The organism is Gardnerella sp. c11Ua_71 (assembly GCF_055818025.1).
Genome location: NZ_JARFVR010000001.1, coordinates 56,908 through 287,593, shown reverse-complemented (window position 1 = coordinate 287,593; position 230,686 = coordinate 56,908). Strand labels below are relative to the sequence as shown.

At 40.9% G+C, this 230,686-nt stretch carries 165 protein-coding genes, 8 tRNA genes and 2 riboswitches (2 of these 175 running past the window's edge); of the genes, 130 read left to right on the top strand and 43 right to left on the bottom strand.

All coding sequences use genetic code 11. The features are described 5' to 3' along the window. The 3 genes from P0106_RS01200 to P0106_RS01190 all read right to left on the bottom strand — a co-directional run. Positions 1–443: the 5' portion of a ribonuclease H family protein gene (locus P0106_RS01200; protein ID WP_473730349.1), read on the bottom strand. It extends 634 nt beyond the left edge of the window; only the first 443 of its 1,077 coding nucleotides appear in the window; the start codon lies at positions 441–443; its stop codon lies off the left edge, out of view. 34 nt (positions 444–477) lie between these two features. Continuing rightward, a complete protein-coding gene (pgm, locus tag P0106_RS01195; RefSeq protein ID WP_174142732.1) occupies positions 478–2,151 on the bottom strand; it encodes a phosphoglucomutase (alpha-D-glucose-1,6-bisphosphate-dependent) in 1,674 nt (557 codons plus the stop codon). Positions 2,152–2,441: 290 nt separating this feature from the next. Next, the gene (locus P0106_RS01190) at positions 2,442–3,569 is read right to left on the bottom strand and encodes a diacylglycerol/lipid kinase family protein (protein ID WP_285064537.1); all 1,128 of its coding nucleotides are present in this window, start codon (positions 3,567–3,569) and stop codon (positions 2,442–2,444) included. Positions 3,570–3,817: 248 nt separating this feature from the next. Between P0106_RS01190 and P0106_RS01185 the strand changes: the two genes are divergently transcribed. The 5 genes from P0106_RS01185 to P0106_RS01165 all read left to right on the top strand — a co-directional run bounded on the left by P0106_RS01185 (position 3,818) and on the right by P0106_RS01165 (position 12,539). Then, positions 3,818–5,407: a L,D-transpeptidase gene (locus P0106_RS01185; protein WP_182831611.1), complete on the top strand. Its 1,590-nt coding sequence runs from the start codon at positions 3,818–3,820 to the stop codon at positions 5,405–5,407. 64 nt (positions 5,408–5,471) lie between these two features. Continuing rightward, positions 5,472–6,791, top strand: a complete 1,320-nt coding sequence (locus P0106_RS01180) for a phosphatase domain-containing protein (RefSeq protein WP_415681677.1) — start codon at positions 5,472–5,474, stop codon at positions 6,789–6,791. Between the two features lie 68 nt (positions 6,792–6,859). Continuing rightward, the gene (locus P0106_RS01175; protein WP_473730332.1) at positions 6,860–9,358 is read left to right on the top strand and encodes a S9 family peptidase; all 2,499 of its coding nucleotides are present in this window, start codon (positions 6,860–6,862) and stop codon (positions 9,356–9,358) included. 30 nt (positions 9,359–9,388) lie between these two features. Then, positions 9,389–10,108, top strand: coding sequence for a Crp/Fnr family transcriptional regulator (locus tag P0106_RS01170; RefSeq protein ID WP_119676051.1), 720 nt, complete (start codon positions 9,389–9,391; stop codon positions 10,106–10,108). Positions 10,109–10,160: 52 nt separating this feature from the next. Then, a complete protein-coding gene (locus tag P0106_RS01165) occupies positions 10,161–12,539 on the top strand; it encodes a transglycosylase domain-containing protein (RefSeq protein WP_415682194.1) in 2,379 nt (792 codons plus the stop codon). Between the two features lie 103 nt (positions 12,540–12,642). Here P0106_RS01165 and P0106_RS01160 read toward each other — a convergent pair whose 3' ends face one another. Next, entirely contained in the window at positions 12,643–13,797 is a 1,155-nt protein-coding gene (locus P0106_RS01160) for a quinone-dependent dihydroorotate dehydrogenase (protein ID WP_119676053.1), read from the bottom strand. A 592-nt stretch (positions 13,798–14,389) separates the two neighbouring features. Between P0106_RS01160 and P0106_RS01155 the strand changes: the two genes are divergently transcribed. The 3 genes from P0106_RS01155 (at position 14,390) to P0106_RS01145 (ending at position 18,086) form a co-directional block, all read left to right on the top strand. Next, entirely contained in the window at positions 14,390–16,384 is a 1,995-nt protein-coding gene (locus tag P0106_RS01155; RefSeq protein WP_119676054.1) for an ABC-F family ATP-binding cassette domain-containing protein, read from the top strand. Between the two features lie 196 nt (positions 16,385–16,580). Continuing rightward, positions 16,581–17,345, top strand: a complete 765-nt coding sequence (rph, locus tag P0106_RS01150) for a ribonuclease PH (protein ID WP_004112121.1) — start codon at positions 16,581–16,583, stop codon at positions 17,343–17,345. Positions 17,346–17,393: 48 nt separating this feature from the next. Continuing rightward, a complete protein-coding gene (locus P0106_RS01145; protein WP_410309985.1) occupies positions 17,394–18,086 on the top strand; it encodes a non-canonical purine NTP pyrophosphatase in 693 nt (230 codons plus the stop codon). Between the two features lie 57 nt (positions 18,087–18,143). Here the strand turns inward: P0106_RS01145 and rfbA are convergent, their stop codons facing one another. From rfbA to P0106_RS01120, 5 genes are all read right to left on the bottom strand, one after another. After that, on the bottom strand, positions 18,144–19,043 hold the full coding sequence (rfbA, locus tag P0106_RS01140; protein ID WP_248898636.1) for a glucose-1-phosphate thymidylyltransferase RfbA: 900 nt from the start codon (positions 19,041–19,043) through the stop codon (positions 18,144–18,146). Between the two features lie 14 nt (positions 19,044–19,057). Further along, the gene (locus tag P0106_RS01135; protein ID WP_410309986.1) at positions 19,058–20,500 is read right to left on the bottom strand and encodes a sugar nucleotide-binding protein; all 1,443 of its coding nucleotides are present in this window, start codon (positions 20,498–20,500) and stop codon (positions 19,058–19,060) included. A gap of 98 nt (positions 20,501–20,598) precedes the next feature. Then, on the bottom strand, positions 20,599–21,633 hold the full coding sequence (rfbB, locus tag P0106_RS01130) for a dTDP-glucose 4,6-dehydratase (protein ID WP_004125576.1): 1,035 nt from the start codon (positions 21,631–21,633) through the stop codon (positions 20,599–20,601). A gap of 66 nt (positions 21,634–21,699) precedes the next feature. Next, a complete protein-coding gene (locus tag P0106_RS01125; protein WP_374960342.1) occupies positions 21,700–22,371 on the bottom strand; it encodes an ABC transporter ATP-binding protein in 672 nt (223 codons plus the stop codon). A 152-nt stretch (positions 22,372–22,523) separates the two neighbouring features. Then, positions 22,524–23,387 carry an ABC transporter permease gene (locus P0106_RS01120; protein ID WP_004112141.1) on the bottom strand — a complete coding sequence of 288 codons (864 nt, stop codon included), beginning with the start codon at positions 23,385–23,387 and terminating at the stop codon, positions 22,524–22,526. A gap of 269 nt (positions 23,388–23,656) precedes the next feature. On the opposite strand from P0106_RS01120, the gene P0106_RS01115 reads away from it, so the two are divergent. Both P0106_RS01115 and P0106_RS01110 read left to right on the top strand, forming a co-directional pair. Further along, positions 23,657–24,499: an NAD-dependent epimerase/dehydratase family protein gene (locus tag P0106_RS01115; RefSeq protein ID WP_473730331.1), complete on the top strand. Its 843-nt coding sequence runs from the start codon at positions 23,657–23,659 to the stop codon at positions 24,497–24,499. Between the two features lie 65 nt (positions 24,500–24,564). Beyond that, positions 24,565–25,536 (top strand): glycosyltransferase family 2 protein, encoded by a 972-nt coding sequence (locus P0106_RS01110; protein ID WP_473730330.1) that lies wholly within the window; start codon positions 24,565–24,567, stop codon positions 25,534–25,536. Between the two features lie 73 nt (positions 25,537–25,609). Here the strand turns inward: P0106_RS01110 and P0106_RS01105 are convergent, their stop codons facing one another. Beyond that, positions 25,610–27,280: a glucosyltransferase domain-containing protein gene (locus P0106_RS01105; RefSeq protein ID WP_473730329.1), complete on the bottom strand. Its 1,671-nt coding sequence runs from the start codon at positions 27,278–27,280 to the stop codon at positions 25,610–25,612. Between the two features lie 163 nt (positions 27,281–27,443). Between P0106_RS01105 and P0106_RS01100 the strand changes: the two genes are divergently transcribed. The 6 genes from P0106_RS01100 to P0106_RS01075 all read left to right on the top strand — a co-directional run bounded on the left by P0106_RS01100 (position 27,444) and on the right by P0106_RS01075 (position 35,153). Then, the gene (locus P0106_RS01100; RefSeq protein WP_020760531.1) at positions 27,444–28,730 is read left to right on the top strand and encodes a glycosyltransferase family 2 protein; all 1,287 of its coding nucleotides are present in this window, start codon (positions 27,444–27,446) and stop codon (positions 28,728–28,730) included. An 88-nt stretch (positions 28,731–28,818) separates the two neighbouring features. Beyond that, positions 28,819–30,750: a rhamnan synthesis F family protein gene (locus P0106_RS01095; protein WP_473730328.1), complete on the top strand. Its 1,932-nt coding sequence runs from the start codon at positions 28,819–28,821 to the stop codon at positions 30,748–30,750. After that, complete coding sequence (locus P0106_RS01090) at positions 30,743–31,840, top strand: acyltransferase family protein (RefSeq protein WP_004575007.1); 1,098 nt, start codon at positions 30,743–30,745, stop codon at positions 31,838–31,840. Before P0106_RS01095 ends, P0106_RS01090 begins: the two co-directional genes overlap by 8 nt. A 1-nt stretch (position 31,841) precedes the next feature. Continuing rightward, complete coding sequence (locus tag P0106_RS01085) at positions 31,842–32,723, top strand: glycosyltransferase (RefSeq protein WP_004115801.1); 882 nt, start codon at positions 31,842–31,844, stop codon at positions 32,721–32,723. Between the two features lie 19 nt (positions 32,724–32,742). Further along, positions 32,743–33,870, top strand: coding sequence for a glycosyltransferase family 2 protein (locus P0106_RS01080; protein ID WP_473730348.1), 1,128 nt, complete (start codon positions 32,743–32,745; stop codon positions 33,868–33,870). A gap of 56 nt (positions 33,871–33,926) precedes the next feature. Further along, positions 33,927–35,153: a UDP-galactopyranose/dTDP-fucopyranose mutase family protein gene (locus P0106_RS01075; protein ID WP_174143000.1), complete on the top strand. Its 1,227-nt coding sequence runs from the start codon at positions 33,927–33,929 to the stop codon at positions 35,151–35,153. Positions 35,154–35,368: 215 nt separating this feature from the next. On the opposite strand, the gene serS is transcribed toward P0106_RS01075, so the two are convergent. Next, positions 35,369–36,655 carry a serine--tRNA ligase gene (gene serS, locus P0106_RS01070; RefSeq protein WP_014554758.1) on the bottom strand — a complete coding sequence of 429 codons (1,287 nt, stop codon included), beginning with the start codon at positions 36,653–36,655 and terminating at the stop codon, positions 35,369–35,371. Between the two features lie 78 nt (positions 36,656–36,733). On the opposite strand from serS, the gene trxA reads away from it, so the two are divergent. The 3 genes from trxA to P0106_RS01055 all read left to right on the top strand — a co-directional run bounded on the left by trxA (position 36,734) and on the right by P0106_RS01055 (position 40,118). Then, a complete protein-coding gene (trxA, locus tag P0106_RS01065) occupies positions 36,734–37,120 on the top strand; it encodes a thioredoxin (RefSeq protein WP_004112182.1) in 387 nt (128 codons plus the stop codon). A 133-nt stretch (positions 37,121–37,253) separates the two neighbouring features. Next, entirely contained in the window at positions 37,254–38,258 is a 1,005-nt protein-coding gene (locus tag P0106_RS01060) for an aggregation-promoting factor C-terminal-like domain-containing protein (protein WP_009994001.1), read from the top strand. 201 nt (positions 38,259–38,459) lie between these two features. Next, on the top strand, positions 38,460–40,118 hold the full coding sequence (locus P0106_RS01055; protein WP_004116956.1) for an MDR family MFS transporter: 1,659 nt from the start codon (positions 38,460–38,462) through the stop codon (positions 40,116–40,118). Between the two features lie 321 nt (positions 40,119–40,439). Here P0106_RS01055 and P0106_RS01050 read toward each other — a convergent pair whose 3' ends face one another. Next, a complete protein-coding gene (locus P0106_RS01050) occupies positions 40,440–40,685 on the bottom strand; it encodes a hypothetical protein (RefSeq protein WP_180946770.1) in 246 nt (81 codons plus the stop codon). A gap of 230 nt (positions 40,686–40,915) precedes the next feature. Here P0106_RS01050 and P0106_RS01045 point away from each other — a divergent pair, with 230 nt between their 5' ends. Then, positions 40,916–41,716: a DeoR/GlpR family DNA-binding transcription regulator gene (locus P0106_RS01045; protein WP_004112186.1), complete on the top strand. Its 801-nt coding sequence runs from the start codon at positions 40,916–40,918 to the stop codon at positions 41,714–41,716. A 269-nt stretch (positions 41,717–41,985) separates the two neighbouring features. Next, complete coding sequence (locus P0106_RS01040; RefSeq protein WP_064623300.1) at positions 41,986–43,827, top strand: DEAD/DEAH box helicase; 1,842 nt, start codon at positions 41,986–41,988, stop codon at positions 43,825–43,827. Between the two features lie 315 nt (positions 43,828–44,142). Here P0106_RS01040 and P0106_RS01035 read toward each other — a convergent pair whose 3' ends face one another. Continuing rightward, positions 44,143–44,565 carry a DUF3052 domain-containing protein gene (locus P0106_RS01035; protein ID WP_473730327.1) on the bottom strand — a complete coding sequence of 141 codons (423 nt, stop codon included), beginning with the start codon at positions 44,563–44,565 and terminating at the stop codon, positions 44,143–44,145. 283 nt (positions 44,566–44,848) lie between these two features. Between P0106_RS01035 and nrdD the strand changes: the two genes are divergently transcribed. From nrdD to P0106_RS00985, 10 genes are all read left to right on the top strand, one after another. After that, a complete protein-coding gene (gene nrdD, locus P0106_RS01030; RefSeq protein WP_174142738.1) occupies positions 44,849–47,302 on the top strand; it encodes an anaerobic ribonucleoside-triphosphate reductase in 2,454 nt (817 codons plus the stop codon). Positions 47,303–47,496: 194 nt separating this feature from the next. After that, a complete protein-coding gene (gene nrdG, locus P0106_RS01025; protein ID WP_410312432.1) occupies positions 47,497–48,204 on the top strand; it encodes an anaerobic ribonucleoside-triphosphate reductase activating protein in 708 nt (235 codons plus the stop codon). Between the two features lie 851 nt (positions 48,205–49,055). Next, positions 49,056–50,906 (top strand): ABC transporter ATP-binding protein, encoded by a 1,851-nt coding sequence (locus tag P0106_RS01020; protein WP_004116953.1) that lies wholly within the window; start codon positions 49,056–49,058, stop codon positions 50,904–50,906. 2 nt (positions 50,907–50,908) lie between these two features. Next, the gene (locus P0106_RS01015; RefSeq protein WP_004112211.1) at positions 50,909–52,960 is read left to right on the top strand and encodes an ABC transporter ATP-binding protein; all 2,052 of its coding nucleotides are present in this window, start codon (positions 50,909–50,911) and stop codon (positions 52,958–52,960) included. Positions 52,961–53,062: 102 nt separating this feature from the next. Then, positions 53,063–53,136 (top strand) — tRNA-Asp (locus P0106_RS01010). A gap of 43 nt (positions 53,137–53,179) precedes the next feature. Then, a tRNA-Phe gene (locus P0106_RS01005) sits at positions 53,180–53,252 on the top strand. 166 nt (positions 53,253–53,418) lie between these two features. Beyond that, positions 53,419–54,318, top strand: coding sequence for a tRNA (guanosine(46)-N7)-methyltransferase TrmB (trmB, locus tag P0106_RS01000; RefSeq protein WP_116437858.1), 900 nt, complete (start codon positions 53,419–53,421; stop codon positions 54,316–54,318). Between the two features lie 74 nt (positions 54,319–54,392). After that, positions 54,393–54,464 (top strand) — tRNA-Glu (locus tag P0106_RS00995). 270 nt (positions 54,465–54,734) lie between these two features. Further along, positions 54,735–56,147 (top strand): phosphoglucosamine mutase, encoded by a 1,413-nt coding sequence (glmM, locus tag P0106_RS00990; RefSeq protein WP_004112216.1) that lies wholly within the window; start codon positions 54,735–54,737, stop codon positions 56,145–56,147. 301 nt (positions 56,148–56,448) lie between these two features. Then, positions 56,449–57,102: a peptide deformylase gene (locus P0106_RS00985; protein ID WP_004112219.1), complete on the top strand. Its 654-nt coding sequence runs from the start codon at positions 56,449–56,451 to the stop codon at positions 57,100–57,102. Positions 57,103–57,171: 69 nt separating this feature from the next. Here P0106_RS00985 and glnA (P0106_RS00980) read toward each other — a convergent pair whose 3' ends face one another. Further along, positions 57,172–58,608: a type I glutamate--ammonia ligase gene (glnA, locus tag P0106_RS00980; RefSeq protein WP_004112221.1), complete on the bottom strand. Its 1,437-nt coding sequence runs from the start codon at positions 58,606–58,608 to the stop codon at positions 57,172–57,174. Positions 58,609–58,781: 173 nt separating this feature from the next. Between glnA (P0106_RS00980) and P0106_RS00975 the strand changes: the two genes are divergently transcribed. Both P0106_RS00975 and P0106_RS00970 read left to right on the top strand, forming a co-directional pair. Continuing rightward, positions 58,782–60,374, top strand: a complete 1,593-nt coding sequence (locus tag P0106_RS00975) for an AI-2E family transporter (protein ID WP_004112223.1) — start codon at positions 58,782–58,784, stop codon at positions 60,372–60,374. Further along, positions 60,371–61,597, top strand: a complete 1,227-nt coding sequence (locus tag P0106_RS00970) for a glycosyltransferase family 2 protein (protein WP_004112225.1) — start codon at positions 60,371–60,373, stop codon at positions 61,595–61,597. The genes P0106_RS00975 and P0106_RS00970 overlap by 4 nt, the downstream gene beginning before the upstream one ends. A 351-nt stretch (positions 61,598–61,948) precedes the next feature. On the opposite strand, the gene P0106_RS00965 is transcribed toward P0106_RS00970, so the two are convergent. Continuing rightward, entirely contained in the window at positions 61,949–62,137 is a 189-nt protein-coding gene (locus tag P0106_RS00965) for a hypothetical protein (RefSeq protein ID WP_032837316.1), read from the bottom strand. A gap of 97 nt (positions 62,138–62,234) precedes the next feature. On the opposite strand from P0106_RS00965, the gene P0106_RS00960 reads away from it, so the two are divergent. From P0106_RS00960 to P0106_RS00950, 3 genes are all read left to right on the top strand, one after another. After that, a complete protein-coding gene (locus P0106_RS00960; RefSeq protein WP_004115766.1) occupies positions 62,235–63,113 on the top strand; it encodes an ABC transporter ATP-binding protein in 879 nt (292 codons plus the stop codon). Between the two features lie 15 nt (positions 63,114–63,128). Next, positions 63,129–64,781: a hypothetical protein gene (locus tag P0106_RS00955; protein WP_180947261.1), complete on the top strand. Its 1,653-nt coding sequence runs from the start codon at positions 63,129–63,131 to the stop codon at positions 64,779–64,781. Between the two features lie 146 nt (positions 64,782–64,927). After that, a complete protein-coding gene (locus P0106_RS00950; protein ID WP_473730326.1) occupies positions 64,928–66,616 on the top strand; it encodes a D-alanyl-D-alanine carboxypeptidase/D-alanyl-D-alanine-endopeptidase in 1,689 nt (562 codons plus the stop codon). A 188-nt stretch (positions 66,617–66,804) separates the two neighbouring features. On the opposite strand, the gene tilS is transcribed toward P0106_RS00950, so the two are convergent. Beyond that, positions 66,805–67,896, bottom strand: coding sequence for a tRNA lysidine(34) synthetase TilS (tilS, locus tag P0106_RS00945; RefSeq protein ID WP_473730325.1), 1,092 nt, complete (start codon positions 67,894–67,896; stop codon positions 66,805–66,807). Positions 67,897–68,359: 463 nt separating this feature from the next. Here tilS and hpt point away from each other — a divergent pair, with 463 nt between their 5' ends. From hpt to P0106_RS00910, 7 genes are all read left to right on the top strand, one after another. Further along, positions 68,360–68,914: a hypoxanthine phosphoribosyltransferase gene (gene hpt / locus P0106_RS00940; protein WP_064622846.1), complete on the top strand. Its 555-nt coding sequence runs from the start codon at positions 68,360–68,362 to the stop codon at positions 68,912–68,914. Between the two features lie 191 nt (positions 68,915–69,105). After that, positions 69,106–71,373 carry an ATP-dependent zinc metalloprotease FtsH gene (gene ftsH / locus P0106_RS00935; protein ID WP_473730324.1) on the top strand — a complete coding sequence of 756 codons (2,268 nt, stop codon included), beginning with the start codon at positions 69,106–69,108 and terminating at the stop codon, positions 71,371–71,373. A gap of 97 nt (positions 71,374–71,470) precedes the next feature. Continuing rightward, entirely contained in the window at positions 71,471–72,532 is a 1,062-nt protein-coding gene (locus P0106_RS00930; protein WP_004115732.1) for a dihydroneopterin aldolase, read from the top strand. Next, positions 72,532–73,041 carry a DUF3180 domain-containing protein gene (locus P0106_RS00925; protein WP_473730323.1) on the top strand — a complete coding sequence of 170 codons (510 nt, stop codon included), beginning with the start codon at positions 72,532–72,534 and terminating at the stop codon, positions 73,039–73,041. The genes P0106_RS00930 and P0106_RS00925 overlap by 1 nt, the downstream gene beginning before the upstream one ends. Positions 73,042–73,183: 142 nt before the next feature. Beyond that, positions 73,184–74,860: an energy-dependent translational throttle protein EttA gene (gene ettA, locus P0106_RS00920; protein ID WP_004115727.1), complete on the top strand. Its 1,677-nt coding sequence runs from the start codon at positions 73,184–73,186 to the stop codon at positions 74,858–74,860. Between the two features lie 70 nt (positions 74,861–74,930). Further along, entirely contained in the window at positions 74,931–75,929 is a 999-nt protein-coding gene (locus tag P0106_RS00915; RefSeq protein WP_119676075.1) for a lipid II:glycine glycyltransferase FemX, read from the top strand. 553 nt (positions 75,930–76,482) lie between these two features. Continuing rightward, complete coding sequence (locus P0106_RS00910) at positions 76,483–82,758, top strand: MiiA motif-containing surface protein (RefSeq protein WP_473730322.1); 6,276 nt, start codon at positions 76,483–76,485, stop codon at positions 82,756–82,758. Positions 82,759–83,237: 479 nt separating this feature from the next. Here P0106_RS00910 and P0106_RS00905 read toward each other — a convergent pair whose 3' ends face one another. From P0106_RS00905 to P0106_RS00890, 4 genes are all read right to left on the bottom strand, one after another. Next, complete coding sequence (locus P0106_RS00905; protein ID WP_473730321.1) at positions 83,238–85,205, bottom strand: family 16 glycosylhydrolase; 1,968 nt, start codon at positions 85,203–85,205, stop codon at positions 83,238–83,240. A 130-nt stretch (positions 85,206–85,335) separates the two neighbouring features. Then, entirely contained in the window at positions 85,336–86,166 is an 831-nt protein-coding gene (locus tag P0106_RS00900; RefSeq protein ID WP_004115716.1) for a carbohydrate ABC transporter permease, read from the bottom strand. Beyond that, positions 86,166–87,110, bottom strand: a complete 945-nt coding sequence (locus P0106_RS00895; protein WP_004112250.1) for a carbohydrate ABC transporter permease — start codon at positions 87,108–87,110, stop codon at positions 86,166–86,168. Before P0106_RS00895 ends, P0106_RS00900 begins: the two co-directional genes overlap by 1 nt. Positions 87,111–87,253: 143 nt before the next feature. Then, positions 87,254–88,507 carry an ABC transporter substrate-binding protein gene (locus tag P0106_RS00890; RefSeq protein ID WP_004112252.1) on the bottom strand — a complete coding sequence of 418 codons (1,254 nt, stop codon included), beginning with the start codon at positions 88,505–88,507 and terminating at the stop codon, positions 87,254–87,256. A 310-nt stretch (positions 88,508–88,817) separates the two neighbouring features. Between P0106_RS00890 and P0106_RS00885 the strand changes: the two genes are divergently transcribed. The 7 genes from P0106_RS00885 (at position 88,818) to P0106_RS00855 (ending at position 97,992) form a co-directional block, all read left to right on the top strand. Then, positions 88,818–90,449 (top strand): glycoside hydrolase family 31 protein, encoded by a 1,632-nt coding sequence (locus tag P0106_RS00885; RefSeq protein WP_020760919.1) that lies wholly within the window; start codon positions 88,818–88,820, stop codon positions 90,447–90,449. 94 nt (positions 90,450–90,543) lie between these two features. After that, a complete protein-coding gene (locus P0106_RS00880; protein ID WP_004112255.1) occupies positions 90,544–91,656 on the top strand; it encodes a LacI family DNA-binding transcriptional regulator in 1,113 nt (370 codons plus the stop codon). A gap of 46 nt (positions 91,657–91,702) precedes the next feature. Next, on the top strand, positions 91,703–92,437 hold the full coding sequence (locus P0106_RS00875) for a hypothetical protein (protein WP_473730320.1): 735 nt from the start codon (positions 91,703–91,705) through the stop codon (positions 92,435–92,437). After that, positions 92,424–95,153: an HAD-IC family P-type ATPase gene (locus P0106_RS00870; protein WP_004116921.1), complete on the top strand. Its 2,730-nt coding sequence runs from the start codon at positions 92,424–92,426 to the stop codon at positions 95,151–95,153. Before P0106_RS00875 ends, P0106_RS00870 begins: the two co-directional genes overlap by 14 nt. Before the next feature lie 145 nt (positions 95,154–95,298). Continuing rightward, positions 95,299–96,801, top strand: coding sequence for an L-serine ammonia-lyase (locus tag P0106_RS00865; protein ID WP_248911627.1), 1,503 nt, complete (start codon positions 95,299–95,301; stop codon positions 96,799–96,801). Positions 96,802–97,038: 237 nt separating this feature from the next. Then, positions 97,039–97,446 (top strand): FKBP-type peptidyl-prolyl cis-trans isomerase, encoded by a 408-nt coding sequence (locus tag P0106_RS00860; RefSeq protein WP_004112263.1) that lies wholly within the window; start codon positions 97,039–97,041, stop codon positions 97,444–97,446. A gap of 66 nt (positions 97,447–97,512) precedes the next feature. Beyond that, positions 97,513–97,992: a GreA/GreB family elongation factor gene (locus P0106_RS00855; protein WP_004112265.1), complete on the top strand. Its 480-nt coding sequence runs from the start codon at positions 97,513–97,515 to the stop codon at positions 97,990–97,992. A 166-nt stretch (positions 97,993–98,158) separates the two neighbouring features. Here the strand turns inward: P0106_RS00855 and lexA are convergent, their stop codons facing one another. Continuing rightward, positions 98,159–98,878: a transcriptional repressor LexA gene (gene lexA, locus P0106_RS00850; RefSeq protein ID WP_004116917.1), complete on the bottom strand. Its 720-nt coding sequence runs from the start codon at positions 98,876–98,878 to the stop codon at positions 98,159–98,161. 171 nt (positions 98,879–99,049) lie between these two features. On the opposite strand from lexA, the gene P0106_RS00845 reads away from it, so the two are divergent. From P0106_RS00845 to nrdR, 3 genes are read left to right on the top strand one after another with little or no spacing between them, the layout of a single operon-like run. Continuing rightward, positions 99,050–99,418 (top strand): LysM peptidoglycan-binding domain-containing protein, encoded by a 369-nt coding sequence (locus P0106_RS00845; protein ID WP_415706650.1) that lies wholly within the window; start codon positions 99,050–99,052, stop codon positions 99,416–99,418. Positions 99,419–99,463: 45 nt separating this feature from the next. After that, positions 99,464–99,655: a hypothetical protein gene (locus P0106_RS00840; protein ID WP_014554736.1), complete on the top strand. Its 192-nt coding sequence runs from the start codon at positions 99,464–99,466 to the stop codon at positions 99,653–99,655. A gap of 53 nt (positions 99,656–99,708) precedes the next feature. Then, the gene (gene nrdR, locus P0106_RS00835; RefSeq protein WP_004116911.1) at positions 99,709–100,158 is read left to right on the top strand and encodes a transcriptional regulator NrdR; all 450 of its coding nucleotides are present in this window, start codon (positions 99,709–99,711) and stop codon (positions 100,156–100,158) included. A 74-nt stretch (positions 100,159–100,232) separates the two neighbouring features. On the opposite strand, the gene P0106_RS00830 is transcribed toward nrdR, so the two are convergent. Continuing rightward, the gene (locus tag P0106_RS00830) at positions 100,233–102,509 is read right to left on the bottom strand and encodes a HelD family protein (protein WP_473730319.1); all 2,277 of its coding nucleotides are present in this window, start codon (positions 102,507–102,509) and stop codon (positions 100,233–100,235) included. Positions 102,510–102,738: 229 nt separating this feature from the next. Between P0106_RS00830 and mraZ the strand changes: the two genes are divergently transcribed. From mraZ to tuf, 16 genes are all read left to right on the top strand, one after another. After that, on the top strand, positions 102,739–103,512 hold the full coding sequence (gene mraZ / locus P0106_RS00825; protein WP_004112277.1) for a division/cell wall cluster transcriptional repressor MraZ: 774 nt from the start codon (positions 102,739–102,741) through the stop codon (positions 103,510–103,512). A gap of 11 nt (positions 103,513–103,523) precedes the next feature. Continuing rightward, on the top strand, positions 103,524–104,585 hold the full coding sequence (gene rsmH, locus P0106_RS00820) for a 16S rRNA (cytosine(1402)-N(4))-methyltransferase RsmH (protein WP_004112279.1): 1,062 nt from the start codon (positions 103,524–103,526) through the stop codon (positions 104,583–104,585). Then, entirely contained in the window at positions 104,585–105,217 is a 633-nt protein-coding gene (locus tag P0106_RS00815) for a hypothetical protein (RefSeq protein WP_004116905.1), read from the top strand. Before rsmH ends, P0106_RS00815 begins: the two co-directional genes overlap by 1 nt. Continuing rightward, positions 105,217–107,310 (top strand): peptidoglycan D,D-transpeptidase FtsI family protein, encoded by a 2,094-nt coding sequence (locus P0106_RS00810; protein ID WP_004112286.1) that lies wholly within the window; start codon positions 105,217–105,219, stop codon positions 107,308–107,310. The genes P0106_RS00815 and P0106_RS00810 overlap by 1 nt, the downstream gene beginning before the upstream one ends. Positions 107,311–107,338: 28 nt before the next feature. Further along, positions 107,339–108,583, top strand: a complete 1,245-nt coding sequence (locus tag P0106_RS00805) for a hypothetical protein (RefSeq protein WP_004112287.1) — start codon at positions 107,339–107,341, stop codon at positions 108,581–108,583. A 93-nt stretch (positions 108,584–108,676) separates the two neighbouring features. Next, a complete protein-coding gene (locus P0106_RS00800; protein WP_004122305.1) occupies positions 108,677–110,407 on the top strand; it encodes a UDP-N-acetylmuramoyl-tripeptide--D-alanyl-D-alanine ligase in 1,731 nt (576 codons plus the stop codon). Next, positions 110,404–111,507: a phospho-N-acetylmuramoyl-pentapeptide-transferase gene (mraY, locus tag P0106_RS00795; protein ID WP_013399489.1), complete on the top strand. Its 1,104-nt coding sequence runs from the start codon at positions 110,404–110,406 to the stop codon at positions 111,505–111,507. Before P0106_RS00800 ends, mraY begins: the two co-directional genes overlap by 4 nt. Positions 111,508–111,585: 78 nt before the next feature. Continuing rightward, the gene (murD, locus tag P0106_RS00790; protein ID WP_004124704.1) at positions 111,586–113,163 is read left to right on the top strand and encodes a UDP-N-acetylmuramoyl-L-alanine--D-glutamate ligase; all 1,578 of its coding nucleotides are present in this window, start codon (positions 111,586–111,588) and stop codon (positions 113,161–113,163) included. Further along, complete coding sequence (locus tag P0106_RS00785; protein WP_101891852.1) at positions 113,150–114,478, top strand: FtsW/RodA/SpoVE family cell cycle protein; 1,329 nt, start codon at positions 113,150–113,152, stop codon at positions 114,476–114,478. Before murD ends, P0106_RS00785 begins: the two co-directional genes overlap by 14 nt. 140 nt (positions 114,479–114,618) lie before the next feature. After that, positions 114,619–115,845 carry a UDP-N-acetylglucosamine--N-acetylmuramyl-(pentapeptide) pyrophosphoryl-undecaprenol N-acetylglucosamine transferase gene (locus P0106_RS00780; RefSeq protein WP_410312317.1) on the top strand — a complete coding sequence of 409 codons (1,227 nt, stop codon included), beginning with the start codon at positions 114,619–114,621 and terminating at the stop codon, positions 115,843–115,845. Between the two features lie 2 nt (positions 115,846–115,847). Then, positions 115,848–117,359: a UDP-N-acetylmuramate--L-alanine ligase gene (gene murC / locus P0106_RS00775; protein WP_473730318.1), complete on the top strand. Its 1,512-nt coding sequence runs from the start codon at positions 115,848–115,850 to the stop codon at positions 117,357–117,359. 86 nt (positions 117,360–117,445) lie between these two features. Next, a complete protein-coding gene (locus tag P0106_RS00770; protein ID WP_103013088.1) occupies positions 117,446–118,579 on the top strand; it encodes a cell division protein FtsQ/DivIB in 1,134 nt (377 codons plus the stop codon). A gap of 279 nt (positions 118,580–118,858) precedes the next feature. Continuing rightward, the gene (gene rpsL / locus P0106_RS00765) at positions 118,859–119,230 is read left to right on the top strand and encodes a 30S ribosomal protein S12 (RefSeq protein ID WP_003813881.1); all 372 of its coding nucleotides are present in this window, start codon (positions 118,859–118,861) and stop codon (positions 119,228–119,230) included. 3 nt (positions 119,231–119,233) lie between these two features. Continuing rightward, the gene (rpsG, locus tag P0106_RS00760; protein ID WP_004112309.1) at positions 119,234–119,704 is read left to right on the top strand and encodes a 30S ribosomal protein S7; all 471 of its coding nucleotides are present in this window, start codon (positions 119,234–119,236) and stop codon (positions 119,702–119,704) included. Positions 119,705–119,746: 42 nt separating this feature from the next. Further along, positions 119,747–121,876: an elongation factor G gene (gene fusA, locus P0106_RS00755; protein WP_004112311.1), complete on the top strand. Its 2,130-nt coding sequence runs from the start codon at positions 119,747–119,749 to the stop codon at positions 121,874–121,876. A 170-nt stretch (positions 121,877–122,046) separates the two neighbouring features. Continuing rightward, positions 122,047–123,246 carry an elongation factor Tu gene (gene tuf, locus P0106_RS00750; protein WP_004112314.1) on the top strand — a complete coding sequence of 400 codons (1,200 nt, stop codon included), beginning with the start codon at positions 122,047–122,049 and terminating at the stop codon, positions 123,244–123,246. A 774-nt stretch (positions 123,247–124,020) separates the two neighbouring features. On the opposite strand, the gene P0106_RS00745 is transcribed toward tuf, so the two are convergent. Continuing rightward, a tRNA-Lys gene (locus tag P0106_RS00745) sits at positions 124,021–124,094 on the bottom strand. A 436-nt stretch (positions 124,095–124,530) separates the two neighbouring features. Here P0106_RS00745 and P0106_RS00740 point away from each other — a divergent pair. The 10 genes from P0106_RS00740 to murI all read left to right on the top strand — a co-directional run bounded on the left by P0106_RS00740 (position 124,531) and on the right by murI (position 142,764). Continuing rightward, a complete protein-coding gene (locus tag P0106_RS00740) occupies positions 124,531–130,560 on the top strand; it encodes a S8 family serine peptidase (RefSeq protein ID WP_473730317.1) in 6,030 nt (2,009 codons plus the stop codon). A gap of 152 nt (positions 130,561–130,712) precedes the next feature. Then, the gene (gene xseA / locus P0106_RS00735; protein ID WP_246943393.1) at positions 130,713–132,035 is read left to right on the top strand and encodes an exodeoxyribonuclease VII large subunit; all 1,323 of its coding nucleotides are present in this window, start codon (positions 130,713–130,715) and stop codon (positions 132,033–132,035) included. Positions 132,036–132,126: 91 nt separating this feature from the next. Next, positions 132,127–132,435, top strand: coding sequence for an exodeoxyribonuclease VII small subunit (locus P0106_RS00730; RefSeq protein ID WP_415682148.1), 309 nt, complete (start codon positions 132,127–132,129; stop codon positions 132,433–132,435). A gap of 49 nt (positions 132,436–132,484) precedes the next feature. Beyond that, positions 132,485–132,557: transfer RNA gene (locus tag P0106_RS00725), tRNA-Arg, on the top strand. 256 nt (positions 132,558–132,813) lie between these two features. Then, entirely contained in the window at positions 132,814–136,224 is a 3,411-nt protein-coding gene (ileS, locus tag P0106_RS00720) for a mupirocin-resistant isoleucine--tRNA ligase (RefSeq protein ID WP_473730316.1), read from the top strand. A gap of 282 nt (positions 136,225–136,506) precedes the next feature. After that, entirely contained in the window at positions 136,507–137,394 is an 888-nt protein-coding gene (locus P0106_RS00715) for an ABC transporter permease (RefSeq protein ID WP_004116869.1), read from the top strand. Then, the gene (locus P0106_RS00710; protein WP_004115673.1) at positions 137,391–138,398 is read left to right on the top strand and encodes an ABC transporter permease; all 1,008 of its coding nucleotides are present in this window, start codon (positions 137,391–137,393) and stop codon (positions 138,396–138,398) included. Before P0106_RS00715 ends, P0106_RS00710 begins: the two co-directional genes overlap by 4 nt. A 142-nt stretch (positions 138,399–138,540) precedes the next feature. Further along, on the top strand, positions 138,541–140,289 hold the full coding sequence (locus P0106_RS00705; RefSeq protein WP_473730315.1) for an ABC transporter substrate-binding protein: 1,749 nt from the start codon (positions 138,541–138,543) through the stop codon (positions 140,287–140,289). A 16-nt stretch (positions 140,290–140,305) separates the two neighbouring features. Continuing rightward, entirely contained in the window at positions 140,306–141,931 is a 1,626-nt protein-coding gene (locus P0106_RS00700) for an ATP-binding cassette domain-containing protein (RefSeq protein WP_473730314.1), read from the top strand. A gap of 50 nt (positions 141,932–141,981) precedes the next feature. Further along, positions 141,982–142,764: a glutamate racemase gene (murI, locus tag P0106_RS00695; protein ID WP_004115668.1), complete on the top strand. Its 783-nt coding sequence runs from the start codon at positions 141,982–141,984 to the stop codon at positions 142,762–142,764. Positions 142,765–142,841: 77 nt separating this feature from the next. Here the strand turns inward: murI and P0106_RS00690 are convergent, their stop codons facing one another. Next, positions 142,842–143,546, bottom strand: a complete 705-nt coding sequence (locus P0106_RS00690; protein WP_248898656.1) for a vitamin K epoxide reductase family protein — start codon at positions 143,544–143,546, stop codon at positions 142,842–142,844. An 81-nt stretch (positions 143,547–143,627) separates the two neighbouring features. Here P0106_RS00690 and P0106_RS00685 point away from each other — a divergent pair, with 81 nt between their 5' ends. Continuing rightward, entirely contained in the window at positions 143,628–144,515 is an 888-nt protein-coding gene (locus P0106_RS00685) for a PHP domain-containing protein (protein WP_004116862.1), read from the top strand. Positions 144,516–144,523: 8 nt separating this feature from the next. Here the strand turns inward: P0106_RS00685 and P0106_RS00680 are convergent, their stop codons facing one another. Both P0106_RS00680 and P0106_RS00675 read right to left on the bottom strand, forming a co-directional pair. Beyond that, entirely contained in the window at positions 144,524–144,748 is a 225-nt protein-coding gene (locus tag P0106_RS00680; protein ID WP_004112344.1) for a DUF3107 domain-containing protein, read from the bottom strand. Between the two features lie 82 nt (positions 144,749–144,830). Beyond that, positions 144,831–146,375, bottom strand: a complete 1,545-nt coding sequence (locus tag P0106_RS00675) for a phosphotransferase (protein WP_004112347.1) — start codon at positions 146,373–146,375, stop codon at positions 144,831–144,833. A gap of 151 nt (positions 146,376–146,526) precedes the next feature. Here P0106_RS00675 and P0106_RS00670 point away from each other — a divergent pair, with 151 nt between their 5' ends. Further along, a complete protein-coding gene (locus P0106_RS00670) occupies positions 146,527–148,110 on the top strand; it encodes an ATP-dependent helicase (protein ID WP_248911956.1) in 1,584 nt (527 codons plus the stop codon). Positions 148,111–148,258: 148 nt separating this feature from the next. Here the strand turns inward: P0106_RS00670 and P0106_RS00665 are convergent, their stop codons facing one another. Further along, a complete protein-coding gene (locus tag P0106_RS00665; protein WP_020760564.1) occupies positions 148,259–150,085 on the bottom strand; it encodes a zinc-dependent metalloprotease in 1,827 nt (608 codons plus the stop codon). Between the two features lie 219 nt (positions 150,086–150,304). Here P0106_RS00665 and P0106_RS00660 point away from each other — a divergent pair, with 219 nt between their 5' ends. The 4 genes from P0106_RS00660 (at position 150,305) to P0106_RS00645 (ending at position 160,624) form a co-directional block, all read left to right on the top strand. Continuing rightward, positions 150,305–151,237, top strand: a complete 933-nt coding sequence (locus P0106_RS00660) for a S16 family serine protease (protein WP_020759876.1) — start codon at positions 150,305–150,307, stop codon at positions 151,235–151,237. Positions 151,238–151,868: 631 nt separating this feature from the next. Further along, positions 151,869–157,337, top strand: coding sequence for a Rib/alpha-like domain-containing protein (locus P0106_RS00655; RefSeq protein WP_473730347.1), 5,469 nt, complete (start codon positions 151,869–151,871; stop codon positions 157,335–157,337). 266 nt (positions 157,338–157,603) lie between these two features. Then, positions 157,604–159,238, top strand: a complete 1,635-nt coding sequence (locus P0106_RS00650) for a SpaH/EbpB family LPXTG-anchored major pilin (RefSeq protein WP_473730346.1) — start codon at positions 157,604–157,606, stop codon at positions 159,236–159,238. A 288-nt stretch (positions 159,239–159,526) separates the two neighbouring features. Beyond that, positions 159,527–160,624, top strand: coding sequence for a class C sortase (locus P0106_RS00645; RefSeq protein WP_473730313.1), 1,098 nt, complete (start codon positions 159,527–159,529; stop codon positions 160,622–160,624). Between the two features lie 118 nt (positions 160,625–160,742). On the opposite strand, the gene P0106_RS00640 is transcribed toward P0106_RS00645, so the two are convergent. Then, a tRNA-Val gene (locus tag P0106_RS00640) sits at positions 160,743–160,816 on the bottom strand. A gap of 148 nt (positions 160,817–160,964) precedes the next feature. Between P0106_RS00640 and P0106_RS00635 the strand changes: the two genes are divergently transcribed. The 6 genes from P0106_RS00635 to P0106_RS00610 all read left to right on the top strand — a co-directional run bounded on the left by P0106_RS00635 (position 160,965) and on the right by P0106_RS00610 (position 167,547). Then, positions 160,965–162,491 (top strand): DivIVA domain-containing protein, encoded by a 1,527-nt coding sequence (locus P0106_RS00635; protein ID WP_048730416.1) that lies wholly within the window; start codon positions 160,965–160,967, stop codon positions 162,489–162,491. 46 nt (positions 162,492–162,537) lie between these two features. Continuing rightward, positions 162,538–163,272, top strand: coding sequence for a DNA repair protein RecO (gene recO, locus P0106_RS00630; RefSeq protein WP_004115648.1), 735 nt, complete (start codon positions 162,538–162,540; stop codon positions 163,270–163,272). A gap of 121 nt (positions 163,273–163,393) precedes the next feature. Beyond that, positions 163,394–163,496, top strand: a riboswitch (TPP riboswitch). Between the two features lie 35 nt (positions 163,497–163,531). Next, positions 163,532–164,152 (top strand): ECF transporter S component, encoded by a 621-nt coding sequence (locus P0106_RS00625; RefSeq protein WP_004112368.1) that lies wholly within the window; start codon positions 163,532–163,534, stop codon positions 164,150–164,152. A gap of 178 nt (positions 164,153–164,330) precedes the next feature. After that, a complete protein-coding gene (locus tag P0106_RS00620) occupies positions 164,331–165,254 on the top strand; it encodes an ABC transporter substrate-binding protein (protein WP_009993809.1) in 924 nt (307 codons plus the stop codon). 141 nt (positions 165,255–165,395) lie between these two features. Next, entirely contained in the window at positions 165,396–166,625 is a 1,230-nt protein-coding gene (locus P0106_RS00615; protein WP_473730312.1) for a phosphotransferase enzyme family protein, read from the top strand. A 127-nt stretch (positions 166,626–166,752) separates the two neighbouring features. Beyond that, a complete protein-coding gene (locus P0106_RS00610) occupies positions 166,753–167,547 on the top strand; it encodes an isoprenyl transferase (RefSeq protein ID WP_004112377.1) in 795 nt (264 codons plus the stop codon). A 26-nt stretch (positions 167,548–167,573) separates the two neighbouring features. Here P0106_RS00610 and P0106_RS00605 read toward each other — a convergent pair whose 3' ends face one another. Together P0106_RS00605 and P0106_RS00600 are read right to left on the bottom strand one after the other, a co-directional pair. After that, positions 167,574–168,803, bottom strand: a complete 1,230-nt coding sequence (locus tag P0106_RS00605; protein WP_285070413.1) for a M20 family metallopeptidase — start codon at positions 168,801–168,803, stop codon at positions 167,574–167,576. 64 nt (positions 168,804–168,867) lie between these two features. Then, positions 168,868–169,242 (bottom strand): MTH1187 family thiamine-binding protein, encoded by a 375-nt coding sequence (locus tag P0106_RS00600; protein WP_285064449.1) that lies wholly within the window; start codon positions 169,240–169,242, stop codon positions 168,868–168,870. A gap of 170 nt (positions 169,243–169,412) precedes the next feature. On the opposite strand from P0106_RS00600, the gene P0106_RS00595 reads away from it, so the two are divergent. The 13 genes from P0106_RS00595 (at position 169,413) to P0106_RS00535 (ending at position 186,240) form a co-directional block, all read left to right on the top strand. Beyond that, positions 169,413–170,933 (top strand): glycine--tRNA ligase, encoded by a 1,521-nt coding sequence (locus P0106_RS00595; protein ID WP_473730311.1) that lies wholly within the window; start codon positions 169,413–169,415, stop codon positions 170,931–170,933. 69 nt (positions 170,934–171,002) lie between these two features. Further along, positions 171,003–172,157 (top strand): tRNA dihydrouridine synthase DusB, encoded by a 1,155-nt coding sequence (gene dusB, locus P0106_RS00590; protein ID WP_102720628.1) that lies wholly within the window; start codon positions 171,003–171,005, stop codon positions 172,155–172,157. A gap of 226 nt (positions 172,158–172,383) precedes the next feature. Beyond that, a complete protein-coding gene (gene ftsZ / locus P0106_RS00585) occupies positions 172,384–173,586 on the top strand; it encodes a cell division protein FtsZ (protein ID WP_004112391.1) in 1,203 nt (400 codons plus the stop codon). Positions 173,587–173,610: 24 nt separating this feature from the next. After that, a complete protein-coding gene (locus tag P0106_RS00580; RefSeq protein WP_004112394.1) occupies positions 173,611–174,078 on the top strand; it encodes a cell division protein SepF in 468 nt (155 codons plus the stop codon). Positions 174,079–174,263: 185 nt separating this feature from the next. Next, positions 174,264–174,560 carry a YggT family protein gene (locus tag P0106_RS00575; RefSeq protein WP_004112397.1) on the top strand — a complete coding sequence of 99 codons (297 nt, stop codon included), beginning with the start codon at positions 174,264–174,266 and terminating at the stop codon, positions 174,558–174,560. Positions 174,561–174,733: 173 nt separating this feature from the next. Next, on the top strand, positions 174,734–176,050 hold the full coding sequence (locus P0106_RS00570) for a DivIVA domain-containing protein (RefSeq protein WP_004112400.1): 1,317 nt from the start codon (positions 174,734–174,736) through the stop codon (positions 176,048–176,050). A gap of 48 nt (positions 176,051–176,098) precedes the next feature. Further along, a complete protein-coding gene (locus tag P0106_RS00565; RefSeq protein ID WP_014554707.1) occupies positions 176,099–176,593 on the top strand; it encodes a signal peptidase II in 495 nt (164 codons plus the stop codon). Then, positions 176,586–177,518 carry an RluA family pseudouridine synthase gene (locus P0106_RS00560; RefSeq protein WP_473730310.1) on the top strand — a complete coding sequence of 311 codons (933 nt, stop codon included), beginning with the start codon at positions 176,586–176,588 and terminating at the stop codon, positions 177,516–177,518. The genes P0106_RS00565 and P0106_RS00560 overlap by 8 nt, the downstream gene beginning before the upstream one ends. 52 nt (positions 177,519–177,570) lie before the next feature. After that, positions 177,571–181,122 (top strand): DNA polymerase III subunit alpha, encoded by a 3,552-nt coding sequence (gene dnaE / locus P0106_RS00555; RefSeq protein WP_004115626.1) that lies wholly within the window; start codon positions 177,571–177,573, stop codon positions 181,120–181,122. 61 nt (positions 181,123–181,183) lie between these two features. Then, positions 181,184–181,879, top strand: coding sequence for a hypothetical protein (locus tag P0106_RS00550; protein ID WP_174142749.1), 696 nt, complete (start codon positions 181,184–181,186; stop codon positions 181,877–181,879). A gap of 153 nt (positions 181,880–182,032) precedes the next feature. Next, positions 182,033–183,370, top strand: a complete 1,338-nt coding sequence (gene glnA, locus P0106_RS00545; RefSeq protein ID WP_004112411.1) for a type I glutamate--ammonia ligase — start codon at positions 182,033–182,035, stop codon at positions 183,368–183,370. Positions 183,371–183,769: 399 nt separating this feature from the next. Continuing rightward, complete coding sequence (locus tag P0106_RS00540) at positions 183,770–184,726, top strand: nucleoside hydrolase (RefSeq protein WP_004112414.1); 957 nt, start codon at positions 183,770–183,772, stop codon at positions 184,724–184,726. A 110-nt stretch (positions 184,727–184,836) separates the two neighbouring features. Then, positions 184,837–186,240, top strand: coding sequence for an MFS transporter (locus tag P0106_RS00535; RefSeq protein WP_004112416.1), 1,404 nt, complete (start codon positions 184,837–184,839; stop codon positions 186,238–186,240). 100 nt (positions 186,241–186,340) lie between these two features. Here P0106_RS00535 and hrpA read toward each other — a convergent pair whose 3' ends face one another. Both hrpA and P0106_RS00525 read right to left on the bottom strand, forming a co-directional pair. Continuing rightward, positions 186,341–190,408: an ATP-dependent RNA helicase HrpA gene (gene hrpA, locus P0106_RS00530; RefSeq protein WP_473730309.1), complete on the bottom strand. Its 4,068-nt coding sequence runs from the start codon at positions 190,406–190,408 to the stop codon at positions 186,341–186,343. A 28-nt stretch (positions 190,409–190,436) separates the two neighbouring features. Further along, positions 190,437–191,138 (bottom strand): class I SAM-dependent methyltransferase, encoded by a 702-nt coding sequence (locus P0106_RS00525; protein ID WP_004116812.1) that lies wholly within the window; start codon positions 191,136–191,138, stop codon positions 190,437–190,439. Between the two features lie 169 nt (positions 191,139–191,307). On the opposite strand from P0106_RS00525, the gene hflX reads away from it, so the two are divergent. From hflX to P0106_RS00485, 8 genes are all read left to right on the top strand, one after another. Next, positions 191,308–192,777, top strand: a complete 1,470-nt coding sequence (gene hflX / locus P0106_RS00520; RefSeq protein ID WP_013399502.1) for a GTPase HflX — start codon at positions 191,308–191,310, stop codon at positions 192,775–192,777. A 133-nt stretch (positions 192,778–192,910) separates the two neighbouring features. Continuing rightward, positions 192,911–193,873, top strand: a complete 963-nt coding sequence (locus tag P0106_RS00515; protein WP_004112440.1) for an L-lactate dehydrogenase — start codon at positions 192,911–192,913, stop codon at positions 193,871–193,873. 158 nt (positions 193,874–194,031) lie between these two features. After that, the gene (locus P0106_RS00510; protein ID WP_116437206.1) at positions 194,032–195,378 is read left to right on the top strand and encodes a SufS family cysteine desulfurase; all 1,347 of its coding nucleotides are present in this window, start codon (positions 194,032–194,034) and stop codon (positions 195,376–195,378) included. Positions 195,379–195,444: 66 nt separating this feature from the next. Then, positions 195,445–196,092 carry a Fe-S cluster assembly sulfur transfer protein SufU gene (gene sufU / locus P0106_RS00505; protein ID WP_019261425.1) on the top strand — a complete coding sequence of 216 codons (648 nt, stop codon included), beginning with the start codon at positions 195,445–195,447 and terminating at the stop codon, positions 196,090–196,092. A gap of 53 nt (positions 196,093–196,145) precedes the next feature. Then, entirely contained in the window at positions 196,146–196,586 is a 441-nt protein-coding gene (locus P0106_RS00500; RefSeq protein WP_473730308.1) for a metal-sulfur cluster assembly factor, read from the top strand. A gap of 13 nt (positions 196,587–196,599) precedes the next feature. Continuing rightward, positions 196,600–197,262: an HAD family hydrolase gene (locus P0106_RS00495; protein ID WP_473730307.1), complete on the top strand. Its 663-nt coding sequence runs from the start codon at positions 196,600–196,602 to the stop codon at positions 197,260–197,262. Positions 197,263–197,552: 290 nt separating this feature from the next. After that, positions 197,553–198,179 (top strand): type IV toxin-antitoxin system AbiEi family antitoxin domain-containing protein, encoded by a 627-nt coding sequence (locus P0106_RS00490; RefSeq protein WP_473730306.1) that lies wholly within the window; start codon positions 197,553–197,555, stop codon positions 198,177–198,179. Further along, the gene (locus P0106_RS00485; protein ID WP_473730305.1) at positions 198,172–198,801 is read left to right on the top strand and encodes a nucleotidyl transferase AbiEii/AbiGii toxin family protein; all 630 of its coding nucleotides are present in this window, start codon (positions 198,172–198,174) and stop codon (positions 198,799–198,801) included. The genes P0106_RS00490 and P0106_RS00485 overlap by 8 nt, the downstream gene beginning before the upstream one ends. Before the next feature lie 396 nt (positions 198,802–199,197). Here the strand turns inward: P0106_RS00485 and P0106_RS00480 are convergent, their stop codons facing one another. The 3 genes from P0106_RS00480 to P0106_RS00470 all read right to left on the bottom strand — a co-directional run bounded on the left by P0106_RS00480 (position 199,198) and on the right by P0106_RS00470 (position 202,075). Beyond that, positions 199,198–199,830: a DUF4125 family protein gene (locus tag P0106_RS00480; protein ID WP_182835758.1), complete on the bottom strand. Its 633-nt coding sequence runs from the start codon at positions 199,828–199,830 to the stop codon at positions 199,198–199,200. Further along, entirely contained in the window at positions 199,830–201,890 is a 2,061-nt protein-coding gene (locus tag P0106_RS00475; protein WP_285067406.1) for a DUF4037 domain-containing protein, read from the bottom strand. Before P0106_RS00475 ends, P0106_RS00480 begins: the two co-directional genes overlap by 1 nt. Positions 201,891–202,001: 111 nt before the next feature. Further along, positions 202,002–202,075 (bottom strand) — tRNA-Pro (locus P0106_RS00470). Positions 202,076–202,523: 448 nt separating this feature from the next. Between P0106_RS00470 and lysS the strand changes: the two genes are divergently transcribed. Then, on the top strand, positions 202,524–204,197 hold the full coding sequence (lysS, locus tag P0106_RS00465) for a lysine--tRNA ligase (RefSeq protein WP_473730304.1): 1,674 nt from the start codon (positions 202,524–202,526) through the stop codon (positions 204,195–204,197). Between the two features lie 128 nt (positions 204,198–204,325). Next, a complete protein-coding gene (locus P0106_RS00460; RefSeq protein WP_004112459.1) occupies positions 204,326–205,066 on the top strand; it encodes a phosphoglyceromutase in 741 nt (246 codons plus the stop codon). Positions 205,067–205,175: 109 nt separating this feature from the next. On the opposite strand, the gene phoU is transcribed toward P0106_RS00460, so the two are convergent. Further along, positions 205,176–205,856 (bottom strand): phosphate signaling complex protein PhoU, encoded by a 681-nt coding sequence (gene phoU, locus P0106_RS00455; RefSeq protein ID WP_004112469.1) that lies wholly within the window; start codon positions 205,854–205,856, stop codon positions 205,176–205,178. Between the two features lie 219 nt (positions 205,857–206,075). Here phoU and P0106_RS00450 point away from each other — a divergent pair, with 219 nt between their 5' ends. Continuing rightward, positions 206,076–207,503 (top strand): sensor histidine kinase, encoded by a 1,428-nt coding sequence (locus P0106_RS00450; protein WP_162860856.1) that lies wholly within the window; start codon positions 206,076–206,078, stop codon positions 207,501–207,503. A 23-nt stretch (positions 207,504–207,526) separates the two neighbouring features. On the opposite strand, the gene P0106_RS00445 is transcribed toward P0106_RS00450, so the two are convergent. Further along, positions 207,527–207,781, bottom strand: coding sequence for a hypothetical protein (locus P0106_RS00445; protein WP_032841421.1), 255 nt, complete (start codon positions 207,779–207,781; stop codon positions 207,527–207,529). Positions 207,782–207,983: 202 nt separating this feature from the next. Here P0106_RS00445 and P0106_RS00440 point away from each other — a divergent pair, with 202 nt between their 5' ends. The 3 genes from P0106_RS00440 to P0106_RS00430 all read left to right on the top strand — a co-directional run bounded on the left by P0106_RS00440 (position 207,984) and on the right by P0106_RS00430 (position 211,162). Continuing rightward, positions 207,984–208,988, top strand: a complete 1,005-nt coding sequence (locus P0106_RS00440; protein WP_020760179.1) for a CHAP domain-containing protein — start codon at positions 207,984–207,986, stop codon at positions 208,986–208,988. Positions 208,989–209,149: 161 nt separating this feature from the next. Continuing rightward, positions 209,150–209,905: a C40 family peptidase gene (locus P0106_RS00435; protein WP_004116797.1), complete on the top strand. Its 756-nt coding sequence runs from the start codon at positions 209,150–209,152 to the stop codon at positions 209,903–209,905. A 213-nt stretch (positions 209,906–210,118) separates the two neighbouring features. Continuing rightward, on the top strand, positions 210,119–211,162 hold the full coding sequence (locus tag P0106_RS00430) for a universal stress protein (RefSeq protein WP_004112477.1): 1,044 nt from the start codon (positions 210,119–210,121) through the stop codon (positions 211,160–211,162). 86 nt (positions 211,163–211,248) lie between these two features. Here P0106_RS00430 and P0106_RS00425 read toward each other — a convergent pair whose 3' ends face one another. Continuing rightward, positions 211,249–212,487 carry a glycosyltransferase gene (locus P0106_RS00425; RefSeq protein ID WP_285070398.1) on the bottom strand — a complete coding sequence of 413 codons (1,239 nt, stop codon included), beginning with the start codon at positions 212,485–212,487 and terminating at the stop codon, positions 211,249–211,251. A gap of 91 nt (positions 212,488–212,578) precedes the next feature. Next, positions 212,579–212,998 carry an OsmC family protein gene (locus P0106_RS00420; RefSeq protein ID WP_004116790.1) on the bottom strand — a complete coding sequence of 140 codons (420 nt, stop codon included), beginning with the start codon at positions 212,996–212,998 and terminating at the stop codon, positions 212,579–212,581. 194 nt (positions 212,999–213,192) lie between these two features. On the opposite strand from P0106_RS00420, the gene P0106_RS00415 reads away from it, so the two are divergent. The 3 genes from P0106_RS00415 to P0106_RS00405 are packed head-to-tail and all read left to right on the top strand — an operon-like array spanning position 213,193 to position 215,301. Further along, positions 213,193–214,065 carry a thymidylate synthase gene (locus tag P0106_RS00415; protein WP_020761682.1) on the top strand — a complete coding sequence of 291 codons (873 nt, stop codon included), beginning with the start codon at positions 213,193–213,195 and terminating at the stop codon, positions 214,063–214,065. 48 nt (positions 214,066–214,113) lie between these two features. Then, positions 214,114–214,737, top strand: a complete 624-nt coding sequence (locus P0106_RS00410) for a dihydrofolate reductase (RefSeq protein ID WP_101890131.1) — start codon at positions 214,114–214,116, stop codon at positions 214,735–214,737. Positions 214,738–214,755: 18 nt separating this feature from the next. Beyond that, positions 214,756–215,301, top strand: coding sequence for a low molecular weight protein-tyrosine-phosphatase (locus P0106_RS00405; protein WP_004124893.1), 546 nt, complete (start codon positions 214,756–214,758; stop codon positions 215,299–215,301). 113 nt (positions 215,302–215,414) lie between these two features. Here the strand turns inward: P0106_RS00405 and P0106_RS00400 are convergent, their stop codons facing one another. Beyond that, a complete protein-coding gene (locus tag P0106_RS00400; protein WP_101890132.1) occupies positions 215,415–216,200 on the bottom strand; it encodes a DUF4191 domain-containing protein in 786 nt (261 codons plus the stop codon). A 127-nt stretch (positions 216,201–216,327) separates the two neighbouring features. Further along, positions 216,328–216,984 (bottom strand): DUF3043 domain-containing protein, encoded by a 657-nt coding sequence (locus tag P0106_RS00395; protein WP_009994839.1) that lies wholly within the window; start codon positions 216,982–216,984, stop codon positions 216,328–216,330. Between the two features lie 116 nt (positions 216,985–217,100). Here P0106_RS00395 and P0106_RS00390 point away from each other — a divergent pair, with 116 nt between their 5' ends. Both P0106_RS00390 and P0106_RS00385 read left to right on the top strand, forming a co-directional pair. Then, entirely contained in the window at positions 217,101–218,468 is a 1,368-nt protein-coding gene (locus P0106_RS00390; protein ID WP_285070393.1) for a dipeptidase, read from the top strand. 465 nt (positions 218,469–218,933) lie between these two features. Next, the gene (locus tag P0106_RS00385; protein WP_285070392.1) at positions 218,934–221,546 is read left to right on the top strand and encodes an ATP-binding cassette domain-containing protein; all 2,613 of its coding nucleotides are present in this window, start codon (positions 218,934–218,936) and stop codon (positions 221,544–221,546) included. Positions 221,547–221,561: 15 nt separating this feature from the next. Here P0106_RS00385 and P0106_RS00380 read toward each other — a convergent pair. Together P0106_RS00380 and thiM are read right to left on the bottom strand one after the other, a co-directional pair. Continuing rightward, positions 221,562–221,634: transfer RNA gene (locus P0106_RS00380), tRNA-Arg, on the bottom strand. 79 nt (positions 221,635–221,713) lie between these two features. Further along, the gene (thiM, locus tag P0106_RS00375; protein WP_285070391.1) at positions 221,714–223,255 is read right to left on the bottom strand and encodes a hydroxyethylthiazole kinase; all 1,542 of its coding nucleotides are present in this window, start codon (positions 223,253–223,255) and stop codon (positions 221,714–221,716) included. Next, positions 223,243–223,335: riboswitch (TPP riboswitch) on the bottom strand. Its footprint overlaps the gene before it by 13 nt. 560 nt (positions 223,336–223,895) lie before the next feature. Between thiM and P0106_RS00370 the strand changes: the two genes are divergently transcribed. The 7 genes from P0106_RS00370 to polA form a co-directional block, all read left to right on the top strand. Continuing rightward, positions 223,896–224,522 (top strand): hypothetical protein, encoded by a 627-nt coding sequence (locus P0106_RS00370; RefSeq protein WP_101890136.1) that lies wholly within the window; start codon positions 223,896–223,898, stop codon positions 224,520–224,522. A 121-nt stretch (positions 224,523–224,643) separates the two neighbouring features. Further along, the gene (locus P0106_RS00365) at positions 224,644–225,225 is read left to right on the top strand and encodes a tryptophan transporter (RefSeq protein WP_116437199.1); all 582 of its coding nucleotides are present in this window, start codon (positions 224,644–224,646) and stop codon (positions 225,223–225,225) included. A 108-nt stretch (positions 225,226–225,333) separates the two neighbouring features. After that, a complete protein-coding gene (locus P0106_RS00360) occupies positions 225,334–227,151 on the top strand; it encodes an ABC transporter ATP-binding protein (RefSeq protein ID WP_004112503.1) in 1,818 nt (605 codons plus the stop codon). 18 nt (positions 227,152–227,169) lie between these two features. Next, positions 227,170–227,943, top strand: coding sequence for an energy-coupling factor transporter transmembrane component T family protein (locus P0106_RS00355; protein ID WP_473730303.1), 774 nt, complete (start codon positions 227,170–227,172; stop codon positions 227,941–227,943). A gap of 57 nt (positions 227,944–228,000) precedes the next feature. Beyond that, the gene (gene menA / locus P0106_RS00350; protein ID WP_101890139.1) at positions 228,001–229,089 is read left to right on the top strand and encodes a 1,4-dihydroxy-2-naphthoate octaprenyltransferase; all 1,089 of its coding nucleotides are present in this window, start codon (positions 228,001–228,003) and stop codon (positions 229,087–229,089) included. A 227-nt stretch (positions 229,090–229,316) separates the two neighbouring features. Further along, positions 229,317–230,105, top strand: coding sequence for an ANTAR domain-containing response regulator (locus P0106_RS00345; protein ID WP_103013114.1), 789 nt, complete (start codon positions 229,317–229,319; stop codon positions 230,103–230,105). A gap of 122 nt (positions 230,106–230,227) precedes the next feature. Then, positions 230,228–230,686: the beginning of a DNA polymerase I gene (polA, locus tag P0106_RS00340; protein ID WP_473730302.1), read on the top strand. 2,643 nt of this gene lie beyond the right edge of the window; only the first 459 of its 3,102 coding nucleotides appear in the window; it begins with the start codon at positions 230,228–230,230; the stop codon falls past the right edge of the window.

Below are 230,686 nucleotides of genomic sequence, written 5' to 3'. Positions count from 1 at the left end.
CCCTTAACCCATACGAACTTAACAGAGCCTTCGCGTTTAGTAATCTCCGAATCGATTGCGCGAATCAAATCTGCGTTTTTTACAGGCTCTTTTTTGGAGTTCTTCCAACCGTTCTTCTTCCACCCATGAATCCACGTGGTTGAGCAGTTTATAGCGTATTGCGAATCAGTTTCGATTGTAAGATCCTCGCTGCCAGGATGTGCTCTCAATGCTTCGAGTACTGCGCATAACTCACCGATTTGATTCGTGCCATTTGTGGCTCCGCCTGCATCCGCGTTTCCTGCATGTTGATGCTCGTGCGTGCTTCCTGCTTCATCAGTGTGGTCTGCCCAAGCCCAACCCATTGATCCATTTGGATTTCCAAGTGCTGAACCATCGGTAGAAACAACAATCATCACAAAACCTTTCAAAAATGCGCCGGTTGCAGATTGCAACCAGCGCAGTTAGTAGATTCTTTACTTACGAAAGATTATTACGTTACGCTAAAGCCTTGTCTACTACAGCAGTAGCTTCCTCAAGCACCTTATCAAGTGCCTCTGGAGAAACGAAGGACTCAGCATAAACCTTGTAAATGTTCTCGGTACCAGATGGGCGAGCAGCGAACCAATTGTTCTTGGTAGTAACCTTCAAGCCGCCAATCTTTGCGCCGTTTCCAGGAGCTTCCGTAAGCTTTGCTGTAATATCTTCGCCAGCAAGCTTAGTCGCTTCAACATCGTCGCCGCTAAGAGCCGCAAACTTTTGCTTCTGTTCAAGAGTGGTTGGAGTATCTACGCGCTTGTACCAGCTTTCGCCAAAGCGAGCAACCTGATCCTGATGAAGCTGAGCAGGGTTCTTACCAGTTTTTGCAGTAATTTCTGCAGCGAGCAAATCAGGAATCAAACCATCCTTATCGGTGGTCCACACGCGGCCATCCTTGCGCAAGAAGCTCATGCCAGAGCTTTCCTCGCCGCCGAAAGCAACTTCGCCACTAAAGAGTGGGTCAACAAACCACTTAAAGCCAACAGGAACTTCCACAAGCTTTGCGTTAATAGAAGCAGCTACGCGGTCAATCAAAGAAGAAGACACAAGCGTCTTGCCAATAGCAGTATTCTTTGGCCAATCTGGGCGAGCGCCGCCGAACAAGTACTCCACGCACACTGCAATGTAGTGGTTCGGGTTCATAACGCCCCAATTCGGGCACACGATACCATGGCGATCGGCATCTGGATCAGTGCCTCCAACCAAATCGTACTTATCCCAAGCGCCAGCGTTAAGCTGATCAACTAAGCCCTTCATTGCGTAAGGGGAGCTTGGGTCCATACGAATCTTGCCATCGTGGTCAATAGTCATGAATCGCCAAGTTGGGTCAACTTCTGGACGCACAACGCCAATGTTTAAACCGTACTTTTCGTTCATAAGTGGCCAGTAGTTTACGCTTGCGCCGCCGAGTGGGTCAATTCCCAAACGCACGCCGCTAGAGCGAATCACATCGAAATCGATTACATTAGCCAAATCGCTAACGTAGTGCTCGCGGTAATCGAAGCCTTCAACCAAATCAGACTTGATTGCTTCCCCGAAAGGCACGCGCTTAACGGACTTGTAGTTGTCGAGCAATTCGTTTGCGCGAGCTGCGATTGCGTTAGTTACGTCTGCTGGGGCAGGGCCGCCTGTTACAGGGTCGTACTTAAAACCTCCGTCGGTTGGAGGATTGTGCGAAGGAGTGACTACAATGCCATCTGCCAAGCCGTCTCCGCTAAAGCGCTGAGTACCGTCGGCTGCGCGATTATGCGTCAAAATAGCCTGAGAAACAACAGGAGTTGGCACGAAATCGCCGCGAGAATCCACGCGAACGTGAACTCCATTAGCAACCAAAACCTCGATAGCGGTTTTTTGAGCAGGCTCAGAAAGAGCGTGCGTATCTCGACCAATATAAAGAGGACCAGTTACGCCAGCCTTCTTGCGATATTCAGCAATAGCTTGAGTAATAGCCACAATATGAGCTTCGTTAAACGAAGTTTTTAAAGCAGAACCACGGTGACCGGATGTGCCGAAAATCACGCGCTGTTCTGGAATATTGGAATCTGGAACTTCATCATAGTAAGCGCCAACCAAAGCATCGACGTCTACTAGATCTTCTGGGGTGGCGGGCATTCCCGCATTTTTTGCTACCATAATTTTTTATTTTGCCACGGCGACGGTATTTTCTAATGTATTTTTCTATTTGTTTCTATGAGAGGGCTGGCTAATTCTTGTCTCACAACGCTCTGCCTCTTACGTGTAGTCTGTTGTTGCGGTTGTTCCGATTTGGTTTTGATTTTGTTTTTTGGTTGAAGTTTGTTTGTAGTGGTTGATCATTGGATTATTTGGTATCGGCGCCGCTCTTATACTGTTCGACCAAGAATCACCCAGCCCTCTTGTATGCTTGAACAATTGCATATCGCTTAAACGGCTGAAATCGGAGACTAAACGGCAGTATCTTGAGTCAAAGAAGATTGCAAACTCTCTGGTATGCGCACGCATAAAGCCTGTTTGTCAACGCTAAAACGCAAGTGTTTTGTGTAGCCTAAAATATCTCCATCAACTTGCACAGGAGCAGGTCGTTCTATCTTGACTTCTGCTTCAACACCTTGCGATTGGTCGATTTTAGAGTTTGTAGAAAGCGGACTTTGCTGTGCTTTTCCTGTAACGGTTTGGTGTACAACGTCTCCAAATAGGTTAGCCCATCCAATTAATCCGCCAGATGTGTCAATAATTTCGAAGTCTAATATTCCATCGTCGTAAACGGCTTCTGGCATTAAAGAAAGCATTGGTATTTGTCCACAATTACCAGCCATAAGTGTGCGGAATGATATTCCTCTTGCTGTGTGATTTGTACCGTTTTCTCTAATAAAAGTCACATCTCCTCGATATTTTGGCGCAAATAAGTGTTTAACTCCTGCAACAAAGTAGGCTAACCAACTTATGTTCTTTTTTAATGCTGGATTAGTGTCGTCTATCATAAGAGCGTCGAAGCCAATTCCTGCAATAATCAAAAATGCGTGACCATGGTCTTCATACGGCTTGTCGAGTATAAAAACACGCCCAACGTCAACTTTTTTAGATCCGTGGCTTGTTGCAACTCTTAGCGCAGCTTGAACATCATCTACTGGAATACCCATGTTGCGCGCAAATAAGTTCCCTGTGCCAATTGGAATTATTCCCATAGCGTGGTTCGTGCCAGAAACCGCGCTCGCAACCGTTCTAACAGTGCCATCTCCACCAACTGCCACAACAACATTTGCGCCGTTTTTTAAGGCTTCGAGTGCGCATTCTCGCCCGTCTTTATTTAATTGAGTGTCTATTATTTCGTATGTGAAATTGTGTGATTTGCAATATTCTTTAATGTCAAGTCTATATTGTTCTGCTTGAGGTTTAGACGGGTTTAGTATGAAAGCGTAATGTACACTATCTCCGTGTCGCTCTGCGAGTTTTTCTGCTAAATGATGCTTTTTCAAGGCACGCGTAACTATCATAATGATGAATGGCGCAAGTACTAGCGCAAAAACAATCACCATTAACGCAATTGTCGCTTGAATTGGCATATCTGGCATATTTATTATTCTTGCACATATCTTCAATATATGGTGATTATTTTTAGAATATTTGCGAATATTTGATTACTTTTCACATTTTCATCACGTATTGAGCATATTTTTTATTTTTGGCTCGCATTTCTATTATTTATTTCTATTATTTCTATTTATACGTTTTACATTCCTTATGTGAGTTATATGCTAAGTAAGTGCTAAACTTGCCACATGCGATTTTTGTGCCATTAATCGAGCAGGGGTTTAAGAGTATGTCCGAGTTAGAACATAATAATCCAGACGCTTTTGAGTCTGAAAATATTGATAATATTGCTAATAATATAGACGTAAACAGTGTAGATAATTACAATATTGACAATAACAATATAAATCAGACTGCTGTTTTAAAGAACCGCCATAAGTCGAACAAGTCTGCACTGGTTCTTTTATATTCTTTGGTCATATTCGTTATACTCTTAGTTTGCGCTTTTCTTGGCACACAAGCGTATTTCCATAATCGTGTTGCCCCTGGTGTACATTTTGCTGGAAGTAGTCAAATTGTTGGCGCTCAGTTGGCAGCGGTTTCTAAAAATGTAGATAATGCTGTTGATAACACCAAAATAGAAATTAAAGATGATCGTGGTAAAACAATCAACGCGAATTTTGAAGACTTGTACGTCAAAGTAGATAAGAGCGCAACGGTTAAAAATATAATGCGATCTAAGCACGATAACGCGTTTACAATGCTTATGCCTTGGGTTCAGAAGAATGTCGCTTTGCAAGCAACTCGAAACGACATAGATATGGATGCGTATATCATCAAGAAATTTGTTAACGATAAAGATCGTGCAATGCCTTATACGGCAAAATACGATTCTGGTTCTGAATCTTATGTGGTGGAAGATGGTGTTCCAGGTCGTACAGTAATAACATTGCCTGTTCGTGAGGCTGTTAAAAAATCGCTTGAAAATCCTGGTAAAACAGTAAAAGTTACTATTGAGTCTCGTAGGATTGAAGCACCGATTAAGCGTGATGTTGCTAAGAAAACTGTGGATCAGCTTAATAATATTCTTACTAAGAAAATCACTTTAAGTAATGGCGATTCAAAAGATTTTACGATACCTAAATCTGCAATCGCTTCTTGGATTAAGGTTAATGCTGATGAACAGAGAAAGCAGATTTCGTTTACTGTAGATAGGGAAGCAGTAAATACTTGGCTTTCAAAAGAGCTTGCTAAGAATCTGAACCAGCAGAAAATAGATCAGGAAGACACTTATAGTAAGAAGGGTCAGTTCATAATGACCACTCTTAAAGGTGTTAATGGCGTAGAGGTTCGCTATTCAAAGGATGTAGCAAACAAGGTTGTGGATACTATCGAAAAGGGTACAGACGCAAAGATTACGGTTCCGACAAATGTAGTAAAGTTTGCTGTTGAAAAGAAGATTGTTGAAATGCGTATTGTGGTTGATAAAACCACGCAGACAGTAAGCGTTTACAAAGATGATCAATTAATACGAACAATGCCAGTTTGCACGGGCTCCAATGGATATTACGAGACGCCAAATGGAACATTCCACATTTACTTACGTTATGACGTTCAAGCTATGCAAGGATTTAATAGAGACGGTTCTAGATACTATTTGCCTGGAATTACTTGGGTTAGCTACTTTAACGGTGGAATTTCATTCCATACAGCAAGGTGGAATGATGTTGGTATAGCACAAGGATACCCAGCAAAGCATGGTTCTCACGGCTGCATTAATATGTACGAGCAGGATTCTAAGTGGGTGTACGACAATTGCCCGCGTGGAACAATCGTACAAGTGGTTGGCGAGCAGCCAGATGGTCCAGTTCGTCAATAATTCATTGCAATAGTGAGTTATAGGATTTATAAAAGTTATAAAATTAATAAAAGCGAGTAACAATTTGGCTAAATTGGATGACAATAACGCTGCAAAAGGCGGCGAACAAGCCAAGCAAGAATGTGATTCTCCAGCTGTAGCTAGAAGAATAAGCAGTACGCCTATTCAAGTGCGAGTTACAGCCACGCTTTTTGATGCTCCTTCGGACGAAGAGCGTATAGATAAAAAGCCGCCTTTTATTCGATTTGCCAGAAAATTTGTTACGTCAAGCGTTGGATTTTGGATGCGCGTAAGCGGTAAAATTATGCGTCGCTTGGGTTGGTTCCCAAGCGTTGAGCCTTATATTGGTTATGGAACTGATAATTATGCTCGTTTGATTTGCCGTACTGTTCTTGCTCCTAAAGCTGGTCATCATTCTGTTTTGAAGCGCGGAATATATGCGATGCTTGTTGTTCCTGCTGTTAGGATTCGTGTTTCTTTAAGCATTGATGGTGTTCCTGTTGAATCTGCGCAAGTTGGTGATTCGTCTGTGTACGATAAGCCAGATGCTAGTTTCAACAGTGGTGCTGAATATTGTGTTTCAGACTGTTCTGGTTATCTTGATTTGATTACTGAAAGATCACTTAATGTTGGTGAACATAAAGTGTCTTACAAAGTAGATAATCGTGAGCCTGTTGATGCAAGCATGTTTGTTATTTCTGAAAAATCTACTTTGGGAATAATTTCCGACGTTGATGACACTATTATGGTCACTCAGGCTCCTTCTCCGCTAAGAGCAGCTTACAATCTTCTTATTATGAATCCAGAGCACAGACATGCTGTTAAGGGTATGAATCATTTCTTTAATAAGATTCGTGATTTTGTTCCTAACGCCCCGTTTTTCTATCTTTCAACTTCTCCTTGGAATGTGGAAGCTTCTATACGACACTTCATTTTGCGTGAAGGTTTTCCATCTGGACCGCTTCTTCTTAGAGATTTAGATCCTAGACCTAAGACTTTTGTGCCGACTGGTCCTCAGCATAAGCTTGAGTTTGCTCAGCAGCTTATGGATGATTTTCCAGGTATGAGATTTGTGCTTATTGGTGATGATGGTCAGAAGGATCCAGCTACTTATGCGAGTATTATAAAAAAATTCCCTAATCGAGTTTTAGCGGTAGGCATAAGACAGCTTAAGGTCAATTCAACTATGACCGATTTTAGGAGAGCAATGTCTAAGGATTTTGGGGTTACTCTTGCGTCTTCTAGAATTGCAAGCGTTGGTGATGGTAATTTTGTTAATGCTAAAGGTGCTGCTGGAACTTTTGAAGGTGTCCCATTTTTTGCAGCTCCAGATGGTGAATCTTTGGAAGATATTATGATTCCATTTATTATGGATGCTGTTTAATGTTGTGTAGTTGATATTGTGTAATTGTGCAGAATTTTTATGTTTTCTATGTGTTGTAAAGGTTATAAATGCAAGATAGTTCGCTAAAAGTCGGTGAGTTTGATTCTTTAAATAAGGCTGCTGGTTGTAAGCCTATGACCGCTACAAAAATTGATTATGTTCGTGAGTTTCACAATGATGTGTTTGTAGATGAATATGCTTGGATGAAAGACAAAGAGAGCAAAAGACTTCGTGAATATATTGATTCTCAAAACAAGTACACTGAACAACGCGTTTCTAGGTTAGATTCTTTGCGTAAACAACTGTTTAATGAAATGAAATCGCGTATTCAAGAAACGGATATGTCTGTTCCAACAAGAATGGACGGATATTGGTATTATGTGCGTACCGTAGAAGGTAAACAGTACGGGATTCAATGCCGAATGCCTGTTAAAAACGAGAATGATTGGGATCCGCCAGTTATAGATGAACGCGCAAATCCTGGAGAAACAGACGGCGAAGAAGTTATTTTTGACGCCAACAAAGAGGCATCGGAATTTGGTGGAGATTTCTTCCAACTCGGAGGAATGGATATTAGTTTAGACGGCACGAGAATGTTGTTTGGTGTCGATACTAAGGGTGATGAAAGATTCGATTTTTATATTCGTGATTTTTGCAAAAGTAGCAATGATTTTATAACGCTTCGAGATTGCATAAAAGGCATATCTTCTGCGCTTTTAACACCAGACGGAAAATGGGTTTTTTATGTGACTTTAGACAGCGCATGGCGACCATACCAAGTGTTTAGACATAAAATTGGAACTTCTGTAGAAGATGATGTAAAAGTTTTTGAAGAATTGGATGCGAGATTTTTTGTTAGCGTTTACGAAAGTTTCGACGAACGTAGCATTATGATAAACAGCAGCTCCAAAACGACTTCGCGCGTATTAATGCTTCCATTAAGCACTCCAGAAGCAGATTTTAAGATGGTGTTAAAGCCTATAAAAAACGTGGAATACGATGTTTCTTTCGCATGCTTTGAAAATGCTGGAGATGATGGTAAAGATATTCCACTCATGTTTGTAAGCCACAATCTTAAAAATCCTAATTTTCAGATTGACGTTATAGATTTGCGAAAGCAATCTATGGAATCAATGCCATTTAACATTGGCGAAGGCGATTGTGTGGTTCAGGGATCACCTTACGGCTGCAAAAATGGAGATTCATTAGAACCAGGGGCAAGCAAAAAAGCGGTTAGTGAACCGTATTACAACAGCAAAAATCCTAAGATTTTACAGGGAACTTGCGGATTGAGCATCGATGGTTTAAGCGTTTATAAGAATTATGTGGCTCTTTCTTTCCGCGCGAATGGCTTGCCTCAGCTTGCTGTTATGCCTAAAAGCAATGCTGTTGAAGATTTTAATGCTGGACGACCTTGGCGTTTTATTAGGGTTGGGGCAGAAGGTTTTATAAAAGAAACAGCGGAAGAGTGGCAACCAACCAATGTTGCAAAAGATAATTTATCTAATTTATCTGTCCAAAATAAAAATCAAAACCAAAACACCGCTCGAATTGAACTGTCTAAAATAACCAATGAGCAAGCTAAAAATAGTCGTGTTTATCTTATTGGAGCAACTGGTAATCCTTCTTACGAAGCTCCAAGAATGCGTTATTCTTGTTCAAGCTATGCAACACTAGGGTCTTTGTGTGAAATAGATCCTACTACAGGCAAAGACGTTTTGCTTAAGCGTGGGAAAATTCTAGGCGATTTTAACGAAAACGACTACGCAGAAAAACGAGTCTGGATTACTGTCCGAGATGGAGAGCGCGTACCCGTATCCCTAGTGTGGCGTAAAAACACTGTAGCTAAATCACAAGCAATGTTCATCACCGCTTACGGAGCTTATGAAATAAGCAGCGACCCGTATTTTTCTGTGGCGCGCCTAAGCATGCTGGATAGAGGAGTGCTGTTCGCGCAAGTCCATGTGCGTGGTGGCGGAGAAATGGGTCGTGCGTGGTATGAGAATGGTAGACGTCGCAACAAAAAACACACGTTTGAAGATTTTGTGGATGTTACGCGTGCTTTGCAACAAGCGGGTTATGCTTCGGCAAATCAGACTGTTGCAAATGGCGGTTCTGCAGGCGGTCTTCTTATGGGCGCTGTAGCAAATATGGCTCCGCAATGCTATGCAGGAATCGAAGCTGATGTTCCGTTTGTTGATGCGCTTACGTCTATGCTAGACGACTCGCTGCCGCTTACTGTTACAGAGTGGGACGAATGGGGAGACCCATTGCATAATGCGCAAGATTACGCGTATATAAAGTCGTACACGCCTTACGAGAATGTGCCTGAACATGTTGAGCCAGGTGAGTTTCCAAAGATTCTTATAACTTCTTCGATTAACGACACTCGCGTTCTTGTTACGGAGCCTCTTAAGTGGCTTGCTCGCTTGCAGGCTGCAGGCGCGGACGCGATTGCGCGCATTGAAACAGATGGCGGTCACGGTGGAAGCTCTGGCAGGTATAAAAAATGGGAGGAAGTTTGCTATGAAAACGCATGGTGTTTAGATGCCATGGGTATTTCGTAGAATATTTTTAAAACACATTGGAGGCTGATTGTGGTAAGAATTAAGCCAGATAAGCCCTACACGGAAGACCTTCCTTTAACGCATACAGCGTTATTTAAGCAAGTGCCACTCGATCAAGCGAGGGAGCTTCTCGAGCATTTGCATGAGTCGGTTTTTTCTAAGGGGCAGGCGATTTTTAACGAAGGAGATACTGATCGCCGCATGTATCTGCTTGAGCGTGGACGGGTTAAGCTTGTACGTCATTCAAGGGATAATCGTGTGCAATTGCTTAGTATCCACACGCACGGTGAGATTCTTGGAGAGATTCCTGTTTTTGACCCGTTCGGCGGTCCGCGTACAGCTTCTGCAATAGCAATTACAGATAAAACTCGCGTATTATGGCTAGAAAACGAAGTTCTTTTTAAATGGCTTGGCCATCATCCTAGGGTTGCCGTAGACATGCTTCAGGTTTTAGCTGCACGTTTAAGAGCAAACAACGAGCATATTTCTGATCTTGTTTTTATGGACGTTCCAGCTAGATTGGCTAAAACGCTTTTAAACCTTGCTTCTAGGTTTGGAGAACCTGTTAGGGAAGGTGTGCTTGTTCCTCACGATTTAACACAAGAAGAACTTGCTCAACTTGTTGGGTCTTCTAGAGAAACAGTTAATAAAGCGTTGATGGATTTTGCTCAGAGGGGTTGGATTAAAAGGCACGGTAGGTCAATTATTATTTACCAACCTGGAATGTTGATTCGCAGAGCAGAAAGATAAATCGCGATTTTTGCGTGCCGCAACGTAGAGGCAAACCTCTAGAATAGTTCGCATGCCTAAGAAGAAATCCCTCACAACTCGTCGCGTGTTAGCACTGTTCCTTACGTACATCACATTGTGTGTTGCAGGTGGTGTAGTATCAAGTATTTTATTTGTGCCAGGAGTAATGAGCGTAAACAGCGTGGTCAAGTCTGTTGTGCCTTCTCTTAGAGTTGATGGCATTGATTTTGACGTTACGGCTTTACCTCAAAAATCGCGTTTATACGCTTCTGATGGCAAAACAGTTATAGCAACATTTTATGCTCAAAATCGCACTGTTGTGCCATTAAGACGCATATCGCAATACATGCAGCAGGCAATGGTTGCGCGTGAGGATCGTAGGTTCTTTGAGCATTCAGGCGTTGATGTGCAAGGCGTTATGCGTGCATTTGTGCAAACGTTTATTAAAAAGTCTGATATGCAAGGTGGATCGTCTTTAACACAGCAATACGTTAAGAATGTTCTTATGATCAAAGCTAGAGAAGACAATGATCCTATTTCGGAATATCATGCTGCAGAAAGTACTGTTGCTAGAAAATTGCGAGAAATGTTAATCGCAATCCAAATGGAGAAAAAATACTCTAAGCTAGAGATTTTACAGGGATATTTAAACGTTGCACAGTTTGGTAGTAATAATCTTTACGGTGTAGAAACTGCTGCAAAACGCTATTTTAATACCACAGCAGCCGATCTTAATCTTGTTCAAGCTGCGACTATTGCAGCAATCACAAAGAATCCTTCTAGGTACGATCCTTCTATTGAAGAAAATCAGCCTGAATCGCAGAAGCAAAGAAATATAGTTCTTGATTTAATGCTTCGACAAAACTTTATAAGTCAAAAAGAACATGATGATGCGGTTACAACACCAATTAAAAGCACTCTTAATATTCAGCATGAAGTTGCTAACGTCGGTTGCCAGGCTGCTGGAGATGCAGCATTCTTCTGTGATTATGTTACTAAGAAAATCTTGAATTCTAGAGAATTTGGCAAAACAACTGTAGCAAGGCAGAAGCTGCTTAATGAAGGTGGCTTGGATATTTACACCACAATGGATATAACAGCTAACACAACCGCCATGAATACAGCTAGGGCCACTATCCCTGTTAATGATCCTAGTGGTTTTGAAGTCTCTATAGCTGCTATAAAGCCTGGTACTGGTGAAGTTCTTGGTTTTGGAAGCAATCGTATTTATGATGCGACCGATGCGGCGAGGTCTGACCCTACTCACACAGCTATTAACTACGCTGTAGATGAACAAGACGGTGGTGGCTTAGGCTGGCAGATTGGTTCTACTTGGAAGCCAATCAATCTTGTTGCATGGATGCTTGCTGGAAAATCAATTAATCAGCCTGTACGAACAAACACGTTCTATAACAATACTGAATTTTCGTGCGCAAGATATAAAGGTATAGGGCGTTGGTCTGTGAGAAATTCAGATGGTGGAAATGTTAATCCAGAAACACCGTTAATGGGTTTGGTGCATTCTCACAACACTATTCAGGCTGCTATGGGTGCTCAGCTTAAGCTGTGTGCAGTGGCAGAGGCTGCGAAAACACTTGGGTATCACAATTCTCCGATAGGTCAGGAAGACGTATTTTCTAAGAACTCTCTAAACCCTCCTATGGTGATTGGTGCAGTTCAGGCTTCCCCACTAACAATGGCAAATATTTACGCAACATTGGGTGCTAATGGTGTTCAATGTGACCCTATTGCAATCAAGCGTGTTATTGATAAAAACGGTAGACGTTTGCGAGTGCCAAGCGCTAATTGTCATCAGGCTATACCGAAAAAAATTGCTCAAACTGTAGCCTACGCTATAAATCAGGGTGTTGCTCAACCTAGTGGTGTTGCGCATGCTGCTCAATTAGCTGGTGGTCGTAAAACTTTTGCAAAAACTGGTACTAACGAACAGTATTACATGACTACTGCAGGATTCGTGCCAAATAAGATTAGTGCTTTTGTTGCAATTGGAAACGCTGAAGTGCAAAAGAGCTTCAACAACATGAGAATTAATGGTGTTTATCGAAGCGCTTGGTACGGTGTTTACATTGCAACTCCAGCTTGGAAAAAGTTTATGGACGATTATCTAAAAGCGGCAAACGTTCCTATCGACAATGAATATGGTAAGCCAGATTCAAAGTATATGGCTGGTGGAAAGATGCCGTCATTAACTCCGCAAATGCGTCAGGAAGATTATGCAGAGCAACAGCGTAAGCGCGATGAGGATGCTCGTAGACAGGCAGCTCAAGATCAGGCTCAGGCAAATCAGGGTGCTGCTTCGACAGATCCTGCGACTGGTGGATCGTCGGTTACTGGCGATGGAAGAACGAGTACATCTTCTGGGTCTGGTAATACAGATGGAACAGGAGACACATCTTCTGACGATAATTAAGTTTCATATGGTTAGTTGAAAATATTATTAAAAAATCAGCTGGCATTGAGGTATTGCATGAATACGTCGATACCAGCTGATTTATTGTAATCTATTCTAGTTTTTAATCCACATCAGCTGAAACAGCATCTTTAACTGTCTCAAACCCATCTTTTCTGAGTAAATCAGCAAGTCCGCGCTTTAGAACAGTTATTTGTTGAGGACCTCTATACATAAGAGAAGAAACGAACATAACTAGGTCAGCTCCGCTTCTAATCTTTTCATAAGCCTGTTTTGCAGTAAATACGCCACCTATTCCAGCAATTGCAAACCTGTTGCCAAACTCGCTTCTAGTTCGCTTAATAAGCTCATTACTTGCGGCAAATGTTGGGGCCCCTGAGATTCCACCTTTCCAATCTGCAGGAATGTCTAGTCCATCTCTATTCTTGCGCAAATTTGCAATGCTCACGCCATCAACATTATGTGCGCTTAAAACGTCTAACAAAGACTTAAATTGAGACCATCCGCCTTTTAGATTCAAAGGCATTTTTACAAGAGTTGGTTGAGGGCGATCAACTCTATCTAAAACATTAAAAAGCTTATCTAAAGCTTCTGGATCACTAAAAGGCTCGCCAGCCATAGTGTTTGGACAAGAAATGTTAACCTCAATCATGGAGCTTTTACCACTTGCTCGCTCCATAGATATTCGATAATCTTCAATGCCCTCGTCTAAATCACCAACAAGATTATCATTGGTGCGCGCAATGCTCACAGAAACGCGCATGCTTTTAGCATTAGTCCACGCTTTTTCCACTCTAGGAATTACAAACTCGCTGCCGTCGTTAGCAAGACCGGCATGAACAAGAAGAGAATCATATTGCGGAAGCCTATGATACCAAGGTTTAGCGTTTCCTTCGCATGGGCGAGCGGTTGTAGAGCCAACTGTTTCAAAACCAAAACCAGCATTGTCTAGAACAGTGCATAAGTCGCAGTTTTTATCGAGTCCCGCGCTTAAGCCAAATGGATTCGCAAAATCCACTCCCATAACTCGCGTTTCTAAAATTGGATCCGTGTAATTGAGCATTTGCCGCAAAAGCCACATTAATCCAGGAATGCGCTCGCTTGTTTTGCAAAATGCAATCATTCGATCGTGAGCTTCGTCTGGTGGAATGTTAAACACTAAGTGCGGCTTAATAATGTGCTTGTAGCTAAAAGTAAATAAGTCTGTTGTAGCTTTGTTCACAGCATTGTGTAAAGAATTTTCAGATACATAACCCATAACTCAATATTATACGACATTCAATATTATGCGACTTTCCGCTTTTTGTTGTTGATTTTGGTGTGTTGAGCTACAAAATGCGGAGTTGTTTTCCCGAGTTTGTACCAAATTTGATCTAAATCACGTACAATCTCGGGCAGGTCCTGTCGTTCGCGCGGTCTAAGCGCGAAGGCAGGTCGTCGCGCAAGTGAAGTAGAGATTCGAGATTTTTCGCACTGAATGAGATGAACCTCAGCATCTTTGATGGTGATTCATCGAATGAAGAAGAAAAATCGAGAATCTCGGTGATTAAGAAATACGCAATTGTTCAAGCATGTAAGAGGGCTGGGTGATTCTTGGTCGAACAATATAAGAGCGGAAGCCGATACCAAATAATCCAATGATCAACCACTACAAACAAACTTCAACCAAAAAACAAAATCAAAGACAAAACGGAACAACCGCAACACAAGATAACACGTAAAAGGCGGAGCGTTGTGAGACAAGAAACACCCAGCCCTCAGCAACGCTAAATAGGAAATATGGAATATCGTTCGCGCGGTCTAAGCGCTTTACCGCGCATAGTATAGTAGCACAGCTATATTTGTGAGTTATGCCTACTTATGATTTGGGACTAGAACGCGTATCGCTTGAATTTGCAACAAAAACTATTTTTAGAAATGTGACTCAAGGCGTTTTTGAGGGAGACCGTATAGGAATTGTTGGAAAAAACGGAGACGGAAAATCCACGCTTCTTAAGCTTCTTGAGGGTAGTATGGACCCAGATTTTGGCAGAGTTACGCGTAGAAGCGGCTTGACATTTGGCATTTTAAGCCAGCGAGATCCGCTGGACGATAATGCTACAGTTCGCCAAGCTGCATTGGAGAATCGCCAGGATTATGAGTGGGCTGCTGATTCAAAGTCTCGCGAAATTGTTGAGGCTCTTCTTGGCGGAATCAATCTTGAAGCTAAAGTTGGTACGCTTTCTGGAGGTCAGCGTAGGCGTGCGGATTTGGCTAGGTTGCTGTTGCATGATTGGGATATTTTGGCTTTGGATGAGCCTACGAATCATCTTGATGTGCTTACAATTCATTGGCTCGCAGAGCATCTTTTGCACAGGTGGCAAGACGGGCAGGGCGCGCTTTTGCTCGTTACGCACGACAGGTGGTTTTTAGACGAAGTTTGCTCTTCTATGTGGGAGGTTCACGATGGTGTGATTGACCCATTTGAAGGCGGATACAGCGCGTACATGATGCAGCGCGTTGAGCGCGAACGCCAGGCGGATGTTCGCGAGGAGCGCAGGCGGAATCTGGCTCGTAAAGAGCTTGCGTGGCTTTCTAGGGGTGCTCGTGCGCGTTCTACCAAGCAAAAGTTTCATGTTAAGCAGGCTCGTGAGCTTATAGCAGATGTTCCACCTATGCGAGATACTCTTGAGCTAAAAAGAATGGCAACTTCACGTCTTGGTAAGCAAGTTGTTGATTTGATTGATGTTACGCAAATTTTTGAAGATTCATCAAAGCCTGCTGGAGCAGATGCAGATATTGTAAAATCACCATTTTCTCAGCCTACACATGTTGGTAGCGTCGCTATTTCTGTAGAAGAATCGCCAGAAGCACCATTAAAAGAAACATGTGCAGCATCGCAAAAAACTATTACAGGTCGTATGCTTTTAGACAATCAAACGTGGCTGATAGGTCCAGGAGACAGATTTGGCATAGTTGGTGCGAATGGTGCTGGAAAATCAACGCTTTTGAACATAATAGATGGCTCTTTGCATCCGACTAAAGGACATGTAAACATTGGTAAAACTGTAAAGTTTGCTGTGTTGTCTCAACGTTTGGAAGAACTTGAAAAGCTTGGAAAATATAAGGTTAAAGAGGTTTTGAGCAGATATAAACCAAGCTACATAATCGATGGAAAAGAAGTTACTCCTGGTCAACTTATGGAAAGACTTGGGTTTAAGCCTGAACAGCTTATGACGCCAATAGCAGATCTTTCTGGTGGTCAAAAACGTCGTATGCAGTTGCTTCTGATTCTTTTAAACGAGCCAAATGTGTTGATAATGGACGAGCCTGGAAACGATCTAGACACCGACATGCTTGCTGTTATGGAAGATTTACTTGACACTTGGCCAGGTACTTTGATTGTTGTATCTCACGACAGATACTTGCTTGAGCGTGTAACAGACCAGCAATTTGCTCTTATTGATGGGAAAATTCGTCATCTTCCAGGTGGAGTTGATGAATATTTAAAGATTATGGAAGACTACGAGCGCGCAAATATGCAAGAATCTAAGGCAGATTTTGAGGCGAGTTCTAGGGCGGTTGCTGGCGATTCGTCAGATGCGGATTCTGCGGAAAAATCCAATCAAAAATATGAAGCAAAATTAAGCGGAAAAGCTTATTACGATGCTACTAGAAGAGTTTCAGCAATAGAGCGAAAACTAGAAAAGCTTGAGGAAGAAAAAAGCGAGATTGAGCAGAAAATGGCTAGCCATGATCCAAGTGATTTTGTAGGCTTGCAAGAGCTTAACGAGAAGTTGCAGGCGAATCAAAGCGAATCTAGCGCGTTAGAAGAAGAGTGGCTTGCGCTTAGTGAGCAGATTTGATACAAAAGTTTACAGTTGTAGTGTGTTCGTATAGAAAAACGCCGAAGTTAGGTACAATCGCACTACATAAATATGTAGTGTGTTTGTATGGAAAAATGCACAAATCGGGTACAATCGCACTACAGTTTTTGCATTGCGATTTTGCTCAAGATTAATGCTGCATGCTAGTTAATGCCGCGTGCTAGATTGTTGAATTATGGCTCAAATTAAGGATATGTTGGAATCAGTAAAACCTATTCGTTTTGATGGAAGAGACGTAGATGAGTTGCGTCCAGTAAAAATAACTCGCAATTTTACCAATGTCCCAGAAGGCTCCGTGTTAATCGAGTGTGGTAACACGCGCGTTATGTGCACTGCCACTTTTACTATTGGAGTTCCGCGCTGGAGGCGAGACACTGGTTTAGGTTGGGTTACCGCTGAATACTCAATGCTTCCAAGGGCAACAGCTGAGCGCACTGATCGCGAATCTGTTAAGGGGAAAATCGGTGGAAGAACGCATGAGATTAGTCGCCTTATTGGTCGCTGCCTTAGAGGTGTTATAGACATGAAGGCAATGGGCGAGTGCCTTATTCAAATCGATTGCGATGTTCTTCAAGCAGATGGCGGCACACGCACGGCTTCGATTACAGGCGCATATGTTGCTCTTGTAGATGCTTTGAATTGGGCAGAAAAGCACAAGCATATTCGTAGCGCTAAAAACGTTCTTAAAGACTCTGTTTCTGCTGTTTCTGTTGGCGTGATTAATGGCACTCCAATGCTTGATTTGCCGTATGTGGAAGATAGTCAAGCAATGACAGATATGAATGTTGCTATGACTGGTTCTGGCAATTTTATTGAGATTCAGGGCACAGCTGAGCATCGCCCGTTTAATCGCGATGAGCTTAATGTTTTGCTTGATTTGGCAGCCAAAGGTAATCGTGAGCTTCAAGCGGCTCAGCGCGCAGCTTTAAGTCAAAATTAAATAAAGTTTATATCTGTTTGTTCGATAAATTACCAAGGAGTGGCGAGCGTGAGACTTGTTGTGGCAACGCATAATGAGGGTAAACTCGTTGAAATTAAGCGTATTTTAAACGAAGAATTTGATGAGATATCGGAAAATATTGAGCTTGTTACAGCAGGTTCTCTTGGGCTTCCAGACCCGGTAGAAACAGGTGTGACTTTTGAGCAAAATGCGCTAATCAAAGCTAGAGATGTTTCTTTAAGAACTGGTTTGCCTGCAATAGCAGATGATTCAGGTTTGATTGTGGATGTTCTCGGAGCTGCTCCAGGAATATTGTCTGCGCGTTGGAGCGGTGTTCATGGAGATGACAAGGCGAATAATGAGCTTTTGCTTAAACAGCTTGAAGACATTCCAGATCAGTGTAGAACAGCACGATTCCGCTGTGCTGCAGCTTTAGCTATTCCTAAGGGTTGTGGTGAAACAGAACTTGAAAACACTCTGTGGAAAACAAATGGTTTTGAAACTGTTCGCGTTGGAGAAATGGTTGGTAGACTGATTAGAGCTCCACGCGGAGAGAATGGTTTTGGTTACGATCCGCTTTTTGTACCAGATAATCAGCCTGTTAGAAATGGCATTCAAATGCAGGATTTGACAAGTGCTCAGCTTAGTCAAGAAGAAAAGAACGCCATTTCACACAGGGGTAGTGCGTTACGAGCGCTTTTACCAGAGTTAAAAGCTATGTTCCTTGGGCAAACTAAGTAAATAAACTAAGTAAACCAGAAGTAAACTAGTTGATTTGTAAAATTGGATTTGCGATTTTTAATCCGTGAACAAATCTTTAGATATGATAATGCGATTTTCAGCAACCTGCTTTAAGTGCTTGCCATAATTGCTTTTACCATATTTTTCTGCCGACTCAAGTAAACGATCGCGACTAATCCACTGGTTTTCGTATGCAATCTCCTCAAGCACTGCGATTGGCAGCCCTTGCGCTCGCTCTATTGTGCGCACAAATTCGCCAGCTTCGTAAAGCGAGTCCATTGTGCCAGTGTCTAGCCACGCGTATCCGCGACCAAGAGTCATAACGTTTAGTGAGCCATTTTCTAAGTACATTTTGTTAAGGTCCGTAATCTCAAGCTCTCCGCGAGCACTCGGCTTAACTTGTTTTGCAAACTCTGTAACTCGGGAATCGTAGAAGTATAAGCCTGTAACAGCATAGTTCGATGCTGGGTGTTCTGGTTTTTCTACTATGCTAACGGCTTTGTGATTTTCATCAAATTCCACAACGCCGTATCTTTCTGGGTCGTCTACGTAGTAGCCGAATACTGTAGCACCGTGTTCTACGCGTGCAGCGTGCTTTAAAATAGCTCCTAGGCCATTTCCGTAGAATATATTGTCTCCAAGCACGAGCGCGCAAGAATCGCCATTTATAAACTCTTCTCCGAGTATAAATGCTTGAGCAAGACCGTCTGGCGATGGCTGAACTTTGTAAGATAAGTTGATTCCAAATTGTTCTCCGCTTCCAAGTAGCCTTTCAAAATTAGGCAAGTCTTGAGGAGTAGAAATCACAAGAATATCTCGGATTCCAGCCATCATAAGTACGCTAAGAGGGTAATACACCATTGGCTTATCGTAAACTGGCAAAAGCTGCTTAGACGTTACTGTAGTAAGTGGGTATAGGCGTGTGCCAGAACCGCCAGCAAGAATAATGCCTTTCATCTTTGAAACATCCTTTACTTGTTGTTTTGTTCAATTCTATTTACGTAAGACTCAAGCAAATCTTCCCAATCGCATGGCGTAAATCCAGCGGACTCGATTTTTTGCAAGTCAAGTGCGCACTTGTGTGGTCTAGGAGAGCCATTAGATATGCGCGTGTAATCGTCTACGCGATTTGCTTCGATTTTGCTTGTGTCTACATTAAGTTGTGTAAACACTTTTTGAGCAATATCGTGCCAAGACGCGATTTTGCCAGATCCTGTAAGATTGTATGTTCCGTATTGCGCTTGCGTGTTTAGAAGATGGAACATGCCTTTTACTAAGTCGCTTGCAAAAGTGAGTCTTCCAGTTTGGTCTATTGGAGCTTGAACGCTAACAGATTCACCATTTTTGCAACGGTTTGCAAAGTCAATCATGCGCGTTACAAAGTTTCGTCCTTCTCCAACAATCCAACTTGAGCGAATAATATAATGCTGTGGAACGTTTGCTACTAGAGCGTCTGCTGCAGCTTTTGTTTCGCCGTACACGCCTAGTGGTGCAAATTCTTCGTTTTCTTTATGATTTTCTTGAGTGCCGTCAAAAACATAGTCGCTTGAAATATGCACAAGAGTGATGTGGTGTTCTTGTGCTATTTTTGCAAGATTTGCCACTCCTTTAACGTTGCTATTCCACGCGTCTCGTCTTCCTTGTGGCGTTTGCGCGCCATCTACAGACGTGTATGCTGCTGTGTTAATAATCGTTCCATACAAATCCCAGTCGTAGCGGCTGTAATCGTCTTTATTTGCTATATCGAAGCTATCTAAGTCTACGTACTCAAATCCTTCTAAATCATGCTCTTTAGCATAGTTTTGTATTGCGCGACCAAGTTGACCGTTGCATCCAGTTACAAGAGTGCGTTTTGGTGCCATTGGTTTGGCGTCTTTTAGCATTGGATGGTGTAAATCAGCTTCGCTTCGCTCGGATTCTTCTAAAGGTATTGGCCAATTAATGTGTAAATCTGGATCTGCAAGGTTTACAAAAGTGTATGTTTTCTTTTGCTCTAGCGACCAATGTGCGTTTACTAAGTAAGTGTATGCTGTGCCATCTTGCAAAGCTTGGAAGCTGTTTCCTACGCCTCTAGGCACGTAGATTGCTTTGCTAGGGTTTAGTGTGGTTGTGTACACTTGACCGAAGCTTTGACCTGGTCTTAAATCTACCCATGCGCCAAATACTTCGCCAGTAGCAATGCTTATGTATTTATCCCATGGTTCTGCGTGGATGCCTCTGGTTACTCCGCGTTTTTCGTTGAACGAAATGTTGTTTTGTACGGGTCCAAAGTCGGGGAGACCTAGAGCCGTCATTTTTGCGCGCTGCCAGTTTTCTTTGAACCATCCGCGGTTATCTCCGTGTACTGGAAGATCAAATACGATTAAACCTGGAATATTGGTTTTTGTAACGCTTAGTTCTTTTTCAAATTCCATAGCATCCTACAAATTCTTTATTTTTGATTAGATTCGCGACTAGATTTTTGTTAGATTTGCATACAATTTGTATACAAGCAAACTTGACTTTTAGGCGATCACTGCCCTTGAGCTTTGTACTTTGCTTCAGTAGCGCTTTTAGCGCCTTCCCACCATGCGCGATTTTCTGTGTACCATTTGATTGTTTGCTCTAAGCCTGTTGTAAAGTCTGTGTGCTTTGGCTTCCATCCGAGTTGCGTTTGTAGCTTTGTGCTGTCAATCGCGTAGCGGCGGTCGTGGCCTGGACGGTCTTTTACAAGCTCAAAGTCGTTTGCATCTTTGCCCATCATTTCTAGAATCATGCGCAAAACTGTTATATTGTTTTTCTCGCCATTTGCGCCAATCAAGTAGGTGTTTCCAAGCTCTCCCTTTGTTAGGATTGTCCAAACAGCACTACTGTGGTCTTCTGTGTGAATCCAATCTCTAACGTTTAATCCTTGACCATACAGCTTTGGCTTAATGCCTTCTAGAATATTTGTGATTTGTCGCGGAATAAACTTTTCAACATGCTGATATGGTCCATAGTTGTTTGAGCAATTGCTGATTGTTGTGTGCAAACCGTATGTGCGAGTCCATGCGCGTACCAACATATCGCTTGCTGCTTTTGTGGAGCTGTATGGGCTGGATGGGTGATATGGCGTCTCTTCCGTAAATTTAGCTGGGTCGTCTAATGCCAAATCTCCGTACACTTCATCGGTAGAGATGTGGTGGTATCGAATCCCGTATTTTCTAACTGCTTCGAGTAGTCTAAAAGTGCCTTCAACATTGGTTTTAAGAAATGGTTCTGGGTTTGCAATGCTGTTGTCGTTATGAGATTCTGCAGCGTAGTGCACAATTGCGTCGTGACCTGGAACAAGCTTATCTAAAAGTTCGGCATCGCAAATATTGCCGTGCACAAAGTCAACTCTATCTTCTGGCAATCCTGCAATATTTTCAATATTTCCTGCGTATGTTAGCGCGTCTAATACTGTTACGTGTGTTTCTGGGTGATTGTTCACTACGTAGTGCACAAAATTAGACCCAATAAAGCCGCATCCGCCAGTTACAATTATGTTTTTTGGCTCAAAGTTTGTTGTGTTACTCATGTTTTCCATAATATCCTCTTATATGCCTTTTGCTTTTTTGGTTTTGATTATTGTTTATTCTTTATTGATTATCGTCTAAGATTTTTCGTTTAAGCTTTCTCGCATTGCGTTAAACGCTGGCTCGGCTTTACCATCGTAAATCATGTGCGAATGAGACAGCACTATGCAACGGGAGCAAAGTTGCTTAATTTGATCTTCGCTGTGAGAAACAATCACCATTGTTTGCCCACGCTTTTGCTGCTCTTTAAGCCTTGTTATGCACTTGTGTTGAAAAGCTTCGTCTCCAACTGCAAGAATTTCGTCGATTAAGAAAATGTCTGGATCGCTGTGCGCTGCTACAGAAAACGCCAATCTAAGGAACATTCCCGAAGAGTAGAACTTAACTTCTGTATCCATAAAAGGCTCTATTTCGCTAAAGTCTACTATTGATTGGTATTTATCGTCTATCTCTTCTTTTGTCATTCCAAGAATTGCGCCGTTAAGATACACGTTTTCGCGACCAGTTAAGTCGGCAGCAAATCCTGCTCCAACTTCGATTAGTCCTGCGATTCTTCCGCGCGCACAAACTTCGCCTTCGTCTGGTTGCATAACTCCAGAAAGCATTTTAAGCATAGTGGATTTTCCAGATCCATTCATGCCTATTAGTCCAACAGTTTCGCCGCGTTTAATAGTAAAACTAACATTGCTTAAAGCTGTAAAGTTTTGTGTCTCGTGCTTTTTAGACGGCGGTGTTAGCAAGTTTACAATCGACTCTTTAATCGAATGATTTGCTCGCAGCGAGAATCGTTTAGTAACGTTGGAAACGCTTAACACAACGTCTTCTGGAAGTGTGTTATAAGGCTTATTCATATATAACTCCTGCTGCTCTTAAAAGTAAAATCCCCAAAATCTTAGTAAGTTTAAATTTCTTGAGCAAACTTGCCTTCAAGATGTCTAAATGTAACTTCGCCAATAAGTAGTACAGCAAATGCGACTACAAGGCTTTCGCAAAGTCTTAAAGACCAAGCTCCTGCAAATTGGAAAGTGCGATCTGTGGCATTTAGCCAGAATCCGCGGTGGAATGCTTCAACGCTTATTGCAATAGGATTTGCATAATACATCTCTAAAACCCATCGTGGTGCGTGAGCTGCAACCATTTGCCATGTGTAGAAGCACGGCGCAAGCCATACGGCAACCATTGCTACTAAGTCTGTAATGTTTTCTGCATCTCTGTAAAAAACGTTTATTGCTCCAAAGAATAATCCAAGACCAAACGCAAACGTACACACGCTAATAAATCCGATTATTGCCACTATTACGCCTGCAAAATCTGGAATCCACCCCATGCATAAGGCTCCGATTATAAGCACGATTACTTGTGGGAAAAAGTGTACAAAAGCAACTCGTAGTGATGCCAGTGGGAATAGCTCTCTAGGAAGATAGATTTTTTGTATTAAGCCAGCATTAGAAAGTATTGATCTTGTGCAATTAGAGAATGCTTCTACAAAAAAGTTTGTTACTATGATTCCGCTAAAAAGGTACAGTGGGTAGGCTTGAATTCCGCCTCCGCGACCAAGTCCTAAGAAAATCCCCATTGCAACGTAGAACACTACAAATTGCGTTATTGGCTTTACGTACGTCCAAGCCATACCGAGCCAAGAACCGCGATATCTTATGCGTACTTCTTTTTTTACAAGTAAGTCAAGCAAATAAAGGTATCTTGGAATGTCAATCAGACCTTTGCTTCTACCAGGGTGATAGATGGCGTCAGACTTTGTTGTCATCGCTGCCTTTCTTACAAATTTGCAGTGTGTATGCACGTATAACTTTGTTAAGTTTACATTTGGGGATTGATTTGGTTAAATATTTGATTCAACATTTGGTTAAATATTCGGTTAAGTTATGCGCAATATTATACGCGATATTACATGTAACATAACATGTAATAATTTTAGCTTTTAGATTAATTATTAATGTGATTATTTTGTGATTATCTTGTTCTATTTATTTTGGCATGTTTGAAAGTTTTTATACGCTGCTAAACTGAAAAATTATGAGTAAGCGAATTCTTGTTACTGGTGCTGGTGGATATATTGGTCGTCACGTCGTTAAAGCTCTTTTAGATGCAGGTGCTAGCGTAATTGCTTCCGACTTGCGTTTAGACGGTGTTGATGAGCGCGCAACGCGTATTGAAGCGAATATTTTTAGCGATGATGCTGATTTGTTCACAAAGCTTGGGTCCCCAGACGTTTGCTTGCACATGGCTTGGCGCAACGGTTTTAAGCATGCTGCAGACACGCACATGGAAGATTTATCGAACCATTACCGCTTTATCCGTCTTATGCTTTCGGGCGGCCTAAAGCAGATTGCTGTTATGGGCTCTATGCATGAAGTAGGCTACTGGGAGGGCGCTATTGACGAGAACACGCCTTGCAAGCCAGCTTCTATGTATGGCATTTCCAAGAACGCTTTGCGTGACGCTACTTTGCTTTTAGGTAAAGAATATGATGCAACTGTTCAATGGATTCGCGCGTACTACATTGTTGGCGACGACGCTCGTGGAAACTCTATTTTCTCTAAGCTTCTTCAAGCTGCTCAAGATGGCAAGAAGACTTTTCCGTTTACTACTGGCAAAAACAAATACGACTTTATTAATGTAGACGTGTTAGCTAAGCAAATTGCTGCAACCGTTTTACAAGATAAAGTAAATGGCGTAATTAATTGCTGCACGGGGGAGCCTGTTTCGCTTGCAGATCGCGTTGAGCGCTACATTCGCGAGAATAATCTTGATATTTCGCTTGAATATGGCGCATTCCCAGATAGACCATACGATTCTCCAGCAGTTTGGGGAGATAATAGCAAAATCCAAAAGATTATGAGTGATTTTCTAAAATAGTTATTGCAAATCGTAACTTTTCTGGATTTTTAATGCTAAATTATGGTTTTTAGAAAGGATTAACATTGCGTGAAACATTGCAAAACAGCAAGTGCCCATGCATATATTTTGTTCTTCCTTGCTACAACGAAGAGCCTGTTCTTCCGCAAACTTCTAGTATTCTTTTAAGCAAAGTTACTTTTCTTATTGAAAATAAGATTATTTCGAATTCTAGCCGTATTCTTTTTGTGGATGATGGTTCTAGAGATTCGACTTGGAATATTATTTGCGATTTACACCAGTCGAATCCTTCGCTTTTTGGCGGTGTAAAGCTTGCACATAATCGTGGTCATCAAAATGCTTTGCTTGCTGGCTTAACTACAGCGTATAAATCTGGTTGCGATGCTGCAATTTCCATGGACGCTGATTTGCAAGACGATGTTGATGTTGTTGATCAATTTATTGCAAAATATGTGGATGGCTACGAGGTTGTGTATGGCGTTCGCTCGTCTAGAGAAACAGATACGTGGTTTAAGCGCAACACTGCATTAGCTTTTTACAGTGTTTTTAAGTGGATGGGTGCAGAAACCGTTCCAAATCATGCAGATTATAGACTTATGGGCAAGAATGCGTTGAAAGCTCTTTTGGAATACAAAGAAGTTAATCTTTTCTTGCGTGGTATAGTGCCATCGATTGGCTTTAAGTCAACAAAAGTTGAGTATGTGCGTGGTAAGCGCAAAGCTGGTGTGTCTAAGTATCCGCTTAAAAAGATGATTTCGTTTGCTATAGATGGCATTACATCTTTTTCTACTAAGCCTTTGAGTTTTGTAACATTTGCAGGATTCGCGTCTATTTTAGTTTCGTTATGCGTATTTGTTTACGTAATAGCCTCTGTTTTGCAAGGAAAAGCAGTTGCTGGCTGGGGTTCTGTTATGTTCTCAATGTGGTTTATTGGCGGATTGATTATGCTTTCAATCGGCATTGTGGGCGAATACATTGGAAAGATTTATATGGAATCTAAGCATCGCCCACGTTACGAGATTGAAACACTTATCTAAGTTGTTAACGCTTTATACTTGTTTGTTTGGTGCATTTATAAAGCGTTAACAACTTTATTTTTTAGTTAGTAATTTAGAATTTTACGATTATATATTTGTTATCTAAAACAGTAGTGCATTTATTCGAAGGCCAAGAAGGCAGATTTTGTACGGCCTTTTCTGCGCTTATATAAGCGGATTCTAATACAGGAGTTTCCATCTTAAATCCAGTAGTTGAGCGTATAAAACCAGCTTTTACCCATGTGCCGTGAAGAGTTGAGAATCCAATCTCAAACATTGATCGTCCAATAAGTTCAAGATGATTTGACTTAAATTCACTAGGATTGTGGTCTGCTATGTGATTGCCAACAAATATTACTTTAAGTGGTTTTTTATGATTTGCTTGTAGTACTTCTATTCTTCTAGCAACATCTTGAGCAATGTAATAGTCTCGGTTGTAAGTCATGTATTCCGTGTAATACAAGCGGTTTACTGTAAACGACTGACTTAATCCAATAATTGCAAGAAGAACGCACGCAATAATCGTTGTTAAAGTCTTTTTGCTAAATTGCATAATGTAATGCAACAAATACATGCATGAAAAAGCGCCAGCAAGCGGGTATGTTAGTTCCGTTCTAGCCGTGCCTGCTGTGCCGAGTATTACGCTCATCATCATAGGGCTTGCAACTATAGCAATAGCAAAAATAATAGTAAAAGCGTTAAGCTCTTTACGAATCACTTGAACAATAGTTAATAACACTAAAGCGATTAATGCAATTGTTATAAATACGCTATGGAATATTGTTCTTCCTAGGTACATGTTTTTTGCATGCAAAAATATAGTATGAATAATTTTTGTTATAGGGTCTTTACCCCAACGCATTTGTTCTTTAATGTACGGATCCGTGAAGGTGTGGTTGGTAGCGATAACAATTTTATTCAAAATCACATAGCATGCATAGCTTGCTATAAACACGCAAATATACGTAAAAATGTAGCTTACTATGTTCTTAAATTTGCACGCATAGTCGCCCTTAATTATTAGTGCAATCATGACTGTTCCGGCAACAAAAACAGTAGTCATTGCTAAGTAGAGAGTAAAACCAAAAATTGCAAAAATAAGTGCCATTAATGCGTATGCTAAAAGAGTCTTAAGTTCTTTACGATTTTGGTACGCGTTATGCGCACACATAAGCGACATGCTAACAAACATTAGCGCACAAGCTACGTCATCTCCCATAAGCAAGAATCCAAGCATTTCTGCAAGAATAGGAGCGCTTATAAAAGGAATCATAAATAAAGCTGGGTGGAATTTTGCGCCCAAATTGTGCGCTTTGCTAAACAAGTATGCCCATGTTGTTGCGGAAGCAAAAAGCGCAAGAATCATTAAGATTCCAGCTAATGAATTGTTATACCAGTATCTTCCTGTAACGTACTTAAAAGCCAGCAAGCCGAAGCGTTCTAGGCGAATCCAAGAATTGTAAAGAGCCTTAGATCTAGAGATCATTTCTTCTGTGTCTATAGAAAAAGTGTTAGAAAAAGCTTTTTGACCGTATGCAATAATCAAAAAAATCGCGCTTATTGCAAGTTCTGCAACATTAGATTTGCAAAAATCAATGAAGTCTTTAAAGGAATACGTTTTTTCTATAATTGCTCTAGTTGTGCTAGTTGAGTTGCTTTTTTTGCCGCATTTTGCAAGTGTAGCTGAATCTTGTAGTTGATTAGTGTTTAATTCTTTAATACAACTAGAGTCTGCTTGATTCATACTACAACCCTTCTATGTGTTTGACATGCATGTGCTACTTGTCACTAAAAAATATACTATAAGATTTTAATGCGTGACAACAATCTAAAAACTGATTGTGTCTAGTAGTACAATAGATATGATTTGTGCTATTTTACCGATTAGTGTGCAATGGAGACGATTTATGAATCCTGCAATTTCCGTGGTGGTTCCTGCGTACAACAAGGAGCCGTATATTAAGCAGTGCATGGATTCACTTGTTAATCAAACTTTTAAAAACATTGAGATTATTGTTGTTGACGACGCTAGTACAGATAATACTTTGCAAATTTTGCGCGATTATGAGCATAAAGATTCTAGAGTAAAAATTATTGCTAAAGATCATAATTGCGGTAGGCATGTTGCGCGTAAAACTGGTGTTCAGTCGACTAGCGGTGATTACGTTCTTTTTGTTGACGCAGATGATGAGATTGATCTTAAAGCTTGCGAAGTTCTCTACTCATACGTTACTAATAATCCTGCAGATATATTGCATTTTGGTGTTTCTATTCACCCAGAAGGCAAATCAGATGAAGATTTTGCATACAGCTACGATCAAATGTATGCGCAAAATAATGGTGATCAAACTGGCGATAATATTATTAAATCAACGTTTTCTAGTGATTTTCCGCATTGGACACCTTGGAATGTTATAACAGCGCTTTTTAAAGGTGACTTAGTTCGAGATTCGTTTAAAAAAACAGTTTCAACACGACTTTCTAAAGCAGAAGATGCTTACGAATATTTCGCTATTGCAGCCTTTGCTCAAACTTTAAAAGACTTAACAGCGTTTCGCGCGCTTAAATACCATATTGGCAGAGGAATTTCTGGAAGATCTAAGATAAGCGTTGAAAAATTTACTGTAGAACAACGAAGTGTTAAAGATGTTGTAAGCGCTGTTTACGATTTTGCTAATGATTTTGCTAAAGAGCCTTCGATGAAAAGTCGCAAGCAAACCATTGAAGAAGCCTCACGCTGGTTTGATAATCGTGGATTAAAAATAGTAAAAGATGAGTTCTTTACAAGACTAAAAGTCGAGGATTTTCAAGAAGCCATAAACGCTGTTATTGAAACATGGGGATTAGAACGCGCGTGCTCAATTGTGCTAGAAAAGCTTGTAGACCTTATGAATCAAGTTGTAGAAAGCGATTGCATAATAAAACACGGTTCAGTGTGTGATGTTCTTCTTAACGTTTATAGAAATATTAAACCAGATAGTTTTAAAGACAAACAAAACACAACTTACGATAAGCAAGTAGACTTAATGTCTTTGCATATTATGCAGGTTCATCAGCAAAAATATGAAGAAGAACAGAAACGTTTGCAAATTGAAGCGCAAAAACGTTACGATGCAATGCCAGTGTATAAGCGTTTTGCAAAAAAGATAAAAAATATGGTTAAAAACTTAACTAAATCAAAGAATGATAAATAAAGTCTAAAAAATAAATTTGAGATTAAACAAAATACAAAATTACACAATAGAATAATCAAGGATAATTAAGGGTAAATCAGGAGATAACATGATTTTGGAAAATCCAAAGCGCTTGGGCATTTTCTTCTTCTACGATGCGCAAGGTCACGCAGACCATTATGTGTCTACGCTGCTTGACGGATTCAAACCATTCTTTAACGAGCTTGCGATTGTAGTTAATGGCAAAATCGACGAGTCAAGCAAAGCGATGCTTAAAGGTTACGCGAACAAGTTTATTTTGCGCGAGAACAAGGGTTTTGACGTGTGGGCGTACAAAACTGCAATGGACTCTTACGGTTGGGCAGAGTTGGAAAAGTTTGACGAAGTAGTGCTATTTAACGCTACGATTATGGGTCCAGTTTATCCGTTTAGCGAAATGTTTAACGCTATGAACGCAAAAGACCTTGATTTTTGGGGCATAACAAAGTTCCATAAAGTTAATGGAGATCCGTTTGGATACAGTCCGTACGGATATTTGCCAGAGCATATTCAATCGCATTTTCACGCATACAGGAAAAGCTTTGTTCAATCCAAAGATTTTCAGGATTATTGGAACAATCTTCCACCAATCAACAGCTACTTTGAGTCTGTTGGATTGCATGAATCAGTATTTACAAAGCGATTTGCAGATAAGGGATACAAGTGGTCTGTATACGTTGATACGAGTGATTTAGAAGGCTATTCTTATGGCCCAATAACGTATGCTGCAAGGCAGATTGTGGAATACAAACGATGCCCGATTTTTAAGCGCAGGTCTTTCTTCCACGACTACTCCGACGTTTCTACGCAATCTGTTGGAAACCAAGCATTAGACTTATACGAGTATTTGAAAGACCACACAGATTACAACACGGATTTGATTTGGGAAAATGCTTTGCGAAGCATGAATATGGCAGATTTGATGAAGAATCTTCATTTGCGATACATTTTGCCGCAAAATCATGTTGTAGAAAACTCATCAACAGCTACATCAGCATCTACTGCAACTGCTAAGCCTGCATCTAAGCCAAAAGTCGCGTTGTGTATGCACTTGTATTACATGGATTTGCTAGATAAAAGTTTGCACTATATTCAGTCTATGCCGCAAGGATGTGACGTTATTTTAACTGTAGGATCGAAAGAAAACCAGCAAATTGTGAAACAGCGTGTGGAACATCTTCCATATAACGTAGACGTACGGTTGATTGAAAATCGCGGTAGAGATGTGAGCGCATTCTTAGTGGGCGGCGGCGCAGATCTTATGAAGTACGATTACGTATGCTTTGCTCACGATAAAAAAGTCACGCAATTATCGCCTCGAAGCATAGGCGACGGATTTGCTTACAAGTGTTTTGAAAATATTCTTGCAAGTAAAGAGTATGTGCAAAACGTTATAAATCTGTTTGAAACGCATCCGCGACTTGGAATGGCAATGCCAACGCCGCCAAATCATGCGGACTATTTCCCAGGATTTACATACACTTGGGGTCCAAACTTTGAAGGCACAAAGAAATTCCTAGAAAAAACGTTAGGAATTAGCGTTCCGTTAGACGAAAACAAAGACGCTATAGCTCCGCTTGGCACAATGTTTTGGTTCCGTACAAAAGCTATGCGTGGGCTATTGGATAGAAAGTGGACTTACGAAGATTTTCCAGCAGAACCGCTAAAAATAGACGGAACGTTGTTGCACTTTATAGAGCGAGCATACGGGTATGTGCCGCAATCCAACGGATATTATGACGCATACATATTCTCGGATCACTTTGCGCGAATAGAAATGACTAACCTAGAATTCGATGTTCGAGAACTATCAAAATCTGTGAGCACGCCATGGATTAAACGCAATTTGGAAGAAACTTGTAGAGAAGTAATGCGCGGAAAGCGATTCCGTTACGCTGCTTTAAGAGTATTAAAGAGTATTGCAAAGCGAGTTTTCTATAAAACACTGTACATAGGTCAAAGAATTGTGCACATTGGTCGTAAAGGTAAAGAAGATGAGTGATATAAGCGTAAATACAGCTGCGACAAAACTTACGCGCGCAAAAAAACCGCGACTTTTCTACTTGGATTGGATTCGCGCAATAGCTGCGATTTTGATTGTTGTAACTCATTTTAACAATCCATATTTGGAGCCAATGCGGTTCTTCGTAAATAGACCGTTTGGAATCTACATTGGTGGATTAGGAGTATCGCTATTTTTGATTATTTCTGGCGCTGCTCTTATGTACAACTATGGCGATAGAGAAAGCCTGGATTTGCGCACATTCTACACAAAGCGCGCAAAAACACTATACCCAATGTTTTGGGTAGCATTCATAGTGGCGAATATTTTATTGTTTATTCGCAATAATGGATATATTTTTGTACCAAGGCATAAAATAACAGCAATTTTTTCGCTTTTTGGAATGGATGGTTATGCTTCTGCATTCGGCGTAGGTACTTTTTATGTTCTAGGCGAATGGTTCTTAGGGTTCATAATACTGTTTTACATAGTGTTTCCACTTTTAAGAGTTGGCGTAAATAAAATGCCAATAACAACTGTGTGCGTTGTGTTGGCTCTATACGCTGCAACAGTTGTGTTCTTTACTTTTTACCAGATTCCGCGAGTACCGTCTGATATTCTTTTAACAACAAGATTGCCAGAATTAGTATTTGGCATGATTTTTGTAAAGTTTATTAAAAAAGTGCCTTGTTGGCTTGCTGCAGTATCTTTTGTGATTCTTGCATTGCAACAATTAACGCATGTTTTACAAGGAAATATTGCCGTTACGATTGTAGGAATATTAGCATTTTTGCTGCTTTCTTATATTGGTGAACTTGTTAAAAGTTTTAAGCCATTAAGCGCGTGTACAAAATTTATATCCGCATATTCGTACCCGATTTTTTTGGTACACCATGTGTTAATAATGCAAGTGTTTACAGTAATATATCCAGTGTGGCTTAATCGCTGGCAAGCATACGGATTGCTAATCGCAGAGTTTGCGGTGATTCTTGTGCTTTCTGTAATACTCAAGCGTTTTACAAACTTGATTGTTGGTTTTGTGAGCAAATGTTGGGTGAAAATCGGCAGCAAGAATCGCAGTTTGGACTAACATGCGTATTTGTTCTGGAATAATCACCTATAATCCAACTTTAACAGACGTAAGCACGTGTTTAGAAGCGCTATGCAATCAAGTAGAGCGCGTAATAATCGTAGACAATGCGTCTAAAAATGTTAAAAGTTTGCAAGAAGTTGTAAGCAAATACGCAAACGTGACTTTAGTTAAAAACAGTCAAAATATTGGTTTTGCAAAAGCATTAACGCAAGTGTTTGAATGGGCAAAATCGCAAGGTTTCAACTGGGTTCTAACGCTTAACGACGATTCTGTTGTGCCAAGCAACATGATTAGCGAATACAAGAAAATCCTGGAAAATCAGGGAAGTCTTGTAAATCAAAAAAATTCAAAAAATTCCAAAATCGCAATTGTATGCTCTTTGCTAAAAAACCGTTTAGACGGCACGATTTTACACAGCAAATGCCACGAAGACGAATGCATAACGTCTGGAAGCTTAACAAGCGTAGAAGCGTGGCAGAAAATCGGCGGATTTGACGAATGGCTAGAAATCGACGGAGTAGACTTCGACTTTTCAAGGCGACTTGCGCGTGCTGGCTGGCAAATCGTAGAGTGCCAAAACGTTATAATGGAACACCAAATCGGCAAAGCGCGCTCAATAAACTTGATTATAAAACACCCAATCGTGTGGAATCACAATGCAAATCGCAAGTACTATATAGCGCGAAATATGCAAGTAGTGGATTACAAAATGGGAACATACTCGTATGCTAAGTCGTTGCGTGCAGTTGTGCGAGATATGATTTTCGTTGCGCTGTGGGAAAAGAATAAATTTGCGAAAATTCGCGCGATGATACGCGGATTTAAGGATGGGCAGCAAAAGATTCGTCAAATGCGCAAAGCAGAACAGAACGCGGTTTGAAAGGATAGAAATGATAGCAATGGAAAATTATGCTAAAAACGAAAATCCGCTAGTTTCTATAATCGTGCCAGTCTACAATTCTGCAAAATATTTGAGCGGATGCGTGGACTCGATTCTTGCGCAAACGTACAAAAACATAGAGCTGATTTTGGTAGACGATGGATCAAAAGACGACTCGGGTAAAATTTGCGATTCGTATGCATCAAAAGATTCGCGAGTTAAAGTAATACACCAACAAAACGGAGGAATATCGCGCGCGCAAAACGCAGGGCTTGATGCGGCTCGTGGGGAATTTATAGCGTTTGCAGACAATGACGATATTCTAGATTACAAAAATATTGAGATTTTACTAAACGCTATTTTGCAAAGCGGAGCTAGTATGAGCAAAGCAAAATGGCGTCAATTTGGGCTAAGTAGCTTAGAGCAGATTAAAAAAGAAGCTGGTTTGGGTGCGCGCGGATTGGGTACGGAAAAATCGCAAGTAACCGCGCGTTTAGAGAACGCGACTCAAATAAAAATCGTAAAAAATCCTCTAAAAGCGTATCAAACTGTATTTTGCAAAATATTTAGAATAATCGGAAATAAGCTGGGCAAAAACAGCGAAGCGCACTACTTTAACGAAGCGAATTGGTGCAGGCTTTACAAGCGAGAAATCTGGCAGGGAGTGCGATTCCCCGAAGGAAAGTTTGCGCAAGACACGGCGATGGCAAGCGTGCTGTACTCGCGCATGAATTGCGTGGCACATGTGGATGAAGTGCTGTATTACTGGCTGCAACGCGAGGATTCCGTAACGCATAAAATGCGAGACGCGGGCTTTTATCACGATCATATAGATGCAGTTCGAGCAAATTGGGATTTGTGCTTAAAGCACAATGTTGTGCCAGCAAGAAGCTACTACACAATGGTTGGAAACTTAAGGTATGAGCGATGCGCGCTGAAAAGCGGAGAAAATACGCTTAATGGCGGAAAAAGTAGCGACGCAGAAATCCAAAAAATATACGAAAAAAATTATGTTAAAGACGTAGAATTTGCTAAATCAGCTGTTAAAAAGCTTACGATTTTGCAGCGCGCGCAATGTTTTACTATGGCGTGTGTGAGAAATCTTGAAAAAATAATCTACGATTACAAAATCAAAAATATGAAGTAATGCAATTAAAAATCGAAGAGTAAGTGCAAATCAGAAAGCAAGAAATGAGTGGGAAAATGAGCGAATACCCAGATTTAGTAGTTGTTGGAGCAGGATTGTTTGGCTTAACTGTAGCTCAGCAGGCTGCAGAACGCGCTGGCGCAAGCGTTGAAATTATTGACGTGCGTAGTCACATTGGCGGAAATGCTTACTCGTATTTTGACGAGCGAACGGGAATTGAAATTCACAAGTATGGCGCACATCTTTTTCACACAAGCAACAAGCACGTGTGGGATTACGTGAACCGCTTTACAACGTTTACTAACTACGTGCATCGCGTTTACGCAACTCACGACGGCGAAGTGTATTCGTTGCCAATCAACTTAGGTACAATTAACCAATTCTTCCACGCGCATTATACGCCAGAAGAAGCTAAGGCTTTGATTGCAAGCCAAGCGGGGGAGTTTGCTGGCAAAGATCCGCAGAATTTGAACGATAAAGGCATTAGTTTAATCGGGCGCCCGCTTTATGAAGCGTTTATTAAGAATTACACGGCAAAGCAGTGGCAAACGGATCCTTCTAAGCTGCCTGCTGGAATTATCAAGCGCTTGCCTGTGCGATTTAACTACAATAATCGCTACTTTAAAGACACTTGGGAAGGATTGCCAACGGACGGCTACACAGCTTGGATGCAGCGCATGATTGACGATCCGCGTATTCACGTTTCGCTTGGCGTGGACTTTTTCGACGAATCGCAGCCGTTTAATAAGCACGCGTTGGCGGAGGCTGGAGTGCCGGTTGTTTATACCGGTCCGGTTGATAGGTATTTTGACTATGCGCTCGGCGAGTTGAAGTGGCGCACTGTGGACTTTAAGGAAGTGCGTTACCAGGAGAGCGACCACTTTGGCTGCCCAGTTATGAACTATTCGGATGCAGATGTTCCGTTTACGCGCGCAATTGAGTTTAAGAACTTTAATCCAGAGCGCGAGGAGGTTGGCGGGGAAGCTAGTGGTGAAGCTAGCGATTGCGCAACTTTCGTGCCAGGCAAAAGCGTTAAAGCTGGGGAAACTGTTGTGTGGCAGGAGTATTCTCGCGCTGCAACTCGCGACGACGAGCCGTATTATCCAGTGAATACTGAGGAAGATAAGGCATTGTATGCGCGCTATGCAGAGCTTGCTGAGGCGCAGCCTAACACTGTTTTCGGTGGACGTTTGGGCACTTACAGCTATTACGATATGCACAACGTGATTGATATGGCTTTGCGCGCTTACGAATCGCAAGTAGCGCCACTTATTGCTCACTAAATGCAAAATATAAATTAATAAAAATAAATAAAAATAAAGAGCTATACATCAAAAAGTGTATGAAACTAAACTGACTAAATTCTATTTCAAGAACATACATCAGAACAGTTTTATACACTTTTTGACATATAACCCAAAAGGAGAAGATTATTTGATACTAAACTAAATGATCTCGCGTGTCAAGATACAAAATTTAGACTCAAACTATAGTAAAGTCACGCTTCCCACTTAGTAGGCTCAATAACTTCTTTGCCACCCATATAAGCCTGCATAGCCTTTGGAATATCAATCGAACCATCTTCATGCTGATGATTTTCCAAAATAGCCACAAGCCAGCGAGTAGTAGCCAAAGTGCCATTAAGCGTGCTAACTGGGCGAGTTCCGCCATCTTCCATGCGTTCGCGAACATTCAAGCGGCGAGCCTGATACTCAGTGCAGTTAGAAGTAGAAGTAAGCTCACGGTAACGACCCTGAGTTGGAACCCAAGCTTCGCAATCAAACTTACGAGCAGCAGAAGAACCAAGGTCACCAGCAGCAGTATCAATAATGCGGTAAGGCACTTCCACCTTAGCAAGCATTTCCTGCTCCATACTAAGTAACTTCTGATGCTCAGCGCGAGAATCTTCCTGCTTGCAATAAACGAACATTTCTACCTTATCGAACTGATGCACGCGAATGATACCAGAAGTATCCTTTCCAGCAGCACCAGCTTCACGGCGGTAGCAGCTCGACCAACCGCAATAACGCAAAGCACCATTGCTTAAGTCAAGAATCTCATCCTCGTGCATACCAGCGAGCGCAACCTCGGATGTGCCAACCAAATACTGATCATCTGGCTCACGAAGGCGATAAATCTCGTCCGCGTGAGAATTCAAGAAGCCAGTTCCACGCATTACTTCTGGGCGCACAAGCGTTGGCGTAATCGCAAGCGTAAAACCGTGCTCTTCGGCTTGGTCTACAGCCATAGTAAGCATTGCGATTTGCAATCTAGCCACAGCACCGCGCAAGAAGTAGAAGCGAGAGCCTGCAACCTTTACGCCTCTGCGCATATCAATTCCAGCAACGCCAGTTCCAAGAGTCAAATGATCCTTTGGCTCAAAGCCTTCTGCAGCAAAGTCGCGAGGTGTGCCAACTTTCTTAACTACAACGTAGTCATCTTCTCCGCCTTCTGGCGCTTCATCTTCAACGATGTTAGAAAGCTTCCACATTGCTGTAGTGTAGTCGGCAGTAGCCTGCTCAGATTCAGCCTTGTATTCTGCAACCTTTTGAGCAAGTTCTTTAGTCTGAGCAATAAGTGTGGCTTTCTCGCTATCTTGAGCAGCTGCAACCTTTTTTCCTATTGCTTTCTGCTCTGCTCTGGCTGCTTCAAAAGCCTTTAAACTGTTGCGGCGCAAGTCGTCTGCACGAAGCACCTCATCGACGAGCTCAACGGACTCGCCACGCTTGCGCTGCGATTCCTTAACTACGTCGGCATGTTCACGAATAAATTGGATATCAAGCATGTTTTCTAGCCTAGTGCCGCAAGGCGACAGATACATATATAATGGCATGAATAAGTGATTGCACTAAAAGGGGTAAAAATGGCGGTTATTCATGCTACGCAAGATAATTTTGAGAAAATTGCTGGTACTAATGAAATAGTTGTTGTTGATTTTTGGGCAACTTGGTGCGGACCATGCCGAGCTTTTGGTCCTATTTTTGAACAAGTTAGCGAAAAGTTTGACGATGTTCCATTCGTTAAGGTAGACATAGACCAGTCTCCTGATTTGGCAAGTGCTGCGGCGATTAAAGCGGTTCCAACGGTTATGGTTATCAAACGTGGAGATGTTATTTATCGTCAGGCTGGTGCTTTGTTGCCAGCCGATTTAGAAGATTTAGTCAATCAAGCTAAGGCTTACGATCCTAGTAAAGATGATGAAGGTAATTCTGTAAGCGAATCAAGTGAATCTGAAAATGATGGGGAATAGTAGTAAGAACCTTGATTTTAAGCCATTCTCTTTGCATGAGTCTACAATTATACATACTTTGTGCAAAAAGCTGTATGAGGATTATTTATTTTTAGATTTACGCTTTGTGCATTAACTTCTACCAAGGAGAGTTATGACAAGTCACCGAAGGAAAACTGTTACACTTACCTCATTGAGTGTTCGTCAGTGGGCAAGAATTGTAGCGATTTTTGTTGGTTTTGTGTCTGTAGTAACTCTTGGTATTGCGTCTAGGAACTTTTATTCGGCATCAAAGAATCATTCTGCGAAGCCTTACATAACTGCTTATTCTGCTACAGATTCCTCTAATCAGGTTTCGCGTGGTATGTATCGTAATTCGCTTAAAAGTGTTAAAAAAGGCGCTACTTCTTACATAACTGTGAATATCAATGGGAGTCATCGTACTGTTCTTGGCACGGATTTTACAAACGTTAAGTCTGTTCTAGAAGCTGGAGATATTACTCTTGGGCCTAATGATGTTGTAGAGCCTGCACTTGATTCCAAGGTAACTGAATCGACAGTTATCAACATTAAGCGTGCAGGCGCAAAGCTTGAAACTTCTGATGAACCGATTGCTTTTAACACGGTTAAGAAGGAAACTGCAGCTCTTCCAAAGGGCACGGAAAAGGTTAAGGATCAGGGTGCTCCTGGCGTGATGGAAACAAGTAAGATTGTTACTCGCGCAGGTGATAAAGTTGTTTCGTCTAACGTTTTTGTATCGTTTGTTAAGCAGGCTCCAAAAGATAAGGTCATTCTTGTTGGCACAGGTGGAGCTAGCGTAGATTCAGATTTTGCATCTTCTATTGGTACTACAGTTCCTGCTGGTGAAATGCAGGAGTGGGCGCATTCTTGGCTTCTTTCTAACGGTTACAGTGAAGCTGATTTTACTGCTACAGTGTTTATTATTTCACATGAATCAGGTTGGCGCGTAAATGCTATGAATCCTTCTGGAGCATACGGTTTGCCTCAGGCTCTGCCTGGAAGAAAGATGTCTTCTATGGGTGCTGACTGGGCGACTAATTATCAGACTCAGCTTCGTTGGTTCTGGAATTATTGCAATGGTCGTTACGGTTCCATTCAGGGTGCCTACAGGCATTGGTTGTCTCATAGAAGCTACTGATTTGTATTATACTTGCTACTATTATGAATTTTGCGGCAATTGTAAGTTTGTGAGGATTATAGATTTATAGACGCACAGACTCATAGTGTGTACTTATAGATTTGTTTTAAGGCGATTATCGTAGAGTCAAGTATGTTTCTTGGTTTTACGATAATCGCTGATTATTTTATGCGTGTTGTGTGAATATGGAAGGAAATTTAAGTGACAATATTGCCTAGAAAATCATGGTTTAATAAGGGTGATGAATTTGCTAGTGAGCATGCTAGCTGCAAGTCTTTCGTGAACTTGTCTAAACTTAGTCATGCTCTTGTTGGTGAAGAAGCGTATAAAAACAATCGTCTTACGCGTGCAGCCTTGGTTTCTCTGGCGATTCTAACTTTTATAACTTTTATTGGCAATTTTGCGCAATTGCAGCTCACTGCTGCATTACCTACTATTGTGCGTGAGTTTAACATAAGTGTTACTACGGGACAGTGGCTTACGTCTATTTTTCAGCTGATTATGGCTATTATGGTGCCGCTAACAGCATTTTTGACTAGACGATTTTCTACTCGTCAAATTGTTATTACTTCCATGATTCTTTTTACTCTAGGCTCAGTTATGGCATGGCTGAGTAATGATTTTATTATGGCGTTAGCTGGGCGAACTCTAGAGGCTATTGGCACTGGAGTTATGTGGCCTGTTCTACAGATTACTGTGTTTTCTGTATACCCAGTTACTCGTAGAGGAATGGCTATGGGTAGCGTTGGTATGGCAATGAGCATTGCTCCAGCAATTGGACCAACAGTTGGTGGTATGCAAACTGATTTTAATGGTTGGCGTTCTATATTCTTATCTCTTACAATTATCGGCGTAATTTCTATTATTCTTTCCATACTTTTCTTACATAATTTCGGTGAACATGATCGCTCTGCTAAGGCGGATTTTTTCTCCGTTGGACTTTCAATTGTTGGCTTTGGTGGAGTTATGTTTGGTTTCACAAACATTGAGTCTTATGGTATTTCAAATCCGCTTTCGTGGTCACCTATGGTTGTTGGAGCATGTGGAATAACGTGGTTTGTGATTAGACAATTGCGTGCGCGAGTTAAAGGAAAGCAGCCGTTGCTTGGAATAAGCGTGTTGAAGAATCGCTATTTTACGATTGGCACCGCTTGCGCATGTTTAACATTCTTTGCGTTTAGCTCAATTATGGTGGTTATTCCGCTGTATATTCAATCAGATCGTGGTTTTTCAGCTACTATGAGTGGTCTGGTATTGTTGCCTGGCGCGTTTGGAATGGCAATTTCGCAATATTTTGGTGGGCGTATGCTCGATCGTTTTGGTGTGCGACCTGTAGCAATGGCAGGCTCTCTTATTTTGCTTTTTGGCACAGTTATGATGAGCCTTATCGATAAAGACACATGGATTTGGTGGATTTCAATCTGGCAGTTTACGCGACAAATCGGCATGGGATTTTTGCTTATGCCTGTTACAACATGGTCTTTAAATTGCTTGCAACCTAGTGAGTTGGGCGATGGTTCTGCAGTCACTAATACAATGAGACAGCTTTGGGGTGCTATTGGTGCTCCAGTACTTGTTGTTACTATGGCTACTTTTACTCAGTGGTATCATATGCTTACTGGAGTTGGTTCTGCAGATAATTTGGCAGCCAGCATTTTTGGTGTTCAATGGACTTTGAGAATTAGTGCGATTATTACGGCTGTTATGGCTTTAATTGTGATTTTTGGGGTTAAAGGTGATGGGGCTGGTTCTGCTCACCAGCTTGCGCGTAAGGCGATTGATCGTATGCGCGTTTTGCATATTCCTCATGCGTCGGAGCATAAAGACGTTATGCACGATCACACGCATCATCAATACTGATATATTGCACGCTCTTTGACTTGTTTGCTGTTGCGCGCTTTCTTGTTTGGTATTGTGCATCTTCCTTGTTTGTTGTTGTAGGAGGGCTGGCTAATTCTTGTCTCACAACGCTCTGCCTCTTGCGTGTTGGTTGTTGTTGCGGTTGTTCCGTTTTGTCTTTGATTTTGTTTTTTGGTTGAAGTTTGTTTGTAGTGGTTGATCATTTGGATTATTTGGTATCGGCTGCCGCTCTTATATTGTTCGACCAAGAATCACCCAGCCCTCTTACGTACTAGAACAATTGCGTATATCTTAATCACCGAGATTCTCGATTTTTTCTTGCTACTTCAGCGAATCACCATCGGAGGACTGCGAATCGACTTGCATGAGCGCTTTGACTGAGCTTGAAATTGCATAACGCATTTCAAGCTCCTTCAAAGCGTGATTTGGCTTAATGCATAAAGTCCAGTGGACTTTATGCGCCAAATCAGCCGAACGGCTACTAATAGCCGTGAGGAATAGCGTAGCGCGCGAATGCACTTCGATTCGCTGAGCTTGCTCAAAGTTGAAAGCACAGTGTGCCTTCAACGCAAGCGAAGACGTGAGCGCGCTGTAACGCGCGAGCGATACATCTCATTCGCTGCGAAAAATCTCGAATCTCTACCTAACTTGGTATTGGTAAATTTTGCATAATCATTTGTTCGTTTTGTTGAATTTTGCAAAATTTTCTTATGAATTTTGTTAACTACCTAACGTTTTTCACATAGAAACGCTCATTTGAGTTTGTTTTTTGCGTTTAGTTGTGCGATAATGTTCACATGATTTCTTCTCAGCGTCAGCAGTTGATTTTAAGCCGTCTTCGCACTAGAGGGGCTGTGCGTATTACTGCTCTTTCTAAAGAGCTAAGTGTTTCGGCAATGACTATTCGCAGGGATATCGCCGAGCTTTCAGACAAAGGTCTTTTAAAAAGAGTTCATGGTGGTGCTGTTACAACTAACACTCTTCTTTCTGAGCCTCTGTTTTCGGTAAAGTCGCAGATGGATATGGGCTTAAAGGACGCAATCGCCAGCAAAGCTGTGGATTATGTTCAGCCTGGAGATGTTATAGCTATTGGTGGTGGCACCACTGCTTATGTATTTGCTCAGCATCTACTTGAGTCTCGCAGAGCTTCTGGTATTACGATTTTAACCAATTCGATTCCTGTTGCAGAGCTTGTTCAGGCGCTTGAGTCTAAAGATATTGAAGTTATTGTTACTGGCGGAGTTATTACTAGATCTAATTCTCTGGTTGGTCCTATTGCGGATAAGGTTGTTTCGTCTTTGCGCGTAAACACCGTGTTTTTGGGCACTCATTCCGTGAGCCTACCTCGTGGATTCCTAATGCCTAATTCTCTTGAAGCTGCTACAGATATGGCTTTGATGGATATTGCGGATCGTACGATTATTTTAACAGATCACACTAAATGGACTTGCACATCGCTTTCACTGTTTGCTCGCTTCGACCAAGTGGATACTGTTATTACAGATGATTGTCTGGATGCGGATTCTCAGCTTCGTACGCGTGAGCTTGTTAAAAATTTGGTTCTTGCTCCTACAATAGATTCTTTGGAAGAAGAGTAGCTTGTAGATCAGTATTGCATTACTTATTGCGTATTGTGTGGGGCTTGTGTTAGGCTCAGTTAGTTCATGACTTTGTAGTGATTACACATTAAAGTTGCGCGGCTTATGCTTGCGATTCACGGTTTGCTTGTTTTGCGCACTTTTGCTGCTTTGCAGTCTGTAGATTAATTTTGTGCAATTACATTTGTAATTGCGCCTTTGAATGTTCGTAATTACGCATTGTCAACATTATATGTCAACTATGTTGAAGTAATTTACGAAAGGCTATTGTGCCACATACTCATTATGCTGCGTCTGCTAAAACGCAAGGTGCTAAGAAATCTGCTGGTAAAAAATCTGCTGTAAGTCAGGGAGCTAATAAGAATTTTTCTAAAAAAGGCTATAAGTCTAATAGAAACCCATTTGAATATCAGGGAAATCGTAAGAATAACGAATTTAATGCGCGTAAAGCACGTAATCGCAAGGCAGACAAAGCTAGAAGTCGTGCTCGTGAAAAGGCTTTGCAATATGAAGAGATTGCAATTCAAGAAGCTGAACAAGATTTTGGCAAACGCGATTTAAAAAAGCGCGATTTTGATTTTGACAATCGCAATATGAAGAAGAGTAGAGATAGTCGCCACAATAGACACCAGACAAGTCGCCAGCAACCGACGACTATTGATACTGAGTCTTCAATAAAGAAAAATCTAGAAATTACAAAAAATTCCGTAATGATTCCAGATACAGCTGTGGAATCTCGAGAAAACTATAGTGATGATGTTACTTTTGCACAGCTTGGTGTTCCAGAACCATTGGTTAACGTTTTGCGTGCAGACGGTAAAAACACAGCTTTTCCAATTCAGCAGGCCACTCTGCCAGACTCTTTACAGGGTGCAAACATACTTGGTAGAGGGCGTACAGGAAGTGGTAAAACTTTAGCATTCTCGATTCCTCTTGTAGCAAGATTAGCTGAAAACTTTGTTGATTTAATAAATTCTGGTCGTACTTCTAGAAAAAACAAAAATCGCGAAGATAGTAATATTCCAGCACCTCATGCGATGATTTTGGCTCCTACGCGAGAACTTGTGCATCAGATTGATGAGGTGATTGCTCCTCTTGCAGCAGCATATGGGATGCATACTGTTACTATTTACGGCGGAGTAAGATATCAGAGACAAATTGCTCCATTAAAGCAAGGTGCTCAGATTATAGTAGCGTGCCCAGGGCGATTAGAAGATTTACTAAAACAAGGCGCATTAACGCTTGAAAACATAGAAGTCAGTGTTTTAGATGAGGCTGACGAAATGGCTGATATGGGGTTCTTGCCAGCTGTAACAAGGCTTTTAGAGCAGACAAATCCTAATGGTCAAAGAATGCTGTTTTCTGCAACTTTGGATAAGCAAGTTGCTGCTATAGTAAATCGCTTCTTGCCGAATGCTGTTGTGCACGCTGTGGATGATGCGGATTCTCAGGTAGATACAATGACTCATCATGTGTTTGGAGTGTCTGCAGGAGATAAGTATGAGGTTCTACGTAAATTAGCGTCTGGTAAAAAACGCTCTATATTCTTTACTCGCACAAAATACCAAGCTAAGAACATGGCTAAAAAGTTCATTAGTCAGGGTATTCCAGCCGTCGATTTGCAAGGAAATTTGTCTCAGAATCAGAGAGATAGACACTTGGCTGTGTTTTCTGATGGGCTAGTGCGCGTTCTAGTTGCTACAGATGTTGCGGCTCGAGGCATTGATATTAGCGATGTGGCGCTTGTGGTGCAAACCGAGCCTCCAGAGGATCCAAAATCGTTCTTGCATAGATCTGGGCGTACTGCGCGCGCTGGGGAGTCTGGCGATGTTGTAACTCTTGTGTTGCCGAATCAAAAGCGCATGGCGAACACTATGCTTCGACGCGCTGGAATTCATGCTAAGGCAGAAGACGTTAAGCCAGATTCGCCTGTTTTGCAAGAAATTGTTGGGGATTTGGCGGATTTGCAAGAGGGCTGGAGTATGCCAGAGCCAGAGCAGCCAAAGCGCAGAGGCAGAGGAAGAAGCAGAGGACGAGGACGTTCGCGTGATTCGCACAGTTCGCGTGATTCTCGCAATGGTTTGCGCAAACGCGCGCTCCGAACTGCCTGAGCGCTTAAAGCGTAGCGCGCGAAGGCAACTCGGAGCGCTGAGCTTGCTCAAAGTTGAAAGCACGGTGTGCTTTCAACGCAAGCGAAGACGTGAGCGCGCTGTAACGCGCGAGCGATACGCTTCATCCGCTGCGAAAAATCTCGAATCTCTACTTCATTTGGTGTATTCCTGTAGTGCGTTTGTACCTGATTTACGGCGTGTCGCTATACAATCGCACTACATAAATATTAAGTCAATAATGTGCTATGAATCGCTGAAGCGCTGAAGCACTACAAAAAGCGCGTAGGCTAACTAACTAATCGCCGACTATTTGCGCTATTTGCTCTGACCCTTGCCGAATGCGCGCAAGAGGATTCCGTTCCAATCTTCGCTTACGGTTAAAGGAGTTGCAGCATTCATGCCAGCTGTTTTAGCAGCGGATTGCACTGTGCTGGAGCTTGGAGAGCCTTCGCGACCAGGCTTAGGCGTTAGAACCCACATTGGAGCTTCGTCGTCTAACATGTTTGTGGCATCCATAATCGTGTCTGCCAACTCATCCTCATCGTCGCCATCGCGCCACCAAATAATGACGCCGTCAACAGATGAGTCGTAATCTTCATCTACCAGATCTTCTCCAGTAAGATTTTCGATATTGTCGCAGATTGCATCGTCAACGTCATCGTCCCACAGCCACTGCTGTACGATATCTCCAGGTTGGAAGCCAAATTCTTCTGCATGTTGAAAAGCTGTCTGTTCCACGTGACTCAATATATCAAAGTGCCACGAATTTGTGCGATTTTTAAGTTTAGTGCGTGTTTCTTGATAACGGAATGCATATATATTCCGGTTGCATCGAGACACGCCTCAAAAATCGCGAAAATATCCAAAATCACTATATATAGTTTGTTTTTTGAATAAAGTTCCCTAGATATTGTGCAGAGGTTGGGTTATAGTTGAGCAAGTTGTTTTGAATAATGGTCATTATTCAAAACAGGATGGATAACAGGATAAATAAACTGTAGATGTAAGAAAGGTCTGTAGGATGCAGGTCTCTGGTACGACTTTAGAAGACATGACTTTAGAATCGCAGCTAAGCGATGTTGATGTAGAAATGGCTGATTCTATCTCGGATAGTGATTCTTCTAAGAAGTCTCGTGTGCAGGTCGAAAAGCGTGATGGTCGCGTTGTCGATTTTGATCAAATGAACATTATTATGGCAATCAAAGCCGCTTTTAAGGACTTGCGCAAAGAAGTCGGTCCTCAAGAAGAGCAGATGATTCGCGATATTACGGACCATATAGAAGCTGAAATTCAGGATCGTTACAATGGACCTGCAAAGATTGAAGATATTCAGACTCTTGTCGAGCATGGTCTTATTGAAAATCACCTTTACGAAGTTGCGCGTTGCTACACAAGCTATCGTCTAAACCGAGATATTGACCGTGCTAAGGCAACCGATATTAACGAAGCAGTAAATCGTCTTGTAAACCGAGATGAGTCGCTTGTTCGCGAAAACGCCAACAAGGATTCCAATGTTTACGCCACTCAGCGCGATCTTCTTGCAGGCGCTGTTTCCAAGGCTTCCGCGTTTTCTATGCTTCCTCATGCAGTTTCTAACGCGCATATGAAGGGTGATATTCACTTCCATGATGCTGATTATTCGCCATTTACTTGCATGAGCAACTGCTCGCTCCCAGATTTTGGTGATATGCTCGCTAAGGGATTTGCTCTTGGTAACGCAATGATGGATAGCCCAAAGTCTATTGGCACTGCTGCAACTCAGGTTACGCAGATTATTAAGGATATTGCAGGCGCACAGTACGGCGGTCAAACAGTTAATCGTGCAGACGAGATGCTTGAGCCTTACGCTAAGTGCGATTACAATAAGAATCTTGCTATGGCTCATGCCATGATTCCTGATTCCACGCCGATCGAAGTTGCCAAAGATATGATTGACGGTTTGAAAGCTCAGGAGCCTAAGAATCTTCATTGTTCGGATAGGGATCCGCTTCCTGCTGATACTCCTTTTGATGAAAACTTGAGTGAGCTTGATCAGATTCGTGAAATTTACGCAAAGATTATGACGCGCAAGGCGATTTACGATGCTATGCAAACAATGGAATATCAGATTAATTCCAACCGCGTTTCTAACGGTCAGACTCCGTTCGTAACTGTTGGATTTGGTTTGGGTACTTCTTGGTTTGCTCGCGAAATTCAGCGCGCTATCTTACTTAACCGTATTCGTGGACTCGGCAAAGATCGTCATACTGCAATCTTCCCTAAGCTTGTGTTTACTATTAAGCATGGTGTAAACGCAGATGCTGGCGATCCGAACTACGATTTGAAGCAGCTTGCGCTTGAGTGCTCTACTAAGCGCATGTATCCAGATGTTGTGTTCTACGAGAATATTATTAAGATTACTGGCTCCTTTAAGGCTCCTATGGGCTGCCGATCCTTCCTTCAGGGTTGGATTGATCCAAAGACTGGCAAAGACGTGGAAGACGGTCGTATGAATCTTGGCGTTGTGACAGTTAACGTGCCGCGTATTGCGCTGGAGTCTCATGGAGACGTGAACCGATTCTGGAAGCTTTTTAACGAGCGTATGGAAGTGGCTCATCAGGCTCTGCGATTCCGCATTATGCGTTGCAAGCAGGCAACCCCTGTGAATGCTCCAACGCTGTTCCGCTACGGTGCTTTTGGTCGTTTGGAAGCTAACGAAAGCGTGGATCAGCTGTTCCGCAACGAGCGTGCAACGGTGTCTTTGGGCTACATTGGCTTGTATGAGGCTACATCCGTGTTCTTTGGCAAGGATTGGATGCAAGATCACAGTTGGAACGAAGATGGCAAGCAATTTGCGCTTTCTATGGTTCGCCGAATGAATCAGCTTTGCCAGCAGTGGTCAAAGGCTGAAGGCTACCATTATTCCGTTTACTCAACTCCTGCTGAGTCTTTGACGGATCGCTTTAACCGCATGGATCGTCAGAAGTTTGGTCGTATTGAAGGCGTTACCGATCACGACTTCTACACCAATTCCTTCCACTATCCGGTTTGGCTGCAGCCAACTCCTATGGAGAAGCTCCGCTACGAGGTTGACTTCCCGTATCTTGCTTCTGGCGGCTTTATTAACTATTGCGAGTTCCCATGCTTGCAGGCAAATCCTAAAGCTTTGGAGGCTGTTTGGGATTATGCTTACAAGATTGGTATTGGCTACTTGGGTACGAACACTCCGATTGACCATTGCTTCGTTTGCGGATTCCAGGGCGATTTTGAACCGACTAAAGAAGGCTTCCGCTGCCCAGAGTGCGGAAACAGTGACCCAGATAAGTGCAATGTTACTAAGCGCACTTGTGGCTACTTGGGTAATCCTGTTCAGCGTCCAATGGTTCACGGACGTCACGAGGAAATCGCTCATCGCGTTAAGCACATGTCTGGAGAAACTGGTCATGTTGTTCTTAACAACGGTGAGTCTCGTGAATGGTACGAGGAGACCAAGTAGTAGCGGAATAGCGTGAAATAACGTTTTAGTTTGTGTTTATTATTTGGTGATATGTAATATATCTAGCCGTTAGAAAATGTTGATCGCATTTTTTGACGGCTGGATTTTATTTTATTTAACAAAAGTTAATACAATCTAACAAAAGTTTATTTAAGATTATTTAATAAAATATTTAAAGCTAGAGGAGGTTGACTATGGCTCGCATAAGTTTACATGATTTTGCTCCATCAGACGTTAACCGTGGACCGTGGATTCCTACCTCTCTTTCTAACAATCCTCGCGCAGGTCAATGGTCTAGTGAGCGCATGAGCAAGGGGATGGTGGCAGATTATAAGCGATTTCTTATGACAGATGGCGAAGGAATCCGCTGCTCGCTTTACGTTTCTGGCTGCCCATTCCACTGCGTTGAATGCTATAACGAGTCGATTTGGGATTTTCGCGCTGGTCACCCTTATACTCAAAAGCTCGAAGATCAAATTATGGAAGATTTATCGCAGCCTTATGTACAAGGATTGACGCTTCTTGGCGGTGAGCCGCTGCTTAACACTGGTATATTGATTCCACTATGTGAGCGTATTCGAAGCGAATTCGGTAATACAAAAGATATTTGGAGTTGGACTGGTTACACCTGGGAAGAGCTTATGCGACCAGGCGAGACGCCTGACAAGCTTGAGTTATTGCGATACATTGACATTCTTGTTGACGGGCGATATATGAAGAATCTTCACGATTCGCTATTGCAATTCCGCGGCTCTAGTAATCAGCGAATTATCGACGTGCCAAAGTCGCTGGAAAATCCACAAAATCCGCCTGTAATCTGGGAAAAGCTACACGATCAAGAGCGTTTTATTCCATCAATATACGGCAAGGATCGAGTGCAAGGCGAAGGTGACGCTTCGTAATCCTATTGAATGCGCCACTCATACGATATATTTAACAATGTTTGCGGACGATTATAAGAATGCATACATATACACATGTTAAGCTAAATATAATTAACCTAGTAACATCTGTATTGCAAACTGTCAAAAGAATTATGCTAACTATGCTCATAAATACTGTAACTAAACGATATACAGTTGGGTATGTTTTTTCTTTGCATAAATATAAAAGATAGATTAGTAATATTAATAGGACGAATGCTTGAATGGTGAGACTAACAGTATTAATACAAGTGTTATCGTCTTTTAAGTCCTTTAATTGTTTAAAGAAATAAATAGCTGACGAAATATAACAAAGCAGCGTTATTGGCAGTAGAACTACGTGTTTGCTGTTCATATTGTTCCTCACATAATTGTTGATATTAATGTGGAAATTCTCACTGCAAGTCGACACGAATGCCTTTCTGCTGTGCTACAGCGCCAACTATCTTTGTGTTACTCATAAGTTTCTTCTTGGGTGTTGGCTTGAACTTGCAATGGTAGTAAAAAAGACATGGATAATGCTACTGAGCAAGTAAGTATTCTATTAATAGATTTTTATATTCATGACAGTACCTCTTTATACATGCGAATATACATTCTTTCATTATATAATTTTTTATAAGATGAAATCAATCGTTGTTTATAATTTGAATGTGTAGAAGCACTTTTTCGTATGTGATTTGTCTGTATACTACTATGTCAAAGATTCATCTATTTATGCATTTGGTAATGAAGTAACTCAATACGGAAATGCGCCATGCGCAATAGTTAAAATTTGAGAAGTGATATTATTAAACCTACACATTACGTTATATATGGGGAGGAGCACAATGGCGGGGAATTTGAAGGACAATTCGCGAAAAATTAAAAATAATCCTCCTTGTGCATTGCGTACGATTCTATCATCTTTAAAAAAGTACCGTTTTCTTGGCGTTTTAACAGCTGTTACTATTCTCGTTGAAGCTGCTATGCAAATTGAGATCCCTACAGTAATGTCAAATCTTATTGATTTTGGTATTATGTCACGTTCTCAAGAAGCTGTGCAATATTATGGTTTGCAATTGCTTATTTTTGCTGCAATTGCAATGATTGCAGGCGTTGTTTCTGGTATTTGTTGCGCTCATTCTAGTGCTGGTTTTGGTAAAAATTTACGTCACAACATGTTTTCACGCTTACAAAGTTTAAGTTTTTCTGATTTAGATAAGTTTTCTAGCGGTACTGTTGTTACGCGTATGACTAGTGATGTGTCAAATGTGCAATTTGCTTACCAAATGATTATTCGCTCTGGTATTCGCAGCGTTATGATTATCATCACTGCTTGGTGGTTTACTTTTTCAATTAGCCCTGCTATCTCGTGGGTTTTTCTTTCATTTGTGCCTATTATTGGTGCAATTGGCGCTGTTGGAGCTAGTATAGTTGCTCCAGCATTTTCTCGAATTTATCGAATGATTGACGAGATGAATAATAGAGTTGGCGAGAATTTGCATAATATTCGCGTCGTAAAGTCTTATGTGCGTTCTGATTATGAAATAAGTCGTTTTACGCGTATTTCACATAAAATCTATGATTATTTTATTAAAGCTGAGTATGTGTTAAATTGTAGTATTCCTTTGTTTAACTTATGTTTTTATTCTGGCATGCTACTTATTGCGTGGTTGGCTTCGCACGAAATTGTGGCTTCAGGAAATAATCCTGCTTTTGGTTTAACAACGGGAAATCTTGCTGCATTAGTAGTGTATGCTTTGCAAATTTTGTTTGCTTTAGCGAATTTAGTTGCAGTTTTTGTAATGTCGTTAACAGCTCGAGCTTCGATGCATCGTATTTCACATGTTTTGCAATCTCGAAATACTGAAGTTGTTTCCAAGCATCCACTTACAAAGCTTTCTGACGCTTCTGTGCGTTTTGAAAATGTTTCGTTACGCTATCCTCAATCAGATAATACAGATGAATCCACTCCAGCAGAACAGGAAATTTTACATGATATAAATATATCTATTCCTTCTGGAGCAACTGTTGGCGTTGTTGGTGCAACGGGATCTGGAAAATCAAGTTTAGTGCAATTAATTGCAAGACTTTATGACGTAACTTCTGGTGCTCTTTTTGTAGGCGGAAAAGATATTCGCGATTATGATTCTTCTAGTTTGCGTGAAGAAGTTGGTGTTGTTCTACAAAAAAATATTTTGTTTAGTGGCACAATTGCAGAAAATCTTCGCTGGGGTAGGGCGGAAGCAAGCGATAATGATTTGCGTCAAGCTTGCGAAATTGCTTGTGCTGATGAGTTTATTAAAGATTTACCAGACGGCTACAATACGCATATTGACCAGGGTGGTAAGAATGTTTCCGGTGGTCAGCGACAGCGTTTGTGCATTGCGCGCGCACTTTTGAGGAAGCCGAAAATTTTAATCCTCGACGACTCGATGAGTGCGGTTGATATGAAAACGGATAGTAAAATTCGCGATGGCTTGAAAAAGTTTATGCCTGATTCTACGCAAATTATCGTTGCTCAGCGCATATCTTCAATCGAACATGCGGATATTATTGTTGTTCTTAAAGATGGTCGTGTTGTTGCTAACGGTTCGCATGATGAATTATTTAAATCTTGTGAAATTTACAGAAATATGGCGGTTTCTCAAGAAAAAAGTCGAATAACTAGCGCAACTAAAGAAGAAGGAGCTAAATAACAATGGCTAATAATAAAACGGCTCACTCTTCTAAAAATGATTCAGCTATTAGTTGGAAAACTCTTAGCAGACTTGCCTCTTATGTGCTTGTGTATCGAGTTAAAATTTGCGTAATTATTGCATCAATAATAGTTAGCGCAATCGTGCAAGCTGCAAGCGCAATGTTTTTGCAATCTCTTGTTGACTCGTATATTCTTCCGCTTGTCGGTAAGCATAATCAGGATTGGACGCCTCTTGTTCGCATGATTATTCTGATGGCAAGTGTTTACGCTGTTGGTGTGTTTTGTTCTTGGCTTTGGAGCAGGCTTGTTGCGAATATATCTGAAAGTGTTATGCGTGATTTACGAGATTCTATGTTTAAGCATCAGCAGAAGCTTTCATTGCGTTACTTAGATTCTCAAGGTTACGGCGATATTATGAGCCGTTACACAAACGATACTGAGGTTCTTCGTGAGGCAATTTCGTGGGCATTTCCGGACTCTTTTTCTGCACTAATGTCGATTTTGGCAGCGTTTATATCTATTATGTGTCTATCGCTTCCGGTTGCAGTTTTTGTAGCTATATTTACTGCAATGTTGCTTTATTTAGTGCGTTTTATGCTAAAGAAATCTGGCAGTTTATTTGAGCAATTCCAGCATGCATTAGGCGAGTTAAATGAGTTTGTTGAAGAATCTGCAACAGGCAGCAAAGTGATTAAAATTTTTAATCATGAGACAGATTCTATTGAAAAATTAGATAATTGCATAGAAAAAGTGCAAAAAATTTCTGCAAGTGCCAATTCTTATGCGAATAATGTAATGCCTGTTATTAGTAATGCAAGCTATTTGCTTTATGTATTAATTGCTTTACTTGGTGCGTGGGCTGCTTCAGCTGGTTTGCCAACGCTGGGATTATCTGGATCTAGTACTCTTACATTAGGTACGCTTATATCTTTGCTGGCACTTTCGCGCGCATTTATTAACCCTATTGGCGAAATTACAATGCAAGCTAACGCACTTATGATGGCTCTTGCAGGAGCTTCTCGTATTTTTGAGTTACTTGATGAAAAGCCAGAACTTGATTCTGGCAGTGTGCAATTAGTTAAAGTGCGTGTACTTCAGTCTGCTGAAGATCTTGGAGAAAAATCAGAATTTGATGTGCTTGAAGAAGTAGACGAACAATCTGAAGGAAACAATATTTATTGGGCTTGGAAAAGGTCAAAGCAAGATAATGGCACTAAAGCTAAAAAGTGCGCTCAAAACTTAAGTGAAATGGCTCAAGAGATTGTGTGCCATGCAAAGCGAGATGCTCGCACTTCTAAGGATGGCCGCTATACTTTGCTTCGAGGCGACGTGCGTTTTACGGATGTTGTGTTTGGCTACAAAGAAGATCATCCAGTTTTGCACGATATTACGTGGTTTGCAAAACCTGGTCAAAAAGTTGCTCTTGTTGGAGCTACAGGTGCTGGAAAAACTACTATTGCTAACCTTCTTACGCGTTTTTACGACATTGATGATGGGCAAATTTTGTATGATGGCATTGACGTGCGCGATATTTGCAAAACGGATTTGCGTCACGCTATTGGCACTGTTTTGCAAGATGTGAATTTATTTACTGGCACAATAATGGACAATATTCGTTATGGAAATCTTGATGCTAGCGACGAAGATTGTATTCAAGCTGCAAAATTGGCTCATGCTGACGCGTTTATTTCTCATCTTCCTGACGGATACAATACGCAGCTTAACAATGGCGGTGAAGGGCTTTCTCAAGGTCAGAAGCAGCTTATTTCTATTGCTCGTGCTGCAGTAGAAAATCCGCCTGTGTTGATTCTCGATGAAGCAACTTCATCGATTGACACGCATACTGAAGAATTAGTTCAGCGTGGAATGGATTCTTTGATGGAAGGGCGCACTGTATTTGTAATCGCTCACAGACTGTCCACAGTGCGCAATTCTGATGTGATTATGGTGCTGGATCACGGTCGCATTATTGAACGCGGTTCGCATGAGGAATTATTGGCAAAACGTGGGGAGTATTATCAGCTTTGCACTGGAGCTGCTGAGCTTGAATAATAGCTTGATTTTGTGCTGCAACACGCCGAACACGCGCGGCACTTGCATTTTGCTAAGGATTCTGTAAGATAGTGACTCGGCTGTTCGAGAGAACAAAGCCACGGCCCCGTAGCTCAGTTGGTTAGAGCGCCGCCCTGTCACGGCGGAGGTCACCGGTTCAAGTCCGGCCGGGGTCGCGATTAATAGAATACCCGGTTCGCCGGGTTTTTTATTCATCATGGCTCTGTAGCTCAGTTGGTAGAGCGAACGACTGAAAATCGTTAGGTCAGCGGATCGATCCCGCTCGGAGCCACTGTCAAAATAAGCGTTAGAAGTGTTTGATTGCTTCTAGCGCTTTTTGTTTTTGCGTCTTACCTACATTATCCATCCTCACCCTGTTTTGCTGCTTTGATACCATACGATGAGTTGATATTATGAGTCGTAGTTGAACAATTTTATGTGAATAGAAGTGGAATAAAGTGGAAGAATCTCAAATAGTAAATTTGCAATCTGACGAATTAGAATCCAATATTTTGGAATCTGATGAATTGAATTGTATGAATAAGCATAAAAACAATAAAGATGATAAAGACAATGGTTCTGCTAGAGTAATTCTTTCTTTTGTAAGAAGGTCTGCTCGTTTGGACGCGCGTCTTGAGCGAGCAAAAGAGCGATATTCAAGCCAATATTTATTAAATGTTGAAGATAGTTTAGGGTCTTTACGTGTAAAAAGCGATTTGCTGGCAGACTCCAACTGGGTTGCTAAAAATTGGGGTAATTCGAATCCTCTTATTGTAGAAATAGGATCTGGTCAGGGCGAAAATATTGTAGCCGCAGCCGAATCAAATCCAAATATTAATTTTCTTGCACTAGAAGTTTATGATCCAGGAGTGGCACACACAATGCTATTAGCTGGAAAACAGGGTGTAGAAAATCTTAGAATAGCGCAAGTTAATGCACCTGATTTTCTAGCTTCATGCTCTAATGGTGTTTTGAAAGAAGTTTGGACTTTCTTCCCAGATCCATGGCCTAAAATGAGACATCACAAGCGTAGGATTGTGCAGCCGTCTTTGGCAGATGCGGTGCATAACGCACTTATTGATAAAGGTGTTTGGAGAATTGCTACGGATATTGAGGATTATGCACTACATGTTCATGAAGTTATGGATGAACGAGAAGATTTTGAAAATACTGGAAAGTTACAAGTAAGTTTGCCGATTGAGCATGTTGGTAAGGGCAATGCTCAAGATGCTAAAGATTTACCTCATGCTGATTTCGCGGAATCTGTAAGATTTGAAGGTAGGGTTTTGACGAATTTTGAGCGTAAAGGATTAGAAGCAGGTAGAAAAATTCACGATTTGACTTATGTTGCTAAATGAGTGACGAAATGATTCAACACGCCGTAATTTGCTATGTGAGTTTATGAGTGTTAATATCATATGGTTTGGTTAAAGCCCCCTTCGTCTAACGGTTAGGACACCAGACTTTCAATCTGACAACAAGAGTTCGACTCTCTTAGGGGGTACAAATTCTAAGCCACTTAGTTTGCTAAGTGGCTTTTTGATTATCAATGTATTGTTGCAAGTAGTGATTTCAGGGTAGCGATTACCCCGATTACCCGTAATTCAACCAAAGTTAATTGCAAATAAGAAATAAGATTATGTCAGTGGTCAGTGGCGCGTTTAGTGGCATGCAGGGTAAAATAATGAACAGCGTGTGTTTACAAGATTATTTGTAGATAATATACAAAATGTGTAAATAGCAATGACTATTAGTTAGACGAAAGAGGCTGGTTATGCCAAATATGTTCGGAACAGATGGTGTTAGGGGATTAGCCAATCGAGATTTAACCGCGCAGCTTGCATTGGATTTAGGAGATGCTGCAGTACGTGTTTTAGGTGAAGCAACGCATAGTAGCGAGTCGCATAACGAAGATGCAGGGAAGAAAATGCATGCTCGACGCAGAGCGTTGGTTGGGCGAGATACTAGAGTTTCTGGAGACTTTTTAGCATCGGCTTTGGCTGCTGGAATGAGTGCGGGCGGTTTTGATGTGATCGATGCTGGCATAATACCAACTCCTGGCGTGGCTTTTCTAACTTCTGTGCTCAATGTAGAAATGGGAGCTGTGATCTCTGCTTCGCATAACCCAATGCCAGATAACGGCATTAAGTTCTTTGCACGCGGAGGCTTCAAACTTCCAGATAGCAAAGAAGACGAGATTGAGGCTGTTTTAGGCAAAGAATGGCAGCGTCCTACAGGCAGCGGCGTTGGACGAATCAGCCATGACACTATTACCGCAACAAACCTTTACATCGATCACCTCGTTTCTTCTGTTGCTCCATTAAACAGCGAAACATCAACACGTCCAAAACCTCTTTCGGGATTAAGAGTTGTGGCAGACTGCGCAAATGGTGCAACGTCTGTAGTAGCACCAGAAGCATTGCGCAGAGCAGGCGCAGAAGTAATAGTAATTAACGCTTCTCCAGATGGATACAATATTAACGATCACGCAGGTTCCACACATCCAGAACAATTGCAAGCTATGGTTAAGGCGTCTAACGCCGATTTAGGAGTAGCTTTCGATGGTGATGCAGACCGTTGCCTAGCTGTAGACGAAAAAGGAAACATGGTTAATGGCGACCAAATTATGGGCATTCTTGCGCGTTCTAAGAAAGCCGAAGGAAAGCTGAATCACAATACTCTTGTTGTTACAGTAATGAGCAATCTTGGATTAAAGCTTGCGCTAAAAGACATGGGTATTTCCACTGTTCAAACAAGCGTCGGAGACCGCTACGTTCTAGAAGAGATGCTTAGAGGCGATTATTCTCTTGGCGGTGAACAGTCGGGTCATGTGATTAATCGCGAGTTTGCAACCACGGGAGATGGCACACTTACAGCACTTACGCTGTGTCGCGAGGTTGTGCGCGAAGGCAAGAAGCTTTCGCAAATGGCTGCCGACTTCCCTCAGCTTCCGCAATGCTTAGTCAATGTGCCGAATGTAGATAAGATGGCAGCTAAAACTAATGCTGCTGTTCTTAAAGCGGTAGAAAAAGAAAGCGCGCTTTTGGGAGATACGGGGCGCGTTCTTCTTCGACCAAGCGGAACAGAACCACTTGTGCGCGTTATGTGTGAAGCTGCAACGCAAGAGCAAGCAGATGAGGTTTGTGCACGACTTGCGCAAGTTGTAACTGATAATCTTAAGCTGTAGCGCGCGACGACCTACCTTTTCGCTTAGAGCGTAGCGCGAAAAGGTAATTCGGAGCGCTGAGCCGCTTAGATCAGAAGCACTGCTTCTGCGCGGCGAAGACGTGAGCGCGCTGTAACGCGCGAGCGATTTCCTGAGAATGTTGTTAGACACGCCGTTTACAGCTACAAAAAACAGATAACCTTGATATACTAATCCTTTTGGTATTGTTGTTTGAGCGTATGTGATTTAGCAACAATAATCAAAGTTGGCTTTGTAAATTACTTTAGAAGTTTTGTAGAATTAGCCTTGGTAAAGGAGCCCTATGTTTACGCATCACGCAAGTGTTGATACTAAGCTTAGCCGCGCGGTGGAGCGCCTTTTAGATTCCGCTACAGACGATGGCGTGCTATCTATAGTTCAAGCAGGAGAGCCTGTGTTAAGACAACGAACAGTGGCTTACGATGGTCAGCTAACGCGTGCTACTCTTAATAAGCTTATTTCGCTTATGCACAGCACTATGTTAGATGCACCAGGAGTTGGCTTAGCTGCTCCGCAAATTGGTTTAGGTCTTGCAATTGCTGTTGTAGAAGACCATGTTCGAGACGATGCAGATGATCCTAGGGATATTGCAGAATTGCCATTTAGGGCGATCATAAATCCCCACTATGAACCAATTGGAACACAAACACGCAGTTTTTACGAAGGATGCTTGAGTGTTGCAGGATATCAGGCGGTTCGTCAGCGTTGGTTAGATATTCAAGCTACATGGCAAGATGAAGATGGTAAGCAGCATTCTGAACGTTTACATGGTTGGCCAGCGCGAATCTTCCAGCATGAAACAGATCATTTACGCGGAGAGCTTTATATTGATCGTGCTGAGATGCGCTCGCTTTCTACAGATGAAAATCTTGAGGATTATTGGGCTGATGAGGCTGTTCCTGTAACTGCTGCTAGAACACTCGGTTTTGCGATTTAAAATAAAAGACGAATGCAAAATAAAATCCCCCACAAGTTTTCTTGCGGGGGATTTTATTAATCACAAATATCAGATATGGAAGTAAAGCTCATACTCGAGTGGCGTTGGAGCCAAACGAGCCATATCCATCTCTTCATGCTTTAGATTAAGCCAAGTTTCAATCAAGTCGCTAGTAAACACATCTCCTTGCATAAGGAAGTCGTGATCTTCTTCCAAAGCTTGCAAAGCCTCACCAAGTGAAGAAGGAACTTGCTTAATGCCGTCATGCTCTTCTGGAGGAAGCTCGTAGAGATCTTTATCAACAGGAGCAGGAGGCTCAATGTGGTTCATAATGCCGTCTAAGCCAGCCATAAGCTGAGCAGAGAACGCTAAGAATGGATTGCAGGAAGGATCCGGAGCGCGGAACTCAATGCGCTTAGCAGAAGGAGCCTCTCCAGCAAGAGGAATACGAATAGCTGCAGAACGGTTACGAGCAGAGTAAACCAAGTTGACTGGGGCTTCGTATCCTGGAACAAGGCGGTGGTAAGAGTTAAGTGAAGGATTTGTAAAAGCGAGCACAGAAGACGCGTGCTTAATTAAGCCGCCAATGTACCAGCGCGCAATATCGGAAAGCTGAGCATAACCAGTTTCCGCATAGAACAATGGCTTACCATCCTTCCAAAGCGACTGATGGCAGTGCATGCCAGTGCCGTTATCTCCAGCAATTGGCTTAGGCATAAATGTTGCAGCCTTACCAGCCAAAGCAGCAGTCTCGTGAACAACGTACTTGTATTTCATTAAGTCGTCGCCAGCATGAACAAGCGTATTGTAACGGTAGTTGATTTCCTGCTGACCTGCGCCGCCAACCTCATGGTGAGAACGCTCAAGAATCAAGCCAACCTTTTGAAGGTTGTAAACCATGTCGTCGCGCAAGTCTTGATTATGATCAACAGGTGGAACAGGGAAGTAGCCGTGCTTTACGCGATTCTTAAAACCAATGTTGTTGCTGCCATCATCTTCAGTATCAATGCCAGAATTCCATGGAGCTTCGTTGGAATCCACCTCGTAGAAGGAGCGTTGCATGTCGTTTGCAAAACGCACCTTGTCAAAAATGAAGAACTCGGCTTCTGGAGCAAAGCTTGCGGTATCGGCAATGCCAGTTGCCTTTAAGTAGGCTTCGGCTTTAATTGCCACTTGGCGAGGGTCCCTAGAATAAGGCTCGTCTGTTACAGGATCCACAATCGAAAAAGCAACATTCAAAGTCTTATGCTTGCGGAATGGGTCAATGTATGCGGTGTCTACGTCTGGAATCAGCTTCATATCGGACTCGTTAATAGCTTGGAATCCTTGCATAGAAGAGCCGTCGAAAGCCATCCCATCTGTAAAAGCGCTGTTTAAGAACTCGCTTGCAGGCACAGTAAAATGCTGCTGAACGCCAATCAAATCGGTAAATCGAACTGATACGTATTCAATGCCTTCTTGCTTAATCAAAGCTTCGGCATCTTCTTTAGTTTGTAAAGTGGTCATGCACAATCCTTTCGTAAAAATCTCAGTAAATAGTTTAGATTGTTGCATAAGATTTTGGATTTCAGCGACTCGACTATCTGGTTACGATTGTGTTACACGCTACTTATTTGTGTTTATATGCACAAAACATGCAAGCGGCTCGTGCTCCCACGTTATAAAGTACAATGTATTTTATGAATAATAAAGAACAACATGAAGGCAGTATAGATAATCACAGCACAAGTGCAAAGCTTGATTTATCCGCGATTTTCCCAGCCAAAGGGGATGATAGGCGCCCGCCAGATTGGCTTAGCCGCGCGCTTATGTATGCTGTTATTGCAGCGTTCGTAGCGATTTTTGTATGGTTTGCTTGGGGAAATATCGCCTTTATAGTCTTCGATGTTGTAGTATCCATTTTTATAGCGTTGGCAATTGAACCTCTTGTTGTGCGGCTCATAAAACACGGGTGGAGTAGAGCTTTTGCATCTTTGGCAAGCTTGTTTGGGCTGCTTGTAATAGTTATTTTGCTTCTTGTGCTTTTTGGTAATCTTTTTGTGCAACAAGCAGTTTCCATGGTTTTAGGTCTACCTGATTTATACAACCAGTTTGCCCATTTTGTACTAAATTCCACTGGTTTCAAAATGCCAAACATTGAGCAACTCGGCATGGAAATTCTTAAACACGTTCAAACCTCTTGGGTTGTAGATTTTGCTGGACAAGCAATTAATACAACGTGGGGATTATTGGCGGTTTTGCTTGATTTACTCACTATTCTTATGGTGACCTATTACATTTCTGCAGCTGGTCCTTCTATGCGCAGAAGTGTGTGTAGGCTGTTGAATCCTAAGTCTCAGAGGCGATTTTTATTTATCTGGTCCGTTGTACAGGAGCAGATATCAAGCTTCCTATTTTCGCGCACAATTTTGGCAGCTATTAACGCAACGGGTACTGCGATTTTCCTAATATTCATGAATGTTCCATATTGGCTTCCGCTTTCACTGTTTTGTGGAATCGTTTCGCAATTTGTTCCGACAATAGGAACATATTTAGGTGGAGCACTGCCAATTTTATTTGCGTGGGGATCTAATGGTTTTGGATCAGCTATAGCAGTTTTGATTTTTGTGACAATTTATCAGCAGATTGAAAACATGGTGATTTCACCTAAGATTTCCGAAAAAACCATGGACTTAAATCCTGCCGTAGCCTTTTTATCGGTGTTGATTATGGGTGCTGTGTTTGGTGCTCTCGGTGCATTCTTAGCACTTCCAGTAACCGCTAGTTTGCAGGCAATTCTCAAAGTTTGTACAAAACAATACAATCTAGTTTCTTCACCTTTAATGGACGATCCAAAGCCTAATCGTAAATCAATTATGGTTACGAGTGTTGAAACTATAAGAAACAGTTTTGTTAAACCTGTTAAAGATAGTGTGCTTAGAGTTATGAAAGGCTCTTCATCTCGAGTATCTATTAACGAAGACATTATGTATTGGTATAAGCAAGCCTATAATTCTTCAGACGAAACTATTGAAAATGAAAATTCAGTTGACGATTCTGGGTATGTTGAAACTATGGCAATTTCACGCGATATTTTAGACGCGGTAAATAAGGATATTGCTAAAAAACGCGCAGAAAATTCAGATTCGGATAAGTCGCAAGCAACCGATCAAGATAAGGAAGAACTAAAGTCAAAAACAAATAAATCTGGTACAATTCCAAACGAAAATAAAAAAGAAAATAAAAAAGCAACAAACTCAAATAGTAATCCACGAAGTGGGTGGAATAAATGATTCTTTTGTCTATTTTCGACGTTTTAGTAATCATAATTGGCGTAAGTAGCGTTGTATATCAAGGTGTTTGCGCAGTCGCATCGCTTGTAGCAAAGCCTATTGTGTTTCCGCAAGCACCAATGGACAAGCATTACGCCGTTCTAATATCCGCGCGCAATGAGGAAGCTGTAATAGGGAACCTCATAAAATGCATACAATCCCAAACTTACGATCAAAAATTAATCGACATTTGGCTAGTCGCCGACAATTGCACCGACAGCACGGCGCAAGTTGGAAGAGAGTACGGGTGCAATGTTATAGAGCGATTCGATAAGCAGCATATTGGCAAAGGCTACGCTTTAAGCTACCTGCTGGATCACATAATGGAGTTTGGAAAAGACAAAGATTACGACGCGTACTTTGTTTTCGATGCCGATAATAAGCTGGATTTGCACTATTTTGAAGAGATGAACAAAGGATTCCATGCAGGATACCAGATTCTAACAAGCTACCGAAACTCAGTGAATTTATCGGATAATTGGGTGTCTTCTGGGTCGGCATTGTGGTTTATACGCGAATCGCGATTTACCAACAATTCGCGCATGCTTTTTGGGTCTAGCTGCCATGCAGGCGGAACAGGATTCATGTTTTCGCGCGAAATCATGCACAGAAATCGCGGGTGGAAATTCCATCTGCTTACAGAAGACCTTGAGTTTACAATGGACTCGATTTTGCACGGTGACAAAGTGGGTTATTGCGGATCGGCGGTTCTCTACGACGAGCAGCCAGTATCGTTTAGGCAAAGCTGGAGACAGAGGTTGCGCTGGAGTAAAGGCTTCTTGCAAGTGTTCCGCTATTACGGAGCAGCTCTTATACGTCACGGAATCCGCGAGCGCGATTTTTCGTCAGTTGACTTTACGCTTATGCTATGCCCGTTTATGGTGCTTGCGATTGTGCGACTCATACTCGGATTTATTTTTGCCGCGTTTGGATTCGTCACTTGGACAAGCCAGATTGACTCGACGCTTAACTTTATAACCACTACTGTCACAAGCGTTTTAGGTATGATGGTGTTTGTTTCGCTTACCATTCTTGTAGAACACGATAAGCTTGGAGCCACTAACAAAGAGCTTTTTGCGTACGCACTAAGCTTCCCTATTTTTATGCTTTCGTACGTGCCGATTGCGTTCCAAGCTGTGTTCTCTAAGAGCGAGTGGAAGCCGATTCATCACACGGGTCGGTAAATCGGAGCGAGCGCGCGAAATTCTCTGTTTGGTGTTGCGCTACTTCCTGTTTGGTGTGTAGGAGGGCTTGGTGTTTCTTGTCTCACAACGCTTCGCCTCTTACGTGTAGTTTGTTGTTGCGGTTGTTCCGATTTGGTTTTGATTTTGTTTTTGGGTTGAAGTTTGTTTGTAGTGGTTGATCATTTGGATTATTTGGTATCGGCTGCCGCTCTTATATTGTTCGACCAAGAATCACCCAGCCCTCCTACGTACTTGAACAATTGCGTATTGCTTAATCACTGAGATTCTCGATTTTTCTTGCTGCTTCAGCGAATCACCATCGGAGGACTGCGAATCGACTTGCATGAGCGCTTAAAGCGTAGCGCGCGAATGCACTTCGATTCGCTGAGCTTGCTCAAAGTTGAAAGCACAGTGTGCTTTCAACGCAAGCGAAGGCGTGAGCGCGGCTAATCCGCGCGAGCGATACGCTTCATCCGCTGCGAAAAATCTCGAATCTCTACCTAGCTCGGTGTAATTTATGCAATCTCGTAGTGCGTTCATACGCAATATATGAGATAATAGAAGCCTTGATGTAAACGTGCGATTGCGCAATAATGTGGCGCAATACGTGCGTTTATCTGTGTATTGCGAGGTTTTTATGGTAGATTCTGTTCCTTCTGCAAATGCGTCTGGCAGTGTTCCAGTTTTTGGCGTAAACGCTTACGACGCTACTAATGAAGAAGTTCCAGCGGTTTCTATTCGCGGATTTGTTAAGACTTTTGGAAAAAAAGTTGCTGTAGATAATCTTTCTTTAGACATTCCAGCAGGCTCTTTCTACGGATTGGTAGGTCCGAACGGTGCTGGCAAAACCACTACGATTAAAATGCTTACGGGCTTGCTTATGCCAGATGCTGGCTCGGCTTCGATTTTTGGCAACGACGTTTGGAGCGACGTAAATAGCGCTAAGCGCTCAATCGGTTTAATGCCACAAGCAGATGAGATTTTTAAGACGATTACTGGTCTTCAGCTTTTAACTTACGCTGGCATGCTTCGCGATATGAGTCGCGCGGAATCCGTAAAGCGTGCAAACGACTTGCTTTCTGCTTTCGATTTAACAGAAGCTGCAAATACTATTGTTTCTGACTATTCAACTGGTATGACTAAGAAGATTTGCCTTGCAACAGCTATGATTCACAGCCCGCGCGTGCTTGTGCTCGATGAGCCTTTTGAGGCAGTGGATCCTGTTTCTAGCGCAAATTTGAAGGATATTCTCGCCGAGTATGTTTCTACTGGCGGTACGGTTATTATTTCTTCGCACGTTATGGAATTGGTTGAAAAAATGTGCTCGCACGTGGCAATCATTAACGAAGGTCATGTTGCAGCTTCTGGCACTCTTGAAGAGGTGGCTCAGGGCAAAGATCTTGAAGATCGCTTTATGGAGCTTGTTGGCGGACGTCACGCTGCTGCACGCATCGACTGGCTTAATGGCGGTAAATCTGATAATGCTCCTGCATCTTCCACCGATCTCAACGCTTAAAAAAGGAGAGCCGTAATGTCTATGATTTTCACAATGGTTCGCCTTCGCTGGGCGCTTACTTTTTCTGTTATGCGAAAGTCAATGTGGCAAAAAATTGGCTTTGGTATAGTCATTGTTTTTGGGCTTGCGATTATATGCGCTCTTGGTTTTGCCGGCTGGCAAACTGGCAAGTACATTGATCCAGGAATGCTTGCAGACGCTAAAAATTGGCAGGAATTCCAACTTGCTCCAATAATGGTTATGTCGATTGTGTCAATTTTTACGCTGTTTATAAACCTGTTTATGTTAGGCAGCGACACAACACTAAAATCGCGCAGTTTTGCGCTTTATGGCATTCCTTACGTAAAGCAGCAAGCTGGCATGCTTCTTGGCTCTCTTTTTGGAGCATTTTCAATAAGCTGCACAATCGCGCTTGCTTTGTGGTCTTTAGCGTACAGAAGCTTTGGAATTGTGCCGGTTTTAGTCAGCGTAATTGCAGCTCCGCTTTACGTTGCAACAATCGTGTCTTTAAGCAAAATGCTTATTGAACTTTTGGATACTATTTTAATAAACAAGCATTCAAGAAACATTTTCTACTTTGCCATTTTTATAGCGTACATGATTTTTGTTGCCACTGTGAATATTGGTAACAAAAATCCAAGCGGAATTGTGCTCGGCTCAAGTTTCTGCGCTGCGTCTGCTTTTACGCCGTTAAGTGCGGCTATGGCTTTGCCTCTTGACGCCATTAATGGCAATTGGCTTGCGCTTGTTATTCGCTTCTTTATTTGCGTTGTAACGATTGCTGTTTGCTTTGCAATATCCGTATTTTGCGCAAAATTAGAGCCGAAGCTACTTCGCGGCGAGCAAAAAACAGTTGTTAAAACTAAAGGAATCGGCTTATTTGCAGCAGTTCCAGACAACACAGTTGGTGCGATTATTGCGCGAATTATTAGCGTTATGAGAAGAGACATGCGTCAACTGTTTTTGCTTCTTACGCCGCTTTTTATGCTGATAGTTGCAGGAGGAGCTACTTTCAAAACTAAAGGATTTGCTTCTATGGCACAGGACTTAGGTGTTTCTTGCTGGCTTATCTATGCTGCTTCGCTTATGGGCATGGTTGTTGGAAACAATATTGCATACGATGGCACAGCTTTTACTATGCACGCGATTATTGGTGTAAAAGGCTTGCACGATCGCTTAGCGCACGCAATAGTTTGGTCCGCCATTTGCGCTGTGTATTTTGCGATTATTGGAGTAGGAGTTTACGTTTTTCTTTTCTTCGTATTAAATGTTCATCAAAGTGTAAATGCAATTCTGTTCCAAACTCTTTCACCAATCGGAATAGCTTTTGCTACCATAGGAATCGGCTTAATCTCTTCGTGCATTGCAATGTACCCTGTATCATCAATCGAAAAGCCATTTTCTAGGCCGCAAGGCTCTGCTGGCGCTAGATCTTTTGCTCCAATAGGTTTTATGCTGCTATCTTTCGTATGCATGATTCCGTCTATTGCTTTGGCTATTGTGTTTGTGGCTATTAACATGAATCTTTTGTGGATTGCAAGCATACTGTTTGTAATAAACGGTGCAATCGTTCTGGTTGTTGGCGTTATTTTGGGCGGTAAAGTGATGGATAAGCGCATAATTCGCATTGTAGAAAACTTGCGCAGATTCGCATCGATTACTGCTTGAGTATTACTGCGCACGCCTTTAAAAATTATGCGCACAAACTTACTCTCGGCATATGCAAGTGTATAGTTTGTATAGTTGTAAAGAATTGCAATTAACTTAAGTACATACACATACAACTTAAGTACATACACATAGGCGGCGTGCGCATGCAAGACGATGAAGACCTTAAGAATCTAGATAACATAGTCGAGATTCCAGAAGATGCTTTCACGTCGAAAGAGGCTAGGGAAAAAGCTGGTTTTACATCTAGCTTAGGCGCGCAAAAGCCGCCAAAGTCGCGTAATCGCGCTGTTGTGTGCTTAATCGCAGCTGCTAGTGTAGTCTCACTAATGTGCGGCTACATTATGTTCGATAGCAAAGATCTTTTGCAAAATCGCGATTTTATTCAGTCGCGAATGGCAATTAAAAACAGTGAATCTTTGCAAGAGTTAAGCAGTCCAAAACCTAAGAAAATAGCACATTACGCGTCTTTAATAAAGAAATTAGATAAAAACAAGTCTGTTGATAAAGCTGCTGCGGAAAAGATTTTGAAGGAATTTTTTGAATATCCAGGTCTTGGTCCTAATGCTTCAGTTGTTATTGCTGATGCAAACGGAAAGATTATAGCTGCTAAAAATGAAAATCTTGCTTTGCAGCCGGCGTCTACTATGAAAACGCTTACGGCTCTAGCTGCCTCGCATGTTCTAGACATGGGATCGACTCTTTCTACAACAGTTTACGCAAACTATGTTGGAAGCTCTAGAAATGCTGATTCTGCTGTATCTGGAGTGAAAAATGGTTTTGCTAGGCTCGTTCTTCATGGCGGCGGCGATATGCTGATGGGTGCTGCAACCAATGATCCAAATCATGTAAATGGTAGAGCTGGTCTTGAAACCCTTGCTAGCAATACTGTGAATTCGCTTAAAAAACAAGGTGTAAAAGTTGTTGAGCTTGCTGTTGATGATTCCTTGTTTGGAGAGAAACGCTATCCTGATTTGATTCATGAAAATGATGAAGAAGGACGTTTTTATGCGCCAACATCGTCTTTAGCTGTTGATGAAGGCAGAGATCGTAATCTTGCAGCATGGGTGGCTGCTGGCAATGATGCTGATGACCCAGATGATTATCCACTTTTAGATCGGCATCCAGCTGTAAGTACGGGATTAATTTTTGCGAATCTACTCAAAAAATTTGGTATTGACGTGAGAACTTGGAGCACTGATTCTGCAAAAATTGGCAAAACTTCCAAGATTGATGGATTATCATCCATATATGTTAGCTCTAGAAAACCGATGATTTCCTCTGATTTTAAGCAAATAGCCTGCGTTTCTTCTGCTCCACTTAACGAAATTATGGCATATATGCTAAGGCATTCGGACAATTCTATTGCGGAAGAATTTGGTCGTCTTACTGCGCTCGCTATGCGTAAAAGTAATTCTCCAGAAGGTGCCACAGACGCTGTACGCGACGTTTTGCGCGATTTAGGCGTTGATGTAAACGGATTGCACATGTCTGATTGTTCTGGGCTTTCACCTAAGTCCGCTGTTCGCGCTGTGACTCTTGTGCAAGTTCAGGCTCAGAATCTTAAAATCGGTAAAGGTGCTGCTGCAGCAGAAGGCTTAGCTTTACCTGGTGTATGGTGCACTTCGGCACGCCATCGTTTGTCAGATCCTTCGGCAGCTGGCTTACTGCGTGTTAAAACTGGTTTTCTGGGTGATGTGTCATCTATGGTTGGCAACGTTTCTAGAAAGTCGGGAGGCGCGCTAACCTTTGCGGTTGTTGTTAATCCTCCTGGAGATGTTAACTACACTTATGTTGGCATTAATAAGATGATGGCCGAGCTGACTAATCTTTAGTGCGCGCCAACCTGCCGGAGCGCTTAAAGCGTAGCGCGCGAAGGCAATTTGGCGCGCTGAGCTTGCTTAAGGTTGAAAGCACGGTGTGCTTTCAACGCAAGCGAAGTCGTTCGCGCGCTGTAACGCGCGAGCGACTTACCGAGAATGTTGTTCAAAATGGAAAAATCAGCAACAAAATCGGGAAATCGCTAGCGTTCGCAAATAGTTATAGTCTGTGATTTTCTGCTTGCCGCATATCCGCCAGGCAGCGCTACAGGTTTTTGACCGTGCCAGTTTGTAATTAGCTCGTCGATTGATTCTATATGATTTGACGAAAAACGTATTCCAGCGGCGGTTAGAGCGCGGGCGATTATTCTGCGTCTTATCGAAGTGTGTTGTTTTGTTAAAGGTGATATTGCTATTTTTACTTCGTGTGCGCAAGAATCATAATTTTGCTTTAAAATCGTCTCTTTTTCTATTATGTCAACTTGAGAATTAATGTAATCTAAATCGTCTTGTGCAAATTTGGCACCTTTGGCAAGTAGTAAAGTCATGTCTGTAGCAAAAAACCGTGAAATATAAGGCATTAGAGTATGTCTTATTCTTGAGCGAAGAGGGTATGACTTTGGCAGTTCAACATCGCTTTGTGTTAAATCGCCGTTTGTTGGGTCATCCCACCACTCAATGCCCAAATCTTTGCAAATACTAGTTGTTTCAAGCCTTCTAATATTAATTAGCGGTCTAGCAAAACGTATTCCACTTCGAATCGTAATATTTTTCATTCCAGCTACAGCCTCAAGACCTGCAGAGTCTCGTAAACCTATAATCACTGTTTCTGCTTGGTCGTCAGCCGTGTGCGCTAAAAGAACTGCGGATGCACCCAAATCCTTAGCCACGCCAATAATAGCAGCGTATCTAGCGTCTCTTGCTGCAGATTCTTCTCCCTTTTCGCCATCTTTAACTTGCACGGACTCAACGAATATAAGTGATTTGTCTACTCCTAAACTTGCAACAGTATTAGCAGCGTTTTGTGCAACTTTTGCGGATCCTTCTTGCATGTTGTGGTTCACTATAATCGCCGCACATCGAATACCTCTGCTCGCGCATACTTTGACTGCCAGCGCTGTTAATGCTAGCGAATCGCGTCCTCCAGAGCATGCTACCAGCACGATTGGTGCGTTTGGTAAAGCCAAATGTTGCCCGTGCTGCAAGAATTGTGGACCTTGCACTTCTAGCCCAAGATTATCGAAGCAGCGTTTTACTTCGCCAATTCCTTTACGCCAACTAGGTGAGTAAACCATGCTTATAGTCTAAATCATAATGTGTAAGTTGCGTAAATGTATACCATGTTGAAGCTTGTTGAACTTCCTTGTTTGGTGTGTAGGAGGGCTTGGTGTTTCTTGTCTCACAACGCTTCGCCTCTTACGTGTTGTCCGGTGTTGCGGTTGTTCCGATTTGGTTTTGATTTTGTTTTTGGGTTGAAGTTTGTTTGTAGTGGTTGATCATTTGGATTATTTGGTATCGGCTGCCGCTCTTATACTGTTCGACCAAGAATCACCCAGCCCTATTACGTACTAAAACAATTGCGTATAGCTTAATCACCGAGATTCTCGATTTTTCTTGCTACTTCAGCGAATCACCATTTCATGCTGAGGTTCGCTTCATTCGCTGCAAAAAATCTCGAATCTCCACAGCGCTTGGCATCTAAATCATAATGCGTAAGTTGTAACACGTCCGTCATTCGTTTATGCAATCATAGTTAGCATGCAGATTGCTGATATAAGAGATGATATTGATTACGAATTGATCAGTCACGAAGAACTTATGAAGCGTATTCGTGAGGTTGCGGATCAAGTTAGTAAAGACTACGAGAACCGCGATATTTTGCTTGTTGCAGCTCTTAAGGGTGCTGTTAACACGCTTGCTGTTTTCTCGCAGGAGCTTAGTCTTAATGCTCCTATGGATTTCATGAGTCTTTCCAGTTATGGCAGTGGCACTAAAAGCAGTGGTCAGATTACGGTTCGTGAGGACTTGACTACTGATGTTCGCGGACGGAACGTGCTTATTGTTGAAGATATTGTTGATTCTGGCAAGACTTTGGATTGGCTCGTTAAAGAGCTTAAGAGCAGAGGCGCTGCGAGTGTGAAGGTGTTTGCACTTCTAACTAAACCTGCTCGTCGCGAAGTTGAAGTTGATATTACTTACGTTGGATTCGAGATTCCAGATGCTTTTGTAGTTGGTTTTGGAATGGATTACGACGAAAAGTATAGGAATCTTGATTCTATCGCGGTTCTTAAGCCATCTGTGTATGAATCTTAAGTATTCTTTATTGATTTTGAGTAGTAATCTTAAGAAACTTTGGTTAGTCTTAAAAAATCTTGATTAATTTTATGTAATCTTGAATAATTAAGTACTGGATAATAGAAACCAAATAGTAGGATTTAATCCTAGTTTTAAGCATATTTCTATGTAAGGAGCCTTCGGAAGGATCCTGAAAGGAGCCTGATTATATGGGCGCTTCTCCAATGTCGCCTCGCGGACCTATGGGTGGACCTATGAAAAGTCCTTTGGGAGGTAACGGGAATAATCCGTTCCTTCCGCCTAATTTTGGAAAAAATCCAGATAGGAATAGTGGGAATAATAAGAACAATAAAAACAAGAACGGCAATAAGAATCAGAATGGTAATGATTCGCAGAATGATAATAATCCTGATTCTCGTCGTAAGTTCTTTAAATCTCCTTGGACTTGGATTGTTCTTCTTGTGATATTGTCTGTAGCAGGATTCCAATTGTTTGTGCATAACAGTACACAAACAATTGATACGCAAGATGGCTTGGAGTTGCTTCATAAGCGTAGTGCAAATTATGTAGAGGTTATTGACAACAAACAGCTTGTAAAGCTTACGCTTGACAAGAAGTATGTTAAGCTCGATAAGCGCGATAAGCAGAAGCACGATTATGGAAAAGACGTGCAATTCTACTATACGATTGCTCAGAGTAAGACTGTTGTTCAGGATATTGAAAAAGCTAAGCCAGTTAATGGTTGGACTGTTAGCATGCAGTCTTCTAGCATAATTTCTTATCTGATCACATCTATGCTGCCGATTTTGATTCTGCTTGGACTTGTTTGGTTTATGTTTGGCAGAATGGCAAGCGCTGGCGGCGGAATGCTTGGAATGGGTGGCGGCCGTGGTCGCGGAAAGCTTTTGGAAGGTCAAACACCTAAGACTAAGTTTGCTGATGTTGCAGGTGAACAGTCTGCTGTAGAAGAAGTTGAGGAAATTAAGGAATTCCTTAAGGATCCTTCTCGCTACAAGGCTTTAGGAGCGCGCATTCCGCGCGGTGTGCTGCTTTATGGTCCTCCAGGAACAGGTAAGACTCTTCTTGCGCGTGCTATTGCAGGCGAAGCTGGTGTGCCGTTCTATGCTATGGCTGGTTCGGACTTTGTTGAGATGTTTGTTGGTCTTGGTGCTTCTCGCGTGCGCGAGCTATTCGATGAGGCTAAGAAGAACGCTCCAGCAATCATCTTTATTGATGAGATTGATGCAGTTGGACGACGCCGCGGTAGCGGTATGACAGGCGGCCACGATGAGCGCGAGCAAACGCTTAATCAGCTGCTTGTAGAGATGGACGGCTTCGATAACGACACTAATTTGATTATTATCGCTGCTACGAACCGCCCAGATGTGCTTGATTCTGCGCTTTTGCGACCAGGACGATTTGATCGTCAGGTTGCTGTGGAAGCTCCAGATTTGGAAGGTCGCGAGGCGATTCTTAAGGTTCACGCTAAAGGCAAGCCTTTTGTTCCAGACGTTGATCTTCATATGGTTGCTGTTCGAACTCCTGGTTTTACGGGCGCGGATTTGGCTAATGTGCTTAATGAGGCGGCTTTGCTTTGCGCTCGTTCTGGCGCTCAGCTTATTGACAATCGCGCTATTGACGAGGCGATTGATCGCGTTCAAGCTGGTCCTAGAAAGAAGTCTAAGGGCATGGCTTTGGATGAGTTGCGTAACACTGCGTATCACGAAGGTGGTCACGCGCTCGTTGCTGCTGCCTTGCATCATACGGATCCTGTTACTAAGGTTACGATTTTGCCTCGTGGACGCGCTCTTGGATACACGGCTGTTATGCCAACTAGCGACCGCTATTCTCAATCTCGAAATCAGTTGCTTGATCAAATGGCGTATGCTATGGGCGGCCGTACTGCGGAAGAGGTTGTGTTCCACGATCCAACTACTGGCGCTTCTAACGATATTGAAAAAGCTACAGCAATCGCTCGTAAGATGGTTGTTGAATATGGTTTCTCCTCTAAGCTTGGTGCCGTAAAGTGGATGGACGCTGATCAGGATTCTTCTGGTTCTTTGGATTCTTTGCAATCGCGTAAGTTCTCTAATAAAACTGCCGAAGTGATTGATGAAGAAGTTCACAAGTTGATTGAAACGGCTCACACTGAGGCGTGGGAGATTATTAATAATAATCGTGATGTTTTGGATGAGTTGGTTCGTCAGCTTCTTGTTAAGGAAACGCTTAACGAGAAAGAGCTTGAGCAAATCTTCTCTAAGATTCGTAAGGCTCCAGAGCGCGATTTGTGGCTTTCTAATTCGGATCGTCCAGATTCACCTCTTCCTCCTGTAGAGATTCCAGAAAGCTTGAAGCGAAATATTGGTGTTATTAAGGATGATGCCTCTGAGGGTGATTCTTCTAAGGATAATACTGAGGATAATGCTGAGGATAAGTCGCCAGCTGATTCTACAGATGAAGATAAAAGTCTAAAATAATAATTTAATTTAAATAATAATTTAATTTAACAATTTTACGCGCGGTGTTTAGCGATTATGCAAAGCATCGCGCGTATAATATTTTTGGGAGGCGATTATGGACACAATTAAGTTAAGTGGTATTAAACCTAGTGATACTGATGCTTTTATTGGCTTATATACTCGCCTTAGTGTTGATGCTGTTTTGAGTTTAGATTTGAGGGCAGCGGTTGCTGGCGACTCTACCCAAACGGTTGATATTGCCCAGATTTCTAAAAGACTTAGCCGCGTTTTGGACTCGTGTGTTCAAGATGATGATATTGCTAAGAATTCTTCGATTTGTTTGGAGCTTACGGCTGGAAGGCTACTGGATTCAGCTATGAAATCTTGGCTTGTTAAACAGGCAGAGATTACTGTTAATGCGCAGTTTAAAGCTGATTTTAACGATGCTTCTTATGATTTACCTAATGCAGATGGCGTGTCTATTACGATTCGTAGGGTTGCAGACGATGTGGAAACATCGCAGATTTTTGGATTGGCGAATCCTACAGATGCGTCGCTTTTTGCGGCTGAGCAGAAGGAAAAATTACAAGATGAGACTTCGAGAGATGAGTCTAAAGATAAGTCGCAAGCAACCAGCGATTCTAATTCTTCTTTAGATTCTGTCTATAGCCAATCTGGCTATAATCCAATTATCACAACTGCAGTAGTGTCAATGCAGGGAGAAAAATCAGAGTCAACAAAATTCGCCATGCTAGATGTAATCACGAGTTTGGAGCAATCGAAAGAACCTATTTCAACTCAATTAGACGGCGTTTCGGCGTTATATCAGGTAAGCTCTGATAAAGGCGAAGAATATTCTGCAATAATAGTGGTATCTAGTACAATGGTAGAAGATGATTTAGCGCTTAAGATCAAAGAAATGCAAATTTCTCAAGAACAAAATTTGCGATTGAGAATTTTAGGCACGAGGCAATACGGATCTGATAGTTCAAACACAAAGACTATGGATTCAGATAGGCTTGATTCACAGCTAAATGCTGCACAATTGGAGCCATGGATGCAAATTGAGCCAGATGCTTCAATTGACGGAGAACCACTTGCGTACAAACTTGCGTTTGCACCAGATGCAGCGCGAGTCGGTATTTATTCAGAACGTTGGATTATGGGAGAGTGTTGATGAAAGCTTACCGCACGCCTTGGTGGTACTTTGTACTCGGGGTGCTATTTGGATTTGTATTCGGCGCATTCCTGGTGTCTATTACGGAATCAAGCGCAATATCGCTTTCTGGTGCGCCGTGGGTTGTTCTTGCGTTTATGACAATTGGTGGAATAATTACCTTTATTCTTACTTGGCAGACGCATCAGTATGTTACTGCAAAGCCAGAGGAGCATAAGCATTTAAATATGCAGCTTGCTGTTGCAGCTCTTATGCTTGCAAAAGCGCTTGGAATGGCTGGAGCGATTCTAACTGGCTGGTATGCTGGGCAACTATTCATGTGTTGGCCGCATGCAAATATTCCGCTCTATTCCAACATTATTCGTGAATGCATTATAGCTGGAATAGTATGTCTTGTAGACATGATTATTGGTATTGTGGGTGAGTGGATGTGCCAACTTCCTCCAGAAGATGGTGCGGATGCATCAAGTGGTACTTCCGACAGGGCACAGTCAGCTGCTGCGATTTAAAATTATTTAAAATATAAAATTTAAAAATATAAGTATAAAACCGAAATACAAAACATAAACACAAACCTAAAATTTAAAAATCTGCTGTAATAATTTAATTTTAATTCAATTTAAATTCAATTTTTAAGGATGGTATATTACTTTGGCTGAATTTATTTACCAAATGATTAAGGCACGCAAGTCTTACGGGGATCGCGTGATTCTAGACGACGTTACCTTAAGCTTCCTACCAGGCGCAAAGATTGGCGTTGTAGGGCCTAACGGCATGGGTAAATCAACGTTGCTGAAGATTATGGCTGGTTTGGAGAATGTATCAAACGGCGAGGCTTCGATTACGCCAGGTTATACCGTTGGAATTTTGCAGCAGGAGCCACCTCTAGATGAAACGAAGACGGTTGGCGAAAACATTAAGATGGCGTTTGGTGAGATTGCGCAAAAAGTGGATCGATTCAACCAAATCGGCGAAGAGATGGCAAATCCAGATGCTGACTTTGATGCATTGATGGAAGAAATGGGTAAGTTGCAAACAGAGATTGATGCTGCAAATGGTTGGGATTTGGATTCTCAGCTTGAGCAGGCGATGGATGCTTTGCAATGCCCAGATCCAGATTCGCCTGTTTCTGTGTGCTCTGGTGGAGAAAGGCGTAGAGTGGCGCTGTGCAAGCTTCTTCTTGAAGCCCCAGATTTGCTTCTTTTAGACGAGCCTACAAACCATTTGGATGCTGAGTCTATTCTTTGGTTGGAACAGTTCTTACACAAGTATGAAGGCGCTGTTATTGCTGTAACTCACGATCGCTACTTTATGGATAACGTAGCAGAGTGGATCTGCGAGGTGGATCGTGGTCAGCTTTACCCATACAAGGGCAATTACACCACTTACTTGGAAACCAAGGCTAAGCGTATGGAAATCCAGGGCGCTAAGGATGCCAAGCTTGCTAAGCGCCTAAAGAATGAGTTGGACTGGGTGCGTAGCTCGCCGAAGGCACGTCAGGCCAAGAATAAGGCTCGTTTGGAGCGTTACGACCAAATGGAGCAAGAGGCACGCAATTCCAAGAAGCTTGATTTTTCGGAGATTCAAATTCCTGCAGGTCCACGCTTGGGATCGCAAGTTTTGGAAGCGAAGCATATTCACAAGGCTTTTGGAGATCGCGTGTTAATCGACGACTTGTCGTTTACTTTGCCGCGTAACGGTATCGTTGGCGTGATTGGTCCGAACGGCGTTGGTAAGTCTACGCTTTTCAAGACGATTGTGGGCTTGGAACCACTTTCTGGTGGAGAGCTTACAGTTGGAGACACTGTAAAGATTTCTTACGTGGATCAGAATCGTGCAGGATTGGATCCTAATAAGAACTTGTGGGAAGCTGTTTCAGGCGGACTTGATTTTATTGAAGTTGCAGGCGTTGAGATTCCTACTCGCGCATATGTTGCAAGCTTTGGATTTAAAGGTTCGGATCAGCAGAAGCTTACTGGCGTGCTTTCTGGCGGTGAGCGCAACCGATTGAATTTGGCTTTGACGCTTAAGCAGGGTGGCAACTTGCTGCTGCTTGATGAGCCTACTAACGATTTAGATGTTGAGACGCTTGAAAGCTTGGAGAACGCTTTGCTTGACTTCCCAGGCTGCGCTGTAGTGGTGAGCCACGATCGTTGGTTCCTTGACCGAGTTGCCACGCATATTCTTGCATGGGAAGGCGACGATGAGAATCCTGCAAAGTGGTACTGGTTCGAAGGTAACTTCCAAGCTTACGAAGAAAATAAGATCGCACGCCTTGGTGAAGAAGCTGCTCGTCCTCATCGCTTGCATCGTAAGCTTACTCGTTAAATCGCGTATAACTCGTGCTATCAGAGTAAAACTGAATTAAAATCACGTATTGAGCTAAAAAGGAGAACAAATGCCGATACTTGATAAAAATGATTCTTCTAAAGTCCAAGAGTATGAGGAATTCATAAAACATTCGCCTTATGGAAACGCTATGCAAGATATGCGTTGGGCAGATGTGAAAAGCAACTGGATTAGTGAATACGTTTATCTAGAAGAAAACGGTAAGATTACAGCAGCAATGTCTGTTCTCGGCATAAAAGCTGTTGATGATAAAATGTTCCTCTATGCTCCTCATGGACCAGTAAGTGATTTTTATGATATAGAAACCACTAAGAAGCTGATTGAAGAAGCTAAGCCTCTTATTGAAAAGTACAATGCGTTTTTGCTGCGAATGGATCCTTGCGTTCAAAACGATCAAGATCTTGTTAAGAAGTATAGAGAGCAAGGTTTTACTTTTAGGAGCGATGGGGAAAAACTTCACTCTTTCTCCAATCCTCGATATGAGATGATGCTAGACCTTGAGGGTAAGTCTACGGATGATCTTCTTGCTGGGTTTAGTGCGATGACAAGAAGGCACATAAGGGCTTCTTTAAAAGCTGGCGTTACATCTAGGTGGAGTCGTTCTCAGGAAGATATTGACAAGTTCTATGAGCTTACTGAGATTATGGCAAAAAGACACGGTATTACATACAGACCTAAAGAGTATTTTGAGAGATTGCTTGCGGCTTATCCAGAAATGAGAATTTATAGCACGGACTATGAGGGTGAGACTATTGCGTGCATGATTGGTTTGCCTTATAACGGTGAATTATGGTACATGTATGGTGCTACCGCGACCATGCAGGGCAAGGTAAGCCCAGGGTATTTGTCTATATGGGATTTGATTCAGTGGGCGCATGAGCTTGGAATGAAGTACTTTAACATGGGTGGTGTGTTCTCACTTGATGTTAGCGATGGTCTTTATTTCTTTAAGTATGGTTTCTGCAAGGCTACTGATCCGTTCATTTGGATTGGTGAGCTTGATGTTGTTGCAGATGAGGATGCATACAGCAAGTTTGTTAATAGGTGATTGCCTGAGATTTGCTATTTCTATAATGCTGTAGTGCGCGAGCTATATTGAATCTGGCGCAAAGTACGTCATGTCGTTCGCGCGCTACGCTTTGAGCGCGAAGGCAGGTCTCGCGCCTGTGTTTGTTTCTATTTTGCTCAAAAAGGGAACAAATGCGGGAATATTCTTACGTGATTTTGATTATCTTGTAGTGTTTTTCTTATCCCGCGTTGGTTTACTTGTATTCGAGTGTAACGGCATGTCGTGTATAGCTTATGCTTATCAATATCATTAATAAAAAATATAGCGAAAATTTGTGTAAATCTTATTTTGTTAATGTTTAGTAAGGAAAATCAGTAATTTTTTAAAAAATAATATAAATCTGTGATTAAAATCACTCAACGAATTCTCTCAAAATTATTGAATTTTTCCACGGGGGGGGGGGTAAATTGCTCTAACTGGCAATTTGCTATCGCTGTGCTTTGTTTTGTTAGTTATTCTACATTTTATGCACAAATATTTGCCTGTGATGCAAAAAGTCGAAAAGTATAGACGTCCTAAAAGGGTGAAGTATATGACGAGTAAACAAAATAGCGCGAAACACATATCCATATCTAAAAAGTGCACAAAATCTTCGTACCTAGATAATTCTGTTATCGATTCAATGGCGAAATCGATTACGTCTACAAACTTTGAGGCAACTTCTTCTAGAAGAGTCTCTGTACTTCCTAAAATTGCTTTAACAGCAGTGCTAGCAAGTTTGCTTGCATGTGGAGCAGGATTGCCATCTAACCATGCATGGGCTAATGGCGTGAATATGCCTGACGGCAGCTATAGGTATGCGAATCGCGATTCTTCTACAAAAGCGCAGAAGTATGTTGATATTAAAGCACTTCCTTGCGATAAGAATCAGGTAACTGATAAGAATAAGGCTGATAGAGAAACTTACGGACAGTATTACAAGGTCGAATACCAGTTTAATTCTAATGGCGATTGGTGGGGTGGTCGACCATTCTGGTGGGCGAGCGTGCCTAAGGATGTTGACATTGTAGATAATAAAGTTACTTTGCATAAAGATGAACAGTTGACTGGTGATGGCGGTTCCAAACAAACAGGTACACAATATACAAAGGATACTTGGAATCAGTCTGCAAGCCGTTTTTGGTTTGATAACAATAGAGAGCAGGCTACCGAGTTTAAGAATAACTGGGAAAGAATGACAGGAGAAGCCGGCGGTTATGACGAATCTGGTAATACTCTCGGTACTTCTAAGAAATATAAGGAAGCTACTAGTGCCTTGATTATTAACTGGGAGAGTAGGGGCAATAGAAAATCTAAGATTAGCTTTGTTATCAAACTGAAAGATAAAACGCAACCTCTTAAGTTTGCTGGCGGAGTGTACCAAGTAATGGGCAACTGGCATTACACTGTTGGCAAAGTTGAGATTGCTCCAACGTTGCCAGAGTATGCTCAGGAGTTAGAGCTTAATTATCCCAATGATAAGGTAGAGGTTGATTCTGCGAAATATGGCAAGAGTCTTACGAAAGACGAAAAGGATAATGTTCTTACAAAGCTGTGGGATGCTAATAAGAGTAATACTGATGTGCTGAAAAAGCTTAAAGGTATGGAACAGACTCAAACTGAAGAGGCTTTCAAAAAGGCTGTAACTGTTAATGCTGATGGCAGTGCAAAGGTAACGTATAAAGATAACTCTATGGATACTATTTCTAAGGAGAATCTGACTAAGCGTTACATACCATTGGCAGATCGCACAAAAATTACGTATCCAGATTTAACTTCTGTGAAGAATCCAACTGCTCTTGATCAGTCAGAGAAGAAGCAAGTTGAAGATGCTATTAAGAATGCTAATACTAAGATTGAGAATCTTATAGAAAAGGTTGATGTTGCTGCTAATGGTGATGCAACAATCACATTCAAAGATACAACTGGTACTCATTCAACTAAAAAGCTTGAAGGCAAGTATCTTGTAAAGAAGCAGCGTTCACTTGCAGATAAGTTTACCCCTTACTATCCAGTGCCAATGGCAGTTGGGAATCCAAGTAAATTGTCTGCATCTGAGCAAAAAACATTGTTAGAAAAAATCTATGAAATTAATCAATCTAACAAAGAATTCATGGATGCTATAGGAAATCCAAATACAGACGATGCTAAGAAAAAAGCTATTTCTGTTAGTAGTAATGGTGATGTAACTATAACTTATACTGATAAGTCTAATGATAAGCTCGATGGCAGCAAGATGGTGTACAAAAGTAAGCCACTTGCTGATTTGACGAATATTACACTTCCAGATCGTACAGCAGTTGATAATGCTAAGAGTTTAAAAGAGGAAGACCAGAATAAAGTTAGAAAAGCTATATTAACAGCCAATAATGGTCTTAAAAGCAAGCTAAAAGGTAATAATGAAAATAGTGCTATCACATTTGATAATGATAAGCATATTATGACTGTTAAGTTTAATGATGATTCAACTTCTACCTTCGACTATTCTGAGTTGGTGTATACCAAGGGTAATCCAGAAAAGCCAAAAACTGAAACAAAAAATAATAATGGGTACAAGTACAACATTACTAAGATTGCTGTTGCTGATAAGAATAATATAAAGCCTGCTGATTGGAATAGTTTTGTCATAAAGTTCATTCAAGATAATTGGAAAGTTAAATCAGGAAATGCTGAAATAACTACAGATTTTATAACTAAGACTGATGGTTTACTGAATAAACTTACCACTACTGGTGACAGTATAGGTAATGGAATGCAACTTTACAGATATAGTGGACAGTGGATTGAAAAAAATGGATCTAATCTTAAATTGGTTAGAGGTGGATTTGGTGGTGAAGATGGAATTGTAACAATTTATTTAGGCGACTCCATTGAAGTTAGAAAATCTAGTAAATATGGTGGTTCTGATTTAGCATTCAGTCTTACTAAGAACGACTGCTTCGTATCTAATGCTGCTGCTCCTCAGCCTGAAGAACTTAAGAAGGAAGCTGAGAATCTTATTGACAAGATTCTTCAGAAGCATGGCTTAAATGATGAAGAAATCAATAAGTTTAAGCAAGAACATCAAAGTGAAATCAACAAGATTGCTAAGCCAGACGATGTAGACAAGATTATTAAGTCTGCTGATAAGCATGGTCAAGATGAGAAGAAAAAGAAAGATGCTCAAAAGCAGATTGAGAATGCTCAGGATAATCTTGGTTTAACTGAAGATCAGAAGAAAGAACTCAAAAAGAAGATTGGTAATGAGACTGATCCTGAAAAGATCCGTGAGAAGATAAACGAGTTCCAAAAGGATCAGGATCAAAAGAAACAAAAGGAAGCTGATCAAAAGCAGCAACAAGCTGATCAGCAGGCTGAGCAACAACAGAAACAGCAGCAGCAGAAAGATAATACGAAGGTTGATACTGATATACAAACTCAGAATCAGCAAGAACAGCAAGACACAGGCAAGGCTGAAGAAGCTAAGAAGAAAGCTGAGCTTGAGAAGCAAAAGCAGTCTGCTATTGATGAAATTAGCAAGAACGACAAACTTAAGCCTGAGGACAAAGAGCAGTTTATTAAGAAAGTTAATGAAGCTCAGGATACTGATGGTGTAAACAAAGCCAAGAATGATGCTACGTTAAAAGGCAATCAGAATCAGACTGCTGCTAATAACAGTAATAATAATGGTCTTGATGCTGCTAAGACTGATGCTAAAAACAAGATTAGCAAGCTGAATAATCTCAGCGAACAAGATAAGAAGAAGTATCAAGACCAAGTAGGTACTGCAGATAGTCTTGATAAAGTTGCAGAAATCCTCAACAATGCTGAGTTTGAGGATGCTAAAGCTTCAGCTAAGAAGAAGATTGCTGATTTGAAGCAGAAAGGTAATCTTACTGATCAAGAAGCTACAGATCTAAATAATCGCATTGATAAAGCTAAGGATTTGCGAGAAGTTGAGGGTATTCTTGAGGAAGCTGAGTTAAATAAAGCTAAGAAGGATGCTAAATCTGATGTAGATAAGCTCACGAATCTTAACAAAGCTCAAAAGGATGCTTTGAAGCAGAAAATTGATGATGTTGAAACTGATCCTACCAGCGATAATTTGAAGACTGTTGATCAGGCTAAGACTGCCATCACTGCTGTTGTTGCTAAGGCTAAAGAGCTTGACAAGAAGATGGGAGATCTTAAGACTCTTGTTGATTTGGTCAATAAACAGAAAGAAACTCTTAAGAAGTCTGATGGCTACAAGGATACATCTAAGAAGACTGCTTTTGATAATGCGTTAAAGGCTGCGGAAGATCTTGTTAAGACTGATTCTGCTGATAATAAGACTGCTGATGAAGTTGACAAGATTAGTAAAGCTCTTGAAAAAGCTGTTAATGATCTCGGTGGTAATACTGTTGACAAGTCAAAGCTTCAGGATGAAATTGAGATAGCTTATGAATTGCAAGGCAAGAATAAGCAGGGTCAGGATGATTCTTCTAAGAAGAAGAATCCAAAGTATGAGAATGCTTCTAAAGATAAGAAGAATGATTTTGATACTGCTCTGTCTAATGCAAAGAAAGTTTATGACCAAAAAGATGCTTCACAGCAGTCTATTAATGATGCTGAATCTAAGTTAAAGAAAGCGATTGATGCTCTTGATGGTCATAATAAATCTGATTTGAATGATGCCATAAAGAAAGCAAATTCAAAGAAATCTGAAATTGTTTACAATAACGCGTCGGAAGATAAGAAATCTGCTTTTGATAAAGCGTTAAAATATGCTGAGGAAATCGAAAAGAAGCTTGGCGCATCAGATGTTGAGATCAGTAAAGCAAAAGACGACTTGGATAAGGCACTTAACGATCTTAATGGTAAGGTTAAAACTTCTGATTTGGAAGCTGCTGTAGAAAAAGCAAAGAAAATGAAGAAGTCAACAACTGATCCTAAATCTGATGGAGATCCTAAGTATGAGAATGCTTCTCAAGTAAAGAAGCAAGCTGTTGATACTGCTCTCAATCGCGCTGAGTCTGCTCTTGCTGACGCTAATAATGATAAGTCAAAGAACACTCCTGAGCAAAAGCAGAAAGCTATTGATGAAGCATTAAATAAACTTAATGATGCTATTAGTAATCTTGATGGTGTTGACAAGACTAAGTTGACAGGAAAGCTTACGGAGGCAAAAGGTAAGAAGGGTACTCCTGCTTATAAGAATGCTTCTAATACCAATAGTAAAGCGCTTGATGACGCTATAGCTTCTGCAGAAAATATCGTAAATAAAGCTGGTGCAACAGAGAAGGAAATTTCTGATGCTATCAATAAGCTTACCAAAGCTATCGATGGTTTGGATGGTCATGATATTTCTGATTTGCATAACGCTGTTGATAATGCCAATACTAAGAAGTCTAAAGTGTCTTACAAGAATGCCAATCAAGATAAGCGAGATAATTTTGATAAGGCTCTGAAAGATGCTGAAGAAATCTTGAATAACCCTAATGGTAAGACTGAGCAGGCAATAAAGACTGCTAAGGATAATCTTGAAATTGCATCGAACAAGCTGGATGGCGTTGTTGATACATCTAAGCTGCAGTCTGAAGTTACTAAGGATACTGATATAAAGGATAAGCCGCAGTATAAGAACGCTGATAAAGATAAGCAGACTACTTTTGATCAGGCTCTTATTGAAGCTCAGAATGCTTTGAGTGAAGTGAAGAACAATAAGTCTCAGAAGTCTCCTGAGGATAAACAGAGTGCTGTTGACAATGCTTTGCAGAAGCTTCAGACTGCTGCATCTTCGTTGAATGGTGCTGATATTAGTGCTTTGCAGGAAGAGATTGCTCTTGAAGGCACTGTGAGAATGTCTTCTGCATACCTCTATGACACTTCGGATAAACAGACTGCATATAATGATGCTTTGCAAGATGCGCGAGATCTCGTTTCAAAGTTGGCTGATATATCTGGTACTGGTAAAGATCTTGCTTCTAAGACTCAATCAGAGCGTCAAGCTCTTGTTGATTCTGCTTTGAAGAAGCTCCAGCAGGCTAAGAATGCGTTGACTGGTGTAGCTCCTACTCAGTCTCTGTCTCCAGTTATTCCTGTGAATCCAGAGTTTGAGCAAAAGCCTGTTCCAGTTCCAACTCCCGATACAACTCCAACTCCAGAGCAAACTCGTGATTCTGGTTTTGGTGTGAATGATAATGCGCCAGCTATTGTAGATAAGGGCGAGTTGCATTTGCAGATCGAGGGTGCTGAATCCGATTCGCAATCTAGCGATAATGCCAATGGTTCGCAGCAGAACAATGTGGATGATAACTCTGACAATTCTAGTAATTCAGGGAATGTTAGCAAGAGTACAAATAGTGGTAATGGTGTCACCAGCAGTTCTGCTGCTAAGCAAGATAATGCATCCAATGATAATGGATCACATGATGCAAATATCGATTCTGGTGTAGAGAATTCTCCAGCTGTTAAGCAGGCGGATATTGATGTTTCTAAGGCAAAATCTAATGTTGATAGTGCTTTGGCGGAAGCTAAAAAGGTAGCGGCCGATCCTCATAGCACTCAGGAACAAGTGAATGCTGCTGTTGAGAAGCTGAGTGCTGCGCGTAAGGCTTTGCTTGCTGCTAAGTCTCGTGCTTCGCAGGTTCGTGATGAGGTTCGTGCTCAGGTTATTAAGAATTCTAAGTCTGCTGGTATGCGTGCTTATTCGAATGCTGAAATGAGTAGTGATAGTAATAAGCGTGGAGAAATCAGTGGCATGAATACTGGTTCTGTTGTTGCTCCTACTGGGCTGCTGGCATCGCTTCTCGCTGCTGCTGGAGCGCTATTTGCTGCTCGTCGTGGTGGATTGCGCAAAAATAAGTAAGCAGTTTTAGCAGTGTAAAGTGGTTGCTCGGTTTTATAGCTTTTTGCTTGTAGCTGAGCAACTTTTTTTATTCTCGTAACCTGCATGGCTGACTAGTTTATAACCGTATGCACTATGCAGGTCATTTTTTACTTGTATTTGTACGTGCTATGGGGTGAATATGGCGTAGGGTGTGTTTCGACGTTCGCGCGGTTTAAGTGCGCTTACGTCTTTGCCTGTGTTTGTGTATTTTCGCCCGTGTTTGTAGTCGTTTTTGTATAAAGAGGGAACAAATGTGAGAATAGGGTTACGATTACGTGAGCGTGCTGTAACGTGCGAGCTTTATGGCTTCGAGTTGAAATATGTAATATATATGAAGTTGTAGTGTTTTTGTTCCCAAAATGCGTAGTTTTGAAAACAAAAACACTACAGAGTAGTAACATGCATATGTACTAAGAATGTGTTATGTGATTATTAGAGGTTATTTTTGTTGCTGCTATTTATTTAGAAACAAAATGTATTTCACTCATAGCCATATGATGCCAAGTATTTCCGATATCTACAGGAATAATACGATAGTATTTAAAAGAATTCTTTAGAATAGCTGCAGGGATTTTTATATATTGGCGTTCTATATGGACTTGAGAAGTTTTCCAAGGAATAGTAAAAATCATATCTTTTTGTCCATCTTTTATATTTTCCCAATTTATTCCATCTTTAGATGTGGAAAGCTTAAATTTTTTAATTGCCTGATCATTACCGTAGTTAGCGTAGAACTCTATGCCAGATATTGATCTACATTTATCAAATTTATAATTAATTGATATCTTTTCTTGCTTTAAATGAGAAGGCTTAAAGTCGAATACTCCAGTTTTATATCTATTGGTGATCTCCCCATTAAAAAGATTATCTATAGCATGAGGTTCTACAGGAACAAGTCCATTAGAACTATATCGTTTCATGTTGTTTGCTGAAAATTCAGGCGTGATAACCATGTGGGTTACATGACTGCTATGCTTCTGCAAAGAAACAATATTTACAATCCCACGTTTCATTACTGTTTTACCGCTACGTAATTTTGAAATATCATCTTCTGTTATTGGATCCCATGTTACTGGTTCTTGAGTTTCTATTCCATCACTCCAATTAACGCGTACATATGATTTTGTGCCTAATATGTTCTTTTCATAATAATCCTTAATACCATCACCATTAATGTCATAAGATTTTGTATTTATATCTTTATTACCAACAATTGGGTTTTCAGCAATAATGCTAACAATATGTAATTGATCGGAGGATAAATTATGTTGATTTTTAGGCAACTTTTTGTAAACTCGAACATAATCTATATCCATGGTATTAGGATAAGGCTCCCATTGCCATGACCCTGTCCAACCTCCTGATCGTTTTTCGTATAAAGACAAAAGCTGAATCATAGGATAGTCAATATTTACTGATACTTTAGCGTATTCATTACCATCTACATAAAAAACGATACGATCTGGGTATCCAGAGCGTGTTCCTGTACCTTTTTGCCAATCAAAACCATATACATGATATTCATCATTGAAACTCTTATTTTTGTCGTAATACGATCTCAATCCAGTAAAATGAGGAAAAGCAATTTTATCTCTCCAAGAATGTAGATTTGGTGGAACCTTATGATTGTCCCTGCCTTGTATTTCCATGATATCAATTTCAGCACTTTGCTCTGGAGTATCTTCAAATCCTAAGAGCCACCATGCGCTATGTCTAGCAGAACCAGGTTGACCTTTCATTCTCATCTCGTAATAGCCATATTGATTAATATGAGTTAGCTCTGTTTTGTCTGGATTGCGAACGATGTTTTTTCCTGTCCAATTGTGTAAGCTATTGCGATTACCGGTAGAAATACCGCTAACAATAGTTTGCCCATCAAATTCTGGACACCATGGTTGAGAATTTTGATTAATCTGTAATTGCAAATGTCCATTATTAACTAGATAGTTACTCGCATTTTGCGAAGTAGTGCTCCATGAAGATAGATATTTATTTACCCAATATTTTGTATCCAAATTATTTTCATTAAATTCATCATGAAAAATCAAACGATAGCCTTGTTTTTGTAGTTGATTACCTGGTATATTCTTACCAAATTTTGCGTAAAATGTGACGCCATTGCTTAGTTCAGAATGAAGAGTCTCAGGAATTAGAGATAATTTAAATGGGAAGATTGCCTTATATTCATTTCCTGAGCTTTTTATTCGCCAAAACCAGCCTAGAAAATCTTTACCTTTCCTAATAGGATTTTCTGGCAGATTACTGTCATAGATCGTATAATCTTTGCCATTAAAATCGACTTGTAATGTTTTTATTACGTTGTCGTCAATCATGAAACGAACAGGAATATTTGTCTTGGCTTTATCAGTGTCTCTATTCTCAAATGTACGGCTATGCTTAGAATTGATTTCTAAACTGTTTGCCACCGAAAACCAGTTACTTTGTACAACACATGTACTTATACATATAGCAGAAAATATGCACATGCACTTTTTATTAAAATTGATTATCTTCATTGATTATCCTAATTATGTAAAAACATTTAGCTATAAATATTTAGCCCTTTACTGATCCAGCTAAAAGACCAGAAACTATCCACTTCTGGCAGAAGCAGAAGAAAATAAACACTGGAATCAAAGCTAATACAGTCGTTGCCATGAACAAAGGCCAGTTTGTTGTGAATTGTTGTACAGCATTGTAAACCTGTAAGACAACAGTCTGTTTGTCTGTTGATGATAAGAACACGCTTGGTAAAAGAAAGTCATTCCAAGTGCCCATTGTTTGGAAAACAACTACGGCTACAATAATTGGACGTATAAGAGGCAGAACTATAGTCCAATATATTCGGAATGGTCCTGCGCCATCAATTTTTGCTGCTTCAAATAATTCTTGTGGAAGAGCTTTCATATAGCCAACAATAAGGAAATAGCAAAAGACGCAGCTACCCATATATAGTGCTACAAGACCTGTAAGAGTATCTGTTAAACCTATTGAAGATTCCATACGGTATAAAGGCAATAAAGTCGCTTGTACTGGTATTGCAAATGTAATCATTAGGATTGACCCAATAATCATAGTAAAAAGAGATTTTTTCTGTACTACACCATAAGCTGCAAGTGATCCGATTAATACTTGCAAAATAACAGCAACAGCAGTCACAATAATTGTGTTTATAAATGCTTGAATGATTGTTCCATCTGCAAACGCATCTATGTAATTATTCCATAACCATTGTGTTGGTAGCTGCAATGGGTGTTTAATCATGTCGATAGGTGTTTTGAATGAACTAATTACAACGTAGTACAGGGGGACAGCGCATATTAGAGCAATTGTCCAAACAACTATAGTTCGAACTGTTTGAGATACGATTTTGTGACGCTTGTTCATTATTGGAATCTCCTTGCAACTGTGCTTGATACCTTCATTTGGATTGCAATAACAATTACGCAAGCAATCGTGAATAATGTAGATAATGCTGATGCTAAACCAACGTCAGATTGTCCCATGCCGCGCATAATTATCGCTTGAGTTATGGTATTTGTGGAATGACCAGGACCTCCAGCGGTCAATGTGTATGGTAAGTCGTATATTTTCAAAGCAGTTGTCATCAATAAAAATGTTGAAACAACCATTCCTGGAATTAACTGTGGCAAAGTTATATGAACGAATCGCTGTAAACCATTCGCACCATCTACTCTCGCTTGTTCATAGAGATCTGCTGGAATTGCCTGAAGCCATGCGATGTATAAAGTAGCATGCCATCCAACTTGCATCCATACTGCTACGAACATTACGCAAAAACGTGCCCAGTTATCTTGAGAAAGCCATTGAATAGAAGGTAAGCCAAATGTGTGTAAAACTTGATTGGCGACTCCAGAATCTAAAGGAGAAAAAATGTATTGCCAAATTAGACCAATTACCGCTTGTGCTGGTACTCCTAGGAAGAAGAATAATGATCGCAAAAAACTCTTACCAATCATTGCTTGATTTAAAACAACGGCTAGAGGAATTGCCAGACATGTAACTACGATGGTAACGATGAATGAATACATCAATGTAAAAATTAATGCTGAAAGTAATGATGTGTCAGAAAAGACTTGTTGATACTTTTGCAAGCCGATGAAGTGAAAATTTAAATCGTAGCCATTGAAATCAGTAAATGAGTAAAAAATTGATTGCATTAAAGGAATTAAAGTTAACACAATAAAAATAATCACTATTGGCAATAGGAACCAAAATGAAGTTAAATTATCTTTAAAGGCAGCTGAAGATACAGAAAACTTATGTCTTATTTGCTCAGAATTGCTGTTATTGTTTGGTGAACACCTCATAGTAATGCCCCCTCTATGATCTACAAATCTGCTATTGCTAACAGGATTACAGATGCAAATTACTCTTGTCAATGAAAACGGGTTGCACTCTGTAACAGATTTTACTGATTTAAAATTTCAGAGTGCAACCCATTCTGCTTATACTATTTCATCGAATTCCATTTATCGTCTAACAACTTAGTGAATTCTTTTGGAGTGATTTTTCCTTGAACTAGCTCTTGTTGACGAGATGCCATCTCTGTCATCATTGCGCTAGGAGACTTGGAGAAGTTCACCCAGTAGAATTTGTTATTTTGGAAATAATCTTTAATAACTCCAGCAAGTTCAGCAGGAGGATCTGCGCGATACTTATCAGATAATGACAAAGTTCCAGCATTTGTTGTGAACGTCTTAAGACCATCCTTGCTGTTCAAATATGCTAAGAATGTTTTTGCTGCTTCTTGCTGAGCTTTAGATGCTTTAGCTGCAATAGCGAATCCTTGGTCAGGGCCACCATTAATCCACTGCTCTCCATTCTTATAAGAAGGCATAGGAGCAACACCAAAATTAATTCCAGAGGCTTTTACATCTGCCAAATCCCAAGGACCAGAACGCATAACTGCAAGATTTCCAGTGACAAATTCTTGCTTTACCTGATCTGCTGTTAGGCCAATGCTCTTATGAGGAATGACTTTTGCGTCTATAGCTTTAGCCCATTCGCTCAATGCTGGAGTCCACTCTTTACTAAATGTTGAAGATCCGTTCCAGATTACTTCGTCTTGCTTATCGTTTTTGTCAGAAGCATATTTACTTGCTAATAATGCCTCGAATGTGCCAGATGGCTGTGTGTTAAAATCTTCCAAGAATGCGACTTTACCAGAATCATTAATCTTCTTGCCCATAGTAATAAAGTCGTCCCATGTCTTAGGGAATTCAGTGTATCCAGCTTGCTTCAAAATATCTTTATTGTAAAACATTGCACCAACCCAAGCAGAAACTGGCATGCCATATGTTTTACCGTTGTGTTGGAATAGCTTGAAGTTTGATTCATCAATTCCAGAGAAGAATTTTGATCCTGAAATATCCAGAGCTTGACCAGATTGCATTATGTCAGTGCGGTTATCCATTGTTAAATTGAAAATCGTAGGAGGAGTGCCGCCAGCTAGTCGAGTTTGCAGAGTTTGGATGTATTGCGTTGAATTTTGACCATATTGCGCATCAATCTTAATATTTGGATGTGCTTTTTGAAATGCTGAAATTACATTGCCTATCTGATTTTTCTTGAAGTAAGAATAAAACGAAATAGATACTTTTCCAGCAGAATTTCCATTGCCACATGCTCCCAATGGTAATAACACTGTGGCGAGTGTCACCAGTGCCACCGCCGTGCGCTTTACATTTCGAAACCCACACCTCATTGTGATTTCCTTTCTTTGTGATAGCAAATCTTCTACCATCTTTTCAATACGTATTAGTACTGATAGGTACAGTATGACACATATCTTATAAAAATGCAACTTAAATATAGTTATATGTGTTTTTAAAAAGATATATAACAAGCGTAAAAATAGTGATTTATTAAGGGATTTCGTTATTTATGAGCAGGATAAACTTGTATGGATAAAGAATATTTTATATATATTAGACAATATCCATTATTAATATTATAGTAATAATACGTATTAGTAATAATTGAATGTATACAGATAATATTTTTTAGGATGCAAGATGAACGTGGAAATTAGTCGCACAACGGATGTGCTAAATACAGCAGAGACAACAAAAACAAATGTAGTTTCAAACATGGCTTCAAACATAGCTGATAAATTTGTAACCACAATTAGGTTGCTCGAAGGGGAGCGCTGGTGGGGTGGAACAGTAATTGATGGGATATATGAACCATTTGGGAAACAAGTATTTACAAGAGATTTGTCTGAATGGACTCAAAAACTAAGAGAAGTTCCTGAAGCCTCAAATCAATCTTCTCCGCTACTAATATCTACGTGTGGACGATATGTATGGTGCAAAGAACCTTTCAAATTTACATTCGCAGATAGAACTCTATCGATAGAACATTCATCATCTCTAACGTTTACCAAAGTTGGGGATAAATTATCTGATGCTTATAAGTATGCTTGCAATAAATATTTTCCACCAAGCGGTAGAAGTATACCTGCAGATCTTATTGATAAGCCGCAATATAATACTTGGATCGAAATGCCTTATGCTCCAACGCAAAATAAAGTAGAAAATTATGCGCGTCAGATTCTTGAATTAGGAATGCCATCTGGAATCATTATGATTGATGACAAATGGTCACCTGATTATGGTGATTGGACATTTGATATTTCGCGTTTCCCAAAACCTCGTAAAATGATTGACTCATTGCACGAACAAGGCTTTCGTGTAATGCTTTGGCTAGTGCCTTTCATTAGTCCTGATTCTGAAAATTTCCGTTATTTGGAAAAAGAAAATCTTTTATTGAGAAGTGTAAATGGGGAAACAGCAATACGACGATGGTGGAATGGCTTGAGTGCTGTTTTGGATTTGTCGCATCCAAAAGCAATCTCTTGGTTAGAAGAGAAGCTTGATGCTCTTAGACAAATAGGTGTTGATGGGTTTAAATTCGATGGTGGTGATTTTTATGAGTGTCATAACGATGACATTTCATACGAATCAATGACGTCTGCAGAATTTTGTGAGCGATGGGCGAAATTCGGGTTGCGCTACTCTTACAACGAGTTTAGAGCATGTTGGAAAATGGGTGGTCAGCCTTTAGCGCAGCGCTTACGAGATAAGCCACAATCGTGGGGGGTTGAAGGTCTACAATCGCTTATTCCAGAAATAATAGCTCAAGGTCTTATTGGTCACGCATTCACATGTCCAGATATGATTGGTGGAGGCGAAATTGAATCTATGCAAAATGCTAATAGTATAGATCAAGATTTCTTTATTCGGTATGCACAGATTGCAGCATTATGTCCTATGATGCAATTCTCTACTTTACCTCACCGTGTTTTAGATAAAGAGCATATGAAAGCTCTAATTTGTGCTATAAGAACGAGAGAAGCACATTTGCCGACGATACAAAAGTTTGCATTAAATGCTGCTAATACTGGTGAGCCAATAGTACGACCAATGTCTTACCACTACGATCATTGTGAAGATATAATTGATCAATTCTTACTTGGAGACAGAATTATAGTGGCTCCAGCTCTTCATAAATATCAAAAACAGCGTTCTGTTTATATTCCTGATGGAAGTTGGGAAAGTGATGATAAAATTATTTTTGATGGACCAACTACTATCATTGTTGATACGCCGTTGGATCGAATTCCAATATTCACAAAAAAAATGTAGAGTATATTTTGTATATACTATATATTCTGTATATTTTGGGATTGATGGCAAGTAGTACAAAGGTTGTAATTGCTTAGCGATAGGTTGTAATGCAATGAGAATTTCACAAGACGGATTTGCCTACAAAGCTCCTACAAGTAAAGATGTAGCGACTTTAGCTGGAGTTTCGCAAACAACTGTTTCGTTTGTTATTAATGATAAAAACGGGATTGCTCCTGAAACACGTAACCGTGTACTCAATGCAATGCGCACACTTAACTATCATCCTAACGCTGGCGCTCGCATTCTTCGAACATCTAAGACGAACATTATTGCACTATTTGCAGAGATGCGTAGCAATAAAGATGCAAATGAAACTACTCCTTACATAGATACCATAGTTCGTTATGCTGAAGAACATGGATATGATGTTATTCTTAACACAACTGCACATGATTCAAAGAGTATACAAAGATTAGCTAATAAGACACTTTGTGATGCTTTTATCCTTATGGATATTGAGACTAATGATCCTCGTATACCAGTAGTTTGCCAATTGACTCAGCCAACAGTGCTAATTGGAAGACCTAGAAATGCGCAGGGCTTGGATGTCGTAGATTTAGATGCTCGTATTGCAGGACGCATGGCAGTTGATGAACTATATGAGACAAATCATCATCATATTGCTGTAATAGGGGAGCCTGTGAGTAACCCGTACTCTATAGACTTTGAAGAGCCTGAAAACATGTTCTTTATTCACGAGTTCCATATGGCCATACGTCAAGAATGTGAAAAGCTTAATATTCCGTATTCTATAATCCCAAGAAAATCTCCAGACTGGACAGGTTTTGTTGAATGCGCTGACAGATTATTGAAGTACAAAGATGATAGACTTGGTATTATTGTTCGTCAGCCTAGTGTAGCTCAGTGGTTGTTATGGTATTTGAAAGAACGAAATATTCAGCCTGGGAAAGATTTATCGGTTATCGTACATTGTTCTGATGATTATGCAGAGAGTTTCCCAACGCCTATTACTAATATTTCAACTGTTCCAAGAGAAGTTGCAAAAACTGCGATTCAACTAGTACTTCAGAGACTAGATAGTGAATCCAATCAACAGCATTCTGAATTTAAACAAAATAAGATTATTCCTAATCGAACTAATCGTGAGATACTTGTAGCTCCATCTAATATACATAGGAGAGCAACGACTGTTACATCATGGTAATACGCCTTTTAAGTATTTCATATGCAATTTGTGATATAAAAGTATTATGTCTCTTATGCGCAAAACAAAGCACGTGCTTATGAATAAACTTAAACGCGTGACATGTTTATGCGCAGCTGCGTCGATTTCTCTATTGGCGGTAGCGTCTTTGAGTGGGTGTGAGCCTAATAATCACGCGGTTGGGGATACGGGTAAGGCAGACGACATAGTTCACGATGGCATTGACGTAGAAGATATCAAGCTACTTATAGTTGGGTCAAAATCCGCATCTCTTGATTCCAAGCTTCTTCATTTATGCGAAAAATCTGGTTTGAGCGCAGCTTATGCTTCTGTGTCGGATGTTAAGAACGCTAATGAGGCTGCAAGTGATGCTATTAAGTCTGCTTCCGAGCAGCCTGTTTCTATGATTTTGATTAACAACATTAATATTGATGCTTCAGATTCTACAGATTTAGGTGTTAAAAGCAATGCTGGTGGAGCGCATGTAGATTTAAAGGCTCGTGAATCTTGGATTGATGCGCTTAAATATGCTCGTTTTGCTGGAATACCAGTAGCTCTTGTGAATCCTACAAATCCTCCGAAGGATTCAACTTTGTATGCTGCAAAATTGTATATTTTCAAGGATTTAGACAATCAAGCTTTGTTTGAGTTTAATAGGGATAATAAGTCGAATGTAGATAAATCGGGAAAAATTCAACATTCATCTCTTCTAAAAATCGTTCAATCCTTAATAGATAATACGCCTCACAGCAGGGATGTGATTATAAATGACAAGAACTAGCGTAATTAAGAAAGATTTGCCAGATTTACCAGAAGTTGACGAGTCTGGTTTAAATGCAGATGAAGTTTCTTATGCTGTGGAAAATGGCGACGTTAACATTACGACTAATCGAACATCTAGGTCTGTGCTTTCTATTGTGCGCGCCAACGTGTTTACACTTTTTAACGCGATTATCTTCGTGGCAATGGTGGTTGTGCTCGCTACTGGATCTTGGAAAGATGCCGTTTTTGGTTTTGTTATTTTGATTAACACTGGTATTGGCGTTGTTACTGAGTTGCGTGCAAAACACACGCTTGATAGGCTTTCGATTCTTGTGGCTTCGCAATCGATTGTGCGACGAGGCGGCAAGAACGTTTTTATAAACCATTGCGATATTGTGCTTGGCGATTTGTTATGGGTTCGTGCTGGAGACCAGGTTCCTGCAGACGTGCAAGTGCTTGAATCTTGGGGTTTGGAGATGGATGAGTCAATGCTTACGGGCGAATCTGCAACTGTACGTAAGGCTGCAGAGGATCTCGTATATTCTGGCTCTACCGCTGTTTCTGGTGTTGCTTTGGCTCGTGTTACGGCTGTGGGTGGCAACAGTTATGCTGCTAGATTGGCTGCTCAAGCAAAGGTCTACACTAAAACAATTTCGGATTTGAGCCGCGGAATTAACACGATTTTAAAGTGGATGACGATTGTTGTTGTGCCTCTTTGCGCTTTGCTTGTATGGTCTCAGATTAGTAAGGTTGGTGGTTTTGCGCTTGCGTGGCAGACTGGCAATTGGCGTAGTGCCGTGGTTTCTGCTGTCGCTGGTGTTGTTGGCATGATTCCAGAAGGTCTTGTGCTTTTAACTTCGCTTAATTTTGCTGTTGCTGCTATGCGCCTCGCTCGAAAGAAGACTCTGATACAAGAGCTAGAATCTGTGGAAACTTTGGCGCGAGTGGATTGTTTGAATTTGGATAAAACTGGCACTATTACGGATGGTGGAATCGCATTTGTAGGCGTGGATTTGCTTGATGACAATTTAAGTGATGTTGCAAAGCAGAGCAGCGCGGATGCTTTCGACTTGAATGATGGTTTGCGCGGTTTTGTAAATCAAGCTTTATTTGATTTGTCTAATGAAGAAAATCCAAATGCTACTGGTATAGCAATTATGGAAGGTCTTGGTAGTAAAGATACCTTTAGCAAAGGTCTTAATGATAAAAACGTTGAAAATCAGGGTGTATTCTCTGGCTGCGTAATAAATAATCGTCTTCCGTTCTCGTCTTCTAGAAAATGGAGTGCTATTAATTACAAGCATAAAGATGGTAGTTTTGAAACTTGGTACATGGGTGCTCCAGAAGTTTTGGTTAGTGCGATCCGTGAGTTTCGTGATTGTTCTGACGGCAATTCTGATTCTAACTATTCTAATATGCGCTCGCATGAGCAGTTTGATCGTATTTTGCATACTGTAAACGAATATGCTCAAAAAGGTGAGCGTGTGCTTCTCCTTGCTTTAGATGACAGCGATTCATGTGATTCTACTTTTTCTGATTCTCCTACTATTTCTTCTAATGCGCGTCCTGTTGCCTTGGTTCGCTGTTCGGAGAAAATTCGTTCGGATGCTAGACAAACGCTCGCATGGTTTAGGAAACAGGGAGTTAGATGCCGTGTTATTTCTGGCGATAATCCTATAACAGTTGCTGCAGTGGCTGAAAAAGTTGGATTAACCGGCGATTCTAAGCCTGTTGCTATGGATGCTAGGAATCTTCCTAAAGATGTTAATCAGCTTTCTCAGGTGCTTGAGAATGTTGATGTTCTTGGTCGTGTTTTGCCAGATCAAAAAAAGGCGATTGTTCAGGCTCTGCATGCTAAGGGTCATGTTGTTGCTATGACTGGCGATGGTGTTAACGATACTCTTGCGCTTAAAGAAGCGGATTTGGGTGTAGCTATGGGGAATGCTGCTCCTGCGGCTAAGGCTGTGGCTCAAGTTGTGCTTGTTGATTCGCGTTTTTCGCATCTTCCAGACGTGGTTGCTAGGGGTCGTCAGGTTATGGCAAACATGGAGCGTGTTGCAGGCTTGTTCCTTGTTAAAACTGTGTATTCTGCACTTATTTCGGCTGGTGTTGTTCTTCTTGGTCTTCACTTCCCGTATTTGCCTCGTCACATAACTTATATTGGCTCGTTAACAATTGGTATTCCAGCGTTTTTGCTGGCTTTGGCTCCTAATTCAAGACGTTATATTCCAGGGTTTTTGCATCGTGTTGTGCGTTTTGCTCTTCCTAATGGTGTGGCTGTTGCTATATCTGTGTTGGTTACGGCTGTTTTTGCTCCTATGATGTTGGTGCGTGGTTTAGATGCTTCTGGTGTGAGTGCTTCCAAGCTCATTGTTGGTGCAGCCAAGTCTTTGGATGTGACTCGTAGTATTTGTGCGGTTGTTGTTTTTGCGCTTGGTGTAGTGGTTTTAGCTACTGTTTCTAAACCTATTTTTTCTTGGCGTGGAATAATGGTGTTGTGCTTTGCGCTGGCTGGTGTTGTGGGTGCGTTTATACCGTTTGTCGCTCATTTCTTTGATTTGCACATTCCAACTAATGGAAACGATATGTTTGTTATGATTTGTGCAGTAATGTTTGCTTTTGTTGTGTGGATGCTTTTACACTTATTTAGCAGACTAATCGTAAGTTGGTTAGACAACAGTCATTCTTCTGATATTTCTGCTGCAGATATTTCTATGGATGAAGATGCTGATTAGCTTTTATTAGCTTTTATCAACTTTAGTTGGTTTTTGGGTTTTGTAGTGCATTTTATTTTTATGTTGAACGCAACGTATATCGAATCGCTGCGTGTCGTGCCTTTGAAATTATGCTTACAATGTATATGTGTTCAGTATTTTAGAAATGTTTTCGATTGGTGTAGGACCTAGTTCTTCTCACACTGTTGGTCCTATGCGCGCTGCGAACGCTTTTGTTACCTCGTTGAAGGAAAGCGGAAAGCTTAATAATGTTGCGCGAGTTCATGTTACATTGTACGGTTCTTTGTCTCTTACAGGTTTGGGTCATGGCACGGATCGTGCTTCTGTTGCAGGTTTGGAGGGTAATTTACCTGACGATGTTGATACAGAACACATGATGACTATTCGCGAATATTGTAAAAAAACTGGTACTTTGACTCTTGCTCATAGTCATACTATTGAATTTGATTACGATTCAGACGTGATTTTTGAAAAGTGGAAGCGCATGGTTGCACACCCTAATGGCATGAGGTTTGTGGCTTTTGATTCTCAAGGTAACACTGTTGACGAGCAAGTTTGGTATTCAATTGGAGGTGGTTTTATTCGCAAAGGTAACGCGAATGATGCAATGGTTGGGTTGCATGATCGCGTTTTAGACGATGCGAATAATGTTGATGATTCTAAGTCTGACTCGACAAATAATTCTGTAAATGGCGATTCTACGGTTGCTGGCGATTCTTCCGTAAATTCTTCCAATGATTCAACTGTTCCTTATCCTTTCTCAACTTGTAAAGAGCTTATTTCAATTTGCAAAAAAGAACATAAGAATATAAGTGATATTGTTTGGCAAAATGAGCTTGCTTTGCATGAGGGGGATGCGGATTACGTTCGCTCCTATTTGCTACATGTGTGGAAGGTTATGAGCAAGTGTGTGGAAAATGGTTGTAATTCTAAACAGGAGATTCTCCCTGGAGGACTTGATGTTCCTAGGCGTGCTCCCAATATGTATGCTCGTCTTGCTGCTAATTCAGATATGCTTCGTCAGAATCATCGTAGGGCTGATTCAGCTTTAGAAAGCTCCGATTCTGCGTGGGTTAATCTTTTTGCACTTGCTGTGAGTGAGGAGAATGCTGGTGGTGGTCGTATTGTTACGGCTCCCACTAATGGTTCTGCTGGAATTATTCCAGCTGTTTTGCAATATTATTGGCGGTTTGTAGATAGTGCTAGTGAAGATGGAATTGTAAGATTCCTTCTTGCTTCTGGCGCTGTTGGATACCTGTTTAAACGCAATGCTTCGATTTCTGGTGCAGAAGTTGGATGCCAGGGAGAAGTTGGTTCCGCGTGTTCTATGGCTGCTGCTGGATTATGTGAGGTGCTTGGCGGCACTCCTGAACAGGTTGAAAATGCTGCGGAAATTGGTATTGAGCATCATCTTGGTTTGACTTGTGATCCTGTTGGCGGTTTGGTGCAGATTCCTTGCATTGAGCGCAATGCTATGGCTGCTAATACGGCGATTAATGCTGTGAGAATTGCTCTGCTAGGTGATGGTTCGCATATTGTTAGCCTTGATAATGCGATTAAAACAATGAAGGAAACTGGTCAAGATATGATGTCTAAGTACAGGGAAACATCTAAAGGTGGACTCGCCGTAAACGTTGTTGAATGTTAGATTGAATCCTAAATTAAATTTTGGATTTAACTTGGGATTTAACTTTATATTATTGGCATAGGTAGCGGTTGAGTGCTAATCTAAATCACGCTATAAGATTACAGGACTGTTATAATGTTCGAATATAATGTTCGAAGTTTTTGGATAATGCTATTAAACATTAGTTGATTTTTGCAAATGTTTTAAGCATTTACATATGACTGTAAGGGATTGGAAAAGGTTATAAAGGAGGGCAATATGGCACAGGATATGCCAGAAGTAGTTGCGGAATTTGGTACTACGCCAACGGTGACGTTCCCAGCGTCTGAGCCACCAGCGGGGCTTAAGGTTGTTGAGTTAGTAGAAGGTAATGGTCCTTTAGTTCGTGCTGGAGATACTGTGACTGTTAATTATCATGGTGTTGTTTGGGGCGCGGATAAGCCGTTTGATTCTAGCTTTGATCGTCATAGGCCAGCAAGTTTTGGCATTGGTGTTGGTCAGGTGATTCAGGGATGGGATCGTACTGTTCCTGGTCATAATGTTGGCTCTAGGCTTCTTGTTTCTATTCCGCCTGAGTACGGTTATGGTTCTCGTGGAGTTCCTCAGGCTGGAATTGGTGGTTCAGACACTCTTGTGTTTGTAATCGATATTATTTCTACGCGATGAATATTGCGTGTGATTGATTTTTAATTTGCTGTTTTATTCTTTGTTCTTTATTAAGGAGATTACAAAATGGCTGAAGAAAAAACGATTTTGTTGACTAAGGAAGCTTACGATAAGCTCAAGGAAGAATTGGCTCATCGCGAAGGCGAGTATCGTGATGAAATTACTGAACGTATTGCTGCTGCGCGAGCTGAGGGCGATTTGTCTGAAAATGGTGGTTATCAAGCTGCTCGTGAGGAGCAGGGCAAGAATGAGGGTCGTATTAACGAGCTTATTGTTAAGCTTCGTAATGCTAAGATTCTCGAGGCTCCAGAAGCTGGCAGTGTTGGGAATGGCTCTCTTGTAACTTTGGAGCTTGCTGGCCGAGAAATGACTTATGTACTTGGCTCTCGCGATATTGCTGTTGCTACAGATTACGATGTTATTAGTCCAGAATCTCCAATTGGTGCTGCAATAATGGGCGCTAAAGCAGGTGATACTGTTAGCTATTCTGCTCCAAATGGTCGTGAGATTTCTGTAACTATCAAGGATTCTCATCCTCTCGCATAATAAATTTTATGTGACAGGAAAGTTCATTTTTTAATCGCTGTGATTTTAAAGCTCTTATAGTTGCTAATCACAGCGATTTTTTTTTTATTGTTTGTTTTACATATTGAGAGAGTATTTGTAATGTTTTGCGTTTGCTAGAAATTTAGTTCTAGTTCTGCTCAAAACGTTAAATTTTTCTTAAGATAGTAACAACTTTACCCATTATTTTTGCGTGTGATCCATCAATAGGTGAATACGCTGGATTGTGTGGCATAAGCCAGACGTGACCATTGTCTTTTCTAAACGTTTTTACAGTAGCCTCATTATCTAGCAGTGCGGCAACTATATCTCCATTTGTTGCTTCATTTTGTTCTCGTACAACAACGTAATCTCCATCGCAGATTGCTGCATCGATCATTGAATCTCCATGCACTTCTAGCATAAATAGATTTCCGCTTCCAGTAAGTCTTTCTGGCAATCTCATAACATCTTCAACGTGTTGCTCTGCTGTTATAGGTGTTCCAGCCGCAATTCTCCCAACAAGTGGTACGTCGTGTGAGTGAATCAATGAGTCGTTGTTGTATATGCTTACGTTTACTGCTGATTTTGTAATCAGTGTATGAGCTTTTTCCTTATTTTTCTTTAAGAAATCTCCAATAACCTCAATGGCACGCCCTTTATTGGCGCTTATTCTTATTAGTCCTTTCATTTCTAAGGCTCGCAATTGATGTTTTACGGAAGAAGGACTTCTTAAGCCTACAGCTTCGCCTATTTCTCTAAATGATGGAGGAAATCCATGTTCTTCAAGGCAATTTTGTATGGCATCCATGATTTTGCGCTGACGATCTGTTAGTGGTTCTGTGTTGTGCGCCGCGGAATCACTAATCTCGTTTGTGTTGATATTCATGGTGTCTCCTTTCGATGATTTTATTCTATGACAAACTCGCAAAAAAATCAAACATATGTTCGACACGCCGTTGCATCTTTAGAACAGATGTGTCAAGATTGATACACCTGTTCGATAGAACAAATGTTCATATGGATTTATATTGATTTAAATTTGTGAGAAAGGGTAATTATGCATAAGAGATCAAAAGCAACTGGTGCTTTATATAGTCAGTTTGCGAACAACGGTACTTGCGTAGATAAAACTTGTTTAAAACGAAATGAGTATAGTAAATCTTTTATTAGATTTACTGTTTTTGTTGCTTTAGTGTGTTTTGCATGGATTATTTTTACTCCAAAGCCAGCAGTTTCTGCAGTGTCAAAATCTTTTGTAACATACACTGTTCGTCCTGGAGATACTTTATGGAGTTATGCAAAAACTATAGCAAACAAAGACAGTAATATTTCTGATTCTGTAGATTATCTCATGCAAATTAATAATTTAGATTCAGCAGATTTAGAAGTAGGTCAGTCTATAAAAGTGCCGTTTATAGACGATTAATCAATGTAGATAATTTTATTCGATAGTTAAAATATGGAGGTTTATATGGATTGGATTTGCGAATGTGACTCGTATGATGAAGATTATAACAATGTTGTATTTATGGCTTCGTTGATATATGAAACAACGGTACAAGTAATTGCAGATATGGCTTTATATCCATCAATTCAGGTATTTATTGGTAAAATTTATCAAGAATATGGACAAAAATATGAAAAAATCGATTTATTTATATAACAAATATTAAAGCATATATAACATATTTTAATAATTTTTAGTATGCTAGATGTATGCATTGTCCTTTTTGTAAGAATTCCGATACTAAGGTTATCGATACGCGAATTAGTGAAGATGGATATTCGATTCGTCGCAGACGTGAATGCCAGATGTGTGGCAACCGCTTTACGACAGTTGAAACTACTCAACTGCTTGTTATGAAACGATCTGGTTCAATTGAGCCATTCGACCGAGCAAAGGTGGTTGCTGGTGTAGGAAAAGCTTGTCAGGGTAGACCTATAGACTCTGAAGCTTTAAAGACGTTGGGAATGGAAGTTGAAGCTGATTTGCGTGCTCGCGGATTAGCGCAAGTTACATCTGAAGAAGTTGGAAAAGCAATATTGAAACCATTGCGAGAACTGGATGAGGTAGCTTATCTTCGTTTTGCTAGTGTATATCAGAACTTCGCTGGCTTGAAAGATTTTGAACAAGCCATTGAGGATCTTAAAAAGAGTAAGCAATAACCCTTCTTGTTTGACCCATATATTTCAATAGGTCAAACAATGTACTAGGTTATTCGGGTTTAGTGTTTTTGTGTTTATTTTGAAAAATCAGCATCATCTTGTGTGCGCAAGATGACTAATCGCTGTGTTGGTCTTGTCATAGCAACGTACAGATTTGCTGCTGCTGTAAGCATAGATGCTGCCTCTTGTTCTATTTTAGAAGGTTGCATCAGAATTACGGCATCGTATTCTAATCCTTTAACGTCTTCAGGCGTGCAAACGCTAATCTGACTATCGTCTGAACTCTGTTGAAGTATGCGATTGTATTCTTTATCGGAAAGATTTTTACGAAGAGTATCTTTAACGATTTTATCAGTATGGTCTAATAGTTCATTAGGAACTATTATCGCTACGCGACCACTTCCATCTTCTGATACGAATTCTTTAAACAAATCAATGCAATATTTTGAAAGCGTTCTATCTAGTTCATCTTGATGCTTAAGTGTATGGGTAACAAGAGAATCAGGAACAGATCGTACAGCATTGACTGTGGAAATGTACAATCCAGAGTTGTTTGCCACTTTTCCTGCAGCATCTGAAACTTCTTTAGGGTTACGATAATTAATGGTCAACTCGTAAAGATCCCAGTTTGCATCTCCAAACAGTGAGCTCATATTCTTTTGCCAATGATGCGTTCCACCTAAAGCGGATGTTTGAGCAACATCACCAACGATTGTAAATGATCTGGAAGGGCAGCGACGGATTAGCATTCGCCAATCCATTGCTGTAAGCTCTTGAGCTTCATCTACAACTACATGACCATAAGTCCACTCTCTATCTGACGCAGCAAGATTGGCAACCATGCTTGTATCGTCACCTTGAATGTTCTCTATGAGCATATCTGCGGTAACGATTCCATTTCCAATGCCATTTTGAGCAAGTGTTTCAGAAGCGTATTGCTGCTCTTCGAGCTTTTTGCGAGCATTTGCAGCATTTTGTGCCTCAACTTTTGGATCTTCACCTAGAAGCTCCATAGCCTCATCAAGAAGCGGTATATCAGAGCGAGTTAGAGGACTACCTTTTGGTCTAGTTAATACACGAATATCGTCTTCGCTTAACCAAGGAGCATATATGCGAAGTTGTTCAGGTTTAGAAAACAGCTGGTCAATAAGCCACGTGGCAGTCATAGGGAGCCAAGCAAGATTCAGAGTAATCTTAAGTTTCTCTTCCATACGAAGCTGCGATGTAATATCGGATATTTCAGACTGCGAAGGAGTGTAATCTAACTGTTCGAGGTATCTATTTCTAAGTGAACTTATAACTGACTTTACGAAAGTTTTGCGAGCCTGATTATGAGGTTGATGTGTTCGTTGAGCATCTGATTGTGCAAGCTCAATATCCTCTTTTTTGAGTTGTACAGCAAACCCGTTTATGCGTAGCGTTGGTAAATCTTTAGGAACACGTATTCTTGCACAAACAGCGTTCTGAATAACGTTTTTCATGCGATACATTCCCTTAAGCTTTGCCGCATGTGGAGTATCTTCTGCAACAGCATGAACATTTGGGATCAAATCAGAAATTGTTCTACTTACAACACCAGTTTCACCCAAAGAAGGCAAAACTTGATCTATGTATCTTAAGAATGCCGAGCTTGGTCCTACAATCAGAACGCCTGATTTTTCAAGCTTTCTACGATGTGTATAAAGAAGATATGCTGCCCTGTGCAATGCTACTGCGGTTTTGCCAGTACCAGGCCCACCTTGTACAACAATAGTATGGTCAAGAGGAGCGCGAATAATGCGGTCTTGTTCAGCTTGAATAGTTGCAACAATATCCGTCATTTTTCCAGTTCTGCGAGAACCTAGTGAAGCTAGTAAAGCACCTTCGCCTGTTAGAGTTCCCTGCTTAGAAGCCTTGTTTACCTCGTCTGCATGAATATCAAGAATCTCGTCTTCAACTCCAACAACCTCGCGGAATTTAAGAGTTATATGCCTACGCATAACGATGTTTCCATGGTGACGTGGCGTTGCCTCATAGAATGGTCGCGCAGCTTCTGCTCGCCAATCTGTAAGAATAGGATCGTGATTTTCACTGAGTAGACCAATCCTACCTATGTAGTGTCTTGTTCCTTCGCGATCATCAAGTCTTCCAAACACAAGTCTGTCTTCTACGGCTCTAAGTTGAGTTAACCGATCCTCATACATTGTTGCAAATGAATCACGTTCGGTGCGCTGAGTAGGAGAACCGTGTGATCCTGCAGCTCGTACAGCGTCAAGTCTTGTACGAACCGTAGAACGCAAGTCATCCAAGCGTCCGTAAGCGCAATCAACTGCTTGTTGTTCTTCGCTAAGTTGTGAGGAGTACGTAGACATTTGTGTCCGTTCTTCTTAAATGTTGAGCTAAAAACTAGGCGTTTAAGTATATCTCGAGGCTTATACACGGTATTTTCTAAGAAAGTTTTTGCAACGAATGCATAAAGTGGCACTTTTATGAAAAAAATATTATTTTTTTATAAAAAAGTGGGGATTTTTGGTGAGGAATGGGGTAAAATGGTGAACGATGTGCAAGTGGCATATTGCATGTTGAAAAGGAGGTGGAGTTATGGCTCGTAATAATGCGGATGATAATGCGCAGAATAAAGCCAATTCCTCCTTTGTGCATGCTCAAAATCTCTCTGACAGTGATTCACAAAATATTGCTCAAGCTAATGCTCAGGGAATGCATATGCCAATGCAAAATCCTCAAGCGTACGCTCAGCCTTATTATGTGATGCCACAGATGTATCAGCCACAGCAGATTCCGCCAATGCAGCAGATTCCTTTTGCTCAATCCATTAACCAGGCTCCATATTCGGCTTTTAATTCCACTCCTTTACCGACTAATGAAGATTCTCGTGGTAATGGCATAAGCAATCAGAATCAGCAACAGAATCAAACCCCAATTCTTCTTGGCACATATGCTCCAAAAATTGATGGAAAAGGTCGTGTAGCTTTACCAGCGAAATTTAGATCTCAATTAGGGAATGGTTTTGTTATGGCGCGCGGTCAGGAACGTTGCGTATATGTACTGCCAATGCAAGAGTTTCAACGTATTACAACGCAGATTCAGCGCACATCTATGAGCAATAAGTCTGCAAGAGACTATTTGCGAGTGTTTCTTTCTGGCGCTGTAGATCAAGAACCAGATAAGCAGGGACGCATAGTAGTTCCACCAATGTTAAGAGATTACGCAAATCTTGGAGACGAGATTGTTGTAATTGGTGTTGGCACTCGCGCAGAAATATGGAATAAGTCTGCTTGGAACAAATACCTTGCAGATCGTGAGCAAGATTATGCAGATATTGCAGATGATGTTCTTCCGGCGGTGATCCAATGAAAGGTGATCCGATGAAGGACTTATCTACAATACACGCACCAGTATTGCTTGACGATTGTGTAAATCTAGTATCTCCAGCGTTAAACCACAAGAATTCTGTTGTTGTGGATTGCACGCTGGGTCTTGCTGGTCATGCAACAGCTTTTCTTAAAGCTGCTCCTCTTGCAACGCTTGTAGGCATAGACAGAGATGGCGAAGCTCTTGAGCTGGCTACGAAAAGAATGCGTGAAGAAGGATTAGACGAACGTTTTATTCCAGTACATGCAGCATTTGATGAAGTTGACAAAGTTCTTGAAGATTTAGCAATCTACCATATTGATGCAGCATTTATGGATTTGGGACTTTCTAGCTTGCAAATAGACGAAGAAGATAGAGGATTCTCATATTCTCACAACACTGCATTAGATATGAGAATGGACACTACACAAAGCATAACAGCTGCGACTATTCTCGCGACTTATGATTCGCATAAGCTTGCGAATATTTTCCGAGAATATGGTCAAGAGCGTTTTTCTGGTCCAATAGCTCGCAAAATTGTTCAAGTTCGTGAAGAGACTCCGATTACCACATCTGGTCAGCTGGTTGAATTAGTTGATAACGTCATTCCTCGTTTTCATCGTGCTCCAGGAAACCCAGCTAAGAGAGTTTTCCAAGCTCTTCGCATTGAGGTTAATGGAGAATTAGACAAACTTGCTAGGACACTACCAAAGTTGGCTCTGCGTTTAAATCAAGGTGGCAGGATTGTTGTTGAATCTTATCATTCGCTAGAAGATATTGCGGTTAAAAGATTCATGAACAATGGCTTAGAAGTAGATGTTCCAGCGAATATGCCTATTGTTCCAGCAGATGCACAGCCTTTCTTTAAGGCGCTAACTAGAGGAGCTGTAAAAGCATCTAAGGAAGAAATAGCAAATAATACTAGGTCTTCGTCTGTTCGCTTGCGTGCAGTGGAACTGATTCGAGATATTCCAGAACGTTGGATTAAGGAATTTGAATCTATTTCTAGAGGTATTGAAGAATCATCTAATTCTTCGACTATACGATTTGCACATAAAAAAGGGGGTAGGTTCTAATGATTAAACCATTAAAAAACCGTGCTCCTGGATTGTCTACTGTTACTGCAACAGCAGCTCCTGCAGGTCGTGTAAAAGAAAAAGTTGTTGGAGATTCAAGGAAAAATCGTGTTCTAAAATCCCTTCCATTGGTATTTAGCGCATCAGACCGCAGATCTTACACAGTAATGAACCGCTTGCATAAGGTTATAGAGTGGAGCAATACTCGTAAAGCGCCTCTTTTTAATGTGATTATCGTTGTTTTGTTCTTAGTAATCACTCCTACAACATCTCTATTGTTGCGCACAAAAATGGCAGAAATATCTTTTGAACAGGCTGCTACACAATCGAGTATTTCTAGGCTTCGTCAAGATGTAGAAACAGCGCAAACAAAATTAGATACTTTAGAGGCGGATCTTCCAGCAAAAGCGCAAACGATGGGAATGGTTCCGCAGCAAGGTGCAATAACCGTTGATTTAAGCGATTATGCAAATAAAAAGAAAGCTGAAAAAGCAATGCTTGATGCTAAGAAAGCTCAAACACAGGCTAATCTCAAGAATCAAAAGTCGCAGCCCAAACAGCAGGCGCATGATTCACAACAATCTAAACAACAATCTAAACAACAAAAACCAAAGGATAAGGAGAAACATTGATGAGCCGCCAAATCAAGCAACGTTTCGCCAAATATTCAGGCAAAGTTAATGGAGTTGTTAATTCTATTAAAGACAAAGTTAATAGAACAAGCAATTCCAGTGGATTTTCAAAAACCAGTAAGTCTCTAAAAGATGGTATTAGTCGCGTTTTTAGCTTACTGAAGCTGATTAAAAGAAAATCGCAATTTACAAGGTTTAAAAAGGCCAGCACATACAATGCGAATTCTTATGAGGCTTACGGATCCTATAATCGGTCTGCTGCTAATAAGACTGCTGCGATGAATAGCACAGTTTTTGCAAAGAAGTGCGTAATTGTTGCAATTATTTTTGCGTTTGTTGCAACATGTGCAATAGTAAAACTTAGTTTTATACAGCTTATTAATGCTCGTTCTACTGCTCAGGCGGCTCAAGCAGAACGTATTAGGACAAAACCAATTCTTGCTAGAAGAGGTCGTATTTTAGATACAAACGGTTCAGTTCTTGCTCAAAGTGTTGAAAGATACAATATAATTGCTGATCCTATGAATGCGCAGGCGTTTAAACCTACTCCTTGCACAAAACAAACTGCTGGTAATTGTCATTCGATTAATGGTAAGGATGTTGAAGGTACTGGTGCCGTGGCGGTGGCACGTCTTTTAGCTCCAATTCTTCATATGAGCTCTGTTGAAATCGGCGGAAAGATTTCTGGATTGGGTCGTTACGCAGTTATCAAGAGGAATGTGAAGCCTTCTGTTAAGCGTGCAATTGACAAACTCAACCTTTCTGGTTGTGTTTATGCAGAAAACAGTAGTGAACGAGTGTATTCAAGTGGTCCTATTTTGGGTGCCCTAATTGGTTCTGTCAAAGATGCCGAAGAAAGCTCTAGACCAGAGGCAAAGGGTAGAAGAGGCGAAATAGGTGAATCTGGATTAGAGCTTTCGCAAGATAAAGTTTTAACTGGTACAGATGGATATCAAAAGTATCAGGGAAACAATGTTGGAAATGAGAAAATTCCTGGCACTGTTAGCGAATATAAAGATGCTGTAAATGGTAATGACATAAAGTTAACCATTGACAGCGATGTAGATTGGTACGTTAAAAAAGTTCTTCTTGACGGAATGAAGCAGTACAAAGCTGGATGGGGAATTGCTGTTGTTCAGGATATTCGCACTGGTGAGATTCTTGCGTTAGAAGATACTGACGATATTAAAGCTGGTTCTTCAGCTGCTAGAGCATCTGTTTCTAAAGCGGTTAGCCAGATCTTTGAGCCAGGTTCTATAGGCAAAGTGTTTGCCATGGCTGGAATGGTTCAATCTGGTGCGCGTCAACTCAGCGACAAATTCTCAGTTCCAGGGACAATAGACAAACAAGGTCAGGTTTTCCATGATTCTCACAGTCATGGTATTGAACGTTTAACATTAGCTGGAATTTTAAAGGAATCTTCTAATGTTGGCATGATTTTAGCTGGCGAAAAATATCCTAATAACAAGCGTTATGAGTTTTTGTCTAAGTTTGGAATTGGGCAATATACTGGTTTAGGTTTACAAGGTGAATCTCCTGGTCTTCTTCCAAGCGTACAAGCATGGGATGGTCGTAAGCAAAACACTGTTTTGTTTGGTCAGGGTTATGCCACTAACGCTTTGCAAATTACTAATGCTATTGCGACTATTGCGAACAAGGGTGTAAGGCTCCAACAGTCAATAATCAAATCTGTAATAGATCCTCATGGACGTGTTTCAGAGCACAAGAGACCTCAGGCAACTCGCGTTTTGGATGAACATGTAGCATCGCAAATGTTGAATGCTATGGAAAGCACAGCGGAATCTTACAAGAACTTTATATCAATTAATGGATACCGTGTTGCTGCTAAGAGTGGTACTGCAGAAGTAGCGGGATTCGGTGGAGGATTAAGTTCTATCGTTGCAGATTGTGCTGGAGTCATTCCTGTGGATAATCCACGATTTGCTATTACAGTGGCATTAAGTAATCCTCAGGGAACTTTCGGCGTTGTTGCAGCAGCACCTCTTTTGAAAGCAATTGGAGAATTCTTGATGCAAAAGTATGATGTTCCAGTTTCTACTCCTCGTAGCAACCCTATTGCTGTAGAATGGTGATATACAACAAATAAGGGCGAGTGCGAGTATGAATGCTGTTGATGAATTTTCCAGAACCAGAGTGACGCTTGGTTTTGCTGCTGAACAGTATGGTTTTGAGGTAATTCCTTCCTTTGCATCTGGTGTGACTATTACATCATTAGCTTGTGATGTTAGAAGTGTTAAACCAGGTTGTCTTTTTGTTCCTTCATCTCGAGTAGATAAGAGACAATTAGAGGCTGCTAGAGATGCTGGAGCGTATGCTGCAATGGTTCCTCCAGAGTTTAGATCTGAAGCAATGAGTGTAGGCATTCCTCTGCTGGTATCTTCTAATAATCCAATAACTCTCGGTAAGCTAGCTTGTGATGTTAATTGCGATCCGTCATCTTTTATAGCAACTTTTGCAGTTGCAGGAGATAGTGATGATGAGATTTACGCAAATGTTATACGTTTGGCTGATTTTCTTCATATGCTCGGCAATCCAGTTGGTATTATTAGTGCAGCTGGGTCTAGCTCTCTTCAAAGAGAGTTAGATTTAGAGTATCCTATGGGAATAATTGATATACAGCATAACTTGTCTGTGTGTGTAGAAGATGGCGCTGCAGCTGTTGTAATAGCATTAAATTCTGCAACTCTTAGTAAAGATGCATTGCAGTCTGTTAACGTTGATGTCCTTGGAGTTGAAAGCAATAATGCTTTAGCAATGGCTGGAAGCCTTGACTTATATGCAAGCGACTCTTCTTATTCTGATCCTTACTCTAATACTTCAAAATTTGATAGTCATGCAAATCATGCAAGTCATGCAGATGATAATGCAGATAATCATTCATATAATAAAAAGAAGTATGATTCTGATACTACATTAAATCAGAATTCAAAATCGCAGCAAAAAGTCGAATCACTTAATTCCGATAGTGAATCTCATAGTGAATCCGATAGCGTATCTGATATTTCTTCTTATAGAACTTCTGCTAATAAATCTGATAAACATTACGAAAATAGTTTTATCAAAAATCAAAATGATGATTCCGCTATAGATGAAGAAAGTATGAAGTCCGCGCGACCAGTAATAAGTTTTTATACTCTTCAACAACGTTATGGGTTTGTAAGTCATGAAAGATCTTATTGCGTTATGCGTTCCCGTGAATCAGATGAGTTAGCTGCTTTAGCAGATCAGATTGGTGGCAAGGATGTTCACAAACATCTTTCTCTTTCAATAGCGATGGTTCTTGCAGCTGGAGTTAGAAGAGGAACTATTAAAAGCGCGTTACGAGTGTCTCATGAATTAAAGTAGTGTTAATTAAAGTAGTGTTCAGAAACGTGTTGATGATTAATAGATTTGTTGCAAAGCAAATGAAACCAATGTTGGGAAAATAACGAGGTTATGATGCAAAATAAGACTTTGGGCAATAATACAACGACCAATAATATGCGTATGATGCCTATGAGTGTTAGAGAAGTAGCTGCTGCGGTTAATGGCAGACTTTTTATAGGTGGTTGTTTAGTAAAAGAAAACCATAGTATTACTTCTGAGAAATTTTGCATAACAGATAATGATGTTGTTATTTCAGATAATGATGTTGTTATTTATGCAACAAGTGATTCTCGTAAAGTTGTGGATTCTTCCATATTTGTAGCAATACCAGGCGATCGTGTTGATGGTCATGATTTTGTTCAAAAAGCTGCAGAACTTGGTGCAAAAATTGCAATAGTGGAGCATTTTGTAAAGTTAGATGAGTCTAATAATAGTAAAATTGCTCAAATAGTTGTTGAAAATTCGGTTGAAGCTCTTGGACTTTTAGCAAAACACAATCTTGAGCGTCGCCGCGCGTTAAATACACCATTTAGTATTATCGGCATAACTGGTTCAGTAGGAAAAACCACTACAAAAGATATGCTCAAGGCTCTTCTTTCAACGCTCGGTAACACTGTTGCACCAATTGGATCTTTTAATAATGAAATTGGTTTGCCGTTAACATCTTTGCAAGTAAATGAAAACACGAGATTCCTTATTGCAGAAATGGGAGCAAATCATGTTGGCGAAATCGCAAAACTAACCACAATAGCTCCTCCTGATTTAGCTGTTGTATTGAAGGTGGGTGTTGCGCATTTAGGTGAGTTTGGTTCTGTAGAAAGAATTGCTCAGGCAAAAAGTGAGATTGTTAGAGGTCTTGTTGCACACGGAATAGCAATTTTAAATGCTGATGATTTTCGAGTATCTGCAATGCGTTCTTTAGCTGATCAAGATAAATTGCGTTGGTTTGGTAAAAACACCAATACGGAAGGTGATTTTGACGCATCTAACAATGGCAATTACCAATTGTCTGCAAGTGATATTTCATTAGATGAAATGGGTTGTGCAGAATTTGTTCTTAATGAGAAGAATGAGGATAAGTTTAAAAACTCAGTTAGAGTCCATCTTGCTATACAGGGACAGCATAATGTTATGAATGCAATGGCTGCTTCTAATGTGGCAAGATATTTTGGAATGAATCTTGAGAGTATTGCTAAAGTTTTGCATGAAGTTTCGCATATTAGTCCGCATAGAATGCAGCTTTCTAAAATTTCTAACAATAATAATGTTTTTACGCTTATTGACGATTCATTCAATGCAAACCCTGATTCCATGAAGGCTGGAATTGATGGATTGTGTTCTTATGAAAATCATGACTTACATAATTTAAACGTTAATGCTGAAGAAGATCTAACAAGTAAAAAGAATAATATTTTTAGAATAGCAGTTCTTGGATCTATGTTAGAGCTTGGTTCTAATGAGAATAATATGCATGAATCAATAGGCGAATATGTTGCAAAGCATAATATTGATGCGCTAATAGCTGTTGGTTCTAAGTTTGATAAAAAATTAGATGAACTAGCTGGTTGCATTTATAAAGGTGCTAAAGATAATTGGCAGAATAAGAGCCTTGATGTTGAAAATGGCGTATATTTTGTTCATGATTGCACTGAGGCGGATAACGTTGTGTGGAACCTTGTGGCCGCGCATTCGAGTAGTGTTGTGTTATTGAAGGGGTCTCATGCTTCAGGCTTGAGCGTGTTAGCTGAACGCTGGTCTAAACTTAATGAGAGTCTTAATGAACATACGGAGGTTAACCTGTGATTGCGCTTATCGTGGGAATTGTGGTATCGCTGATTGTTACTATTGTCGGTACGCCGCTTTTAATCCGCTTAGTACACCGTTTAAATTACGGTCAGTACATTCGTCAGGACGGTCCACAATCTCATTTAGTTAAACGTGGAACTCCTACAATGGGAGGTGTTGTTATAAACCTTGCTGTTGTAGTTGGTTGGGCTGCTTCTGCTCTTTACAGATACTTCTCTGTTGGGCGTACTCCATCTTGGTCTGCGGTTCTTGTGCTTTTTGCAATGCTTTCTATGGGTTTCCTTGGGTTCATTGATGACTTTGCAAAAGTTCGTAAAAAACAGAATCTTGGTCTTTCGGTTCGTGCAAAGCTGATTGGTCAAATTATTTTTGCAAGCATTTACGCACTTTTGGCTCTAATGCTACCAACTCAGTCTGGTATTGCTAGTGCTCAGGCTGGTATGAGCTTTATTGAAAAACCATTCCTTGATTTTTCAATGTTTGGGCAAGTCGTAGGAATTGTGGTTTTTATTATTTGGGTTAACTTCTTGATGGCGGCTTGGTCTAATGCTGTAAATCTTACAGATGGTTTAGATGGTTTAGCTTCTGGCTCTTCAATGATTGCTTTTGCTGGTTACGCTATGATTGCGTTCTGGGAAAGTTACCACGTTAAAGGTGGCGGTCATTTTGGTTTCTCGTACGCAGTATCTGACCCTCTTGATTTGACTATTATTGCTGTTTGTGCAGCTGTTGCCTGCTTTGGATTCTTATGGTACAACGCAAATCCTGCTCAGGTATTTATGGGAGATACGGGATCATTGGCATTAGGTGGTCTTTTTGCTGCTCTTTCGATAGCTACTCATACCGAGTTTCTAGCTGTTATTTTGGGCGGATTATTTGTTATAGAAGCATGTAGTGATGTAATTCAGGTTGGATGTTTTAAGCTTACGCATAAGCGAGTGTTTAAAATGGCTCCTATACACCATCATTTTGAGCTTGTTGGCTGGGCAGAAGGTAAAGTCGTTGTTCGTTTTTGGATGATTGAGCTTATGTTTGTACTTTCTGCATTGATGATGTTTTATGCGGATTGGGCTGGTCATTCTGGGTTACTGATTTAACGATTAGTTCTGACTTAACGATTAGCATTGACTTAGTAATTGAGTATCTACTTGGTAATTGGTGAGGGTTAAATAAATATGAGCAGCGTTGCAGAAGATTGTTTGCTTAGGGAATTGTCGTTCCACAAGAAGTTCCCATTCAATAATGTTCTTGTGGCGGGTCTTGGTGTTTCTGGCATTGGTGCTGTAGAAGTGCTTAAATCTGTTGGTGCTACAGCGATTACTGCAGATGAGCGTAAGGAAGAGGCTCAGGTACACGATTTTTCCAAGATTGATTGGGATAATATAGATGCTGTTGTAACATCTCCTGTTTTTAATCCTCGTACACCTTTTATTCTAGAAGCGCAGAAGCGTAATATTCCAGTTATTAGTGAAGTGGAGCTTGCTTGGCTTGTTCGTGTAAACTCAGATAAAACCAATAATCCTGCACCTTGGGTTGGAATCACTGGTACGAATGGAAAAACTTCCACTACAGAGATGACTTCCGAAATGCTAACTGCTTGTGGTTTTGATGCTCCTGCAGTAGGAAATATTGGAAAATCGGTTTCTCACGCTGCTATGGAATCAGAACATGATGTTTTGTGTGTAGAATTAAGCTCTTTCCAGCTTCATTTTACTAATTCGATGAGATTAGATTGTGCAGCTATTACTAATATTGCTGCGGATCATTTAGATTGGCACGGTGGGATTGAAGCTTACGCAAAAGACAAGTCTAAAGTTTTTAATGGGGTTAAAAAGGCTCTTGTTTATAATGCTCAGGATCCTAGAGTAAGTGAACTTGCAAGTAACGCTCAAGTAGAAGATGGTTGTAAGAAAATTGGTTTTACACTTGAACCTCCAGAATCTGGAGAAATAGGTGTTGAAAATGGTTGGATTGTAGATAAGAGTGGTGTTGCTGGCGGAAAAGTTGGAGATCCAGTTAAATTAGTGGAGCTAAGGGATCTTAAGCATTTATGCGAACCAGACGGAAGCGTATATCCTCATCTTCTTGCAGATGCTTTGACTGCTTTAGCTCTTACATTAGGGTTGAATCCAGATGTTGAAAATGCTGTAAAAGCTTTGTGTAACTTTGCTCCAGGAGGTCACAGGATTCAAACTGTTGCAACTTTAAATGCTAACGATGATCTTCCTGAACACTCGATTCGTTTTGTAGATGATTCAAAGGCTACTAACGCTCACGCTGCAGCAGCATCTATTTCTAGTTTTGGTAAAAAATCTGTAATTTGGATCGTTGGGGGGCTTGCAAAAGGCGGTTGTTTTGAAGATCTAGTTAAAGATAATAGAAGTATTATAAAGGCTGCTGTTGTGATTGGTGTAGATCAAAAACCGATTATAGAGGCTCTTAATGCTAATGGAAAAGATATTCCAGTAACTATTGTTTCTCCAGATGGAACAGGTTGTGAGTCTTTTGATTATGCGGATGATTCTGTTCTTAAAAAAGTGGAAAACGATAAGACTATTAGCCCAGATTCTTCTCTAGGTCAAAAAGTTATTTCTAAAGCAGTTGATGCTGCTGGATGTTATGCAAAACAAGGAGATGTTGTGTTGCTGGCTCCAGCGTGTGCATCAATGGATCAGTTTGTGTCTTATGCGGATCGCGGATCTCGTTTTGCTAAAGAATCTGAGCGATGGGTTAATAGTCATGAACGTGAATAGCAAAAAATCTAATACTAACAATGCTAATAAAAAGCCTTTGCGATTGTTTTCTTCTAGTAAAAAACAGCGTTCTACTAAATCGTCAAGAGCGTATGAAACTTTTAATGAAAACAGTCATGCTTTTAAACAATACGTTGGTATTCGTAGCATATTTAATCCATTATGGTGTTTGTATGGTTTAAGAATATCTGTTGCAATGCTTTCTGTTTTCGGCTTATTTATGGTTTTTTCAAGTTCCTCAGTGACTATGATTACTTATGGAGCAGGTCCTTGGGGTTCTGGAATAAGTCAATTGATTTATTGCATTATTGGATTTATTGGTTATTTGATTGTTTCTCGTCTTCCAGTCGATTTCTATAAAAGTAAGATTGTTGTTATTTACGCAATATCTGTTTTTATGCAATTTTTGACTTTTGTGCCAGGAATTAGACATGAGGTTAATGGTAATGCTAGCTGGATTAAAATAGGTCCTTTTACAATGCAGCCCGCAGAAATAACCAAGTTAGCTATATGTATTTGGCTTCCTATGGCTCTTATACTGGCTAAAAAAGCTTATGAGCGTGTTCAAATGCGCGCATACATTCCGTCTGTAGTGGCTCTCGGAGTTTCATTGCTTCTTGTTGTTGCTGGTAAAGATCTTGGTACTGCGTTGATTATTCTTCTTATAGCCGTAGTCGCATTTTATATAGGAGGATTCCCTACAAAGTGGCTCGTTATCGCTCTTATATCTGCATCTGCAGCTGTTTTATTGTTGGTTGTTACTAGTCAAAATCGTATGAGGCGTATTCTTGCGACTATCCATGGTTGTGATGCTAAGTCTATAAAAGGCGTGTGCTTCCAAGCTATTCATGCGCAATATGCTATGGCTTCTGGTGGTCTTATGGGTGTTGGTATAGGTAATTCTCGAGAAAAATGGAATTATTTACCTTATGCTCATAATGATTTTATTTTTGCTATTATCGGCGAGGAAATGGGATTCTTTGTAGCGTCTTGTGTGATTCTTCTTTATATTGTTATTGGCTGGTGTTTGTTGACTTCCGCATTGCAATCTCATAGTAAGTTTGTTTCGATATCTCTTATAAGTATTGCTACATGGATTGTAGGTCAGGGTTTAATAAACATATTGGTTGTGGTTCAAGTTCTTCCTGTTATGGGTGTTCCTATGCCGTTTATTTCTGCTGGTGGTTCGTCTTTAGTTATGTGCTTGTTGAGTATTGGCGTTGCGGACTGTTTTATTAGAAGTAACCCTTATATTAAGCCTAGTGTTAATAGCAGTATTAAGTCAGTTTCTAGTGAGGATGACAATAAACGTTAAAGTCTAGTTATTGTCTAGTTATTGTCTAATTGTTTAGTCTTAGATTAAAGTTTTAGATTAGGTTAGAAATTATAATTAGCGGTTTTAGATTGATTTAAATTTATTTTAGATTCACTCTAGCTTGAATGTAGGTGGTTTATATGGAAGATGTGAACTCTGATTCCTCTGTCGATAATGTCGATGAAGATTCTTTGCATGTTGTTTTAGCAGGAGGCGGAACAGCAGGCCATGTTAATCCTCTTCTTTCTGTAGCTAGCGCGTTAAAAGATTTAGATGAATCTGTAAAAATTAGTGTTATTGGAACTAATGTTGGATTAGAAAAGACTCTTGTTCCACAAGCTGGTTTACCGCTTGATGTTATTGAGAAAGTTCCTTTTCCTAGAAAACCTAATTTATATATGTTTAAGTTTCCTTTTAAATGGGTTCGTGAAAAGAATAAGGTTCGTGAAATACTGAAAAAAAGACGCGCTGATGTTGTTGTTGGCTTTGGTGGTTATGCTTCTGCTCCTGTTTATTCGCAAGCTCACAGCATGAGATTGCCTATTGTTATTCATGAGCAGAATGCTCGTGCTGGAATGGCAAATAAACTTGGTGCGCGTTGGGCTAACATGATTGGTTGTGTTTATGATGGCACTGGTTTGTGCTCAAAATTAGGTTCGTGCACAAAAGCGTTACGAGTCGGTTTGCCTCTTAGAAAAGCGATATCTGATTTATGCGCACAAATTACACAAGATTCTGATTTAGCTAGGATAGAAGGTGCTAAAAAGCTTGGGTTAGACCCAAGTAGACCTATTGTACTTGTTACAGGTGGGTCTTTAGGTGCTAAAAGTTTGAACGATTCTGTTTCTATTGCTGCTGGCGATTTGCTTAAGTGCGCTCAAATAGTTCATCTTACGGGTTCTGGAAAGTCTAAAGAAGTTAAAGATAATGTTGCGCGAGTGGCTGGTCTTAATCAAATAAACGACGTTAAGCCAGAGCATGCAGGTTTAGGTGATTATCATATTTGTGAATATTTGGAGAGGATCGACTGGGCTTTTGCTTGTGCAGATTTGGTGATTTGTAGGTCTGGCGCTGGTACTGTTGCAGAAATATCTGCTATTGGTCTTCCTGCAATTTATGTTCCGTTGCCTATTGGTAATGGTGAGCAGCGTTTTAATGCGCAGCCTGTTGTGAATGCAGGAGGAGCGATTATGGTTAGCGATTCTGATTTTACTGTTGATTGGATTCGTGACAATGTGTTGGAATTGCTTGACAATACAAATCGTCTTGAACAAATGCGTGAAAAATCTTGGAAATATGGCATTCGTGATGCTGCGAGTGTAATGGCAAAATATATTCTTGATATTGCAAAAGAAAGCAGAAGATAATTATGGATATTAATATGAATCCTATGCGTTCAGCATTTGAAGCAGACCAGACCATATCTTCGTTGGGCTCTGTTCACTTTATTGGAATAGGCGGAGCTGGAATGAGCGTTTTGGCAGAAATGCTACACGAAGAAGGGGTAGAAGTAAGTGGATGTGATTGTCAAGAAAATGACCACACAAGACGCTTAGAAGAACTTGGAATAAATGTAAAAATAGGTCAAAGTGCAAGTCATGTAAAAAATTCCAATATTCTTGTGTATTCTAGCGCGATTAAGCCGAGTAATCCTGAAATTATTGCTGCTTATCAAAATGGTGTGAAACTTGTACACAGAAGTGACATCTTATCCCTGCTTTTAAGTGCTAAAAGGGGAGTAACTGTTGCTGGAGCGCATGGCAAAACTACAACAAGCTCACTTTTAGCACATATTTTGCGAGTTTGTGGTAAAGGTGATTTAGCAGACCCGAGTTATGCGATTGGTGGATCTATTCAAGCACAAGATGGTGGTGAAATAGACGGAGGCCATGCTGGCAGAGGGAATGTTATGGTTGCGGAGGCGGATGAATCCGACGGCAGCTTTGAAAAATATAATCCGTATATTGCAATTGTTACAAATGTTGAAGCGGATCATTTGGATCATTATGGGAATGCGCAAAATTATCGCTCGGCTTTTGTTGAACATTTAAGCCATGCTCTTGGCTATATTGTGATTTGTGCAGATGATGATGGTGCTCGTGCCGTTTTAGATGCTTTAAGCGATGATTCTCTTAAAAAAACAATTGTTTACGCAAGTAATAAAGATAATGTTTCTTTGCTGAATGATCGAGTGAAAAGTTTTGTAAAATTTGCCTTTATTGAGCATGAAAGTGAAAAAACGGGTAGCGGAAGTGAATCGTTTGTTATTGAATTTAATGGCGATTTTATAGACGTTAATCTTATAATTCCAGGATTGCATAATGCTAGGAACGCATGCGCTGCTATTATTGCTGCGATGCTTTTAGGCATGAGCCCTAAAGATGCGGCAGATGGTGCTTCTAGTTTCCGTGGTGCTTCTAGGCGATTCGATATTCGTGGGTGTGTTAATGGAGTAACGGTTGTAGACGATTACGCGCATCATCCTACGGAAATAGATGCTCTTTTGCGCGCTGCAAGAAGAAGATATCCGAATGCTAGTATTCGTGTTCTTTTCCAGCCTCATCTGTTTTCTAGAACTCGCTCTTTTGCGCACGAATTTGCATCTGCATTATCTCTTGCAGATGACGTGATCGTCACTGGAATTTTCCCAGCTAGAGAAAAACAGGAAGATTTCCCAGATATTCACGCGTCAACTATTGTTGATGTAGATAGGAAAGATGATATTACGTCTAATATCGAGGCAGTGGAAGATATGCGTGAAGGTGCTCTAAAATTGGCTAGTCGAGCAAAAAATGGCGATGTGCTGTTTACTGTTGGAGCAGGAAGTATCACAGCTATGACATCTGTTATGCTTGAAGCATTGAGTTCCAAAAGTTTGTGAGTTTATAAGAGTTTATAAAATTTTATAAGTAAGAGTTTATAAAACTTTAAAGTATAAAAGTCGTAAGCTGATTTAAGAGGTAATGTATGGGGCGTGTGATTTTTAGCAAGTCTGAAGGTCGTACTGTATCTAGTACGACTGGAAACGATGCGGAAAATCGTAACCTGATTTCTAAAAAATCATTGCGCAGAAAAGGTAGAACAGCAAAATCGAATTTAACTACATCTGATAGTTCTATTGAGTTTGTTACATCTTCCGTGCCTACAACTGCATCTAAATCTTCTGCGTCTTCTGTAACTGCAGAGTTTTCTGTATCGGGTGAATCTACAAAAAATAATGCTTCTAAAAACACTTTTGTAGATGCTAGGAGGCTTTCTGTAGTTGATTTTGTAAAACAGACTTTGCGTTCAACCGCTGGACCATTGGGTATTGTTTCTAGACCTAAAGTTATAGATTTCAGTGCTAGAGAAAAAGAAAAAAAATTCGCTAGTTTACGTACGATTCTGTTGAGATTTCTCTATAGTTTTCTGATAATTGCAGCTATAACATTGCTATGCTGGGTTCTGTTCTTTTCTCCTATCTTTAGGCTTAAGTCTGAGAATATTAGTATTTTTGGCTCGAACGAATGGGTTAGTGAGCAAAAAATTTCGTCTATTGCGTCTAATCAGGTAAATAAATCGCTGTTTTTAGTGTCATCTCAAGAAATAATTGAGCAACTTAACAACATACCTGGTGTTACAGAAGCTAAGGTTTCAAAAAAATTCCCTCAAGGATTGCAAATAACGGTTAGGGCGCAAAAACCTGCTGCTATGCTTAAAACTCACGGTAGTGAAAAATTAACAGCTGTTGACGTTAAAGGTAGAGTTCTTAATGCAGTTGAAAATGTTCCTACTGCAGGCATTCCAGTTATTGAAGTTACAGACGTTCACAAGAGTTTGAGCAGTAAGGCTGTACGTGAGGCGTTGAAAATTGTAAGTTCTTTGTCTGAAGATTTTCGTTCACATGTAATGCGAGTTAGTGCCAGAACTCAGGATTCTGTTGAAACTGAGATTTCTTCCACTGTTTCTAATGTAGAAATTCATCGTGTAATTGTTTGGGGTGATTCTTCAGATTTAGATCTTAAAAAGGCGATTGTAGACGTGATTATCAATGATCCTAGCAAAATTGGGAACAGGCAACGTCTTGATGTTTCTGCTCCCGCGAGACCTATTTTAAAGTAGTTCGTTTAAGCGAATCTTATTTAAGCGTATTTTAATTGTCAAGCAAGGATGTATAATAGTAATTCGTGTGTGCCAACGGTGCGCCTTATGTTATAGGTGTTCTCGTTGGGATATCCCAAGTGCCAAGGATAGCGCGCAGTAATGCGTGGCTGGAGGCACGAGGGCCATCGGGCCGGTGGACTGTGGCTTTTACTCTTTTAACCGATTCATGGTTTAAGGTGTGCTGCAGTGTGGCGGTTTTCACCAAATAGAAGATAACAATGAATCGGAGAACTTAAGTTGCCTACGATTGAACAACTCGTCCGTAAGGGACGTCAGGCCAAGCCTAAGAAGTCAAAGACTTTGGCCTTGAAAGGTAGCCCGTTGCGTCGTGGCGTGTGCACTCGTGTGTACACCACCACTCCTAAGAAGCCAAACTCTGCGCTTCGTAAGGTTGCTCGTGTGCGCCTCAGCTCGGGTATTGAAGTAACCGCCTATATTCCAGGCGAAGGTCATAACTTGCAGGAGCACTCCATTGTGCTCGTGCGCGGTGGCCGTGTGAAGGATCTCCCAGGTGTGCGTTACCACATCGTGCGTGGTGCTCTCGATACCCAGGGTGTTAAGGACCGCAAGCAGGGTCGTTCCCTGTATGGAGCAAAGAAGGCGAAGTAAAACATGTCACGTAAAGGACCTGCAAAAAAGCATCAGCTGCTTCCTGATCCAATCTACGGCTCGACCGTCGTGGCTCAGTTGATTAACAAAATTCTTCTCGATGGCAAGAAGTCCATCGCAGAAAACATCGTCTACACTGCTCTTGAGCAGGTGAAGGCAAAGACCGAGCAGGAGCCAGTTTCTGTTTTGAAGCGCGCTCTCGATAACATTCGTCCAAGCCTTGAGGTTCGTTCCCGCCGCGTCGGTGGTGCAACCTACCAGGTGCCAGTCGAAGTTAAGCCTGCTCGTGCAAACACTTTGTCCTTGCGCTGGCTTACTGACTTCTCCCGTCTTCGTCGTGAGAAGACTATGGCTGAGCGTTTGGCTAACGAAATTCTCGATGCCTCCAATGGCTTGGGTGCTTCTGTAAAGCGCCGCGAGGATACCCACAAGATGGCAGAAGCAAACAAGGCTTTTGCTCACTATCGCTGGTAATCCACAAGATAATCGGTATCTTAAAGAGCTAAGGATAATAATATGGCACAAGATGTGCTTAACGACCTGAATATGGTTCGTAACATCGGCATCATGGCGCACATCGATGCTGGTAAGACTACTACCACCGAGCGTATTCTTTACTACACTGGTAAGAATTACAAGATCGGTGAAACTCACGATGGCGCATCCACCATGGACTTCATGGCACAGGAGCAGGAACGCGGTATTACTATTCAGTCTGCTGCAACCACTTGCTTCTGGCAGCGTCAGACTCATGACACTGACGATCGCTACCAGATCAACATCATCGATACACCAGGACACGTCGACTTTACCGCAGAGGTTGAGCGTTCTTTGCGTGTTCTTGACGGTGCTGTTGCAGTGTTTGATGGTAAGGAAGGCGTGGAGCCTCAGTCTGAAACCGTTTGGCGTCAGGCTGATAAGTATAGTGTTCCACGTATTTGCTTCATCAACAAGATGGATAAGCTTGGCGCAGATTTCTACTATTCTGTTAAGACCATTAAGGAAAAGCTTGGCGCTAAGCCTCTCGTTATTCAGCTTCCAATCGGTGCTGAAAACGACTTCCTTGGTGTTGTTGACTTGATTCGTATGAAGGCTTACGTCTGGAATGACGTTAAGGACGATATGGGTGCCCACTACGACACCGTTGACATTCCTGCAGACTTGCAGGAGCGTGCAGAAGAATATCGTGCCGAGCTTATGGATCAGGTTGCAGAAGCTGACGAAGAGTTGCTTGAGAAGTACCTCGAATCCGGAGAGCTTTCTGAAGAAGAAATGCGCGCTGGTATCCGCAAGCTTACTATTGCTCGCGAAGCCTTCCCAGTAACTTGCGGTTCTGCATTCAAGGATAAGGGCGTTCAGCCAATGCTGGATGCTGTTGTTGACTTCCTTCCAAGCCCAGAAGATGTTCCATCTATTAAGGGCTTTGATCCAAGCGACGAATCTGTTGAAATTGATCGTAAGCCAGTAAACACCGATCCATTTGCAGCTTTGGTGTTCAAGATTTCAACCCATCCATTCTATGGAAAGCTTGTGTTCGTGCGCGTGTATTCTGGTGAAGTTAAGCCAGGCGATTCTGTGTACGATTCCACCAAGTCCAAGAAGGAACGTGTTGGTAAGATCTTCCAGATGCACGCAGATAAGGAAAATCCTGTAGATTCTGCAGAAGCTGGAAACATTTACACCTTTGTCGGTTTGAAGAATGTCAGCACTGGTGATACTTTGTGCGACGAAAAGAACCCAATTTCTTTGGAATCCATGACCTTCCCAGATCCTGTTATCGAGGTTGCTGTGGAGCCAAAGACGAAGGCAGATCAGGAAAAGATGAGCTTGGCTTTGGCTAAGCTTTCTGATGAGGATCCTACCTTCCAGGTTAAGACCGATGAAGAGTCTGGTCAGACTTTGATTTCTGGTATGGGTGAGCTTCAGCTCGACATTATTGTGGATCGTATGCGCCGCGAGTTCAAGGTCGAAGCGAATGTTGGTAAGCCACAGGTTGCTTATCGTGAAACCATTCGTAAGGCTGTTATGAACCAGGAATACACCCACAAGAAGCAGACTGGTGGTTCTGGTCAGTTCGCAAAGGTTTTGATGAACTTTGAGCCAATCGATCCAGAATCTGGCGAAGTCTATCAGTTCGTTAACGAGGTCACTGGCGGCCACATTACTAAGGAATTCATTCCTTCCATCGACGCAGGTGTGCAGGAAGCTATGGAATCTGGCGTTTTGGCAGGCTTCCCAGTGGTTGGCGTTAAAGCAACCGTTACCGACGGTCAGACTCACGACGTTGATTCTTCGGAAATGGCCTTCAAGATTGCAGGTTCCATGTGCTTCAAGGAAGCTGCTCCTAAGGCTCACCCAGTAATCCTCGAGCCAATTATGGCAGTGGAAGTTCGTACTCCAGAAGAGTACATGGGCGACGTTATGGGCGATTTGAACTCCCGTCGTGGAAACATTCAGTCTATGACCGACGCTACTGGCGTTAAGGTTATTGACGCTAAGGTTCCACTGAGCGAGATGTTCGGCTACATTGGTGATCTTCGTTCCAAGACTCAGGGACGTGCAATGTTCACCATGCAGATGGACTCTTACGCGGAAGTTCCAAAGGCTGTTTCGGACGAGATTATTAAAGCCCAGCGCGGCGAGTAAAAGCGCACGCTACTTCGGTGTTTTGTGTCCCTAGTCAACGCTAGAATTTCGTACGTTGACTGGGTTCTGGCACCGAAGTGGCACCTAACCCAGAAACCCAGTAAATATGTAGCGAGAGGCTTCACATAAGATTGTGAAGCAAACTACGAGACGTCCAGGAGGACAAACACATGGCAAAGGAAAAGTACGAGCGTACTAAGCCGCATGTTAACATTGGTACCATTGGTCACGTTGATCACGGTAAGACTACCTTGACCGCGGCTATTTCTAAGGTGCTGCATGGCGAGTATCCAGATCTGAACCCTCAGTATGACTTCGATCAGATCGACGCCGCTCCAGAAGAGAAGGAGCGCGGCATTACCATTAACATCGCCCACATCGAGTATCAGACGGCTGCACGCCACTATGCTCACGTGGACGCCCCAGGCCACGCTGATTACGTTAAGAACATGATCACTGGTGCCGCCCAGATGGATGGCGCAATCCTCGTGGTTGCTGCTACCGACGGTCCAATGGCTCAGACCCGTGAACACGTCTTGCTTGCTAAGCAGGTCGGCGTTCCAAAAATTCTTGTTGCTTTGAACAAGTGCGATATGGTTGACGACGAAGAGCTTATCGATCTCGTTGAAGAAGAGGTCCGTGACCTCCTCGAAGAAAACGGCTTCGATCGCGATTGCCCAGTCATCCGTACTTCCGCTTACGGCGCTTTGCATGATGACGCTCCAGACCACGACAAGTGGGTAGAGACCGTCAAGGAACTCATGAAGGCTGTTGACGAGTACATCCCAACCCCAACTCACGATCTTGACAAGCCATTCTTGATGCCAATCGAAGATGTGTTCACCATCTCCGGTCGTGGTACCGTTGTCACCGGTCGTGTTGAGCGTGGTAAGCTCCCAATCAACACCCCAGTTGAGATCGTTGGTTTGCGCGATACCCAGACCACCACCGTCACCTCTATCGAGACCTTCCACAAGCAGATGGATGAGGCAGAGGCTGGCGATAACACTGGTCTTCTTCTCCGCGGTATCAACCGTACCGACGTTGAGCGTGGTCAGGTTGTGGCTGCTCCAGGTTCTGTGACTCCACACACCAAGTTCGAAGGCGAAGTTTACGTCTTGACCAAGGACGAAGGTGGCCGTCACTCGCCATTCTTCTCCAACTACCGTCCACAGTTCTACTTCCGTACCACCGATGTTACTGGCGTTATCACCTTGCCAGACGGCATCGAAATGGTTCAGCCAGGCGATCACGCAACCTTCACTGTTGAGTTGATCCAGGCTATCGCAATGGAAGAGGGCTTGACCTTCGCAGTTCGTGAAGGTGGCCGTACCGTTGGTTCTGGTCGTGTGACCAAGATTCTTGCCTAGTATTTTTTCTAACTGAAGATATTAGTTAAGTCTTAGAAAAGACCCCATGAGGAAAATCGTGGGGTCTTTTTGTATTTTCTGTTGAAGAATTACACATAGATCGTTTTGTGTTGTTTGGTGTGTTGTTTGGCGTTGTTTAGCGTGTTTTGAATTTTTACTTTTTTATAGTTATCACAAAAATTATCACAACATTGTTTTTTTTTTAAATGTTATTGTGTAAATGGCGAAAGTGTGTCTGAGAGTCAGTCTTTTGTTGGAATATTGGGGTTATAGGCCAAAAAGTGTGTAATAAATCATGTCTCACGCATTGCAATACAAGGGTTTTGCGGTAATCAAATCTGTTTTCTGCACATTCGCCACCCGGATAAAAAGTGTGTAAAAAATCAGTTCATAACCCTTATAGCAGTACGGCTCGCGGCATATCGAATGTGGGTTATTTCTTATGTTCTTTGGTGTTCGAAACATGTATTAGCTGAATATTTAACAATAAATCGTCAAACGCTGTTACTGTCGCAGATTACGTACTGCACTAGTAACATATGACCCTTACTTTCTCAGTTGGCTGACTGAGTTATTAACAGTGTCCTGCCTATTACCGTTATTTTCTCAGTTCGTTAACTGAGTTATTAACGGTGTGTGTACTGTGGCTTATACGCCAGAAGATTAATCAGCTTAGCTTTACACACTTTTTGGCCTATAGCCCATAAATCATATGTGAATAATGAAAAATCTAAATACGAAAAAACCCAAGCCGCAAAGCTTGGGTTTTGTTTGTGCCCCCTCAGGGATTCGAACCCTGGACACGCTGATTAAGAGTCAGCTGCTCTAACCAACTGAGCTAAAGGGGCGTTGGTCATTTCTTGAGCCGAGTAATAACTATACTCAGAATCGATTTATTTGCAAGTTACGGCGTGTCGTGTTTTGTTATTAGTGCTATAACACTTTTTGGTTTCACATTTTATATTTCGGAAAAATTTCGATAAGAAGTTTATCTAAAGTAACATATGTTTATAAATATAAGCAATATTTATAAAAAATAGTAACAAAAAACGAGTTTTGAATCTTTTGTGTGAACAACATGTTAATTTATAGTTGTATAATCAACGCAATTCTGAAAAATTTTCTCTTTAGAAATGGCTATATTTAGCCGTTCTTTGTGGGTTGATTCGTATTTTTTAACTGTTTATGCATAAAAATTTACATATTTATGTTTTTTTTTATTTTCCTCAATGCTAGGCTTGTGAAAAATATTTTATAAGTATTTCATTGAAGGAGAGCGTATTTATGAAGTTCAAAAGAGCATCATATTTAACTCGCTTAGCTGCATTAGGAGTTGCTACAGCAACCCTTATCGTGCCGCTTTCCGGATTAACTACAGCATACGCAGAAACTGTATCAAACGTAAATGTTAATAAAAAATCTGATAAAACCACAATTTCTGGTGCAAATAAATTGCTCAGCAAAGCTGCTGATTCAGGTCATGTGCCTACAGAAGCAGAAATTAAAAGAGCTATTAAAGATTTTGCTGAAAATAAAAAGAATGAAGGTACGGAAGAATCTTATAAAGGTTCATTGCTTGAAAAAGCTATAGAAGATTATAAAAAAGCGTATAAAAACGAATTTGACTTTAATTCTAAAGAAGAAGTAAATGTTGTAGTTACTCTTAAAGGTAAAGGTGGCATTGGAAAAAGTATTGCTTCAGAACGTAAGAATCAACAAAATAAACTTCTCCCTCAATGGTGCAAAAAATATAAGATGAAGGTTCGCCGTCAGCTTGGATACTTGGTGAATGCATTTGAGGTAACCATGCCTCAGAATATGGTATTAGAACTTAGAAAAGAGCCTGAAATTGAATCTGCTCACAAAGCACGTAAATTCCGGACAATGGAAAACAATGCACGTGTTTTACAAGGTGTAGGTGAGGCTTTTAAAAAGTATAAGCTTGATGGCACTGGTATGCTAGTTTCAATTATTGATACCGGTATTGATATGAATCAGCCAGATATGAAGCTCGATGAATCTGCAAAAGCTCATATGAAAATGAAGCCTAAGCCTGGTTTTACAGATAAAGTTCCTGACGGCTATAATTTTGCAGATCAAAACGATAATGTTAGAGATGATATTAGTGAAGAACAGCATGGCATGCATGTAGCTGGTATTGTGGCTGCTAATGGAGATGAGACAGGTAAACCAGCAGACAAGAATTGGCGTGTAGATGGTGTTGCTCCAAACGCACAGCTACTTGCTATGAAAGTGTTCTCGAATGAGGCTAGCAGAGCTGGCGGTGCTGATGATGCTGATATTGCTGCTGCTGTTGAAAAATCCGTTGAGCTTGGTGCGGATATTATAAACATGTCGCTTGGTTCTATCAACGGCTTTAGTGGAGCCTCAAATATTACAGGTTTGGCATTAAAGAAAGCTAGAGCTGTTGGTGTGCTTCCAGTTATTTCTGCCGGTAATTCAGGTTTGAATTTTTCGTCTAATGGTGAAATAGATGATGTTTTTGGAAAGTTAGATGATGCGACTCTTGGCACGCCTTCTGCATTCCCTGAAGCTTTCAGTGTTGCTTCTGTTGAAAATTCAGTTATGACAGAGAAAAAAGCAACTTATAAAGTAGATGGTTCTAGTAAAGGTACAGATATACTTTATAGGTTGGCTACAGGCAAACCTGATGGTCAAGAGCGTGAAGTCGTTTCTGTAGGATATGGAAGATCATACGATGATGATTCAGATGATCCTGATATAGATGAGTACGATAGCGTAAATGTTCACGGTAAATATGTATTAGTTGAGCGCGGTAAAATCAATTTTGCTACAAAATTCAAGCATGCTTTTGAAGCTGGTGCCGCAGGTATACTTGTTTACAATAATGATAAAGGTACAGAACAATTCCTTGGTATGGCTGGTATTGAAGGATTTGGCAAAAAATTTGGAGTGTCGATTAGGCGTACTGACGCTTTAAAAATGCTCGATGATCTTAAGCAAAATAAGAAAGTTAAGATTTCTTTCAGCAATGATTATGTAAGCGCTCCAAATCCTGATAGCATGCATCCTTCAGGATTCTCTTCGTGGGGTTCAACGCCAGAGCTCGACTTTAAGCCTAATATCGCTGGTATCGGTGGTAACGTATTTTCTACTCAGAACGGTAAAGGCAATTATGTAAACATGTCGGGTACCTCTATGGCTGCTCCAAATGTTTCAGGTCTTTCTGCACTTATGGTGCAATATTATAAGAATCGTTTTCCTTCTATTAGTAGAGTAGAACGCGCAAAGAGAGCAACTCAAGCGTTGATGAATACTGCGAAGATTCTTACTGATGATGGTAAAGATACGGGCGTTCCGTATGTTCCTCGTCAAATCGGTGCTGGCTTGGCACAGGTTGACAAAGCTATGGATACAAATGTTATTGCTACTGTTAACGGTGAATCTTATGTTCCTCTTCGTGAAGTTAATGGTGAAAGAACTATTAAAGTAGATTTGCACAATTACGGAAGCAAAGATTTAACTTTCAACGTTCCAACTCAACAAGTATTAAATGAATCAAACGAAGCTAATAAAAATACTGTTACAAATATAAGTAAGAATGAGGATTTGACTCCTCAAAATTGCAATGGCAGTATTTTAGTAAAAGCTAATAGTGTTGCAACAGTTGAATTTAAGCTTAAGCCAAATACTAGTAGAAATCACTATATTGAGGGTTATATTCGATTTGAATCAAAAGATTCTAATCAACCAAACATCTCAGTTCCATATCTAGGTTTCGTTGGAGATTGGAATAAAGAGCCAATTCTTGTTGATCCTAGTAAGGAGTATTCTTCAGATATTAAAGCAAGTACAACTCTTGTTTCTGCGGTAAGTAATACTAATAAAGTAAAGGTGAATCGTGAGGGTGAAGCTACTAAATTAGGTTCATTCTCTCCTAACAAAGATAAGCTTTTAGACACTATCATTCCATCTGTAATGATGTTCCGTAGTGCTGAAGAAGTCAGATATTCTATATATGACAGTAAGGGCAACCTTGTTAAAGATTTAGGTTATGACAATTATCTTAGCCGTAGTGATTACAGGAGCCTTAAAGGAAATGCTCATGGTAATGAGAGTTCTACTGGTGAATGGGATGGTAGTGAATACGATCCTAAAACCGGTAAAGAGGTAATTGCTCCTGATGGAATATATACGTACAAGGTTACAGCAAAATTGTCTAAGAATTCTGATCGTTCACAAACCTACACTATGAAGGTTGGTCTTGATACCAAAGCTCCTAAGATTAAGGTTTCTGACCGTGACTCTAATGGTGATGTGATTATTACTGTCACTGACGATTTGAGCGAAACTTATGTGCCTGATATTCATATAAATGGCAAATGGTCTGCAGTTAGAAATGTAGATAAAACATGCCAGGAAAAAGATGACAAGGGTGCTTGTAAGTTAAACTTTGATCCTTCTAATCCTGCGACAAAGCATACTTATAAAGTTCATATTGGGTCTGATGCTAAATTCCTTTATGTCTCAACTAAGGATTCTGCTGAAAATAAAAGTGGTTATGTTTATAAGATTTTTAAGGATTCTAAGGATTCTAAAGATGTTGTTATAAATGGAGCCTCTAAGCTTGCAAGTAAGACTATGGCCATTAGATTCATGTCTAAATTCGATGGTGACAATAATCTTTATCTTCCTATCGGCGGTTATGCTTCCGATGATGTGAAAGATATTAAAGTTTCGGTTACCTATAAAGATAATGGGAATAAGACTGTAACTGTTGATGATGAGCATAAGAAATTCTTCAAAGATAAGTCAGCTTTTGCCGCCTATGTTCCTCTTGAGAACGGTGTTAATCATATTGTTGTTACAGGTTTAAACAATGAACGTAAGCCAATTGGTAATGATGAAGTTGATGTAACTTTCAATGCTCATGCTCCAAATATAACAGTAACCAATTTGAACAAAAATAATAATCTCGATGTTCTTAAAAACGGTGAGGTTACTATTAAGGGCAAAGTTACTGATGATAAAGGTGACAAGCTTTCGATGCATTTGGATTATGTTAAGACAGCGCAAACTCCTGATGGTGGTGTTTCCGTTGGTAGCGGTTCTTCTTCTGGAGAATTTGTAGATCCTGATGATGTAAAGCTTAATGATGACGGTTCATTCGAAGTTACTATTAAACCTGATGCTACTGCTTATACAGTTACTTTAACTGCATCTGATGGTGCGAATGATTCTTCTAAAGTGTTTGCTTTAGAAGGTCGTACGAAGCCAGTAGATAAGTTTGATAGTGAAGTTCATAGGATATTCAGCAAGGATTATGACTTTGAAATAGATAAGGAATCCGCAAATAAGTTTGAAGGAATTAACACTTATATAATTCAACCAAAATTGAAAGACGGTAAGCCAAATCCTAATATAAGTGGTAATTCCTTTACAGTAACAGGTAAAGTTGGACCTAAGATTTCAAACATAGTGTTCACGCCTTCTGCTGAAATAGTTGACGGTCATATGAAATTGAAAGATCCTATTGTTGCTGTAATTAAAGATGGTCGTTTTTCTGTGACGCTTCCTATGCGTGTTGGAATAAATGATTTCCGTATGCAACTTAAAGAAAAAGTTAAGAAAGAAGGGTCAACAGAGGAATTAGAGAGAAGCTTCCTTGATACTAAGGCAAGATTCTACTTTGACGTAAATCCAGCTAAGGCTGTGTTTAACGAACCTATTGTTTACGGTAATACATTGTTCACCAATAAAGATTCTGTGGACTTCAAGGGTTCTATGAGCCAGGATTGCTTTGGGTATTCTCTGTTTATAAACGGAAGTATAGTTAGTGAATTCTTCTCAACAGATGGTGGTGGTGAAAAGGTAAACAAGTCATTGTTTAACAAGAATTTTGCTGTAAAAGATAAGGATATTATTCATGTAGAAGTGAATAATACAACTGCTTCATCTTTGGAAACCTTCATACCTGTAGTTGTTGATAAGAAGGATCCTGAAGTTAATATTGGTGTGGAAAGCAATGAAACTATTAGTGATAATAGATCCATCAAGGTGAAGGTCAAGGATAATAATCTTCAACTTGCAAAAGTATATGTTGATGGAAAAGTTGTCGCTTCTGCTAAAAATAATCTAGTTAAGAAGAATATAGAAGATATTCTTGTAGATTCTGATAATAGTAAAGATAATGCTGCTGTTGTTGCTAGCAAGCCGGGTGAGACTGAATTCAGTCTTGATATTCCAACTGCTGATTTAAATAACGGTAGTCATACTATTAGAGTAGAAGCTGTTGATTACGCGGGTAATATTACGACTAATACGAACGCTGATAGTGATACGGTTTCTAAGGTAATTGTGATTGACAGAAAGAAAGAAAAGAAAGATACGCCTCAAGGTCCATCTGAACATTCTGGCTCTTCTAATACTTCTGTAAATCCACCTGCTGAGTCGACTTCAGCGCCTAAGGCTCCTGAATCAATAGCAGATCTAAAACAATCACTTAAAGGTGATCTTGTAGTTGGTAATCGCTTGAATAACGTTGCTCGTGCTGGTAAGAGCAATCCTGTTGTTATGCTGATTGCTGGAATGAATGATTCTGCTGAATCTGGTTCTGAGTCTCCTAATGCTAAAGTTTCTAGTGATACAAGTGCATTCATTAACCAACTTAAGAAGAATAAGTTAGCTTATGCTTATGCTTATGCTTACATTTATTCTTCGCCTGTGCTATTGCATGGTAAAGATGGATCTAAGTATGTAACGGTAACGTTAGGTGATGATGGGTTGCCTCGCTTCGACGCTAAGATCCCAGAAGGATATTCAGGTGAGTATACGATTGTTCTTCTTGATGAAAATGGTTCGCAGATTGCATGGACTACTGTGTGGGTTATTCCGGCTAATGCAACTTCATCTGAAGAAACAATTGCAGAATATAATCTGAAATATTCTGAAAATAATTTCGGAAGTTCTTCAGGAAGTTCTTCAGGATTTGGATTTGGTTCAGATTACGAGAATTATGGATATTCTAGCAATGCTGACAATGATTATTTGAGCTCTGGTTACGCAAATGCTAGTGGATCTGCAAATGCAAGCAATGCTGATGCTAACGGTAGCGGAAGTAAGAACGGAAGCGGATCTAAAGCTAATGGTGCTGCCAATTCTGGTGCAAGCAATTCTGCATCTTCAAAGGAAGCTAATGCAAGTAGCATGCTTTCAAAGTTAAGTGCAACTGGTGTTGGAACAGTTTCCACTCTGGTTACAGTTACTTTGTTGATGCTAATTAGTGCTTTTGCGTTAATTGCTAGCAGATTGCGGAATCGAAGCATTAAATAATTGAATTTTAGATTCTGAAGTTGAATTTTAGATTCTATGATTCTAAATAATTAAGTACTCCTCATGCTTAATCGCATGGGGAGTATTTTATTGTGGGCACTACTGTCGAGTGTTATCGCGTGTTTGTCCCTCTTTGCAGTCAAGCTGTAAACATGACCTCGTCAAATATTATGCCGCAATTATTCCAGGATGATGCTTCGCAAGATATGCAGCAAGATTCGCAGCAGACGATTATGTCGCAGCCGCGCCAGCTTCCTCTGAAGGCAGCCGACACGACTGCCGAAAATCCTTGGCCAGTAAGCGTTATAAGCCAAAAGTTCCATGGTGCTGTAGAAAAGTGGCCTGCAGCTTGGGTAGAAGGTCAGATTGTTGAAATCAACATGAGAAGGTCTACGTCTGGCTACATAACGCTCAGAGACAGTAATGAAGACATTTCAATCTCCATAATGGGCTTTAGCAAGTTTGTTCAGCAAGCTAAAGATTTGCGGCAGGGCGATAGAGTAGTTGTTCACGGTAAGGCGGATATTTGGGTAAAAGCCACTAGATTGAGCTTTGTTGCCGACGAAATTAGACGCGTTGGCGCTGGCGACTTAAAAGCGCAAATAGATGAGTTGCGCAAGAAGCTTAAAGGCGAAGGCTTGTTTGACGCGGAAAATAAAGTGCAGCTGCCTGAGTTTCCAAAGTGCATTGGTCTAGTGTGTGCGCCTCAAGCTCGCGCAGAGGGCGATGTTATTACAAACGTGAATTTGCGCTGGCCTGTAACGCGATTTAAGGTGGTTCACGCGCATGTTCAGGGAGTGCAATGCCCAGCGGACGTTATTGCGGCAATTAAGCAGCTAGACGCCGATCCAGAGGTTGATGTGATTATTGTTGCGCGCGGCGGCGGCAGCTTTGAGGATTTGATTGGATTTTCGGACGAAGGTGTGGTTCGCACTACGGCTGCTTGCGTAACTCCGATTGTTTCTGCGATTGGTCACGAAGATGATTGGACGCTTATTGATTTGGCTGCAGATATGCGAGCCTCTACGCCTACAGACGCAGCAAAGCGCGTTGTTCCAGATGTTAACGAGCAATGGCAGTTGATTGATAACGCTTTGCAACACGCGCGCATGAGGATTTCTGCGCGAGTGGACAATGAGATTCGACTTGTTGAAGGCTACGCGAACCGTCCTAGCCTTACTAGACCGAGCACTATGCTGGAGCCGCATGAGTTGTTTGTGCAGCAGGCGGTTGAACGCATGAGGCATGGTTTGGTGCGGCTGCTTGACGACGCTAGTTTGACTGTTGAAAAGGCACATGCCAGTATTACGGCTCTTAGTCCGCAATCAACGCTTAATCGAGGTTACGCGGTTGTGCAAATTAGCGGCGGAAAAGTGCTTGACGATTCTAGTCGTGTAAAAACTGGCGACGATATAACAGTCACTCTTAAAAGTGGCTTGATTACAGCTAGCGTTACGTCTGTAGAAAAGTCGTAAAGTCGTAAAGTTATAAAGTCATAAAGTCTTAAAACTAAAACGCAAAATCTTAAATAAAAATCTTAAATAAGAAAATTAGAAAAGGATGATTATGAGTGACGAAATAAAAGACGCAAGTGCAAAAGCTGACGCAATTAGCACGCTTAGCAGCGAAGAGCGAGCTGCGATTAACGCAATGCCTTACGAAGAAGCGCGCGAAAAGCTTGTGCAAGCTGTTAAAGCTCTTGAGGCTGGCGGTTTGACTTTGGATCAGTCTATGCATCAATGGGAGCTTGGAGAAGCGTTAGCAAAGCGTGCGCAGGGCTTACTTGCAACGGTTCGCGCTAAGCTTGATGCGGCTCAAGCGGAGCAGTCGGCTACGGCTGCAACCGCTGGAACGCAATCAAATCTTGAATCTTGAGCAGGTTATAGCGTGTAAACCACGCTATAGTGTATAATTGCCATTTGTTGCCTCGGTAGCTCAGTGGATAGAGCACCACTCTCCTAAAGTGGGTGTCGTCAGTTCGATTCTGATCCGGGGCACTTTTTGCTAATGTTAGGGGATAGTGTTAGATTGTTTCTAACTTAAGCGATGATCCGTTATCGGCGGGGAGTTTTCGGAAGAACGGCGAGTGTTCGTAAGATTCTCGCTTATTAGAACCGACGGGGTTGGCCCGTATAGCCAAACACGAGAGGCTGCAAGAGTTGCGTAAGCATCTTGCAGCAAGCGAGGTGGTACCGCGGCAATAACTGTCGTCCTCGCAGGGAAATATTCACCCTGTTGAGCGAGGAGAGCACAGTGAGCGAATCCACTAATCCAGCAACTAGCGCGTGCGCAAATACGTCTGCAAATCACGTATATCCAAAAGCAAATGTAACTGCATCAACGCAAGAAAACACCGGCACGCAAGTTGCACCAAATCCTTCCTTCCCAAAGCTTGAAGAATCAGTTCTTCAATACTGGGATGCAAACAACACTTTCCGCAAGTCAATCGAATACCGCCCGTCCGGCAAGGGTAGCCAAAACGAGTTCGTGTTCTTCGACGGCCCTCCATTTGCAAACGGTCTTCCTCACTACGGTCACTTGCTAACAGGCTATGCAAAAGACGTGGTTCCGCGTTATCAGACTATGCGCGGTCGCAAAGTAAACCGCGTTTTTGGTTGGGACACTCACGGACTTCCAGCAGAGTTGGAAGCGCAGAAGGAACTTGGCATCGAATCGGTTGAACAAATCGAAAAAATGGGCATCGCGAAGTTCAACGATGCTTGCCGTGCCAGCGTTTTGAAGTACACGAACGAGTGGCAAAACTACGTACATCGTCAGGCTCGCTGGGTTGATTTCGAGCGAGGCTACAAGACACTGAACATTCCATATATGGAATCCGTAATGTGGGCATTTAAGCAGCTTTACGATAAGGGCTTGGCTTACAAGGGTTACCGCGTGCTTCCGTACTGCCCGAAGGACCAAACTCCACTTAGTGCCCACGAGCTTCGCATGGATGCGGACGTGTACCAGAATCGTCAGGACACTACCGTTTCCGTGGCTGTTAAGCTTCGCGACGAAGACGATGCTTACGCAGTATTCTGGACCACTACTCCTTGGACAGTTCCAACAAACTTCGCAATCGTAGTCGGTGCAGACATTGATTACGTGGAAGTTCGCCCAACTGAAGGCAAGTTTGCTGGCAAAAAGTTCTACATCGGTAAGCCTTTGCTTGGTTCCTACACTAAGGAACTTGGCGAAAACTATGAGGTTGTGCGCGAACTTAAGGGCGCTGAGATGGCTGGCTGGCGCTACTATCCAGTGTTCCCTTACTTTGCAAGCGATTCTGCGCTCGCTGAGGGTGGCACTCCTGGTCCTAACGCTTTTACGATTTTCACAGCAGATTATGTTGATACCGCTGAAGGTACTGGTCTTGTTCACCAGGCTCCTTATGGCGAGGACGATATGAACACGCTTAACGCGCACGAGATTCGCAGCGTTGACGTGCTAGACGCAGGCTGCAAGTTTACAAGCGATTGCCCAGATTACGAAGGCTTGTACGTTTTCGACGCCAACTTGCCAATTTTGCGTAACTTGCGTGCAGGAGACGGTCCGCTTGCTCAAATGCCGGAAGATCAGCGCGCGTTGCTATTCCAAGAAAAAAGCTACGTGCACAGCTATCCTCACTGCTGGCGTTGCGCAACTCCGCTTATTTATAAGCCTGTTTCTAGCTGGTTTGTGTCTGTTACGAAGATTAAGAAGCGCTTGCTTGAGCTTAATCAGGAGATTAATTGGATTCCTGGAAACGTTAAGGACGGCCAGTTTGGTAAGTGGCTTTCTAACGCGCGCGACTGGTCTATTAGCCGTAACCGATTCTGGGGATCTCCAATTCCAGTGTGGGTGAGTGACGATCCAAAGTATCCTCGCGTAGATGTTTACGGTTCGTTGGATGAGCTTAAGGCTGATTTTGGCTATTATCCTCGCGACGACGACGGCAATGTGAATATGCACCGCCCATATATCGATCGCCTTACTCGACCAAACCCAGACGATCCTACTGGAAAGTCGCAAATGCACCGTATTACGGATGTTCTCGATTGCTGGTTTGAGTCTGGTTCTATGCCTTTTGCGCAGTTCCATTATCCTTTTGAAAATAAGGACTTCTTCGAAGAGCACTTCCCATGCGATTACATCGTTGAATATATTGGCCAGACTCGTGGATGGTTCTACACGCTTCACATTATGGCTACGGCTCTGTTCGACCGTCCAGCTTTTAAGAATGTGATTTGCCACGGCATTGTGCTTGGTTCCGACGGTCAGAAGATGAGTAAGCATTTGCGTAATTACCCAGATGTGAACGGCGTTTTCAACGAATACGGTTCAGATGCTATGCGCTGGTTCCTTATGTCTTCGCCAATTTTGCGCGGTGGCAATTTGATTGTGACTGCAGACGGAATTAGGGATACGGTTCGTCAGGTTATGCTTCCAGTTTGGAGCTCGTATTACTTCTTCACTTTGTATGCGAACGCTGCAAACGGTGGTAAGGGCTACGATGCTCGCAGGCTTTGTGCGGATGAGGTTGCAGGACTTTGCAACATGGATCGTTATTTGCTTGCGCGCACGCGTTTGCTTGTTGAGCGCGTAGAAAAATGCTTGAACGAGTTTGCGATTAGCGATGCTTGCGCGGCAGTAAGTGATTTTATTGACGTGCTTACGAATTGGTATATTCGCGGCAGCCGCGACCGATTCTGGAATGAAGATGAGACTGCTTTCAACACGCTTTACACTGTGTTGGAAGTGTTTATGCGCACGATTGCTCCTCTTGCTCCTATGGAAGCAGAGGCTGTGTGGCGTGGTCTTACTGGCGGCGAATCCGTGCATTTGGCTGATTGGCCTTATTTGGTTGAGCCGCAAATGCTTTCAGATGGCGAGAAGAACCCTAAGTCTGGCGAAGTCACTGAGCTTGGTGCTGTTCTTGCGCATGACGATGCTTTGGTTGCTGCTATGGATAAGGTTCGCGAGGTTGTGTCTTCTACGCTTTCTTTGCGCAAGGCGGAACAGTTGCGTGTGCGCCAGCCGTTGGCAAACTTGACTGTTGTTGCAGAAAATACTGCTGCTGTAGAGCCTTACGAGCAGGTGCTTGAGCGCGAGCTTAACGTGAAGAATGTTACATTCTGCACTTTGCAAGATGCAAGCGAACACGGTTTGAAGATTGTTCACGAGCTTAAGGTTAACGCTCGCGCGGCTGGCCCTCGTTTGGGTAAGCAAGTGCAGTTTGCTATTAAGGCTTCTAAGAGTGGCGATTGGCGTGTTGACGAGTCTGGCGCTCCTGTTGTTATGACTCCAAACGGCGAAGTTGCGCTTGAACAAGGCGAGTATGAGCTTGTTAATCGCGTTGAGTCTTCGGATGCTCAAGCGGCTGCAAATACGGCTTCTTCTGCAATGCCAACTGGCGGTTTCGTTATGCTCGACACTGCTTTGACTAGCGATTTGCTTGCTGAAGGTTACGCTCGCGACGCTATTCGCGCTGTTCAAGATGCTCGTAAGGAAAACGGTTTGGATGTTACAGACCGAATCGCTTTGACTTTGAACGTGCCAGCTTCGGACGTTGCTAAAGTTGAGCAGTTCCGTGATTTGATTGCTAACGAAACTCTTGCTACAAGCTTAGAAGTTACTGAGGCTGATTCTAGCGCAACTGAGCTTAGCGTAAGTCTTAAGCGCGCGTAAAAAACACAACTAACAGCTAATTAACTAAACAAAAAACGTGCCGTTGTATGATTCATACGTCGGCACGTTTTGTTTGTCTTCGGATTTCGCATAAGTGTAGGCGAAATCGGGGTCGCGATACGCTCTAAGCGAAAAGTGAAGCAATGCGACACTCTGATTTTCTACACTTCCATACCTTCATATAAATTCGTTATGACAACAATACAAATTTATTCATGTTTGTATTTGTTAGTTTTATAGAAAAATTGCAATATGAAAGTGCAGGTAACGAAATGAGTGGCGATGAAAAGGGGCGGTGTATTTTATTCGCGTAGTAAGCGCGACTTATCAAGTGTTACCGCAATTGTTGGAATTGCAATAATATCGCTGTTTGTTTTATTGGCGATTTTTGCCGACCTTTTTACTTTTATTACAGGTAATGATCCATATAGCGAAAATCCCGATGTTTTGTCGGATTCTTCCTTGCCTACAGGCATAGGCGGAATAAGTTCAAAACATTGGTTTGGCGTAACACCATTGCGCGGAATTGACTTATTTGCAATCATCTCTCACGGCGCAAGAATTTCTCTTGGAATTGGCTTAGCTTCTACTGCAATCTCCGTTGTTTTAGGCGTTGTAATTGGCGTTATTGCTGGTTATTTTGGTGGTTTTGTTGATTTTGCAATTTCTCGCATTATGGACGTATTCTTTGGGTTCCCGTTCCTAATCTTTGCGATTGCGCTTTCTGCGATTGTTCCTCAAACTTTCCCGCGTCCGCTTCTTTTAACTCTTGTAATCGGCTTTTTTGGTTGGCCTAGTATGGCGCGATTGGTACGCGGCGAAACACTTAGCCTTAAAAATCGCCATTTTGCTGTGGCTTCTAGAGTTATGGGCGCTAGTGCTTTTCATGTTTTGCGCAATCAGATTTTGCCAAACATGCTTCCAATAATCATTGTTAATACAACACTTTCTATACCAGGCCGTATTGCACTTGAAGCGGCACTTTCATTTCTTGGCGTTGGCATGAATCCGCCTTCGCCTTCGTGGGGACGCTCAATATCCGACGCAGTGCAGTGGGCATTGGTAGACCCGTGGTATTTAATATTCCCAGGTTTATCTTTGTCCCTGCTTGCGCTCGGGTTTAATATGCTGGGCGATTGGCTTTCTTCAAAAATGGAGATAGCAGCATGAGCGTTTTTCTTTACATTATTAGGCGCGTTGCAAGCGCTTTGGCTGTTATTGCTGTTATTGCAATGGCAATGTTTTTGATTTTCTTTATGACTCCAACAAATCCTGCTCAGCTTATGTGCGGCAAACCTTGCACGCCTGAGCGTTTAGCACAAGTTTCTGCGTTTATGGGAACTGATTTGCCTTGGTATAGTCAGCTTTTTAACTATTTGCAGGGTATTTTTGTTGGCCGTACTTTTGGCGATTCTGCATCTGCCAGCGCAATTGTTTGCGCGGCTCCTTGCTTAGGATGGTCTTTTGCACTTAATGAGCCTGTTACTGGTTTGATTTTTAGTCGTTTTCCAGTTACAGCATCAATCGCCATTGGCGCTGCTGTTTTGTGGATGATAATTGGCGTATTTGCAGGCGTTTTGCAAGCTGTTAAGCGTGATTCGTGGATTGACCGCTTAATTGTAGCAATATCTTCGATTGGTATTTCGTCTCCTACCTACTTAATTGGTTTGCTGGCGATTATTGCTTTTGCGGTTTACATTCCCGTTTTTCCTACGGGTGGATATGTTAGCTTCTTTGCTAATCCTTTTGACTGGGCTTGGCATCTGCTACTCGCTTGGATTGTTTTAGCGTTGATAAATGGCGCTTTTTATGCGCGCATTACTCGTTCTACAATGATTAGGGAATTTGGTAAAGATTATGTGCGAACTGCAATAGCAAAGGGCATGCCCGATTCACATGTTGTAGTAAATCATGCTTTGCGAAATGCGATTTTACCAATATTTACAATGTTTGGTTTAGATCTTGGCGGTCTTCTTGGTGGAGCGGTTATAACTGAGCGTGTGTTCTCTATGCACGGGTTGGGTTCGCTTCTTTTAGACGCTGTTAAGACTTTTGATTTGCAAGTTTTGGTTGGAGTTACGCTGTTTTCGGCCGCTCTTGTAATAATTGCAAATCTTATTGTTGACGTCTGTTATTGTTTGCTTGATCCTAGAGCGGCTAAAGTCGCCCTTTAAAGTGGTGATTAGTGAGCGATTAAAATCGCCAGCAAAATCGCCATTAAGGTTGCAACTAAAGTCGCTACTAAAGTCTTCTTTAAATCACAATAATAAAAATTTTTAATAACTTTATAACTTTATAAAAAATTAAGGAAAAATCATGCAAAATACACAAAATATACAAAATTATTATCAAATCATCAAAAAATTTAATCGCGGTTTTGCTCTAAATATATTAAGAGCAATTGCTGTAATTCTAGTGTTTTCGCTGGTTTATGCATTTTCTGCTTGCGGAACTGCTGTGCAAAGTGGTCAAAACCTACAAAAAAGACTACCAAATGCTTCTGTGCTTAATAGCAATCCAAAAAAGGGCGGAACACTTACGATTCTAAGCTCTGAATCAAAAATGGATTTTGATCCTGCAAGAAGTCAGGGTTTGCCAATAACCTCTAATAGCCTAGTTTTCCGCGCTTTAACAACGTGGAAAGTAACGCCAAGTGGCAAAACGCGTGTTGTTGCCGATTTAGCAACAGATACGGGAACTGCTTTAGACGGCGGAAAAACTTGGAAGTACACTCTTAAAAAAGGCATTAAATACCAGGATGGAAGCCCAATAACGTCTAAAGATATTAAATATGGTCTTGAGCGTTCTTTTGCAAACTCGCTTACAGGCGGATTCGGTTACCACAAAGCGCTTTTGGAAGGCGCTAAAGACTATGCCGGTCCGTTTAGTGACAAATCTTTGGATTCGATTGAAACTCCAGACAATCAAACAATCATTTTTAAACTAAATGCTGCTTTTGCTAATTGGCCTTGGGTTGCGTCTTTGGCGGCCTTTGCTCCCGTTCCGTTAAATTCTGGGAATGCGCAGGATTATGGTAAAAGCCCAGTTGCTTCTGGCCCGTACAAAATTGTTGAAAACGAAGTTGGCAAGCAAATTGTTATGGTTAGAAACATTAATTGGGATTCCAGCGCGGATTCAATTCGAGCTAATTACCCAGACAAGATAATTTGGAAGTTTGGTGTTGATCCTTCTGTTGCTGCCCAATCTATGATTCAAGGCAATTCTGGCGCAGACAATGCTATTCTTGCAGATTTTGTGCCTCCAGCTCAACGCGCACAAGCTAAAGCAAGCTACAAGTCGAGCAATCTTTTAGTTACAAGCGGTGACGGAGCGTTGGAATATTTGGCCATGAACAATCGCCGTATTAAAGATGTTAAGATCCGAAAGGCGATTCAGTACGCTGTAGATAAGCAGTCGTATCAGCGAGCAAAGGGCGGTGCGGTTGCTGGCGGTTTTGCAACAACGCTTATTACTCCAGGCGTAAGCGAGCGCAAAGTCTATAATCTCTATTCTGCAAATCCGCGTGGGGACGTAGAAAAGGCTAAACAATTATTAAAGGAATCGGGTAAATCTAAACTAAAGTTTAGTCTTATTGCTCGCCCAGATCAGGCGCAAGTGGCATCTTCTATTCAAGCAAGCTTAAAGCGCGTTGGAATTGATGTTTCTATACGAACTGTGGATTCGCAGATTTTTACCGATATGATTACTGGCGATTCTGGCGACTACGATTTAGCTTTGTCTAAATGGCAGCCTGATTTTCCTTCTGCGTATGCAAATATTGGTCCGCTTTTTGACTCTTCGCAAATAGGCGGCGGCAATTGGAATATATCTCGCTACTCGAATCCAAAAGTGGATTCCTTGATTCGCCAAGCTGTTGGCGTTATAGATAAGTCGCGTGCAGATTTGCTTTGGCAGCAGGTTGATAAAGAGATTATGCGCGATTCTCCAATTGTTCCGCTTATTTACTCTAAGAACACTTATATTCACGGAAGCAATGTGGAAAACTTCTTCGTTGGGTCTTTCCCGGCTTATCCAAACTATGCGCGAGTTTCGCTTAGAAACTAGAAAAGGATTTAATAAAATGTTGGAAAATCGCGAAAACCCAGTGCTTAGTGTTAACAACTTGTCTATTGCGATTGGCAAAAATCAGATTACGCATAACGTATATTTAAACTTATATGTGGGCAAAATTAGCGCGCTGGTTGGCGAATCTGGTTCGGGAAAGTCATTAACTTCGTTGGCGTTAATGGGTCTTCTTCCAGGCGATTTTAGTGTTTCTGGCAAAGCGGTTATTAATACAAGCGCTAATGACAGTTTGGATTTACTAAGCAATAATGCTCCGTATTCTTATATTCGTTCGGGGCTTATTTCAATGGTGTTCCAAGAGCCATCTACTGCATTTAATCCCGTTATGCGTCTTGGCAAGCAAATTGAAGAGGCGTTAAAATATCATCCCGAAAAGTTTGGTAAGATGAGCGCTCGCGCTAGAAAATCGCGAGTTCTTGATTCCCTTAGCGAGGTTGGCCTAAAGGATGTAAATCGCGTTTATAGGTCTTATCCGCACGAACTTTCTGGCGGGCAGCTTCAGCGCGCAATGATTGCAATGGCAATTATTAATCGACCTTCTTTGCTTATTGCAGACGAGCCTACAACAGCTTTGGATGTTACAACTCAGCGTAAGATTTTGCAGCTTTTGCGCGATTTAGCTAAAAAGCATAATATTGCGGTTTTGATTATTACGCATAATATGAGCGTTGTTAAGGCTGTTGCAAACACAGTTTATGTTATGAACAGTGGCAGTATTGTTGAAAGTGGACTAGTTAAAGATGTGTTTTCTAATCCTAAAAACAGCTATACGCGCTCTCTTTTAGACTCTATTGTTGATTTTGATATTAATAATTTAGCTAGCGAATCAACTAGCTCGGATGCTTGCGATTTTTGCGTAAACATTCAAAATGTTTCTGCTAAATATGCTAAGTATTCTAAAATTTTCAACCCTTCTAAATACGCAATAAGTGATTTGAACCTTAATATTTTAAGGGGGAAAACGCATGCGCTGGTTGGCGAATCTGGTGCTGGAAAAACAACGATTGCAAAGCTTATTTCTGGTCAGCTTAAGCCAGAATCTGGCAGCATAAGCATAGAGGGTCTTAATTTATACTCCGATTGCAAAAAACGCGCAAATCGCAAGATTTTAAGCAATATTGGGTTCATTTTCCAAGATTCTGGCTCGGCGCTAAATCCTTTAAAAACTGTAGGTTGGAGCATTGCCGAGCCTCTTATTGTCAATAAAAATCTTAGCGAAGAAGAGCGCAAAAAGCGCGTGGAGCTTGTTCTTAATCAAGTGCATTTGCCATTAAGCTTAATAAACAGGTTCCCGCACGAGCTTTCTGGCGGTCAAAAACAGCGAGTTGGCATTGCGCGAGCGTTAATAAATCGTCCTTCTTTGATTATTGCAGATGAGCCAACTTCGGCGTTAGATGCAAATCATTGCCTAAAAATCCTAAATCTTTTAAGTAGCTTGCAAAAGCAGTACAACTTTTCGTGCTTGTTTATAACGCATGATTTGGCTTTAGTAAGCCGCATTGCTAGCCAAGTTAGTGTTATAAAAGGCGGAAGGATTGTTGAGCAGGGAAGCGTTAAAGATGTATTGCGTTTACCTAAAAATCCATACACGCGCAGTCTTATTGATGCTGTTTTGCAATGATTATGTTTGTGCTAAAAAGTACCATTGTAAGAGTTTATTAGGAGGTTTTTATGTCTTCGTGCGCTCCAATAGGTGTATTTGACTCTGGGTTAGGTGGTATTTCTGTAGTTCGTGAGCTTCGAGAAGCAATGCCAAATGAGCGCATTATATACTTTGGGGATTCTGCTAATGCTCCATATGGCATAAAAACTCCGCAAGAAGTGCGTGAGCTTAGTTTTAAGATTGTTGAGCATTTTGCAAGTCTTAATGTTAAAGCTATTGTTATTGCTTGCAATACTGCCACTTCTGCTGCTGTTAAAGATTTGCGTGAGCACTATAGTATGCCGATTATTGGCATGGAACCTGCTCTTAAGCTTGCTTGCGATTTAGGTGGCGGCAAGCCTCAGCGCGTGATTGTTGCTGCTACTCCTTTAACGCTTAAAGAGCGCAAGTTTGCGGAACTTATGAATCGTTTTACGCAAGATCACCAAATTTTTTCTAGACCGTGTCCAGATTTGGTAGAAATTGTGGAAAATGGTGATTTAGGCAATAAAAATATTGTTATGAGTGCTTTGCATAAGTATTTTGATTCTTATGATTTAAACAATATTGATTCAGTTGTTTTAGGCTGTACTCATTTTGTGTTTTATAAAAGTTATTTTCGCGAGTTTTTGCCTGATTGCGTGAAGATTGTAGATGGTAATGCTGGCACTATTCATCATCTTAAAAGCGTCTTAGATTCAATGAATCTTCTTGCGGATAAAGATGACGAGGGGAGTGTTTTGCTCACTAACTCCGATTCAAGCGATCGTATTGCTAAGCTATCGCAATCTCTGCTTAATAGTGACTGCTGATTATAACTTTAATTTAAATTGCAGCTTATAAATATGTGATGAAATATGTGATGAATTTAGTTGTATAAGCTTTTGATTCAACTAAATATAGCATGACCGTATTTGCTTAAAATTAATAGCACGATTACGAATATCCATAGTGAGTCTACGATTAAATCGTAGTTAATTCTGTAATACGCGTTTAGAATTTTATTTTTTAATCCAATTCCTTGCGCGCTAACTGTTGCGTGGCTAAGTGACATGAATTGTATAGTAGTGCAAAACATTAGTACTAAGCACCATGGGCAAAGAACTTGTATTACGAACATTGATTGAGAAAACAGCCAATACGCGTACAAGAGTGCGCATAACCCGCCTACCCAACTAAATATCGCTAGCCATTTTGGAAGTTTTACTTTTGCTATTCCGACTACAGCAAGTGTTACAAATACGCTTTCGGCTGCTATTCCAAAGAAGGCGTTAGGGAAGCTTAGTTCGCCAAATCGTATGAATTCTGCTTGCCATGTTTGAGCTACTTTAGAGCATGATACGAGAGTGTTTATATCGCATCCAAGCGCTTTGTGCGGTGTGCGCGCAAGAGCTAAAGTCTCAGAAGATAATATTAGAGATGTTAGAAGGGCTATTGCAGAAGTAACTAGCATAATAGCGTAAACCCAAGTAGCAGAATGTCTCCAGCCTTTTAATGAGTTTGTTTCGTAAAGTGTTTTTTCGTCTACATTGTTTTCCGTTTTAGATAGCTCATTTATATTTGTGAGTTCTGTTTGTGAATTACAGCTATCCATAAGTACTCCTGTAAACGCTAATAATGTAGGGATTAATCGTTTATAAGATAAACGTTACATGCCACAGTTTACGATAATTGTATGACTGTAACTAGCACTAGCGCTGATATTGATTTTTTTGCAAACCCTGATGAGAATAATTCTGGTTGGGATTTGCATTGTCATACCTTTTATTCCGATGGTACAAAGTCGCCAGAAGATTTGGTAAATGAAGCTAAAACTATTGGTCTTAAAGGTGTGGCTATTACAGATCACGATACTACTGCTGGTTGGAGTGATTTTAAAGAAGCTGCTAATATTGCGGATTTTCCAGTTATTTTTGGATCCGAAATCACATCTGTAGAAGGTAATATATCTGTTCATATGCTTGCTTATCGTTATAATCCAAACGACGAGTGCATTATTGAAATGTTTGATTTAACAAGGAAACGTCGTTTAAATCGTACGCGTAAAATGGTGGAGCTTATGTCTCACGATTTTCCGATTACTTGGCAAGATGTTCTTGATCAAGCAGGTAAAGGGAATCTGACTACGATTGGCAGACCACATATTGCAGATGCATTGGTTTCTGCAGGTGTTTTTGAAACAAGATCTCAGGCTTTTGCAGGGCCAGTAGCGCCTCATGGACCTTATTACATTCCTACGCCTTCTCCCAGCGTTGATGAAGTTATTAAAGTTATTAAACATGCTGGGGGAGTGAGCGTTATTGCACATCCTGCGGATTATAGTAGGAATCCTGTTATTCTTTCAGACTCTCAAATTGCTTATTACGCTAGTTTAGGTCTCGATGGTTTAGAAGTGTATCATCGTGGTAATTCTTTAACGCAAAGACAAAGACTATTTGGATTAGCAAAAGACTTGGATTTGCTTGTTACTGGCGGCTCTGATTGGCACGGAAGCGGGAAACCAAATAGTCTTGGTGAAGAAACAACTAGCGACGAAGTAGTAAGTAAAATCCTAAATCGCTAGTTTTGTAATTACAATGCGTTGAAACCAACAGTGTGTGTTGGGGTATCTCCGATTATTGCATAGGCAAAAGAGTTGCTAGGTACAACAATTTTCCTGTTATTTTTATCTGTAATGGTGATTAATTTTTCGTCTTTGATTGCATTGGTTATAATATTCTGCACGTCTTCTTCGCTTTGTTCTGATTCAAAGCTGATAGTGTCGTTTACGTGTTTAACTCCGATTGTTACCTTCATTTTGTTTCCTTTAATACTTTTGATACTTTTAATAATTGGTTTCTTTGATTTTACTTAATATTTAGCATCTAATATTTAGCATTTACGAATTACTCAGTTTGTCTTTAGCATCTTTAATAGCTTGATCTGCATCTTTTAGCATTGGGATAATAATAGTTGCTGGCTTATCTAAATCTTCATTGTTATTTTTGCCAGTATTTTCTACATTGTTATCTTTGCTTTCGATGCTGTTATTGCTCTCAATCTTGCTTTCGATGCTTCCGTCACTATTCTTGTTACTATTATCGGCGTTATTGATAATGCTATTTATAACTTGTGTTTCTAGATTATCAGCAACAGATGTAGTTTTAGTAGCATTCGTATTATCAGACTCTTTGTAAGAATCTTCTTGCGCTTGTGAATTTGAATAGTTCACTTTTGTAGGGTTTTCACTCGTGCTGTCGTTATTGCTGTTTAAAGCAATTGTCTGACTTTTAGCACTTATATTGCTCTCATTTGTGGCATCAGAAGATTCAATAGTATCGTCTTTAACTATATCTCCTACAGTTAGAGAAGACGCAGGATTTGCGCTTGAATTGTTGTTTTGATTAGCATTTGCGTTTCTAGAATTGTTTATACGCGTAAGCTCGTGAGCAAGACGTTCTACTTGTGCTTTAAAGCGCATGATCCCAGTTGTATCCGCACGCTGCAAAGCTTGAACAAAGTCGCCAACCTGCTCCATTTGAAGCCATAGGTTTGCGCGAAGCATAATCATGCTGTCTAATCTGGCTCCTAGCATTCTTCCGTAAGCGCTAAGAAGTGCATTCCTATGCTGTTCATTAAGTTTTGCAAAAATCCACGCTAAATCTCGCGCAGGATCGTTGATTTGCATGCTCTGCCAATTGGTTATTGCAGTAATCGTAGATCCAGAAAATAGAAAATCTCCATCTTTAAAACCGCCGTGAACAGGGCAAGTGTCAAATGCCCACAATCCATCGGTTTCAAGCACTCTGGACCAGTTATCGGTGATTTCAGTAGGAATGTGACCAGCTTGACGTAGCCTTTTAATCCAAGATGTTAATTGTGCGCGAATCTGACCAGTAGTAAAAGTCGGGTAGCCGCCTTTTGTTAAAAATGCTGGGCTTAGTCGGTGAATCGCGCCCATGGCTGTGCCAGCGTTTACGCAATCGTCTGTTGTAAGAAGGCTTAATTCTCTAGCGCTTCCGTTTAAATGCGGGCAAATCAATACTGTTGGATTATTAAAATCTGCCTGTCCAAGTCTTTCGCCATATAAGCTGTTTGAATCAGATTGGTTATTTTCTTGAGCAGATTGTGTAGATTGTGTAGATTGCGCAACTTTTGTATTTTGCGTATTTTGATTGTTCTGGTTTGAAAGAGAGCCAGGAACAAACTTAAGCATTTCTTCGTGTGCAAATCCAAGAGCTGCAAGTCCTTTGGTTTTTTGCAGCACCCATGCTGCTCTCGCTCTGTCGTGTAAGCGTTTTTGCCCTTTTTCCTCGGAGCTTACAAAAATGTCATAAAGGTTACCAGAAACGTCTTGAATAACGGCATGAGATATTCCCGCAGCGGCATCGGTGGCGTTTGCCTGCTCACTTTGGCGGGTTCCGGCGAATTGTACTTCTGGCATGACCGATGAGGCCAGCGCTACCAACTTGAATCTGCTTATCTGTGTCACAGTTCAACAGTAATACAAAGCAGCGAGATATAGTCAAATAACCTTTAACCACATTTGTGTTTTAATCTTTTATTTTTTCTTTGTTTGCTGTAACAATAGAAATATGATTTCTTCTCCAGAGTCATTATTGAATGATTTAGATGATTCACAGCGTGCAGCAGCCATGGCGTTAAATGGTCCTGTTCGCATTGTGGCATGCGCTGGTGCTGGTAAAACTCGCACTATTACACGCAGAATAGCGTATGCGTGTGCTAAAGGAGAATGGGATGAAAATCGCGTTTTAGCGGTAACTTTCTCTGTAAAGGCTGCTAAAGAAATGCAAGAACGTCTTAAAAAATTAGGTGTTAATAATGCGACTGTTGCAACTTTTCATTCTGCAGCATTAAAACATTTACGTAAGGTATGGGATTCAGTGTGCTCAGCTCCTTTTCCAAGAATAATGGATAATCCTAAAGAAGTTACAGAGCAAGCATTGATTCATTACACAGATCTTGCAAATATGACGTCTGTGCAAATAAGAGATATTATTTCAGAAATTGATTGGGCGAAAGTTTCGCTTATTGCACCAGATGATTATGCGAAAGCATATGCTTGTGTTCATAGAGAACTCCCTGCGGGCTTAGATGTTAAACAATTCGTAGAAGTTTATAAAGCGTACGAGATTGAAAAAAATACGCGTAATCTTATTGATTTTAACGATTTGCTCCTTTTAACCTGTCATATTTTAAGATCTTTCCCTAATGCTGCTAAACAGATTCGTAGTTTAATAGGTTGGGTTACTGTTGATGAGTATCAGGATGTTTCGCCATTGCAACATGAGCTTCTTGTACTATGGTTGGGCGATAACCGCAATATTTGCGTTGTTGGAGATCCTGCACAAACCATCTATTCTTTCGCTGGTGCTAGTAGTTACGATTTACTTGAGTTTCCAAACGAATTTGCACCAATCTACGCGGATATTAGTTTGAATACGGATTACAGGTCTACAGAACGTATTGTTGGTCTTGCTAATCGTGTTCTTTCACAATCTGCGTGTAGGCGTGATTATTTAAAATTAAAATCAAATATTAAGGGTGGCGCTCGCGTTTCCAAAAGTATTTATAATACTGATTACGATGAGGCTCTTTCTGTTGCTCAGCAGATTTCTAAAGCTGTTAAATCGGGGGATGCGCTTCCTACGGATTTTGCTATTCTTACGCGCACTAATGTTCAGCAGAATATGTTTTGTAGAACATTAGGTAGCTTGGGCTTACATTTTTCTGTTAAAAAAGATGCTGGTCTTCAACCTGATGTGCTCGATAATAATATAGATAATACAGAAGTAAGCAATTCCAATTCATCGGTTGCTGGCGACTTATCCTTTGCTGATACAGATAATAAGTTTGTAGATAATGTTTCCGAAAAGAAGCATGTTGATTTAATTAAAAAATCTTTACTTCCTGTAACTATATCTACAATTCACGCGTCTAAAGGTTTGGAATTTAAACACGTTTTTTTGGTTGGCTGTTCTGAAGGTCTTCTTCCTTTTGGATCTTCTGTTAGTAGAAGTGAAGATGAGGATGAAGAAGAACGCAGACTTATGTATGTTGCAATAACAAGAGCGGAAAAAACCTTGCATATTTCTTACGCTCTTTGCAAGGATTATGGAAGTGGTATGCAAAGAACTGTAAGTCATTTCTTAGAATAATTTGTTTAAAATAATTCTAAGAAAATCGCAAGTTTTTCCGCTCTGTTTTATTATTTCTATTCATTTATTATTCATTTGTTATTTATTTATTGTTATTTATTATTTATTTATTTATTATTCACTTATTTATTTATTTATTATTCACTTATTATTTATTTATATCTGAATCGGGATTTGAATCAGAATCAGTTTCACCGTTATCTGAATCTTCGTCAGCATTGTTGTTTGCGTCATCAGATTCGTCGTCAGACGTGTCATTAGATGCTAACAGTTTGCTTAATTCATCGTCCCAATTCACATCTTTGAGTTTCTTTTCTAAATCTTCACTATTCTTGAAGTCTTCCAAATTAGGCATATTCATGCTTGATTCTTTTGACTCTTTATTTGTTTCAGTTTCCGATTCAGAATTAGACTCAGCATTAATTTCAGCATTAGTCTCAACATTATCATTTTTCTTATTTTCATAAGAATTTTCATGTTCAGACTCGTCGTTATCAATCTTAGAAGCTGACGACTCTTCATTATCTGTAGAATCAGCCTCATAGGATTTGCTTGCCTCATCTTTGTTTGTAGAATCTGCAGAATCTATTTGCTTATTATTATCTGTGCTATTTTCATCTGTAGTATTCGTTTTTTTATCACTTGCGTTTGCCTCATCCTGAGACTCTGGTAAATCAGGCAAAAGATCAGGATGATTCCACATAGAGTCTCGCTCCTCAATGCCTTTTTCGTTTGTGATTGAATCCCATAATGCTGCAGCTTCTCGCATTCTGCGCGGTCTTAATCTCAATCCGATAAGAGATTCAAAAGTTATTTCCGAAGGTCCACCTGCAGCGCGCTCGCGTCTCATCATCTCTCTAAGTTGATCGATGTGTGGAATATGTGCCATTCCAGCACGCCAAATAACGCAATCAACCCAGCCTTCTGTAAGAGCAAGAAGTGTTTCCAGTCCTTTAAGAGCCTGTTTTTGACCCTCTGTTTCTGTATCTGCAACTTTAGAAATATCCACCGCTCCAGAAACAGCTTCTGGATCCATTTCTTGAATATCTCTAAGCTGGTCTTCTACAGCATCTAAGTCAATAGAAATACCATCTGCATACTTTATAATCAGAGCTTCAAAACGTGGCATAAGCCATGGTACAGACGCAAACAAGCGAGCGTGTGCAAGTTCGCGTAAGGCAAGATAATTCATAACTTCTGTTACGTCTAATCCCCAGGTTTTTGCATAATCTATGCAATTGTATGGAATAAGACCTCCAGCTGGATTGTTAAGTAGTGCTATACCTTGATCGAAGCTTCCATGAACCTCGTGAGATAATGCTCCAGCAGCGTATCCTAGTTGCATAGCAAAAGATGTATTTCCGAGCAATCTCATAAACTGGTCAGGTTGTTTTACCTCATCTGGCATAGGGATTGGCATAATTCCATCGTATATGCCATCCACTTCTGTATCTTGTGAATCGCCGAATCTTGCGGATATTACGCTTGTAAACGCCTCGCACACAGATTTTGCAACAGGGTTCGCGAATTTAACCCACGAATCTATTGTTCCTTCAATCCAATCAGATCTAGAAAGAATATCAGGTGTTCCTGGCGCAGGATTTAAGTTGCAACTTGTGTCTAGCCACAAGTTTGCTTGGCTAAGTGCTCTTCTGGCACAGTCTGCAACTTCAGCGTTTACGGTTCCTCCGTCGCTTGTTGATCTTTGAATAGCGATAGATTGTGCAAGCTTTTTATTTATTGGACCGTCTTCGAGAGTCACTCTCATTTCAAGAGGATTGTTTAATCCTCCTGTAGAAAAAGCTTGCATCATGGCGTGAACTTCGCCTGGTGTCGGAAGTCCTCCAATTCCACACCTTTCCTTGATGTGTTCGCGTATGTCAAAAGGGAGGTTCTCAAAGTTGTGCCATGCTTTTTCGCCTTGTTCAGAACCAAAGCAGTCGACGAGCCACTGGTGAATTTCTTCTTCGCTCATAGTTAAGTCCTTACAGTCTTAGTTAAAAGTCATCTAATATTTTCTACGTTATTTCGTATTCATTTATTAGTGTGACTTTTTGCAGCTTATTACAGATTCTACCTGATATACGGCAATTTTCATTCAATAAATCAATAATTTAAGTAACTTTTTTAATTTAATATTTTGAATGAATCCTAATTCCGTTATGCGTATGGCTTGAGTATAGAATTATTTCTTATGACTAATAAGATATTTGCTGTTTTTAATAATGGATGTATGACTGTTATAAGTTTTACGAGTAGAGTTTTTAATTATTTTGTTAAATATTTTTCTTCAAAATCCGTGCAGTATTTTATTGGACTAATCATTGGTATTCTTGCGATTATTGTGCTTTTTCTTCCTAGCGCATATGTTGTTGAAGAGCCAGGGCCAACTCAAGACGTTTTAGGAAAATCTTCTGGAAAATATGTGATAAACGTAGATAATCCTAATAATCCTAATAAAAAAGCTGCTTCAGCTGCTTCGGGTTTAAAATCGCATTCAAAAAGTGGCAAATTGCTTTTAGTCACAGTAAATACATCTGGAGTGCCAGGGTATGAGATTCCAAATATTTACGCTGTTTTATCTTGGTTTGATTCAAAAAAGCAGATTTTGCCGCGTGAGGTGTTAGTACCTGTAAATCAAAATGCAAGTGATTATAAAAAAGAAACAAATAAGCAGATGACTTCCTCGCAATCTTCTGCGCAAGTGGCGGCTTTGGATTATGCGAAGAAACATCTTAATGTGAATGTAAAAAACGTAAAAGTTAAGATGCATATAGACGATATTGGCGGTCCTTCTGCAGGAATGATGTATGCTTTGGGTATTTTAAACAAGCTAACTGGCGTAGATTTGGCTGGCGGCAAAACAATAGCAGGCACGGGAACCATTGATAATAATGGGAAAGTTGGGGCAATCGGCGGAATTCGTTTAAAGATGATATCTGCTAAAAGAGATGGTGCAAGATGGTTTCTAGCGCCAAATAGCAATTGTGATGAGGTGGTTGGCAATATTCCGCAAGGTTTAAACGTAGTAAGCGTTAAGACTTTAGATGATGCGTATAAAGCGTTGGAGAAAATTAAGGCTGGTAAAAGTATAAAGTCTTTTAAAACGTGTAATGCGAAGATGTAGAAGATGTAGAAGATGTTGCTTCATTTTTAACTCTTTATTTCTTTAACTCTTTATTTCTATTATCGAAAATCCTATATTTAGTATGTTTTATTATGCAAAGTGCTGCATATTGTGTTTTAAGACACGCCGAGTGTGATAATTTCGATGCTAAAAGCGAAAAATATAAAGTTTCCAATATATTTTTAACGTATTTTATGGTGATCTTTATAGAATCTAGGAATTTTTACGAATGTTAAAAAATGTGTAGATTTTCCTTGAATTTTCCTATGGGGGGGGGGGTACAACTGTATACGTGCTTTGCAGTAGTGCACTGTATTATTTTGCATTTGAGCGTTTGGCGCGAATTTAACTACTGGTTTTGTGGAAGCTAGGTATGCTTACGTTTATTTAACGCTTGCACGCTAGTTTTCATCGATAGTTTCGCGTTGTTTACGTAGTCGGCTTACGTTTATTTACGTAACTTGATTGCGCGCTTTTTTGCTTGCAATGCAGTGTTCTGCACCCCGGGCAATGCTTGTTGGCTTATAAAACCAACAAGCATGAGTATTCGAGCAGCTTTTAGATTTTAAGAAATCGAGGCGTTAGAATGTCACGGCTTCATGGCTTATTGAACTTGCGTAAGCAGTTTAGAATGCTTAACGCTTCTGCTTCTTCAGATAGTTGCAGACGTATTCTTTCGAAGCGTTACGTTTTCCGTGCGTTTTTAGCAATGCTCGTTGCCGCCGCCACCATAGTGACAATGCTCATAGTGCCGCCAGTAGAAGAAGCTAAGGGTTATGCAGATGGTAAAGCACCTATTCATGCTTGGTGGAATAGTTTTGGTACAGGCTTTGTGTCTGGTTCTGGCTTTGGAATAGGGGATGCTCCTAGTCAGATTGCTTCTAACGTTGAAGTTGGTCGCAATGTTTATGACTCTTCTACTGGTAGAAATAGAACTCAGATTAAATGGGAAGTGTTCTTCAATACTTACTCTCAAATGTACGAGAGTATTGTAACAGGTGAACCTTATAGCGGTAAGAGAGAAGATAAAGCGTTTGGTGGTAAAAGACCTCTTCTTATGGCTTGGCTTCCAAAAGGTATTGATAGGAAAAGTATAAAAATTAGTAGAAGGAAGTCTGGTAATAGAACTGGTTACCGTAACTATGGCTGCTGGCCTGAAACAGACAAGTGGTATAGCGCGTTTCCAAAAGATAAACAGTTTGATAAAACTGATAACGGTCGTGGATGTAGAGCAATCCAGTATCAAGAGCCTATTGTTACAATTAATAAAACATTAGATGAGTTTGTTAACAGTAGTTCTAGATGGGCTCATTCGTTCGACGGTAATTTGTATGAAGGTAAAGCTGGTAAAGAGGGTGTTGGTAAAGACCAACAGCTATTTAACTCTTATTGGGATAATGCTTTAGGTACTTCCAGACTTACATCGTATTGCGATTCGCGAGATAAGCATGACATGTGCGAAATTAGAAACTGGAAGAATGATTTCTCTACGGTTCTTGCTGACTGGGAAGTTTCAGGTAATACGGCTTTTCAGTGGAATATCACTGCGTTTGTTGATGAAAGTATGGAAAATCGCTCAGATTTAGTATTGAAGAATCTTCCGTTCTCAGCTGGATGGAACTCTGGCAAAGGTACATATTCCGAAAGCGATTTTGGAGATTTAGAAACGAAGAAAAATGGTGCTGTAGAAGTTAGAAGTAGGTGGACTTTTATTGGACCTTTCGATAGTGATGGCGATGGTATTCCAGATTCTATGGAAGGCTATGACCATAAGAATCCTGACGCTTTGCCTGATTTTAGTAATAGTGATCAGCCGCATACTGTTTTGAATAATATTACTGATCCAAATGGTAAGACTGAAATAAAATATCCTCAATATTCGTCTAGCATGATGAATGATTATGTAAAGAAGTTAAATAATCAGAATTTAAGCTCGGACACTACTTATGGTGGCGTAGAGAATGTGCCTGTTACTACGTATGGTACGCCTGTAACAATTAAGCCGTACGTTAATACTGGTTCTTGGCAGGGATGGGACTTAGGCGACTGGGATGGCCAATATTCTCTACAAAGCCATTATGGCGGTCGCTATGTTGCAGGAAAAGATACTGATACTACTACTAATATTCCATCAGATTTTCCTAACGGCTCTAGTATGAAGTATGAGCTTACTTCTATTCCACAAGGTGTTACGCAATCTAGTAGTTGTAGTACTGGTCAAAATAATTCTGACAAAGGCTGTGTGAGCATAGATAGTAAAACTGGTTATATTACGTATAATCCAGGAAAGTTGGATCGTAATTCTGAAGGTATTACTTTTAAGGTGAAGATTACGCACCCAACTCCTAGCGCTTACCAATACAACTGTAAGTATACGACACCGATGGTTCAGGAAAATGTACCTATAAAAATCAAGGTTGTTTCTAACGCCATGTTGTACAACCCGCAGTACAAGGAAACTACTGTTGCATACGATCCGAATCATAAGAAGTTTAACCCTACTGATAGCGAAGAGCCTAAGAGTGTACGAGCTAACAAAAAGCCGTGGGTTAGAGTAGGTAATCTTCCTAAAGGTTCTACCTTTAAGTTAGAGAAGTATGGTAAATACGGTTCTCCTGTGCTTGATTGGTCTAAGATTGATTCGAAAAATACAGGAAACGGCAAAGTGACGTTTAGCCCGTCTAAAACGCAAGCTGGTAAAAGTGAAAAGACGCCTGTGCTTGTTACGTACCCAGATGGTTCTACGTCTAAAGATAGTGATGCAGGTAATTATGACAAGGTCGTGTATGCTCCTGTTAAAGTTGGTGATTTGCCAATTTCAGGCGGTGACTTGAATCTTGGTTTATATGACGGGAATAGCATAAATAATAATGGTTTCTGGGGCTTTTCCTTTAGAGATAAAACGAATCCTCACGAGATCGATAAGGGTAAGAAAATAGGTCTGTCAGATAAGGATCACAAGAACCCTAATAAGGGTATTGTGTTTGATTCTTGGGCAAAGAATGGTAAAGGTCCTATTACTTTCCGCGTGATATGCCATAGGACTGATGTACCTAATTCTCCGTTCGCGTTGCTTAAGCCTAAAGAAGGAAACAAAGAAGCTAGCGGAGAGATTAACGGCTTGCATTTTGAGGATTTCCGACAGTGGATTCGAGATAACGACAAGCGTTGCAAGGGCAAGGATTGCAGTAACGATAATCTCTACCTTCACTCTAGAGAATACGAAAATGACACTATGGAGCGTTCGCGCGCGATGATTGGTGGCACGCCTAAGGAAGGCGGCTCGTACGAGTGTAAAGTATTCGCTTTCCACGAAAAGTATGATGATAAAAACGATCACGGTGGTTCACTGAAAGCATTTGATGACACGGCGAAAAATGGTGGTCCTACTGAGTATTCAATACTTTTTAATAACTATGAAAGTATTAAAGCAACAACAAAAGGCTCAGAGTGGATTACTGACAGTTTCTACTTTAAAATCAAGCTTAAAGACAACCAAAAGTACAACCCGACTTATATGAAGATGCCAACTATTCAAGCTGGTAAGTCAATTAAGGATGGTAGGTATAGCAGTCCAACAAAAGACAGTATCAGCACTGATCAGCCAAAGAGTACTAAAACTGGAAATGGTGTTCCGAAGGATGAGCAAACTAGCATTCTTGATGATGACCTTCCTGATGGCACGTGGTTTGAGATTAAAAAGCTACTTAGAAAAGTAGATGACAAAAACCATTCTGATAAGTTTACGTTGCAACAAGAGAAGGAAACTTGGTCTAGGTTTGAAGACAGTGAAGACAACGTTACGCGCGATGAGCACGGCAATCCTGTTAAGAAGAGCGGCAAAGTAGTTACTTTAGATCAGCCTAATCGCGAATACGGTTCTGTAACTTTCCACCCAGATAAGTGGCAGTCTGCTGGCGAGTATTGGGCGGAAGTTAGAGTTCACTACCCAGACGGCTCTGTATCAGACGGCGAAGGCTCTGTAAACGAGAAGCACCCTGTGTATGCGAAGGTGAATGTTACTGCTAAGTCTGGCAATAATATATTTGGTCTTAACTTGTTTAGGTATACAACGGATTCTCAATACAGAACTATCAGCGTTGAAAATGGCATAAACCTTCATCCAGGAGATTTACTCGCTGGTAACGATCGTCCTATGTTTGATTCTTACTTAACAAACGCGATTGGCAATCTTCACCAGCATATGATTTGTTCAAAGCAAAGCAAGGATGGCAAGCAAACCGATTACACGTATGGCATTCTTCCTGGTCATGTTAATAATGAGAAGTCGCAGAAAGATAGCGAAAAAGACGGATTGCGACTTTTGGAACCGCAGACGATTTGGAAGCATTCATCACTTAAGGATCAGTTTGAGTGCAATACTAATGGCAAAAAGTGCAAGTCTGATACTTACTTATACGATGACTGGGTTGATAGCGATAAAAGCTATAACACTTTTGAGCGCACGCACGGATCTTTCGGCGGCGTGGCGCAAAAGACAGGCGACTATGTGTGCAAAGTCTACGTTATAAAGGGCGATCAGAAGAAGTCGGATGCGTTTAAGAATGCTGTTGAGGCTAATATCAAATCTAAGAAGAACGAAGACCCAGTTACAAGCGTTCTTAACGCTAGAGGTAATCCATATGGCAAAGAAGGCGAAGGCTACAAAATTGGCGCATTCTCTGTTCATATTCATAAGGACAACCAGCTGTACAACCCGACTTATACAAAGATGCCAACGATTTTGGCGGGTAGTACTTTTGACAAGAACCTTAAGAATCACAAGGCTGACATAAGCTCTGACACTCCGCGAAGCAAGAAGATTGTTAAAGACAGCAATAATCATGACGTTAATGCTAACGGCGTTCCAAAAGAGGATTTGGTTAACGTTAAGGAAGGCGCTCTGCCTGCTGGCACTTGGTACGAGATTAAGCGCTTTGTTAAGGCTGGCGATATTAAAAACTCGAAAGCAAAGAGTTTGCCTTGGGCTAACTTTGAAGACGGCGAAGATAACAAAGCTGATGGCAAGTCGGAAGCAGCCAGCAAGGACGCCACCGGCAAAGGCTCCGTCACCTTCCGCCCAGATAAGTGGCAGGATGATGGCGAGTATTGGGCTGAGATTAGGGTTCACTACCCGGATGGCTCTGTTTCGGACGGCGATGACTCCATCAACAAAGATCACCCTATCTACGCAAAGGTTAAGGTTACTAGACCAGATATTAGCGCTGGCGATTTGCATGTTGACGTGTACAAGTACTTTGACCATACAGCGTATAATTCCGATACCAATAAAGGCAGAGTCGACTCCGCAGATAACATTGCGAATGTTGACAACAAGGTTGGCGTTACTGTTATGCGCGGAATCGGCTTGCTGAATGACCTTGGTGTTGACTCATGGTCTACAAATAAGCGCGGCGGCATTACTCTAAGAACGTTGTGCAGGGATGCGAATGAGCCAGCTAAGGGCAGTGGTAATAAGTCTCAGGTTTGGAGCGAAAATCTAAATAAACTGTTCTTTAAGCTTAACGGCGGCGATAGTCAGAAAGTGTGGGGGCATGCGAACTTCCGGCAGCAGGAAACTTGCCGTAAGAACGGTAATAAGGGTGATGGCTGCGTTACTGATGTAGCTAACCCTATGCTTTTTGACAGCACTCGCGGAACTATGGAACGCTCACGCGGATTTATTTCAAACACTAAAGCGCCTACGGAGACTGGAAAATACTATTGTGCAGTGTTTGCGTTGAAGCCAGATGCTTTGACTGAGTACAAGAATGCTGTGAAGAAAGGCACGATTAGTGTTGTGAATAATAGCGATATTGTTAGCGCTATGAGCTTTAAGGGCGAGAGCGGTATTGACTATGCTGCAAAATTCTTCCCAGTGTACGTGGTGAAACCATTCAAATTACCAAAGACGGGCGGCGTGAACTGGAACATGTTTCTTGGTGGTGTTGTGTTTGTTGGCACTTCTCTGATGTTTATTGCATTGTTGCTTGATCAAAGCAAGTGGGGGCGTGCGCTCATCGCTGAGATTATCAAGATTATTAAAGTTTTTATCCGCAAAACCGCTAGAAAATGGCGCATTGAAAGGTGGCGATGCTGATGAAAATTTTCTGCAGCGCAAAAACTGCAGTATCAACGTTCCATGTGCTGGCAATGGCATTGCGTAGTTGCGTTACATAGTGATGTTACATAGCAATGGCAATTATGCCGAAGCATGGTTCGGATTTAATCTTGCTGCGCGCGGCGCAAATCGTAGCCGCCGACAGAGTTCATACAACTTGCAATGGCTCCGCCGACCGTGCGCAACACAAAACAGAAAACTTATCTCTTAAACCTGCTCGAAAGAGCAATAAAAAAGGAGAAATTATGAACAAGATAACTAAGCAATGCGTGGCGGCAATCGCCTCGCTCGCAATGGCTGGCACGCTGTGCGTTGCTGGCGCCGTGGTGGCTGGCAACTCAGCTTGGGCTGTGGATGCATCTTGCAATGCTGGCGCGCCTTGGTCTGATGCATGCAAGAATGAAAAAGGTTCTATCACAATCACCAAGTATAAGGATGAAACCAATGATCAAGGTGTGCAGACAAAGAAAACCAAGGTTACTGGTGCAAAGTTTAAGGTTTACAAAGTAACCAACTTTGATTTAACCAGTTATGATAAGTGGCTTGAAGTTGCTGCTAAAGTCACATCTCTTAACACTAATCCAAACGATTCTTCTGCTGGTTTAAACTTTGATAACGGAACTGAACAGGCTACAAAAGATGGTGTTGCAAAGTTTGATCAGTTGGGTATCGGCTTATACAAAGTTGAAGAAACAAGTGTTCCAGATGGATACGAAAAGCTTCCAGAACCATTCTTCATGACTATTCCAGAGATTACCAGTGGTAAAAAAGGCACAGAATATAATTACAATCCAACTGTCGATCCTAAGAATGCATATACTAAAGATGCTATTAAGAAGACTGTTGATACTACGGGAATGGTTGGCACAAAGGATGATTTGCCATATACCATTTCAACTTCTGTAGTCACAAATAGTGGTACGCCTGTTAAAGATCGTACGGCTGATGATTATCAAGGCTTTGCTGTGTGGGATGACGCGTTGACTAAAGCATATGATGCCAATGCGAACGTTGTGCAGAAAGTTAAGATCGGTAATTCTGAAATTACGAATACTAAAGGCAAAGAGGATAAGTATATAGTAGCAGTTAGTAATACGCCTGATGATAATAATCGTAAGCGTATTACCGTATCGTTTACAGATACAGGTCTTGGTGAAATTGCTACGGCTCTTAAGACTTCGCCAAATGCAAAGTTAACTGTTGATCTTAAATTCACTCTTAAAGAAGGAGTTGATTCTGGCGAACTCGTTAACAAGTATGGTTATCAGCCAGGATATAAGAAAGGTACTCCTGAAAATGAAAAGCCAAAGCCTGTTAACCCAAACCCAGGCAACGAATCTAAGGTAACTCTTGTCAAATTCCAGATTAAGAAGATAAGCAGTACTAACGGAACACCTATTAAGGGTGCTAAGTTTGCTGTGTTCGCAAAGGAAGATGAGGCAAGTGCATGTGCTGCTGATGCTTCTCGTTCTGAAGCTAAATGCAAAAACAAGTCTTCTAAGGGATTTGCTACTGATACTGAGACGGCTGATAATACTGGTTTGACAGCAGCTGGATTTAAAGCAAAAGTTGGACAAAAGTTCTACGTTGTGGAAACTAAGGCTCCAGACAAATATGTCTTGGCTCCAAAAGTTGAAGAAGTTACTATTCCTACGGAATACACAAAAGATGCTAAGTATGATAGTAGTACGCAAACATTTGTTTACTCGTTCAAGGATGTTCCAACGAGCGACAATGGCATTGACCACTGGTTCAAGCTTCCTAAGACTGGTGCTTATGGCGTGATTATCTTCGCCATCATCGGTTTGGGCTTGGTTGGCGCTGGCACATTCATGTACATGCGCAACAATCGCAAGAAGGAAGAAGAGCAGGCTGCCTGATTTGCTCAGTTTGATGAGTAAATCATAAACGATTGAGTCTATAACGATTGAGTCTAGGGCAAAAACCCTAGACTCAATCCTATGTGGACTGTTAAAGCAACAAAACCCGTCGTTTTCCGCTTTTTGTTGTTGATTTTGTGGTTTTAAGCAACATTTTCGGTAAGTTTTTCCCGATTTTGTTGTTAATTTTGCCGTTTTGAGCAACAAAAAGCACAAAATCCCACTGCGTTTGTAGCAAAATCAAACCAAATATTATCTTTCATTAAATAGCTTGAGCTTGGAGGAGTTATGAAGCTAGCCGATATTAGCAATTGGTGCCACTCGTTGAGCGAGCGCGCTGTTGCTAAATTGTTTAAGAATAAGGCGAAGCGTACCTCCAGTGTGGCTAGCACGAGCAGTGTGGCTGGTGCGAGTGATTTGCTAGCGGAAGAATCGCAAGCAGCCGAAGAGCAAACTCAAAGATCCAACTCAAGCCAAAAAACACAGAAAAACTTAAAAACACAGAAAACTTTTATACATCGCATAATTGAGCCGATTGCGTTAGTGCTAGCAGGCGTATTGTTCTTCAGCTACCCAGTGGCGTCAACACTGTGGAACAACCACGTGTCTAAACAAATTTCCATAGATTACGACAAAGTAAGCTACAATCAGGCCGCTGGCGTGCGAGAATCTATTCTAAGAAGTGCGCGAAAATACAATGCGCGCAGAAAAAAATTCTTTACAGCCGACCCGTATGACGGAAGTGATAATTACAAAAAAACAGCAGACTATAAGTCATATATCAAACAACTAGACGAACCAATGGGAATTATGGGAATCATAAAAATCCCGAAAATTGGCGTAAAACTACCAATTTATCATGGCACTTCGCGCGATGTTCTAGCTCGCGGAGCAGGGCATTTGTATGGTACAGATTTACCTGTGGGCGGCAAAAACAGGCATACCGTTATTACAGCTCATACTGGTTTGCCTACGGCAACTATGTTTGACGGTTTAATCGACATGAAGCGTGGAGACTACTTCTACATTGATGTACAGGGCGATACAATGCGCTACAGGGTGTTTCGCATTAGTGTTGTAGACCCGCAGGATATCAGTTTGCTGCAGCGTGAGCCTGGGCGCGATTTGGCGACTTTGCTTACATGCACGCCGTATGGTGTGAACTCGCATAGGCTACTGGTTACGGGGTATCGCGTGCTGCCGGACCCAGCGCACGCTCCAGAAGATCATCTTCAGTGGCCCCTTTGGATGACGCTGTTTGTAGCTGCTATGATTCTTTCGCTGTTGATAATTTCAATCATGGTAACTGGGTACTTACAAAAGCGTAAGAATAAATCAGATTTGCGCGGCAAACACATACTGCGCGAGACCTGCCTTCGCGATTAAAGCGTAACGCGCGAACGATTTTCCCGAGATTGTTTACGTATTTGGTGGTTTTGGGAACAAACGCGGGGAAAAAATAAACAAACATGGGAGAAGTACGCTAACCAAGAAAAGCGGAAAGTGGGCGATGAGGGACTCGAACCCCCGACATCCACCGTGTAAAGGTGGCGCTCTAGCCAGCTGAGCTAATCGCCCGCTTGAAACAAGATACAGTATGGTGTGTACTAGATGCGTGATTCGCGATTTGCGTGTGTCTTTCAGAGTTTGTGTTTTGCGTTTTGAAGCGTCTTAACAATCGCGTAGAGTATATTCAATAATGATATGTTCAGGAGGTCTATTGTTTATGGCAAGTAAACCCGATACTGCGCGTAATTCTTCTGGTATTGAGCGCGTAGGTAAGCGCAAGAAGGGTTACAGCGTAGAGCAAGTTAATGATTTTCTTGAGCGTGCCCATTCTTTGTATGAGTCCGACGACATTCGTCTTACACAAAAAGATATTCAAGACGTGTCCTTCGATTTAGAAGATGAAGGATACGCTATTCCTCAAGTTGATGCGGCTCTTTCTAGGTTGGAACGTGCTGTTGTAGATAAAACAACCGAATACGAAATTTCTCATCGCGGTAGAATCGTTTGGAAAGCACAAGCCGATAGTGAATACCGTGTTTTGCTTAATCATTCTCAGCGTGATTACAAGATGCGTTTTGATTCTGGTCAATCTCGCAAGCCTTCGTATGATAAAAAACAGGTCGATAATGTTGTTAATAAGACCTTAGATAAGATTTCTATTCTTCTTGGATATAAGCCAACGTGGGGTAATAGTTCAAGCGATCTTGATGGCATTGACGCAATGTTTGTTTCTAACGTGTTGTTTACACAGCGTTCTGGTAAACATGGATATGATGAGCGTCAAGTGGATTATTATTTGAACGCTTGCATACGATTGCTTAGTAGGCTTGAATCTTACGATCGTGTTTCTAAGTACCTAGATTTTGATTCTAATGGTGCTGCCGCATCTTCTGTTAACGCAGCATATAGTCAGACGACGCCACAGCCTGTGCAATCTGCAAATCCTATGCCTCCATCTATTCCCGTTGAGCATAATGCGGATTCGTTTGTAGTAAATCCTGTTCAAAATACTGTTGAAGCAGATAATCCTGTTGCAAATGATATTTTTTCTAGAACTACAGTTGATGAAGTAGATTCGCATCATATTAGTGCAGATAGTGTGCCAGTCGTTGAGCATGTGGCAGATAGTGATAATAGTTCTGCACAGCATATTGAAGATATGCCTCAAGATAGGCAAAGCATTTTCGCACCTGTAGACAACAGTGTTGATAACAATAGTGGTGCTTCTCTTAACGATTTGCACCATGGGGATAGGGCTATTTTTACGCCTCATTCTGCTAATGTAGAGCCTAATGATGATACTGATGACGAGATGTCTCAGGCTTCTACTGTTATGCCTCCTACGTTCCCACCATCGTATGCTCCGAAAGATTCCTATTCGCAGACTTATACAAGAGACAGTGCTATTCCAGCTGCACCTAGCCAAGATTCTTATAGTCAGAATCATGTTAATGCTGCTAATGCTAATGCTGTTAATACTAAAGATGATGATAAGAATGATTCAAAGAATAGTGCTTCAAACCCTGTTGGTGATTTGAATTTGTCTCTTCTTGCATCTCCTAAATTTGAGCCGTCGCAAAGTCTCAATCTAGATATTCCAGATCTTTCATTCCCAGTTATGAATCATTTTAATGCTTCTTCTGAAGATTTTAATGCTAACAATGCTGGCAATAATGATTCAGATGATTTGGATGATACTGGCGAATCTAATTTCGGTGGTTTTGTGAATCCAAGCCACAACTGATCTATAAAAATACTTTGGATTAGCAGATTAAGAGTTTTTGATTTTCATGCCGTTGTATAACGATGAGGCTGTAGTTCTTAAGACTTTTCCTTTAGGAGAAGCGGATAGAATTGTAGTTATGCTTACTAAAAAGCATGGTAAGATTCGTGCTGTTGCAAAAGGTGTTAGGAAAATAAAATCTCGTTTTGGGGCGCGTTTAGAACCTTTTATGCGTGTGAATGCACTTTTTGCTACTGGAAGAACTTTTGATGTTGTTTCTCAAGCAGTTTTAGTTTCTGCTTATGCTGAGAGCATTTGTGCTGATTATGATTTGTATAGTCGTGCTAGCATGATTGCTGAAATCGCAGATGATTTGGTTTCGTCTTCTGCACAGTATCAGGATTCTTGTATGCAATACAATCTGCTAGTTGCAGCCTTATCTGCTCTTTCTAGGGGATTGCATAGTGCTGATTCAATTGGATTCTCATATGTTTTAAGAGCGTTAAAACTAGCCGGCTGGTCTCCTATGCTTAATGAATGCGTAGTTTGTGCAACTAAAGATGATTTATCATATTTTTCCTCTTGTTCTGGAGGAGTTATGTGTTCTAAAGATCATGATTTGCAGTCAATTAAGTGTAATGATTTAGCACGTTTTCAAATGATTTCTTTGATTAATGGCGATTGGAAGAATATAGACGGAACAGATATTGATTATTTAACGTATAGATGCGTTGAGCAGTGGTGTGAATATTATCTTGAGCGTCCAATTAAATCAATGCATTTATTAGAAAATAATATGTGATTTAATATAGCTTTTTTAGCGTCTTATTTAACGTTTTTGTGAACGTTTTAGTGAGCGTTTTTGTTAATTTTTTGTTTGAATTTTATAATAATTGTCCTCGCTGTCTGATGCAATAATGATTGATATCAGACACGGGTGCTCTTTCAAAGAGCTGAGAAGATTACTGTCTAACCGTTTAACGTGATTCGGTTAATGCCGACGTACGGAGTTTTCTGCAGGGTCGCCTTTGTTTGATAACTGATAATGAAAGGAGACCCTAATGGGTGCATCTGTTGAAGAAGAAACCGTGCGTCCATCTTTGCGATGGAATGTAGCTGATATTACGCTCACGGTTGTTGTAGCTGTAGCTTCTGGTATTATCTTCTGGGGTATCGGTTTGATTAGCGAGCCTATTTCTGCTGCTCTTAAGCTTATTCCAGTTCCAGGAGTCAGCGCATTGTACTACGGTTTGTTCTATTTTGCTGGTCCTTTGGCTGCTATTATGGTTCGCAAGCCAGGTGCAGCATTGTTCGGTGAGTTTATTGCTGCAATGGTTGAGTTGACTGTTGGAAGCCACTGGGGTGGTATCGGTACCGTTCTTCCTGGATTTGTTCAGGGCTTGTTCGCTGAATTTGCATTCTTGTTCTTCATGTATCGCAAGTGGAATGTTGGCTTAAGCGCACTTTCTGGCGCATTAGCTGGTTTGGGTGGAATCGTTTCAACCTACCCGTTCTACTATGCAGGTGTTCCAATCTTTGGTTCATTCATGGTGATTCACACTATTTGCAGCATGATTTCTGGTGCTGTAATCGGTGGCGTTTTGATGTGGTACTTGTATAAGGGTATTGCTGCCACTGGCGCATTGAGCCGCTTTGCTTCTGGCAAAGAAGTGCGCGCCTGATTTTACGGGTAAGATTACAAGTAAAATCAACTTATAAATTTGATTTGTGGGCGGGGATTAATTACCTCGCCCATTTTTGTAAAGTCGCAAGTTAAATCGCAAGTTAAGTTGCAAATAAAAGTCAAAATAAAATCACAAATAATAAAATCACAAATCACTATAAAACAAAGGAGTTAATATGCTAAGAGTACGTCTTGAATATGTGCATCCATGGACGAATCACGCAGGTATGTATCTTGCAAGAAAGCGCGGATTGTATGCACAATACGGATTAGATGTAGAGTTTACAAGCACAGATACAGAGCGCGGCGATGTTCCAGCATGTTTGGAGCGTGGAGAAGTAGATATAGCTCTTGTTCGTTTAAATCAACTTTTGGCTCATCAAAATGGTGCAAACAGGCTAACGTCGTTTGCTGTAATGAATCAATCGCAAATTGGTGGAATCATAACAAATAAAAACACGGGCATTACGCGATTTAAAGATCTAGAAGGAAAGCGCGTAGTAATTCCTATGGGCGTTAAGCGCCTATACACGGAGCTTCAGCAGGCGGTTGCTGCCGACGGCGGCGATTTTAGCAAGCTGATTACAATTGACCCAGGCCCATGGGAGCCAGACATTAGAGCAGTAGAACGCGGAATGTGCGATGCTTTTATTAACGTAGCTTGGTGGGAGCCATATCAGGGTTCGCTTCCATTTGATCAAGTTGTTGTTCTTCCATTCGATTCTATTGGCGTAGCGCCGCATCATTCTTACTATGTTTGCGCTCGCCAAGAGATGATTGAGCGAAATCCGCAATTAATACGTAACTTTGCAAGCGCAACAGTTAAGGGCTATGAGATGGCAGGAAAAGACCCTCAGGCTGGTGTTGATGCTTTGCAGAATGCGCTTTGCCATATTAGCCCAGAGGCTTTGCGTGCCTCGCTAGACGAAGTGATTCCGTCTTGGTACGACAAGAATGGTCGTTGGGGCACGGCAGACATGGCTTTGGTGGAAAACTACACTCGTTGGATGGGTGAAAATGGCCACTTAAGCGTGCCTCTTGATTGCGCGCTAAAAAGTTTAGAAAACGGGTGCGTAACAAACGAGTATTTGCCAGAATAGTCGTTAGTTTTGCAATAGTTAGTTTTGCATAAGCAAAGTCGCCAGCAGCCGCACATGAGCTAGTTGGCGTCAAATAATTCTGCAAAAAAATGCGCGAAAATCAATGAGCCTGTAGCCAAATATCTGTAAATTGGAGCGAATATGGAAAACGAAAGCAACGACCCTCAACTAGATATTGTTGCTCAAAGATGGGCAAATGTTGATTTAGATGAGGCAAATACTGTGTGCTCGCTTTTAGAGGAGTCGCTAGAAGTAGATTGCGTTTTAAGCCATAGTTTGCGCCCGATGGCTGCAGGTTCATTGCTTCGCGCGCATTACAAAGATAATGCATCAAAGCAATCTAAAAGTTTGGACGTTTATATTAAAAGATGCAGCACAAAAGTGAGGCAAGCTAGCACAATTAGACCGTATCATCGTTTTGCTGAGCATCTTTTACAAAACAAAATAAGCACGCCAAAATACTTGTATTTTAATAAAAATAGCGAGACTTCATTATCAGAATTATTAGGAAAAAATGTTCAAATAGACGATATTTGCGTAGACGGAACTCTTCTTGTAATAGGCGATTGCGCTTACGAAGTTACTTTAAAAGCTAGTGGAGAAGACCGATACAAAGACGCGTACACTTGGGATCCGCCTAAAACGTGCGAAGAATCCAAAAATCTTGGAGCGATGATGGCAAAAATCGCCTTAGCTTCACAAAGTTTTGACGAGCCAAATCCTAAGGAAATCAACGCTTTTCAATCAAGATTTAGTCTTTGTGCAAGCGAAGACGTGCAAAGTGATGCCGAAGTTTGGTTAAAAAATAGGCCCGATTTAGCGAAATTCTTAAAAGAACAGAATCGTGATTTTGTAAAAGATTTAAGCGAATTTGCTCCAACATGCAAAAAAATTTACGATTTGGGGTACGCGAATCTAAGAAAGCAGTGGACTCATGGAGATCCGCATATATCTAATTTTATGTGGGAAGGTAGTGCTCCAAGCGCAGTATTTGACTTTGGAATGGCGTATAGAAACACAGCAATCTACGATTTAGCAATGACTTTGGAACGCAACACAATTCAGTGGGTAGATATTGCGAATGGCAAAAAAGATTCATTTAGAACAGACTTAGTTAAGTCAATTTTGCAAGGATATGCTATCGTTCGACCATTAACAGATGTTGAAAAAGAGTTGCTTCCGCTTATTCTTAGCGTAAGTCAAATTGAGCAATGCGTAGAATTTGTAGACTATTATTTAAAGTCAAATGGATCTTACGACTTTAAAATTTGGGGCTACGATACTGGGTTCTTAGAGCACGCTAGATGGTATAAATCTAGTTACGGAGAGCAATATTTAAACGCTTTAATAGAGATTTTGCGAGAAATATAAATATAGAGGATTTTGGCGGATTTTAGTGTGCTTTTATAACGGATTTTTTAGCGGATATTGCAGGCTTTTATTGAGATTTGCAAAACGGGTTTAAGTATTCGTTCAATGGGGTTGTTAGATTTTAACTATGAGTTTTGAAAACGTTGACTACACTTCGTTAAATATTCCAGCAGCTCCATTTAGTGATCCTAGCCGCGTGCCAGATTTTCCTAAAGGTAAAGTTCCTCGACATGTAGGCGTGATTATGGACGGCAATGGCAGATGGGCTAAAGAGCGCGGAATGATTCGCACCGAAGGGCATAAAGCGGCGGAGCCAGTGGTTTTCGACACTATTGCAGGAGCCATAGAAGCAGGTGTTCGCTATTTGAGCTTGTACACGTTTTCTACGGAAAATTGGAAAAGATCTCCTCAAGAAGTGCATTTTTTGATGGGATTTTCTAGAGATATTATTCACCGCAGAGTTGCGCAAATGAACGAGTGGGGAGTGCGCGTGCGCTGGGCCGGAAGACGGCCAAAATTGTGGAAGTCTGTTATTGACGAGTTGGAAAAAGCTCAAGAGATAACGAAAAATAACACTACGATTGACGTTGTTTTTTGCTTAAACTATGGTGGTCGCGCGGAAATCGCAGACGCTTGCGCGGCAATTGCTAGGGAAGTTAAAAGCGGCAAAATTAAGGGCGATCGCATTAGTGAGAAGATGATTGCGGAACACTTGTATAACCCAGATATTCCAGATTGCGATCTTGTGATTCGCACTTCGGGAGAGCAGCGCACTAGCAACTTTCTGCCTTGGCAAGCGTCTTATGCTGAGCTTGATTTTGTGCCAGAACTTTTCCCAGATTATGGTCGCGAAGCGCTGTGGAGGTCAATTGACCGTTATGCGCATCGCGACCGCAGATTTGGTGGCGTAAAAAACGCTTAAACTTATCTGTTAGTAGAATTAATTTATTAGTCGCAAGCTAGCCATGCGCAAGCTGCAACAACAGCTGATTCAAGTCCACGATTTAGAGTTGGTTGCAAATCTGGAGCAAAAGCTGGATTGTGGTTTCCTGGAGCATTTTTCATGTCTTCAAATCCACCTAATCCCCAGTATGCGTAAGGTGTATTGAAAGCATTTGCAACAATAGAAAAATCTTCAGAAGCAGACTGTTTGCTGATTTGTACAGAATTTTCACCAAAATATTCGTCGAAAGCTTTGCGCACGCGATAAACTGATGCTTCGTCATTATTGGTTAATGGATAGCGGTCATAGTATGTAAATTCTGGTTCCTTTGGGCATCGTGCTAGATTGCACTCTCCGCGCACAATTCGCTCAATGGCAGAGTGAACAAATTTTTGAGTATCTTCGCTATAAGTTCTTGTGTTAATTAAAAGCTCGGCATCATCAGGAATAATATTCGACTTACTTCCAGCGTTTATTGCGCCGACTGTAACTATTGCGTAATCTTTAGCATCTACTTCACGAGACACAATCGTTTGCAATTTCAACACAATAGACGAAGCTAAAACCACAGGGTCAACGCTTAATTCTGGCATAGATCCATGAGATCCTTTACCAAAAATGTGTACGCGAATTGAAGATGCGGTAGTTAAAAATGCTCCTGATTTAATACCAACTGTTCCTGCAGGAATTGCTGCAAGAACATGCTGACCAAGATAAACATCTGGCTTTGGAATAATGCGTGTAATGCCATTTTCTACCAAGCTTTTTGCGCCTTGAGCTGTTTCTTCTCCTTGTTGAAACACTCCAATGTAGGTTCCATGCCATGCTTCTTTATGATTGTTAAAAGCTTGTAAAGCTCCAAGTAAACTTGCAATATGAAAATCGTGACCGCAAGCGTGTGAAACTCCAACTGTTTTACCATTTTCATCTTGTGTTGTAACTGTTGAAGCGTAGTCTTTTCCTGAATTTTCTTTAATTGGAAGCGCATCGATATCCGCTCTCATAGCGACAACAGAACCTTCGCCGTTTTTAATCTCTGCCACAACGCCTGTTTTTCCAACTCGCTTTGTTTCAATCCCAGCTTTGCTAAGAATATCAATAATTGTTTGAGCTGTATGATCTTCTTTCATTGACAGTTCAGGATGTTGATGAAAATATTTGTATTGTCTTTCTCGTTCTGATTGGGTTTCACCTAAATCGGATAATATTTTCTGAACTGCCGTAAGTTGCAGCATAAATTCCTGCTTTCTTTTGCTTTATTATAACTTTGTTGAGTTTTGAGATTATTTGATTTTAGTTTTATTTTTCTTTATCTCGTTCTTCAAGAATCTTGTCTACAAGAGCAGCTTTTGCGTCGATTTGATCGCTAAAACCAGGGCGAATGTCTAACTTTAAAATAACGCCTGTGCGATAGCCTTTTTCAACAAGAACCATAGTTGCGTCTTTTACAACGCGCATAACATCGTCGAATTCGCCTTCGATATTTGTAAACATTGCGTTCGTTTCGTTTTTTAAGCCAGAATCACGAATCACTTTAACGCAATCTGCTACATATTCGCTAAGTTCTTCGCCAACTCCGCTAGGAGCAATGCACAATGCTGCAACTGTATTAGTTTTGTGGCAATTCTTGTTATTGCAAGTATCGCAAGTATTGTTATCAGTGTTTTCGCTCATTTTAAATCCTCTCAAAGTGAAAAATATGTGTTGCAAAATTATGCTTATACTTTATTGTATTCGTTTAGCTTATATATGATGCTTATATATGTTGCTTTAGCGTCACAGGGTTTTTCTATAATAAACACCGTTTTCACCCAAATTTTCTAGATTTACGAAAAAGGTGTATTGTGGCTGTTTCAAAGCTTGATGAAGTCGTATCCTTGGCTAAGCGTCGAGGATTTGTGTTCCCAGCTGGCGAGATTTATGGTGGTACGCGTTCTGCTTGGGATTATGGTCCTTTGGGCGTTGCGTTAAAAGACAATATTAAGCGCGAATGGTGGCGTTATATGGTCACTACGCGTGGCGATGTTGTTGGAGTGGATACTTCTGTTATTTTGCCTTCCCAAGTTTGGGTTGCGTCTGGTCACGTTTCTGTGTTCAATGATCCTTTGATTGAGTGCTTGAATTGCCATAAGCGTCATCGTGCAGATAAGCTCGAAGAATCCTATGCCGAAAAGCACGGCGACAAAATGCCAGAAAATGGCTTGAAAGACATTGCTTGCCCAGATTGCGGCACTCGCGGAAACTGGACGGAGCCTCGCGATTTCAACATGATGCTTCGCACGCATTTAGGACCAGTTGAAGACGAAAACAGCTTGCACTACTTGCGCCCAGAAACAGCTCAAGGCATTTTTGTTGACTTTAAGAACGTTATGACTGCTACACGCCAAAAGCCACCATTTGGCATTGCGAATATTGGTAAGTCTTTCCGTAATGAAATCACTCCTGGAAACTTCATCTTCCGCACTCGCGAGTTTGAGCAAATGGAAATGGAGTTCTTCGTAGAGCCTGGAACAGACGAAGCTTGGCATCAATATTGGATTGATACACGCGTAAATTGGTATGTTGATTTGGGTGTAAAGCCTGAAAATTTGCGTATGTATGAGCATCCTAAAGAGAAGTTAAGCCATTATTCCAAGCGCACTGTAGATATTGAATACAAATTCGGCTTCCAAGGATCTGACTGGGGAGAGCTTGAAGGTATTGCAAACCGTACCGACTACGATTTGTCTGCTCACGCTAAGCATTCTGGCGAGGACTTGAGCTACTTCAATCAGGCTACTGGCGAAAAGTATGTGCCTTACGTTATTGAGCCTGCTGCTGGCCTTACGCGTTCGCTTATGGCATTCTTGGTTGATGCTTACGACGTTGACGAAGCTCCAAACACTAAGGGCGGAGTCGACAAGCGTACTGTTCTTAGACTTGACCCTCGCTTGGCTCCTGTTAAAGCTGCAGTTTTGCCTTTGAGCAAGAAGCCAGAATTGCAGGCTGTTGCTCAAGATTTGGCTGCGGATTTGCGCCAGCACGATTGGGTTATTGATTACGATGAGTCTGGTGCTATTGGTCGCCGCTATCGTCGTGAGGATGAAATTGGTACTCCTTTGTGTGTAACAGTTGATTTTGATACTTTGGAAGATCATGCTGTAACGATCCGCGAGCGCGACACTATGCAACAAGAGCGCGTTTCCTTAGACAAGGTTGCAGATTACGTAGCAAGCCGCATTAACGAAAAGCGCGTTAAGTATCCGCAAGGTCCTGTAGAGATTGTTGGTACTAGCGCTGCAGACGGTGGTGTGGATGTTTCTAAAGAAAACGGTGTTGATGAATCGCAGCCTGTAAAGATTGCTCAGGCTGGCGGCTTGTATTAATACTCGTATAGTGAAAAATCGCTAATAAACAAAAACAAAATATATTAAAGTGAATGGAGTTAAAGCAATATGGATTTTTCTATTAAACCAGTAGATTTAGGGAAAATTCATATTGCAACTCCTGTTGTTTTATCTCCAATGGCTGGTATTACTAACTGGCCTTTTAGAGTGATTTGCCGCGAATATGGTCCGGACGGGCTTTACGTAGCAGAAATGATTACAGCTCGCGCATTAGTTGCAAGGAATCCTAAAGCCTTGCGTTTATGCCGTTTTGCGCCTAACGAAAAAGTGCGTTCTTTGCAACTTTACGGAGTAGATCCTTCTATTGTAGAGCTTGCTGCTCGAATTGTTGTTGATGAGAACATGGCGGATCACGTTGACTTAAACTTTGGATGCCCAGTTCCTAAAGTTACAAGGCGCGGCGGCGGTTCTGCTCTTCCTTGGAAAACAGATTTGCTTCAAGAGATTTTGCATCGTGTTGTTTCTGTTTGTGATCCAGCAGGAATTCCTGTTACAGCTAAATTCCGCGTTGGTATTGACGAAAATCACGAGACTTTTATGCAAGCTGGTCATATTGCGCAAGAAGAAGGATGTGCTGCTGTAACTTTGCACGCGCGTACCACTGCAGAATATTATGGTGGTCATTCTGATTGGAGCCGTATTGCTGAGCTTGTAAATGCTTTGGATATTCCTGTTTTTGGTAATGGCGATATTTGGGGTGCGGATGACGCTCTTGCAATGTTTAAAGAAACAGGATGCGCAGGCGTTGCTATTGGCCGCGGATGCCAGGGGCGTCCTTGGATTTTTGCTGATATTCGTTCTGCTTGCAATGGAAGCAACGATCGCGTTAATCCAAGTCTTGGGCAAGTTTGCAAGGTGATTTTAAGACATCTTGAGCTTTTAGTCGAGTTTTATGATGGCGACGAGCGAATGGCTGTTCATGACTTGCGCAAGCATATTGCTTGGTATTTAAAGGGTTTCCCTGTTGGAGGTGGAACTCGTAAGAGTTTTATGGAATGTGAGTCTATTGAGGATGTTCAGCGTAATATTGATGCGTTAGATTCTTCACTAAAACTCCCTGAACAAGTTTTAGACACGCCGCGTGGGCGAGTTCGTTTTGCAAAAAAAGTTCATTTACCATATGGGTGGTTGGATTCTCGAATAACATCTCACAGTGAGCGTGAGGAGTTGTTTGGCGATGATCCAATGGATGCAAGTTACTAGGTTTTACTAGTGTTTTCTAGGGTTTTTGAGTATATAAAACATAATATAAACTACTGCTTAATATTTTAAACTTTTGTTAATAAAACGCATTAATGATTTGCGTATAGCACGGTGTATTATCGAATCGGTGACATTTTTTCAGTTTTTATTCATAAAACGCCGCCATTATCGAGCGTTTTGCGCTAAAGTAATGCGTAAACGTGCGTGTGAGTGACAGGAGACAACGGTGAGCGAGATTGCCCAGACTGACAATTTCAACGACAAAACCATAATCAAGGTAGTCGGCGTCGGTGGAGCCGGTGGTAACGCCGTCAACCGAATGATCACCGAGGGTTTGCAGAACGTAGAATTTGTGGCTATTAACACTGATGCCAAGGATTTGTTGCGTTCTGATGCTGACGTGAAGATTTCATTATCTGACGCTTCGAGTCGAGGATTAGGAGCAGGTGCTGACCCAGAAAAAGGCGCTAAAGCTGCTCAAGATCATCAATCTGACATTGAAGAAGCATTAAAGGGCGCCGATATGGTGTTCGTAACCTGCGGAGAAGGCGGTGGAACTGGTACGGGTGCAAGCCCTATTGTTGCCCGCGCTGCACACCAGCAAGGTGCTTTGACAATCGCAGTAGTTACGCGTCCATTCGGTTTTGAAGGACCTCAGCGTGCTGCATCAGCAAAACTTGGTATTGAGAATCTTCGTAAAGAAGTAGACGCTTTGATTGTGATTCCAAACGATCGTTTGTTGGAAATTTCAGATCGAACCATCGGAATTATTGAAGCTTTTAAGACTGCAGATACCGCATTGCTTGCAGGCGTTCAGGGTATTACAGATTTGATTACCATGAATTCTTATATTCATGTTGATTTCTCTGATGTTACCGCTGTTCTTCGCGGTGCAGGAACTGCGCTATTTGGTATTGGTGCAGCGAAGGGTGAAGACAGAGCTACGCAAGCTGCAGAAATTGCTATTAGCTCTCCATTGCTTGAAGAAAGCATTGAAGGTGCTCATGGTGCTTTGATAAATATTGCTGGTCCAAGTGATTTGAAGCTTCAAGAGGCAAGTGCTGCAACAGAGCTTGTTCGTAAGGCAATACATCCAGAAGCGCAGATTATTTGGGGTCTTTCTTTGGACGATTCTTATGGAGACGAGGTTCGTGTTACTGTTATTGCAGCTGGTTTCGATTCTCATCCTAAGTCTGAAGACAGCAAAGCAGGTGCTTTCGTAGATATGCAGGCAGGAGTCGATCCTGTGGCTCCAGCTCATTCCACTACTACTGCTCCTTCTAAGCCTGTGGACACTGTTGAAACCGCGGAACCTGTTTCTTCTATGTTTGATTCTGTTGATCCAGTTAAGCAATATCAAACACAGGCTACTCAAGTGAAGCCTCAAGACGAACCAGACGAGCTGGATATTCCTGATTTTCTGCGTTAAGCATAACTAGGGGAGGGCATCTTAATGGCTGGTTTTATGAAGAACATGATGTCTTATGTAGGCATGAGTGATGTTCAGGACGACGATGATTTCGTTGATTCTCAAACACAGGATACTTCGTTTGACAACGACCACAGTGTTGCTCCTATGAGCCTTCATAATGGTGATGTTGCACAATCTGGTAATGGTGCTTCTACTCGATCTAATGCAGGTCGTATGAGTCGCATTACTACGATTCATCCAAAATCTTATGAGGATGCGCAATTAGTTGGAAGAGCTTTAAGGGATGGAACACCAGTTGTCTTGAATCTTACGGGTGTTAGTGAATCCGTTGCATATCGCATAGTTGATTTTTCTGCTGGCGTTGTGTTTGGTGTTCGCGGATCTATCGAAAGAGTAACTCCTAGAGTGTTTCTTTTAAGCCCTTCTCAAGTAAATATAAAAGTTGAAGATGCTCCTAATGGCGGATCTGCTCGCGACTTATTCTCCTAAAGCTAAATAGCATGAGACTAGTCGCAAGCAACCGAACATTCGATTGCTACGCTTAACTTGTATTTAAGGCAGGTATCTTTTAGGTATCTGCCTTAAATTTATACTTATTCTGTACTTATATTTTGGTTTACGATTAACTTAGCTATTGTGTAAAATTATTGAAAATAATTTAAAGGAAAATCTTAATGAATTTTGTAATACGCTTAATACTAATTTTGAATATTTTTATAAACGCTTATCTAGTAATACTGTTTATTCGCGCAGTTTTAGATTGGATTCCGTTTATATTTCGTTCTTTTAAACCAAATGCGATTTTGCAAAAATTCACTCAAATCATATATTTTATGACAGAACCACTTTTAAGATTTGCGCGAAAATTTATACCACCAGCAAGATTAGGTAGCATAAGTTTAGACGTGAGTTTTATGGTAGTGTACTTTTTGTTACTAGTTTTGCAAATGTTTTTGAACATGCTTTACTGATGCTTATTAATCACGATTTTTAATGAAGCGACACGTTAGTTATTAATTTAGAAAAATATTGGTAGATTTCGTAAAAAAATAATCGCTTTTTACACAATTTTTTCTATAGACGTGATAGCATCGAATAGATATATCAAAAGGGCTGCGCGCCCAAAAGTGAGGTGTAATGCATTATGGCTCTGTTAACGCCTAAAGACATTCGCGAGCATACCTTCCAAATCGTTCGATTCAAGGGAGGCTATGATGTTGACGAAGTTGATGACTTTTTGGATCAGGTTACAGAAACAATAGAAGCGCTTGGTCAGCAGGCAGTGCAGGGGCTTGGAGCTTCCACGCAGTCTCTTGGCGCCGATGTTGCTAGCTTGAACAATAAGATTTCTGATTTGACAAAGCAAGTTGAATCTTTAACAAAAGAAAATAATGATTTACGTGAAGCATCCAGCAGCGCGAACAAGAATGACAATGATCTTGCAGCAAAGCTTAAGGAAGCTGAAGAAAATAATCGTGCATTGAGCGAGCAGAATCAGCAGCTCAAAGAGCAGCTGGATGGTTTAGGTGCTCAGGTAGATCAGCTCACAGCACAGGCTGCAAATGCTGATAATGCTAAGGCAGACGCTGATAAGAAAGTTCATGAAGAGCTTGAAAACGTTACTCGCGAACGCGATGACTTTAGAGCAAGTAGCGAGAATTTGGGTCGCGAATTGGAAGAAGTCCGTCAACAGCTTGTTGTAACACAGCAGGAAAATGCAAAGGTTCAGGATTTGTCTCGTCAACTTGAAGAATCTCATAAACGTGAAGAGCAGCTTCGTGAGCAGGTTGCTAAGATGGAGCCAAGCACGGAAACAGGTAGCTTGCAAAAGATTGCAGGTGCTGGTGCAGAAGTGGGCGGTTCTGAGCCAGAACGCGCTACAGCAATGTTGACTCTTGCAATGCAATTGCACGATCAGTATGTAGATAAGGGTAAGGCTAAGGCAACTCAGATAGTCGAAGAAAGCCAAGCTCGATATAACGAGATCGTTACTAAGGCAGACGATTATTCTAATCGTACTCGTAGCGAGGCTGATGAATACAATAAGCAGACTCGCGGGGATGCGGATGATTACTCTGTTCGTACTCGTAGCGATGCAGACGCTTATGCTGCTCGCGCTCACAACGAGGCAGATGCTTATTCTGGTAAGGTTCGTCAGGCTGCAGATGATTATTCTAAGCAAACTCACGATCAGGCTGATCAATATGAGTCTGAAGTTCAGCATAGAGCAGCGGATTATGATTCCACTACTCGTACTGCTGCAGATGCTTACGCTCGCCAGGTGCGTGAGAATCTTGAAAAGCAGACTAAGGTTATTGAAGGAAACATTCAAAGCCTCAAGCAGTTTGAAACTGAGTATCGTACTCGCTTGACTGACTTCCTTGGTCAGCTTGTTGCTCAAGTTTCCGATGAGAACACTTACAGTTCTATGGAAAATCAGGATCAACAGGATCAAAAGTAGTTATACTAAATCCAGTTAGATTGGAAAAATACATTGACGCATTGTGATATGCGTGTAGAACGGCTGCGTAATCGCGCAGCCGTTTTTGCACTGATTGCTTTTATTGGAGTGGTTTTAGACCGCATAACCAAAGTTTGGGCATTAGCAGCGCTTAGTGGAGGAAAAAACATTGATATTCTTCCACATTTGCTCTCTTTTACTCTTGTTAGGAATCCTGGAGCATCTTTTGGCTTAGGCTCTTCTTTTACTTGGGTTATTAGCGTGTTAGCTTGCGTTGCATGCGCTGCTATGATTGCGGTTGTTAAGCACACAAAATCTTTATATTGGACTATTGCGCTTGCTTTAGCTTTTGCTGGAGCTTTTGGAAATCTTATTGATAGAGCGCAATATGCTCAAGGCTTTTTGGACGGAAAAGTCGTAGATTTTATAAACTACGGATGGTCCGTTGGGAATGTTGCAGATATTGAGCTTATGTTTGCAGGAATTGCAGTTATATGCCTTATTTTGATTGGGATTCCTCTTATAGAGCGCGCTGATGAGTGATATTCGTTTTACAGTTACGAGTCAATTTGCTGGATGCAGGTTCGACGTATGTTTGTCGAAACTTATGGGAGTATCGCGTGCAAACGCAATATCGCTAATCGATAGTGGCAAAGCAAAAATCTTAGATAGAAAATCACAAAAATCCTCAACTTTGCAAGATGGGGATGTGATTGTTATAAATCAAGAGGAAGTTGAGGATCAAAAACAAAAGTCAACTAGCAAATCCACTATATGCGATATTCCAATAGTTTATAATGATGAAGATATTGTTGTAGTAGATAAGCCTGTTGGAGTTGCAGCGCATTCAGCAAAAGGCTGGGATGGTCCAACAGTGCCAGAATGTCTAGAGGCAAGCGGTGTTGAAATAAAAACAACCGTGTGCGATGAATCCAGAAAAGGAATCGTAAGCAGATTAGACGTTGGAACAAGCGGATTAATGCTGGTTTGCAAAACAGATTTTGCGTATGAAGAAATGAAAAAACAGTTCGCAAATCATAGTGTGAAGAAAATATATCACGCTTTAGTCCAAGGAAATCTTAAACAAAATAAAGCTACAATTGATGCGCCAATTGGGCGAGCAAAAGTTTCAGATTTTCGTTTTACAATAACTAAATCAGGTAAGCCTGCAATTACGCATTGGGATGTTATAGAGCGTTTTAAGGGAGCGACTTTAGTGAAAGTCAATCTGGAAACTGGCAGAACACACCAAATTCGTGTGCATTTTTCGTCAATAGGACATCCGGTAGTGGGCGATCCTATGTATGGCGCAAATCCTCAATTAGGTGAAAAATTAGGGCTTTCTAGACAGTGGCTTCATGCAATGAGTCTAAAATTTAAGCATCCTCGAACGGGAGAACTTATTAAAGTTGAATCGAAGTATCCGTTAGATTTGCAACACGCTTTACACGCCATACAAGAATTGTAAAAGTAGAGTTATTTAGTAAAACAGGTCATATTGCATCTATAGAATAGCCACTATGGCTAGGTTGGAAACAAACTTCGTACACTTACATAATCACACGCATTATTCGCTTTTGGATGGTGCTTCGAAGATACCAGACCTAGTTGCACGTGCAAAAGAATTAGGTATGCCAGCTGTGGCTATTACAGATCACGGAAATATGCATGGTGCATACGAAATGTGGAGTACTGCTGTAAAAGCTGGAATTAAGCCGATTATTGGAATCGAAGCTTATGTGACCCCTGAAACAGCCAGACAAGACAAGAGCAGAGTGCATTGGGGAACTGAAGCGCAAAGAAGCGACGATGTTTCTGGCGGCGGTTTGATTACGCACATGACAATGTGGGCTGAAAATGATGAAGGCTTAACAAATCTACTCAAAGCGTCTTCTATAGCTAATTTAGAAGGTCGCGTAATGCGATACCCTCGAATGGATAAAGATGTGTTATCAAGGTATTCTAAAGGGGTTATAGCGTCTTCTGGATGCCCATCTGGTATTATCCAAACGCGTCTTCGTTTAGGTCAATTTGATGAGGCTTTACGCGCTGCAGGCGAGTTTCAGGATATTTTTGGGCGCGATAATTTCTTTATAGAATTAATGAATCATGGGCTTTCTATCGAAACGCGCGTTACTAAAGATTTGCTTGAGATTGCTAAGCGTCTTAATGCGCCTCTTCTTGCTACAAACGATTTGCATTACGTGCACGAAGAAGATCGCGAAGCGCAAGATGCAATGCTATGCATTAATTCAGGATCGCGCTTGGATGATCCAGACCGTTTTAAGTTTGATGGCTCTGGATACTATTTAAAATCTGCCGAGCAGATGCGTGAATTGTTTAAAGAGTTTCCAGAGGCTTGTGACAATACGCTAGAAATTGCCCGTCGTTGTAACGTTATGTTCGACGATGGTGAAGATGGCGCTTTTATGCCGCAATTTGATTGCCCTGAAGGTTGGGATGAGACTTCGCTATTCCTTAAAAAAGTTGAAGAAGGATTAGAGCGTAGATATAACAACAATGTTCCTATGGAAGTCTTAAAACAAGCAGACTACGAGTGTGGTGTTATATGTCAAATGCAGTTCTGCGGATACTTCCTAGTTGTTGCGGACTACATAAATTGGGCAAAAGCACATGGTGTTATGGTTGGTCCTGGACGTGGTTCTGCAGCAGGCGCAATGGTTGCGTATGCTATGGGAATTACTGAGCTTGACCCAATGAAGCATGGTCTGATTTTTGAACGATTCCTAAACCCAGAGCGAGTATCTTTACCAGATATTGATGTTGACTTTGACCCAGATGGTAGAGCCAAAGTTTTGGAATACGTCGGTGAAAAATATGGAAGAGATAAAGTAGCTCAATGCGTGATTTATGGAACGATTAAAACAAAGCAAGCATTGAAGGATTCAGCTCGAATAATGGGCTACGAGTTTTCCGTTGGAGAAAAAATTACAAAAATTCTGCCTCCTCCAAAAAACGGAAAAGATATGAGTTTCCACGATATTTTTGATGAAAAATCAAAGAGATACGCGGAGGCGCGCGAGTTTCGCGAAATGTATGACACTGATCCAGATACGAAGCGAATTACCGAAGAGGCAAAAGGTATTGAAGGTTTGATTCGCCAAACTGGTGTTCATGCTTGCGCAACAATCATGGGCTCGGAGCCGATTACTGATACTTCGCCTCTTTTGGAGCGTACTGATGGAACAATAACAACAACGTTCGAGTATCATACTTGCGAAACGTTGGGCTTAGTGAAAATGGACTTTTTGGGTCTTTCCAACTTAACAGTTATTAGGGATACGCTTAAAAATGTTGAGCATAATGGTAAAGAGCCTATTGATTACACTAAAATTCCGCTTGACGATAAGGAAACATATCAGCTTCTTGCTAGGGGAGACACTTTAGGAGTCTTCCAGCTTGATTCCGACGGTATGCGCGCTCTTCTGCGCACACTTAAGCCAGATAACTTTAACGATATTTCGGCTTTGATTGCACTTTATAGACCAGGCCCTATGGATATGGATTCTCACACTAACTACGCCAAGCGTAAGAATGGTTTGCAAGAGATAACGCCTATCCATCCTGAAGTTGCTGAGCCGCTAAAAGATGTTCTTGGCGAAACATATGGTTTGATTGTTTACCAGGAGCAGGTGCAGTCAGCTGCGCGTATTTTAGCTGGGTATAGTCTTGGTAAAGCAGATGTTTTGCGTCGAGCAATGGGTAAAAAGAAGCCAGAAGTGTTGGCTAAAGAAAAAATCCCGTTCTTTAAAGGCATGAAAGAACATGGTTATTCAGAAGAAGCTGCACAAGCTGTTTGGGATGTTCTGGTTCCTTTTTCTGGTTACGCGTTTAACAAGGCTCATTCAGCCGCATACGGTTTGATTTCTTATTGGACTGCGTATTTGAAAACGCATTATCCTGTGGAGTTTATGGCTGCATTGCTTCAAAACGAGCGCACGAATAAGGATAAGACAGCGCTCTACTTGGGTGAAGCTAGACGCATGGGTATTCGTGTTTTGCAGCCAGATATTAACGAGTCTGTTCTTGAATATTCTGCAGTTGGAGATGTAGTTCGTTTTGGACTCGGAGCTGTTAGGAATGTTGGTGATAAAGCCGTTAACGATATTATTAGCGAAAGAGAAAGCGATCGCGGAAAGTTTATTGATTTTAAGGATTTTGTAAACCGTGTATCTTTTGCCGCTTTGAATCGTAGACTTGTTGAATCTCTTATTAAATCTGGTGCTTTCGATTCAATTAATCCTTGTAGAAGAGCTATTTTTGAAATTTGTGAACCACTAATTGACTCTGTTATTTCTATTAAGCGCAGACAGGCAGGTGGTCAGTTTGATCTTTTTGCTGATCTTGATGATTCCGATAGTGATCTTGGAGATGCTCAAATCAACATTCCAGATGTTGAAGAATGGGATAAAAAAACGAAGCTAAACTTTGAGCGAGAAATGCTTGGGCTTTACGTTTCGGATCATCCTTTGAGTGGTCTTTCTGCTGTGTTGGCTGGTCTTAGGGAAATGTCGATTGCTCAGCTTTTAAATCGCGCTAAAACTATGGGCGAAAATCAGCAGGTAACTCTTGCAGGCCTTGTGACTAGCGTAGACAGGCGAGTATCTAAAAAAGGTAATGCTTGGGCGATTGTAACTATTGAAGACATGGAAAGTTCAATACAATGCATGTTCTTTGGTAAGGTCTATGAGTCATCTGCTGCAGAACTTGCGATTGATCAAGTTGTGAGAATTAGGGGACAGGTAGAGGTTCGAGACGAAACAGTGTCTTTAAGAGCAACTGAGTTTGAAGTTCCAAGCTTAGAGGCGGAAGATGCTCAGCCTGTTACAATTGTTCTTCCTTTGCAAGCATTAGAAAAGTCACGTATAAAAGAGCTTGAAAATATTGTTACAAGACATCCTGGTTGTTGCGAAATGAATCTTGCTTTGATTGATTCTAGAGGATGCGCAAAAGTGTTATCGTTTGGAGATAGATTTAGAGTTAAGCGAGATACGTCACTTTTTGCAGAGATCAAAATATTGTTTGGTCCTAATTGTTTGCCAAGCGCGTAGATTATGCTTAAAGTGTTTTTAAGTGGCGTTAACTAGCTGTTTAATAAGTTAGGGGTACAAAATGTGTGCAGATCATGAAGGTTTGAGTGAAGATAGTAGCTACAAAAACTTTGCGAATAATGGGAAAAATTCCAATAATTCTTCTAATTCCAAAGAGTCGAAAGAAGTTCGCACATCTTTTACTGATAAAGAGCTTGAAGATGCGTTACTTGGATTTGAAAAAGAATTTAGCGAAGAGCAAAAACATGATTCTGTCGATGATGTTGTAAACAAAATTGAGCAAGCAAACTTTGAAGAAGATTTGGAAGGTTTGCTGGGTAAAAAAGCCAAGTGTGCTCTGTTTCTAACTGTTATGGAACCAGGGGAGCTTCTTGCTGCTTTTTGTAAAATGGCTGGTATTAGAGCTAAATGTTTTAGTGACGAGAACGGTGGAGTCGCCGTTTTATGCGATTTAGACGAGGATAATCCAGAAAAATCTGTTAAACGATTCACAGAGTATTTTCGCGGTATTCCAGCGATTTTAATGGTGAATCGAGCTAATAAAATTGATGCAAAAGTCTACGAATATAAAAAAGAAGTACAGGATGCTATTCCTCCCATGGTTCTTACCATGTCTGCTAGATGTGTGGAAGATCTTATGATTTGTTATGCGACAGTTGAAGATCTTAAAGAGTCTGGGATTGAGGTTACTTATACGGATGATTTAAGTGATGAGCAAGCTAAAGAGATTTTTTATAAATATGGCAAAAAAATGTGAGCCTAATCTTGCAAATACGCTAAATTAAAAGTAAGTAAATTCATTGCTATATTTCTAAATAAAAACTAAATATAAGAGATAATATAGTCATTGCGTTTTGCTCTAAAAACATGTTGAAAAATATAAGACTTGAATACTGATTGGACTGTAGATATGGATAGACAACAAGAGTTCGCTTTGCGTACGGTTGAAGAGCGTGATGTCCGTTTTATTAGACTATGGTTCACGGATGTTCTTGGAACTCTTAAATCGGTTGCTATTGCTCCAGCAGAGCTTGAAGCTGCGTTTGAAGAGGGTATTGGCTTTGATGGGTCTGCGATTGAAGGCATGACTCGCGTTTTAGAAGACGACATGATTGTTAAGCCAGATCCTTCGACTTTCCAACTTTTGCCATGGCATGGCGGCCCAGAGGGTACGGCACGCATGTTTTGCGACGTTCTAACGCCAGACGGGGAGCCGTCTCTTGGAGACCCTCGTCATGTTCTTAAGACTGCGCTCGCAAAAGCTAAAGAAAAAGGCTTTACTTTTTACGTTCATCCAGAAATTGAGTTTTACTTATTTGAAACGCAAGACGATTGGTCTAAAGCACCTGTTCCTATTGATGAAGGTGGGTATTTTGACCATGTTCCAAGAAGTTCGGCAATGGACTTTCGTCGTAGTGCTGTGAGCATGCTTGAACAGATGGGTATTTCTGTTGAGTATTCTCACCACGAAGGCGGTCCTGGTCAAAACGAGATTGACTTAAGATATGCAGACGCTCTTACTACTGCAGATAACATTATGACTTTCCGCACTGTTGTTAAGGAGATTTCTCTTGAGCGCGGAATGTATGCGAGCTTTATGCCTAAGCCTTTAACGGATCAGCCTGGTTCTGGTATGCACACGCATTTAAGCTTGTTTGAAGGAGATTCCAACGCTTTCTACGAGGCTGGGCAAGAGTTTAATATGTCGCTTATTGCGCGCCAATTTGCGGCTGGTATTTTGCATCATGCTGCGGAAATTTGCGCTGTTACCGATCAGTATGTGAACTCTTATAAGCGCTTGTGGGGTGGAGCTGAGGCTCCTAGCTATGTTTGCTGGGGTCATAGTAACCGTTCTGCGCTTTTGCGTGTGCCTCAATATAAGCCAGGCAAAGGTAATTCTTGCCGTATGGAGTTTCGCGCGCTCGACCCTGTGGCGAATCCGTATCTTGCATACTCTGTTTTGTTGGCTGCTGGCTTAGATGGTATTGAAAAGCAGATGATTTTATGTGAGCCTACGAGCGACGACGTTTGGGAGCTTACGGATGCTGAGCGTCAGGCTATGGGCATTCAGCCACTTCCTGAGTCTTTGGATGAGGCTTTGAAGATTATGGAGAAGTCTGATTTTGTGGCTAGCGTACTTGGTGAGCATGCTTTTGAGTATTTCTTGCGTAATAAGCATCAGGAATGGGAAGAGTATCGTCGTCAGGTCACTCCTTTTGAATTGCAGAAGTATTTGCCTAGACTTTAGTTTTCTTTTGCATTGCTTTCGCGCGTGTCAAATCTAAATTTTTGAATATTTTTGAATATTTTTCAAATGTTATTATTTGTGATTGTTGACACGCGTTTTAATTTTTTGTATTCATATGTTTAGTTTGTGGCGAAGCTCACAGCCATAATCTAAACATATGTTTATATATATTAACGTTTGTTGAAAATTATAACATTTTATAACAAAATTCGTGAATATTAACAATTAAAGCAACATTATGTCTTCTTGCTTCTATTTAAATATGCCATTGCTTTTCGAGATTATAATAATAAAATTTTTAAATTGGTGATACTTAAATATCAAGTTAGATATTCAATTACACCCATGATTTACAACGACTGTAAGCCATGCCTAAATATAAGAAGGAAGGTAACTCAAGTGAAGAAGCTGATTCTTGATCTTGATACTGGTGTTGACGATACTCTCGCTATATCTTATGCTCTTGGAAGCCCTGAAATGGAGCTTATTGGCATAACTGGCACATACGGTAATGTTTTAATGGAGCAAGGTGTTCGTAACGCGCTTGCAATCACAGATTTACTTGGGCATCCAGAAGTAAAAGTTTATAAAGGTCTTTCACACGCAAGCACAAAAGATTCGTTTGAAGTGCTTCCAATATCTGCTTTTATTCATGGTGACAATGGAATTGGCGATGTTGAAATTCCAGATTCTCCTCGCAAAGCAGAAGATGAATCCGCTGTTGATTTCATTATTGATTCCGTAAAGAAATATGGCAAGGACTTAGTGTATGTTCCAACCGGTCCAATGACCAATATTGCTGCTGCATTGAAGAAAGCTCCAGAAATCAAAGACGAAATCGGAAAGATTGTTTTGATGGGTGGAGCGCTCACCATTCATGGAAACGTAAACGCTTGGACTGAGGCGAATATTTCCCAAGATCCAGATGCTGCAGATATTTTATTCCGTTCTGGTGCTCCAGTGACAATGATTGGTTTGGATGTTACCTTACAGACTTTGCTTACTTACAAGGAGACAAAGCAATGGCGTGATCTTAACACCAAGGCTGGCAAGTTCCTTGCAGATATGACTGATTTTTACATCAAAGCTTATGAAACCACTGCTCCGCACCTTGGTGGATGTGGTTTGCATGATCCTTTGGCTGTTGCTGTTGCAGTTGATCCAACGCTTGTTACAACGCTTCCAATTAACATGCAGGTTGATGTGGAAGGTCCAACTCGCGGTCGTACCATCGGTGATGTTACGCGCTTGAATGACCCTGTTAAGACAATGCAAGTTGCTGTTGGCGTAGACGTTCCACGATTCTTGAACGAGTTTATGACGCGTATTTCTGGTTTGGCAAAAATCGCTGGCTGAGATCATATTGTTTGTGTTGCGCAACATTTTGCGACCTTCTACGCTTCTTGTTGCACAACATGCTTTATGCGTAAATGTAAAAATTAAAAATATTTATTGATCGGATTATTATGACTGAAATTGCAAAATCTACTGCGGTAGATCCATACGAGGATCCAAAAACCCGCGACAAAGTGGCGATTTACTCGCTGATTTTGTTGCTTATAACCTTTATTCTTGGAACATTATGTTTGCAGGGATTTAATCTTGTATTCGACCAGATTGGCAAGGCTGTTGGTGCCCCTGATCAAGCTTCGCTTATTACAAGCTTGCCAATTATTGTTCTAGGTATCGTGTGCTTTATATACGGTTCTCTAGGTGACTTTGTTTCTCTTCGCAGACTTATAACAATCGGTCTTGTAACACTGTTTGTTGGTTCCTTGTTTGGTTTTATTGCAAACTTCTTCTTTACTCCAAATTTGTGGACTGTTATTATTGCTCGCATTATGCAAACTGCTGGTGAACAGGTAGCAGGTTCTTCCTTCCTTGTTATTGCAACTAAGTATTTGCGCAATGATTTGAAAGTTATTTTCTTTGGACTCTTTACTGCCGCATATCAGCTTTCTGCTTCTATCGGCGTATTTGCTGCTGGTGCTCTTAGCTCTATTGCTTGGCAATATTTGTTCCTTATTCCTGCGATAACCATTCTGTTCTTGCCAGTACTCGTTAAATGCTTACCGACTAAGAATGGTATTGGTGGAAAGATTGATAAACTCGGCTTTACCATATTCGGTATTGCTGTGACATTGTTGACTTTGTTCTTCTCTTACAAAGTTTGGGGATTGTTACTTGGATCCATCGTGCTGTTTGTTGTGTTCGCTGGATACATTATGAAGGCAAAGAACCCGTTTGTGACTCCTGCATTCTTTAAGAATAAGCGTTGGCTTTCGGGCATTGTTTTGATATTCATCTTCTACTTTACTAACTATTGCATGCCTCCAATTTACAATGTAATTGGCGGTGCTTTATACAAGATGGATACTTCTCAGGTTTCTTCTTACCTTGTATGGGCATTCGTCGTAGCAGCAGTGTTTGGCACTTGCTCTGGAACAATCATCGGTTTCATTGGACGTAAAGCTGGTATTATTACAGCTGCTGTTCTTATGATTCTTGGATGGGTTGGTGCTGCTGTATTCATCAATTCTGGGTTCCTTACATTAACACTGTGCGCATGCGTTTACTACGCTGGGTGCGGACTTATGTATTCGCCAATCGTTTCTACTGTTCTTAGCGCATTGCCTGTTGAAGAGTCTGGTCGTGGCTGCGGTATGAACGATTTGGTTATGAACGTTACAGCTTCTATTGGTATTTCTATTTTCAGCGGATTCTTTGCTGGAAATCTGTTCAAAGGATTCTCCTTTGCGAATATTCAAGGATTAGCTGCAGGATACTCAAACTTGCTTATGATGGGCGCTATTGTAGCCTTCATAGGTTTGGTGGTTTACATAGTTCGTAGCGTTATGGTTAAAGAGTAATTAATCTTTACCCAATATATTAGTGGTCACTATCTTGCAGTCATCTTTGGCTGCGTGGATAGTGACCACTTTTTGTAGTCTTATGCCGCGCATTTTTACGCTAACATAGTTTTTTCATACGCTGAATACTAATCGGGTATGCTGTTCCAAGTTCTTGTGCCCAAAGAGAAACATAGAATTCTTCGCACATCCACTTTAGTTTTTGAGCTTTTTCTTGAGCCTCATCTCTATTAGGTCCAGCAGGCAAGCTTTCTGCTCTATTTTGAGCTTCTAGCACAAGCTTATGAGCTTCATCTGCTTGCCAAGCCCATCGTACATCTCTATCCTTATTTGTTTTAGCTTTATCAAGTCTAATTAAATCAGCATGCAAGTAGCGTTCTATTGAACTAAGTGCGCTAGAATCTGCTTTTGCAATAAATCCAGGAAAAACAAGTGAGGCTGCGTGTTCTCTAATCGATTGAAGAACGCTAAGCATCGGCAAGTCGGCTTTGCCGCCAACAGCAGTGCTAACTTTAGCAAAACGCTTCAAAATAGCAATCACATCGTGCGCAATACCATAAACTGTATCTTCGTATACTTCGGCAATATTTCCAACAGCTTCCTTAAGCTCAACATCGTTAGTAATTTTTTGTGTATCTGGTATAAGTCGCTTAATAGCTGCCATTTGCAAATCTTGGGCCAAATCTTTAGAAGACTTATAAGGTGCAGAAGCAAGTATCAGAGCCTCACTTCCGAGCCATCTAGATGTAATACGTTTATCATCTAAAATAAGCATATTGAGCGCGCCCTGCCAAACCATTTGAGATCTAGAAAGATTAGTTGCACCAGACTTGTGTAACAAATCTGCTCTCTCAACAACATTTCCAGCTTGTGCAGCTTTAATCGCTTTGCTATTAACAACATTTAATGCACACTCTTGAGCTGATTTTGCAAAGCGATGCTGAAGACTTATTAGCGATTTATCTGTTCCTAAAACAGTAGGCTTAATGCGCTTTTTGCTTTGATTATGGGAATTGTTTGATTTATTTTGATTAGCTTTCTTTTGCTCAACGCTAAAAGTTATACGCAAATAAGGAGATAGCCGTTGCAACTGTTCATCGCTTAAAACTTCTGGGTGGATTTGTGCTCCAACAACACTAATCGCAGCTTTAGTAAAGACTTCGCTAAAATCTTGCCAAATAAAATCTTCTTGTGGATTTTCGTTTATTCCTGGAAGATAGTCATAATTGTCATCTATCCACTCACGGATTTTACGAGCAGTATCTGGAGCTGGAACGAATTGTACTCGCAAAGTCTTAGGAAGAGACTTAATCATGCCAATAATAAGCTCGTCTAATAAGCCTGGCACATTCCAAGTAAACTCTTGAGGTTTAAGTCGCAAAAGCGCATGAAGTGGAACGTGTACAGTTACACCATCTAAAGGATCATGCGGATCATAAATGTAGCTTAAATGCAAGTTGATTTTCTGACCGTCTGTTCCAATCGTATGCCAAGTATCTGGGTAATCTGCCAAATCAGTGTCATTTGCGTATTGCAAGCGCTCAACACAATCTGGGTTAAAATCAAGAAAATGCGGGTCTTGGAGCCTGTAATTTTTCCACCATTTAGCTAAATCTGCAATAGTCGTAGCTTCTTGAGGAAGTTTATTATCGTAAAAAGTAAACAAATCCTCGTCGTTTACAGTTTCGCTTGCCTGTCTAGTGCGATTTGTTTGATTATCGGCATCGTTTAAAATGTTAATATTTGAGGAGATAAAATCGTTGAATGGAAAACGCTGTTGAACGTTTCCTTCGACTAAGCCTTGACGAATCATTAACATTCGAGATTCGTAAGGGTTGATTTTAGACCATTGAACAGTGCGATTTTGCACAATAGGCAAGCCGTACAAAAGCACCTTCGATTGGGCGATTGCTGCACCTTTGCTTGCGCTCCAATGAGCATCTGAATATGTTACGCGAGTAAGATTCTTAGCTAAAGACTCTGCCCAAGCAGGGTCGATTTGCGCGCAATACCTTGCCCAAAGTCTAGAAGTTTCAACTAATTCCGTACACATAATCCAAGAAGGAGTTGTTTTAGAAACAGATGAAGCTGGAAAGATTGCAAACCTTGTGCTTCTAGCACCCTGATAATCGTTTTTTGCCATTTTTTGAGCGCGCTTAATAGCGCGAATTTTGGCTGTTCCGCGAAGACCTGCAAAATCCGAAGCCTTAGGCTCGCGAATAACTTGCATGCCAATCATAGAAAGCAAGCCAGAAAGCATAGAAGCGTGGATTCCTTGGTAATCCCAAGTGCAGCAAAGACTGTGAGCAGCTTGCTGATTATTTGGTAATTGGCGGATTTGCAAAGGTGCGCGTTTAAGTGGCAATGCTTCGCCAACATTATAATGAAGTTCTTTGCATAAATCTTTAAGCTGATTAACTAAATCTTTCCACTGTTTTAGGCGTAAAAAGTGGAAAAATTCCTCTTTGCAAAGTCGCCTTAGCGCGTTATTGCTTATTTCGCCATCCGCTTGGAATATGCGATCCCAAATATTCAATGCCGTTAAAAAGTCACTTAACTCGTCTGCATAACGATTGTGTAATCTATCTGATTCATCGCGTTTATCTTCCGGACGTTCTCGCGGATCTTGCAAACTCAAAAACGCCACAATTACCAGCACAGCAGCAAGAGTATTAGGAGTGGTTTTACGCGCAGCTTCAATAATCATGCGTCCTAAACGAATATCAATCGGTAGTTTAGAAAGCTCGCGTCCAATATGAGTTAAAGTGATGAAGCCTGATTTTCTGCTTATTGCACCAAGTTCACTAAGCTCGTTAAAGCCGTCGCTTACAGCCTTAATATCTGGAGGATCAATGAATCCAAAATTCGTTATATCTTCGCCAGTTTTAGCAACACCAACAGAGAGCATGTGTAAAACAACAGCGCCGAGTGAAGTGCGTAAAATCTCGGGGTCGGTAAAGCGCGGGCGAGTTTCGTAATCTTCCCTAGAATACAAGCGAATAGCAATGCCATCTGCAATTCGCCCACAACGACCAGAGCGCTGATCTGCACTTGCTTGAGAAATAGGTTCTATAGGAAGACGCTGAACTTTAGCAGACTTAGAATATCTAGAAATTCTAGCAAAACCAGGGTCTACAACGTAGCGAATCGAAGGCACTGTAAGAGAAGTTTCTGCAACATTAGTGGCGATTACAATGCGCTGATGTGTGTGGTGTTCAAAAACGCGATGCTGGTCTTTAGAAGAAAGACGTGCAAAAAGTGGAACAATCTCAATGGCGTCACTACGATTCATGTCGCTTGCACGCGCACCGAAATAAGAACGCAACGATGCTTCAAATTCTCGAATATCGCGCTCGCCAGAAGCAAAAACCATAATATCGCGCGCGCCTTGAGTGTGGTTTGAATGAATCACAAGTTGCGCGCATGCGCGAGTTACAGCAGAAGCAATGTCTTCGTCGCAAATATCGCCGCTTTCCGAAAGACTTTGGCTTTGCGCAACGCTTTCATCATCCATAGCAATATCGGCAAAACCTGGAACGTGCCTCATAAGTGAAGGCGCGCTTCCAAGCGGCTCGTAAAGTACGCGCACGGGGTATGTTCGCCCCGAAACCTCTATAACAGGCACCTTAATGTGCAGCGCTTGCTCAAAATGGTCTTTAAATTTTGCAGAATCTATTGTTGCAGAAGTGATAATAAGTTTTAAGTCTTTGCGCTTTGGCAAAAGAGTTGTTAAATATCCAAGCAAAAAATCAATATTTAGGCTACGCTCGTGAGCTTCATCAATGATAATAGTGTCATAGCGCGTAAGAAGTGGATCGCGTTGAATTTGAGCGAGTAGAATACCATCCGTAACTATCCGAAGCTTTGTTTTAGATGAGCTTTCGTCGTTAAAACGTACCTGATAGCCGATTTCTTCGCCAAGCTTAACACCCATTTCGCTTGCGATTCGTTCGGCAACTGTGCGCGCAGCAAGTCGTCGAGGTTGTGTGTGAACAATTTGCTTTCCGCGACCACCTCTGCCAAGTTCCAAAGCCATTTTTGGGATTTGAGTGGTTTTGCCAGAACCAGTTTGACCAGATACGATTATAACCTGCGACTCTTTAATGGCTTCAATAATCTGGTCGTGTGCAGCACAAATCGGCAGTTCACTAGGATAGTCAAAGTTCATATTCAATCCTGTTAAATTTTGCTAAATCTTATTTTCTTAAAACTTCTATAATCCTGTATCCCTTAGAGCTTGCGTATTTTTCAACGCTAAAATCTTCCCCAAGAGTTTTAGAAAGCCAAGTGATTAAGGAATCGGAGCCAAGATTTTTTTGAACAACTAAATAAGCAGCTCCACCAACTTTTAGGCGAGGAAGCCAGGTGATCAAAATATTGTGCAAAACGTCTTTTCCAACGCGGATTGGAGGATTAGACCAAATAAGATCAATGTCTTTTAGCGCATCTTCTTTTAATGCATCTTCTACAAGATAAGTGTGAATGTTGTTTAATCCAGCATTCTTGGCATTAATATCAGTAAGATCTAGAGCACGTTCATTAACATCTACAGCATAAATTTGCGCATTAGGGGATTCAAAACCTAAAGCCAAACTAATAGCACCCCAGCCGCAACCGATGTCGAAAAATCGCCCATTTTCTGGAGGCTGTGGAGCGTGTTTAAGTAGAACTGCAGTGCCTAAATCAAGCTTAGAGGAGCTAAAAACTCCATTAGAAACCTGCACGCTAACCTCGTGACCGCGTAAATCAACATGCAAAGTTCGTCTTAAGTCTAAAGAGTTTGGATTAGCGGAAAAATACTGTTCGCCGCCAGTTTTAGCTTCTTTAGTATTTTTGTTTGTTTTAGTAGCATTAATGCTGCTCGTCTTTTTAGTTTTATTAAAAGTGTTAATAGCCATTTTAGTGTTGCGTTAAAAATTATGTCTTCTAGATTCACAATAATAAAACAAACGTTGTAAATCGTGTATTAACAGGGGATTTAGCGTTAGTAGTTAAAGCAAAATAGCAAAGGGCATAGTTTTGGTAGATACTTTAGCAAACAGCAATTTGGCGAGTGGTGATAATAATATGCCTGAGCATAAAAATGAGCATAAAGACGTTCTTTCAGGACATTCCGAAGTACTACTAGATTCCACAAACACTGGATCAAGCCTAGAAAGTAACGATGAAGCTTGGCAAGAGCGCGAATCAAGAAACGCCTTAAAACGAGTTGCGGGTCTTGGAGAATTACAAGACGTAACCGAAGTAGAATACAGAAAACTAAGACTAGAACGCGTTGTTTTAGTAGGAGTATGGTCTAGCGCTCGCGGAACTTTAAGCCAAGCAGAAGAGTCCCTTAGAGAGTTGGCGGCGCTTGCTAAAACAGCTGGCGCAGTAGTATGCGACGGCATGTTGCAGCAAAGATACAGACCAGATGCAGCAACGTATGTTGGTTCTGGAAAAGCGCGTGAACTTGCAGCGGTTGTGGCGCAAAATGATGCTGATACGATTGTGGTAGACGACGATCTTCCACCAAGCCAAAGAAGAGCTTTGGAAGATGCCACTAAAGTCAAGGTTGTAGACAGAACGGCTGTTATTCTAGACATTTTCGCTCAGCATGCAACAAGTAGGGAAGGAAAGGCACAAGTCGAGCTTGCTCAGCTTCAATACATGCTTCCGCGACTTAGAGGTTGGGGTGCTGCTCTTTCTAGGCAGGCTGGTGGTCGCGCTGCAGGAGATGCAGGAATAGGCTCTAGAGGTCCTGGAGAAACAAAAATCGAAATGGATAGGCGCGCAATTAGGAATCGAATTTCAAAATTGCGTCACGACATTGCACTAATGGCACCAACTCGCGAGACAAAGCGCGGATCTAGGCGTCGTCAAGATATTCCAACTGTTGCAGTAGTGGGGTATACAAATGCTGGAAAATCTTCGATTATAAACAGACTTACAGGATCTAAAGAACTTGTAGAAAATGCGCTTTTTGCAACTTTGGATACTGCTGTTCGAAAATCTTTAACTAAAGATGGTCGCGCGTACACGCTTGTAGACACGGTTGGCTTCGTTAGAAGGCTGCCTACTCAGCTAGTAGAAGCGTTTAAATCAACTTTGGAAGAAGTTGGTAATGCAGATGTAATTTTGCACGTAGTTGACGGTTCTCACCCAGACCCTGTTTCTCAAATTGAGGCAGTTAACGAGGTTTTAGCTCAAATTGACGGTGTGGAAGATATAGCGCAAATTATTGCTTTTAATAAGTCGGATGTTATGCAAGAACCAATGCGTTTACGCTTGCAATCGTTGTATCCTGATTCTTTAATTGTGTCTGCTGCAAGTGGAACAAATATTGACCGTTTAAGAACGCGTATAGAAAATTTGTTACCTTCACCACATGTTCATGTTAAAGTTACATTGCCTTATAGCGATTATTCTGGGTCTTTGCTATCTAGAGTTAGGGAAAACGGTATTGTAAAATCCGCGGAATATAAGGATTCTGGCGTAGAATTAGATGCTTTTGTTGGCGATTCTTTGGCTGCAAAACTTATGCAAATTGCACTTTAAACAAAATTCCGGTGGTGTGATTAAAGTAAAAGCTGTTTATACACATATAGCTCTTAATGTGAGAGCAGCCCTTGTATTTTTCTATTTATAAGTTATAAGGGTCGACTCGGTTTGTGGAAAAGGGGTTTTTCTAATGGTGAGTTCTCAGGTTAAGCCAACTAAGCTTGCGATTATTGGTGCTGGTGCAGTAGGTTCCACGCTTGCGTTTGCTGCAGCTCAGCGCGGTGTTGCTCGTGAAATTGTGCTTGAGGATATCGCTAAGGAACGTGTTGAAGCGGAAGTGCTCGATATGCAGCATGGTTCTAGCTTCTATCCAGCCGTTTCTATTGATGGCTCAGATGACGTTGAAATCTGCCGTGACGCAGACATGGTTGTTATTACTGCTGGTGCTCGTCAAAAGCCTGGTCAGACTCGCTTGGAGCTTGCAGGTGCAACCATCAACATTATGAAGTCGATTATTCCTAATGTTGTAAAGGTCGCTCCAAACGCTATCTACATGCTTATTACAAATCCTGTGGATGTTGTTACGCATGTTTCTATGAAGCTTTCTGGTCTTCCTGCTAATCAAATGTTTGGATCTGGTACAAACCTTGATTCTGCACGTTTGCGCTTCCTTATTGCGCAGCAAACTGGTGTGAATGTTAAGAATGTTCACGCTTATATTGCTGGCGAGCATGGCGATTCCGAAGTTCCTCTTTGGGCTTCTGCTACTATCGGTGGCGTTCCAATGTGCGAATGGAATGCTCTTCCAGGTCATGAGCCATTGGATGAAGCTAAGCGTGAAGAGATTCATCAGGAAGTTAAGAACGCTGCTTACAAGATTATTAACGGTAAAGGCGCTACAAACTACGCTATCGCTATGTCTGGTGTTGATATTGTTGAAGCCGTTCTTCGCGATACTAACCGCATTTTGCCAGTATCTTCTCTTCTTGACGATTTCCATGGAATCTCAGACGTCTGCATGTCCGTTCCAACTTTGTTGAACCGTAATGGCGTAAACTCTCGCTTGAACACTCCAGTTTCGGATCGCGAGCTTGCTGCTTTGAAGCGTTCTGCGGAAACTCTTCGTCAGGCTGCTGCAGAGTTTGGATTCTAATTGATATTAGCTGTTCATAAAACGCTAATTATTAAAATTTAAATTTTGAAAGTCGTTCCTTCAATCTTTGTTTTGGGGGAGCGACTTTTAAATTATGAACAAGATTTATAAAATTTGATTGTATAGGTTGTATAAATTTGCTTAAAAGGGGATTTTGAATGTTTAATCATAAAAATCTTGAGACAGATACTGTGTTAATGCACAAGTTTGAAGATTTGAGATCTCAATTTCCAATTTTAAGTCGCAAAGTACATTCAAAACCCTTGATTTACTTAGATTCCGCAGCTACTTCTCAAAAGCCGCAGGTTGTAATCGATGCAGAGAGCGAATTCTATAAGACTATTAATGCTGGCGTGCATAGGGGGGCGCACGAGCTGGCGGCGCTTTCGACAGTTGCCTTTGAAGAAGCGCGTGCAAAAGTTGCAAAACTCGTTGGTGCTTGTAGTGAAGAAGGAAACGAAGAGATTATTGTTACGCCTGGCGCTACAGGAGCGCTGAATCTTCTTGCCACTTCTATTGGAAACGCTACGATTAACGCTAGATTAAATCGCACTGGTTTTGCGGAAGATAACTTAACTTTGCGCCAGCATTTTGTGATTAATGAGGGAGATAATATTGTTGTTTCTCGCGCAGACCATCATTCCGTTTTATTGCCATTCCAAGAGCTTGCGATTCGCTCTGGCGCGGAGCTTCGATGGATTGATGTAAGTGAAGATGGTCGAGTGCGGGCGGACGCGGATTATTTGAGCACGATTGTTGACGAGCGCACGAAAATAGTTGCAGTTACGCATATTAGCAATGTTACTGGCGCAATCACGGATGTTTCGCCGATTTGTAAGCGTGCGCATGAGGTTGGTGCAATTTTTGTTCTTGACGCATGCCAGTCTGTTCCGCATATTCCAGTTGATTTTCATGCGCTAGATGTTGATTTTGCAGCATTTAGCGCGCATAAAATGTATGGTCCTACGGGCGTTGGGTTCTTGTATGGACGCCGCAATCTTTTGAACAGTCTTCCACCAGCCAATTTTGGCGGTTCAATGGTGGAGCTTGCGTGGCTTAACAAGCCGGCGCAATACATGGATGCACCTTATCGTTTTGAGGCAGGAACTCAGCCAGTTGCACAAATGGTTGCTGCAGGAGTTGCAGCGGATTGGCTGCGCGCGTTGGGCATGAACCGAGTTGCAGAGCATGAGAAGGAACTTGCTGCAGAATTGTTGAAATTACAGGATGTTCCAGGAGTTCGCGTGCTTGGACCACTTGATTTAAGCAACCGTATTGCAACGGTTTCTTTTGAGGTCGAAGGCGTGCATCCGCATGACGTTGGACAGTTTCTGGATGCGCAAGGAATTGCGATTCGCGTTGGACATCATTGCGCTCAGCCGATTCATCGTCATTTTGGCTTGTATGCTTCAAATCGTGCATCTGTTGGAGTTTATAACACAATCGAAGAAGCTCGCGCGCTTGTGGAAGCTGTTTCCCATGTTCGCGCATACTTTGGCGCATAGTATTGTCAAATAAAATTCAAATAGAATTCAAATAAAATACTGTTTAATAACAAATAAGGAGAGCATATGTTTGATATGAGTGTTGACGACGGTAGTGGCTTAGAAAGCATGTATCAAGAAGTGATTTTAGATGCTGCTAGAAATCCGCACGGAAAAACACATTTTTCAAACACAGAAAGTCTTTCTAAAGCAGAAGAGCAGGAAGAGAAAGTTGAGGAGGCTTCGGATAAGTCGCCAGCAACCAATGAGTTAAAAAACAATTCTAATATAACAATTACAAATCATCATGAAAATTGTGCTGTAGAAGCTAATAAAAATTACGCATTAGGAAAATCTCATCAATTTAACCCAACTTGTGGAGATGAGGTTACGATGCATGTGGAACTCGCTAAGAACGTTGACAATTCAAGCAATGCGCTTGTTAAAAGTATTAAGTGGGATGGTCATGGTTGCTCAATTTCGCAAGCGAGTCTTTCGATTATGGTTGATTTGGTTGAGGGAAAAACTGTTGCGGATGCCTTGCGATTAGCCGCGCTTTTCCACAAGCTTATGGAATCTAGGGGAGTGGGATTAAAAAGCGAGCAAGACGAAGATGAGTTGGAAGATGCAATGGTTTTTCAAGGCGTTTCTAAATATCCAATGCGAATAAAGTGCGCATTGCTTGCATGGGAAGGCTTAAAAGACGGTATTGCAAAGGCTATTGAGGCTTTATAAAATCGTATGTGGCTTTATAAAATCGCAGTGTAACACTAAAAATAAGGAATATTATGGCAGAAAATCAAGCTCAATCTCAGATCAACGTAAATAGCATCGGTCGCGTAACTGAGGAAGATATTCAAGATGCTTTGCATGATGTTGTAGACCCAGAGCTTGGAATTGACGTAGTTGATTTAGGTTTAGTTTACGGGATTGAAATTGATGAGCTTGGACGCGCGATTATTACGATGACGCTTACAACGCCTGCTTGCCCGCTTACGGATTTGATTGAAGACGAGTGCGCGAGTGCGCTTGTTGGATTAGTTGATGAATTTCGTATTGATTGGACTTGGAAACCGCGTTGGAGTGTTGAAAATATTACGGAAGATGGGCGCGCGCAGCTTGAGGCGCTCGGCTATAATTTGAACAATTTGCCTGCTAGCTTTGGTGCTGGAATTGGTGCTGGTGCTGGAATGTCGTCCTATGACGGAGGAATTTCGCCAACTGAATAATTTAGGATTTGTAATGATTTGCACAGAAGATGTTTCGCCTAATCGCAATGATTGCAAGAATAGTTGTGATTATTGCGATTTATGCGCGCAAAAAATTATTGAAAACGGCATAACAGATGTTGTTTTTGACTTGCATCTTCTTGTTGATTGGGATGCGCGTCGCACATTGGAATCGTATTACCCAGATTATATTGGCGAGGTGCTGTTTAGCTATGAGCCAGAATGGGGTTTTGAGTTTCACGAGGCTTTGCGTGAATCAGGATGGAGCATTGAGTGTGCGCTTGAATCGTTTAGTGAGCATCATGGTCCTGCCGTAACTTGGCTTTATCGCTTGTATTTTGAGAATTTTTTACACGGATTTTTAGGGGAGCGAGAGCGTTTTGCGGCTGTTGCTCGCGATTTAATTGCAAAAGATGTGCGCGTTTGGGCGTTTGGAAATGCTTCACAAGAGTGGATTGATTGCGCGCGCACAACTTGCCCAATACTTGGCGAGATAAATGGCGTTAGCGCATCTTATGAATATCATTTGCGCAAGCCGAATATTATGATTTATCGAGATTTTTTGAGCAAAAATGGTTTGAGCGCATCTTCTACTGTTTTTGTTGAATCGGATTTGCGTAGTTTAAAAACTGCACAAAGAATTGAGTGTGCATCTACAAAACTATTCACACTGTAATAAAACTATTCACACTGTAGTTGCCTCAACATTTGTAAATATTTATCAATAGTTATCTGAATTTGTCAATGTTTGCCAATGTTTGCCAATGTTTGCCAACACTGTCAATACTTGACTTATAAACATTTGTTATTTTTTACGTTTTTCAGTCATAAATAATCACCTATATGCAACTTTTTAGCTGTATTTACTTGCAATTGTGCGTTATTTGTATAATAATAAAGCACAAAAGCAAGTTTTTTATAAGCGTTTATTATCTATAAAATGATAATTCTTTAATAGGTTGGTATGTGACGGTGAAAGTAAAGTCGGATAAAAAGAGAACAAATATTAGTGAAATTAAAAGAATTGTTAAGAAAAATAACGGTATTATCACGGCAAAAGAAGTTTCTTCCGCAGGAATTGACTCTTGGTATCTAACTAGCATGGTCAAAAATAATGATTTGGAAAGAGTTGCGCGCGGCGTGTATTTCGATAGCAATTCAAATAATTATGATGAACTTTATTTTTTCCAGCTTCGTAATAAAGCTTGCATATGTTCTTACCAAACTGCCTTGTATTTGCATAAACTTACAGATCGCATGCCGTTTATAAACGAAGTTACGGTGTGTCAGGGATATAACACGTGGCGCATAAAAAATGATGTTGAAGTGCATCAAATTAAAAAAGAATGGTATAAAATTGGTATCACTCAAGTGCGTACGGTTATTGGTAATTATGTGATGGTTTATGATATGGAGCGCACTATCTGCGATTTGGTTAGGAATCGTAGGCGTCAGGATTCAGAGATATTTGGTAAGGCTTTGCGTGCGTATGCGAGAAATCCTAAGAAAAATGTACATAGATTGCGCGAATATGCCAAAAAATTTGGTATTCTTCGGCAAGTTGACGATATTTTGGAGATTCTCGATGAATAACAGTAGTAATAAAAGTATTGCAATTAGAGATAGTGTTACGCAGCGTTTGCGTAACAAGTCGCAAGAACTTATCTTAGATTACAACACTTTGTTAAGTAGATATTTCTTTGATGAGTTTTTGAAGTTGCTTGCAAAAAGTGAGTATAAAAATAATTTCGTCTTGAAAGGCGGAATGCTTCTGAGCTTTGTGCTTGGAATTGATAATAGATCAACCCAAGATATTGATTTTTTGATTAATGGTTTAAAAATGGAGGATTCTTATTTATTTAATATTATTAAAAGTGTTACAGCTTATGATGAAAACCATGATGGTGTGTGGTTTGAAAACAACGATTCTATTGATTCTATTAGACCTGAAGATGAATATGGTGGATATCGTTTTCATATAATCGGTCATTTAGATAAAATTAGGTTTCCTTTTTCGGTTGATATAGCTACTGGAGATCCAATGTATCCAGAAGTTAAAGTGAGAAAATATTCTACTGTTCTTGGAGATGATATAGATTTGCAAATGTATCCACTTGAATCAGTATTGGCTGAAAAATTGCAAACTATTCTTTCCAAGGCGGAGAGTAATACAAGAAGCAAAGACTTTTACGATATTTACGCAATTATGAATTAGCTGAATGCGTCTAATAGCGGGAATTGTGGAGTTGCTATTGCGTGTTTAGCCGATTGTGAGTTTGTGAATCAAATTAATGAAAGTATTGATTTTAGTGTATTAAAAATTGCTATGTCACTTACTTGCAAGCATAGAAATACGTATTTTTCAAAAGTAAAAGCATGTGAAATACTTGAATGCATCTCATGCGATAGTGCTGTAATCGATAGATGGAATAGATATGCTAAGAAGCATCAGTACGCGAAAAGTGTAAATTTTGAAGATGTTATTTCCGCTATCTCAAAACTAATAAATCTTATGCTTGATTAGGTTTTTAGCTTTGATTTTGTAACTTGTTTTTGTGCGCTATTTATTAAAATATAACGCACAAAAACAAGTTTTTTATAAGCAAGTTAACTAGTGTGCGTATTCAGCCGCTTCGAGTGAATCGTAGCCATACATGCGCACAGTATTTGTAATAATCATTTGCGTTAGATTTAGATTTTTCGCTGTTAAATCTTCTATAAAAGCCTTATATTTAGCAAAAGTTTCGGCGGAATACGTGCTTAATTCTCCTCGTAAATACGTTTCAAAAGATGTATTTTCTTCTGTATCTTCGCTTGTTCTTAGAACGCGCATAGCAAGACCTAAATGCGGGTAGCGCTCGCGAAAATCCGCAGCCCACTCGACTTGCGTTAAAATAATCTGCTCCTGCGCACTTTTTATGGGTTCTAAAATCGGCTTAATATAAGGCTTAATTGTGCGCTCAAAAATTTCTGGCGCAGTAGACTCCATCATTCGTGCATATTTTTCTGTTATCAAATTTCTGCCATTGCTGTCAGCGCGCTCAAGATCTTTCTTATAAGACTCTTGCAAATCCAGAGGCCAAGTTAAAAATTGACTCATGCGCATAATGCGGAAAGTTTGCCAATCTTCCTGGCAATTCGCGCGTCCGCCTTCGTTTTGCGTAAGCTGGAATTGCTGCCATTCTAGTTTTGTAATTTCTTCTGCAAGATTTTGCGTTTTTGGATTTGATAATGAATCGCACATCATAAGCTCCTTAAGCACGTTGCGCGCGAATTAATATGTGCTTCAACATACGGGCGTTGCCATTCTAAAAATGTTTCATTGCAATTGCTCAAGCCTTGATATTTAAGCTCTTCCACGACTTCGTTGCACACATTTTGAATGATTTCGTTTATTTTAGATTCGGCTTCACTGCTTCCTTTTCCGCATTCGCCAAATCCGCTTCCACCAAAGCATGCTGCGGAACTTAGTCGCATAAGCGATTCAAGTTGATTACACACGTTTGAAAGCCTAGACGCCATTCGCGCGCTGAGCTTGCGTAAAGCTGCAAATTGCCACTTATAATATGGCAAATATCCTGCGCTTATTGGGTTATTTAGCAAAAATACGATTGACGTGGTTGCTCTCACAAACTCGTTTATAGAAAGCCATGCTGCAGCTCCGTCTTTTCGCGCTAGCATTCGTGGAACATTGTATTGACCTGCTTGAGCCATCATGCCGAGTCTTCTGGATATTAGTGAGATTCGCACATCGTCTGGCATGAGTTTAAAACTTTGACGCGTTTTGCTAAATTCTCCAAGTGGGTCTGCAAAAATTTGACCGTTCGTAGCTGCCGCCAGTGTTGGCTCGCTTAGCGAAAGCCACAGATGCGGCTCGTTTTGATTTGGGGCGGTAGCAAATCCTGTTATGTTTTCAAAAAACCTAGCTGTACTAAATACTCCGACTCGCTTGCTGCTTTCGCATGATTTAGCGCGTGGAGTTTCTTTGCGAGATCCAAAACCATAGAATTCTTGTGGCAAATCGTTGTAAGCTGCTTGCAAATCCTCGCCAATTTCCGCATAGTCTTCATCGGTAAGCCATAAGCAGAATCCTGGTCCAAAATCGTGGTCGCGAGAAATCTCGTCGTCAAATCCGTAGCATTCCGATCCGTGGCCAACTAATCCTGCAGCTATGCGGTTTTTGTATTTCGCAAATTTTGGCTGATCAAGTAACGGCTTTCCGTAAGTTTGCCAATATAATTTTGCAAGCTGCATGCCGTTTTTGATTTTTGGATTATCTTCTGTTTTTATAATTTTATTTGACTCTGGATGCGACTCATCGGTTGCTGGCGACTTTTCCGAATCGTATTGAATCGCATCCGCCGCGTTTGTCTCCGTAAATTTTTCTGCTGCATCCTGTGCTTGCTGCAGATTCTCCAACGTTATAGCATATGACTCGCTATCTTTTCCGTAACATTGTGCTATTAAATCTAGAGCTTCACTGTACGCTTTTACAGCGTCGGAATACTCTTTTCGTGCGTATTGAACTTGCGCATATCCAGCTAAAGCAGATGCATAATGCGGTTGATTTTGGTTATTTCCATTTTTGTATATTTTTAAACTCATTTGTGCGTGTTCAAGAGCAGAGTTAAGAGTTGCAGATTTGCTGTTAGTGCTTGCGTTAGGCTGCGAGCACTCTTGCAAAATCGCAAGCGCAATATTGGTGTGAGTTGCTGCTATATCTATGTCTGTTGAAGGATTGACACTCGATTTTTGCAATATGTCCAATGCTTTTTCAAGCTGATCTATTGCTTCTTTAATTTTGCCTGTTTCGCTGTAAAGCATTGAAAGATTGTTGTGAAGGGCAGCGAGTTTTCTATCGTTTGGTTTTAGCGTTTTCGATGATTCTTTAAGCGCTTGAGAATATATTTCTTCTGCGCGATCGTAATCGCCAGCTGCGCGAAGGCTAGTAGCAGCGTTTATAAGTGTTGTTGTGCCAGCTTCACTGCCTGCTAGCTGCATTTTATCTGAAAGTTTTAGCGCGTTATCAATGATTGACTTGTTTTTTGCGTATTCTCCTCGAGATCTATAAAATCCCATCAACTCGTTTAACACAGATAGCCGCAATGCTTGAGCGTTTGCTTCTTGTGATTTATCGTACGCGCAATTTGCTTTTTCTTTAGATTCTTTATTTTGTGTTTCTTTAAGTGCTTCTTCTTGCGATTTGTTTAGCGCATTTAGCAGGTATTTTTCAATTTCTTGCGCGTTTGCGTGGCTTGCAAACATATTGTCAAGCTCTTTATATAATTGATCTGCTTTTATCATTTAAGCCACCTTGCTTTTTGCGATTAAATTCCGTTTTGCTCACTACTCAATCATACAGAATTATGCGTTTATAAGAGTGCTGCAACATGCGCGATTGTGCAAAAACAAAAGTCGGGCTGGTGGGATTTGAACCCGCGGCCTCTTCGTCCCGAACGAAGCGCGCTACCAAACTGCGCTACAGCCCGATGTCGATTGTGCGAACTCAATAGAGATTGCTCATCGTGAACTCATCTTACGAATACATGATGCAACTACATGTTGTAATCGCTCATGCAACACTCCGACAACGTGGTTATATTAGCGTGAACTTGCTACAAATTAACAGTGTGTGTCGTTGTCAAATAAATTCTTTTGAAATTTTATTAGAAATTCACTTGTATTCTTTTACGGCTGCATGGTCTCAGCAATATTTGCAAAATGATGTAACTTTTCGTAAATAATTTTGTATATCTTAATAAAATAATAAAAAGTTTTACTGTAAATGTATTTTTCTCTCGAAAACAGAAAAATATAAATATTTCTATAAAAATGTATATTTGTTGCAAAAATGATTAGCGTAATCGATCTAGTAACACAATAAAATGCATTTGCGACTCGCTTATCTGTATTCCCTAGTAGCTACAATTGGCGTTTATGACTGACACGAATACTGCAATGTCTGCCGCACAAAACGCCGCAGAAAATGACGTAACAGATAACGCCAATGAAATTGACACCGTTGAGCATGCTGAGATGCTTCTCGCTCAAGATGAGGCTATTGCTAAGCGCGTAAATGATGGTGCTACTCTTGACGAAGCAATTGATCCAAGCAATAAAGAGTTTGGTCCGCTTGCGCACCCAGAGCAGGTGCAGATGCGTGTTGCTAAGCGTGCGATGATGCTTAAGGAGGGTGTGCAGCCATACCCAGTGCATCTTAACGTTACTGACACAATCGAAAAGGTGCGTGCTGATTTCGATGGCAAGCTGGAAGCTGGCGAAGAAACTGATACCGAGGTTGGTATTGCAGGGCGCGTGCTTTTCTTGCGTAACGCTGGCGGCTTGTGCTTCGTTAAGCTTGCTGCCGGTGACGGCACTACGATTCAGGCGATGGTTTCCAAGAAGGAAATTGGCGAAGAATCCATTAAGAGCTTCAAGCAGATGGTTGATTTGGGCGACCATTTGTACGTTCGCGGTCGCGTGATTTCTTCTAAAACTGGCGAGCTTTCCGTATTCGCAACCGAGTGGGCGATTGCAGCTAAGGCTTTGCAGCCACTTCCGGCTTTGCATAAGGAATTAAGCGACGATACTCGTACGCGTAAGCCTTATATTGGCATGATTGCGGACGAGAAGATTCGCGATATGGTTCGCAGGCGTTCGCATGCCGTGGCTTCTCTTCGTCGCACTTTCGACAGCCACGACTTCTTGGAAGTTGAAACACCAATGTTGCAAACGGTTCACGGCGGTGCTGCTGCTCGTCCGTTCACAACTCACATGAATGCTTTCGACATTGATCTTTATTTGCGTATTGCGCCAGAGCTTTTCTTGAAGCGCTGCTTGGTTGGTGGCATTGACCGCGTGTTTGAAATCAACCGTGATTTTAGAAACGAAGGCGTAGACGCAACTCACGCTCCAGAGTTTACAATGCTCGAAGCTTACCAAGCTTATGGCACTTACGATACGATTGGAGCTCTTACTAAAGAGCTGATCCAAAAGGCTACTGTCGACGCTTTCGGCTCCACTAAGGTGACTTTGCTTAACGGCGAAGAGTACGATTTTGGCGGCGAGTGGAAGCAGATTACCATGTACGGCTCGCTTTCTGAGGCTTTGGGCGAGGAGATTACGCCGGAAACTTCTGTTGAGCATTTGGGTGCGATTGCAGACAAGCTTGGCGTTGAGCGTGACGAAGTGGAGAATCACGGCAAGTTGGTTGAGCACTTGTGGGAGCACTTCTACGAGGATAAGCTTTATGAGCCAACGTTTGTGCGCGACTTCCCAGTGGAAACCAGCCCGCTTGTTAAGGGTCACCGTACTAAGCCAGGAATGGTTGAAAAGTGGGATTTGTATGTGCGTGGCTTTGAGCTTGCAACCGGCTACTCCGAGCTTAACGATCCTGTTGTGCAGCGCGAGCGCTTTGTTGCTCAAGCTAAGGATGCTTTGGCTGGCGATGTTGAGGCAATGGATATTGACGAGGACTTTATTGAGGCTCTCGGCGTCGGTATGCCTCCTGCTGGCGGCATGGGAATGGGTATTGATCGCTTGCTGATTGCGCTTACGGGCGCAACTATTCGCGAGACGATTACGTTCCCACTCGTTAAGCCTCTTCGCTAATTGATAGATTTTAGTAGATTGTAAAGCCGTTGGATGTCGTTTAAACATTCATCGGCTTTTCTATTAAATTTTTCGTGTTTGTTTACTTTTATGCAAGTAGTCTTACGAAACGAATAGACTGGGTAACTATGACATATAAATTAGTATTGCTCCGACATGGTCAGAGCGCATGGAATAAGACCAATCAGTTCACTGGTTGGGTTGATGTACCGCTGACTGAGCAGGGTGTCGAGGAAGCTAAGCATGGTGGCGAGCTTCTTAAAGAGAAGAACGTTCTTCCAGACATCGTGTTCACTTCTTTGCTTCGTCGCGCTATCAATACCGCGAATTACGCGCTTGATGCAGCCGACCGCCTGTGGATTCCAGTTCGTCGCAGCTGGCGTTTGAACGAGCGTCATTACGGTGCTTTGCAAGGTAAGAATAAGTCTGAGATTCGTCAGGAATATGGCGATGAGAAGTTCATGATTTGGCGTCGTTCTTACGCAACTCCACCTCCTGAGATTGATCCAAACGATGAGTATTCTCAGACGAATGATCCTCGTTACGCAGGCGATCCGGTTCCAGAAACTGAAGCTTTGGCAAACGTTGTGACTCGTGTAACTCCTTACTGGGAATCGGATATTATTCCAGAGCTTAAGTCTGGCAAGACTGTGATGATTGCTGCTCACGGCAACAGCTTGCGCGCAATCGTTAAGATGCTTGACAACTTGAGCGAGGAAGAGATTTCCAAGGTGAATATTCCAACCGCTATTCCTCTGCTTTACGAGTTGGATGAGAACTTTAAGCCAATCAAGCCTCGTGGTGAGTATTTGGATCCAGAAGCTGCTGCTGCCGGTGCTGCCGCCGTGGCTGCTCAGGGTCAGAAGTGAGATTCTGATTAGTTTAAATTAAAAAAGTAGGTCTGCAACTAAATCTGTAGACCTACTTTTGTTTTACAAGCATACTTTTGTTTTGAATTTCTATTCAAAAACTGTATTTTTATGCCACAACTGTGTCTTTATCTGGTTCTGGTTTTTTAGTTGGGTCAAATCCTGAAACAATAAATACTACTTGTCTTGCTGCAGCAACTGAATGATCGCCTATGCGTTCCATGAATCTGCTTAGAAGCACTAAGTCAATCAACTGTTTTCTAGTGCCGTTCCAATTTTCGCCTTCTACAAGAGCAAAAATGTCTTCATGTAGCTTATCCATCTTATCGTCGCCGTGAATAATTGCATCGGCTACTTGAACATCTCGCTTTGAAAGCATGTCAGTTAGTTGCACAGAAAGAACACGAAGGAAGCTAACCATCGCCTCAACTGTTTCTTTTGCTTGGCTTGGTATTGCGGAATCAGGCCATGTGCGTCTTGTGATTTGTGCAACGTGACTTGTTAAATCGCCCATGCGTTCAAAAGTCGCAGCCAAACGCATGGTTGCCACTACTTCTCGCAAGTCTGTTGCAACAGGATTTTGTCTAGCTAGCAATGTTAAGCATTGATCTATAACGCTAGCTTCTAGTGAATCTAGTTGAGCATCATTGTCTATAACTGTTTGTGCAGATTCTAAATCAGCATTTAATAAAGCATTTCCAGCATCGTTCATTGCTTTTGCAACAAGCTCAGCCATGCGTTCGATGTTTGATGCAACTGCTTTCATTTCTTCGTTGAAAATCACTCGCATGGTGTGTCCTTTCTTTTTTGGTGCCTGTGTTGACTTATATTGCAGTTGTATATTGCCAACGTGTATTGACGTTTTTTGTTTTAAAATTATTTTGTTTTAAACTAAACCCTAATCAAGTATAGACTATTCAAAGCACGTATAAGCGTATGCTTAGTTGTGTTTTTGTAGAATGTTAGTCGAATATTAAAATGTGAGAGCATTGTAGTATTCTTTAAGAGTATGTTTCAGGATTCTACATCTTCGCCATTGGTTGTATTTGTAGTGTTTGCTTTGATTGCGCTTTGTGTTGCAATTGTTGTTGTTATGTTTGTTGTTGATTCTCTTTTCCCAATATTTCGTAGTATTTTTAGACCGTTTTTTAGTTCTGTTGTAAATCCTATAGCAGGTGGTTTGCGTAGGATTTTTCGTAGTAGCTTTAAGAAGATCTTAAAAATTTTAGGTAAACGTAATTTTGGTGATGATGAAGATGATGAAGATTCAGTTGATAATAATTCAGATGATATAAGTTCAGATGCGTGTGCGATTTTATCCATGCTGTCTGCTGCGACTATTGTTATCGATGCTGATAATGATGTTTTACGAGCTAGTTCTGATAGTTATACGCTTGGTGTTGTTGTTGATGATTCTATTGTTCAACCGCGAGTTCTGGATTCTGTAAATCGTGTGCGCGAGTCTGGCGGTTTTGAGAGTTTTGATTTAGTTACTTTTACTCCTGAGCGGTATATAACTATTGGTAAAGACTCTGATTTTAATGGTAATTTTGATGGTGACAGTGCTGTGTTATTAAAATCAGCTACGGTTGCTGGCGACTTTTCCTCGAATAAAACTGATAAATCGTCTGATGCGTCTACAGTTTCTAGACCTAATTGGCTTAATGTTACTGTTGGAAGTGTTGGAGCAGGCAAGGTTGTTGTTATTTTAAATGATACGAGTGCTGCGCATCGTTTTGAGCAGACTAGAGATGATTTTATAAGTAATGTTTCTCAACAACTTATTAGCTCTACTCGAATGATCTCTAGTCTTATAGAACTTTTGCAGGATAATAATGTTACTCTTAATCGTGTTAAGGAAGTGTCTTTAAAAGCTCAGAGGTCTTCTAAACGCTTGGAACATATGTTGGAAGATCTTCTGCTTCTTATGAGTGCTCAGAAGCCTATAGATGTGTCTAAGGCGAGTGCTGTGAACGTCTTGAACGTGTTAAAAGATGTTCAGAATCAGGTTTCAGATCTTGCTTTGAGCCGAAATGTGCGTCTTTGCGTTAAGTCTGATTCTTCGCTTAGTGTTCTAGGCAGTTTTTCACAAATCAGCGCTGCCGTGCGTAAACTTGTTGAGAATGCTATTATCTATTCTTCAGCAAATAGCAGTGTGGCGATTTCAGCGTTAAAGTCTGATGACTCTCAGTTTGCAGTGATTCGTGTTGTTGATTGTGGCTCTGGTATTGCGTTGCGTGATCAGCCTCGCATTTTCGAGCGTTTTTATCGTTCGGATAACCAGAATGACGGCAGTCAGGATGGTGTTGGTTTAGGTCTTGCTATTGCTAAGCACGTGGCTCTTACTCATCACGGTAGCATTACATTGTGGAGTAGACCAGGGCAAGGTACTACGGTTAATTTTGCGATTCCGCTTTCAAGATCGGATGCAAAATAGTTCGCTTAATCGTATTAAGCGAACTATTTTCCTAGTCTTCTATAATCCCAACGGTCAAAGTGTTCCCAGATTAAAAGCAAAATACCTATTACGAATCCGCTAAGGCAAACTATAGCAAAAAACCATAGTAGAAAGTGCAAGATTGCGAGCACAACAGTGATTATTGATGCTATAAGCCATAAAACTGTTCCAGCCATAAATGCTTTGCACAGGTCTACGCGCAATGGCTTTGGTGCCTCTTTGCGTGCATCTGGGTTAATAATCGGTGCTAGCTTCATATGATTAACCATACATCTAGTGATGTCTAATATCAATTTTTGGTTATATTTTTTTTTGATGATATACGTTTATGATATACGTTTAAATTTTGCTATTTTCTTTTTCGACACTATTTTTATCACATCCGTACCACGTTGTAGTCTTGAGCTTTGTAGGTGCCGTTTTGACGTGATACTTTAACAATTCGGGAGTGGTTTTTTTATGAGACATGGTGCACATGGTGCTAAGAAAGCAAAGGGGCGTTTCGTTTCGCCTTTTATGCTTTTTTTGTCTTCTCATACTTCCAGTGCTACTTCTGAGCGTTCTGCCGAAGCGGTTTGTGCGAATAATGGTGCAGTTGTGGGTTTGAGTGAATCTGTGGCTCAGAGTTTGCAAATGTCTTCTGCTCCTCGTACTCGTCGTGAGATTCGTTTAGCTCGTGAATCTAGAGAACGTAAGAATTGTATTATTGTTTCTACGTCTTTAGTAGCTATAGTTGGTGCTGCATTGACGTCTATGGCTTTGAGCAAGACTAATGGTTTGGGTTCTTTTGCTTCAAAGCAATATGCTTCTGAGATTAATTTTTCCAATGATTCTAATGATCAAGCTGCTTCTCGTTCTAGTCAGCGTGAAAAGTTAGATCGTGCTGATAAATATTTGAAGTTCAGCAGTGCTGTTGCTGGTCTCGAAGCTGATTTAAACGCTTTCTCTACTAGATCGTCTCATGAGTCTAAGTGGGATTTAGGTTCTAATTCAGATTTTAAAGTTTCTGAAATGTCTAAGTCTTCTGCGAATAATCCGCAGGTTGCTATTTTAATGGATTCAGACGTTAATTCTTTGCCTGCTGGATTTAATCCAAATCATAGTTCTGGTGATTCTGGGAATGCATATGAGTTTAGCCAGTGCACTTGGTGGGTTTATATTCGTAGGCATCAGCTTGGTCTTCCTGTTGGTTCCAATATGGGAGACGGCTGGATGTGGGCTTTGACTGCTCGAAAACTTGGATATTGGGTAGATCGTACGCCTCGTCACGTTGGCGATATTATGGTGTTTGGTCGCGGTCAGGCTGGCGTTAATCGTACTTATGGTCATGTTGCTGTTGTTGAAAAAATTAATCCTGATGGTTCTATTGAAACATCTGAGTCTAGTGCGGAGCTTCATGGTAGGACCTTCTCTAGGGTTGTAAATCCGAATGAAACTTCAGCTTTTGAATTTATCCATTACTAGATTATTTGGCATTTTAATATTTTGACATTTTAATATTGATATCTGTTACTGCGTTTTGCGGTTTTCTAGTCTATTCTGGCTGTTATGCGTGTAGGCGTGCATTGTTGTGCTGTAAATAGTGCGTGCAAATTTTGTTTGTGGTCTTAGTTTGTAGTATTAACATGCTAACATCGCTAGTGATGATTAAGCGAGATAAGATTTTTTCTTCTGTATTTGCAGGTTTTGTATCTGCAGCGCTGGTTGCTGCTATGATTCCGCTTGCTTGTGCTTCCGCTTCTGCTGAAGAATCAGCAGTTACATCTACACGTTCTTTCCCTAAGATTACTGATGTTAAGCGTGATTTGTTTACAGAATCCACTTCTACCGATGTTGATGCTAATTCTCATTGGGGCAGTATTGAGTCTTTGGATGTTCCGCAGACTAAAAGTGCTGCTGAACTTGCGCTTGAACAGGCTCGCCAGCAACAACAGGCACAGAATAATTCTGCTGATGGCTTCGACGATGCTGCAAGTCGTTCTGGAGCGCGTAATGGCGTTGGACCTATGACGTACTTTGTTGCTCCTCCAGATAATCAGTCTGTTTCGGCGATGCTTAATTTTGCGGCTCAGTTTTTAGGTAAAGTGCCTTATCGTTCTGGTGGTACAAGTCCTGCTGGCTGGGATTGCTCTGGTTTTGTGCAGTACGTTTTTGCCAATATGGGTATTTCTTTGCCTCGAACTTCTGGAGCTCAGGCCACTGTAGGTACGGCTGTTCCGAGTTTAGCTCAGGCTCAGCCTGGTGACATAATTGCCAATGGTGCTCATGCATCTATTTATGTTGGCAATGGAATGGTTATTAATTCTCAGTATGCTGGAACTCAGTATGATCCTATTAGATACGTTTTTTCGGGATCTTATTCTATTCGTAGAATCTTCTGACAATTTGGTTTTTGAGTGGTATTCATGATTTTATGGATACCACTTTTAGTTTTTGTTAGTAGTTTTTATGCGTTTTTAGGTTATTTTTAATTAATTTTGCCGTTAATCCTTAGGTTTGTTGTGTCGCGATAGACGCGACTACCTTAAACGCGCTATTCTAGTATTTAAAGTATTTAAGAAAATAAAAAATCGCGCGATGCTAGGAGGATCTAGATGGCACAAGATGTTATTACACAAGAAAAAGCTGTTCTTGTAGGTGTTGATGGTTCTCATGCGAGCTATAAGGCTGTATGGTGGGCATCTAATTATGCTAAGCATGCTGGATTACAGCTTCAAATAGTTTGTGCATATTCTTTACCTAGTTATGCAGCTGTATCTTTTGATGCGACTTATACTGCGATTGGTGATGATAATGTTGCTCATCAAGATGCACAGGAGATTCTTTCTAAAGCTAAAGCTGTTGCATTAGAGCAGGGTGTGGATGCAACAACTTTGATTGTTACTGGCGACCCTTCTTCTGTGTTTGTAGAGCTTTCTAGAAACTATCAACTTATTGTTATTGGAAACCGTGGTAAAGGTGGATTAGCAGAGCGTTTACTTGGCACAACAAGTTCTTCGCTTCCAGCCTACGCTTATTGCCCAATTGTTGTTGTTCCATATACGGATGATGATGGTCAGAGAATCCACTTGAATAATAAGATTTCTAAGATTGCTGTTGGCTCCGACGAGTCTAAGTGGGGATTAAAAGCTCTTGAGATTGCTGCAGATTTGGCTGATAGTTGGAACGCACAATTAGATGTGATTTCTGCTGTTCCTAGCGTTCAAGGAGCCGAGGGAGATACTGCAGTTATGGGATCTTATATGGAAGATCTTGACGAGCGTGTAAAGCCAATTTTGCAACGCTTGCCAAACTTAAAGATTCATCGTTCTGTAGTTCCTGGCTCTGCTGTAAACGCTTTGACTCAAGCTAGCTTAAACAACGATTTGGTTGTTGTTGGCTCTAGGGGCAGGGGTGGTTTTACAGGATTGCTTCTTGGTTCTATTAGTCAGGGTCTGTTGCAGCATTCTTCTAGACCAGTGTATGTGGTTCCACGTAAGTATGTGGAACTAAGCGCTGCTCAAGTAGCACAGCAGTCTAAGATAAGTAACGATACTAGTGCTATCGATTCTATAAGTGGCGTTCATACAGTTGATGTTCCAAAAGCTGGTGTTGAAGCTGCTAAAGAAATCGAGCAAACTATTGATCCGCTTCACTAGTAGCTTGTAGTAGAAAATAGCGTCCAGAGCACTAAAACAGTGTTTTGGACGCTATTTTGTTTCAAAGCTAGTAACTATTTTGATTTTTACTTGTTTTTAAGTAAAAAGCGTGCGCGTCTTGCTTCGCGAGCAGCGCGTTTTTTAGCGAGTTCGTTATTGTTCATTTCAATAGCAAGTTTATAAATTTTAATTAACTCTTGAGCTTGCTTTTTGAAGTCATTGTTCTTTGAGTATTCGAGAACATTTGCTTTTAGTTGTGCTTGCTCTTCTTCACTCATGTTAAGAACGCGACTAAACACTTGCTTAAAGTCTTCTTTAGAATCCCACTGATAACCATTTTTGCCACTAATAATCTGATTCTCATTAGGAATATCGTGCTTTACGAGAGCAAATAATCCAGATGCCATGGCTTCAAGCATAGAAAGTGAATGCATTTCCGATAGGGAAGCGGTAGTGTAGTAGTCCATAGCGTGCAAATACTTAGGAATCTGCGTGTGTTCAATAGGGCCTAGTAGGTAGATTCTATCTTCAAATCCTTTGCTAGCTACTTTCTTACGCAAGTCTTCTAAATCAGGTCCTCCGCCAATAACAACGAGTCTAGCTAATTCGCGCGGAAAATCGCAATACATAAAGTTATCAATCAGCTCAGAGATATTCTTTTCTGCTCCGATTCTTCCAACAAAAACGAAGAGTTTCGTAGAATCAGCAATACCGTATTTTTTACGGAATTCTTTCCTAAAAGCAATTCGCTCTGGTGTAGGTAAGAACTTTTTATATTCAACTGCATTGCTAAGAACAACAACTTTTTTATCGACTTTTTGACGATCAATATAAGCTTGAGCCTTAGCAGACATACTAGTAATAATTGTTGCATTTTTAGAAAATCGCGTAAAATATTTTGCTGAAATATTCCTAGAAAACTCTGTAAAATGCTTTAGGCCAATATAAAACAGGAACTTATCGTACTCTGTATGAAGAGTATAAATAACAGGAACATGCTCTTTTTTAGCAACTTCTAGACCTATTTCACCAATGCCAAACTCGTTTTGTATATGAATAACATCTGGTTTAAAGTTGATAGGGAATTTTTTGCGCATGTTTCCAATCGGAATTGCAACCCTATACTTGTATAGCTTTTTAAGAAGTATTCCTGGAACGTATACAACTCCGTCTACAAGCTTAGTTTTTTGCTGTCTTTCGGATCCAACTGTAACAACAAGAACCTCGTGTCCAAGTTCCTCGTACATTTTTTTAAGCATGTAGGATTGCGTTGCTACGCCATTTATGTATGGTGGATATGTTTCTGTAAAAATCGCGATTTTCAAAGTTTCCTCCAGTTACATAAATAGCTCTAACAACGTTAAAAGTGTAGCATTGTGTAAGTTATTGCGCCACAAATTGTGATTTTTAGCGTTTTTAGTGTCTTACATTTACTGTTACACGCACTTGCGCGCCGCGTTCAAGAGTGTGCTTAACTGTGCAACCCTTGTTGATATGTCTTTCCATGCGTTCTTTTAGTTCTTTTGCATTTTCATCGTTTAAAGCAGGTTTTGCGCTTGTAGCATCAACTGTTACATCCTCTTGGAATCTTAAGTAAGTTCCTTCTTCTGGATCATAAGTTCCATTTACAAGAACTCGAGCGCCTTTTCCTTCTCCGAGCGCATGTTCAACAGCGTATTGGCTGCTTAAAGCTGTGCAACCAGCTAATGCTATTTGCATTAGTTCCACAGGTGAAAATTGTCCTTCTCCTTTACCAAATTTTAGTGTTGCACCATCATCACTTTGTGCTTGCCAAGACCCGTCTTCTAAACGTTCAACCCATATTCTTCTAGTCATTTTTGCTCCTTTGCATTTTTATACATTAACACATTGTGATTATGTTTGTGCTTATGTCTATTTGTTTTTAACTTTTATTTTTTAAGACAAACCTATTATAACTAGCATGCTTTGATTTCAGTTTGATTCTTGTTCTTATATTTCTTATATTTACTTTTGGTGGTGTTGAATTTAGCTAATGATAAAATAATCTCATGACTTTAACTCAAGAAGAACTTGCGGATATCCGCTCTCGCGTACCACAGAAACCTACTTCCGATATTCCTACACCTTATGAGGATTTGGTTAGAAAAATACTTATGGAAGGTACTTTAAAATCGGATCGCACTGGTACTGGAACAATATCTCTTTTTGGTCAACAAATTCGATTTGACTTAAGCAAGAGTTTTCCGCTTATAACCACAAAAACAGTGTTCTTTAAGGGACTGGCATACGAGCTTCTTTGGTTCCTTAAAGGTTCTAGTAATGTGCGTTGGTTGCAGGAAAATGGCGTGCATATTTGGGATGAGTGGGCAGATGAAAATGGCGATTTAGGTCCTGTTTATGGCGTTCAGTGGCGTAGTTGGCCAGCGCCTACGCAAGAAAATCCTAATCGCACAATCGACCAGATTGCTAATGTTCTTAATCTTATGAAAAATCATCCTGATTCTAGAAGGATGATTGTCAGTGCTTGGAATCCTGCAGAAGTTGAAAACATGGCTTTGCCTCCTTGTCACTCGCTTTTCCAGTTCTACGTTGCTGACGGCAAGCTTTCTTGCCAGCTTTACCAGCGTTCTTGCGACATGTTCCTTGGCGTGCCATTCAACATTGCTTCTTACTCGCTTTTAACAATGATGATGGCTCAGCAAGCAGGATTAGAGCCAGGAGAGTTTGTTTGGACTGGTGGCGATTGCCATATTTACGATAATCACGTAGAGCAAGTCTTAGAACAGCTTTCTAGACAGCCATATCCTTACCCTAAGATTGAAATTCATAAAGCTGATTCAATTTTTGACTATGAGTACAGTGATTTTAAGGTTGTTGATTATAAGCATCATCCTACGATTAAAGCTCCTGTAGCTGTGTGATCTTATTTATTAGTTGCTTATTAGTTTGAGTTTTTGAGTAGGAGTTTTATGGCAAACGATATTCCTGTGCGTTTAATTTGGGGACAGGCATACGATCTTGAAGGACGCGTAGGGGCAATGGGTGTAAATGGTGGTATGCCATGGAGACTTTCCCCAGATTTGCGCTATTTTAAAGCCATGACAATTTCTTGCCCAGTAATAATGGGTAGGGGAACTTGGGATTCTATGCCAGAAAAGTTCCGTCCTCTTCCTGGGCGAGAAAATATTGTTGTTTCTAGGAATCCAGATTTTAATCCAGATGGTGCAAAAAGTTTTACAAGCATTGAAGAAGCAATATGCTACGCAAGAAAATGGATTGAAGATAATCCTATTGAGCATGTAGATTCTTTGGATTTACCTAAAGATGGTAGCGCAATTTGGATTATTGGAGGCGGAGCAATTTTTAAAGAAGTGATTGAGTCAAAAATTGTTGACGCTGCATACGTAACTCAAATTGACACCAGAGTAGAAGCGGATACGTTTGCTCCTAACATTCAGAGACTTGTAGATGATGGATTGTGGAAAGTTGCACGTGATGGCGATTGGCAAGAATCAGCTATAAAAGTTGGTGCAAAACAATTCGACGTAAAATACAAGTTTATGGTATATAAGCCAATTAAAGCTAAAAAATAAGCTAGATTAAGGATATGTATGGAATCTTTAAACAAAATTCACGTAGATGCTAAGCATCCGTATGTTGTTATGACGGTTTGTACAGGGAATATTTGCAGATCTCCAATGGCAGAAATAGTTTTGCGTAACGAGTTTAAGCTTAGAGGATTAAGCGATGTTGTTGCTGTAAAATCATGCGGCGTAAGCGACGAAGAATACGGGAATCCGATTGATAGGCGTGCGCAAAGAGAGCTTAAAAGTAGGGGTTATTCTTTGCCGTTAAGCCATTTTGCGCATAGGATTGAGCGAGACGAAATAGAGGAAACAAATCTTTTTCTTCCAATGACTGCTTCGCATATGCAATCTTTGCTCAGGATTATTCCAGCGCAAAAACGTGGTCTTGTTCACATGTATAGATCGTTTGATCCGTCTTTAGAAAAACCACAAGCTGGTCGCGAAGCTGTTTTAGATTTGGCTGACCCATGGTACGGAGGTCCTAAAGAGTTTGAGATTGCAATGGACCAAGTGGAGGAGTGCGCTCCTTACATTGTGGATTGGGTAGAGTCGCAGATAACGCGCGAATAATAATTGCGTAAAGTCATATAAAGTTATATAAAGTCGCTTAAAATATATTAAAACCAGACGAACCGATTGGAACGTCTGGTTTATTTTTATGCTTTTTATTTAAAACCTATGATTTATTTTCCTCTTAAAGCTCTGCGACTTACTCGAGGAGCATGAGTTGGGTCAATTCCTTTTGGAATACCGAACCCAGATTTGCCCTGTAGTGTACGCAAACGATCATTCAAAATTGCAAGCTCAGTTTTAGTGAGGAAGAAGCGACGATTAGGGTGAATCATCTTAAGCAAAGCAAACTTGTGATTTGTAGGCATTAAAGTTTTAGCTTTTAAAACCTTACTTCTTAAATCCCTAAGTCTAACTTGATTTTCACCATTACCAACGCAAATGCGGTAAACAGGAATATTAGATCCTGCTGTAACACTTTTAATTGCGTGCTCTTGGCGATTCATAGCTTGGCTTAAACGCTCATAGTTACCTTCGCCAACAAGGAAGATTCCGTTAAAGCCAGTTCCTCGCCAAATAGCATCTTTTGTGCGAGGATCAACCCACACAGGTTGTTGAGGGAAAGTAAATCCGCCTTTGTTGATAGCAGAGACAATGCCAGCTGCAGCTCCAGGCTTTCCTTCTAGTCTTGCATAGCCAACCTTATCTGCGCGTTTAGTGAGAACAACAGTAAACAGTAAAAGACCCAGCATAAGCGCTGTTATTACCATCATGATCCAAGTCAAAATGGACCATCTAATAATAACACCAGCTACAATGCACAGCACAACAGGAGCTACAAAAGCTAAGCCAAGCCAAAGTGGAAGCTGCTTATCGTCTGTATGCGTGTACTTGTAAATACGCACAATCTGTGAAATCATGCCTGGCTTCTTAATGCCTTTTGCTTTATCGTTTGCCATTTGCGTTTATCCCCTAATACATAATATTAGCGTTTTATTGCTTTGTATTTTGTTGCTTTATTGCTTAGTAATCATACCCTAAACACGCTTATGCTATAAATCATAGCTTTGTTAGCATACTAGCGATTTATTTAGGCCAATTACCGCGCTTTGGTGTACTCGGCTTTGGAAGTCTCCATCTGCGCATTTGTATTGCTCGACTGCAAGCATACATAGCGGATCTAGAGCTTTTGCCAACAGAAACTTCGCCATATCGTTTAACAAGCTCTTTACGAAGCTTGCGCCACATTATTATAACGTCAATAATTGCAGCAAAAAGATATGCGTAAAGAACAATCGCAAGAGCAAAATATAGAGCAATATACTTAGTGGATAAGAAGTTTTGAGTTAAGAATATGCAGAGCATAATAACGATTGCAAACGGCACAAAAAATTCGCCAATATTGAAACGCGCATCTACATAATCTCTAATATAAACTCTCCATGGAAGCTGCTCTGACTTTGGCATATGAGCTAAGTCTCCATTTTTCATCGCATCGTATTGAGCATTTTCTTTTTCGCGCAATCTGGCTCGCGCAGCCTTTGCGCTTGCTTTTCTATCCGTTGGAACTAACGGTCTAAGATTCTGCGCTGTAGCTTCGCTTTGCTTCGGCGTTGGAGCGTTTTTTGTGCGAGTCTTTGCCTTATTTTCTATTTTATTTTCACTATTTTCATTAGTCGCTGATTGATTGCCATTTTGTGCACCATTATCAGCAGATTTTTTTACGAATGGATTCCATGTCATGTTTGCAGATTACCCAACAGACTAGACGCGTTATGAGCAATTTCGTTGGTTATGAATAGTCTGATAGTAGTAATTCAACTAATGTTTTTACTAATCTACTGTTTTTTGGAGGACTTATGGCTGGTTTAGATGTTGATGATGTGCGTTCGCGCGTGCAAAACGCTTGGGAAGATGTTATTAGCGTATTAAATAAGAAGATCTCTTTAGGAGCTGTTTCTGCTAAAGGCATTACTGGAGATCATATGCGTGCTTCGGCTGAGTATGTGGCTGAAGTTTTGCGCGAAGTGGGTGTAGATGCTCGCGTTGAGCAGTCTCAGAATCCGGATGGTACTCCTGGAGCTTTTGAAGTAGTTGGATCTCGTATTGTGGATCCTAACGCTCCAACTGTTTTGCTTTACGCTCATCACGATGTTCAGCCTGTTCCAGATGCAAGCGAATGGAATACTGATCCTTTCAAAGGAACTGAAGTAGATGGTCGCTTGTATGGTCGCGGTAGTGCTGATGATGGCGGCGGAATTGCAATTCACTACGGTGCTTTGCGCGCTTTAAGCGAAGATTTAGGCGTAAATATTAAGGTATTTATTGAAGGTGAAGAGGAAATGGGCTCTCCAAGTTTCATTCCATTCATCGAAGCTCATAAAGATGAGTTTGAATCAGACGTTATTATTGTTGCAGACTCTGGAAATTGGTCTGCAGATGTTCCAAGTCTTACTACTAGCTTGCGCGGAAACACTACAGTAGACGTCAAAGTGAAGGTTCTTGGTCATCAGGTTCATTCTGGACAGTTTGGCGGACCAATTTTAGATGCTTATACTATTGCTTCAATGCTTGTTGCTTCTCTTTATAACAAGGAAGGCGATTTGGATGTTCCTGGAATTAAATCTCAGGAACCTGTTGGCGGTTTGCAACGTGATTTGGATGAGGCTCAAGTTCGCGCAGATTCTTCAGTAGTGGATTCTTATAAGCTTGCTGGTACTGGTTCTCTTGCTGCTCGCATGTGGACTAAGCCTAGCTTGACTGTTATTGGTATGGATGCTCATCCTGTAGAAGAAAGCTTTAACGTGATTGCTCACGAAACGCGCTTGCGACTTTCGCTTAGAACTGCGCCTTGCCAGCGTCCAGAAGAAGCGCAAAAAGCTTTGAGCGACTTTTTGGTTGCAAACGCCCCATTCGGTGCGCAAGTTACTGTAGAGCCAGTTGACAATGGTATGGGTTGGGCTATGGATCCTGATGCTGTAGCAACTAAGGACGCTTTAGCTTCTATGAAGGATGCTTTTGGCGTGGATCCTATTAATAAGGGTGAAGGTGGTTCGATTCCATTTATTCCAGAATTGCAACGAATTTTCCCTAAAGCTCAGGTTTTGGTGACTGGACCTGAAGATCCAAAGTCTAATGCGCATAGTCCTAACGAGTCGATTTCTCTTTCTGGCTTGAAATCGAATATCGTAACTGAAGCTTTGCTTTTAGATCGTCTAACTAAGTAAACTTAACAACTCGTATACAATCGCTATATAAAATTTTAGCGTTTGTATACGAGTCTACGCAGTGACGTAAAATCTTCACACGACACGGGTGCTTTGCATTAATTTGTAAAGCTGAGAGAAACCGCTTGAACGTGAATCCAGGTAATGCTGGCGCACGGAGATCTGTTTTTCCCGTGCCTTAATGGTGACCTACGATTTAAGCCAACGCATAAGTCGTAGTGAAAGAACAGTAAGGCACATATCTATGTCGAAAGAAAATGTCTTATTGCAATGCAATCAGCGATGTAAATCACTGATATGACGTTTTGTTATTAGGATAAGTCAAAAACGTGTTTGTAATAAAGACATTTTAGGATTTTTAGGTCGTTAAAAAGTCCGTAGCAGATCTAAATGATTCTAAAAGAAAAAATTAAAAAATAGATAGAAAATAATTAAATAAAAATCATTGCCATAAAGGATTTTGCTATGCCCGATGCATTTGAAACGCCAGTTTTGAACAAAACTAATACGCAGGATGCCGAAACATTCCTTCCATCGGCTAGCTGCAATGCTCAGCTACGTTTTGATAATTGGGGTTATCGTCATGCTTCTCGCAAACATTTTGCTGTACGCGGGTTGAACCTAACAATTGAAGCAGGGCAAAGAGTTTTGTTGCTTGGTGCATCGGGCATAGGCAAATCCACAATTCTTGAAGGTGCTGCTGGGCTGATTGGTAGTGATATTGTTAAATCTAGCTCAAATAATTCAAAGCCTGATTCGAAGAAGAATGTTTTAGTAGAAGATGAAGATGGCGGTGTAAGCGAAGGCTCAGTATTCGTAGATGATTTACCAGTTCATAAAGCGCGTGGGCGAGTAGGATTAGTGTTACAAGATCCAGAGGCTCAAGCTATTTTTCAGCGTTTAGGAGATAACGTCGCCTTCGGTCCTGAAAATATGAATGTTCCTCGTAAAGAAATATGGGATCTTGTTAATAAAAGTCTTGAAGAAGTAGGTTTAGAAGGATTACAGTTACACCGTTCTACCGCCCATTTAAGTGGTGGTCAAATGCAGCGTCTGGCATTGGCTGGAGCATTGGCTATGAAGCCAAGTGTGCTTCTTTTAGATGAGCCTACTGCGAATCTAGATCCAGATGGTGTTAATCAGATTGTAAAAGCTGTTGGTAAAGTTTTAGACGATACCAATGCAACAATGGTTCTTGTAGAACATCATGCGCAGCCTTGGATTGATTTGATTGATAGAGTAGTGGTTCTTGGTCTTGATAATTCTGTGAACAATACTGAAAAGAATAATTATGTTCACGATGATGATATTGCGCGAGACGAGTTTGCGCAAACAGTTATTGTTGCAGATGGAACTCCAGACGAAGTGTTCAGTAGAAGCGATCTTGATTTTGAAAACCTTGGGATTTGGCTTCCTGACAAGTATAAAGATCCGCAAGATCGCAGAATTGGTAGGATTTATGTTGAAGGTGAACCAGATTGCGATCCAGCAAAAGGTGATGGAAGAGTAGTTCTATCAACAGAAAACCTTGCGATTAGTCATACGAGTACTCCAATAGCAAAAAATATAAATTTGAAATTTAATTCTGGACAAATCACAGCATTAGTTGGAGCAAACGGTGCTGGAAAATCCACTTTATCTCTAACTTTGGCAGGATTAATTCCAGCTTTAGAAGGTCAGGTTGTAGCTAGTGAGGATCTTTGCGAAGGCGCTGGTGGCACCGATCCTATGAAATGGAAGTCTACTGATCTTGCTAAAAGAATTTCATACGTTTTCCAGAATCCAGAACATCAGTTTGCGTGTGGAACTGTTCTTGAAGAAGTTATGCTAGGTCCTATTAGAACTGGAATGAGTGAAGAAGACGCTAAAACTAAAGCAGAGTCTTTATTAGATAGATTCCGCCTATCTAGATATGCTAACGCAAACCCATACACTTTATCTGGAGGTGAAAAGCGTAGACTTACTGTTGCCGCATCTTTGGCTGCAGCTCCAAGAGTTTTAATTTTAGATGAACCGACTTTTGGACAGGATCGTAAAACTTGGTTACAAATTATAAAACTCATTGCAAGCCTTCGCGCAGATGGAGTTAGTGTTATTGTTGTTACTCATGATAGAGAGTTAGTAGATGCGCTTGGAGCGCGTTTAGTGGAACTTAAAACTAATGTGGATTCCACTAATGACGAATCTTATGAGTCTGAAAATGTAGATAATTCACAAGAATCTTTAGCATTATCTTCGTCAACAGATGCAACGAATATATCTCGAATAGAAGTTAGCGATGTGAACCATCGTGATGAGGCAGCTCGCGCATCAAGTTATTCTCCATTCTTGGCATCTTTGAATCCTGTGTATAGGATGCTTGGAGCTTTCCTACTTTCGGTTCCGCTTTTGTTTACTCTCGACTGGCTTTCTGCAACAATAGCTTTGGTTTTGGAGTTTGTGATTCTTTGGGTTGTTAAAATGAACCCTTTGCGAGTTATTAAACTTTCTTGGCCTGTATGGGTTGGTGCTCCTGGATCTGCATTAGCAGTGTGGTTGTATGGTAAATCAGGTGGAGCAACATGGTTTGATTGGGGAATTATTCATGTAAGTGATCATTCCACAACTCTTGCAATTGCAACATTCATCAGAATTTTAGCTATCGGTGTTCCAGCTATTGTTACTGTTATTGGCATTGATGCAACTGATTTAGCTGATGCTTTTAGTCAAGTTATGAAATTGCCAGATAGGTTTGTTTACGGTGGATTAGCTGGTATGCGATTGTTTAGCGTCCTTCAAGATGATTGGGCTGCTCTCAGTGCATCTAGGCGTTCTCGCGGACTTGGTGATGATAGTAAGATTAAGGCTTTTATGCCTCAAGCTTTTGCTCTTTTGGTGCTGTCTATTCGAAGATCTACAACTTTGGCTACGGCTATGGAAGCGCGTGGATTTGGCGGAGAAAACCCAAGATCTCATGCACGTATAAGCCATGTGAATAAACGCGATTATGTGTTTATGATTGGGTGCTTAATTATTCCTGCTATCGCTTTAATCGCTGCTGTATATTACGGTACTTTTGCTCTTCTTGGAGGAAATTAATACTAACATACAATGTGGGCTTAATGGGATTCGAACCCACGACCTTCTGCTCCGGAGGCAGACGCTCTATCCACTGAGCTACAAGCCCGCAACTTGTGAAAGTATACACGTTGCTAGGGATTGAAAGTATACGCTATTAGCCAATCTTTGTGACTTTAATGCATACTTTAGCGAGTTATTACGCTTTTAAGATCGCTCGCTACTTTTTTAGGATCTTCAGCGCACATGAGAGCAGATACAGTGCATACTCCATCAATGCTTAGGTCTTTGATTGGAAAAACGGTGTTTTCGTGTATTCCACCAATCGCTAGAGTTTTTACACCCATGCTGTGTGCTACTTTTGCTACTTCATTTACGCCTTCAACTCCAAGAGGAGGAACATCATGCGCCTTAGTATTTGTGGCAAATGCAGCTCCGATTCCTATAACATCAGGAAGTGGAGTATCGTTCTCTTTGCACTCTTTATATGCTTTTTCCATTAGGTCTACTCTTGCGCAAGAAAGTCCAATCATCCATTCGGCTGGCATGGATTTACGTGCTGTAACGAAAGGCGTGTCTTTTTGACCAATATGCAGGTTGAATCCCAGTTTTGCTGCGGTGTCAACGTGATCGTCTATGAAAATCGGTATATCTCCATGTTTTGCTTTTATAAGTGTTTTGCGTAACTTTATGGCTTTTTCTGATATTTCAGTATCGTTGGAGTATTTATCTCGCAATTGAACTACTGTCACTCCGCCATCTATGGATTCTACTGCAACTTGTTCTTCGCTACGGTTTCCCATTCGTGGATCTGTTACTAGGTAAAGCGTCCAATCTGTTGGTTCTATGCTGAACTCAATGTTTGTTAGTTCAAACATGTTGTTTACGCTTAATGTTTGCAGCGCATCGATCCACAGTGTTCTGAATGTTCCTGGTGCGGTTGTTTGTCTCGCTGCAAACGTTCCAGCTGCTGCAGCGTGCACGTGTGCAGCCACTGTTGCTGCCACTGGGCGCTCTGGGTTTGCACCCACATATGCCGCCACTAATGATCCAAGAGCGCACCCAGTTCCTACAACTTTTGTCATAGCCTTGTGTCCGCCAGTTATTCGCACTAGGCATCCGTGACCGTATACCGCGTCTTTTTCTCCAGATATTGATATTACAGATCCGTATTCTTTTGCCAGTTTTTTGGCTGCTTCTAGCGCGGAGTTTACTGGATCTTGCGCATCTACGCCTTTCATCTGACTGTTTTGCCCAGCTAAAGCTAATATTTCGCTTGCGTTCGCTCGTATTACTGTTGGGTTTCGTTTTACTATTTCTCTTACAAATTTTGTTCTAGTGGTTAATTCGTCTACTCCAACTCCAACTGGATCTAGTACCCAAGGAGTTTGTGTTTCTTCGCAAGTTTCTATTGCTTTGCGTATGGCTTTGCCTTTTATCTCTTCGAATGTTCCAACATTTACTAGAACGCCTGACGCTATTTTTGCAATGCCTGCTGCTTCATCTGGGTCGCATACCATTATTGGCGTAGCTCCTGCGGAAAGTAGTACATTTGCTGTTATTTCTTGAACAATATTGTTTGTTATGCAATGAGTTAGTGGCTTCTTTGCTCTCACTCTTTCTATGCATGATCTAACGTCATTTAGAAACATTCGTCTTCTTGCGCGAACGCTAAAACTTGTATCTATATTTGTATCTATATTTGCATTTAATTCGTTTAATTCTTCCATGATTTTCCCTTCGCTAGCACTACCTAGATCAGGTTTAACGGGTGTAATCTCAGCGTTTTTACGCACCCCGAACCGACTTTGACTATATCGTTTGTGTATGACGTTTGGCTATGTAATATTTTATTTCGCGCGTTTTGCGTTGTTTCGCTTGAAATTTCGGGGATGATTGAAGATTATTGTTTTGGATTTTATAAAATTTTTCCATTAATTTTTTATTTTTGTTTGCATTTGTACTTTTATAGTGTTAGCATCAAACACAACACAAACGGATATCGTAAATTTTACGATTTACGATTTTGGATTTGTGATTGATCACATTAAGCGTTTAGCTTTGCAGCTAAGTATTAAGGAGGCGGCTATCATGCGTAACATGAATGCTCAAGCTCGCGATACTTTTGATGCTGCTCGTATGTGGTGGTGGCAGACTTCTCTTTGGCGTAGTTTACTCTAAAGTTTTAGAAGCTGCTTGTTTAGGCTTGTAAAAGACCTCTAGGGTAAACCTGGAGGTCTTTTTTATATCTCCAGAAAGCCAAATCTATTTGGATTAATTTTACGTCTAAAACAAATCTATAAACATAAAAAACAATTAAAAAATTGTTTAAAACAATCAACATAAAAATCTACATAAAAGGAGAAAATTATGGCTCAGGAAATTAATGAAACTAAGCAGGAAACCTCATTTACTTCTGCTGAATCTAGTGTTAATCAGGCTGCGGATTTACTTAAAGGTGTAAATGTTAAAAAGCATGCTTTAGATATTACGTCTTTGGTGTTGGTGGCTGTTCTTTTTGCAGCAGGATGTATTCTTGACTTTACAGTTGCAAAGTCGCTTTCGATTGGAAATATTCAGCCAGAATTTGTTATTGCATCGTTCTGCTTGTCTATTTTGCTTGTTCGTCCAAATGTTATTCAAGGTGCGATTATTGGCGCATTAGCTGCTACTTTGATTCAATTTAACACTTCGATTCCTGGTCTTGAATACGCTTGCGATATTCCAGCAGCAATCATTATGACGTTAGTGCTTATGGGATACTTAAAAGCTTTTCCTAAGGATGCTGCTAGAAAGTTCAGTGTGTTCCCATTTATCTCTACGTTTGTTGCAACTGTTATTTCTGGAATGATTTTTGCAACAATCGCATCCTTCTTTATTCTTCACTCTCCAAACACTGTTCTTGTTATGCTTCCAATCATCTTGGGAACTGCTGTGTTTAATGCTGTTGTTGTTGAAGTTCTTTACACTCCAATTCGACTCGTTTTGCATAAGTAAATCAGAATTGAAAAATAATTAAACAAATTAATTTAAATCAATATAAATAAATATCAAAACATATATAAATAACAAAAGTCGATAATTAAAACTTGATTATCGCAACATAAAGGAGAAGATTATGAATCAGGAAATTAATGGACATGCAGGTAGCATGATTAATGCTGTAAGCATTAAAAAGCATGCTTTAGATGTTACGTCTTTGGTGTTGGTTGCTGTTCTTTTTGCAGCAGGATGCATTCTTGACTTTACAGTCGCAAAAGCGCTTTCAATTGGAAATATTAAACCAAACTTTTTAATCGCATCATTCTGCCTTGCGATTTTGCTGGTTCGTCCAAATGTTATTCAAGGTGCGATTATTGGCGCTTTGGCTGCAACTTTAATGCAATTTAACGCATCTATTCCTGGTCTTAATTATGTTTGCGATATTCCAGCAGCAATTGTTATGACTTTGATGATTATGGCTTATGTTCACGTTTTCCCTAAGGATGCTGCTAGAAAGTTCAGTATTTTCCCACTCATAGCAACTTTTATAACTACAGTTGTTTCTGGTTTAATATTTGCTTCTACTGCATCTTTCTTTGTTCTTCATTCTCCTAAGACGATTCTTGTTATGCTTCCAATCATTTTTGGAACTGCTGTGTTTAATGCTGTTGTTGTTGAAGTTCTTTATACTCCAATTCGACTCGTTCTACACAAGTAAGTATTTGAATTTATTTTAGATGATATTCAGTAAGTCATATAATCATCAGAGAGTAATCAATAAGTAATGTTCATAGTATTGTTGGGTTTTTAAGAGTTAGGAATTGTTGTGTCTTTGCTTGAGCTTAGGGAAGTATCTTTTAAATATTTGAATCATAATAAGGATGATTCTTTAGACTCTGCAAAGGCACAAGATTCCACTTTTGCCTTGAACAATATAAGTCTTAGTATTGAAGCTGGCGAATTTGTTGGAATTATTGGACCATCTGGATCTGGTAAAACAACTCTTGCCTCTATTTTCTCTGGTGCTATTCCTCATCATTATTCTGGAGAACTTTCTGGAATCGTTAAGATTGCAGGTCAAGAAACTAAAAATCTTGCTTTAACTAATATAGCCTGCTTAATTGGATCAGTTATCCAAGATATTGATGCGCAAATGGTGGCTGCAAACGTAGAAGATGAGATTCTTTTTGGTCTAGAAAACTTTGGTGTTGCACACAATGAAATACCGAATCGAATCGATGAAGCTTTACAAATTGTTGGCATTAGTGATTTGCGCAACCGCGATTTAGACACTCTTTCTGGAGGTCAAAAGCAGAAAGTTGCGATTGCTGCTATTCTTGCGCTAAAACCTAAAGTTATGGTGTTAGATGAGCCTACGTGCGCTTTAGACCCTGTTTCTTCTAAAATGATTTTTTCGATTCTTAAAGATTTGAATAAGAATTTTGGAATAACGGTTGTTGTAATTGAGCAGAAAGTGGCGCTTTTAAGCGAGTATTGCAAGCGTTTGGTTGTGCTTTCTAATGGCACTTTATCACTGGATTTGCCTGTTGGACAAGCGCTAAAAAATATGGATTTGCTTTATTCTATTGGAATAAATTATCCGCGCACTACGCATTTGGTTAATGATTTACAGCGTGAGAGTGTTTGCTCTAAAAGCGATTTGCCTGTGTCTGTAGAAGATACAGTAAATACTATTGTTAATACGATTAATAGTGGAAATTCTTTAGTTTCACATGATGATTCACATAGTGAATGCGATGAAGATAAATGTGCGGCTGCTTTCGACTTTTCCAATGCATCGCAAAACTTAGCACAAAATTCTTCACCATGTCTTTCTTTGCAAAATGTTAGTTTTTCATATCCGAGTGGTGTTAGTGCTTTAGAAAACGTGTCTTTTGACGCTTATCCTGGGGAGCTTGTAACTCTTGTTGGAAGAAATGGTGCTGGAAAAACAACTGTTACTAAGATAATAAACGGTTTGCTTAAGCCAAGTAGTGGAAGTATTTTTATTGATGGCAAAAATACTAGCAACATGAAAATAAGCCAAATTGCTCACTATGTTTCGACTCTTTTCCAGAACCCAGATCGTCAGCTTTGTAAAGATACTATTTTAGAAGAAGTAGCGTTTAGTTGTATTCTTTTAGGTGAGTCTGTTAAAGAAGCTAATGATCATGCTATGCAAGTGATTGAAAAGCTTAATTTAGATCCTAATGCTAGCCCTTTTATGCTTTCTAGAGGTCAGCGTCAGATGGTTGCTTTGGCTGCAACTGTTGTAACTAAACCTAAGATTCTTGTGTTAGATGAGCCTACTTGCGGACTGGATTACATGGAATGCTTGAGAATTATGCAAGTTGTAGAAGACCTTAGAGACCATGGTTGTTGCGTAATAATGGTTTGTCACGATATGGAAGTGGTTCTTGATTTTGCAACGCGTTTAATCGTAGTAAACGATGGACATATTCTTGAAGACGGAAGCATAAGTCATGTGTTTGAGAATAAGAGTATTTGCGATGAAGCTGCTTTATGTGCTCCTCTTTTGTGCGCTGTATCTCAGGGCTTAGTTAAAAATGGTTTTGCTAAGTGTAAAGGATTGTATAAAAGAGATATGTTGGTTAATGCTCTTAAAAAGAGTTGCAATTTGTAAAACAAATGGGTGATTTTTATGCAAACTAAGATTCTTACTTATAATGCTGGTTCAACTTTCTTGCACAAGGCAAATCCTATTGCAAAACTTATATTAGCTATAAGCGTTGTTGTGTCTGCTTTTATAGCTCAACAATTTAGCGTTCTTGTAACTATTGCAGTATTGATTCTTGTTGCTATGGCTATGGCTGGGATTCTTAAAACTCTGTTTCCTCTTGTGCGCGCAATGCTTATTCTCGGCGTTGTAATGTTCTTTTTGCAAACGATTATTGCTCAGGGTGGAAATTATATGTTCTTGTGGTTTACATCAAGAGGAATTTCTGTTGCTGCAAGAGCATCTTTGAGACTATTCTGTTTTGCTTTGCCTCTTGTTAGTGTTCTTAGCATTACAAAATTGAACGATTTAGCTAATGCTGTTGTTCAATATCTACATGTTCCTTACTGTTATGTTTTTACTATTACTACAGCTGTGCGTTTTGTTCCTATTTTTGCGTACGAAATGTCTCAGATTACGGAAGCTCAAATGTCAAGAGGAGTTGAGTTCGATACTAAGAATCCTTTTAAAAAGATTAAGCTCATGATGCCTTTGATTGTGCCTCTTTTGGTTTTGTCTGTTCGTAAAGCCGATAGTTGTGCTTTGGCTGCGGAAGAACGTGGATTCTATTTGCGCACTCGTAAGTCATCTTATAAAAAGTACACTTTTGGATGGCGTGGGCTTGTTCTTATTGTAATATCTGCGATTATGATTGCTTTGCCTATAGTTGTATCTGTATTAGCTCCACAAATTATTTAAAATAGTCTAAACTAATCTAGAATAAGTTAAAAAATTCTAGAATCTAGGCGATTTTTGATGAATAATTTAAAGGTTTGGCTTAAAGGTGCAAGACTTTATACTCTTCCAATCGGAATAGTACCAGTTGTTATGGCGATTTCGATTTTTGCAAGATATTTATTCAGTGGCCAAATAGTTGTAAAACCTTATAATATTGAAAATTTCGTTATTCAATCACTATTGTGTATAGGTGTTGCTGCTTCTATGCAGATTTCAGTGAACTATGCGAATGATTATTGTGATGGTTTGCGCGGATTAGATGATCAAAGATCTAAGCGAGATGTAAGCGCAAAAAGCAAAGCACTATGTGATGTATCTTGGAGACTTGCTGATGCTGGTATTAAGCCAAAATCAGTTTTGTATGCTGTTTGCATATCTGCCTTAATATCATGCGTTTTTGGGTTAATCATTACTATTAGAAGCGGAATTTGGATATTTATTCTTCTTGGATTAGTTTGCCTTATGGGAGCGTGGTTTTATGCAGGAGGATCGCATCCATATGGATATAGAGGGTGGGGAGAATTTAGCGCATTTCTATTCTTTGGACCTGTTGCATTTTTAGGGACATTGTGTGCTCTTAGTTTTGGAAGTGGTTTTCCTAAAGAATCAATAACAACAGCGAGCATTCCGCAAATTGTGTTTTGCGTGTTATTGTCCATTATTCCAGGCGGATTCTCTGCTTGTCTTATGATGATTAACAATTTAAGAGATATAGAAAGCGATACAAAACACGCAAAATTTACAGCAATGTCAATTGTTGGGGAGAATATAGGGCGAATTATATTCGTTTCTGTTGTAATTATGTTTACGCTTCTTCAAAGCGTTTATGTTTTTCTTAATATATTTTTTACTAAGTTTATGGCAATAATTTGGAATGTAGCCAGATTGAATAAAAATACTTTTAGAATAAATTGCTTCTTGTTTAATCAGGGCGTGTTTATTGTTTGCTGCGTTTTGTTACTATTGATTACCTGCATGTTTATTAAAAAAGCGTATTCGCTAACATATGCGATTATGCGTGGGAATTATGCTAATGCTTTTCCAATATGCGTATCTTTAGCAATGCTTGGTGCTTTGACTTTTGTATTGTCAATATTTGCATGCTAGCTTTACCGCATTAAAAAGCGATTTATAATGTATTTTATACATGCGTACTAGTAAAATCGTATGGCAACGCGCACGGTGTGCTTTTAGTGTTTGTGCAATAAATATGCATGATGCTGGTTCACGCAATGACCGCAAAGCTGGCATGTATTAGAGTGTGCAAAATGTGTGTTAGTGGAATACATAGCGCTGTTGCCTTGTGTTTTAGGGTAAGGAAATGAGGTTGTAAAATGTCTGCTGTAACCAGCGATGAAGAGATGGGGAAGTTGCCAGTTGTGCTTACCGATGATGAGTTGCGAGATGCGGCTGAGTTGTCTAGTCCTAAAAAAGACGATGATAACAGTGAAAGCAAAAAAGAAAATGCTGAAAAAACTGTTGTAGTTGCAGAAGACGAGGCAGTGAACCGTATGGATCTTGTAGCAATGTTGGAAGATAATGGCTACAAGGTTGTAGGACAAGCAGCTAATGGAGAAGAAGCGGTTAATCTTACTCGTCAATTCCATCCAGATGTTGTTTGCATGGACGTTAAGATGCCAGTAGTAGATGGTATTCAAGCGGCTGCCACTATTTGTGACGAGAATATTGCTCCAGTCGTTATGCTCACTGCTTTTTCTCAATCTGATTTAGTTAAGAGAGCTACTGGCGCTGGTGCTATGGCTTATGTTACAAAGCCGTATGAGGAGTCAAAACTTTTGCCTGCTCTAGAAGTAGCTATGGGTAGGTTTAGTGAAATTAACGATTTATTAGATAGTGTTGAGCGTACTGAAAATAAGCTACAGGATGCGCAAGATCAGCTTCGTAAAGCAGAAGAGAAGCTTAAGAAGGCTGAAGATACTCTTGAAGAGCGTAAGCTTGTAGACAGGGCAAAAGGTTTGCTTATGGACAAAGCTGGATTCTCAGAGCAGGGTGCTTTCCGTTGGATTCAAAAAACTTCTATGGATCAGCGTATTCCAAAGAAGCGTCTTGCTTTGGCTATTATTGCTAAGTATGGTGAAGAAAAACCATCTGCAGAAGCATAAACGGTATTTCAAAGCAGTATTTAAAAACAATATTTTGTAGTTGCCATAATTGATAGTTGTGTCAATTATGGCAAATAATTTCATAAAAAATTTATTTTACGAGAACGCAGGTGGGTAGTTAAGTGAATGCCAGCATCGTTGCAAACGAGGATTCTTTGAATAATGAGGATGAAAATGGAACGTTGTTGGTGGTAGATGGCCACTCACTTGCGTTTCGTGCTTTTTACGCAATATCTGCGGATAATTTTTCAACAAAATCTGGTTTTGCAACCAATGCAATATGGGGTTTTTCAACAATGCTTTCTCAGGTTATTGAAAAAGAAAAACCAGATAAGCTTGCTGTTGCTTTTGACGTTAAAGGCGGAACTTTTAGGAATAAACTTTTGCCGCAATATAAAGGAACTCGAGAAGCTGCACCAGAAGAGCTTCTAGCTCAACTTCCTGTTATACAAGAATTGCTCAATGCATTAGGTGTTAAATATATTACAAAACAGGGTTATGAAGGCGACGATATTATTGCAACCTTAGCCACAATGGGCGCTAAAGCTAGATATAAGACTCTTGTTCTTTCTGGAGATCGT

Coding starts and splice junctions, on each gene's coding strand:
- pgm (WP_174142732.1), bottom strand. CDS start 2,151: ATGGTAGCAAAAAATGCGGGAATGCCCGCCACCCCAGAAGATCTAGTA.
- P0106_RS01190 (WP_285064537.1), bottom strand. CDS start 3,569: ATGCCAGATATGCCAATTCAAGCGACAATTGCGTTAATGGTGATTGTT.
- P0106_RS01185 (WP_182831611.1), top strand. CDS start 3,818: ATGTCCGAGTTAGAACATAATAATCCAGACGCTTTTGAGTCTGAAAAT.
- P0106_RS01175 (WP_473730332.1), top strand. CDS start 6,860: ATGCAAGATAGTTCGCTAAAAGTCGGTGAGTTTGATTCTTTAAATAAG.
- P0106_RS01165 (WP_415682194.1), top strand. CDS start 10,161: ATGCCTAAGAAGAAATCCCTCACAACTCGTCGCGTGTTAGCACTGTTC.
- P0106_RS01160 (WP_119676053.1), bottom strand. CDS start 13,797: ATGGGTTATGTATCTGAAAATTCTTTACACAATGCTGTGAACAAAGCT.
- P0106_RS01155 (WP_119676054.1), top strand. CDS start 14,390: ATGCCTACTTATGATTTGGGACTAGAACGCGTATCGCTTGAATTTGCA.
- rph (WP_004112121.1), top strand. CDS start 16,581: ATGGCTCAAATTAAGGATATGTTGGAATCAGTAAAACCTATTCGTTTT.
- rfbA (WP_248898636.1), bottom strand. CDS start 19,043: ATGAAAGGCATTATTCTTGCTGGCGGTTCTGGCACACGCCTATACCCA.
- P0106_RS01135 (WP_410309986.1), bottom strand. CDS start 20,500: ATGGAATTTGAAAAAGAACTAAGCGTTACAAAAACCAATATTCCAGGT.
- rfbB (WP_004125576.1), bottom strand. CDS start 21,633: ATGGAAAACATGAGTAACACAACAAACTTTGAGCCAAAAAACATAATT.
- P0106_RS01120 (WP_004112141.1), bottom strand. CDS start 23,387: ATGACAACAAAGTCTGACGCCATCTATCACCCTGGTAGAAGCAAAGGT.
- P0106_RS01115 (WP_473730331.1), top strand. CDS start 23,657: ATGAGTAAGCGAATTCTTGTTACTGGTGCTGGTGGATATATTGGTCGT.
- P0106_RS01105 (WP_473730329.1), bottom strand. CDS start 27,280: ATGAATCAAGCAGACTCTAGTTGTATTAAAGAATTAAACACTAATCAA.
- P0106_RS01100 (WP_020760531.1), top strand. CDS start 27,444: ATGAATCCTGCAATTTCCGTGGTGGTTCCTGCGTACAACAAGGAGCCG.
- P0106_RS01095 (WP_473730328.1), top strand. CDS start 28,819: ATGATTTTGGAAAATCCAAAGCGCTTGGGCATTTTCTTCTTCTACGAT.
- P0106_RS01090 (WP_004575007.1), top strand. CDS start 30,743: ATGAGTGATATAAGCGTAAATACAGCTGCGACAAAACTTACGCGCGCA.
- P0106_RS01085 (WP_004115801.1), top strand. CDS start 31,842: ATGCGTATTTGTTCTGGAATAATCACCTATAATCCAACTTTAACAGAC.
- P0106_RS01080 (WP_473730348.1), top strand. CDS start 32,743: ATGGAAAATTATGCTAAAAACGAAAATCCGCTAGTTTCTATAATCGTG.
- P0106_RS01075 (WP_174143000.1), top strand. CDS start 33,927: ATGAGCGAATACCCAGATTTAGTAGTTGTTGGAGCAGGATTGTTTGGC.
- serS (WP_014554758.1), bottom strand. CDS start 36,655: ATGCTTGATATCCAATTTATTCGTGAACATGCCGACGTAGTTAAGGAA.
- trxA (WP_004112182.1), top strand. CDS start 36,734: ATGGCGGTTATTCATGCTACGCAAGATAATTTTGAGAAAATTGCTGGT.
- P0106_RS01060 (WP_009994001.1), top strand. CDS start 37,254: ATGACAAGTCACCGAAGGAAAACTGTTACACTTACCTCATTGAGTGTT.
- P0106_RS01045 (WP_004112186.1), top strand. CDS start 40,916: ATGATTTCTTCTCAGCGTCAGCAGTTGATTTTAAGCCGTCTTCGCACT.
- nrdD (WP_174142738.1), top strand. CDS start 44,849: ATGCAGGTCTCTGGTACGACTTTAGAAGACATGACTTTAGAATCGCAG.
- nrdG (WP_410312432.1), top strand. CDS start 47,497: ATGGCTCGCATAAGTTTACATGATTTTGCTCCATCAGACGTTAACCGT.
- P0106_RS01020 (WP_004116953.1), top strand. CDS start 49,056: ATGGCGGGGAATTTGAAGGACAATTCGCGAAAAATTAAAAATAATCCT.
- P0106_RS01015 (WP_004112211.1), top strand. CDS start 50,909: ATGGCTAATAATAAAACGGCTCACTCTTCTAAAAATGATTCAGCTATT.
- glmM (WP_004112216.1), top strand. CDS start 54,735: ATGCCAAATATGTTCGGAACAGATGGTGTTAGGGGATTAGCCAATCGA.
- P0106_RS00985 (WP_004112219.1), top strand. CDS start 56,449: ATGTTTACGCATCACGCAAGTGTTGATACTAAGCTTAGCCGCGCGGTG.
- glnA (WP_004112221.1), bottom strand. CDS start 58,608: ATGACCACTTTACAAACTAAAGAAGATGCCGAAGCTTTGATTAAGCAA.
- P0106_RS00975 (WP_004112223.1), top strand. CDS start 58,782: ATGAATAATAAAGAACAACATGAAGGCAGTATAGATAATCACAGCACA.
- P0106_RS00970 (WP_004112225.1), top strand. CDS start 60,371: ATGATTCTTTTGTCTATTTTCGACGTTTTAGTAATCATAATTGGCGTA.
- P0106_RS00965 (WP_032837316.1), bottom strand. CDS start 62,137: ATGAACGCACTACGAGATTGCATAAATTACACCGAGCTAGGTAGAGAT.
- P0106_RS00960 (WP_004115766.1), top strand. CDS start 62,235: ATGGTAGATTCTGTTCCTTCTGCAAATGCGTCTGGCAGTGTTCCAGTT.
- P0106_RS00955 (WP_180947261.1), top strand. CDS start 63,129: ATGTCTATGATTTTCACAATGGTTCGCCTTCGCTGGGCGCTTACTTTT.
- P0106_RS00950 (WP_473730326.1), top strand. CDS start 64,928: ATGCAAGACGATGAAGACCTTAAGAATCTAGATAACATAGTCGAGATT.
- tilS (WP_473730325.1), bottom strand. CDS start 67,896: ATGGTTTACTCACCTAGTTGGCGTAAAGGAATTGGCGAAGTAAAACGC.
- hpt (WP_064622846.1), top strand. CDS start 68,360: ATGCAGATTGCTGATATAAGAGATGATATTGATTACGAATTGATCAGT.
- ftsH (WP_473730324.1), top strand. CDS start 69,106: ATGGGCGCTTCTCCAATGTCGCCTCGCGGACCTATGGGTGGACCTATG.
- P0106_RS00930 (WP_004115732.1), top strand. CDS start 71,471: ATGGACACAATTAAGTTAAGTGGTATTAAACCTAGTGATACTGATGCT.
- P0106_RS00925 (WP_473730323.1), top strand. CDS start 72,532: ATGAAAGCTTACCGCACGCCTTGGTGGTACTTTGTACTCGGGGTGCTA.
- P0106_RS00915 (WP_119676075.1), top strand. CDS start 74,931: ATGCCGATACTTGATAAAAATGATTCTTCTAAAGTCCAAGAGTATGAG.
- P0106_RS00910 (WP_473730322.1), top strand. CDS start 76,483: ATGACGAGTAAACAAAATAGCGCGAAACACATATCCATATCTAAAAAG.
- P0106_RS00900 (WP_004115716.1), bottom strand. CDS start 86,166: ATGAACAAGCGTCACAAAATCGTATCTCAAACAGTTCGAACTATAGTT.
- P0106_RS00895 (WP_004112250.1), bottom strand. CDS start 87,110: ATGAGGTGTTCACCAAACAATAACAGCAATTCTGAGCAAATAAGACAT.
- P0106_RS00890 (WP_004112252.1), bottom strand. CDS start 88,507: ATGAGGTGTGGGTTTCGAAATGTAAAGCGCACGGCGGTGGCACTGGTG.
- P0106_RS00885 (WP_020760919.1), top strand. CDS start 88,818: ATGAACGTGGAAATTAGTCGCACAACGGATGTGCTAAATACAGCAGAG.
- P0106_RS00880 (WP_004112255.1), top strand. CDS start 90,544: ATGAGAATTTCACAAGACGGATTTGCCTACAAAGCTCCTACAAGTAAA.
- P0106_RS00875 (WP_473730320.1), top strand. CDS start 91,703: ATGTCTCTTATGCGCAAAACAAAGCACGTGCTTATGAATAAACTTAAA.
- P0106_RS00870 (WP_004116921.1), top strand. CDS start 92,424: ATGACAAGAACTAGCGTAATTAAGAAAGATTTGCCAGATTTACCAGAA.
- P0106_RS00865 (WP_248911627.1), top strand. CDS start 95,299: ATGTTTTCGATTGGTGTAGGACCTAGTTCTTCTCACACTGTTGGTCCT.
- P0106_RS00860 (WP_004112263.1), top strand. CDS start 97,039: ATGGCACAGGATATGCCAGAAGTAGTTGCGGAATTTGGTACTACGCCA.
- P0106_RS00855 (WP_004112265.1), top strand. CDS start 97,513: ATGGCTGAAGAAAAAACGATTTTGTTGACTAAGGAAGCTTACGATAAG.
- lexA (WP_004116917.1), bottom strand. CDS start 98,878: ATGAATATCAACACAAACGAGATTAGTGATTCCGCGGCGCACAACACA.
- P0106_RS00845 (WP_415706650.1), top strand. CDS start 99,050: ATGCATAAGAGATCAAAAGCAACTGGTGCTTTATATAGTCAGTTTGCG.
- P0106_RS00840 (WP_014554736.1), top strand. CDS start 99,464: ATGGATTGGATTTGCGAATGTGACTCGTATGATGAAGATTATAACAAT.
- nrdR (WP_004116911.1), top strand. CDS start 99,709: ATGCATTGTCCTTTTTGTAAGAATTCCGATACTAAGGTTATCGATACG.
- P0106_RS00830 (WP_473730319.1), bottom strand. CDS start 102,509: ATGTCTACGTACTCCTCACAACTTAGCGAAGAACAACAAGCAGTTGAT.
- mraZ (WP_004112277.1), top strand. CDS start 102,739: ATGGCTCGTAATAATGCGGATGATAATGCGCAGAATAAAGCCAATTCC.
- rsmH (WP_004112279.1), top strand. CDS start 103,524: ATGAAGGACTTATCTACAATACACGCACCAGTATTGCTTGACGATTGT.
- P0106_RS00815 (WP_004116905.1), top strand. CDS start 104,585: ATGATTAAACCATTAAAAAACCGTGCTCCTGGATTGTCTACTGTTACT.
- P0106_RS00810 (WP_004112286.1), top strand. CDS start 105,217: ATGAGCCGCCAAATCAAGCAACGTTTCGCCAAATATTCAGGCAAAGTT.
- P0106_RS00805 (WP_004112287.1), top strand. CDS start 107,339: ATGAATGCTGTTGATGAATTTTCCAGAACCAGAGTGACGCTTGGTTTT.
- P0106_RS00800 (WP_004122305.1), top strand. CDS start 108,677: ATGCAAAATAAGACTTTGGGCAATAATACAACGACCAATAATATGCGT.
- murD (WP_004124704.1), top strand. CDS start 111,586: ATGAGCAGCGTTGCAGAAGATTGTTTGCTTAGGGAATTGTCGTTCCAC.
- P0106_RS00785 (WP_101891852.1), top strand. CDS start 113,150: ATGAACGTGAATAGCAAAAAATCTAATACTAACAATGCTAATAAAAAG.
- P0106_RS00780 (WP_410312317.1), top strand. CDS start 114,619: ATGGAAGATGTGAACTCTGATTCCTCTGTCGATAATGTCGATGAAGAT.
- murC (WP_473730318.1), top strand. CDS start 115,848: ATGGATATTAATATGAATCCTATGCGTTCAGCATTTGAAGCAGACCAG.
- P0106_RS00770 (WP_103013088.1), top strand. CDS start 117,446: ATGGGGCGTGTGATTTTTAGCAAGTCTGAAGGTCGTACTGTATCTAGT.
- rpsG (WP_004112309.1), top strand. CDS start 119,234: ATGTCACGTAAAGGACCTGCAAAAAAGCATCAGCTGCTTCCTGATCCA.
- fusA (WP_004112311.1), top strand. CDS start 119,747: ATGGCACAAGATGTGCTTAACGACCTGAATATGGTTCGTAACATCGGC.
- tuf (WP_004112314.1), top strand. CDS start 122,047: ATGGCAAAGGAAAAGTACGAGCGTACTAAGCCGCATGTTAACATTGGT.
- P0106_RS00740 (WP_473730317.1), top strand. CDS start 124,531: ATGAAGTTCAAAAGAGCATCATATTTAACTCGCTTAGCTGCATTAGGA.
- xseA (WP_246943393.1), top strand. CDS start 130,713: ATGACCTCGTCAAATATTATGCCGCAATTATTCCAGGATGATGCTTCG.
- P0106_RS00730 (WP_415682148.1), top strand. CDS start 132,127: ATGAGTGACGAAATAAAAGACGCAAGTGCAAAAGCTGACGCAATTAGC.
- P0106_RS00715 (WP_004116869.1), top strand. CDS start 136,507: ATGAAAAGGGGCGGTGTATTTTATTCGCGTAGTAAGCGCGACTTATCA.
- P0106_RS00710 (WP_004115673.1), top strand. CDS start 137,391: ATGAGCGTTTTTCTTTACATTATTAGGCGCGTTGCAAGCGCTTTGGCT.
- P0106_RS00705 (WP_473730315.1), top strand. CDS start 138,541: ATGCAAAATACACAAAATATACAAAATTATTATCAAATCATCAAAAAA.
- P0106_RS00700 (WP_473730314.1), top strand. CDS start 140,306: ATGTTGGAAAATCGCGAAAACCCAGTGCTTAGTGTTAACAACTTGTCT.
- murI (WP_004115668.1), top strand. CDS start 141,982: ATGTCTTCGTGCGCTCCAATAGGTGTATTTGACTCTGGGTTAGGTGGT.
- P0106_RS00690 (WP_248898656.1), bottom strand. CDS start 143,546: ATGGATAGCTGTAATTCACAAACAGAACTCACAAATATAAATGAGCTA.
- P0106_RS00685 (WP_004116862.1), top strand. CDS start 143,628: ATGACTGTAACTAGCACTAGCGCTGATATTGATTTTTTTGCAAACCCT.
- P0106_RS00680 (WP_004112344.1), bottom strand. CDS start 144,748: ATGAAGGTAACAATCGGAGTTAAACACGTAAACGACACTATCAGCTTT.
- P0106_RS00675 (WP_004112347.1), bottom strand. CDS start 146,375: ATGCCAGAAGTACAATTCGCCGGAACCCGCCAAAGTGAGCAGGCAAAC.
- P0106_RS00670 (WP_248911956.1), top strand. CDS start 146,527: ATGATTTCTTCTCCAGAGTCATTATTGAATGATTTAGATGATTCACAG.
- P0106_RS00665 (WP_020760564.1), bottom strand. CDS start 150,085: ATGAGCGAAGAAGAAATTCACCAGTGGCTCGTCGACTGCTTTGGTTCT.
- P0106_RS00660 (WP_020759876.1), top strand. CDS start 150,305: ATGACTAATAAGATATTTGCTGTTTTTAATAATGGATGTATGACTGTT.
- P0106_RS00655 (WP_473730347.1), top strand. CDS start 151,869: ATGCTTAACGCTTCTGCTTCTTCAGATAGTTGCAGACGTATTCTTTCG.
- P0106_RS00650 (WP_473730346.1), top strand. CDS start 157,604: ATGAACAAGATAACTAAGCAATGCGTGGCGGCAATCGCCTCGCTCGCA.
- P0106_RS00645 (WP_473730313.1), top strand. CDS start 159,527: ATGAAGCTAGCCGATATTAGCAATTGGTGCCACTCGTTGAGCGAGCGC.
- P0106_RS00635 (WP_048730416.1), top strand. CDS start 160,965: ATGGCAAGTAAACCCGATACTGCGCGTAATTCTTCTGGTATTGAGCGC.
- recO (WP_004115648.1), top strand. CDS start 162,538: ATGCCGTTGTATAACGATGAGGCTGTAGTTCTTAAGACTTTTCCTTTA.
- P0106_RS00625 (WP_004112368.1), top strand. CDS start 163,532: ATGGGTGCATCTGTTGAAGAAGAAACCGTGCGTCCATCTTTGCGATGG.
- P0106_RS00620 (WP_009993809.1), top strand. CDS start 164,331: ATGCTAAGAGTACGTCTTGAATATGTGCATCCATGGACGAATCACGCA.
- P0106_RS00615 (WP_473730312.1), top strand. CDS start 165,396: ATGGAAAACGAAAGCAACGACCCTCAACTAGATATTGTTGCTCAAAGA.
- P0106_RS00610 (WP_004112377.1), top strand. CDS start 166,753: ATGAGTTTTGAAAACGTTGACTACACTTCGTTAAATATTCCAGCAGCT.
- P0106_RS00605 (WP_285070413.1), bottom strand. CDS start 168,803: ATGCTGCAACTTACGGCAGTTCAGAAAATATTATCCGATTTAGGTGAA.
- P0106_RS00600 (WP_285064449.1), bottom strand. CDS start 169,242: ATGAGCGAAAACACTGATAACAATACTTGCGATACTTGCAATAACAAG.
- dusB (WP_102720628.1), top strand. CDS start 171,003: ATGGATTTTTCTATTAAACCAGTAGATTTAGGGAAAATTCATATTGCA.
- P0106_RS00580 (WP_004112394.1), top strand. CDS start 173,611: ATGGCTGGTTTTATGAAGAACATGATGTCTTATGTAGGCATGAGTGAT.
- P0106_RS00575 (WP_004112397.1), top strand. CDS start 174,264: ATGAATTTTGTAATACGCTTAATACTAATTTTGAATATTTTTATAAAC.
- P0106_RS00570 (WP_004112400.1), top strand. CDS start 174,734: ATGGCTCTGTTAACGCCTAAAGACATTCGCGAGCATACCTTCCAAATC.
- P0106_RS00565 (WP_014554707.1), top strand. CDS start 176,099: ATGCGTGTAGAACGGCTGCGTAATCGCGCAGCCGTTTTTGCACTGATT.
- P0106_RS00560 (WP_473730310.1), top strand. CDS start 176,586: ATGAGTGATATTCGTTTTACAGTTACGAGTCAATTTGCTGGATGCAGG.
- dnaE (WP_004115626.1), top strand. CDS start 177,571: ATGGCTAGGTTGGAAACAAACTTCGTACACTTACATAATCACACGCAT.
- P0106_RS00550 (WP_174142749.1), top strand. CDS start 181,184: ATGTGTGCAGATCATGAAGGTTTGAGTGAAGATAGTAGCTACAAAAAC.
- glnA (WP_004112411.1), top strand. CDS start 182,033: ATGGATAGACAACAAGAGTTCGCTTTGCGTACGGTTGAAGAGCGTGAT.
- P0106_RS00535 (WP_004112416.1), top strand. CDS start 184,837: ATGACTGAAATTGCAAAATCTACTGCGGTAGATCCATACGAGGATCCA.
- hrpA (WP_473730309.1), bottom strand. CDS start 190,408: ATGAACTTTGACTATCCTAGTGAACTGCCGATTTGTGCTGCACACGAC.
- P0106_RS00525 (WP_004116812.1), bottom strand. CDS start 191,138: ATGGCTATTAACACTTTTAATAAAACTAAAAAGACGAGCAGCATTAAT.
- hflX (WP_013399502.1), top strand. CDS start 191,308: ATGCCTGAGCATAAAAATGAGCATAAAGACGTTCTTTCAGGACATTCC.
- P0106_RS00515 (WP_004112440.1), top strand. CDS start 192,911: ATGGTGAGTTCTCAGGTTAAGCCAACTAAGCTTGCGATTATTGGTGCT.
- P0106_RS00510 (WP_116437206.1), top strand. CDS start 194,032: ATGTTTAATCATAAAAATCTTGAGACAGATACTGTGTTAATGCACAAG.
- sufU (WP_019261425.1), top strand. CDS start 195,445: ATGTTTGATATGAGTGTTGACGACGGTAGTGGCTTAGAAAGCATGTAT.
- P0106_RS00500 (WP_473730308.1), top strand. CDS start 196,146: ATGGCAGAAAATCAAGCTCAATCTCAGATCAACGTAAATAGCATCGGT.
- P0106_RS00495 (WP_473730307.1), top strand. CDS start 196,600: ATGATTTGCACAGAAGATGTTTCGCCTAATCGCAATGATTGCAAGAAT.
- P0106_RS00485 (WP_473730305.1), top strand. CDS start 198,172: ATGAATAACAGTAGTAATAAAAGTATTGCAATTAGAGATAGTGTTACG.
- P0106_RS00480 (WP_182835758.1), bottom strand. CDS start 199,830: ATGTGCGATTCATTATCAAATCCAAAAACGCAAAATCTTGCAGAAGAA.
- P0106_RS00475 (WP_285067406.1), bottom strand. CDS start 201,890: ATGATAAAAGCAGATCAATTATATAAAGAGCTTGACAATATGTTTGCA.
- lysS (WP_473730304.1), top strand. CDS start 202,524: ATGACTGACACGAATACTGCAATGTCTGCCGCACAAAACGCCGCAGAA.
- P0106_RS00460 (WP_004112459.1), top strand. CDS start 204,326: ATGACATATAAATTAGTATTGCTCCGACATGGTCAGAGCGCATGGAAT.
- phoU (WP_004112469.1), bottom strand. CDS start 205,856: ATGCGAGTGATTTTCAACGAAGAAATGAAAGCAGTTGCATCAAACATC.
- P0106_RS00450 (WP_162860856.1), top strand. CDS start 206,076: ATGTTTCAGGATTCTACATCTTCGCCATTGGTTGTATTTGTAGTGTTT.
- P0106_RS00445 (WP_032841421.1), bottom strand. CDS start 207,781: ATGAAGCTAGCACCGATTATTAACCCAGATGCACGCAAAGAGGCACCA.
- P0106_RS00440 (WP_020760179.1), top strand. CDS start 207,984: ATGAGACATGGTGCACATGGTGCTAAGAAAGCAAAGGGGCGTTTCGTT.
- P0106_RS00435 (WP_004116797.1), top strand. CDS start 209,150: ATGCTAACATCGCTAGTGATGATTAAGCGAGATAAGATTTTTTCTTCT.
- P0106_RS00430 (WP_004112477.1), top strand. CDS start 210,119: ATGGCACAAGATGTTATTACACAAGAAAAAGCTGTTCTTGTAGGTGTT.
- P0106_RS00420 (WP_004116790.1), bottom strand. CDS start 212,998: ATGACTAGAAGAATATGGGTTGAACGTTTAGAAGACGGGTCTTGGCAA.
- P0106_RS00415 (WP_020761682.1), top strand. CDS start 213,193: ATGACTTTAACTCAAGAAGAACTTGCGGATATCCGCTCTCGCGTACCA.
- P0106_RS00410 (WP_101890131.1), top strand. CDS start 214,114: ATGGCAAACGATATTCCTGTGCGTTTAATTTGGGGACAGGCATACGAT.
- P0106_RS00405 (WP_004124893.1), top strand. CDS start 214,756: ATGGAATCTTTAAACAAAATTCACGTAGATGCTAAGCATCCGTATGTT.
- P0106_RS00400 (WP_101890132.1), bottom strand. CDS start 216,200: ATGGCAAACGATAAAGCAAAAGGCATTAAGAAGCCAGGCATGATTTCA.
- P0106_RS00395 (WP_009994839.1), bottom strand. CDS start 216,984: ATGACATGGAATCCATTCGTAAAAAAATCTGCTGATAATGGTGCACAA.
- P0106_RS00390 (WP_285070393.1), top strand. CDS start 217,101: ATGGCTGGTTTAGATGTTGATGATGTGCGTTCGCGCGTGCAAAACGCT.
- P0106_RS00385 (WP_285070392.1), top strand. CDS start 218,934: ATGCCCGATGCATTTGAAACGCCAGTTTTGAACAAAACTAATACGCAG.
- thiM (WP_285070391.1), bottom strand. CDS start 223,255: ATGGAAGAATTAAACGAATTAAATGCAAATATAGATACAAATATAGAT.
- P0106_RS00370 (WP_101890136.1), top strand. CDS start 223,896: ATGGCTCAGGAAATTAATGAAACTAAGCAGGAAACCTCATTTACTTCT.
- P0106_RS00365 (WP_116437199.1), top strand. CDS start 224,644: ATGAATCAGGAAATTAATGGACATGCAGGTAGCATGATTAATGCTGTA.
- P0106_RS00355 (WP_473730303.1), top strand. CDS start 227,170: ATGCAAACTAAGATTCTTACTTATAATGCTGGTTCAACTTTCTTGCAC.
- menA (WP_101890139.1), top strand. CDS start 228,001: ATGAATAATTTAAAGGTTTGGCTTAAAGGTGCAAGACTTTATACTCTT.
- P0106_RS00345 (WP_103013114.1), top strand. CDS start 229,317: ATGTCTGCTGTAACCAGCGATGAAGAGATGGGGAAGTTGCCAGTTGTG.